The sequence below is a fragment of the Arthrobacter sp. SAFR-179 genome, assembly GCF_059414945.1.
This window is the reverse complement of sequence record NZ_JBPFDM010000002.1, coordinates 298,128-463,610: the sequence shown is the minus strand read 5'-3', so window position 1 is coordinate 463,610 and position 165,483 is coordinate 298,128. Positions and strand designations below refer to the sequence as shown.

Here is a 165,483-nt window from a genome sequence, read left to right as displayed (position 1 = left end):
CGGGGCTGTGGCGCAGCTGGTAGCGCACCTGCATGGCATGCAGGGGGTCAGGGGTTCGAGTCCCCTCAGCTCCACCGTTATATGGAAAAGGGAACCATCACACGTGTGATGGTTCCCTTTTCCATTGGTCTCTGTGACCCTTCTTTTTCTCACGCCGGGATAAGGCCTGTCGCGGTGAAAAACCCTTCCCGCGCAGGTCAAAGCGGGGTACAACTGGAGGGTGAGGGCACATCGTCCCGCCGCCCGGCCGTTTCCACCCAAGAAACGGGGACGCGGGACAGGCTGACGAGGAGGTCACAGATGTCCCATGCAGATGGTTCCGGCTACAGCCCGAACGGCGATGCATTTCCGGAGGAATCGCGCCTGACCCGTGATACCGCCATCCGGGGCCCGGCCAGACCCGCCCCCTATATCGGCGCCGGCATCCTGCTGGCCGCCGCCATCCTCCTCCCGCTCACGCCGCAGCTCTACTCCTTTGATGCGCCCAGGCTGGCCGGGATGCCCTTCTTCTACTGGTACCAACTGCTCTGGGTGCCGATTTCGGCGATCCTGACCGGCACGGCCTACTGGCTGGTGACCAGGGAAGACCGACGACGGCGGGCCGAGGTACGTGCCGGCGGCCCACCCCGGGCAGGCACCGTCTCCGCCGATACAGGGTTGGGAGGGGACCGGCCATGAACGGACGCGAGATCAACTGGACCGCCCTGGTCATTGTCGTGCTGCTCTTCGTCGTCGTGGCCGTCATGGGCTTCCTGGCCGCCAAATGGCGCCGAAGCTCAGAAGTGGAAGGCCTGCACAGCCTGGACGAATGGGGCCTGGGCGGCCGCGGCTTCGGTACGTGGATCACCTGGTTCCTGCTCGGCGGGGACCTTTACACCGCCTACACGTTCGTGGCAGTGCCGGCGGCCATGTGGGCTACGGGTGCGGTCAGCGGCTTCTTTGCCGTCCCGTACACCATCGTCCTGTATCCGATCATCTTCATCATCATGAGCCGTTTGTGGTCGGTGTCCCACCGGCACGGCTACGTCACCTCGGCGGACTTCGTGGGCGGACGCTACGGCAGCCGCTGGCTCTCACTGGCGGTCGCCGTCACGGGCATCGTGGCCACCATGCCCTACATCGCGCTGCAGCTGGTGGGCATCAAGGCCGTTCTGACGGTCCTGGGGCTGGGCAGTTCCGGCAATGTGTTCCTCACCGACCTGCCGCTGATCCTGGCCTTCGTGGTCCTCGCCGCCTACACCTACACGTCGGGGCTGCGGGCGCCGGCGATGATCGCCGTCGTCAAGGACCTCCTGATCTACCTTGCCGTGATCGTGGCGGTCATCTACCTGCCCATCAAGTTCGGCGGCTGGGACACCATTTTCAGCTCGGCGCAGACCAAACTGGGCACGGTGAACCAGGCCACGGGTAAGCCCGCCGGGGTGTTCATCCCGGGGGCTGCCAACTACTCCGCCTACTGGTCGCTGGCGTTGGGCTCGGCCATGGCCTTGTTCATGTATCCGCACTCAGTGACGGCAGTGCTGGCATCAAAGGCCCGCAATACCATCCGCCGCAACGCCGCCATCCTGCCGCTGTATTCGCTGATGCTTGGATTCCTGGCGCTGCTGGGCTTCGTGGCCATCAAGGCGGGCACCAAGCCCATCGACCTGGACGGATCGGTCAACCCGCAGCTGGTGGTTCCGCAGCTGTTCCTCGACCACTTCCCCGCCTGGTTCGCGGGAATAGCGTTGGCTGCCATCGCCATCGGCGCGCTGGTACCCGCGGCCATCATGTCCATTGCGGCGGCGAACATGTTCACCCGCAACATCTACCGCGACTTCATCCGGCCCGACGTCGACCCCAGGACAGAGGCCAAGGTGTCTAAGATCGTCTCACTGGTGGTGAAGGTGGGCGCACTGGTCTTCGTGATCGCCATGGACCAGTCGGCGGCCATCAACATGCAGCTGCTGGGCGGCATTTGGATCCTGCAGACTTTCCCGGCCGTGGTGGCAGGCCTCTACACCCGGTGGTTCGACCGCTGGGCGCTGCTCATCGGCTGGGCCGTGGGCATCGTCTTCGGAACCATCTCCGCCTACAACGTGGTCAACCCCGTGACAAAAGCCCACTTTGGCGGCTCCGTGGCCCCCATCCCCGGGACGGATTTCAGCGTCTACATTGCGGTCTCGGCGTTCGCGCTGAACCTGGTTGTCGCTGCCGTCCTGACCCTGGTGCTGAGGGCCCTGAAGGTCCGCACGGGCAAGGACCTCACGCGGCCCACGGACTACGAAGCCGACGAAACGGACCCGAAAGTGGTGCAGATCGAAAAGACCCAGCACTTCACCCAGCCGGGCGGTCCTTCTCCGGTGGCCTGAGGCTTGGCCTGCTCACATCCAGGCGGTGCGCCGCAGCGGCGGTTCCTCCCCACCGGGGCGGCGCACCAGCACCTGGTTGACTCCCGTGAGTCCATTGTCGAAGCCTATGGCGCTGCTGGCCATGTAGAGCCGCCACACACGGGCACGTCCCGCACCGGCCAGCTTGACCGCCTGGTCCCAGTTCTGCTCAAGCCGGTTTACCCACGCCCGGAGCGTCAGGGCGTAATGGCGCCGCAGGGCCTCCACGTCCAGGACTTCGAACCGTGCCGATTCCAGGGCGGCCACCATCTCGCCCAGGCTGATCATTTCGCCGTCAGGGAAGACGTACCGGGGGATGAAGGAGTCCGGGTCCGGGCTGGTGGGGCCCGCGTTCCAGGAAATGGCATGGTTCAGCAGCCGCCCGCCAGGCCGGAGCAGCCCGAAAAGGGCCTCCGCGTAGGCAGGCGTCTGTGCCCGCCCCACGTGTTCGGACATTCCGATGGAACTGATGGCGTCAAACGGGCCGTCCGGCACGTCCCGGTAATCCTGCACGCGGATTTCCACCCTGTCCGTCAGGCCGGCCTCTGCTGCACGCTTCCTGGCCAGGCCGGCCTGCTCCCTGGAGAGTGTGACCCCCACCACCGATGCTCCGTACTTGGCGGCGGCATGCAGGGCGAAACTGCCCCAGCCGCAGCCCACGTCCAGGACCCGCATCCCGGGCTTCAGGCCCAGTTTGCGGCAGATCAGGTCCAGCTTGGCTTCCTGCGCACCATCCAGGCCGTCCGCCGGCGGTTCCGCAGCCCCGGGGCCGTCGTCCGGCCACACTGCACAGGAATAGACCATTGATGGACCCAGCACCAGGGCGTAGAAGTCGTTGCCGACGTCGTAATGGTGCGAGATGGCGGCCGAATCGCGGCGCCGGGAGTGCATCCGTCCTTTTTTGGCGATGCGTGCCTCTTCCGGCGGCGGGGCAGGGTTGGGCCCGATGGCGCCAAGCCGGACGGCGGTGCGCAGCAGCAGCCAGAGCTCGCCGGCGGAAAGCGGGCGGAAAGGTCCGGGCTCGGCGAACTTGCCCGCCGAGCTCAGTGCAGTGAACGCCGCGAAGATGTCGCCGGGGGTGTCGATTTCACCTGCCACGTAAGCACGGCTCAGACCCAGCTGGCCCGGTGACCAAAGGATGCGCCGCAGGGCCCGCCGGGACTTGAACTCCAGGACCGGCGCGTCAGGAGGTCCGGCTTCCGAACCATCCCACGCACGCAGGCGCAGGGGTATCTGCGCCGTCCCAAGCACCACCCCCAGGGCCTTTTCCAGCCGGGCTGCATGCCCGGTGCTTCCGGTTCCGGTCCGTGCGGCTGCTCCAGTGTCCATGCGCCCACCCTAAGGCCCCGCCACCCTCCGCGACTATCATGGGCAGGTGATTCCTCACCCAACCGACGTGGTGGTCATCGGGGCAGGCCAGGCGGGCCTGTCCGCCGCGTACCACCTCCAGCGCCGGGGCCTTGAGTATGCCGTGCTCGACGCCGAGGAAGGTCCGGGCGGGGCGTGGCGGCACCGCTGGCGGAGCCTGCGCATGTCCACTGTCAACGGGATCAGTGATTTGCCGGGCATCGCCAAGCCTGAGGTGGACCCGGCGGAACCCAGTTCGGAGTTCCTCACCCGCTACTTCGGAGGCTATGAATCCGAGCTGGGGTTGTCCGTCCACCGGCCGGTAAAGGTGCAGGCTGTCAGGCGTGAAGATGACAACCCGGCCGGGCGCTTGCGGGTGCAAACCACAGACGGGGACTGGAGCACCAGGGCAGTCATCAACGCCACAGGGACGTGGACCCGCCCGTTCTGGCCCATCTACCCGGGCCAGTCCTCCTTCCGGGGCAGGCAGCTGCACGTTGCCGACTACGTCTCCGCGGAGGAGTTCCGCGGCAAACACGTGATCGTGGTGGGCGGCGGCATTTCCGCCGTCGGCCTGCTGGAGGAGATTTCCCGCGTCACCACCACCAGCTGGTTCACCCGCAGGGAACCGGTGTGGCGCGATGCTCCATTCGATACCAAAGCCGGCCACGATGCCGTCGCGCTCGTGGAGGACCGCGTCCGCCAGGGACTTCCACCGCAAAGCGTCGTCTCGGTGACAGGCCTTATCTGGACACCTGTCCTGCGCGCGGCCAGGGAACGGGGCGCCTTGGACCGGCAGCCCGTGTTCACGGCCATCGAACCGGACGGGGTCCGCCGCGCGGACGGCAGCTTCCTCAAGGCGGACGTGATCCTCTGGGCCACGGGCTTCAGGGCGGAACTGGAACACCTCGCCCCGCTGCACCTGCGGGGGCCCGGCGGCGGAATCGCCATGGACGGAACCCAGGTGGCAGCCGAGCCGCGCGTCCACCTGGTGGGTTACGGGCCGTCGTCGTCCACTATTGGTGCCAACCGTGCAGGCCGGGCAGCCGTGGCCGCCATCCTGAAACTGCCTGGAATGGCGACGGCGGCGGAAACGGTAACGTGGGGGTGACGCTCCGGGACGCGGGGCGGGCAAGGGCAACAGAAGGCGGCAGGACACCGGTGGCAGCAGATACGTTGGCGGACATTTTCCAGGTCCTGCGCCGCCGGCCCGATGTCGAAGCCCCGAACCTGCAGGCCTGGGACGCAACGGACCGGCTGCTGCTGGAGACCGCCGTGCAGCTTGGGCGGGCGGGCAGTACCGTGGCGGTCATCGGTGACCGTTACGGGGCCCTGACACTCGGCGCTTCGGGGGTGCTGGCCCCGGCGTCGCTGCGCGTACACCAGGACCTGATCACCGGGGAAAGGGCGCTGCGGCTCAACGCGGAAGAACTGGGCGCCGGCACACCATTCGTGCAGCTGCCCCTGGGAGAGGAGCTGCTGGCGGGAGCAGACACCGTCCTGCTGCAGCTTCCCAAAACCCTCGCGGAACTGGAGGAAATTGCCGCCGCCGTGGCCCTGCACGCCGCACCGGATGTCCGGCTGCTGGCAGGAGGCCGGGTGAAACACATGTCACTGGGCATGAACGCGGTCCTGGAACGGTACTTCCTGTCCGTGCAGCCGCAGCTCGCACGGCAAAAATCCCGGATCCTCCTTGCCATCGGCCCCAAACCCCCAACCACCGCCGCACGTTTCCCTGTAGTGGAGCACCTCGCGGAACTGGACCTGGACGTGGCCGCGCACGGCGCTGTTTTTGCCGGCCCCCGGCTGGACATCGGCACCCGTTTCCTGCTGGCGTTCCTGCCGGCCATGAAACCGGCGCGGCACGCCGTCGACCTCGGCTGCGGCACCGGAATCCTCGCCGCGATGTACGCACGGCAGTTCCCGGCAGCGGCCGTGACGGCGACGGACCAGTCCGCGGCCGCGGTGCAGTCCGCCCTGGCCACCGCCCGCGCGAACGGCCTGGCTGACCGGATCAGTGTCCTGCAGGACGATGCCCTGGGCACCTTCTCCGATGGCTCCGTGGATGCGGTGCTGCTCAACCCGCCCTTCCATGTCGGTGCAGGCGTCCATGCCGGCGCCGGACTCAAGATGATCGAAGCGGCGGGGCGGGTACTGGCGTCCGGAGGTGAGTTGTGGACGGTGTACAACCGGCACCTGGCCTATCTGCCTGCCCTGGAACGGCACGTGGGACCCACGGTGGTGGAGGGCAGGAACGCCAAATTCACCGTCACCCGCAGCACCCGCAGCCCCCGCTGACTGGAACAGCCCGTCCGGCCATCGGGGACTGCGCCGTGGACGAAAGGCAACCCTCCGCCGCGCCGCTGCCCAACATATGGGCGGCGACGCGCCGGTAACGTACGATTCAAAGCATCACCATCACGAGGTAGCCGAAGACGTTTAGGGGACACAGTGTCTGAGATGCGCCAATCTTCTCCGAGACGCGGAACCAACTTGCCCAGGATGGGGGATTTCAACCTCACCGTCATCCTTGATGCGATCCGCCGGACGGCCGGCGGCCTGAGCCGGGTGGAGCTGGCCCAGATCGTGGGCCTGTCCCCACAGACCATTTCCAATATTTCGCGGCGGCTGCTGGACCAGAACCTGATTGTCGAGGCAGGCAAGGAAGGCAGCGGCCCGGGCAAGCCGCGCACCATCCTCCGCCTCAATCCCGGGGGCATGTACGCGCTGGGTGTGCACCTGGACCCGGCAGTGACCACGTTCGTGGTGCTGGACCTGGTGGGCTCGGTGGTCCGCCACTCGCGGATCAAGACTCCCGGCGGAAATGACCCGTCCGCCGTGATCACCACCATCGCCGCGGAAATCGACCAGCTCGTCGCGGATTCGGGCGTGGACCGCAGCCGTATCGCCGGCCTGGGCGTGGCGGCCCCCGGGCCCATCGACCTGGACAACGGCACCGTGGTGGATCCGCCGCTGCTGCCCGGCTGGGACAGGGTGGAACTGCGCGAAGCGCTGGCCGCGGCCACCGGCTACTCGGTACTCGTTGACAAGGACGTCACCAGCGCCGCAGTGGCGGAAACGTGGGCGGGCGGCCCCAGCGGCGCCGGCAGCTTCATCTTCATGTACATGGGCACAGGCATCGGCTGCGGCATCGTCCTGAACGACGAAGTGGTCCGCGGCACGTCCGGCAATGCGGGCGAGATAGGCCACATCATCGTGGATCCGGACGGGCCACCCTGCGACTGCGGCCTGCGCGGCTGCGTGAAGTCCTCCTGCATCCCACAGGTCCTGGTGGCGGAGGCGGAAGCAGCAGGAATCCTGGATGGTTCCCGCGCAGGAAACAGCGCTGCAGAAGTCCAGCAAAGCTTCTCCCGGCTGTGCGCACTGGCCGACGGCGGGGACGAACGTGCCGCGGCCATCCTGGACAAGTCTGCCGTCCTGGTGGCCCGGGCCGTCTCGGTTGTCACCAACACCCTCGACGTGGAACGCGTTGTTTTCGGCGGCCCCTTCTGGAGCGGGCTGGCTGAGCGTTACCTGGAGCGGATTCCGCCGCTGCTGGATGCCAACAGCGACGTCCGGCTGATCCACCCCATCGAGGTTGTAGGTACGGGCGTTGGGGAGGACGTTGGAGCCATCGGCGCCGCATCCCTGGTCCTTGAACATACCCTCGCGCCCCGGGCCCAGCGGCTCCTGCTGGAAAGCTGACCGGACATGCTTCGCCGGGCATCGAAAACAGTCTCCCTGCTGGCCGCCGCAGTGCTGGCGCTCGCGGCCTGCACTCCCGGAAATCCGGCCGAGGGAAACAAGACCATCAAAGTGGCCTACCAGAAGACGGACTCCTTCACGGCACTGGACACCATGTTCCAGGACGCGAAGAAGGAGTTCGAAGCCGCGAACCAGGGCGTCACCGTGGAGCTGCAGCCCATCCAGGGCAACGACGACGACTACGGGACGAAGCTGGCCCTCGCCTTGCGGTCACCCTCCACGGCGCCGGACGTCTTCTACGAAGACACCTTCAAGGTCCGCTCGGACGTCGATGCCGGCTACCTCCTGAACCTTGACAGCCGACTGGCTGGATGGGGGGAGTGGGACAAGTTCGACGACGCCGCCAAGGAAGCGGGGAAAGCGGACGACGGCGGCACGTACGCCGTCCCGCTGGGCACCGACACGAGGGCCATCTGGTACAACAGGAAAGTTTTCGAGGCCGCAGGCGTGGCGCTTCCATGGCGGCCGTCCAGCTGGCAGGACATCCTGGACACGGCCAGGAAGATCAAGGCCGCCAGCCCTGACGTGATCCCCTTCAACATGTATGCCGGCAAGGGCACCGGTGAAGGGACTGTCATGCAGGGGTTTTACGAACTCCTGTATGGAACCGGAGCCGGCCTCTATGACCCTGACTCGAAAAAGTGGGTTGTTGGTTCCACCGGCTTCAAGGACTCCCTGACTTTCCTCAAGACGCTCTACAGCGAGAACCTTGCGGTGGCACCTGCCGAGGCGCTGGACCCGAACGTCTGGAAGAAGGTGTTCGGGGAATGGTTCCCGAAAGCAAAACTCGGGGCAGCCGTGGAAGGCTCCTACGCGCCGTCGTTCTGGCAGGACGGCGGCAGCTATGCCTGGCCGGGGTACGAACAGGAGATGGGTGTGGCGCCGTTCCCGACGCAGAACGGCGGCGCCCCCGGCGCGGTCAGCATGTCCGGTGGCTGGACCCTGGCCGTCGGGGCGGAAACCAAGCAGCCCGATCTTGCCTTCAATTTCCTCACCACGGCGCTCAACGCGAAGAACTCGCTGGCGTTCACGGTGGCCAGTTCACAGATCGCCGTCCGGTCCGACGTGGCCGCTGACCCTGCCTACCAGTCCGCCAACCCGTTTGTGAAGGACGTATCCGGCCTGGTTGCCGTCACCAGGTTCCGGCCCGCCACCTCCGACTATCCACGCATTTCCGCTGCAGTCCAGGAAGCCACCGAGGCTGTGATCACCGGCAGCCGGACCCCGGAGCAGGCCGCGGCCGACTATGACACAGCCGTGGCCGGCATTGTGGGTGGCGACAAAACCATCCGGAAGTAGCGGTGGCGGCCAACCACCGGACACGGCAATTGCTCCGGTACCTGCCCGTCCTGCCTGCCGTCCTGCTGCTGCTCGTGTTCCTTGCCGGCCCTGTGCTGTGGGCGTTCCACTCCTCGCTGACCAACGCAGGGCTGACCGGCCGCTACGCCAGGAACCCCGAGTGGGTGGGGTTGCAGAACTACCAACGGCTGCTGCAGGACCCTGTCTTCCCGCTCTCACTGGCGCTGACGGTCCTGTTCGTCGCGGGCTCGGCCATCGTCGGCCAGAACGTGCTGGGACTGGCCCTTGCCGTCCTCATGCGCCGCGCACGTCCCGTTGTCTCGGCAACTGTTGGCACCGCCGTCGTGGCCGCCTGGGTCCTGCCCGAAATCGTGGCCGCGTTCGCCGCCTATGCGTTCTTCAGCCGTGACGGCACGCTCAACCAACTGCTGGGCCAATTCGGGGCGGCGGAAACCGACTGGCTTTATACCGTGCCCATGGCCGCCGTGATCCTGGCCAACATTTGGCGCGGAACCGCTTTTTCCATGCTGGTGTACCGGGCCGCGCTCAACGGCGTCCCGGCAGAGCTGACCGAGGCCGCGCACATGGACGGTGCCGGGCCCTGGCAGCGGCTGGCCTTCATCACGCTGCCGGTAATCCGGGGCAGCATCGCCACCAACCTGATGCTGGTCACGCTGCAGACCCTGGCGGTCTTCACCCTGATTTGGGTCATGACCGCGGGCGGGCCGGCCAATGGCAGCACCACACTGCCTGTCCTGGCCTACCAGGAAGCCTTCAAGTTCGGCGACATCGGCTACGGCACCGCCGTGGCGTCGGTCCTCATCCTGATTGGCGCCGTGTTCGGGGCGGCCTATCTCCGCCTTCTTAGGGAGCGGAAGCCGTGACAATTCCGAAACAGGCGGCACGGCGACGCCCCGGCCGGCAGCTCCGCCGCCGGCCCGCACCCGGCCACACGCGGGGCAGCGCCTGGGCAGATGGCGCCCTGCTGCTGATTGGTGCCTGTTTCCTGCTGCCGTTGTTGTGGCTGGTGCTGGGTTCGCTGGATCCGGCCGCCGGTCACGGTACCAAGGTTCCGCAGCAGCCCGGCCTGGAGAATTTCGCAGCCGTGCTCACCCCGGAGCTGCTGTTCCGTCCGCTGTGGAACAGCCTGTTGCTGTCTGCGGGGACGGGGATGGTCACCCTTGCGGCGGCCGTGCTCGCCGCATACCCCCTGTCCCGGTACCGGTCCCGCTTCAACACCCCGTTCATGTACGGCATCCTCTTTGGCACCTGCCTTCCCGTCACCGCCATCATGGTGCCGGTCTACGGGCTGTTCGTGCAGCTGCGGCTGCTGGATTCGCTGCCCGCAACGGTGCTTTTCCTGGCCGCCACCAGCCTTCCGATGGCCATCTGGATGACCAGGAACTTCATGGACGCCGTGCCGCTGGCCCTCGAGGAAGCTGCGTGGGTGGACGGCGCCTCCAGGCTGGCCGCCCTGCGGTCGATCGTGCTGCCGCTGATGCGGCCGGGCCTGGGCGTGGTCTTCATCTTTGTGTTCATCCAGGCCTGGGGGAACTTCTTCGTTCCGTTCGTGCTCCTGCTGTCGGAGGCAAGGCAGCCCGCAGCGGTATCGATCTTCAGCTTCTTCGGCCAGCACGGGGCAGTGGCGTACGGCCAGCTGGCCGCATTCTCGATCCTCTATTCGATCCCGGTCCTGGCTCTTTACGTCATCGTGGCACGGGGATCCGGCAACGCGCTTGCCCTGGCGGGGGCCGTCAGGGGCTAATCGATGTCCTCAAGCACCACGCCGAACGGAAGGCTGTCGTCAAGATGGGCCTGGTGGCCGGTGGAACCAGGGTTGTAGACCACCCGGACGCCGTGCAGCTTCTCTGCTGCAGACTGCATCAGGATCGGCCTGACCGTATCGATGAACATCTGGCTCTTATCGGCGAGATATTCCTTGTAACTGGCTGGAAGCTCGATCATGGCAAAAGGATAGACCTGCAGGGCCCGCATGGGGAGGGGTACCCATTGCCGGGATGCGGCCCGCGGGCTTGGATAGGATGGCGAACGGGACACGGCCTTCCGGACCGCGGGCCCATCACCGTCTTCAGGGGGAGAACCAGTGCTTTCGACCAGCGTGCCCGCAAGAATCCAGCCCGCGGAGCTGGCCAGGGCGCAGCAGGTGGCAGCCAACATTTCACGCAGTTTCGAGGCCAAGGTGGTGGGGCAGTCCCGGTTGCGGGAATCGTTGCTGGTGGGCCTGCTGACCGGCGGCCACATCCTGCTCGAGAGCGTCCCGGGACTGGCCAAGACCACTGCGGCCCAAACGCTGGCAGAGGCCGTCAGCGCCGAATTCCGCCGCATCCAGTGCACGCCCGACCTGCTGCCCAGCGACATCGTGGGAACCCAGATCTACGACGCCGCCAAGGGAACGTTCCACACCCAGCTGGGCCCGGTCCACGCCAACATCGTGCTGCTCGACGAAATCAACCGCTCCAGCGCCAAAACCCAGAGTGCCATGCTGGAGGCGATGCAGGAACGCCAGACGTCCATCGGCGGCCAGGACTACCGCCTCCCGTCGCCGTTCCTGGTCCTGGCCACCCAGAACCCCATCGAGCAGGAGGGAACGTACCAGCTGCCGGAGGCGCAAATGGACCGCTTCATGCTCAAGGACGTCCTTGACTACCCCAGTCCTGCGGAAGAGGCCCGGATCATCGCCCGGATCGACGCCGGCGTCTTCACCCCGGAGCAGAAGCCGCCGGCGGCCGCTTCCCTCGAAGCCATCCGGGAGATCCAGGACCTGACCCGGCGCATCTACATCGATCCGGCGGTGATCAACTACATCGTGGGTTTGGTGTACGTGACGCGGAATGCGTCCCGGTATATCGATGCCAGGCTTGCCGGGTTCATCGAGTTTGGCGCCAGCCCCCGTGCCAGCATCGCCTTCAGCCAGGCAGCCCGCGCCGTGGCACTGCTGGAGGGCCGTGACCATGTCATCCCGGAGGACGTCAAGGTGCTGGCCCACCGGGTGCTGCGGCACCGGCTGATCCTGAACTTTGAGGCGGTGGCCGAGCAGGTCCCGGTGGAATCGGTGATCGACGCCGTCGTCACCGCTATCCAGACCCCCTGACGCCCCGTGGCCGGTCTCCTCCAGCGTGTGAAGTCGAAGTTGGCCATCTTCGCGCACCGCAAAGCCCGCGGCATGCTCGACGGCGAATACGGTTCCGTGTTCAGGGGCCGCAGCCTGGACTTCGATGACCTGCGCGCCTACGTGCCCGGTGACGAGGTCCGCGATATCGACTGGAAGGCTTCAGCGCGCCACGGCTCACCCCTGATCAGGCGGTACGTCGCAGTCCGCCGGCAGACTGTCCTGCTGGTCACCGATACAGGGCGCAACATGGCGGCCGAGGCGCTGTCAGGGGAAGTGAAGAAGGATATCGCCGTGCTGGCACTGGGAGTCCTGGGCTACCTGGCGCACCGGCACGGCGACCTGGTGGGCCTTGTATGTGGTGATACAGCGGGCACCCGTTCCCTGCCGGCCAAGGGAGGCGAAGCCCACCTGGAACGGCTCCTGAGGGCTGTGGACTCACACACGGACCTCGCGGCGGCATCCAGCAGGATCCAGGACCAACTCGAGTACACGGCGCGCAGCATCAAGGGAAGCCACCTGCTGTTCGTTGTGGCGGACGAAATTGCCGCGGACGCTGCCACCGGCCAACTCCTGCGCAGGCTCAACGCCCAGCACGAGATCCTCTGGCTGACCATTCGGGACGCCGGGCTGGCACCATCGCCCGGGACCGAACGGATTCCCGGCGCCGGCACGAATTCCCACGCCGGCACCGACTCCTACAGCGTGGCTGATTCCGCGCTGCTGGCCTGGCAGCCGGCAATGTCGGCGGGGGTGAGGGCCGCGTACCTGCAGGCCACGGAAGAGCGCCACGCGGCGCGGAGGGCAATGTTGCGTGGTGCGGGGATCACTGAGGGGGAAGTGGCGGGCAGCGCGGATGTCATCACGGGTCTCTTCGCCCTCCTGGAGAGGCACCGGCGTGCAGGCTGATCCCGGATTCTATGGCCCGCTGCAGTACGGTTCCGCCTGGCTGTGGTGCGGCGCGGCACTGCTGGCCCTGGTGGCCGGCTGGTACGTGTTCGTGCTTGCCTCCACCCGCGTCCCCAAGCGGTCCACACAGGGCAGCTCAGCACCGGTCCGGTCCGCCCTGACCGACCTGCCGGCCCTGAAAGCCGCATGCCTGCAGCGCATCAAGATTGTGGAGGAGGCCGTGGCTGCCGGACATCTTGAGGAACGCACGGCGCACCAGCACATCAGCCTGCTGCTGCGCGGGTTCGTCCGCGATGCCACCGGAGTGGACGCCACCAGGATGACGCACCAGGACCTGGCACGTCACCCGCTCCCGGCGGCGGCCGCGGCCGTCCAGGCCCTGTACCCCGCGGAATTCGGCCCGGGCCCGTTGCCGTCCGTGACTGCGTCAGCAGCACGAGCCTCCGCGGCGGTGCGCGCGTGGAACTGATGTTCTGGTGGCTGCTGCCGGTTGCGGCCGCTGCCGCAGGAGTGGCGGCATGGGTTGCGCTGCGCAGCAACCGGTTGTCCAACGTACGACGCCGGCCCGTGGCGCACGCCGACAGGCTCACCGCGCTGCCCGAGTACCAGGCAGCCCTCCGCCTGCACCGGCGGCGGCTGCTCCTGGCCGGCGCCGCCTGCGCCCTGCTGCTGGCCTCCACGGCGGTTGCGGCGGCACGGCCCGTTGACGTGTCCACCATCAGGCCGGAGCAGCACAACCGGGACATCATGCTCTGCCTGGACACCTCAGGTTCCATGAGCAGCGCTGACGCGGCAGTGGCGGATGTCTTTGCCGGCCTGGCCAGGACATTCGACGGCGAGCGGATCGGCCTGACCATCTTCGACAGCACCGCCATCCAGGTCTTTCCGTTAACTGACGACTACGCCTACGCCCAGGAGCAGCTCCAGCTCGCGAAGGATGCGTTCGACGGCAAGCCGGGCAGCTCCGGATTCCTCGACGGCACCTGGAGCGGCAGGGGGTCGTCGCTGATTGGCGACGGCCTGGCATCCTGCCTCAACAGCTTTCCGGGCGAAGCCGGAAAAACCCCCAGCGAAGCCGGCGGAGAAACCGGGCAGGAAGGCGTACAGCAGCGCTCGCGGTCAGTGGTGCTGGCAACGGACAACTTCCTCTCGGGCGAGCCCATCATGTCTCTTGAGCAGGCTGCGCAGCTGGCCCGGGCCCGGTCCGTCCACGTTCACGCATTGAATCCGGGTGACCTGGACTACGGCAGTGGTCCTGACCAGCCCGGGGCCCAACTGCGTGCTGCCGCGGAATCAACCGGGGGCCTGTACTACGCCCTGGACAACGCTGATGCGGTGGCGGGAATCGTCGCCGCCGTGGAGCAGACCGAAACGGCGGCGGTCCAGGGAGCGCCGCGCGCAGTGTTCTCGGACGTGCCCGGCCTGCCACTGGCTGTCGCGCTGTTGTCCGCCCTGGCCCTGTGTGCGGTTTTGTGGCGGCTGCAAGGATCCCGGCCCCGGGGGAGGGCGTGGCTGCGGCGGGGAGCCGTGGTCCTGCTGGTTCTGGTGGCGGCCCTGAGGCCAGGCCTGCCGGGCGGATCGGCGCGGGCTGCCACCTCGGACCTCAACGTGTTCTTTGTGGTGGATACCACCACCAGCATGGTGGCCGAGGACTACGGCAACGGCAGCCCGCGGCTGGAGGGCGTCCGGAAAGACATCATGGCCATCGCCGAACAACTGCCCGGCGCGCGCTTTTCGATCATCACTTTCGACACTACGGCGCACGTCCGCATGCCGCTCAGCACGGACACGCTGGCCCTGGAAACCATCACGGATGTCCTGGAACCCCAGGTCACCGCCTACGCCAAAGGCAGCAGCATCACGGCAGCCAGGCAGGTGCTGTCCGAGCGGTTGAGCGCTGCCCGCGACAGCAACCCCGGCAGGCCCCGCCTGGTGTACTATCTGGGAGACGGCGAACAGACCAGCGCCAGGGATCCCCGAGCCATGACTCTCGACGGCGGGCTGGTGGCCGGGGGAGCGGTGCTGGGCTACGGCACGGCCGGGGGCGGCCCGATGAGAGAGAATACCGGCCTGCAGGGCGCCGCACCCAAGGAAGACGCCGCGCAGGAGAGCGACGGCGGCACGTACGTGCAGGACAACAGGGCCGGCAGCAGTGGTGATGCGGTGTCGGTCATCGACGAGGAGCGGCTGCGGAACCTTGCCGCCCAGCTCGGCCTGCCCTACGTGCACCGCGCCGCCGGCGCACCAGTGGCGGAGATGATGCAGCAGGCACGTCCGGGCAATGTGGAACGGGCGGATGGAGAGGACCCGCTGGCGGCTGGAGCCGAACTGTACTGGATTTTCGCCGCCGGCGCCTTCCTGCTGGCCTTGCCGGAAGCGGTGGCCATCATCCGGCAGCTCCTGGGGTTGCCTGGCCGGCCGGGAAAGGAAGGGGTCCGGTGAACGCCAAGGCCCACAGGCGCCGCCTGCTGCTCTGGTCAGCGCTGCCGGTTCTCCTGGCGCTGCTTCTCGCCGCCAAACTCCTCAGCCTTGGCGTGCTCGCTGACCGTGCCGCCTCCGGCTTTGCAGCAGGAAACGCATCCGCCGTGGAAGCCGCGGCCCGTGGCCTGGGCGTGGCCAACGTGGTGGAACCCCATAAAGCGCCGTTTGCCGCCGGAGACGCCGCGGTACTGGCAGGAGATTACGGCACGGCACGGCACCTGTTCGACCAGGCGCTGGGCATGGTCCCCGCCGGCTCAGGGGACGAATGCCTGGTCAGGGTGAACCTTGTCCTGGTGATCGAACGCCTGGGCGACCTGCGGCTCCAGGCCGGGGACGCGTCGTCGGCCCTTCCGTTCTTTAAGGAAGCCCTGGCAACCGCAGGCCAGGCGCCGGAAGGTTGCCTGTCTCCGATTGCGGAAGCGGGAGCGGCCGGGCGGTTGGCGGAAGCCCGGGAACGGCTGGAGGGAAAGATCGCCGCCGGCCAGCCCGCCGGCCCAGAGGGCGGAGCAGGGGAGGAATCCCCCGAGGACGGGCCGGCCGAGACCCGGCAGAGCCAACTGGACCAGCTCCAGGACAGTTCGCGGCAGGCCCAGCGGGAGCGGAACAGCGGGCGCGAACGGGAAGAATACCTGGACAGCAACGGTGGGTCGCCCCCGGACCGCCCCTGGTAGCAAGCCCTTCCGGCGAAGGAAATTCTGCTGCCGCATGAAACGGCCCGTAAAAGTGCGTCTTAATTCGGCACGGACTTGTACCGCCCCCGCCGGGCCCCCTAGAGTCGTAGACAAGTTACCGCGGTAACGTGTCAGCGATCCTCCGTTCCGGAGGGTGTGGGTGCCCCCATGTGGGCCTGACATTTGCTCACGGACTACTTCATTCAAGGCGTAACAGTCGCGGCTGCGTCCTCGTGGAGTCCCTCCGTGTTCCCAAACTCAAATTCATTGCCGGTTCTCTGTCCTGTTTCGCCGGGCGGAGACCCCAATGGCCCAAAGCCAAGGACGCAAATGTCACCTCCAAGCCTGATTGACGCACATCCAAACCTTTCCGACACCGCTCCAGTGGCGCTTTCCTACGAGCTGTTCCCGCCGCGTTCGCCTGCGGCAGCGGAGACGCTGTGGACCACCATCCGCGAGTTGGAAGCAACTGAACCGGACTACGTCTCCGTCACGTACGGCGCCAGCGGATCAAACCGGGACACCGCCGTCGAACTCATCAACCGTCTCCTGCTCGAAACCACGCTGCGGCCGCTGGCACACCTCACCTGCGTAGGCAACACGCCCCAGGAACTCGCCGGCATCGTCGGGGAATTGCTGGATATCGGCGTTCGGGGCATATTGGCCCTGCGCGGCGACCTTCCCAAGGACGGCGGCCAGCCGGAATCCGGGTCACTGCGCTACGCCCAGGACCTGATCGACCTCATCCGCCGTGTGGAGCAGCGCCGGTCGGCCCTGCTCTGCGCCGGCAAGATCGCGGTGGGTGTGGCGGCGTACCCCACCCGTCACCCTGAATCGCCCAGCGAGGAACACGACGTCGAAGTGCTGCTCGCGAAGCAGCGTTCCGGTGCCGACTTCGCCATCACCCAGGTGTTCTTCGAGGCTGGGCAGTACGCCGATCTTCTCACCCGCGCACGCCGCGCCGGCGTCACCATTCCCATCATTCCCGGTGTCATGCCGTTCACCAGTCTCCGCCGCCTCAACCGGCTGGGGGAACTCGCGGGAGTGGCGCCGGCACCCAAGCTCATGGAACGCCTGGCTGCCGCCGACAATGACATCCAACGGCTTCACATCGGCGTCGACGCCACCGTGGACCTTGCCAACGCTGCCCTGGACGCCGGTGCTCCCGGCATCCACCTTTACACCTTCAACGAGCACCAGAGTGCCCTGGAGGTGCTGGACAAGCTGGCCCTTCCGCGGCGCAGCCGTCCCGGCAACCGCCGCGAATCCAGCGTCCGCAGCCAGCTCGCCAGCTGACCAGCCCCCGCCGCCAAACAGCTTCCATTCATCGGCGCAGCGTTCGTACACGCCGCGTTCATCCTTCGTGCGCTGATACGCGCACGCCCTCGACACTTACTCGACCTTTAGGAGTACCCCATGACTGAACAGAAAACCGCCCGCACTCCCTTCCCGGCAGCCTCGCTCCTCGGCTACCCCCGCATCGGCCGCCGCCGCGAGCTCAAGAAGGCTGTGGAGGCCTACTGGGCCGGGAAGATCGACGCCGCCGCCCTGGACGCAGCGGCCAAGGACATCCAGCTGGCCACCGCCAGGGGCCTGCAGGAACTGGGCCTGACCGAAGCTGCCGCTGTCCCGGGAACCTTCTCCTACTACGACCAGGTCCTGGACACCACTGCCCACCTCGGTGCCGTACCCGCCCGCTTTGGCAAGCTCCTCAACGCTGAAGGCCAGCTGGATATTGACGGCTACTTCACCCTTGCCCGCGGCAACAAGGAACAGCAGCCGCTGGAAATGACCAAGTGGTTCGACACCAACTACCACTACCTGGTCCCGGAAATCGGCCCGGAGACCGGGTTCACCCTGGCCTCCACCGCCAAGGTTGACGAGTTCGCCTTCGCCCTGGCCAACGGCATCGAGACCCGCCCGTACATCGTGGGCCCGGTCACCTACCTGCTGCTGTCCAAGGCTTCCGAGGACGCCCCCGCCGGCTTCGCCCCGCTGTCCCGCCTGGAGGACATCCTGCCCGTCTACGTGCAGCTGCTGGAAAAGCTCGCCGCTGCCGGCGCCACCTGGGTCCAGCTCGACGAGCCCGCCCTGGTGGTGGACCAGGACACCCCGGCCGCCGAAGTCGAGGCAGCCGTGGCCCGCGCCTACGAGGTACTGACCGCTGCAGCCAACCGCCCGCAGATCCTCGTTTCCACCCCCTACGGCTCACTGGGCGGGCAGCTGGGCACCCTCGCAGCCACCAACATCGATGCCCTCCACATCGACGTCTTCAAGGGCGCCGTTCCGTCCGCCGCCGCCTTGGCGGGCCTGGGCAACAAGACCCTGGTTGCCGGCGTCGTGGACGGCCACAACATCTGGCGGAACGACCTCGCTGCCTCCGCCGCGAAGCTGGACGAACTCAAGGCAGCGGCCGCAAAGGTGGCTGTCTCCACGTCCACCTCCACCCAGCACGTCCCGCACGACGTTGCCGAGGAAACCCAGCTCTCCGCTCAGCTCCGCAGTTGGCTGGCGTTCTCGGACCAGAAGGCCGTGGAAGTCAAGGCCCTGGCCGCTTACCTGGCCGATCCCGCTTCCGCCATGGCTGCGATCGACGAGGCAACCGCCGTCATCGCTTCCCGCGCCACCGCCGAGGGCGTCCGCCGCGCAGACGTCCGTGCCCGCACCGAGGCCCTCACAGCGGCTGACTTCTCGCGCTCCGAGTATTCGGTCCGCGAAGCCGCCCAGGAAGAGGCGCTGCACCTGCCGCCGCTGCCCACCACCACCATCGGCTCCTTCCCGCAGACCGCTGAAATCCGGTCCGCCCGCGCCCGCAACAACAAGGGCGATCTCACCGACGAGCAGTACGCGCAGCTCATGAAGGACGAGATCAAGCGCGTGGTGGAGCTGCAGGAAGAGCTTGGCTATGACGTCCTGGTGCACGGTGAGCCGGAGCGCAACGACATGGTTCAGTACTTTGCCGAGAACCTCGAAGGGTTCGACGTCACGGTCCACGGCTGGGTCCAGTCCTACGGCTCACGCTGCACCCGGCCGTCCATTCTCTGGGGCGACGTCACCCGCAGCGCTCCGATCACGGTGGAATGGGCCAAGTACGCACAGTCGCTGACAGCCAAGCCGATGAAGGGCATGCTCACCGGTCCGGTCACCATCCTGGCATGGTCCTTCGTCCGCGACGACCAGCCGCTGGGCGAGACCGCCAACCAGGTTGGCCTGGCCCTCCGCGACGAGATTGCCGACCTCGAAGCTGCCGGCATCAAGGTCATCCAGGTGGACGAGCCCGCCCTGCGCGAGCTGCTTCCGCTGCGCAAGGCTGACCAGGCGGACTACCTGAAATGGTCCGTTGATTCCTTCCGCCTGGCCACCGCCGGCGCCGCCGATTCCACGCAGATCCACACCCACCTCTGCTACTCGGAGTTCGGCGTGATCATCGACGCGATCGACGGGCTGGACGCGGACGTCACCTCCATTGAGGCTGCCCGCTCCCGGATGGAGGTTGTCCACGACCTCGAGTCCCACGGCTTCGGCCGCGGCGTGGGCCCGGGCGTCTACGACATCCACTCACCGCGTGTTCCCGGTGAGCAGGAAGTCACCGAGCTGCTGGCAACCGCCGTCAAGCACGTCCCGTCCCGCCAGCTCTGGGTCAACCCGGACTGCGGCCTGAAGACCCGCGGCTACGCCGAGACCGAAGAGTCCCTGCGCAACCTGGTCAAGGCCACGCAGACGGTCCGCGCGGAGCTGCTGGAAACGGCGAAGTAGCACCAAAAACGAAGGCGGGTGGTCACGCAAGGTGACCACCCGTCGTCGTACTTTAACCATCGATTGCTCCGTAACTGCCGTTTTGAGCGTCCAAAAGGGCATTTACGGAGCAATCGATTCAGGACTCCCAGACGATCTCGTCGTCCACCACGCCGTCCTGGTCGGCGGAGGCCACCAGGACCTCATCCGTGAAGTGCTCGCCCAGGGTGAAATCCATGACGAAGTAGCGTTCGGGCTGGCCGGGATAGATGGCTACGTGGCCGAGTTTGAGTGCCTTGAGGAAGACCTCGTTGGTGAGCTGTTTGCGGTCCTGGACACCGAACACCTTGTGCAGGTGCTCGTCCTTGAGCGCATTGCAGTGGAAGTGCAGGTACTCCTGGGGACTGGTGCCTTCCTGCTCAAGTTCCTCGGCGATCATCTCGCGGACCTCGTCCACCAGTTCCGGAAGGAAACGCAACCGATAGTCCACCTTGCGAAGCGCGGCTTCGTCGAAGTTGTCGTGGGCGGTGATGTTCAGGTCGAGTTCCAGCGGGTGGCCTCGCAGCTCATGTTTGGCGGCAAAGAGATGATCCATGCCGTGGTTGAGCTCGATCTCCCCAAAGTGCTGGCTCGCTACCTTGTTCATATTCTCAACATAGACCCGAAGGGCAGACCATTCCAGCGTTCTGCCCTAATTGACCGCGGTGCGCATTCCGGCGAGGGTTTCGGCCAGCAGGTCAACGAAGAGCTGCACCCGTGCCGTCTTCCGGTCATTTATCAGCAGCGCAAACACGTTCCGGGCCAGCCGGATCTCCGGGACGTCCAGCACCACCACGCCCGCCGGCTTGTTCCGCAGGGCAAGCTCCGGAACCAGGGCCGCCCCCAGGCCTGCGGCGGCCATCTCCAGGCTGGCGTGGAAGTCATCACTGTGCGCCACCACCCGCGGGTGCAGGTTGCAGCCCGCGAACAGCCGCTCGATCACCATCGCATCGCTGGTGCCGGGGTGATGCATGATCCAGGGCATCTCCGAGAGATGGTCCGCGGCCACCTTCGCGTCCGCCCGGAAACCCCAGCCGGCAGGCAGCACCACCCGGAAGTCGTCGTCGCCAATCCATTGCCGGTTGATGGTGTTGGGCCACGCGAAACCGGTCTGGCCCACCTGGAACACCACGGCCAGGTCCAGGTCGCCGCCGGTGCGCAGCCCCTGGATGGTTTGGCCTGGCTCAGCCACTGACACCCGCAGGTCGATCCCGAGTTTCTTCCACGCCGGGTTCTTCAGGATCCGCGGCAGGACGTACGTGGCCAGGCTGGGAAAGATCCCCAGCCGCAGTTCCTGGCTTTCCGAGTCCTGCGTCCTTGAGGCGGCGGCCATCAGTGCCTCGATGTCCGTGAGCACCTTGGCAGCGTGCCGGGTCATGACGACGGCGGCTTCCGTGGGAATCACGGCGCGCGCCGAACGCTGAAAGAGGGTTACGCCCGTTTCCCGCTCCAAAGCCGACATCTGCTGGGACACGGCGGAGGCCGTGTAGCCGAGTGTTGCGGCTGCTGCAGCGAATGAGCCCAGCCGCGTGACTTCAAGGAGGGTCTTCAGGTGCACCGGATTTACCACGAGCCCACAGTACTGCACCCATCCGCCGGCCGTACCGCACCGAACAACCGTCTGTATACCCAGCCCAGCGGCAAATGTTCAGCAGAGGAGCATGAATTGTCACTTGACCCAGCAGGAAGTGCAGGCGGCCGGCGCCGCGTTGCCGTGATCGGCAGCGGCGTGGCCGGATTGACGGCGGCCTACGTTTTGAACCGGCAGGACGACGTCACCCTGTTTGAGGCGGATTCGAGGCTGGGCGGCCATGCCCACACCCACGACATGCCACAGCCCGAAGGCACCATCATCGGGGTGGACACCGGGTTCATCGTGCACAACGAACGGACCTATCCCACCCTGCTGCGGTTGTTCGCCGAGCTTGGCGTCGAAACCCAGGATTCCGAGATGAGCATGTCCATCCGCTGCGACGGGTGCGGGCTGGAATACGCGGGGGCCCGGGACGGCGCCCGCGGCATCATCGCCAAGCCCTCCAGCCTGCTGCGGGGACGCTACCTGCTGATGCTGCTGGAGGTCACCCGTTTTTACCGGAAGGCGCGGGAACTGCTCAGGACCGCGCCGCCGTCGGCTGTCAGCGACGAGGTGGAGATGCCGGAACTGACCCTTGGCGCGTTTTTGGAACGGGAGAAGTTCAGCCCCTACTTCATCTCCCACTTCATGACCCCCGTGGTCAGCGCAGTCTGGTCCTGCGATCCCACCACCGCCCTGGCTTATCCCGCGCGGTACCTCTTCACGTTCCTGGGCCACCACGGCATGCTGGGCATCAAGGGCTCGCCGCAGTGGCGCACCGTCACCGGCGGCTCAGCCCGGTACGTCGAAAAGCTCGCCGCGACGCTGGCCGACGTCCGGCTCAACGCACCCGTCACCGCCATCCGGCGCCTCCCCGACGGCGTGGAGCTCGCCACGGACAGCGGGCTGGAAGACTTTGACGCCGTCGTCATAGCCACCCATCCTGCGCAGGCGCTCGGGTTCCTGGCAGACGCCACCCCTGAGGAGAAGGAGGCGCTGGGCAGGATGCCGTACTCGATAAACCACACGGTATTCCACCGGGACCCTGCAGTCCTCCCGGCGGCGGACAACGCCAAGGCGTCCTGGAACTACCGGCTCCCCGCCTGCGACGCCCGCCCGGACAAGGTCCTGGTGAGCTACGACCTGACCCGGCTGCAGCGGCTGACCCCTGCGGACGGCAAGCCCTACCTGGTGAGCCTGGGGGAGTCGGACCTGATCGGCGACACTGCAGTGCTGGAGCGCATGGTCTACGAACACCCGCAGTACACGCCCGAATCCCTCCAGGCCCAGCAGGCCATCACCGCGCTGAGCAACAGCCGGATCGCCTACGCCGGGGCATACCTTGGCTGGGGATTCCACGAGGACGGCGCCCTCTCCGGTGTGCGCGCCGCGGAGAAACTTGGCCGCAGCTGGCCGGTGGCCCGCGCGGAGGACTCCACGGAGTCCTTCGGCGAGGGGGAGCGGGAACTGCTCGCCCCGGAACCTGCATGACCATGGACGCCTCGATCTACCGCACATCCATCTCCCATGTGCGGCGCAGTCCCTTAAAGAATGCGTTCACCTACCGGAGCTACAGCTGGTTTGTGGACGTGGACCAGCTTCCGCGCCTGCCGTTCCTGCTCCGGCCGCTGGCAGTGTTCCGCGCCGCGGACCACCTTGGCGATCCCGACGCCGGCATCCGGGCCAACGTGGAGCGGTACCTGAGGACGCAAGGAATGGAGCCCGACGGCGGCCCCATCCACATGCTCACCAGTGCCAGGGTCTTTGGCTACGTCTTCAACCCGCTCACCCTGTTCTGGTGCTACCGGTCCACCGGCGAACTGCAGTGCGTGGTGGCCGAGGTCCACAACACCTACGGGGAGCGGCACTGCTACCTGCTGCGGACCGATCCCTCCGGACGTGCCTCGGTGCCGAAGGCGTTCTACGTTTCACCCTTCAACGATGTGGACGGCGAGTACCGGATGAAGCTTCCGGCGCCGGGGGACCGGCTGGCCGTTTCCATCATCCTGGACCGGGAGGGGCACCGGCCCTTCGTCGCCACCATGGATGGCCGGCGCAGGCCTGCCACCAGCCGCAACATCCTGGCAGCGGCTTTCGCGGCTCCTGCCGCGCCGCTGCTGGTATCCGCCCTGATCCGGGTACAGGGCATTAAACTCTGGGCAAGACGCCTGCCCGTCGTCGCCAGACCACACCACACCTCACAGGAGGCAGTTCAATGACCATGACGGACGATAACGGCACCACCGCAGGCCGTCTGGAAGACAAGGCCGGCAGCCATTCCACCGGAAGCGTGCCCGAAGCCTGGACCGCAACCGGGGTACCGGCGGCGCCGGCCACCATCGACCCTGACCTGTGGCCCGGTGTTGCCCAGCCGCCGTCGGGCCTCAAGGCCGATGTGGCCGGAAAGGCCGCCGGGCTGCTGTTCAAGGGTGCGGTTAAGCGGCTGCCGCTGCGCGTTGAATACCCGGACGGCTCGGTTCTGGGGACCGGCGGACCGGAAGCCCCCGTGATGACCATGCTGCGCCCCCAAGCTTTCGAGGCGCGGATCGGCGACAATGGCCTGATCGGCCTGGGCGAATCCTTCATGGCCGGCGACTGGGAAGCTTCGGACCTCGCCGCGCTGCTGGAAGTTTTCGCCGCCTCCGTGGACACGCTGATCCCCATGCCGCTGCAGAAACTGCGCTCGCTGTACCTGCCCCGGACCCCCCGCCAGGAACGCAACGCCGAACAAAACACCCGCAGCAACATCTCCCGGCACTACGACCTGTCCAACGACCTGTTCTTCAACTTCCTGGACTCCACCATGAGCTACTCCTCCGCGCTGTTCCCCGAGAATGCGGGGCCGCTCTTCGACGTCCCATGGGACTTCCTGGCCGAAGCCCAGCGGGCCAAGATCGACCGGTTGCTGGACAAGGCCGGCGTGGGCGAGGGGACGCGGCTGCTGGAAATCGGCACCGGCTGGGGCGAGCTTGCCCTGCGTGCCGCCGCCCGCGGTGCCACCGTCTACAGCGTCACGCTGTCCAGCGAACAGCAGGCGCTGGCGCAGGAACGCATCGAGGATGCCGGATACGCGGACCGGGTAACGGTGGCCCTGCAGGACTACCGTGCCGTCGAAGGCGAGTACGACGCTATCGTCTCGGTGGAAATGATTGAGGCCGTGGGGTACGAGTACTGGCCCATCTATTTCCAGACCATCGACCGCGTCCTGGCACCCGGCGGCAAGGTGGCCATCCAGGCCATCACCATGCCGCACGGGCGCATGTTGGCCACCCGCAACGCCTACACCTGGGTGCACAAATACATCTTCCCCGGCGGCTTCCTGCCGTCCGTCCGCGCCATCGAGGGCGTGACCCAGCTGCACACCACCCTGCGGGTGCGGGAGCGCATGGGCATGGGTGACCACTACGCGGCAACCTTGCGTCTGTGGGAGGAACGGTTCCTGTCCCGGTCCCGGGAAGTCGGCGAGCTCGGCTTTGACGCGGTCTTCCAGCGGATGTGGCTGTTCTACCTTTGCTACTCACGCGCCGGCTTCCAGTCCGGCTACCTGGACGTGCAGCAGATCGTGCTGGACCGCCGGGAGGCGCAGCTCTAGCATTCGGGAGGGGCAAGAGGGAGGATTCGGGCATGAAACTGAAGACACTGGCATGGACGACGGCGGCGACGGCCGCCACAGCGGCGGCCGGCGGAGTTGCCACGGATCCACAGAGCAGCTGGTACCTGGGACTGCGCAAACCGGACTGGCAGCCGCCCGCCCTCGCCTTCCCGGTGGTGTGGACAGCGCTGTATGCGGACCTTGCGGTGACGTCTGCCGTGGCACTGGACAGGGCAACTGAACTGGATAGGGCTCACGACAGTCCCGGCCCCGTCAGGAAGGACCATCGCCGGGAGCTGCGCGCGTATCGCGGTGCCTTGGCGGTAAACCTGGTCCTGAATGCATCGTGGAGCTGGTTCTTCTGGCGCTCCCGCCGGCCGTGGCTGGCAGCAGCCGAGGCTGCGGTGCTGGCAGCCAGCAGTGCCGACCTGGTGCGCCGAACGTACCAGCTGAACCGTGCCGCAGGGGTATCGCTGGCCCCCTATGCAGCCTGGTGCGGCTTCGCCACTGCCTTGTCCACGGCAATCGCCAGGCTCAACCACTCCAAACCGTAAGCCGGCTCCGGGCAGCCGGCAATTCCCCCGCCGCAGCCGCGGAATCAGAGGGTCCCCGACCACTACATGTAGTGGTCGGGGACCCTTTTCCTGTGCCGGGAAACGGATGCCGACACGCCGCAGCCCCGCGACACGCTGATCTTTAAATGTGGCTAAGTACTCCACAGGGTGTGGACCCAGAGGGCAAAAAACCCGCGATCACGGGCATTTTTACGGCTCATGCCTGTGGATTAAAGGTGCATTAAATGACATACTTGTAATACATCATCTTGGGGTTCCAAAGAGGCGTCTGCACTACATGTAGTATCTACATACAGCTGGACGGGGACACCGAACCAGCAAAGATTTCAACTAAGGGGACAGGGACAATGACCGTAACGGTTTACACGAAGCCTGCTTGTGTTCAGTGCAACGCCACCTACCGCGCGCTCGACAAGAAGGGCATCACCTACCAGAGCGTTGACATCTCCCAGGACGCCGAGGCACTCGAGCGCCTGAAGGCACTGGGCTACATGCAGGCTCCCGTTGTTGTCACGGACCAGGACCACTGGTCAGGCTTCCGTCCGGACAAGATCGAGGAACTGGCACTGTCCGCCGTTTCCTCCGTGGCCTAGGAGTTCTGCTTTTCCTGCCGGCAACCATCAACCAGCTGAGGTGACTCACGTGGCAGCACCAGCAGCACAGCATGACCACGAGGCCTTGCCAATTCACCAGGTTGTTCCGATCCACGCGGCTCAGCGCGTGGAGGTGTCCCCGCCGGCCGGGCCACAGAAAGAGGCTGCACCGGTTTCCACCGGCAGCCAGCTCATCTACTTTTCCTCCTCATCCGAGAACACCAGCCGCTTCGTCGCGAAGCTTGGCCGTGAGGTGGCCCGGATCCCGCTCTATCCAAAGGACGCACCCCTCCTCGCCACCCGGCCGTTCGTGCTGGTGGTGCCCACATATGGTGGCACCGGGGGAGAGGGTTCGGTTCCCAAGCAGGTCATCCGGTTCCTCAACAACCCGCAGAACAGGGAACTGCTCCGCGGCGTGATTGGTGCCGGCAACACAAACTTCGGGGACAACTACTGCATGGCCGCGGACATCATCGCCGCCAAATGCGAGGTACCCCACCTCTATCGATTCGAACTTATGGGAACGCCGGAAGACGTTACCCGGGTCAACCAAGGATTGGACACATTTTGGACACGACTGTCGCAGACACAGAAGTAACCAGGTCCCAGAAGCCTGAGATGCCCGCCGCCTACAAGGGGCTGGGCTATCACGAGCTGAACGCCATGCTGAACCTTTATGGTCCCAACGGCGAAATCCAGTTCGGTGCCGACCGCGAGGCCGCCCACCAGTACTTCCTGCAGCACGTGAACAACAACACTGTGTTCTTCCATGACCTGGAGGAGAAGCTCGACTACTTGGTGAAGAACCAGTACTACGAGCGCGAGACGCTGGACCAGTACACGATGAACTTCATCCGTGAGCTGTTCAACCGCGCGTACAAGAAGAAGTTCCGCTTCGAGACCTTCCTGGGCGCCTTTAAGTTCTACACCTCGTACACGCTCAAGACGTTCGACGGCAAGCGTTTCCTGGAGCGCTACGAGGACCGTGTCTGCATGGTGGCCCTGCACCTGGCGCGCGGCAACGAGCCGCTTGCCCTGCAGATGGTGGATGAGATCATCGAAGGCCGCTTCCAGCCGGCCACCCCCACGTTCCTTAATGCGGGCAAGAAGCAGCGCGGCGAGCTGGTCTCCTGCTTCCTGCTCCGTATCGAGGACAACATGGAGTCGATCGGCCGCTCCATCAACTCCGCACTGCAGCTGTCCAAGCGCGGCGGCGGCGTGGCGTTCGCGCTGACCAACATCCGCGAGGTGGGCGCGCCCATCAAGCAGATCGAGAACCAGTCCTCCGGCGTCATCCCCGTGATGAAGCTCCTCGAAGACAGCTTCTCCTACGCCAACCAGCTCGGTGCCCGCCAGGGTGCCGGCGCCGTGTACCTGCATGCGCACCACCCGGACATCTACCGGTTCCTGGACACCAAGCGGGAGAACGCGGACGAGAAGATCCGCATCAAGACCCTCTCCCTGGGCGTCGTCATCCCGGACATCACCTTCGAGCTGGCCAAGAAGGACGAGGACATGTACCTGTTCTCGCCGTACGACGTCGAACGCGTCTACGGCATGCCGTTCTCGGACGTCTCGGTCACTGAGAAGTACTACGAGATGGTGGACGATTCCCGGATCAAGAAGACCAAGATCAAGGCGCGGGAGTTTTTCCAGACCCTCGCCGAGATCCAGTTCGAGTCCGGCTACCCGTACATCATGTTCGAGGACACCGTAAACCGGGCCAACCCGATCGACGGCAAGATCATCATGTCCAACCTGTGCTCGGAGATCCTCCAGGTCTCCCAGCCCACCACGTACAACGATGACCTCTCCTACGCCGACACCGGCAAGGACATCTCCTGCAACCTTGGTTCGCTGAACATCGCCAAGACCATGGACAGCCCGGACTTCGGCCTGACCATCGAGACGGCCATCCGCTCGCTCTCGGCTGTCTCGGACATGTCCAACATCACCTCGGTGCCTTCCATCGCCAAGGGCAACGACCAGAGCCACGCCATTGGCCTGGGCCAGATGAACCTGCACGGCTACCTGGCGCGTGAGCGGGTCCATTACGGCTCCGAAGAGGGCCTGGACTTCACCAACATCTACTTCTACTCGGTGGTGTACCACGCCGTCCGTGCCTCCAACCTGCTGGCCATCGAGACCGGACAGACGTTCGGCGGCTTCGAGAAGTCCAAGTACGCGTCGGGTGAGTTCTTCGACAAGTACACGGAGCAGGAGTGGGTGCCTCAGACCGAGAAGGTCCGCGAGCTGTTCAAGAACGTCCACATCCCCACGCAGGCTGACTGGCTGGCTCTGAAGGCTTCGGTCATGGAGCACGGCATCTACAACCAAAACCTGCAGGCGGTACCGCCCACCGGATCGATCTCCTACATCAACAACTCCACCTCCTCGATCCACCCGGTGGCGTCCAAGATTGAGATCCGCAAGGAAGGCAAGCTGGGCCGCGTGTACTACCCGGCGCCGTACCTGACCAACGACAACCTGGAGTACTACCAGGACGCGTACGAGATCGGCTACGAGAAGGTCATCGACACCTACGCTGCCGCAACCCAGCACGTGGACCAGGGCCTGTCGCTGACGCTGTTCTTCAAGGACACCGCCACCACCCGCGACATCAACAAGGCCCAGATCTACGCCTGGAAGAAGGGCATCAAGACCATCTACTACATCCGTCTCCGCCAGCTCGCGCTGGAAGGGACTGAGGTTGAGGGTTGCGTTTCCTGCATGCTTTAGTTGATTCTTCAACTAACTAGTGAAGTACGACGGCGGGTGCCCGCCCGCCGTCGTACGCTTTAACTTAGAGAAAAACCACCCAACGCATAGGGGATGACATGACCGAGAAGGTCAAGCTGCTGAGCCACGTCGAGGCCATCAACTGGAACCGTATCCAGGACGACAAGGACGTGGACGTCTGGAACCGCCTGGTCAACAACTTCTGGCTGCCGGAGAAGGTGCCGCTGTCCAACGATGTCCAGTCGTGGAACACGCTGACGCCCGCTGAGCAGCAGCTCACCATGCGCGTGTTTACCGGCCTCACCCTGCTGGACACCATCCAGGGCACGGTGGGCGCTGTCTCCCTGATCCCGGATGCGCTGACCCCGCATGAGGAAGCCGTCTACACGAACATCGCGTTCATGGAGTCCGTGCACGCCAAGAGCTACTCCTCCATCTTCTCCACGCTGGCCTCCACCAAGGAGATCGACGAGGCATTCCGCTGGTCCACCGAGAACGAGAACCTTCAAAAGAAGGCCCAGATCGTCATGGACTACTACCAGGGCGACGACCCCCTGAAGCGGAAGGTCGCTTCCACCCTGCTGGAGAGCTTCCTGTTCTACTCGGGCTTCTACCTGCCCATGTACTGGTCCTCCCGGGCCAAGCTGACGAACACGGCTGACCTGATCCGCCTGATCATCCGCGATGAGGCCGTGCACGGCTACTACATCGGCTACAAGTTCCAGCGCGGCCTGGAGGCTGTTTCGCCGGAGCGCCGCCAGGAAATCAAGGACTACACGTTCGAGCTGCTCTTCGAACTGTACGAAAACGAGGTCCAGTACACGCACGACCTCTACGACGGCGTCGGCCTGGCCGAGGACGTCAAGAAGTTCCTGCACTACAACGCCAACAAGGCGCTGATGAACCTGGGCTACGAGGCCATGTTCCCGGCGTCCGTCACCGACGTGAACCCGGCCATCCTTTCGGCGCTGTCGCCGAACGCCGACGAGAACCACGACTTCTTCTCCGGGTCTGGCTCCTCCTACGTGATCGGCAAGGCAGTCAACACCGAAGACGAGGACTGGGACTTCTAAGTCCGGCTTTCATCATCACCAAAGGCTGCTGTTCGAAACGGCCCCGCACGTCCAGTGCGGGGCCGTTTCAGCGTGGAGCATGTTTCAGAGCCAGGGGCTGTGATTCCCCTAGAACAGCGGCGAGGACACCGCGGGCATGTCGCCGCGTGGAGCCGGGAACCGCCCTGCCAGCCGCAGCCGGGCGCTGCGCGCGGCGAGTGCGGCGATCTCTTCGGTGCTGAGCAGGTCCGCCAGGTTCCGCCGTAGCTTGCCGGTCATCGGACCCAGCCATCAAGTCGTCCAGTCCGCCCATCCGTCACCCCTTGCCTACTCACGCTAATGCTTGGCCGGCGGGAGCAAGAGAGTTGAGCGAACCTTCACGGCTGTATCCGGCCAGCTGGCTTTGCAGGAGCCGGCGGGTAGTTGAAGTCTCGATCAAGGCTGGTTGAATCCCTTGCTCCGGGAGGACCACCCCGCTTGGATCGGTTCATGAGGACACCCCCGGGCAACCATCTGACTGTTGGCGCCGTGACCATCGAGGCCGCGAAGATCCGCAGAGTGAATATGAACTCCATCATCGACCTAGGATTCTTCTGCGCCCCTGCCCCGGGCTCTGCGCTGCCCGCTGTTGCGGACGTCAACGACCTCATTGCGGGGATTTCTCTTCCTTCGGTGCCCCACCAGCGGTTCCATGCCGTACAGGTCAGCCAAGGAATTGCGATTTATGTGTCTCCGATTTCTCCCAGCTACGCTGTTCGGATCGCGCAGACCATCGCCGAATTGCTACAGCCTTTGGGCTTCACTGGGAGTATCACGGCATGCGCGGACAGGCCCGGTCCCCGGCCCCGCAAGCGGCCGCGGTTTGCCTACAACGCCTCCATCTGCGCACCTGACGCCGCGTTCGACAACGACTGGATGCCGCTGGCATCCCGGGCCGTGAAAGACAACCAGTCGTGTTGGGCCGTTGGATCGCCGGCGTTCCCGGCCTTGGTGGATCGCCTGACCAGGTGGGCTGCGGACAACACCACAGGCCCGATCCTCGCGGGCCTCCACTTCACGATGACTCGGTGCGAGCCCGATCAGGCCGCCGCAGTACTCAAACAGTGCTGTGGAGATGTCGGATGGGCCAATCTGCTCTTTCCCACCAAACACGGTGACTGGTACGCGAACTTTTCACGCGAGGGGTGGATTCATGTCGGAGTCGAGTACAAGGACGGGGCACCGGACGGCCTCAACGTTCTCACTGCGTTGCTCCAGGACCTGGCGCCGTTGTACGACTACGCCGCAGTCACGCTCAACCATTTCGGGGCCGTCACACCGAACAGCGTGATGATAAGCCCGCATGTTCCAGGCCCCTCAGACTCCGAGTTCGCAGCTGATCATTCCTTCGTGAAGACGCTGGTACCCGGAATTTTTGCCTTTCAGGTTCTCGGACCCGGGCATCACGACCTGATGCCGGAGGACGCCTGGCACAGCTTCCCCCTCGACGAGGACAAAAGGATGGTGATCTCCCGGACCCCGAAGGCCTGGTGGGGGCGCCGCGAGCGCTTCCCCGACACTGGCTTCGATGCCCTACGAGAGGCAAACAAGGACCTGCTTGGTAAATGGGCCGGGCCGGTCGCACGGCCCGACCCTGCATGACGGCCATGAAGCCGCGACTAGCGAATAAAGCGAGCATGACAAGGGTTGCCAGGGTCGAACTATTGGCCGTGGAAGGGCGCGTTTCCAGCCGCATGCCGGGCGCGAATCTGCAGCTTTGGGGATACGTCTACGTGCCCCTTGACAAGCACCCCTCTTTGTCCTTATTAGACACGCTGCGTATCAAGTTCGGACGTATTGATAGTTCCCACGCGCCGAACACGGCGAATGACCGAGCGGGATCAGCTCGCGCTATTTGCGGCATGCGCGTACGGGTTATCCTTGCGAAAACTGGCGCCCGGCTTGCTCCGCTGATGGCCTGACGTCCAGCCTTGAGTCTGCTGCGCGATGGAGGTAGTGGTTGTGACGGAATATGACGTGCTTGCCGAGGTGTACGAATGGCTCATCTGGGATGCAAAGTTGCCTCCCGCCGAGTTTGCTGCGTCGTTCGATGACGTCCTCAGTCTCCTGCCGTCGAACGCTCACGTCCTCGACTGTTCGTGCGGAACTGGACAGTTGGCGGTTGGCCTCGCCGGTCGTGGCATGCAGGTTGTCGCAACTGACGCCAGCGAAGCGATGGTTCGCCGGACTGCAGAGTTGGCTGAGGAGTTCGAGGCCACCGTCCGGGCCGTGCGGGCGAACTGGGAAGAGTTGCCCGACCATTTCGAGGACGAGACGTTCGACATGGTGTTCTGCGTTGGCAACTCGCTTCACCATGCCGCGGGCGCGACAGGCAGGGGTGCTGCTTTGAAGTCGATGTCACGGCTTCTGCGCCCTGGCGGGCGCTTGGTGCTGACATCCCGCACTTGGGAACTCGTGAGGGCCAGAGGGTCCCGGCTGGACATCTGGGACCGACTCGTCCGCCGGAACGGTCGCGATGCCCTCGTGGTCTACCGCTGGGAGATTGCGCCGCATTGGGAGGATAAGCACCACATCGAGATTGCTATCGCCCAAGTTGATGCGACTGGGCTGGTTCTTGTCCGCTCGGAACTGCTGTCCTGCTGGCCCTATCGGTACGAGGAGCTCGAAGTCGAGCTGCACCGGGTTGGACTCCGGACGGAACTGAGCACGTTCGATCTTGAGGCCGAGAACTACATGGTGGTCGCGGGCAAGGTATAGAAGCCGGGGTCTTGGTCCCTGGCCGGTCCGCGCGGTTGCTCACAGGACGCTTGCGCCCTCTCATCGGCGTGGGCTCAGGTGATCAACGCTACGCCTCGGACGAGGAGTCCTGCTGAGTGCATTACGGCGAGCGGACACGGCATTCTTTCATGGCGTAGGAAATCAATCTCGACAGCGAGATCGTGGCAACGAAAGTTCTTCAGCAGCGAAGCGCAGGCTCAAGGCCTCGGGAAGAGGATCATGATCACAACGTCCCGCCTTACTCACAGATGCCTCGAATGTGTCAGTCATGGAGGCCGGCTGGGCCAAAACGCACGTCCCTCACACCCAGCAGCTACCCAAGATAAGAGGGGCATGTGGCGCATTGGCCGGCAGGATCTTGAGGACTACATCGCGGAGGCGTACCGGCGCACCGCTGAACGCATCGCTGCCGGCGAACTGCAGATGACGGGTCTGAGGCTGAGGCAGACTAACGGTGACTGGTTCAATTGCCGACCGGCCCGAACCCCTCTCGGTGGGAGTCATCGTCGGCGGGTTTACTGTCGAGAGCAGGATATGGCGGGACGCTCTCGTGCGGCTATCGCGGGCCGTGTCAGGTATACGAAATCACCTTGATTCAAGCTTGAACATCAACGTCGAGTTCCAAATACCTGGACATCTCATCGCTCCTGATTTCCAGGGAATTCGCACCGGAATGTTCCGGAAAGCCGATCGCCTCCTAAAGATTCAGGTAGCCGTACCGGTTAATCCACCGAATGACCCGTATGCGTATGGCGTGCAGGCCATGAGAGATGCCGTTGACATCGCTGAAGCCTGGTCCGTGTGACGGCATGTCGAACTCGACCCTTCACCGTTACGGTCACTGCTCGCCATGCTGCGAATCAATGGCGAGCAGAATTACTCAGACTGCAAACGCATGACCGCCGGTAACCCCGGAGGGTGATCTGCCGTAGCGGAAGCTTAGGTCGGCCCCTAGACTCTCGCCATGAATGGCGGCAACTGCCTTCGGGCCTACGAATTGGAGTGCTTGGCGTCGTCGCCTTTGCCTTCTACGTTGGAGTGCTCCTGCTCATCTTTCGGGAGGGCATCGACGATGCGCTGTTTAGCGGGTTGTTCTACGCGCTGATCTTTGTTGTAGGCGCCTACTTCACCCAGAAACGTTTCCGTAGGACCGCGGCGAGGCTAGATGAGCACGGCCAGTCTCTGATGTTCCTGCGGTATCCAAACAGTTTGCCGGGTTCCCTGAGCGGCGGCTGGCAGATGGGTATCCCAACGCCGGCTCCAGGCCGGGTCGACTTCCAGCCGGCCGTGGACGACGAGCTAATCCCCTGCGGCCGCAGCCGGGCCCTCACCGGGCCGCGTATCGCCGAACTGCCGCCACGAATAGCCAGCCGAAATGACAACAAGCAGGCTGTCCCATTTGGCTTCCAGATCATCACGCTGGACTCCGATGGCGGAGTTATCGAGATAGCCGCCAGTCCAGCGACGCTTCAGAAGATCCAGGACACCGTCGAACCGGTATCCTCGTAGCCAGCCCGCCACAAGATCCGGTCAAGCACCTTGCCTGGGCCGGGAGTCGGTGGTTCATTTCAGGCATGCAAGCCGCGCAGAAAGATCCTCAGGCAAGGAAGTCTGCGGCCTCCACAGAGGAAGCCCGACGAAGGCTGATACGCATCGCGTACTGGTCCCTGCCGTTCATGATCATCTTCGCGGTGTGGAACTTTATCCCAAACATCTCCTTGCCTTGCCTGATCGCAAAAGTGGCCGTCCAGACCATATTCGTCATCGTTCTCGGAACGGCTGCGATCCGGTTCTCGCTCTGGCAGCGCGACGAATACGGGCGGGAACGCGGCAGGGATCCGAAGCACCCGGAGCGGTTTCCGAAGGACCGACGGAACGATGGTCGCCAGTAGCGGCGCTACGCTGAGCCTGTGGAACGCGTGCTGCTGGACCAGATGATCCAGACCGAAGACCGATTACGGACAGCTGGACCTGGTGTGGGACGAGGACGGCTGCTTCGATGGCGACCGAGACAGTCGTACGGTGGGCGGGTCAAAGGTCTCGTGCCGTGGTCCACTCGAGGGATGTCGTTGTCCTGTTCGTGGACACCCAGCCGGCGGGCGCCATTGCCTTCCACCACGACTTCCTGGTCGCCGACGACCCGAAAACCTTCTTCAGGCTGACCGGGACTAGGGGCAAGCTGGATTAGGCCTTACTGATTGGCTCTTCTTCTGGTGCTTCGCGGAGGCCATGATTAGCTTTACGGCCCTATGCGCTGGCCAGCAGAAGACGGCTGGGCAATTCCAGAAGAGAACATCATATGATCCGGAAACTGCTTTGCAGATGGGGGGTGGCCATCGTTGGCTAGCCCAAATGAATGACGGTGAGTACCGCCGTCAATGTAGCTATTGCGGGAAGAAGGATCCCAGTAATGCCCGCTGGTCGGGGAGGCTCTCCAGCCGCGACCACCCCCAAGATCCCCATAGCCGCGACTACTTCTACTAAGCAGTGGATCGCGGTTTTTCCCGGGATCATCGGCTCGTCCAATCGGAGTTCGTCATGTTCTCAGACTTAATGTGCAAGCTCAACATCCATCACCAGTGGCACACAGAACACTCCGACGATGGAGACCTGTACAGACGCTGCCTTCATTGCGGCAAGGATGGAGCCGACTGGGACGGTGCCTCAGACAACTGGGCGCTAAGGCGCTGGTGGTAGGACTGTGCAGAGGAATGCAGAGCAGGCAGGGTTACTTAGGACGTCGATCGCATATCTAACGATTGACCATCCCCCTCGGGTCAAATGAAGGCCCTCATGGAGATTTGAATTGGAATCGACCTGATCCAGGCCCTGCTGTGCAGGCTCTGGACATACGGCATGAGCGATGCGACGAACACACCGAGGACGGCAGCCTGTACAGGGGCTTTCTCCGCTGCGGCAAAGACGATGCTTAACGGACAAGGGCAGCTTTGGTGCTTGGTCAGACGGATGAAACTGGGTACGGCAGTTCAGGTCACGCCCGCCGTCGGCGGTAGCGAATATCCACTGCTCCAAAACAAGCAAAGAGACGCCCCCAGTTCCTACAGGCCTATGCTGGCCCTCCACTTTTACGGCCCACCAGCACCCCCCTTCGCTCCCCGAATGCCTTACCCGCAGCGGCCCAATCTGCCATCTTGGTGCCGGGACGGGACCACAAACCGAGAGGGACAAATGATCGGTGCATGGGGCTACTTGCCATTTGAGAACGACGACGCGCTGGACTGGCTCGACGAACTCGAAGCCGGCGAAGCGGAAGTCGTGCGGAAGCACCACAAGCCAGTCGTGGAGCGGACGTCCGTGATCGTCTGAAGGCGCAGCGCCGGGTTCCAAGCAGCACACGCGCAGTAGATTGCTGCGGCGCTGCAGGGCTTCTATCATGGTTCCACCGGTTCCTCTCTGCGCCAAACAGGGACGGTATTGAAGGTCGCGAGTGCCATGGTGAAGAAACCTCTCAGGCACCGGACGGATGAAGCGACAAAGTCAGAGAACGGCAGCGAGCATCACAGGCTGCATCTGACGGAGTGGCTGCGGCGCGAGGACGAGGGCCTAGAGCGCGGATACAGCAGCATCTTTCTCAGTTACCACGACCGGCCGCTCGCGCCTGAGGCGACTTGCATCCAGGGGCACGAGATCCAGCCGGGGCAGGACCACTGCAAGCAGGGGCACCCTGTCGGGTAAGGACGCCCCTCAGCGCAGCACCCAACCGGGACCGGTGCTTTGTCAGCTGGCTGGCTTGCAGATGCGGTCCAGGGCCTCGTTCAGGGTTGACTCGATCTGGCCGTGCAGGAGGTCACGCTTGTCCTGGGTAGAAGGATCTTCGAGCCCCGTGGGCATCGGTGGTGTTGTGACGGTCATCGCCGCCTGGTACTGCCCGTCTCCGCTGCTGACTGCTACCGTCTGGTAGTCATCGAATGCGCCTAGGCCCTCGTGCCGGGACTCTTTCGAACATCCATCCGCGTGCTCCCACAGGCCCAGCCCGTACGGGCTAAAGCCGGGGCTGGTCTTCATCTCGTGCAGTGACGCCGCAGAGACCGCTCGTCCCTGGAAGAGTCCGGCCATGAGGAGGTTCAGGTCTTCCATGGTCGAAACCGCGCCGCCTGCCGGGCTGCCGTCCGCGAAGGGGATGTCTGTGGTGTCGATTCGTTCACCGCGGAGGGTTACGTAGCCGTGCAGCAGTCCGGCCTCGTGCGGGTCGACGTGATCCAGGCTGGTGTGCCTCAAGCCAAGGGGGTCAAAGACCTCCTCCTGCATGACCTGGACATAGGGCTTGTGCCGCAGCGTCTGGACCAGGAGGCCGAGTGCAAGGTAATTAGTGTTCGAGTACTTGAAAGACCCCACACTGGCCGAGGTCCAGGGAAGGGTCCCTGCTAACTTTAGGCCCCGCTCCATCGTGAGTGTTTGGGAGAAGACAGAGCGAATGTCAGCATCCTTCGGCAGTGCATCGTTGACTTCGGGCATTCCGGACGTGTGGCTCAGCAGTTGCCTCACGGTTATTGGTCCCGGAGGCTTAAGTGTGGATGTAAAGCCTGGAATGACGTCGTTGACGGGATCGTCGAGGCCGATCAGGTGATCGTCGACGAGCTTCAGCACCGCTATGGCTGTCATCGTTTTGGTGACGCTTGCGACCGCCACCCGGTCCGTGGGCTGAGCCTGCGTCCTGGACTCAAGATCGCGCACACCGTAGGCCCTGGACCACTCACCCCCGGGCCAGCGGATCTGGACCACTGCGGCTACCGCGCCCTCATCCAGGAACAGTTGGACCTGACTTTCCAAGGGAGCGAAGGGACTGGGCGAAGGTGATGGCGGTGCGGGCTCATCGGTGGAATAGGTACAGCCAGACACAAGGAGGATGACTGCGAGCGACGCCCGCCTCCACACCTCATTCTTCGTGTTCATTGCCGCATCCGCTCGGGACGAGATGACAGGTTAGCGGCCGCCCACGGCACCCCGTCCGGCCAAACCTGTGGCGGCACCGTCGCCCCAGCCCCTCAATCTTAGGACTGACCGGCGCGGTGGGGAACCCTTCGCGCACTAGCCCAGCCTCGTGGCGACCCGTAGATTGCGGCCAAGAGGCGGGTCGCGTCACCACCCACTGATGACTTCCTGCCATCGCTACCCGGTCAGTTATCTTTCCTTACTTCCAGCAGGTGCGATCCGACGACGTCTCCCTTCAACTTTTGCCGGTACACCCGGGGCCATGCAGAGGCCATCATTGAAGGGCCAGAGCGCTGCGATTTGAATCGGAGACTGTCATGGCCAGGCCATGCTCGGGGCCGGTGTTCTCTGAGCAGGGACGAGACCAATTCACTCGGAAAGTGTAGCTTTGAGCACTTCACCAACAGCCCCCTAGTGCGTCTTTTCGGGCACGTGGGGCCGAGGCTTTGGCGCACCAGCGGGGATGACCGCATTCGCCCGACGGGGGGATTCACCATCCGTTCCCCGTTGTCCAAAAAGGGGGAGCATTTGCTCCTGGCATCTCTTGTGGTCATTGTTGGCTGGGCGTAACGTCCGCAGCATAAGGGTTGCCTTTGGAGGCCTCCATGCGTGTGTTGCTACGCCGTTTCATCTCCATGACATCAGTCTTGTCCGTTTGCCTGGGCCTTTCGGCGTGCACTGCCAGCGTGGCGCCAGCCCCCGCACCGACAACGGAGGCTCGCACAGTCCCACCGATGCCCACGCTCCCAGCGCAGCCGGACAGCGGCGACATCGACCCCGGTACATACCTCGTCACCAGCTTCAAAGAGAATTTCGAGATCACCGTCCCAGACGGCTGGGTGAGTGAAGACGGCGATGGCCTGGGAAAGGACGACCCGGATCAGCCGGATGACTTGGGGGTCTTCGTCGGTTGGTGGCCCTCCAACCATGTGCCGACCGACGCATGCAAGTGGCAGGGCGCACTCGTCGAGGTCAATCCGTCGGCCAAGGCCTTCGTCGACGCGATGACGGCGCAGACGTCAACGGCCAGCACCCCTCCCGTCGAGGTCATGGTGGGCGATTACTCCGGCGTCGAGTTCGACCACTCCGTGGAGGGCGACGTGAACATCAAAGCCTGCGACAACGGTCAGTTTTGCGTTCACTCAGAATATTCGAACCTATGCACCCGCTGGTACTCGAGCACCGCTGAGCGCGAAACCTACCGGGTTGTCAACCTGCACGGCCAGCGCGCTATGTTCTGGGTGGTCCAATTCCACGAATCGATCAATTCGGAGTTGGCAAGGGAGGCACGCGCCGTCTTCGACTCGATCGTGTTCAAGCTGCGAGAAGTGTCCAGCTGATGCGATAGGCGGCGATCACAAGCCGAACATTCGGCACGATTGGCATGTCGAACACGCCGAAGACGGCAGCCTCTACAGCCGCTGCCGTCGATGTGGCAAGGACGACGATGACCGCTACGGCGGGCGTCGCGGCGCCGAGTTCAGTAAATGGCTGGGGCCGACCGGAGGAGGCGGATTCGGTTAGCGGACAGCCCGCCATCTCCTTCAAGCTTTGAGTAGGCGGCTGAAGGCCAGGTGGAGGGGCCGAATCCGCCGCAGCCAGAGCGACCTCGACTTGCGCATAAATGGGTCCCGGCGTTGGGCCGATGCCGGATGCTCCTCGGCCCAGGCCACGACGATCGTTGACATGTCCATAAATTCGCGGGCGTCGGCGATCACGGCCGACCATTCCGGGGACTGCGTCGCTGCCGCAGCAGCCTCACGGCTTTCGAACCAAACTTCGCCCAGGCCTGCATATGGAGGGTCGGCTCCATCGAGTGCCGGGATACAGCGGTTCTGAACATACGCCTGCACCCCCGGAACGGCCAGCACTAGGGGGACATGGCGCGTTAGCCACCGCTGCACGGCCTCTTCATGGTCCAGTTCCCTTTGGACCTGCCAACTCGTCAGCCTCTTGATCATGAACGCCTCGCATACACCGGATAAGAGCGGAGCCTCAAAGTATCAACTGACCATGAACAGGTCCATAAGTCGTTAGCCGGCACGTCCAGAGTTAGGCGCTGAGATGTCATCCTGAAAGATACTGTCCGGGCGGGTCAGGGCCTGTCATAGTGGTGCCAGTACGCCGGAAGCCGAGCGGGGCAATTGATGGAATCAGTTGGCCGGGCTGCAGATGTGGTCAAGGGCCTCGTTAAGGCTGGACTCGATCCTGCCGTTCAGGTAGTCGCGCTTGTCCTGGGTGGAGGTGTCCTCGAACTCCGTGGGCATTGGTGGGGTTGTGACCGTCATCGCGGCCTGGTACCGCCCGTCTTCACTGCTGACGGTAACCGTCTGGTAGCCCCAGAACGAACCCCGGCCCTCAAGCCGCGCCTTGGCCGAACATCCATCCCCATGCTCCCACACGCCCAGCCCGTATGGGCCAAAACTGGGCCTCGTCACCATCTCCTGCAGGGTCGCCGAAGAAACGGCACGCCCCTGGAAGATTCCCGCCATGAGGAGGTTCAGGTCTTCCATGGTGGATACAGCGCCGCCAGCCGGGTTGCCGACCGCGAAGGTGTTGTCCGTGGTGTCCACGCGCTCACCGCGCAGGGTTGCGTAGCCGTGCAACAGTCCGGCCTCGTGCGGGTCAACGCGGTCCAGGCTGGTGTGCTTCAAGCCAAGGGGGGCAAAGACCTCCTCCTGCATGATTTGCACGAAGGGCTCGTGCCGCAGCGTCTGGAGGAGGAGGCCGAGTGCAAGGTAATTAGTGTTCGAGTACTTGAAAGACCCGACGTCGTCAGAGGCCCAGGGGAGAGTCCCCGCCAGTTGCAGACCCCGTTCCATGGTGAGTGTTTGAGTGAGAGCCGGACGGAAGTCGACCTCGCGTGGCAGGGCATTGTTGACTTCGGGCATTCCGGACGTGTGGCTCAGCAGTTGCCTCACGGTTATTGGTCCTGGAGGCTTAAGTGTGGATGTAAAGCCCGGAATCACGTCGTTGACGGGATCGTCGAGGCCTATCAGGTGATCGTCGACGAGTTTCAGCACCGCTATGGCCGTCATCGTTTTGGTGACGCTTGCGACCGCCACCCGGTCCGTGGGCTGAGCCTGCGTCCTGGACTCAAGATCGCGCACACCGTAGGCCCTGGACCACTCGTCCCCGGGCCAGCGGATCTGGACCACTGCGGCTACCGCGCCTTCGTCCAGGAACAGTTGGACCTGATTTTCCAAGGGAGCGAAGGGACTGGGCGAGCTCGACGGCGGTGCGGGCTCATCGGTGTAATAGGTACAACCTGAGACAAGGAGAATGACTGCGAGCCACGCCCGCCTCCACACGTGATTCTTCGTGTTCATTGCCGCATCCGCTCGGGACGAGATGGCAGGTTAGCGGCCGCCCACGGCACCACGTCCGGCCAAACCTGTGGCGGCACCGTCGCCCCAGCCCCTCAATCTTAGGACGGAGCGGCGCGGTGGGGAACCCTTCGCGCACTAGCCCAGCCTCGCGGTGGCGAACCCGTAGATTGCGGCCAATAGGCGGGTGACGTCACAGTCCTCAGATTGTTGACTGCCTCCATGCTGTGCCCGGGTCAGCGATCCTCTGTTGTCACATTCAAGTGCGCTTCGAGGACATCCCGGACCGAGGTCCACTCATGCGTGCCGTAGCGGTCGTTGTTGACGTGATGGAGTTCGGCTTCGCCGCTGAACATGCTGACGAAGTACTGCATACCCTGCCACGCGGGGAAAGCCTGGTCTTTGTCCTTCGACACGCGCCGGCCGATTCTGCTCACGGCCCCTAAGAGACTGGTGGTACCGGCCCATTGCAGGGAAAAGGGTGTCCTCGTGAGTTCGGTCATGGTCCGGGCGATACTTCGTGCCGTGACTCGGTCGCCGGCTACCTCGACGACCCGTGGTGCGTCCTCGTCGAGGGCGACAAGCGCGACGACGCGTGCGACGTCGTCCTTGGCCGTGAAGTCGAGAATCTGGTCCGGTGAGGACCAGAACAGGACCCGGTGACGCTTGAACAAGATCATGGGCGCCTGCCCGGTGAGCATGTCGGCGAACGCCCCGTTCAGTACTGAAGTCACGCGGATGGGGGCGGCGTCGAGTTCGGCGGCGAGCTCGCGACGGAGCTCGAAGTTGCGGTTGCTGCCCGGGGTGATCCGGCGGTAATCCGCAGAGTAGTCCGACGGGATAAACCGTGCCACCCCTGCTTCGACGGCGGCCGCGAGGAGCGCCCGCTGCGCGTCAACAACGACCGGCCGTGCACCGCTGACGGCCGAAATGACCGTGTCGACACCGGACAGTGCTGAGGCGAGGCCAGCCCGATCCGTGTAAGCGACCTCGTGGATCTCCACGCGGCCGTTCCCGGCGTAGATGCCGTGGGCCAGCCCGGTCCCGGGGCGCGTCAGGACCCGGACCAGGGAGTCGCCGCGTAGGAGTTCGCTGACAATGCGCTGGCCGAGGTCACCGGTGGCTCCGGCGACGAGAACGGTGATGGCAGTGATGATGTGCTCTTCTCGGTGGGGATGGGCGCTGCAGCCCGATAGGAGCAGCCGCCCCCAGGTTGTCCAGGTAGACGCCGTTCGAGCCGGGCCCTCATGCAGAAATGGTACTCGGCGAAGAAGCAGTGGACTGCCCCGTTGAATTGGCCGGCAAGAGCTAGTCCGTTGCCCTGATGTCCTTAGAACAGCGGCCAGGGCACCGCGGGCATGTCACCCCTTGGAGCCGGGAACCGCGCTGCCAGCCGCAGCCGGGTGCAGCGCGCCGCGAGTGCTGCGATCTCTTCGGCGCTGAGCAAGTCCGCCAGGTTTCGGCCCAGCTCACCGTCCAGGCCTTCGATGACGCGGTCGACGCCGTCGACTTCCTCGTCGGTCAGTCCGTCTCCCAGCCACCCCCACAGCACCGTGCGCAGCTTGTGCTCACGGTGAAAGGTAAGCCCATGGTCCACGCCGTGCCGGTGTCCGCCCGGCATGGCAAGGATGTGGCCGCCTTTGCGGTCGGCGTTGTTGACGACGACGTCGAACACTGCCACGCGCCTGAGCTCCGGCGTGTCCTCGTGTATGAGGGCCACCATCCGCCCCGTCTCATCCTGTCCCTCAAGGACGTGTTTCCACCCGGTCTCCGGTTCGTCGTCGGCGGCAACGAGATCCACGGCGTTCTGGTCGGGATCAGTCTCCTGCCACAGTTGCACCATTCCCTTGCCTAAGGGACCATCGCGGAGCCAGGTGCGCGGCACCACGTTCCAGCCCAGGACCTCAGAAACCAGGTAGGCGGCGACCTCCCTGTGGGCAAGGAAGCCCTCGGGGAAATCCCACAGCGGTTTCTCCCCGGCTATCGGCTTATAAACCACCGTGGTGTCGCCGATGGAAGCAAGGAAGGTGGCATTCGACGCCGTTGTGATGCGCCCGGTGAGCGTCAGCTCGGCCGTCAGGAGGTCGGGTGCCGGCATCAAACCTCAGGCAGGGTACAGACGTGTCCGTCGGGGTCCACTGGATAACCGCAGAGCGGGCACGCGGGACGTCCGGCTCCCACCACCTCACGGGTCCGCTTGGCGAACGCGCGGGCCGTGCCAACCGGCATCCGCACCAGCAACATCTCAGCCACCTCAGTGCTGTTCCCATCGGATGGTTCGTCGTCATCGTCAGCATCGACGTCGCTGATCGGGTATGCCTCGATGACCACCTGCGCCGTCGTCGGGTCCCAACCCAAGGTCATGGCCCCGGTACGAAACTGTTCCTCGACCGCCTCGAGCGGGTCATTGTCCACGAGTTCGATGGGAGTACCCGTGGGAATGCTGAAGGGATTGCCCTCAAGGGCGATGAGCTGATCGAGGATTTCGTCAATCTTCCCGGCAAGCTCGGCCGACTGTTGCTTCTCAAGGGCGATGCTCACAATTTGCTTGCCTGTGCGCACCTGCAGGTAGAACGTTCGTGCGCCTGGAAGGCCGACGGTGCCGATGACGACCCGGTCAGGCCAGGCAAACTCGTGAACTTGTGTGGGCATGTGAGTATTTTAGGCACACGAGGTTCACTTCGCCGTTTGCCCCGCACCGCCGCCCACCGGCGCATCGCCGGAGTTGATGCCGTTTGACAGCCACGACAGGTCCCCTGCGTCCGTGTTTGTCGCATAGATGGTGGGCCGACCAGCACCATAGTGCACGATCGATACGGAGGCGGGGCCCACGTTAATGCGCTGGAACAGATCGAGGTGCATACCGAACGCGTCGGCGAGGATGGACTTGATGACGTCACCGTGGCTCACAGCCGCCCACACGGCTCCCGGCCCGTACTCGGCTTCGAAGGCTGCATCATGCCGCCGGATTGCCGCTACCGAGCGGGCCTGCATCGCAGCCATGGATTCACCGCCGGGAAAAACGACGGCGGACGGCTGCGACTGCACAGCAGCCCACAGTTCTTCGGCGGCGAGATCGCTGAGCATGCGGCCCTGCCACTGGCCGTAGTCGCACTCGGTGAGATCGGGATCGGTCGGCGCAGAAGGATTACCAGGCTGGCGGTCGAGGATGAGCCTGGCGGTTTGCTGGCAACGCTCGAGGGGGCTCGATACCACCCCGGCCAAGGGCACGGCAGCGAGCCGGTCTCCGGTCAAAGCTGCCTGCTCACGCCCGATCTGGTCCAGACTGACGCCTGCCGCCCGGCCCGCCAGCAGCCCGGCGGCGTTGGCTGTGGTGCGGCCGTGCCGCACGAGGATAACTGTTGCCATCCCTACAGCCTAACCAGCCTTCTCCGCCGAGTCCCGGCGTCGAACGGGTTGTTCGAAATCCGCGGCTACCGGTGCAGGTGCTCCTGCCAGTCCGTCGGTACCTTGTCTGCCGGTGCAGGTGACGGCTGCTCCAGGGGCCTGGACTGGGGATCCGCAAGCCGCGGGCCGCGGAAGAACTTCTTCGTGGTGTGCTCGTAGAACCAGTTCTCGCCGGGTTCAAAGGATCTCATGACGGGGTGTCCGGCGCTGCGGGCATGGGCACTGGCATGCTGCGAGGGTGAAGAATCGCAGCAGCCGATGTGGCCGCATTCGGCGCAGCGGCGAAGATGCAGCCACCAGCCCGGACCATCACCGCTCAGGCACTCCAAACAGCCCGTTCCACTGGGGGTGGCGGTGAGGCTGATTCCCTGAACAGGGCGACTCTCCATGGAGTCCTCCATGTCCATCCCTCCGGTTCTGCTGACGTTCATGTCATCCCGATTGCCACTGATTGGAGCAATTCTGGCACTATCTCCGCGCCCGTGGAATGACTCTGGCTCCCGGGCGAAGGACCGTCCCGGAGGGTAGACAGCACCCCCTGTTGCCGATCACAAAGCGCGAGTATCGTGAGCGCCACCGAACCATTGAACCGGAAAGACGGCGGCCATGGATGACCCGGTTCCGATCATGCTGATTGCCACCACGGACGCGACCTCGCGGCGCATTCTTGGGGATGAGTTACGCCGACGGTACGGTGCCGACTACGAGGTGGTGGTCTGTGACGGCCACGCGCACGGGCGTGCGGTGCTGGAGGGGCTCCGCCGCTGGAATCGCCAGGTGGCCCTCATCCTCGGGTGCTACGGACCGGCCGACCGCGGGGGCCTTGATTTCCTGCGGCGTGCCTATGGCTTTCACCCGGCCGCCAAGCGTGGTGTCGTGGTGACATGGGGTGACTTCGCAAGCGCCCCGACTGTCTTCCGCGCCGTGGCACAGGGGTACGCCGAACTGGTGATCATACGTCCCGAACGATTGCGGGACGAGGAATTCCATGGGGCTATTACCGACGCCCTCGACGACTGGCACCTGGCCCAGGGGGTCGGGTTCGAGGCGGTCCGGCTGATCGGGGAAGTAGGCGACGAAAGGACGCACACGTTGCGGGACTCCTTGAGCCGGAACCACATCCCAGCAGTCTTCCACCCCGTCGGGTCCGAGACGGCGGAACGGACGTTGGAGGGCCTGGACCTGCGTGATCCCGTGCTGCCGGTCATGGTGCTTGAGTTCACTGCTCCGCCCATTGTCCTTGAGAACCCCACCGACCTGGAGATCGCCGAAGCGATGGGGGTGACCCGGCCGCCTCCGGCGGACAAGATCTTCGACGTGGTGGTGGTGGGAGCCGGTCCCTCCGGTCTCGCGACCGCCGTTTATGCTTCCTCCGAGGGCCTCTCCACCATGGTGGTGGAGGGTGAGGCTGTGGGCGGCCAGGCGGGCACCAGTTCGCTGATCCGGAACTACCCGGGCTTCTCCCGCGGTGTGAGCGGCGCCCACCTGGCCTACCGCTCCTTCCACCAGGCCTGGACCCTGGGCACCGATTTCCTGTTCCTGCGGAAGATCGAGGGGCTCCGCGTGGACGGAGCACTGTACGCCGTCTCGATCTCCGATGGCAGCAAGGTGCATTGCCGCACAGTGGTGGTGGCCACCGGAGTGGATTACCGCCGGCTCGGCATACCCCAATTGGAAGACTTGGTTGGCAGAGGCGTCTTCTACGGGGCAACAGTCTCCGAGGCGCCGTCCATGGCCGGGAAGCATGTTTGCGTCGTGGGCGGCGGCAACTCGGCCGGACAGGCGGTTCTGCACCTTGCCAGGTATGCGAAGAAGGTGACGCTGCTGGTACGCGGGTCCGCGCTGTCGGCCAGTATGTCCGAGTACCTCATCTCCCAGCTCGAGGCCACCCGGAATGTGGCGATCCGCTTTGGCACCGCCATCGTCGGGGCCCGTGATCAGGACGGTTTCCTTGCCGCCGTCAAGGTAGCGGCATCCGGAGCGGGCGATGCAGTCCCCGGCGAGGAGATCGAGGCGGGCGGCTTGTTTGTGTTGATCGGTTCCATGCCGCGGACCTCCTGGCTGCCCGAAACGGTCGAGCGGGATCCAGCCGGGTTTCTGCGCACGGGCGGCAGGGATGTCAGTTTCGGCGGGTCCGCCAAGCCGGACAGGGCCCCGTTGGCGCTGGAAACCAGCATGCCCGGTATTTTCGCGATTGGCGACGTGCGGGCGGGTTCGATCAAGAGAGTGGCTACCGCGGTGGGGGACGGTGCCACCGTGGTTTCGATGCTTCATGCCTACCTGGCCGACAACCCCCTGCCGGCCGCGTCCGTTGCCCCTGGTGGGGCTGCCGCGCCCGGGGAACTGCACCGGTGATGTCTGCTTCAACTGACGCTGCACCGTTGATCCCGCCGATGCGGTGGCTGCTCTATGCCGCTGCGTTCCTCGTGTTTCTGGCCGGGCTCGTGCTGTTCGTCTTTCCGCTCCAAACTGATGAATTCTTCGCGTGGACGGTCAATCCGCCCATGACCGCGGTCTTCCTCGGCGCCGCATACTGGTCGAGTGCCGGCCTGGAGGTGACGGGCGCCCGGTCGGCGGGCTGGGCTTCGGCGCGGCTGGCAGTCTGGCCCGTGTTCATCTTCACTGCACTGACTTTGGGCGTCACCCTGCTCCATATCGATCGCTTCCACGTGTCTTCAAATGCTGCCCCCACCGCCCGTATAGCCACCTGGGCGTGGCTGGCGATATATGCCCTGGTGCCCGTGGCCATGCTCATCATCGGCAGGATGCAGATCCGATCGCGGCGTTCCGATCCAAAGTCCCTGACAGCGGGACCGCCTGTGCTGCCTCCTGCGCTCCGGCTGCTCCTGGCAGGAATCGCTGGGGTACTGCTCTTGTATGGCGTGGCGCTCCTGGCAGTACCCATTCAAGCCGCGCGGTGGTGGCCGTGGACACTGTCCGAGCTGACAGCGCGGGCCATCGGAGCCTGGCTGGTCGGTCTGGGGTGGGCGGCCGGGCAGGGCCAGTTCAGCCGCGACCTCCGAACCGTCCGCCCCGTGGCCCTGACCTCCGTTGCGTTCGTTCTTCTTCAGGCGCTTGCACTGCTGCGGTATGGCGGCGCCCTGGCGTGGCCGAGCGGACCGGCGATCGCCTTCGTAGCCGTACTGGTCGCCATTGGAGCGGCCGGCGGGTGGGCACTCGTGCTCTCGGGTTCGACGACTTCCAGAGGTCCGGCTGCCGCTGCTTGACCGGCAAGCTTCCTGGGCTGCTCATATGGCGGCGGGGAGGTTAACCGCAGCCTTGGTAGGCTCCGGGCATGGAGAGATGGGACCGGGGCTGCCTGTCTGCGGCGCAGGCCGCACTGGTGGCAGGGTGGCTGGGCGCGCCGGAATTCGCTGAGGACTTGTCGTGGGGGCTGACGGACACGAAGGTTCTCAAGGTCCGTGTCGGCGGCCTAACGAGAATTGTGAAGGCTGCCGGCCCGGATAATCATCACATCGGCCGCGAGATAACCGCTCATGCCACTTATACCCGCCCGCTGCTGGCTGCCGGCCTCGCCCCGCTTATGCTGCACTCGAGCCGATCCGCCAACGTTCTGGTCCTTGAATATCTCGACGGGGACCTGGTGGAAGACACTGCCAAGGAACTGGACGGGGGACTGCACCGCCAGGCCGGGAAGCTGTTGAGCATGCTCCACGCAGAGGATCACCGGGTGGACGATCAATATGAAGCCCGAGCCACGCAGAAGGCCCTGAGCTGGCTTGACCGCCCCCACAGGATTGATCCGAGGCTGGAACGGGACGCCCGGCGGCACCTGATGGACTACAGTCCTTCGCCGGTCAGGGTGGTTCCGACCCACGGTGACTGGCACCCGCGAAACTGGATCAGTCATGAAGGCCGGCTCAAGGCAATAGATTTCGGCCGCTTTGACTTCCGGCCTGCCGCGAGCGACTTCTGCCGGCTCTCAGCGCAGCAGTGGCAGAAGGACCCGGCCCTCGAATCAGCATTCCTGGACGGGTACGGCGAGGATCCACGGGCACAGCATCCCTGGCGGATCGAAGTGCTGAGGGAAGCAGTCGGCACGGCCGTGTGGGCTTTTCATGTGGGCGACACGGCCTTCGAAGCCCAGGGCCACCGGATGCTGGGCCAAGCCCTGCAGAATTTTCCAGCCGGCAAACCCCGGGGCTGAATGAACGCACAGAGCCAACCCCCAGGGCTGGGTAAAGCGGGCCTACTCCACCAAGGAGTAGGAAGAGCCCGACGGCGTCCGCTCCAGTAGCCCAAAGTCGACCAGGTAGCGGCGCAGCAGCACAACGTCGTCGGTGTAGCTGAGGAGCCGTTCGTTGACTTGCCTCTCTGAAAGCTTTTCTCCGGGCGCAATGACCTCACCCGCAATCCTGGCAAGGAGCTCCCGCCGTTCCGCCACGTTTGCCGGGTATCGTTCAATCCGGCCGAGCCGCATGAACCTGTCGAGTCCCATCCGGGGCTGCCGGTGTGGCTGCTGGGCGAGCAGGTCGCGGAATATCGAGTCCGACGCCACCAACTCACCTGAGGCGCTCTGGTCCACCAGTCCGGCTTCCAGAAGGCCGGCGATGGCCCGGTTCCGCCGCTGCTCCTTTACTTCAGGCAGGATGTTGGCAGGCGCAGCCCCGAGCACAATCTGGGCGTAGGCAATCCGGGCGTCGCCGTTGCCGAGCGTTGCCAGGACCCGCCGCCAATGGGGTCCGCTCATTCTCCTGCTTCCAGCCACGTCAGTTTCCCCTGGCCTAAAAGCTGGTCACCAGTTCGCCGAGCACCTCTTCGAGCCTGCTCGGATCCGTGGCGTCATAGTAGTGAGCCCCGCTGGACCTGGCGATTTCCCGGAGAGTGGCGACATCGGCGCCGGGCCCGTAAGCGAGGGTGAAGACGAGCACCGGCGTCGAGTGGTTCTGGTGACTCAACTGCTCCGACAGCCCGCCCAGGTCCCCAGGGTGCCTGGTATCGTTCTTGCCGTCACTCAACAGCACAATCGAGTTGATGAAGGTGTCTTTGTATTGCTTCGCCTGGTCACTGGCGAACCGGCTCACTGCTTCGAACAGGGGCGTTGCCTCCACAGCCTGCAGCCCGTTGAGTTTGCTGATGAGGTCTTCCTTATTGGACTTCAGCGGAGCTACCGGGGTCACGACGCCGGGTTGCAGGGGACCATCGCCTTCATGGGAGAAGGCGGCCAGCCCGATCTCATCGTCGCCGGCAAAATGCTCCAGCGCCTTGGCAACGGCATCCTTGGCCCGTTGCAGTTTGGTCACCCCGGGCTCCTGCACCATTGAGTCCGAGACGTCCAGCAGGAACAAGGCCCTGGCCCGCTTTCGGACCTCGGGGAAGCTGTCCTTGATGGCTGCAAGGGCCTCCGCTGTGGGCAGCGGCAGCGGCTGCAGCGTTTGGGCGTATTGTCCGGTTGACGCCACCCCGGCATCCACGGCCCCCTGCGCCGACCGATAGCCTGAGGCCTTCACAACGTCCTGCCCCTGTTGGGTCACTGCGAAAGCAAGGAAATCCTGGGCCGCCGATCGCAGCTGGCTCCCTACCCAATCTCCCTCGAGAATGGCCGCAGGGTTGTCCGCGATGTACACCCCGTCCTGGGGGTAAATCGCTTTGAGCGGCTCCTTGGGCGGGGGCCCTGAGTGCTTCGTCTTGCCGTCCTCGCTGACGACTCCCCGGTTGTAGTCCCACACCGATTTTTCATCAACGATCACGGCGGAGAGGAATTCCGAGACCCTGCCGGCGTCGTCAGCCTGCCTGGCGTGCCACAGGAAGTGCTCCGGGGTGGCCATGTAGTGGCTGGTGCCCAGTTCAACCGCGCGGACTTTATCGACCAGCGGCGCCGCGTGGAGGTCCATGCCGTCCACGCCGCCTGCGCTGCCGCCGGCAGCACCATAGGAAGCAGTAAGGGCCATCAGGCCCGCCGTTGAGACGAGTGGACTGGCCTTCCCAAACTTGAATTTCCCCCAGTCGCCATGGCCCAGGCGTGCCCAGATGTCCTGCTCCCCGGCCATTTTGAAGACTTCGGACCACGACGGCGCCTGCTTGTCCCAGCCGAGCGCGGCAGTCATGGTCTCCGGCATGGCGACAACGATGGCGCTGCGGGCCACGCTGGTTCCTTCCTGCCGGACAGGGCTTCCGCCGTCAGCTGCAGCCGCGATCCGCAACCATGCTGAGGAGTCCGGCAGCCAGAGGGACGGCTTGTCACCGGCGGCCATGCCGGAAAACTTCCCCGCAACCTTGCCGGCGGCCACTCCTGATTCGTCCTGGGTCACCGCCGGAGTCACGCATTTGCCGTCAACGCTCCGCGGTTTCGCTGTATACCCGGCCGCCAAAGCCCGCACCATGTCGGCGTTCTCGAGTGAAGTGAGGATCTTCAAGGAAATGCACGGCGGGTTTCCGGGGACTGATGCCGGGCTGTCCTGCGCCAGGGGTGGGCCCGCCGGGGGCGCACCCCCGGCGTCCCGATTTCCCTCTGAGCCGGCGGGGAAGATCAGCATCCGAAGCACGAACGCGCCGCCCAGGATGAGAAGTGCCACGGTGCCCGCCGCAACGAACCAGATCCAGCGTGGATAGCTAACGTCAGCTGCTGCGTGTCGGCGGCCCATGCTCGTTTCCTTTGAAATCCGCCGGGTTCCCCCGGTGTGAATGCAAATGATGAAACTGACCCGCGGCGGTCAGACCGCAGTTGCGCCTTGCCCTGCCCCAACAACTGGATACGCCCTTTGAGGATAACCCCGGAGTATGTGATCTGTGGGTGCCCTCCCAGAATTTCGATCAGCCTTGTGGTGTTCCGCAGCATTCAAAGGATTACGCGGGAGACCGTGGGCCTTCCACGGAGTCAGCCGACGACGTCGAGCCCCACAAGGTGCGCGCCCTCACCCTGGGCGAAGACCGCCAGCCCGTTGCCCGCCGGGGAGGGGAACACCAGGTCCGTTACCGTGGCCAGGCCGTCCTGGGCAAACACCTCCACGGAGCAGCGATCCAGGTAGACACGCAGCCGGAGGCTGCCGTCCTGCAGGGGAACTTCGACGGTTTCAATAGAAGGGAAAGCATCATGGAACCGCACGTTCCCCGACGCCCGGCGGTCCAGCCTGAGTATTCCGTCAGCCACGTCATAGCGAATGACGATTTGTTCGGTATCCACCGACCGCACCAGCAGCCCCACGCTGTCTGCAGTGCCCGGCCGGAACTCAACATCGATCCGTGCCGTCTCCGCCGTCGGAGGCAGCGCCAAAACGCCGGGTGCCAAGGCCTGCGGTCCGAGCTGGTACTGGACAGTCCCAAGCCCGCAAAATGGGTCGACGGCGCGCTGCCGCAGTACCAAGGTCCCGTCCACGCGGATGAGCGAGACTTCCCGCGGCAGCGACATGGCGCTACGCCAGGCCCCGGTGGGCGTCTCCCGGGCATAGTCCCAGTTATTCATCCAGCCGATCATGACGCGGCGCCCGTCGGGCATGTTGCTGAACGAGACGGCGGCGTAGTAGTCCCGTCCCCAGTCCAGCCAGCCGTAGTCGCGCATGCGCGAGCCGTCGGTCTGGAGGCCCTCGGTGACGGTCGATTCGGACCGGAAGGCCACGCCGTCGAACGTTCCCAGGAAGTACTGTCCTGCTGAGCCGCCGGCGATGCCACCCGGGTTGAGGTTCACGATGAGGACCCACCGGGTGTCCTGCGGGTCCCCGTTCACGGCCAGCTCGAAAAGGTCCGGGCATTCCCAGACGCCGCCGGTGGCGTTGGCGGGTCCGAAAGTGCTCAGGTGTTCCCACGCTTTCAAATCATTGGACTTGTACAACACCACCTGCCGCTGCACCGCCTCCACCGCGACCATCACCCAGTAACTGCCCGCGCCGCCGTCGTACCAAAAGACCTTGGGGTCACGGAACTCTGCTGATTCGCGGTCCAGGACGGGGTTGCCGTGGTACTTGGCCCAGGTGAGCCCCTCGTCCAGGCTGTACGCCAGCGACTGTGCCTGCCGGCCGGCCAACGGGGAAGCATCCGTATAGGCGCTGGTGTAAACGGCCACGAGCGGGGGATTGGCGGCTGTGCCCAGTCCACTGGTGTTGAACTCATCGAACACAGCCGAACCGGAGAAGATGGCCTCGTGCTCATCGCACGCAATCGCCACCGGCTGCTCGTCCCAGGTCAGCAGGTCCCGGGAGGTGGCGTGCCCCCAGGACATGTTGCCCCAGTCCGGGCCGAAAGGATTGTGCTGGTAGAAGAGGTGGTACGTGCCGTTGAGGTACACCAGCCCGTTGGGGTCGTTGAGCCAGTTCCGCCCGGCGGTGTAGTGGAAGGCGGGCCGGAACGGATCGCCGGTCGCGGCACCGGTGGCGCCCGCCGCCGTCGTCAATGAATTCATGCTCAGCCCTTCACCCCGCTGGAGGCGATGCTGTTGACGAACGAACGCTGGAAGGCGATGAAGAGCACCACCACCGGGACCGTGATCAGGGAGGCGTAGGCCATCACCTCGCCCCACGAGACGTTCAGCTGGAAGAAATACTGGATGCCGATCATCACAGGCCGCAGCTCCTCCGACTGGACCACCATGAGCGGCCAGAGGTAGGAGTTCCAGGCCGGCAGGAAGGTCAGGATCGCCACCGTCGCCGTGGCCGGGCCGGCCAGGGGCATGACCACCTGCCGGTAAATCTTGAACCAGCCGGCGCCGTCGATCCGCGCCGCTTCATCGAGTTCCTTGGGAATGGACTCAAAATACTGGTGGTACAGGTAGATGGAGAACGCGTTGGCGATGAACGGAATGATCTGGACCTGGTAGGTGTCCAGCCAGCCCTTGGAGAATTCAAGGCTGAAACCGTTCAGCTCAAAGTAGGGGAGCTGGTTGACCCACCACACCAGGGGCAGGGCCAGGGTCTGGAACGGCACGATCAGGGTGGCCAGGATCGCGGTGAAGACGATCTTCTTGCCCTTGACCTGCATCCGGGACAGGGCGAACGCGCAGAGGCTGTTCACGAAGATCCCCAGGACCACGGTGACGGCGGAGACGCCCACGGAGTTGAGCAGGAAGCGTGCGGCCGGGACGCGGTCGAAGACAGCTGCGTAGTTGTCGAAGGAGATGTTGCCCACCGGCAGGAACGCCGCCAGCGAGGACATGTCGCCGAAGATCTGCTGGTCCGGCTTCAAGGAGGACACCAGCATGAAGACGATGGGGAAGGCAGCGACGACGGCGAAGAGGACCCGCACCAGCATGGTGCCGGCGCTCCTGAGAAGCAGTTGGTTTTTCATGTCAGTCTTTCTCCCGCGTGAGGTAGCGCTGCACCGCGGAGACGATCAGTACAAGGACAAAGAACACCAGCGAGATGGCGGATGCGTAGGACGTTTCCTGCTGCCGGTAGCCGGACCGGACGGCCTCGTAAACGATGGTGGTGGTTGAATCCATCGGCCCGCCCTGGGTCATCACGCTGATCTGGTCGAACAGGCCCAGGGCCTGGATGGTGATGGTGACCAGGACCAGACTGCGGGTGTGGAACAGCCCCGGCCAGGTGACGTACCGGAATTGCTGCCACCGGCTGGTGCCGTCCAGCTGGGCCGCCTCGTACAGCTCGCCGGAAATGCCCTGCAGCCCTGCCAGCCAGATGATCATGTGGAAGCCGGCGGCCTGCCAGATGGAGAGGATGATGATGGCCGGCATGGCGGTATTGGGATCGCCCAGCCAGTCGGGTCCGCTGATCAGTCCGAAGCTGACCGTGGAGAGGATCTCGTTGATCAGGCCGTCCTTGCGGTACATGAACAGCCACAGCAGCGAAACCACCACCATGGAGGTGACCACCGGCAGGAAGTACACGGTGCGGAAGAAGTTCACGCCCCGGAACTTCTTGTTGATCAGGAGCGCCATCACCAAGGCCAGGCCTGACTGTACCGGGACAATGACCACCGTGAAGTAGGCCACGTTGAGCAGTGCCCGGTAGAACGTGGGGTCCGTAAAGAGCCGTGCGAAGTTGTCCATTCCCACGAATTCGACGGGACGGGGTGAAATGAGCCTGGCGTTGGTGAAGGCCAGGCCGAAGCCGAGGATGGCCGGGATGAAGACGAAGGCCAGCAGCAGCACTGCTGCCGGGGCGATCATGCCCCAGCCGCTGAGCTGGTCGCGGCGGAAGCCTGGGCGTCGGCGTGGGTTGGTTTTGGCGTCCGACGGCGGCAGCACGGGTTTTGGTGCGTCCGGAACGCGGGGACGGGTGGGGAGGGGAACAGTTGCCATGGGATTCTCCGATCGGCCGGGCCTGGGAGGCCTGCACCGTTGGGTACGGGCCTCCCGCGGGTCCGGCTATTTCTTGTAGCCGCCGTTGGACTTGATGTTGGCGTCGATCGCCTTCACGGCCTTGTCCAGGGTTGACTGGGCGTCTGCCCCGTTGAGGATGTCCTGCGTGGCTTTCCCGAATTCGGTGGCGATGAAGGGGTAGGCGGGGGTCTCCGGCCGCATCACGGCGTAGTTGCGGGAGAAGTCCATGAAGATCCGGTTGGCCCCGCCTTCGGCGAAGGCCGGGATCTGGGCGGCAGCCTCGTTGCTGGCGGGAATGGCGCCCGTTGCCTTGGCCACCGCCGCGATGTTCTCCGGTTTCAGTGAATAGGAGAGGTAGTCCATGGCTGCTTCAGAGTTGCTGCAGCCGCTGGTGACGCCCCACTGCCAGGAGGCGCCGCCGATCTTCGGGCCCTTGCCCAGGTCCACCGGCGGCATGACCACCAGGTCATCGCCCAGTGCCGCCTTCGCTTTGTCCGCAGCCCAGGAGCCGGTGTACACGATGGCGCTCTTGTTGTTCAGGAAGTCCTGGGTGGAGTCCTTTCCGCTCTTCTTGGCCATAAAGCCCTGGTCCGCCAAGCCGCGGAACCAGCCGGCCCACTCCACCGCCTTGTCGCCGTTCAGCACGCCATCGGCACTCTGGAAGCCGTCCCTGTTCACCAGGTCGCCGCCGAAGGACTGCAGGAAAGGGGAGTAGGCATAAGGCAGCCACTCGCCGGTCCCGGCAGTGCCGATGTCCAGGGGATAGTCCCATTTGCCCAGCGCCTTGAGCTTGGTAAGGGCATTCTGGAACTCTTCCTTGGTCCACGGCTGTTCGATCGTGGCAGCACGGACGCCGGCAGCCTTGAGGTCCGAGGCGCGGGCCATCATGGCCAGCGCGACGTCGTAGTAGCCAACCGCGTAGGGTTTTCCGTCCCATTCGGCCACCGTGCTGGGCAGTTGCTTGGAAAGGTCCGTGCCCAGTTCCAGCGGCTTGAGGTAGCCGGCCCAGGCCCAGTTGGGGACATTGGGGCCGTCGATGTCCACAATGCATGGCAGCTTCCCGGCCGCAGCTGCGGAGACCACGGAGTCGTTGTATGAGTCCTGGGGGAAAGCCTGGACCTTGATCTTCACCTTGTCCTGGCTGCCGTTGTAGGAGTCGACGATCTTCTGGACGGCGGCCAGTTCGTCGGGGTTGCCTGCATTGTGGGTCCACAGGGCAATTTCTCCGGATCCTTCCGTGGAGGAGGAGGCGCTGCCCTTGCCGCAGCCGGCGAGGGTAGCAGTGAGTGCGGCGGCGGCTATGCTGGTCGCGAGGACCTTGGTGAGCGTCTTGTTCATGGGTCGGTCTTTCTGCTTGGACACAGTGGAGGGATTGATGGGGTCCTGCCGGGAACGCGGTCGCTGCAACGGCTGCGTTCCCTTTTTGCGGGTGTTACTGAGCACCGGGTCCGCTGTTTCGGATCCGGCTCAGTCTTTGGGTGGTTCAGTCTTGGGGCGGAGCCACAGACTCCCGCTCAACGAGCGGGCAGGTGATCTTTTCCTGGATGCGGGCGGCGTCCGGGTCATCAAGTTCGGCGAGGAGCTTGAGGACGGCCCACCGGCCCATCTCGTAGTGCGGGAGGGCCACGGTGGACAGCCCGGGCCACAGGGCATCCGCGATCAGTTCGAGGTTGTCCACCCCCACGATTGAGAGCTCCTGCGGCACCTTGATGCCCAGGTGGCCGGCCGCCTGGTAGGCGCCCATGGCCATTTGGTCGTTGAAGCAGAACAGCGCCGTGGGCCGCTCCGTTCCGGACAGCAGCTGCAGTGCAGCTTCCCGCCCTCCGGCCGTGCTGGGATGTGCGGCCACCAGGCTTTCTTCCGCGAGTTCGAGTCCGGAACGGACCAGTAGTTCGCGGAAGCCTGCAAGCCGCCCGTGGGCCGCCGGAATGTCGTCCTCATTGTTGATCATGGCGATTCTGCGGTGGCCTGCTGCCACGAGGAGTTCGGCAGCTGATTGGCCGGCGCCAAATTCATCCGGTACCACAGAGGACATCCTGGGATCGGCCGTGGCCGCATCCAGCACGACCGTCGGCAGACCGTTCAGCTCGCCTGGAGCGGACACCAGCTGGTGGAACATCCGGGCGTAGATGACCCCGTCCACCTGGTGCTGTTGCAGGGCCCGGATTTCCTGTCGTTCGAGTTCATTGTCCAGGCCGGAGTTGACCACCATCAGCAAGTGTCCGTGCTCGGAGGCTGCGTCCTGTGCACCCTGGATCATGGCACCGGCAAAGGGAGTGGTGGTGATCTCATCGCTGACCAGGCCGAGGATCCGGGAGCGCTGGTTGCGCAGTCCACTGGCCAGCCGGTTGGGGGCGTAGCCGAGTTCTCCGGCCACCGCCTTGATGTGCTCCACGGTGCGGGCGTTGACCCGGGAGCTGTGCGCCTCGCTCAGGGCATGGGACACGGTGGTGACGGAGACGCCGGCAGCTTTCGCCACGTCCCGGATGTTTACCTTGGTCGCCATTGACTTCATTCCTTTGCAAAACGTTTTGTATGTTGCCTGCATCACTATATGCAAAACGTTTTGCTCCGGTCAAGGCCTCCGCAGCCGCGGCGCCTAAAATGGCTGAATTAGTCCTCGTCCGCTTTGGCGTACAGCGCCAAAAGATCGCGGCTGAACTGGTGCGGCGATGTCTCGCACGGACTGTGCCCGCCCCTGTACACCCCGATGCGGGCGCGGATGGCCTGTGCGAACAGCCGGTGCAATTGAAGCGGCCACAGGTCGTGTTCGCCCACCGCTACGAACTTGGGAATCGGCGCCTCCGCCAGCTGCTGTCGAAAATCCGGAACCTTCTGCATGAGGGTGTAAATGTCGCGCACGGCCGCGCGGCGCGTGAAGCGGAAACGGTAATTGACGAACCGCTGCCGTCCCGGGGGCACATGGACCATCCGGCCGCTGCGGATCCCCCAAATAAGGAGGGCAGCGCCTGCCCGTCCATTCACCCAGGTGCTCAAGCGGCCCAGATGGCTCACGCCCCTGAAACCCTGGCCGGGCTCCGGTGGACAGCCCAGCAGGGTGAGGGACCTGAAAAGCTCCGGCCGCTCCACATAGGCCATTTGCGCGATGATGCCGGCGAAGGAATAAGCCACCACGTGGACAGGGGTGGCAGTGGACATCATGACCGCCAGGAAGTCATCCACGAAAAGCCGGTAGTCGTAGTGCTTCCGGGGCGGCTCCAGGTTCTCCGGGCCTGCGCCTGCTGACTGGTACTGGCCGGCCAGGTCGTAGGACAGCGCGAAGTAACCGGCGTCAGCCAGGTCAGGCATCATGAGCGAGAAATCCTCTTTCGAACCGGTGGCCCCGGGTACGAGGAGCACACAGGGACTGTCCGGATCACCCAGCGCCAGGGCCGCCAGCCTGCCGCTGGGAACATCGATGGCGAAACGCACGGAGCCCGGCGGCGGAACAGACCAATCGACGTCCCCCAACTCCGCATCCAGGAGCGCGGCCGCATCCACCAGGGCAGAACCGAACTCCTCAGGGTCAACCCCGTACTCTTTCCGGTCCGGCTCCGCCATGGTCCCAAGATAACCCGGGAAACCCTACGGCTGGCCGCTCCCGAGGATGCGCCGCGCATCCTCCTGCGCCTGAAGGGCCGGATCGCTGACCACTTCACCACTCAGATGCCCTGCGGCCAAGGTGATGCGCCGGAGTTCGGACACCGTGAGCGGCGGGTTGGCGCCGTGCGCCACCGCATGGCAGTTATGGCAGACCGGAATGAGGTCGGCGATGGGGTCAAACTGGTATCCGCTGCCAAGCATCGCCGGTGGCACCACGTGATGCACGGCAATGGCTCCTGCGCCGGCCTCGCCGTAGGCGGACTCAAAAGTGAAGCCGCAGGCCGCGCACGACGTGCCATGGAAGGCCAGGCAGGCGCGCCGTGCGTCCGGGTCCCGTTCAAAGCGGTTCACCTGGACATGGCTGACGGCGCCCGGCGGCCAGGTTCCGGCCATCACCTCGGTGGGAGCCGTCGTCGTGGGGCCGTAGTGCTGCCACAAGCGTTGCAGAACGGGCCCGGACGACGGCGGCAAGCTCACCAGAGAGGGTGGATTCGCCATATCCCAGGGGCCGCCGGGGAAGGCTTCCCGAAGGGTCCCGGGACGTATCTGTTCACCCAGCGGCAGCAGTGAATCGAAGGCCACAGCAATGTACCAGTCCGTGGCACCGGCAACCTCGCCTGTTGCAACCTGGTACGGCTCGGACGCCACCCACCCGTGGCCGATCAGTCCGCTGCCCGCATCATTGCTGCCTTGCAGCAGGAGCCAAGCTTCGCTTCCCGGGAGGATGTCAGGGCGGGAGCCGATACGCCAACGGTCCAGGTACCTGCCGGACTGAGCCACCTGCCCGACGACGGCCTCATAGTCCCAGCGGCGCAGCCGCTCCAAGCCGCAGCCAAGGATTACTGCCACTGCCCACCGAACCCGGCCATGCGTCGTCGACCCCCAAGCCCTTGCGGCGGAACCTAGATCGGTTCCTTGGCCAGGGCCTTGGTCTTGGCGGGCGTTTCCCGGCCCAGGCGTTCATCAAGCGTGACGCGCAGCCTGGCCGCAGCAACCTGGACCCGGTGTTCGGCGGGGGTGGCTTTTTTCCCGGCAGGCTTGGCGGCGCTGTTCCGGGGAGGGTGGACAAGGCGGTGTTCAGGCGATGCTGCACTCATGGTTCAACCTCCCTGGCATTGTCTTTATCCGTTGTTCCATTCTCGCCTAAGTTCCCACCGTCGTCCACGAACGCCGTCTCCTGCCCCGGCGCTGCGCCAGCTTCCTCATCGTCCCCGTTCTCGTCACCGGACACACTCTTCCAGGCGATGTCGAACAACTCGAGTTCCTCGGTGCGTGCCAGTTCACTCCTGGCCAGGACTTCCAGCGTGGCCAGGCCCAGCGCCTTTGTCCCTTCATCGGGATCCAAAGCCCGGTCCAGCGCCCACTGGGTACGGCGCCACCACTCAGCGCGGCTGTCTGCTTCGGTCTTTTGCCGGAGGGCGTTCGCGTCCGCTTCGCGTTTTTGGTCCAGCGCCGTCTGGTCCGCAGCCGTACGCTGCTTGAGCGTGCGCCAGTTGATGTAGAAGGCCAGCAGGGCTGCGACAAGGACGGCCAGCGGTCCCAGCCCCGCGAGGATGACCCACCAGTCCGCCGGCCCGGAATGGACGATGACGTCCAAGGGGCCGGGGGAAGGGGCAGGTGTCACCACACCAGCTTAGGCGCAGGTCCCGCGGCAGCCGGGCCGACACTCCTGCCGCAGCCTTGCTCAGGCACCGCGCCGGGAAACGAGGACCGGCCCGTGGGCATGGTGCAGTACTGCGTGCGCGGTTGACCCAATGGTCTCCCGGAGGACCCCGCGGCCCTGGGAACCCACCACCACTATCCGCGCTTCCCGGGCGGCCTGAAGGATGGCGTGCGGGACCGAACTGTCCGTGGGCAACCTGCCGTCGACGGCAGCATTGGGCACCATGGTCCGCGCGTGGGCCAGGGCGGATTCAAGGACTTCCCGGGCATCAGCCCCGGAGTCCTGCCCGTCCTGCCGCGGGTAGCCGGCGGGCTCGTGGCGGACGTGGACCACCGTGAGGGGTGCGTGCCATGCGGACGCCAGGCCGCAGGCGTCTTCCAGGGCTGCTGGCGAGCCCGATGCATCGACGGCAGCGACGACGGGTCCGGCGGGATGGGTGTCCTCCCGGACCACAGCAACAGGGCAGGCCGCAGTGGCCGCCAGCTCCAGGCTCACGGACCCCACCAGGAGGCCCAGGAAACCGCCCAGACCGCGGCTGCCGACTACCAGCATCCTGTCACCGGCGGAAAATTCTGACAGCTGTTGTGCGGGCAGTCCATGGAGCAGGGTGCTGCGGATTTCAAGGCCAGGTACTTCCGCTGCCGCATGCGAGACGCCCTCCTCCAGGACGGACTGGGCGGACTGTTCCAGGCCACTGCCGGACACACCAGGGACAGGACCCAGGTGCCTTGTCAGCAACGGCCACATTGAACAATGCACCACATGGAGCGGCAAATGGATGGCCCGGGCATGGCGCGCCGCCCACCGGACGGCACCCGCCGCCTCGTCCGAGCCGTCATAACCGGCCACAATGTGCACCGAACCGTGTGTCATGTGGCAGCGCTCCTCTCAGGCCGATCTTCGCTGGCGGGACCTTCGCCCCTTTGGCGCGCCGGGCCACTGGTTCCATCCTGAATTCAGGAATCCTTCTGATTCTAGGAAGCGGGGAGGGATATGGGCACCATGGTGGGCCGGATAGCCGTGATCATGCTTGCCCTGGCTGCCACCCTGCTGGGGGCTGCGGCCCCAAGCGTTGCCACGGCCCCGGCAGCCGTCGTCGTGGAAGACACAGCCGGTGTACTGGACCGGAACACGCTGGTTCCCGCGATCGAGAAGATCCAGTTCTACGAGCCCACGCGCGTTGCCGTCTTTACGTACAACGGAAAGCCTGAGGACAACCTCAATGAAGAGGTCCTGAAGTTCGCCCGTGACAGGCACCCTGAGTGGATCAGCGCGGATGGACAGAAATGGGCAGATGGGCTGTTCATTTTCGCGCTCGACCCGGTGGGACGCCACGTGGGCACCTACATGGGCGAGGACCGGAAAGTGTCGCTTGAACAGCGCAGCGACATCCAGGACGCCTCGAAGGACCTGTTCCGCGACGCGCAATGGACCGACGGCACGGTGGCCGGAATCCGCCGTGCCGCCGAGCTCATCAACCAGCCTTGGTACAGGTCTGCCGCCTTCCTGATCACGGCATGGATCACCGGGGGCCTTGCGGCCCTGGGCGCGGCGGCATGGCTGATTGTCCGGGCCGTGACCAGGACGTCCTGCCGTAAGCAGATCGAACGCGGTGACCGGAGCTACTCCAACGTCAGCATGGACCTGGACGTCACGGAACTGAATGCCGGCACCATCCCCGAATCATCCCGATACGGCAGCCGCGTCCTGGAGAAACACCGCACCTTCCTGAGCCGCTATGCAGCCGCAACGGAGCTCTCCAACCAGGTGCACGCGCTGGGCAAACGGGCGCTCAGCCGGCGGAAGAACCTCAAGCTCGCCCGCCAGTTCGCGGATGCCGCAGCAGAGCTGGATGCCCTGGATGACGTCATCGCCGACAGCAACGCCCTGCTCAACCGCGCCGACACCTGGCCTACCGCCTGGGACCGGCAGCTCGCCCCGTTCCGCAAGGACCTGGCGGGGCTTGAGCAACTCCTGGCAAAACGCCACGGGGAGGGGGATTCGGCCACCGCCACGGCGCTTCGTTCCTTCCGAGACGGGAGCCTCCGGGACATCGAAAGGTGGACGGCGGAACTGGCCGACGGGAGTATCAGCCCGGAAAAGGCCCTGGACCGGCTCTATGAGACACGCATCCGGCTCTCGGAGCTGTTGGAGAACCATGCCGAAACCGTCATCCAGGGCTTCGCAAAAAATGAGCGCGAGGCCCGCCTGATGCGCGAGCACATGGAGACGGCACACGGGGGCCTGGACCACCACAGGCAACGGACCTACGAACCCAGCATCCTGGGCACGGTGTATCCGTCATACAACTTTTTCTCCGTGGCCACGTTCAGCTCCGGCTTCAATACCGGGGTCAGCAGCGTCAACTCCGCAAGGGGCGGCGGCAGCACCACGGGGTACGGAAGCAGTGGCGGCAGTTTCTCGGGCTCCGGCAGTTCGTCCAGCTTCTAGCCGCAATTCCACCACCGGTGCAGGCACAGCGCTGGCCGCCTGCAGCCCTTCGGGTTTCGTTAGCGCCGGTTCAGAGCGCGCGTCCAAGACTGCGGCGCAACAGGAATGACCCCAGAACCAGCAAAGCCGCGGCCATCGCTGCCAGAACGCCCAACTGCGGCAGGATGTCCGTCAGCGTGCCGCCGTGCCGCTGCACTTCGGCGAAAGCGTCATAGGCCCAGCGGTGCGGCGTCAGGAGGGATACCTGTTGAAGCGCTCCGGAAAAGAACTCCGGAGGCACCATGGACCCGCCCAGGCCGGCCAGCACCAAACCGAGTCCTACCCCCACCCCGGAGGCTGCCGCGTCATTGTCCAGGACGGAGCCGATGACCATTGCCGCCGCAGCGGAAACCGCGCAGAACACAGCGAGGATGACGCCGGCGAGCACGGGGTTTCCCCACTCCACGCCGAACAACAGCGCTGTCCCGGCCATGATGTAGACCCCCTGCACGGCCGCGATTCCGAACCGTCCCAGTGCCTGGCCGCCAACTGCCTGCCAGCTGGCTACGGGCGCGGCCATGACCCGGGCAATGACGCCCAGGCGCCTGGCTTTGATGAGGGTGGTAGCCCCTGTAAGCGAGCTCAGGAAGACGAACAGCAGGAGCTGCTGGACGGCGCCGAGATCGAACTTGCCCAGGCCCCGGAATTCCTGCGTGACATCATTCGTATCCACCAGTTCCATGGTGGGCCGTTTCACCGATTCGCTTGCCTGCTCCAGTACGGCGACCGCTTCCGCGGCACCGATGCCCGCTCCTTCCAGAAGCTTGCGCTGCCGCTGCTCCGTGCTGACCGCCTGGACAGAACCGCGCACTTCCTGCAGGACTGCCTGCGCCGAGGACTGTGATGCCGCCACAGCCTCGATCCGGGCCGGACGCCCAGCGGAGAAATCGGCAGCGTCAGCATCCGCCAGGAAGATCCCGACGTCGATCCTTCCGCGGCTCAACTGGTCCCGTACCGTTGCCTCGCCTGCCGTTGCCACCTCCAGGCCGTCTGCCTGCAGCTGCTGGACCAGGGCCTTCGCCAGCCCGCTGCCGCCGTCACCGGCCAGTCCCACCCGTGCCTGGCCGCTGTTGGCCCCGAACTGCGAGCCGAGCAACAGGATCAGCAGCAGCGGGAAGATGAACACGAAAAAGATGTTCGACCGGTCCCGCAGGAAGCGGCGGACTTCCACCAGCGCAATTCCCGCCAGGCTTTTCATCCGCGGGAACCCCGGTCCGGTACCAGGCGTGAGGCGAGTGCTGCCACGGCGGCGAAACCCAGCATTATTACCAGGGGGACGGCGACGTCAGCCACGCCGCCGCCACCGCCGGATATCCCCAGGCCCCGGATGAACGCGGCCACGGGATTCAGATCCATGAGGCTGGCCAGGAAACCCGAGGTTTGGATGGGAAAAAAGGCCCCGCCGGCGATGCCGAGGACCATGCCCAGGATGGACTGTGCAATGTTGGCCTGCTCCGCGGTCCGGACAAGCCGCGCCACAATGAAGGTAAGACTGGTGGCTGCCGCGGCGACGGCAAGGACGAGGAGTGCCACAACGGCAGGCGAACCGAAGGAGACCCCGAACAGCAGGCTGCCGACACCCAGCAGCACCGCTGTTGCCGCCACGCCCAGGATGAATCCCACCAGCGCTTTCGCCGTGACGATGCTCCCGCGCGTCACCGGGGCAGATTGCAGCCTGGCAAGTGTTCCCCCTTCCCGCTCGGCCAGCAGTCCCAAAACTCCGAAACCGACAGTGAACAGCAGGAAAAGCCCGGCCTGGCCGGCTACCAGACTGCCCTTCAGCGAGAGCTGCCCTGATGCTGCCTGCCCTTCAGAAAGGCTGAGGGCAGGGGTGCCGGAAGCGGTTTGACGGGCAAGGTCGCCGAGCACCTGGTGGGCGAGCCCGGCACGCTCGCCTGCCGTCGCCGTGACGGTTCCGGCCGAAAACTGCTCTAGGAGGCCGTCAACGACCGAAACCAGCACGTTCGTCTCCATGCGGGCAGCATCGCCTTGCACCACCTGCACGGCAACTGGACGGCCGGCCGTCACCGCCGTCGTAAAATCCGCCGGCAGCACGATGCCCAGATCCGCGCCGGAATCCTTCGTCTCCCGGCTGACGTCACCGGCAGGAACTGTCCTGATGGTCACCTCCATGACGGGAAGCGTGTCGAGGGTTTCCAGCAAGGCGGAGCCCAGCTGTCCGCCGTCGCCGGAATTTGCGACGACGACAGCCGGCTTCAGCTCCACGCTGTCAGTTCCGAAGCTGCCGAAGGAAAGATTCAGCACCCCCATCAGGGCCAACGGGACGATGAGGGAAAAGATGAACACCGACTTGTCCCGGATCCGCAGCCGCAGGTCGTTGGCAACCATGGTCCAGAGGCCGCGCATGTCAGTCCCGGAGCGCTTTGCCGGTCAGGTGCAGGAACACCGATTCGAGGTCGGGGCGCACAATTTCGACGGCGGTCAGGGCCATTCCCGCTGAACCGGCCCTTTCCACGATGGGGGCAAGCAGGCCGGGTCCGTTGTGGACGGTCAGGATGATGCCGGATGACCCGGCATCCACTTTCTGCACACCGGGGAGCAAGCGGAGCGCTGCGGACGCAGAAGCAACATCACCGCTGCCCCGCAGGTCTATGCGGTCCACCCCTCCGGTCAGCTCCACCAACTCGTTCCTGGTGCCCTCTGCCTGGATCCGGCCCACATCGATGATCGCGATCCGGTCACAAAGGCGTTCGGCTTCTTCCATGTAGTGGGTGGTGTAGAGAACGGCCATTCCTTCGGTGGCGAGGACCTCCACCGATTCGAGGATGGAATTGCGTGACTGGGGGTCCACGCCGACAGTGGGTTCATCCAGGATCAGAAGGGTGGGACGGTGAAGGAGGCCGATGCCGATGTTCAGCCGGCGTTTCATCCCGCCGGAGAATTTCCTGGTTTGCTCACCCGCCCGGTCCGCCAGACCGATGAGCTCCAGGACCTCCGAGGTGCGCAACTTCAGCTCCTGCCCGCCCATGCCCTGCAGCTTGCCGAAGAACCGAAGGTTCTCTTTCGCCGTGAGATCGGGGTAGATCGCCAGCTCCTGAGGGACCAGGCCGAAGTGCCGCCTGGCGCGGATACTCGAGGGTGCCATCACTTCACCCGCGATGCGGATAGATCCGGCATCGGCTGGAATCAGGCCTGCAACCATGGAGATGATCGTGGTTTTGCCGGCACCATTCGGACCCAGCAGCCCGTAAGTCTCCCCGGAACGGATCTGGAAGGAGACGTCCTCCACGACGGTGCGGTTGCCGTATTTCTTTACGAGCCCTTCGGCGCCAAGGACCTCCGCCCTCTGGATCTGCAGGCCCGTTGTCACGGCGCCCGGGCCTAAGCGGCGCCGAGGGAGTTCAGCCTGCGAACCCCGCGCCGGACGGTGTGGCGGGGGTGCGGAACAGCGACTATTGCCCGGCTGGGCGACGGCGAAACCACATCCCGGATCAGCCCGGTTCCCGCGCATTCCCGCACCTCTTCGATGGCCGCGGCCGCCGCCCGTTTGTCAGTGAATTGTCCGGAGACCGCCAGTACGTGCCCATCCGGCATCACCAGCCGGAACCGGATCTGTGAATCTTCATCGACAAACAGTTCGAACGTACCTGCCATAAGCCTTGCTCTCCTCTAGCTCCCGCGCCCCCGTTGATGAGGCTGCATGCCGGCCGACATTGGCCCCGGCAACCCGGATGCACAACCCCAGCGTGGTGCTTCCGGCCTGGACCACCATCTCAAATGACCAGCGGGCTTTTTAGGGACCAAAGACCTTGAACGCCGGCACCGGGCTTCAGGTTGGCACGCGGGACAGCCGGATAAGTGCGATTCCTGTGGCGATGAACCACACCCACAGCAGGATGCCGTAGCCCCAATAAAACTCGGGTGCAGCGTGCCGGAGGACCTCGCTGACCACACCCAAAGCTCCCGTGCCCGCACCGAGCCAGCCCAGGTACCGCGGGAAGATTGCCGCGCTTCCGTTGAGCATCGCCAATCCCATCAGGAGGATTCCGAGGGCAGAGAGGGCGCCGACGATGGCAGGAGTGTTGTTCTCCGCAATGATGGCCTCAGCGGCGGTGGCGTAGGCCCTGCGTTCTTCATCCGACCCGGCCGCCGTGAATCGGTCGCTGAGGTACACCAGGTTCAGTGAACCCCGGCTGCTGACCGGTACGGCAAGCAGGAGTGCCCAGGGCAGGGCACCGAAAACAAGCGCAATCAGGGGAAGGCTCTTCTGACCGGCCGACAGAGCGACGAAAAGTGCTGCGAAAACAAGGACCGGAAGGATGTTGGGAAGGATCCACAGGACCTGCTCGGCCACGTAGACCTGCTTGTTGGCGGCGATGAACTCCAAGGTGGCGGCTCCGCCGTGCACGGGCGGGGGAGCCATGAAGTCGAGTACCAGGGCAGCTATCAGCAGGAGCACAAACAGGATCGACGACGCGCCGGCGGCCAGATACAGGAGCTGCCAGCCGTGCCGGTCCCCGGTGTCCGCCGCAGTACCGTCGGCCGGCGGACGATGCCGGGCGCCCGGATGCCGGCCGGTCACGGGGAATGCCTTGTCATGGCTGGACTCTGCCATCCACCTGCCGGGTGGGGTAGTGCCTTTGGACCCGGTCAGAAGCACAGCCACCCCCCAGCGCACCCAGTGACCAAGGGCCCTGTTCCATCGAGCCGATCCTTGGAAGACTGCGGGACCTAACCCATGATCACGTTTCCCTGGAGGACGACATGTCCGCAGATGCCCCGCAGCCAGCCCACCCCGGGTGTGAAGAGCGGCTCCGCGTAGAGCTGGAGGACGCCGCGTCCCGGAAGTGGTGGGCGCGCATCCTCTACACGCTCGGCTCACAGTACGGACGCACGCAGCTGCGCTTCGTGGGCAGGACGGAGGAGGGCCACCGCCTTTACACCAGCGATACGTTTCCCGGACCACCGCTGAACAAGACACCACCGCAAGAGGCCTGGGCTCCCGGCCTGGAAGCAAGCCTGGGCCAGCTCCGCCAGGAAATTGCACGCGATGGATGGTCTGAAACCAGCCACGGCACCCAGCCGTGGGACCTCACCTTCAGCCGTCGCAACGGCTCATAGCCCTCCGGCTCCTCAGGCTTGGGCCATCCTCAGGCGACCGGCCAGACCACCCTGGTCTGCCATGTCGCCGGATCGGGTTGTGCTTCCGGATCCGTCACGTAGTACTCCCACATGGTCTCCGAGGGTGCGGCGCCGTCAGCCTTTATGTGCTCAAGAATGGCATCGTAGGTGGTGCCCAGGGTGTCATAAGGGCCGGTATGGATGGCTTCGACTGCGTCGGTATCGGGAAGCATTCCGCTGGCCACTTCCGCGGTTCCCTGGAAATTTCCGGCCACGGGAAATCCTGCTTCAACATCCACTGTCTGGTCCGGCATTCCGTGGTACAGCGCGAACGGCGGGCCTGCCGGACTGGCGCCCTGCGTCTGGACCGCGGCCATGACTGTGCCAAAGGCGCGGCCAAAGAAGCTTGTCAGTTCGTTCATGGGGACGCGTTCGCGGACCACGGCGACTGGTTGCGCGGTGAGGTGGATCCTCCGCGGCTGCCGGCCCTGTTCATTCATGGGATCAGCTTTGCCCTCAACGCAGCGGTATGACAGGGCCATAGGACTCTAGGGCAAGGAGTGGTCAGCCCGCGGCGTCATACGCTTCCTGCATCCAGCGGCGGACCTCGGCATCAAGCTGGGAGCTGTCTGTGAGCTCCAGGTGATGCATCCAGGTTCCGGCCGCGGGATGGACGGTTTGCTTGAACCGCGGCGACTCCACGTTCCGGGGCAGCGCGAGGGACAGGACCAGCGGAACCGCTGATTTCACGTACACCCCCGGCCGCCAAAGGTAAGCGTAGCCGCGGCGCGGGCGAAAGGAGATTTGGCTCTTGCTGACCCGCACGTCGTGCGGACCCAGTTCCGCGGCCACCTGCTCCACCGCCCGGTAAAGGCTTAGGGCCGACGGTGCGCCGTCGAAGAACCGCTCCACCGTCCACTGCTGCAAGGTTGACGGCCCTGCCTATTCATTGCCGCTGCCAAGCGAGGCCGCAAGACCGGCGGCCCACGCTGCTGCCCGCTCTGCCTCGCCGTCGATGAGGGGGCCTTCACTGCCTTTGACGTAAAAGGCCATGGGCTCGCCAATGATGCCGGCACCTGCGGCCGCGAGGGCCTTGGCTATTTTCCTGGCGGCATCGCCATGGATGAACATTTTCACCCTGGTATCAAAGGCGGCGGCCTTCACCCCGGTCAGCCCGCGGCGACCGAGCTCTGCCAGCGCCTCAGTGATCCGGGCGGTGGGCTTCCAGCCGTTGATGGGACTGCCGACGACGAGCAGGTCACCGGGGTGCAGGGCGCCTGGGTCGAAACCGCCCACCGGAACCGCGGCCGCGCCGCGCCCCAGACCGGATGCCACCGACTCCGCAATTGTCTTGGTGTTCCCATACGCGGTGTCGTAGAGGACAACTGCTTTCATGTGAAACTCCCGGTCTGTGTTCGGCGGCATGCTGCCCTCAACCATGCTCCTGGTCCGGCTGCCGCGGCAGGGTCAAAAGTCACGGCAGGTCCAAAGGTCCGTGGATCGACTTTGCCAGGAGGGGTTGGGGCCAAATGCCCTAGCCCGGCTGCCGGAGCCCGGGTAGGTTCGGCTTTATGTGCGATCACCGCCAAATACTTCCCGGGGGGCCTTGATGAGGAACCCGGCCGCCCTGCCCGCGGCAACCAGGGGGAGTCCCGGCAGCCTCGACGACGGGGCATCCCCCACGTCGCCGGCACGAAAGGCATGGGGTTTTCTCAGGCGCTATCCCGTCGTCGCACTGACCTGCCTCGTCCTCCTCGCCACGCTGGTGCTGCTCCAGGCCGGCCTGGACCTGCAGGTCCGCGTCCTCGCTTCCGCGTACGCCGCGGTCATCGTGGTGGCGCGTGCGCCTGGCATGGTCCGGTCCCTGCGGGAGGGACGCTGGGGGATCGACCTCCTGGCTCTAACGGCGATTGCCAGCACGGTGGCGGTGGGTGAATATCTCGCCGCGCTGGTGGTGATCCTGATGCTGACCGGCGGCGAGGCATTGGAAGATTTTGCCCAGGGACGCGCCGCACGCGAACTGCGTTCCCTGCTGGACAGGGCACCCCGGTTCGCTCACCGGGAAGGGGCGGGCGCAATACTCGAAGACATCCCCATCGGGGAGGTAGCACCGGGGGACATCCTGGTGGTCCGCCCGTCCGAGCTGGTACCCGTTGACGGCCAACTGCTGTCCGATTCAGCCACCCTGGATGAGTCATCGCTGACGGGTGAGAGCCTGCCGGTTGAGCGCAGCAAGGGGGAACAATTGCTCAGCGGTGCGGTCAACGGTGAGGCCGCCGTCCGCATGCGCGCCGGGGCCGCCGCGGCCGATTCCCAGTACAGCCGTATCATCGCCCTGGTGGAGGAGGCCTCCAACAGCCGGGCGCCGGTAGTCCGGCTCGCTGACCGTTACGCAGTTCCCTTCACCCTCCTTGCCCTGGCCATGGCCGGGACCGCCTGGTTCCTCTCAGGTGAGCCGCTCCGCTTTGCCCAGGTCCTGGTGGTAGCCACGCCCTGCCCGCTCCTGATCGCTGCCCCCGTGGCGTTCCTCGCCGGCACCAGCCAGGCAGCCCATAAGGGGATCATCATCAAGAACACAGGCACCCTCGAGCAGCTTGCGAAGGCCAGGACGGCGGTCTTTGACAAGACTGGAACCCTCACATCGGGGCGGCCCGTCCTGGACGGCATCCAAGTGGCACCAGGCCGGGGCGGCACCCTGGGCAGCCAACGGATCCTGCAGTTGGCCGCCTCCGCGGAGCAGTACTCCTCGCATGTGCTGGCGGCCTCCGTGATCGAAGCGGCAGACTCGGCCGGCCTGGGACTCCTCCCGGTACAGCAGGCGACGGAAAGCGCCACGCACGGGGTGGAAGCTGTCTGCGACGGCCAGCAGGTGGTGGTGGGAAAAGCCGGCCTGGTCCGCAGTTCGTCCACCGGGTTCCGGGAAGCAGCAGTCCGGAGCGGCCAACTGGCGGTTTATGTGGCGGTGAACGGCGAGTACGCCGGGGCGCTGATCATGAAGGATCCACTGCGCCGCAATGCCGTGGATACCCTTGACCTGCTGCGCGGCCTCGGCGTGCGGAACACCATGCTGCTCACCGGGGATGCCCGCGCTACGGCGGTACATATCGCCGAGGAAGCGGGGATCGGGCACGTCCAGGCTGACTGCCTTCCCGAGGACAAGGTCAATACAGTTGCCGGGATCCGGGAACGGCCGGTACTGATGGTGGGGGACGGCGTGAATGACGCCCCCGTCCTGGCCGCGGCGGATGTGGGAATCGCCATGGGCGCCAAGGGGGCCACCGCGGCCAGCGAATCCGCGGACGTGGTGGTCATGCTTGACGACCTTTCCAAAGTGGCCCAGGCCGTGGCCATTGGAAAGCGGACCGTGGCGGTTGCGCTGGTGAGTATCTGGACCGGGATAGGACTCAGCGTGGTGTTGATGGCCATCGCCATGACCGGATACATTCCCGCCGTCGCTGGAGCCCTCCTGCAGGAACTGGTGGACCTGGCCACCATATTGAACGGCCTGAGGGCGCTGCGCGGTGCTGAGCCCAAGAGCGGTGCTGACCTGAAAAGCCGTACTGACCTGAACAGCGGTGCCGCCCTGCAGAGCCGTCCCGATCCGAAACGTACGGGCTAAGCCGGCGGCCGGCATGACTTTTGGCCCTTCCGGCCTCAGCCGCCAGCCGGGATCGTGGTGTCCATGAACGCAGAAACAGGGGCCAAACCAGTCATCGTGGGCGTGGATGGTTCAGAATATTCCTCCGCAGCCCTCCGCTACGCCGGCACCCTGGCAGCCCGCCTGGGCACCCGGCTTGAAGTCATCTCCTGCATCGGGATGCCGGACTACCTGGTCATGTCCCGCCTGGAAGGGGCGGACCGGCAGTTCACTGCGAGGCTTGAAGACGCCGCCGGCCGCCTGGTGGAGGACGCGCTGGGCCGGGCATTCTCCGGAGAACGGCCGGAAAACATCGACGTTACCGTCAAGTTCGGACCACCGGCGAAAGTGCTGGTGGAGGAGAGCGGGCGGGGGCAGATGCTGGTGGTCGGACGGCACGGAGAAGGTGGCTTGCTGAAGTCCTCCATGGGCTCGGTCAGCAAGGCATGCGCGGCCCACTCGAAATGCCCTGTGCTCCTGGTGGGGCAGGAGGCGGACGCTGTGTGAGGACTGCGGAGGGCCTGAGCTCTGAACGGGCCGCGCAGCTCCTGAAGCAGGCAGGGCCCAACCAGCTTCCCCCGGAAAAAACCGTCCCGCAATGGCGGAAGCTCTGGGGGGAGATGACGCACTTCTTCGCCCTCATGCTGTGGTGCGCCGCCGCTCTGGCCTTCATCGCGGACATGCCTCAACTGGCGGTGGCGATCATCGTCGTCGTCATTGTCAACGGGGTGTTCGCACACATCCAGCAGGAACGCGCCCAGCATGCCGCCGCGAGGCTGCGCAGCCTGCTGCCCGCGGACGTGGTGGTGCGGCGGGACGGGAAGGTGCGCAAGGTCCATGCCAGCGAGCTGGTGGTCGGAGACGTGGTGCTGCTCGCATCCGGCGACCGTGTGCCTGCAGACATGGATCTGCTGTCGGCGTCCGCCTGCGACGTGGACGAATCCATGCTCACGGGCGAAAGCGAGCCCGTGCCCAAAGCCGCAGGCGACCCTGTATGGGGCGGAACCTTCCTGGTCAACGGCTACGGAGAGGCCGCCGTGTCCGCCACCGGTGCCGGGACAAGGCTGGCCGGGATCGCCGCCCTGACCAGCGGAGCTGTTCCACCTCCCACACCGCTGTCCTTGGAACTGCGGCGGATTGTCCGCGTCACCGCAGGCATGGCGCTGGGCATAGCAGCGGTCTTCTTTCTGGCATCGCTGCTGGTGGGCTTTCAGTGGCGTGATTCCTTCCTGTTCTCCATTGGCGTTGCCGTGGCGCTGGTTCCGGAAGGGCTCCTGCCCACGGTCACGCTGTCCCTGGCGATGGGCGCCCAACGCATGGCATCCCGCAATGGGCTGGTCCGCAACCTCGAGGCAGTGGAAACGCTGGGCTCAACCACCTTCATCTGCACCGACAAAACAGGGACCCTGACTCAGAACCGGATGAACGCCGTCGAGGTCTTCACCACCGAAGGGACAGTCCAGGTATCAGGCCAGGGGTATGACCCGGACGCGCTCATCGAGGGCCCGGGCGTGGACAGGGCGGCCCAGGCGGCGCTCGCAGCCCGTACCGCTTCACAGGGCAGGACCGAACTGCACAACGGTCAGTGGCATGCCCAGGGGGACCCGATGGAAGCAGCCATGGACGCCTTGGCCCGCCGGCTGACGGGCACCGGACCAGGGCCTTCCCCGTCGCGCCGCTTGCCGTTCGACCCCGTCCGGCGCCGGGAGTCCGCCCTCGTAGGTCCTGAACTATTCTGCAAAGGCGCCCCCGAAACGGTCCTCCCGCTGTGTGAGTCCGTCCCGGGAGCGGTCAAGGAGCAGGTGGAGATCATGGCGACACGGGGCCTGCGTGTTATTGCCGTGGCACGGCGGAGCCTTGAAGGAGCACCCGGTGGATGGGACACCAGCCCGGCAGCCGAACTTGAAACCGGGATGGAGCTCCTGGGCCTGATCGGATTGCAGGACCCGCCCCGGCCGGACGTGGCCGAGGTGATCCGCACCGCCCGGCAGGCCGGCCTGAAAGTCGCCATGATCACGGGGGACCACCCGGCTACGGCGGCGGCGATCGCCCGCCAGATCGGTCTGGCAGTCACGCCCGAATATGTACTTGAAGGCGCTGAGCTTCCGGAGGACGAGCAAATACTCGGCGCACTCCTGGACCGTGACGGAATGGTGGTCAGCCGGGTCTCACCTGAGCAAAAGCTTCGCGTCGCCCGCGCCCTGCAGGCCCGCGGCCATGTGGTGGCCATGACCGGGGACGGCGTCAACGACGGCCCTGCCCTTCGCGAGGCTGACATCGGCGTGGCCATGGGGTTGAGCGGGACCGACGTGGCCCGGGAAGCCGCGGACCTGGTCCTCCTCGATGACCACTTCGGCACCATCGTGGCGGCCATTGAACAAGGCAGGGCCACCTACGCCAACATCCACCGGTTCCTCACCTACCACCTCACCGACAACGTGGCGGAACTGACGCCCTTCGTGATTTGGGCGCTTTCCGGCGGCCAGTTTCCGCTCGCCCTGGGCGTCCTGCAAATCCTCGCCCTGGACATCGGCACCGACCTGCTGCCGGCGCTGGCCCTCGGCGCCGAGCCGCCCGGCAGGCACGTCCTGGCCCGTCCGCCCGAACGCCGGCACCTGATGGACCGGCGGCTGGTCATTCGGGTCTTCTGCATCCTGGGGCCTGTAGAGGCAGCCGTGGAGATGACCGTGTTCTCGGCGGTCCTGGCCGATGGGGGCTGGACGCGGGGAGAGGTTCCCGAAACAGGGCTCCTGATGGCTGCCTCCGGTGCCGCATTCACCGCCGTGGTCCTGGGACAGCTCGCCAACGCGTTCGCGTGCCGGAGCGCCACCCTGCCGCCCTGGTCGCTGGGCTGGGGCACGAACACGTTGCTGGTGTGGGCTGTTCCGGCTGAACTGGCCGTCCTGGCGGTGTGCCTGTTCGTGCCTTATCTCGCCTCATTGCTGGGCCAGGCACCGCCGACCCCACTGGGCCTGTTTCTCGCGCTGCTCGCTGCTCCCGCCGTCCTGCTTGCGGACTGGATCCACAAATCGGTCCGCGGCCGGCTGCGGCTCGGCTAGGACCAAAGACTCTGCCTGCCCCGGTGGGCGGAGGCCAGAATCGAGCCATGAGTGCCGCCGCTGAAATCTCCCCTACAGACATCAACGTCAAGTGGATCCAGGACACGGGGATCGCGGACATCCCCTCGGTGGGAGGAAAGAACGCTTCCCTGGGGGAGCTGAGCCGTGCACTGCAATCGGCAGGGGTCAGAGTTCCTGAAGGATTCGCCACGACGGCCGCTGCCTACCGCGCATTTGTTGCCGCCAATGACCTTGAAGCGCGGATCAGGAAGCACATCGCGGAACAGCGCGCCGGGACCCTGACGCTGCGCCAGGCGGGGGCAGCGATCCGTGAACTGTTCCTGCAGGCCGCGTTCCCGGAAAGCATCGCCGCTGACATCCAGGAACACTACCGGGCACTGTGCCACCGTGCCGGACAGGCCGAGGTTGCCGTCGCGGTGCGCAGCAGCGCCACGGCCGAGGACCTGCCCGATGCCAGTTTCGCGGGGCAGCAGGAAACCTTCCTGAATGTGGCCGGCGCGCGCGCGGTCCTTGAGGCGTGCCGGCGCTGTTACGCCTCCCTGTATACGGACCGCGCCATCAGCTACCGCGAAATGAAGGGCTACGACCACCTGGACGTTGCCCTGTCCGTCGGGGTGCAGCGGATGGTCCGCTCGGATATGGGCGCGTCAGGGGTGATGTTCTCGATTGACACCGAGTCCGGCTTTCCCGGCGTGGTGGTCATCAGCGCCGCGTGGGGGCTGGGTGAAACCGTGGTCCAGGGAACCATAAACCCGGACAAATACCAGGTGTTCAAGCCGCTCCTGGCAGACCAGCGCTTCAGCCCCGTCATTGAACGCCAGCTTGGGGCCAAGGAACGCAAAATGGTGTACAGCCACGGCGGAGATGCCAGGACCCGGACCGTTGAGACCACGGACCGTGAGCAGCGCTCGCTGGTGCTGGAGGACCGCGAGGTGGTCCTGCTGGCCCGCTGGGCCGTGGCCGTGGAGGACCATTACGGGCGGCCAATGGATATGGAGTGGGCCAAGGACGGGGTAACTAACGAACTCTTTATGGTGCAGGCAAGGCCGGAGACAGTGCAGGCCCGGCGGAGCGCCACCACCTTCCGCACCTACCACTTGGCGCAGCCTGGGCGGGTTCTGGTCGCTGGTGCCGCCATCGGTGACTCCATAGCCCGGGGCCGGGCGTGCGTGGTCCGGGATGCCAAGGACATTGAATCCTTCGTTGACGGCTCCGTGCTGGTCACCCGGATGACGGACCCGGACTGGGTGCCCATCATGAAGCGGGCTGCAGGCATCATCACCGACCACGGCGGCCCTACCAGCCACGCGGCCATTGTCAGCCGGGAACTGGGCGTGCCCGCGGTCGTGGGCACGCGCAACGCCACCGAGGTCCTGCCCGACGGCGGCCAGGTCACCTTGTCCTGCGCGGAAGGCGAGGAGGGGCGCGTCTATGAAGGGCTGCTGGAGTTCACCGTGGAAGACGTGGACATGCACGCCCTGCCGGCCACCCGCACCGACGTGATGATCAACATCGCCAGCCCGGCCGCGGCGTTCAAGTGGTGGCGGCTCCCCGCGGCCGGGGTTGGCCTGGCCCGGATGGAGTTCATCATCAACAACCTGATCCGCATCCACCCCATGGCCCTGGTTCATCCCGAAAGGGTGGCGGACCCGGAGGAGGCGGCACTCATCCGGCAGCTCACCAGCGGCTACCAGGACCCGCAGGAGTACTTCGTCGACGTGCTGGCCACAGGGATCGCCAAGATCGCCGCCCCGTTCCACCCCAAGCCGGTGATTGTCCGGCTCAGCGACTTCAAGAGCAACGAGTACAGCCACCTGGTGGGCGGCAGCGCCTTCGAGCGTCCTGAGGAAAACCCAATGCTGGGCTTCCGCGGCGCTTCACGGTACTACAGCAGCCACTACCGGGAAGGATTCGCGCTGGAGTGCAAAGCCCTCAAACGCGTACGTGAGCAGGCGGGATTCGGAAACGTGATTGTCATGGTCCCCTTCTGCCGCACCGTACGGGAAGCGGACCAGGTCATCCAGGCGATGGAAGAGCACGGACTGGTCCGCGGCCAGGAAGGACTGCAGCTCTACATGATGTGCGAGATCCCTTCCAACGTGGTCCTGGCCGGGGAGTTCGCCAAACGCTTTGACGGGTTCTCCATCGGTTCCAATGACCTCACCCAGCTGGTGCTGGGGGTGGACCGCGACTCGGAGGAACTTGCAGGTTTGTTCGACGAACGGGACCCCGCGGTGAAGTCCATGATTGCCGAGGCCATCACCAAGGCCCATGCTGCCGGCATCAAAATCGGCATCTGCGGACAGGGGCCCAGCAACCACCCGGACCTCGCGGAGTTCCTGGTGGGCCAGGGGATCGATTCGGTGTCGCTGAATCCGGACACCTACGTGCGGACGCTTCCGGTTATCGCGGCAGCGGAAGCAGCCTTGGCCGCAGCCCTGGCCAAGGGGCAATAGAGCGCCTGGCCCTCACAGGGCCAGGCGCCGGCGTCGTACTTTAAATGTTCTCAGCTCCTGGTGACCGGGATCTTGGAGGGCCCGGTGCCCTGTCCCTGCTCCGGAATCGGGGCACGCACTTCAAGGACGCCGTCCTTGTATGAAGCCGTGACGTCGTCCTGCTGCACTCCGCTGGGGAGGGGAATCCGCCGGACGAAGGAACCGTAGCGGAACTCGGACCGGTAGCCGTCCTTGTCTTTGTGCTCCTTCTTTTCCTGCCGCTCGCCCTTGATGGTCAGGACGCCGTCCGTGACCGTCACGTCCACGTCCTTTTCCGGGTCGACGCCGGGCAGCTCAGCCCGCACCACGAGGGTGTTGCCGTCCACCATCTCTTCAACCCGGATGGCGGAGGACCCCATGTCACCTTCGAAAAGCCGTTCGATGACATCCATGGGGGAGCGGCGGTTATCAAACCATTTCATCAGGTCAGTCATTGTTGCCTCCTGCTCAGGTGGAAGCCGGACCTTCGCGTCGCCCGGCAATTCCACCATCCCCTTCCCATGGATCCGGTTCCAGAGGCAAAGGTCCCAGCCCGGTTTCGCCGGCGGGCGCCGGTGGCCTGCGGGTCAGGCGGCCCACCAGTTCGATGGCCCCGCACCCGGCCATGGCAATTGCAACCGACACAGCAAGCAGGCCGGTGGGCGGCCACTCCACCCGGAAAAACTCCTGTGTCAAGGGAACGGTGAACAACAGGACCAGTCCCGCGTACATCCCGGCAAGGATCAACACCTTGACCCGGTTGAGGGGACGTGACGCCATCACCAGGATCCACGCTGCCACCAGGCCCAGGGTCATGGTGGCCGCAGACTGCGCGGACTGAAGGCTGTGCCCGCCCCACAGCTGCCCATAGGCGCTGACCGCCAGGACGCACACCGCCGTGCAGATGCCGGCCGGGACCGCGAAGGCCAGGGAACGCCGCAGGAACCCGGGGGCATAACGCTGGCCGCCGGGCTGCAGGGCCAGGAAAAACGCCGGCAGGCCGATGGTCAGTCCGTCCAGGGCGGAGAGCTGGCGCGGCAGGAACGGAAAGGCCAGCAACAGGATGCCGGTGACCACCGAGATGACCGTGGCATAGACAGTCTTGCTCAGGAAGACCAGGGAGACGCGTTCAATGTTGCTGATGGCCCGGCGTCCCTCGTCCACCACCGCCGGGAGCCGTTCGAAGCGCCCGTCAAGGAGGACCAGGCGCGCCACGGCCTTGGTGGCAGGTGATGCCGAGTCCATGGCGATGCCCAGGTCCGCCTCCTTGAGCGCCAGGACATCGTTCACTCCGTCCCCGGTCATGGCCACGGTGTGCCCCCGCCGCTTCAGCGCCTGGATCAGGTCCCGCTTTTGGGAGGGCGTCACACTTCCAAAGAGGCTGTGGGCCTCCACCGTTTCTTCCAGCAGGACGGGATCATGGGGAAGCGTCCTGCTGTCATAGGCAATTCCGCCGCCAAAGCCCACCTCCCGGGCAAGGGCTGTTACGGTCCGGGGATCGTCGCCGGAAATGATCTTGACGGTGACCCCTTGCTGGCGGAAGTAGTCGAGCGTGGCGGCGGCGTCGCTGCGAATGCTCTCGCGGAAGGTCAGCAGCAGGACCGGCACCAGCCCGGGAGGCAGCCCTGCCTCCGCGGCGTCCGGCGGCATTGGTGCCGGCAGGTGCGCCAGGACCAGCGTCCGGAGGCCGCTGGAGGCGAGGGCTGCTGCCCTTTCGTGTGCCTCAGCACAGCCGGGGGAGCCGGCTACGGAATCGGGGGCTCCGAGGATCCACGAACCGGAAGCGGCGGACTGCGGCGCGAAGGTCACCGAACTCCACTTCCGCGCGGAGGAAAACGGGACTGACCCATCCTCCCCGGGAGGCTCCTGCACGGGGAAGGCCGCCCCGATCGCCGCGGCGGTACTGCTGGCATCCGCGTGGGCGCCAAACCATTCCAGCGCCTGCCGCCACCCGGCCGTGCGGGCGGTCCCGGCGTCGTGGATGGCATCGAACACGATGGCGCCGGAGGACAGGGTGCCGGTCTTGTCCAGGCAGAGGACGTCGACCCGTGCCAGTACTTCCACGGCGGCGAGCTCCTGGATCAGGACCTTCCGGCGGGCAAGGCGGAGGCCGCCCACGGCAAAAGCCACGCTGGTCATCAGCAGCAGGCCGAGCGGAATCATCGCCATGATGCCCGCCACGGATCCCACGACGGCTGGTATCCACCGTCCCGATCCCATGGCTCCGGCCCACCCGCCCTGGTCCTGCATCTGCGCGTTCGTGAGCAGCAGGGCTGTGGGCAGCAGCAGCCAGGTGATCACGGTGAACACCCTTTCGAGCCCCCTGCGGATTTCCGATGTGACCAGGGAGAAGCGCCGCGCCTCGGCTGCCAGCCGGTATGCGAAGGTCTCCGGCCCTACCCGGAGCACTTTGGCCCGGCCGTTGCCTGCGAGGATCAGCGACCCAGACAGCAGCACCGCGCCGCCCTGTTTGGGGACAGGCTCGGATTCGCCCGTCAGCAGGGACTCATCAACCTCAAGCCCGCCTCCGCCGAGCAGCACCAGGTCCGCCATGACCTGGTCTCCGGCATTGAGCACAACCAGGTCCTCGGGAACCAGGTCCTCCGAGGAGATGACCTCCCTGGCCCCGTTCCTGATCACGGTGTTCCTGGCTGCCTGCAAGATGGACAGCCGGTCAAGGGAACGCTTGGCCCGGTACTCCTGGACGATCCCGATCAGTGAATTGCTGACAGCGGACAGGCCGAAAAGCGCGTCACGCCACTGGCCAAGGACCAGCAGCAGGATGAAGCAGCCTCCCACCACGCCGTTGAAGAGCGTGAACACGTTCGCCTGGACAATTTCGCCGACGCTCCTGCTGGTGGCCGTCGGGACGCTGTTGATGCGTCCCGCGGCCGTCCGCTCGCGCACTTCGGCGGTGGAGAGCCCGTTCCGGGCATGGCTGATGTCCGTGCCCGGAACCGATGCTCCATTCTCCCCGGTTATTGACATCCCGCCAGGCAGCCTGCCCCGGTCAGTCCTGGTGCTGCTGCTTGTGCAGGCGGGTGACGACGGTGGGGCACGGCGGCTGGGTCAGGACCGCATGTGCCGTGGACCCCAGGACGAACCTTTCAAAGCCACCCTTTCCGCGGCTGCCCAGGACCAGCAGCCGCGAACCCGCGGCGGCGCGGATCAGGGCGTCCGCCGGCTCCAGGACGGTTTCCATCACGGTGTTGACCGCAAGATCCGGGTAGTCCTGGCGGAGGCCCGCCTCGGTTTCGGACAGCACAATCTGCTCTTCCTCCATTACATGGGTGGCAAAGCTGCTCTGCGGGAGGCCGGCCGCGATCCACCGGCTGGGGCCGGTGAAGGCGTACAGGACGGCGAGTTCCTCACCGAGCGCGTCAGCTTCGGCGGCCGCAAAGGCCACCGCCTGTGTCGATTCCCGTGATCCATCCACGCCCACCACGACGCCCCGGCCCGGCTCCTGGCCGTCCCCAATGACCGCCACCGGGCACTCTGCGGTGGCTGCTGCCTGGAGTGCCCGGTCCGTCAGCGCACCCCGCGCGTGGCCGCTGGTGCCAAGGACAAGCATGGAGGCGTTCCTGGAATAGTCACCCAGCGCCGCACCAACGCCTCCTTCGAGCAGTTGGAGGGTAACCTGCAGGCCCGGTTCAGCCGCGGTGGCCTTTTCGCCGGCCTCCTTCAACAGGGCCAGTCCTGATTCACGAAGGATCTCGAGGTAGGGCAGGACTTCGGCTGCCATCCAGCGGTCGTCAACGACGTTCACGACGGCGAGGGGACACTTGAGCCTGTTGGCCCGGGCGGCTGCCCACAACAGGGCGGCGTCGGACGCAGACGTATCAGTGATGCCGACGGCGATTGGCTTGGCAGGTGCCATGGGAATCCATCCTTTGGAGTGCTTGGAAAGGGTCGGGGTTGGTGCCGGTTTTGGGGCGTTGGCCTAACCGGCGGCGGGCTCCCTGGGCGGCCACCAATGGGTGGGGGCCGCAATCACGAACTTCCGGCCGCTGATTTCCTCCGGCGTAATCCGCAGCAGGACGTTCTTCTGGCCCGGCTGCCAGGGGGACAGGCCCGCCTCCATTGCGTCCCGTGTTTCCTCTTCATCGGACACCACCAGCGCATGCCCCTTGAGGATGACGCTCCAGGCGATAGTGCCGTACTGGTTCATCCCGTCGGCCTCAACCGTTACGGCTTTCCGGTCCGTCAGGGAGGCAAGCTTTGTGCCCTCGCCGGTACGGATGAGCAGGGTGCCGTTGCTGGGAACGAAATTCACGGGGTAGTTTTCCACGGCGTCCCCATCGGTGAAGGCGATCCTGCAGATGGACGTGGACCGGAGGTACTTCCAGCAATCGTGGACGCCGAGTTCCTTGATTTCCGGTTCTGCCGCTGCTGTGTTCATGGCCGTAGCCTAGGGCCGGGAATTGCTCCCCGGTAGGGAAGAAGGTCCCGCGGGCTGTTGACGGGGGCTTCTACAATGAACCCAGGACATGTCTTCATGCTCATGTGAAGGCGGACTTGCGGGCGGGGGCAGGCACTTCCGTTCCGGACACTTGGATCGCGACAAGGACCCGCAGCGCCGCAGGCTCTTGCCGCAGGAGGTGGAACGTGAGCATTGAGGAACCCCGGCGGCCGCCGATGAGGGACAACCTGGAAGATCCGGTGCGGGGCCTTACCGGCCGGGACGAGCTGCTGGATACCGAGGAGCGCATTAATGCCCTCCTGGCCGCAGTGATGGCCCTCGCCGGGGATCTGAGCCTGGAGGCCGTGCTGGACCGCCTCGTCCGGTCTGCCTGCGCGCTGGTTGGCGCAGGCTACGGCGCTTTGGGCGTGATCGGTGAGGACCGGACCCTGAGCCACTTCATCACGGTGGGAATCGACGAAGAAGGGATCCGTTCCATTGGCGACCTGCCCACCGGGCACGGCGTCCTTGGCCTGCTCATCCGCGAGCCACGGCCCCTGAGGCTCCATGACCTTGGCCGGCATCCCATTGCGTCCGGGTTCCCCGCGAACCACCCGCCCATGAAGACCTTCCTGGGGGTCCCGGTCCGTGTCCGCGATGAAGTGTTCGGCAACCTCTACCTGACGGAAAAGCAGGGTGCCGAGGATTTCACCACCGACGATGAGGAACTTGCCGTTGCCCTTGCAGCCGCGGCTGGTGTCGCCATCCAGAACGCCCGCCTTTTTGAAGACAGCAACCGCCGGCAGAAATGGCTGGAGGCAGGGATGGAGCTGAGCAGCCGGCTGATCATGGCGCCCCATCCCGGCAACGCGGACATCCTCGACCTTGTTGCCGACACAGCATTGAAGGTATCGGACTCGGCTCTTGCAGTGGTGGCCGTGCCGGCCAGTGACGGTACGCTTCGCTGCCGTTCATGCCTTGGCGTGCAGGGTCTCCAGGCGGGTCAGGAGTTGATGTCCTCAGGTGCGGTGTCGGGCGTTATTGACGACGGCGGGTCTTTCGTTGCCAGGGACCCGCGGCAGGTGTTCGACGAGGAGGTGGCGGGAAAGCTTGGCTCTGTCCTCGTCTGTTCCTTGGGGCACGCCGGCAGCGGTAACGGCGTCCTCCTGCTGGCCCGCGCCCAGGGAGCGGCGGTCTTCACCCAGGCTGAGGCAGAGTCCAGTGCCATCTTTGGAAGCCGGATCGGCCTGGCCCTGGACCTCGCGCGCGTGAATGCCCTGCGGGAACAGAATCTCCTTATCAGCGACCGGGAAAGGATTGCCCGCGACCTGCACGACCTGGTCATCCAACGCCTGTTCGCTGCCGGCCTGAGCATCCAGAGCCTGCGCCGCTACACAATGGACCCCGTGGCGCATGAACGCATCGCCGCTGTGACCACCGAACTTGACGACACCATCCGCAAGCTGCGGGATACGATCTACTCCCTTCGCACCGCCGACGAGGAACGGGAACCGCTGACGGGCCAGATCCTGCGCGCAGTCCGGGAAAATTCGCGCAGCTATGCCATCACCCCCAAGGTTTCCCTCAACGGAGCGGTGGACTCGATCAGGGACGACGTATCGGTCCATCTGCTGTCCGTGCTCTCGGAGGGCCTCAGCAATGCGCTGCGGCATTCCGGCGCCGAGGACATTGAGGTCCTTGTCGACGTGGGGCAGGACCAGGTCCAGCTCCTCATCAGCGACAACGGCCGGGGCTTCGCTGAGCCGTCCCGCCTCAGCGGCCTGGCGAACATGCGCCATCGCGCCGAATTGTTGAAGGGCAGCTGCATTATCGAGAGTGCGCCAGGCGCCGGAACGTCGGTGACGTGGTCCGCCCGGCTCCCTTGATGCCCCTGCCAGGCGGAACCGGTTGTCAGGCAGTGTCCGATGCGCTTTTGGTGACGTAGACGGCGGCCTGCGTCCGGCGCTCAAAACCCAGTTTGGCCAGGATGGACGACACATAGTTCTTGACCGTCTTTTCGGCCAGGAACAGTTCGTCACCAATCTGTCGGTTGGTCAGCCCCTGGCCGATCAGGGCCAGCACTTTCTTCTCCTGCGCGCTCAGGCCATCCAACCGCGGATCGGTGGGTACCGTGGAAAGGCCTGTGATGACCTGCTGCTCGACTCCCGGTTCAAACAGGGATTCGCCCGCAGCCGCTTTGCGGATCCCCGCCAGGAGGTCATCGCTCCTGATCTGTTTCAGGATGTATCCCGAGGCGCCGGCCAGGACTGCGCCGCGGAGGGCCTGTTCGTCGTCGTAACTGGTAAGGATCAGGCAGCGCAGGCGGGGATCGAGGGAACGCACGTCCCGGCACACCTCGATGCCCGTGCCGTCGGGAAGCCTCCCGTCCAGGATGGCGATGTCCGGGTGGAGGGCCGGAATCCGGCGGGTGGCCTCGGCCGCGGATCCACTCTCGCCCACCACCAGGAACCCTTCGCCCTCCAGCAGGTCCTTCAGTCCCTGCCGGACAAGTTCGTGGTCATCAAGGATGAACACGCGGACCTGCCCGGATGCTCCTGCCGCTTCATCAGACCCAGCTTCATGCATGTGCACAGAACGCTCCCAAAATCTCCAGGACCAAAACCCGCATCCGTGCGGGGCGGCCCCCGGGGAGGGCCTGACCCCATTGTTCCCCAGCGGGCGTCATGCCGGGAAGGGACCTAAGTCCGCCGGTGGGTGGCACTATGGCGGACGCAGCCCCGGTGCTGTTCCCGCCATGACTTTCGGCCCTACCCCGGCACCCGGTTCTGCGCCATTGTGGGACGACGCCCCAGGAGGGAACCTTGGAGGGGAATGTGCCAACAACAGTGAATGGAGCCGGCATGACTGCCCCCGAACCGCACCCCCGGATCATCGTTGCGGTGGACGGATCCGACGCCTCCATCGCCGCCCTCCGGGTAGCCCGCGCCATGGCGGAGCCCCTGTCCGCGACGGTGGAGGCATGGGCCTGCTGGGACGTGCCGGCCGGCTACGGGGTGTATCTCGCGGTAGGGATCGAGGGGTTCAAATATGCGGCCCACCAGGTACTGCAGCAGGCGCTGGCGGACGCGTTCGAGGAGCTGCCACCCTTTGTGCACGCCAAGCTGGTGCGGGGCAAACCAAGCCCGCTGCTGATTGACGCGAGCCGTAACGCCTCCCTGCTGATCGTGGGCAGGCGGGGGCATGGGAGCTTCGTTCTTGGCTCGGTCAGCTCCGCGTGCGTGAGCCATGCCCACTGCCCGGTGCTGGTGGTGCACGCCCCGGAGGAGACGGAGGCGGGCCACCTCGACGGGATGCAGTCGCAGGCATCTGCGGCGCCCTGATCCACACGGCGTGCCATGGCTGACAGACCCGGCACGCCGCCGTCGTACCCGCGCTTTTCTTGGTCCGGTATTAGTGGCTGTGGTGACCCTGCCCGTGATGGTGGGCGGCGCCCTGTCCCACCAGTTCGTGGAGTCCTTCAACGGCGCGGGCGAGTGACAGCTCCGGGGATTCGATAACGAAGGGCATCAAAAGCCGGTTTTCCTTGTCCAGGTGCAGGGCAAAAATCCGCTGGATGGCACCCGCGGCCACTGCGGCAGCTACGCCGTCGGCCGTCCTGAGTTCGTCGACCAGGCCCACGATCACCTGATGCTCGGCCAGCATCCCGTCCACCAGCAGCCTGGCCTCCGGCATGGCGTGTGGCCCGCTGTAGAGGGGTCCCTCCTCTGCCAGGGCGTGCGGCACCAGTTCCCGGTCACACCAGTCCAGCAACGCAGCCTGCGTTTCCTGGCCGGCGGCAGGGTCCCGCGCCTCAACAGCCTCGGTCAGCAGTCCAACCAGCGCGTTCAACTGCCGCAGCATGTCCGCATGGTGGGCTTCGACGGCCTGCAGCGCCCGCGCCTCGGCCATGGCGTCCTTACCTGGTCCAGTGTTCATTCGTTGTTGCCTTCCATTTGGGTGACCTGACGGTTTGTGGTCCGCGACGACCAGCGCAGGTCCTTGACGGCCCAGTACCCGGCACCGTTCATGATGGCGAATCCTGCAATGCCCAGCCAGGGAACCCGGACCACCAGGCCAAGCAGCAGGACGCAGATTCCTGCCGCGACAAGAAGCAGGCCGCGCCTGAACCGGGCCCGAAGGGACAGCGCAAAGGCATCCCGGCCAAGCAGGGCGGCGAAGCCGGGGTCGTCCTCGGCCAGTCCATGGCTGATCTGGTCAAGTTCGCGTTTTTCAAATTCAGAGAGCGGCACAGCTGCACCCACTGTCCATTGCCTGCGGGAGCCGGAACTCAGGTACCCGGCTGGCCGCGCAGGACAGCCAGCCTGTTCTGGTATTCCGCGACGTCGATTTCGCCGCGCGCAAAACGCTCGGCCAGCACGTCCTCTGCCTTTCGGGGCGACGGGGGCTGGGGTGCATTCGGGGAGGGCGCCCGCAGGGAACGGGCCAGCAGGACAATGCCGGTGATGATCGCTCCCCAGACCACCACCATGCTGATGCTCATCAGGACATAGCCCCAAAGGCCCATGCCGTCATTCCAGCCGTACACTTCACGACCTCCGGTCATGTGGAGGCGGACGCCAACCGTCCGCCTTCCACTTTCAGTATCGAATGCTGTGGGTGCCCGGGGCAGAGCCATTAGTCCCGTCCCGCGGCGGGTGGCGGGCATTAGAAACCGCGGCGCCGCAAACGTTTGTCCACCGCGACGACCAGGGATGCAAGCAGCGCCAGGCCAAGGATCCGCAGCCAGGCGTCCCCGCTGATGGGGGCGGTATGGAAGAGTCCGTTCATCAGCGGCGCGTAGGTCAGGGCCGCTTGTCCTGCCGCCTGTACCGCAACGCCCACCAGGAGCCATCGGTTGCTGAACGGGCTGATCCGCCAGGCCGGCCGGGTCAAGGACCGGCAGCTGAAGAGGTAGGCAACCTCCACGGCGACGAACAGGTTGACGGCGGACGTGCGGGCCTGGGCAACGGATGCACCTGCGGCCAATTCGTGTTCGAACAGCCACCAGGCTCCCGCGACCAGCAGCGCCGAAACGAGGAGGATCCGTACGGTAAGGGCCAATGTCAGGAGGGGCCGGTCGGGTGGCCGTGGCGGACGGGACATCAACCCTGGTTCCTTCGGCTCAAAGGCGAGCATCAGTCCAAGCGCCACGGCGGTGGTCATGTTGATCCACAGGATCTGGGTGGGCAGAATGGGCAGCTTTGCCCCCAGCAGGATGGCCACGAGGATTACCAGCCCCTCGGCCATGTTGGTGGGCAGGGTCCACACGATGAATTTGGTGAGGTTGTCGAAGACGTTGCGGCCCTCTTCAACGGCGGCCTCAATGGTGGCAAAGTCGTCGTCGGTCAGGACGATGTCCGATGCCTCCTTGGCCACTTCCGTTCCGGTCCGCCCCATGGCAATGCCCACGTTCGCCTGCCGAAGGGCGGGGGCATCGTTGACGCCGTCGCCGGTCATGGCGGCGACGTGTCCGCGGGACTGGAGGGCCCCGATAAGGCGGAGTTTCTGTTCCGGCGAAACCCGGGCGAAAACTGTTGCCCGTTCCACCGCGCCCGCAAACTGGTCCGCTGGAATGGCGTCCAGCTCGGTGCCCGTCAGGGCCGTCCCGGTGGTATGGTCGGCGGCCAGGCCCACGGCGGCGGCCACGGTGATTGCAGTCCGTACATGGTCTCCGGTGATCATCTTGACCCCCACACCCGCGCGCTGGCAGGCCTTCACGGAAGCTGCGGCCGCTTCCCGCGGCGGGTCGTGCATGGCCTGGAGCCCCGTCAGGGTCATCCGGCCCCGTAATTCGATGGCGTACAGAGGCCCGCTGCCGGCGGGAAGGCGCATCATGGCGGTGGCCAGGACCCGGAGTCCGCTGTCCGCGAGCGCATGCGCGGCACTAAGCGCTGCATGCCTGCGGACGGGTCTGCCGGCGCCGTGCGCGTCCATTTCGGAGGAGCATAGGTCAAGGATGCGTTCCACGGCACCTTTGACGAACACCACGCCGCCGCCTTCCGGGAGCGTGGAAACATGCAGGGTGGCCATGAACTGCCGCTCCGATGTGAACGGCAGTTCCTGCTGCCGTGGATTGGCAGCCAGGAAACCGGCGGCGTCCTTGCCGCCTTTCCCTGCCACCACCAGCATCGCGGCCTCGGTGGGGTCGCCCCGCACCTGCCACGTGGATCCCTCCTTGTGCACCTTGGCGTCGTTGCATGCTGCGCCACCCAGGAGGGACCAGTGCAGCGCTGCATCCCCGCCCGCCGGATGCTCCGGCGTGTCCGTCACCTGCTGCTGAATGCCGCCTGGATTCCGCGTTGCCGACGGGGTGATGTGTCCGGCAGGCCCGTAGCCTGAACCACTGACGTCATAGGTGCCGGAGGGCGTCCAGAGCGCCCGGACCGTCATCTGGTTCTCAGTGAAGGTGCCGGTCTTGTCAGAGCAGATCACCGTGGTGCTGCCCAGCGTTTCCACCACCGGCAGCCGGCGGACCACGGCACGGCGGCGCGCCATCCGGCGGACACCAATGGCAAGCGTCACCGTGACGGCGGCGGGAAGGCCTTCCGGAATGGCTCCCACGGCCAGTGCGACGGCGGCAGTGAACATCTGCCCCGGCGGTTCACCATGCGCCAGGCCGGCGACGAAGGCCACGGCAGCGAGGGCAAGGATGGCGATGGTGAGGGTTGAGCTGAACCGTGCCAGTTTCAGGGTCAGCGGCGTGGCCACCGGCCGGACCGCCCCCATAAGGCGGTGGATCTCGCCAAGCTCGGTTTCGCCGCCGATGGCGACGACGATTCCTGCTCCGGTGCCTGCGGTCACCAGGGTGCCGCTGTAGAGCATGTTCCTCCGGTCTGCCACCGGCGTGACCTGCGGGAGTACTACCTCGTCCTTGGACACCGGGTCCGATTCTCCCGTCAGCGCGGATTCGTCCACCCGCAAGGCGGACAGCCGCACCAGGCGCAGGTCAGCCGGTACCTTGTCCCCGGCCTCCAGCAGCACAAGGTCGCCGGGGACCAGGTCCTCGGAGGGAACCTGCCGCCGTTCGCCGGCGCGCACGACCGCGGCCTGTGTGCGGACCAGCGAGTGCAGTGCGTCCAGGGCGGCTTCTGCCCGGACTTCCTGGATGAAGCCGATCGCCGTGTTGACCAGGACCACCGCGAGGATGACGCCCGCGTCCAGGAATTCGCCTAGGAACACGGTCACGGCTGCGGCGGCCAGCAGGACATAGACCAGGGGGTTATTGAATTGCCGTCCCAGCTTGCGGGCAATGCCCCCGCCTTTGGACCGGGGAAGCTGGTTCGCGCCAAACTGGGCGCGCCGGCGCACTACCTCTTCCTGGCCCAGGCCCCTCGCAGCATCCGTTTCCAGCAACAGGACCACTTCGTGGACGGGGAGCCCATGGTGTGCCGGATCAGGGGCATTGTCCGGCCGGCGCCACGTGGGGGATTCCGGCCGCCGGGAATGCACTTCCCCGCTCCGGGATGGCCTGGTCTTCGCCATGATGCCGGGCTTTCACTGCCCCAGCAGGGCGTCGAGGGTGGCGAAGCCGTACCCTGCGGCTGCTATGCGGTCAATGACTTGGGGGAGGGCGTCGGCGTCGAGGGTGGAGCCGTCATCCGGGTTGGACCCGATGTGCATGAGGACGATCTCACCGGGCTGCAGCCCCGCCTGGACGCGGTCGGCCACCGCCTGGAGGCTGGCACCTCCACTGGTGCCTTTCCAGCCGAGGGTGTCAACGGTCCACCTCACCGCCACGTACCCCAGCGAGTTCACCGCTGCGATGGTTCGGGCGTCCCGTTCGCCGTAGGGAAAGCGGAACAAGGGCCTCGGATCGGCCCCGGCTGCCAGGATTGCCTCCTCGGCGCCCCGCACCTGTTGGATGATCTGCTCGTTGCCCAGTTCGGTAAAGCCGGGATGGGTCATGGAATGGTTTGCCACCCTGTGCCCGGCAGCCACGATCCGTGCCACCGACTGCGGGTTGTTGGCGGCCCAGTTGCCGGTCAGGAAAAAGGTCCCGGCAACGCCTTTGGCGGAGAGCGTGGACAGGATACTGGGCAGTCCCGCAGCGTTGGCGCCGGCATCGAACGTGAGGGCAACCACGCGCCCCGCCCCCGGGATGACGGTCAGGTCCTGCCCCCGGAGGGAGTCCGGGAACGGCGCAGGCCGCGGGGGAGCGGCGGGCTCCTCCGGAGCCTGAGTAGGCTGCGGTCCGGGAACGGGAGGGACCGTGATGGGCGGCTCCACCGGTATCTGGCCGGCTTCCGGCGTCTCCGTTTCCTGTGGCCCCTGCTGGCCGGAAGGGGAAACGGCCGGGACCGGCGGGCTGGACTGGCTCGGAAGGGCGGATGGGCTGGGAGATGCGGAAGACGGTGACGGTGATGCGGACGGCGCAGCCGACGGCGGACCGGCCGTGAGCGCCGGCAGCAACAGGGCCAGGGCGATGGCAAGGACCACCAGGGCGGCGGCGAGCGCTATGGCGAGCGTCCGCCGTCGTGCTTCACTGAGCGGCAATGCCATCACCCGCCCTGGACGTCAGTAGCTTCCGCCGATGCCGGGCTGGTCAGGAACCCTCTGCTGCGTGGGCCCCGCCCTCGGGCGTGTGGACAACCAGCACGGGGCAGTGGGCATGGGCCACGACGGCGGAGCTGACGGAGCCCAGGAGCAGTCCGCCGAACCCGCCGTGCCCGCGGCGTCCCACCACAATCATGTCGGCATCGCGGCTGGCGTCGATCAGTGCCTCGCGGGGATGGCCCCTGACGAGGCTTGCGGTGACATTGGCCGGCAGTTCGGTACCGAAGGCCTGCTCCATTGCCTCGTCCAGGATTTTCTTCGCGCCTTCCTCGAAGCCTTCAATGCCCATCATGACGTAGCCGGAGTACACCTGCGGGTACTCCCAGCAGGCGATGGCCTGGACCTTGGCGCCGAGGGGGGTGGCAAACCGTTGGGCCTGGCGGAGCGCCTCCAGGGATGGCTCCGATCCGTCGACGCCTACCACGATCCTGGCAATTGGTGCCCCGGCAATGCTCATGTCTGCTCCCTCTTCCGACCCTCGCTGTCCCGCCCATCATGCCTGCAGCCCCGCGGCGGGGCTAGGGCCGAAGGTCACGGCGCGCCGGCGGGCGGGCCGCCCGCGGACGGCGGTGCGGCCTGCGGTGCTGCCGCCGGGGGAGTTAACCCTTGGGGCCACTCAGGTTCCGTGGGCCCCTGGTCAAGCCGGAAGGGTGGATATTCATCCCGCATCAGCGCGGTGTACACCAGGACCCGGTAAATCCAGCGGTTCACGCCAAGGATGAAATCAAACAGTGGGCGCTGGTAACGGCCGGTGAACAGCAGGATCACTGCCGCGATCAGGACCAGCAGCCCCAGCAGGGACGGGCCGGCAGTCTGTTCATAGGTTGTGCCGAAGTAATTGTTGTCTGCGCGCCACCGCCACGCGGTGTTGGTGAACGCGGCCACTACGAGCAGGTGCGGGATCGCCAGGAGCCACCATTTCACCAGGACCAGGCCCCGGGACAGCCGCTCCGGGTAGTCCACCTCGAAGTCGGCCGGGTAGTTGGTGCGCTTGAGCGTGAATGGCGGGTAGAGGTCGGTGCCAACGGCGGCGTAGGCGTAGAACGCCACCCGCCAGTTCCAGCGCATGACGCCCACATTAAAGTCGAACAGCGCCCTCGGGTACCGGCCGGTGAACAGGATGGCGAAGCCCGCCACGATGGTGGTGATGACAAACGCGAACCAGAGGAAGAAGAGAAGGATGAAATGGGGGATGGCCAGGAACCACTTGACCAGCCACATCCAGCGGGACAGCGCGGGATCGATGGTGCCGAACAGCCGTGCGGGGTATCCGCGGCGGTCTTCAGCCGCAGTGAACGGTTGCGGCGGGGGTGCCACGCCCGGTGCTGCCTGCGCGGCGTGCACCCCTGGCTGGCCCCAGGCAGCCGGTGCTGCCCCCTGCCCTTCCGGCACCTGTCCTCCTGGTACCTGTCCAGGCGGGTGGCCGCCCGGTACTTGCCCCGGCCCGGCCATCCCGGACGGCGGCATTCCGGACCCCGCCATCCATGTCCCTCCGGCTGGCGGCCCGCCCGTCGGCCGCGCGGCGTGCCGGCCCAGTCCCATGGCGCCGAAGATGATGAGGGGAATTCCAATCACCAGGGCGATGAGCCCGCCCACCAGCAGGCCGGTGGCTGCCGGCCGGATCAGGTCCGAGCGGAATCCGGCCTGCGCCTGGACATCGATGCCGGAGGAGGCATCGGCATTCATCACCACCACTTCCCACGTGCCCGGGGTGATGTTCCAGGTCAGCTCCTGCTCTCCTGGGCCTGCGACGGATGCGGTCCAAATGCGCTGGTCGGCCGGTGGTGATGCGGGGTTTCCACCCGGAACGTCGCGGTATTCTGCCCGGAAGGGCCGCTGGCGGATGTTGAGCAGCTCCGAGTGGTGCACGCCTGACAGGTACTGTTCGACGTCGGCCTGCGGGCCGATCCCGATGAACACCGGTTTGTCTGGGCTCACTGAATTAACCCGCAGGCGCAGGGTGCCGATGTCGAAGGGAAGCCTGCCGGGAACATCCTCGCCAATGGCATCTGCCCGTGGAGATGTAAGGGCAAAGGAATTGACGGAAAAACGGGATGTGCCGGAGGTCAGGAAGCCGTCTCCCTGAACGGATCCCACCGCCGAGGCCACGGCTCCTCCCGCCAGCGCAGCCAGCCCCGGAAGGGTGATCAGGATCCCGAGGACCAGCATGATGATGGCGGCGGGCTTTTTCATGGCATGGATCTTTCCGCTGGGGGATGCATGAAACGGGGAGAAGGACCGGCAGGCGGTCCCGGCCTAGATGGTGCCGCGTACGGCGTCAGTCCGCGTGATGATCGTGGGGCACGGGAGGTGCTTCAGCACCCCGTGTGCGGTCGAACCAAGCAGCAGGCGTTTGAAGGCGCCCCTGCCGCGGCTGCCCACCACCAGCAGCCGTGCTCCGGCCGCGGCCTCCACAAGGGCGTCCACCGCACCCTTGTCGCTGTCGAGCCGCTGGTGCACGGTCAGGTCCGGGTAGTCTTCCTTGAGCCCGGCAACAGTTTCAGAAAGCACAACCCGTTCCTCGTCCACGATGAGGTCCGCGAGCGCACCCGGCGTCAGGCCGGCGTCGATGACGGGATCGGGCGCATTGACGGCGTAGACGACGGTAAGTTCGTCTCCGCCGCGGTCCGCTTCGGCGGCGGCGAAGGCGACGGCCTGTGTTGCCTCGGCGGATCCGTCAACACCGACCACCACACCGGACCGGCCTTCCAGGTCCTGGGTCCCAACGACGGCGACCGGGACCTTGGCGGCGGTGGCCACCTGGAGTGCACGGTCTGCGAGGGCGCCGCCGAGGTGGCCGCTGCCGGAGCCGATGACCATCATCGAGGTCTTCTTCGAATACTTGGCCAGCTGCCCGCCCACGCTTCCGGTGAGCAGTACCGTGTCCGGGGTAACGGACACGCTTCCTTCGAGCCGGCCGGCGGCGGTCTTGAGCAGTTCCTCACCGGCCTGCTGGAGTGTGCCGAACCAGGGGTAGGGTTCGGCAACCCACCGGTCGTCGACGACGTGGACGACCACCAGCGGCAGGCCTGCCTGGTGGGCACGCCGCGCTGCCCAGAGGACCGCAGCCTGGCTTTGCGCTGAATCGTTGGTGCCCACGGCGATGGGTTTCTGGGATGTCATGGCTGCACTTCCTGCTCATCGTGACTGGTCTTCCTGCTGTTCCAGAGTGGCCCGGCCGCCACGGGCACTCTAGGGCCAAAAGTCACGGAAGCGCTGTTCAGCGCACCCTGCTGCCCCGCCAACCCCATCGATTGCTCCGTACGTGATGCTCCTATAGCCGTCAAATCCACATCTTTGGGGGTCAGAGGAAGTTCCAAAGCTATCTGCTAGAACGCATACAGCTGCTCGGCGAGGATTCCCGCAGGGGTCGTGGTGCGACCTCTACTGCGTGAGGGCTAGTACTAGCGCGAACCCGCCGATGAGGAGAACTGCGCACCCGAGGAACGTCACGAACTTTGCTCCTGGAACGGTGGCAGTCTCCCCTGAAGGCGAATTGCCCTGGCTGCGGGATCGGTGAGCGGCAGCGGCAAACCGGGTTTTGACGATGTCATGTGCCTTGGATCGAAAAGACAGGATCAGAATTCCAAGCACGAGGAAAAGAATCCCGAGAACCATTGCTGCAATGTTAAAGGCGGCCAATGTTGCTCCTTTGCTATGGAGTAGTCACCAGTTCAGATCGAGAAGTGACAGGACGACACCGATCAGTCCGACGACGACAATTCCGGCGCCAGTCATCCCCATTCGCCCGGACGTCGACGCTTTGGATGTTCTGTCCCCGATCTTGCCAAAGACTGCCCGTTGGGCATCTGCGTTCGTATCCGCCAATCGAGCCCGGTATACCAAGACGATGATGCCGATTACGACGCAGACGATACCGCCGATGAACGCTGGCCAGAATATAGTCATCGGCCGCTCCTTCCCCCAAAGTGGTCCATAAGTTGGAGCACAGTTGAACGGATCATATCCTTCCCGGGGAGACAGAACGGGAGCAGGCAACCAGATCTTCATCCGATCTTGATCCTTGACGGCTGTGGGGCGCTGCGGCAAATCTATCGTTTTGCTGCAGCCGCAGACCCAGCGTCTGACCGGTTGGTGAGGTGTTCCTGCCATCCTCACGGTTCTCGTTCAGCCATTTCCTGTACTGATCGGCAAGAATGTCGTTGCGGAGAAGACCCCGTTCCAGACGCGAAATGATGGAAACCCATTGGCCAAGTTCGCCGGCTACGGTCGTGATGGTGAGCCCGAGTTCGGTCCGCATGCGGCGGAGGTCCGAGATGTCAGGCGCCGGCCGGGGGTTGGTGATCTGGCGGTAGATTTCCCGGGCTGCGTAGCGTTTGAGGCAGCGCATGATTTCGCGTTTGCTCTTGCCCTCGGTCGTGCGTTTGGCCACGTACTCCTTGGTCCGTTGACACGAGCCCATGCGCACCAGGACTACCTGATGCAAGGCGTTATTGGCGCTGCGGTCGCCGCCTCTACTGAGCCGGTGGCGGGTTGTCTTGCCGGATGAGGCTGGTACCGGAGCGACCCCAGCAAGCGAAGCGAACTGGGCTTCGTTCCCCAGACGGTCCGGGTTATCCCCGAAGGTGATCAACAGCTGGCTGGCTACTTCGGTCCCGACTCCTGGGAGATCGCAGAGCATCGGAGCGTAGCTGTCGAGGACTTCCTTGAGCGCTGCGTCAGCAGCCTCAATTTCTACTCCCAGTGCTTGGCAGCGTGCTGCCAACGCCTTGAGCGTTACAAGAGTCACGTATTCGGGATCGGCCAAGTGGCCTGTAGGTCTCGTGCGCTGCAGGGCAGGAATCAGCGCGGAGGTGGCCAGCGCCCGGTATTTCGCCCGGATCTTGTCCGGGGCAGAAACGAGGAGCGCCTTGATCTGGTTGATCGCCGCTGTCCGGGCCTTGATTGCTGATCCGCGCCCGGAACGTAGGATCCGCAGGCATTCAACGGGGCCGTCTTTGGCCTTCGGGATCGCCTTCGTCCGTCCCTCGAGTACCGATTTGGCCGCCTGGTAGGCGTCCAGCGGGTCGGATTTCCCCTTGAGCCGGCGGGCGGCCCGGTTCGGGCGGTTTACCTCTAGCACCGTTAGCCCTTCACCTCGGAGGGTTCTGGCGAGCTCGGCGCCGTAGGAGCCTGTTCCTTCGACCCCGACGGCGGTGACTGTGCCGTAGGAGGTGATGAAGTCGATGATTTTCCGGTATCCGGATCCTACGGCCAAAAATTCCTTGTCCGCGAGGGGTTTGCCGTGTTCGTTGATGACGGCTACGTGGTGTGTGTCGGCGTGGGTGTCGATACCCGCGATGACTTTTGTTGGTTCGCTTGCCAAGATGGAAATGCCCCTCAGTCGCGTCGAATGCTGATTGATCGGGCGCGGGCCAGGTGGGCAGACAAAACGGTAATGGGACTGGTCGTATCAGGCTCCTATGAGGTCATGTCCGCCTGGCTCGACACCCCTTTTAAACGACCTTGAGCCGGCGGACAGATCGTCGGGAAGACAGTGCCGCCTGGTACGTCAATTTTTGGCTGGGTCACGCCGGCTCAAGGACTGTTCCAGTATTACCGTCGTTTTGAGGCCTGAAAACGACGGTAATGATGGTATTAGTCCTGAACCGGCGTGACCCATCGTGCACCTGACGCGCTTTTGCGCTGTCCTTCACATGTCTTGTCCGCCGGTTCACGACCTTTCGCGTGGGCTGGGCGGTCATGACTTGATAGGAGCTTGACCATGATCCCCTTACCGTGTTGTCTGCCCACCCAGACCACGTGATACTCACTTCGTCAGGAAAGGCGCCATGCCGGAAAAGGAAGAAGTGCGTGTCATTGTTGGTGTGGATACTCATGCGGACACCCACCACGTTGCAATAATCACCGAGCACGGGCGCCCCCTCGTCGACGGTCAGTTTCAGGCAACGGGCCATGGCTATCGCAGTATCATCGACTTCGCCCGCTCTCACGGCGAGATTATTGCGGTGGGCGTTAAGTGCACGGGCAGCTACGGGGCAGCGCTGACGAAAGTATTGCGTACAGATGGAATTGCCGTCGTAGAAGTCAATCGCCCAACCGCCAGCAACGTCGGCGCCGCGGCAAGTCCGATCCCTTGGATGCCTATGCGGCGGCCGAAGCCGTCCTGGCAGAACGCTGCACAGCTGTCCCAAAGGACAAGGACGGCCCTGTGGAGTGTCTGCGCGTGCTGCGGGCCTCACGCACCTCGGCCATGAAGGCGAGAACTGCCGCCATTAATCAGATCAAGGACCTGCTGATCTCAGCACCGGAAACGATCAGGGCAAAATTTCGGGGCATCGTGACTTCGGCCATGATCGCCACGTTGGCACGCGCGAAGCCAGCTGGCCACCTCGCTGACCCTTCGCACGTGACTGCTTGGACTCTAAAGAAACTGGCCAGGAGGTACCAGTCTCTTACCGATGAGATAGCTGAAGCCGATGCAGCATTGAAAGAGATTCTGGATGCCTACGCGCCACTACTCTGCGACCTCCCAGGAGTCGGTGTCGAGGTTGCCAGCCAGCTGTTGGTAACGGTGGGCGACAACTCGGAACGAGTGGGCAGTGAAGCCCAGTTCGCCGCCCTGGTGGGAGTCGCACCAGTTCCTGCTTCATCGGGCAAAACAAACCGCCACAGACTCAGCCGCGGTGGCGACCGGGATGCCAATAAGGCTCTCCATCATGTGGTGCTCGTGCGGATGGGATCAGATGCCAGAACAAAGGAGTACGTGGCCAGACGAACTTTGGAAGGTAAGGGTAAACGCGAAATCATGCGCTGCCTCAAGCGCTACGTCGCCCGTGAAATATACCGGCAGATCATGAATCCAACCGCAGCTCCGTCAATAGACGACCTGCGGCCGCTACGGATCCGCCTCGGACTGACGCTTCAGGGCGCAGCTCAGGGCCTTAACCAATGGCCGTCATACCTTTCACGGCTGGAACGGGGCCTCACGAGAAACGACCAACTCGTCACCGCGTACCGGCATTGGCTCGACCAACAAGTCTCAACGGTAAGCAGCACCCCGGGTTTGTCAGCCTGACCAGATTCCTCGTTCATCGTCTACGCTCAGGGCATGGGCGGACGCAACGAACGACCGTTGAGTGCCGGCTCGAAGGGCAGTAAGCCGCCCTTCGAGGTCTATTTCGCTGTTTGGGCGCTGATGCTGGCCGTCGCCGGGGTTGACGTTCTGGGCGTCTTGGCCATTTTGGCCATGGTGCGAGAACAAGGACCCGCGTGGGTTCCGTGGTTTGCCGGCTTCATTCTGCTGCTGCTGTCGGTCATTGCGGTCAGCTACATTCAGACACTCAAAGACGGCGATCGAGGCATGCGCGATTACGTGAGTTACAGCGTGCTGATATGTGGGTTTGGCTTCTCTTGGCCGCCTTCTTGGAGATGGTTGCTCTTCCTTGTCCCGGTTATTCTCATAGTCCCGTTATGGTTGCCACGATCTCGACGCTTTTTTGACGAAGCCGAGGGCAACTCATCCTCGACGGACACAGCGCCTGGTCCGACCCTGTGAAGCCGTCGACGGAAGGTGGGAAGACGACGGCCGCGATATATGGAGGTAGTGACGTGTACTTGCCGGGAGCGGTTCTCGCGCTATTTGGGGCGCTATTCATGATCATGGGGATCGGGGTAGCGGCCTTCCGGCTTCCTATCTCGAGGGGGCACCAGAGGTGGATGGAGATGTTTGCTGGCCGCCGGGGCCGTGACGCTGCCGACGCAATGACGCCCGGCACATGGCTAAGCATTGGAGTGATCAACGCACTCATAGGTGCCGGCCTTATGTTTGCCGGATTCAATCTAATGCTTCGGCACTGACGCTCTACGCGGCGGAGTCACAACCAGACGTCACAGGGATAGGTTGGCATCGCTTGTCCTTCCCCAGGTCGCAGTTCATCGCAACCCTAAAGCTGTCCACAATTGGGGGCAATTTGGGTTATCCACGGCTGGTCCTTTTGGGAGCCGTTGGGTAGCTCCCTCGGCCGCAGTAGCGGTGGATAACCCAATGGAAATTGTCCCCGGTTGTGGACAGCGGCAACACAGCAGCCACGGCTACGGGATAGCGCCCCGCACCTAACGTTTGACAGCTATAGGAGCGTCACCTATGGAGCAATCGATGGATGATCCAGGGGGCTGGGCGAGGTGCCCGGGAGCGTCGACGGTTCACAGGCGGCACAGTTCCTCAGTATGCTTACTATTGTCCGCCGGACTTAAAGAGAAAGGCATCATCATGACTGAACAGAACCTCCCCGACGATGAGCTGGAAGTCGTGCAGGAAGACGACATACTTCTCGACGAAACTCCGGGCGCGGCGTCGTCACTGGAGCTCGACCCTGTCATGGGGGAACCGGACAGCTACCCGGGGGCAGCCGAAAACAACCCGGACCGCTGGCAGGAAGACCCATTGCTGCAGGACGAGGCAGTCTCGGGCGAAGAACAGGACTTCCTGAGCGACCAGACGCTGCGCGACGAAAGCGCCCAGGCGCGGTACCGGGCCGGTGACGAGCAGGTGCCGCCGGACACCCCCACGCTGGGCGAAGCAGCAGCCGACGTCGATTTCGGCGAAAACCCCACAGGGCTGGAAGCTGACGCCAGTGACGACGAGGAGAACTTCGGCGGCTCACCCCTGAGCGAGTTTGAGCCCGACGACCTGGAACGCTGACAGGCCGGGAGGCGGAACCGCCAGGCGCGGCCGCCGGGGAGGGGAACCATGGAATCCAAGGAACTGCTGCTGGAGGCCTTTGACCGTCTCCCGGGCCTGGTAAGGCAGGTGCTGGACGGGTTGGATGAAGGGCAGCTGCAGCGCCGTCCCGCAGGTAACGGCAATTCCATCGCCTGGCTGGTCTGGCACATGGGCCGGGTGGAAGATGCCCAGGTTGCTGCCGCGTCGGGGCTGGAACAAATCTGGACGGCGGAGCGATTCGTTGCCCGCTTTGGGCTCCCGCTGGCGGACAGTGACACCGGCTACGGCCATTCCAGCAAGCAGGTAGACGCCGTCCGCGCATCCCGGGTACTCCTGCAGGAGTACTACGACGCCGTCCACCGGCAGACGGCAAAGGTCCTGGAAGGAATCAATGATTCCGCCCTGGACCGTGTGGTTGACCGGCATTGGGACCCGCCCGTCACCCTCGGCGTGCGGCTGGTCAGCATCCTGGGGGACTGCCTCCAGCACGCCGGCCAGGCCGCCTACGCCAAGGGGTTGCACAGAACATCGGCGGACACCAACAGTGCGTGAACTCGTTGTGCTGGGCACCGCATCCCAGGTTCCCACCCGAACCAGGAACCACAACGGCTACCTGCTGCGCTGGGACGGCGAAGGGCTGCTTTTCGACCCCGGCGAGGGCACCCAGCGCCAAATGATCCTTGCCGGAGCAGCGGCAAGCAGCATCACCAGGATTTGCCTCACGCACGTGCACGGGGACCATTGCTATGGCCTGCCCGGAGTCCTTTCCAGGATGGTTCTGGACGGAGTGGGGCACCCCGTCCACCTGCATTATCCGGCGTCCGGCGACGATGTGGTCCGGGCCCTGGTGGCCGTCAGCTCTCCCGGCATCGACCTGCGGCTGCACCCGCATTCCGGCGCCGGGCCCGTGGCCGAAGGCCTCGAGGTCCGGCCCCTGAACCACCGCATCGAGACGTACGGTTACCTGCTCACAGAGCCCGACGGCCGCACCCTCCTGCCGGAACGGCTCCGGGCGGCGGGCGTCGAAGGGCCCGACGTCCGCCGGCTGCAGCGGGAAGGGGTCGTCGGGACAGCCCGCCTGGAGGACATGAGCATTCCCAGGCCGGGCCAGCGGTTTGCCTTCATCATGGACACCGCACCATGCGCCGGTGCCGAAGAGTTGGCAGCAGGCACCGACCTGCTGGTCACGGAGTCCACGTTCAGCGACGACGACGCCGGCCTAGCCGGGCAATACCTGCACCTGACCGCCGGGCAGGCCGGTGAACTGGCGGCGTCGGGGAAGGCCCGGACGCTGGTGCTCACACATTTTTCCGCACGGTACGGAAACGACGTCTCCCATCTCGCGGAGCAGGCAAGGGCCCGGGCTCCGGAATCCACGGTCATTGCCGCTGAAGACCTGCAGCGCATTGCCGTTCCCCGTCGGCGGCAACCGATGCGGGAAGCGGCAGGCGAAACTACGGCGATAGGGTTAAACCATGACGGCAGCAGCTGAATCCACGGTCACTTTTGACGGCCGCTTCGCCCGGGAACTGGCAGAACTCGCCGTTCCCTGGCAGGCCGAGGAAGCACCGGGTCCTGAGCTCCTGGTCCTGAACGACAAGCTCGCCCGGGACCTGGGCCTCGATCCGCAGTACCTCCGCAGTCGCGAAGGGGTCCGGCTGCTGGTGGGCAATCACGTTCCCGCCGGCGCCACCCCGGTGGCGCAGGCATATGCGGGGCACCAGTTCGGCGGTTACTCATCCTTGCTGGGTGACGGACGTGCGCTGCTGCTGGGGGAGGTCACGGACCAAAGCGGCCGCCTCCTGGACATCCATCTCAAAGGCTCGGGGCGCACGCCTTTCGCCCGCGCCGGGGACGGCCGTGCCGTCGTCGGCCCCATGCTCCGTGAGTATGTGGTCAGTGAGGCCATGCACGCCCTGCACATACCCACCACCCGCTCGCTCGCCGTCGTGGCAACCGGGCGGCAGGTCCGCCGGGACGGCATGCTGCCCGGTGCCGTCCTGGCACGCGTGGCAAGCAGCCACCTGCGCGTTGGCAGCTTCCAGTACGCGCGGGCCACCGAAAACCTGGACCTCCTGAGGCGGCTGGCGGACCATGCCATCAGCAGGCACTATCCGCACGCCGCTGAAGCCAAAAACCCCTACCTGGCATTGTTCGGTTCCGTCGTCTCCGCCCAGGCGGAGCTGGTGGCCAGGTGGATGCTGGTGGGATTCGTGCATGGTGTCATGAATACGGACAACATGACCATCTCAGGGGAAACCATCGACTACGGCCCGTGCGCGTTCATGGATGCATTCAATCCCGCCGCCGTCTACAGTTCCATCGACGTCAGTGGACGCTATGCCTATGCCAACCAGCCGGTGCTTGCCGAATGGAACCTTGCCCGGCTTGCCGAGGCGATGCTGCCGCTCATCGACCAGGACCAGGAAAAGGCGGTTGCCCCGGCCGTGGAGGTGCTTGGCGGGTTCCGCGGACAGTACAGCAAGTCGTGGTCCGGCGGCATGAAACGCAAGCTGGGCCTGGGAGGCGGCGGGGAGAGCGCTGATGACGCCTCAGCCCTGGTGGACGATGCAATCGCCATCCTGAAGGACGGCCCGGTGGACTACACCCTCTTCTTCCGCAACCTGGGCAAGGCCGCCCGGGGCGACCTCCGTCCCGTTCGCGGGATGGTCCTTGACCTGGCCGCGTTCGACGCCTGGGCGGAGCGGTGGCAGGCCATGAAACCGGACGCGGACCTGATGGACAGCGTGAACCCTGTGTACATTCCCCGGAACCACCTGGTGGAGGAAGCTCTGTCAGCTGCCACCGAAGGAAACCTCGCACCCCTGCAGCAACTGCTCGAGGCCATCGGTGCACCCTTTACCGAACGTCCGGGACTGGAACGCTACGCCGAGGGTGCCCCTGAAGACTTCGGCAACTACATGACCTTCTGCGGGACCTGACGGCTCGCGCCAGGGGAAAACGACAGGAGGGCGGCGGCCGGGAATACCCGGCTGCCGCCCTCCTGTTTTGCGTCGGCTCCGCTGGTTGCGAAGCGCCGCGGAGACTAGGCTACGCGGACTGCGGAGTAGCCGCCGAGCCAGCTGATGGAGTGAACCTCGGTGCTGTAGCCGTTGACGCCGCCGCTGACAACCTGGCCGTCGCCGGCGTAAACGCCCACGTGGCCGGAGGTGATGATCAGGTCACCGGGGGCGGGGGCGCTGACAACAGTGCCGTACTGGAAGAACTGGGTGGGGGCCAGGTCGCCGACGGACTTGCCGACGGAGCGCAGGGCCTTCTCAACCATTGCGGTGCAGTCCTGGCCCACGCCAACCTGGCTGTAAGCGGATGCCAGGATCGCAGCGCCGGTTCCCGTGCCGGTGGAGGCCAGCGGGGTGGCGGAGGCGTAGGACATGTTCATGCCGGTGTTCGCCGGTGCAGTTGCGGCTGCAGCCTGGACCGGAGCTGCGGCAGGAGCCGGAGCCGGTGCTGCGGTGTAGCCTGCACCGGGGATCTGGATCTGGTCACCGGGGTAGATGATTGAGGACAGTCCCAGTCCGTTGGCGGACAGGACGTCATTAAGGCTGACGCCGTAGGCAGCCGCGATGGCCCCGATGGTGTCGCCAGAGACGACGGTGTGGACGTTTCCGGCTGCCGCAACGGGTGCTGCTGCCGGTGCCGAGTACGCCTGGACGCTGGTGTTCTCAGTGGTGTCCGGACCGGTCACACCTGCATGGGCCGGGGCTCCGACGCCGAATGCAATGCCGGACGCTGCAGCAACTGCGAGCGCCGGGCGGCCCAGCGAACGGGCCTGGGTCTTGGCGGTTACGGCGAGGCCCTCGAGCACAATGGAGCGGGCCGGAGTCGCGCGGTGACGGGCAGTAATGGAATTTTTTGACACGGTTGATCGCCTCTCCCATGCCTGCGGGGTGAGCTGTCGGGTTCGGGCTGGAGATGCCCGGCCGGTAGCGGGCTCCGCGGGCGGAGCGCTATCGACTTAACCCCAAGGCCACAAGTGGCCGTGGAAACTTGGTTCCCCCGTCCCTGCCATCGGAAAACGGTTGAATCCCATGATCAGCGGCAGGGCTCGGCATGCTGATGGGAATGTCCCGGCTGAGAGGGACACCCAAAGACCATAACCCGCGCTCACTGTCATTGTCACATTTGAATAACATACGAGGTTTCCCTCTCAATTCAGCAAACGTCTTGATGTACATAGGATCTCGCGGCTGACCTGGGGAGAGATTCGAACCGGGAAACGGCGCCGAAACGGTAACAATACGGCCTCGGACCCCTGCTTTGCCGCGATACCCGGCGGTAAGCTTCGGGACTATGCCCCTGTTCGTTACCAACCGGTCCTTCCCGATATTCGCGGGCCTGATGGCGATCGCCCTGGCCGGCGCCACCGCGTTGCCGGCCGCGGCGGAGGAGCCGCCCGGCGGATATCCCTCCTGGGCCGACGTGCAGCAGGCGCAGTCCTCTGAAGCGGCGAAGGCCGCAGAGATCACCAGCATCAACGGGCTCCTGGATGGACTGCAAGCGCAGTCGGAGGCGGCCGGGGATGCGGCGGTCCGCTCTGCCGCCGATCACGCCGCAGCCGATGCGGAGCTTCAGGCGGCAACAGCCCGGGTGCAGACTCTGTCTGCGCAGGCGGCCCGTGCAGACGACCAACTGGCCCGGTACCGGAAGGATATCGGCGCCCTGGCCGTCCAGTCCTACAAGACCGGCGGGACCAATACCGGATTCTTCGTGGCGCTCGATGCGCTGGGGACCAACAGCGCCCAGGGGCTCAACCTGGTCAAGCTTGTAGGGGACAAGACTGCTGCCTTGGTGAATAAGGCTGCAGCGGCAGGAAAGGTTGCCGCTGCGCTCAGGGAACAGGAACAGGTTGCCAGGGGCGAGCGGGAACGACTGGCCGGGGAGGCGAAGGTTAAATCCGAGGCCGCCCGTTCCGCCCGGGACGCACTGGCACGGCAGGTCACCGAGGAACAGCAGCACAGCGGCGAGTTGACTGCCCAGCTTGCCGCCCTGAAGGGTACGACGGCGGCAGTTGAGGGGGAGTATCGCCAGGGCAAAGCGGCGCTGGCCGCCTACGAGGCGGCCCAGGCGGCCAAGCGCGCCGCCGCGGAGGAGCAGGCCCGCCGCCAGGCCGAAGCTGCCGCCAAGGCCGCAGCGGCTGCCGCCCAGCAGCCCAAGCAGCCGCCGCCCCCCGCCCCAGCCCCGGTCGGGGCCAATCCGGCCCCGGCCGCGCCTGCCAACAATCCAGCTCCTGCCGTTCCGGTTGCGCCGCCACCGCCACCGGCGCCGGCCCTGCCAAGCCCGCCCGCCGTCGTCGTTCCTTCCGTTCCCGGTGGAGCTGTTAACGATCCCGGCGCGGCGAAAAGCTACGCGTCCGGACGCCTTGCTGCCTTTGGGTGGGGCCAGGACCAGTTCCTTTGCCTGGCCCAGCTGTGGAGCAAGGAATCAAACTGGCTGACCACCGCCACCAACGCCTGGTCCGGGGCCTACGGGATTGCCCAGGCGCTGCCGCCGGGCAAGTATGCCAGCGCCGGCAGCGACTGGCTGACCAGCTATCGGACGCAGGTCGATTGGGGCCTGGGCTATATCCGTGACCGCTGTGGTTCGCCCTGCGGGGCTTGGAACCATTCCGTGTCCCTGAATTGGTACTGACTGACGCGCTAGGCTTTCCCCATGCCAGATTTCGAACGGTTTCGTGTGCTGCTCGAAGAGGAGCGGGCGCGGCGGGTGGCGCTGCTGCCCGCCCTGCAGGCGGATATCGCCGCGGCAAATTCGGCCCGCCAGGATTCCAACGTCGACGACGAACATGATCCGGAGGGCGCCACGATCGCCTTCGAACTTTCGCAGGCATCGGCGCTCCTGAAGCAAAGCTCGGCCGGCCTGGTCCAGATTGAAGCGGCCCTGGCAAGGCTGGCCCGGGGAACCTATGGAACCTGCGCCGTCTGCGGGGAACCCATCACCGAAGGAAGGCTGGAGGCGCGGCCATGGACCCCGTTCTGCATCCGGCACGCCTCCTCGGGGCGCGGACGGTGACGGGCGCCGCTGACGTTGTGTCCGCTGCGGCGGACTTTGTTGACCGGACCCTGCAGAACGAGGGCGCCTGGTACCGGGCAGACGACGTCGGAAACCGGCTGGGCGGCGTGCTGGCTTCCTACGGTTCCTCCATTGGGGCCGTCCGCGGCACGGTGCGCGACACCCTGCGCAAGTTCAGGGACCTGGACCACGACGGAACCGTGATGCTCGCCTCCGCCCTGTGGGGGCAGCCCAAGCCAGGATCCCGCCCGGTTTTCGAGCGCCGCCTTGCCGCCGTGGTGCTGCTGCAGACAAAGGTGCGCCTGCTCCGGCATTCGGATCTCACGCGCCTGGAAGGCTTCCTTCGCTCAGCCCAGGCAGCGGAACTCACGGAGCCTCTGCTTTCCGACGTCCTGGTGCCGTTGCTGTCAGGGCTGGGGGAGCGTGAACGGCAGCGGGCCGGCGTTGTGCTGGCACGGTGGCGGGAGGACCCGGACCCCGAACTGCGGGCTGCGGCCGGTGCACTCTCGAAGGAATTGACCCCGTAAAGTGGCCTCTTATCAGGCCAAACAAGGAGATCCACATGAATGAGCCGTTTGACCTTGAGCGCTTTGTTGCCGCCCAAAACGCGGGCGGAGCCTATGAGCAGGCGTTGGGGGAGTTGCAGGTCGGCAGGAAGTCCGGGCACTGGATGTGGTTCATCTTCCCGCAGATTGCCGGGCTGGGGCAGAGTGCCATGTCGCGCAAATACGCCATCTCGTCACTCGCTGAAGCCCGGGCCTACCTGGACCACGAGGTGCTGGGCCCGCGGCTGCTGGAGTGCGCTGTGGTGCTGGCCAACCACGCCGACCAGTCGGCCGAGGACATTTTTGGCGGCATCGACGCGAAGAAACTCCGCTCCTCGATGACACTGTTTCTCCGGGCAGCACCCGGAGAAACAGTGTTCAAGACGGTCCTGGCCCAGTTCTTCAACGGCGAGCCCGACCCCGCCACGGACGATCTCCTGGCGGACCGGGACGCGGCCGGCTGACCGCGCCCGGCTGACCGCGGCCGGCTGACCGCGCCCGGGGATGCCGGGTGGGCTGCTACGGTGTGGGGCTGCCACCGTTGACGTTCAGGGTTTCGCCCACCACGTAGCTGGACTCCGGCGAGGCCAGGAAGACGTAGGCGGGGGCCAGTTCGGCAGGCTGGCCGGCACGGCCCAGCGGCGTGGACTGGCCGAACTCCGGCAGCTGCTCCTTCGGTTGGCCGCTGCTGACCTGCAGGGGCGTCCAGATAGGACCGGGAGCCACGGCGTTCACCCTGATTCCCTTGGGGGCCAGCTGCTGGGCCAGTCCCTTGGTGAAGTTGTTGATGCTCGCCTTGGTGGTGGCATAGTCCACCAGGGTGGGGGACGGGTTGTAGGCCTGGATGGACGTGGTGTTGATGATCGTCGAGCCTGCGGGCATATGCGGCACGGCGGCCTTGGTCACCCAGAACATGGCATAGACATTGGTCTTCAGGGTGTGGTCGAACTGCTCGTCGCTAATGTCCTCCAGGTCCTCCTGGGCCACCTGCTTCCCGGCGTTGTTGACCAGGATGTCCACTCCGCCCAGGACGGCCAGCGCCGTGTCCACCAAATCACGGCACGCAGCGGAGTCCTTGAGGTCGCCCGGCACCTTGACGGCCTTGCGGCCGGCGGCTTCGATGATTCCGGCGATGCGCGAGGCATCCTCCTCTTCCTGCGGCAGGTAGGAAAGGACGACGTCGGCGCCTTCCCGCGCAAAGGCGATCGCCGTCGCAGCCCCGATGCCGGAGTCCGCGCCGGTCACGATGGCGCGGCGGCCTTCCAACCGGCCGGTGCCGCGGTACGTTTCCTCGCCGAGATCAGCCTTGGGCTCCAGCTCGGCATCAAGGCCCGGCTCGGGCTGGTGCTGCTTGGGAGGGGAGATTTTTTCGTAGGCAGTCACGGGATTGCGGAAGGTGTACTGGTCAGTCATGGTGGTCCTCCAGTTCGTGCGGACGCGGGCTGGTTTGTCGCCCCTGATGCTGAAGCAGGCTGCGGTTTCGCCTTTATGGGAACAAAAAGCTAAGCATGCTTACGGTTCCTAGCCTAGGCAAGACTCCGTTTCCTGCCAAGCGGCGGGCGGGTCAGCCGCGCTGGACCTCCACAAGCCGGACCTCCACCAACTGCCCCGCGTCAACCGTGGCCTCCATGTAGGTGCACGCGGGCTGGCGCCTGCGGTCCGTCGGCGAACCCGGGTTCAGCAGACGCAGCCCATTCGGCGCCAACGTGTCCCAGGGAATATGGCTGTGGCCGAACACCAGGACGTCGGCATCCGGGTAGAGCGCCTCGCACCGCAGTTCGCGGCCCTTGGCCGGCCCCGTCTCGTGGACCATCGCGAATCGGACACCGCCGAGGGTGGCGGTGGCGGTTTCGGGCAGGCGGCGGCGCAGTTCGGGGCCGTCATTGTTGCCATAAACGCCCAGGAACCGCCTGCTGCGGCGTTCGAATTCGTCCAGCAGCGATGACTCCACCCAGTCGCCTGCGTGGAACACGGCGTCGGCATTGTCGACGGCGTCCCACACCTGCCCGGGCAGGTTCCGGGCGCGTTTTGGGACATGGGTATCGGCAATCAGGACCAGGTTCAACGCCATAACGGAATCCTGCCACGGGGCCCTGTTCGCGTGCGTTCATGAGTCGTAATCTGGGGGCTTGGAGGTGATTGCCATGGAGGCAGCCCAAGGCGACCGCATCGTGGTGCATGGAAGGACTGTTGGGTCCTCGGACCGGCACGGGGTGATCCTGGAAGTCCGTGGAGAGGGCGGCAGCCCGCCCTACGTTGTCCGCTTTGACGACGGGCACGAAACGGTCATGTACCCCGGCGGCGACTTCGCCGTCGGCCACGGACCCAAGACCTGACGGTCCGGGGTGCAGATGCCGGTGCTTCACGCTTAACCTGCCGGTGCTTCTCTTCACCAGTCCTTGCTTCACCTGTCAGACTGGAGCAATGGATTTCTTCCCGTCCGCCAGTACGTCCTCCACGCCGCCGCCCCGCACCGGTCCCCGCGACCCCGGCGACGCCTGGGTGGAAGGGGAGCGCGGCCGGTACTGGGGCAGGTTCGGCGCAGCCGGCGTCCTGGCCTACGACCCCGCAAAAGGCGTGCTGCTGCAGCACCGTGCCGTCTGGAGCCATAACGGTGGAACCTGGGGCCTGCCGGGCGGGGCGCTGCACGAGGGCGAGGAACCGGTGGACGGCGCCCTCCGCGAAGCCTACGAGGAGGCTGCCGTCCCGTCCGAAAGCGTGGAGGTGCTGTTCACCTCGGTGCTGGATCACGGCTACTGGTCCTACACCACGGTGGTAGTGCGGGTGGAAAAATCCTTCGAACCTGTCATCAGCGATCCTGAAAGCATCGCCCTGCTGTGGATCCCGGTGGCCGAGGTGGATGCCCTGGAGCTGCACCCCGGGTTCGCGGCCTCCTGGCCGGACCTGCTGGCGCGGCTGGATACCGACGCATCCTGGTAGGCAGGCCCTGGCCTTGACCCCTGCGTGAACGTCGGATTGCGGGCAGAGGCCGTTTCCCCCCTACCAGCGGCCCTCAATTCTAGGTAGAGCTGGCGCCAAATTAGGTACCTACTACTGGTGCCCGCCACCTGACCAGCCCGTATGCTCCAAGCTACGGCGAAGTCAAGGCCACTCAATGCTGGGGAGGTGACCGTCCCGCGCCGCAGCAGCCCTGACGTTTCGCATTTTTGGCGCCATGACCCTTTGGCTGAACATAAATCCATGCAACGAAGCAAGGTGGGTGAGCCAGTTGTCCGTTCCTCCCCTGTCACCCAGTGCACCATCAAGACCAGGAGTCCCGGTATACGGGCAGCGTGAGGACCAAGATGACGCGCTCCGCCGGTAGTGCTTTCGCCCGCCTCCGCGGGACCCGGGCCCAGGATGGCGGCCGTGTTCCGGCGCCCCAGTCAGGAGACGCGATAGCCGGCGCGGTCGACGCCCCCGGCCGCGACGAGGGAGGCGTGAGGCCCCGCGACCTGGGATTCGCACTGGCAGGCGCCGTGTCGTTGGTGCTTACCGTGGGGGCGGCTTCCACCGTGTCCGTGCCCGTCACCAGCGATCTCGGCCTCGTTGCCGTGCTGCCCTACCCGTACTGGGTGGGGCTCGCGCTTCTTAACATCACCTTCGTCATGGCATTGCGGGGAGGTGCCGGGGGCCCGGCGAGCCGCCCGGTCATGCTGTGGCTCCTCGCGGTGCTTGTGGTGGAGCTGTTTGGCACCGCAGCATTTGTCACCGACATACCCCGGGGCGAAGTGGCCTTCCGGCACCTTGGGATTGCCGACGCGCTATCGGGCACCAGGGTGATCGACCCGGACATCGACGCGTACTTCAACTGGCCCGGCTTCTTTGCCCTCCTCGCCACGGTCATCAAGGCAACAGGACTCGAACCGGTCAGCATAGCCCTGTGGGCTCCGGTGCTTGACGTAGGTTTGTGGCTCGCGGCCCTGGGGGTCCTTACACGGTCCCTGACCGCTGACCGGCAGCGGCTCTGGCTTGTGCTCTGGCTCTTCTGCCTCGGCAACTGGCAGGACCAGGACTACCTGTCGCCCCAGGCCTTCGCCTTCTTCCTGTACCTGGTCGTGATCGCCCTGCTCGTCGGCCCGTTGGCCGCACATGCCGGCACGTTCCGCGGCTTCCGCCCCTATGAACTCGCGGTTTGGTGGCGGGGGAGGTCACCTCGGGAACACCGGCCACAGCACCGGGTAGCCGCATTCGTCGTCGCCCTCCTGCTTGTCACGGTCATCTCTGCAAGCCACCAACTGACTCCCTTCATGATGCTTATTGCCATGACCGCGGTCAGCCTCAGCGGGCGTCTCTGGACCAGCCGGTTGCCCCTGATCACGGCTGTGGTGCTTGCACTCTGGCTGGTTTACCCCGCCAGTGCCTATCTCATCGGACACCCGCCCCTCGAGGATGCAGGATTCCAGGGCGCGATCGCGGCGAACGTCGTTAACCGCGTGACCGGGACCCCTGGCCACTCGCTGGTGGTGAAGGTCCGGATGATCCTGACCCTCGTACTGTGGGCACTTGCTGCGGCAGGGGCGGTACACGACTGGCGCAGGAAGCGCCTCGACATCCGGGTGGTCCTTCTTGCCGTCACGCCGCTGTTGCTCTTCCCGATGCAGTCATACGGCGGAGAAATGCTTATCCGCGTCTCGTTGTTCGCGCTGCCCTTCATCGCCCTGCAGGCCTCAGTTGTCCTGCTGCCAAAGGACGGCGGCACCCGTCTTCGGTTCCCGGCAGTGATGGGCCTGATTACCACTTTCCTGCTGCTGTCCGTGCTGATCGAGACCAGCAGGTTCGGGAACACAAAGTTCGACATCTTTACCGATAGTGAGACGGCCGCGGTCGCCGAAGTTGAGCGGCTCGCACCGCACGGGGCGGCGATCATTTCCGCTGCCCACCCCACCCCGTGGCGAAGCGACGCCTACCTGGAACACCGGTACCGCACCATGGACGAGTTGTGCCGGCGGGACTTCGCGGCAGCGACGTGCGGTCCAATCTTCTACAACTACGCCCGGCACAACCCTGCAGGTGGCTTCGTGCTGCTCATGCGGTCAACAGAGGCAAGCCTTGAGCTCCAAGGCCAAAGCACACCGGGCAACTATGCGGAACTGGAAGACTGGCTGAAGGCCCAGGACGGCGTGGAGCTCGTCTTCAGCAACGCCGACGCACGCATCTACCGGTTGCCCACGCCGTAACTCCTAACTGCTGAGCATGGGGGTATTCCCGGGGCCGCGTTTCGGGCTAGTAGCCCTCGCCGTACTCGGCGGTCACGAGGATGGGCAGGTGGTCAGAGTTGCCGCGCGGCAGCGTTTCCACGCTGGCGATGTCCAGGCCAAGTGATGTGGCGAAGTCGAAATGGCCTTTGAATACCTTGTACCGCGTGTAGGTCCGCCTGTTGCTGAGCGAGAGGGCATACCCTGAGTTCTTCATGTGCATGTCCAGGTTCTTGGTGAAGAACGGGTAGTTGAAGTCGCCCACCATCAGCGTCATCAGGCCCTTGCCCATGCTCAGCAGTTCGGCGTGCGCTGCATGGATCTGCTTCCTGCGCAGCGAGTTTGATGCCGTCAGCGGCGCTGCGTGGAATGAGCCGATCACCAACTCATGCTGGGTTTCGTTGTCCATGACCCGCGTTCCGATGAGCCGCTCATGGGCCGGGGCCAGGACCCGGTCATGCATGGATTTCTTCAGGGCGAAGGATTGGGTGTCCAGCGCGGTGAAGCGGCTGGTCCGGTAGTAGATGGCAAGCCCCAGCCGGTTGCCCTTGGTGACATCTGCCAAATGCAGGGGGCCAAGGGTCTCCGGAAGGTCACTGGAATCCACTTCCTGGAGGCACAGGGCATCGATGTCATGGTTCCTGGCCAGGGCGAGGAGCTCGCCGCTGGCCTTGTGCTTGCGGAGGTTGTAGCTGATGACGCGCATGGAACCTCTTTTGAGGGTTGCTGACAGGACCAGTTCCTTACTCTAGTCCGATTGCCCGGCTCACCCTCCAACATTTCGTTGCCTGCTGCAGCGCGTCCTCCACAGCCCGCTCGGGATAGAGTTAGTGCCAATTCACTGACTTTCCGTAAGGGGCCAGCCTTGACTGCAGACCTGCCCGAGCTCGCCGAAGGCAATTTCTACTACCAGGAACTCGGCGGTGGCCGGTTCCGGTCCACTATCCATGCCCAGGGTGCCTGGAACGTCCACGAACAGCACATGGCTCCCGCTTCAGGACTTATGGCAGATGTCCTGGAACGGCACCAGCCGCGTGAGGACATGCGGATGGGCCGGATCAGCTACGAAATCCTCGGGCTGATCCCGGGCGGCGAGTTCCGCATCGACACCACCACGCTGCGGCCCGGCAGGACCATCGAGCTGGTGCAGGCGGAGCTGGTGGCTGGGGGCCGGACCGCGATCCGGGCTACAGGGTGGCGGCTGCAGACCAGTGACACTGCGGAGGTGGCCGCCATCGAGGATTCTGCAATACCCGGCCCTGACGAATGCAAGCCCTACGATGGGGCCGCCGTATGGCCCGGAGGCTACATCCGGTCCCTTGAGATGCGGGTGGCCGAAGGGCACAGGCCGGGGGCCGGAAAAGTGTGGCTCCGTACCGACCACCCCCTCACCGACCGTGCGGACAGCGGGGACTTCGCGCGGCTCATGGGCCTCGTGGACACCGCGAACGGTATCGCCGCCCGCGTGCCGCCGGGCAAGGACAGCTACTCGTTCCCCAACCTGGACCTGCAGATCCACATGTACCGCCGGCCGGAGGGCGAATGGCTGGGACTGGATAACGCGGTGTCGTTTGGCCGCGACGGAATCGGTCTCACGTCCACCGTCCTGCACGACCGGCAGGGCCCGTTCGGGCGGGCTGAACAGATCCTGACGCTGCGCAGGTCCTGACGCTGCATCACTCCCGACGCTGCGCAGATCCTGCCACTGCCGCCGCCTGTGCCGTTGTCCCAGGCTATGGCGCGCGGCATATATCGCTGAGTATCGTTGTATATCGTTCGCGATCGGCAAAGGAGTTCAATCATGCGTGCTTCACACCCTGTGGGGGGATTCGGCGGGAACAACCTCGATGGCATGTGGCAGGCCGTTGAGGAGCTGCGCTCCCGGTTTGAGAAGCGGGTTGGAACCCGTGCCGGGAAAGGCGAGGTGCGGGCAGCGGTGCTGGCCCTCCTTGCGGAACGGCCGATGCATGGCTACCAGATCATCCGGGAGATCGAGGAGCGCAGCGGCGGCAGCTGGAAGCCGAGCGCAGGTTCGGTCTATCCCACGCTGCAGCTGCTGGCCGATGAAGGATCCATCAGCGCCGAGGAATCCAACGGGCGGAAGATCTATTCGTTGACCGAAGCCGGCCGCGAGGAGGTGGCGGCCCAGCATGGATCTGCGCCTTGGGACCCCGTGGCTGGCATGGGCAGCGGCGGAATCGGTTCCCTCCCCAAGGCCGGGATTGAACTGGCGCAGGCGGCTGCGCAGGTAGGTCGGACAGGCTCACCCGAACAGGTGCAGCAGGCAGCGGCGGTATTGGACGAGGCCCGCCGCCGGCTCTACTCCATCCTCGCCCAGGACTGACCGGGTGTCCCCGGTCGTCCATGCCAGGGCAGACCCGCCATCCGCTGTGCGGGAGCACCGCGGGCGCTACCGGCGGATCCTGCGCTTCGCCGCCGCGAACCTTGCTGCCACGTGGTGGTTCGAGCTGTTCCTGCCGCGGATCGGTCTTGGCGGGGTCGCCGCCCGGACGCGTTCGCGGCGGATGCAGCGCTTTGCGCGGCGGTTCCATGACCTGGCCGTGGAGCTCGGCGGCCTGATGATCAAGGTGGGCCAGTTCCTGTCCTCCAGGCTTGACGTCCTGCCTCCGGAGATCACGAAGGAGCTCGAAGGGCTGCAGGATGAAGTGCCGCCGGTAGCCTTCCCGGGAATCGCTGCCCTGGCCGCAGGGGAACTGGGCGCGTCCCCGGACCGGGTGTTCGCCTCGGTGGACGAGTCGCCGATTGCAGCCGCTTCGCTGGGCCAGGCCCACCGGGCGCGCTTGAACGCCCTGGACGCCGGGGACACGGGACTGGACGCCGTGGTCCTGAAGGTGCAGCGTCCGGGCATCGGTGCCATTGTCGACGTCGACCTGGCCGCGCTGCGGAAGGTGGCCGGGTGGCTAAGCCACATCCGGCTGGTCTCCCGCCGCGCCGACATGCGCGCGCTGGTGGAGGAATTCGCGCAGATCAGCCTGCAGGAGGTTGATTACCTGCACGAGGCAGTCAACGCCGAGCGCTTCGCGGCCGATTTTGCCGGCGATGAGCGGGTGGCTGTACCTGAAGTTGTCTGGGAACGGACAACCCGCCGCGTGCTGACACTCGAGGACGTTACGGCCATCAAAATCACCGATGTCCGCGCACTCCGCGCTGCCGGCATCGATCCCGCCGCGGTTGCCCCGGTGTTTGCCGCCATTATGTTTGACCAGCTGTTCACCAACGGCTTCTTCCATGCCGACCCGCACCCGGGGAACATTTTCGTCACCCCGGCCCCTGCGGGCGCAGGCGGACTTCCCTGGAAACTGACGTTCATCGACTTCGGCATGATGGGGGAGGTTACTGCCTCCACACGCAGCGGCCTGCGGAAGCTCCTGATCGCCGCAGCCGCCCGCGACGGCAAGGGACTGGTGGCGGCGATCAACGACGTGGGCGTCCTGATGCCCTCAGCGGACAGCGTGGGCCTGGAACGCGCCATGACCCAGCTTTTTGCCCGCTTCGGCGGGATGGGCTTTGCCGAGCTCCGCGAAGTTGACCCCCGGGAGTTCCGCGATTTCGCGGTGGAGTTCGGTGATGTGGTCCGCTCGCTGCCGTTCCAGCTGCCGGAGAATTTCCTGCTGATCATCCGCGCCATGTCCCTGACATCCGGGGTGTGCAGCGCCCTGGACGAACGCTTCAACCTTTGGGACTCGGTGGAACCCTATGCGGCGCAGCTGCTGCGCACCGAGCGCGGCAACCTTGTCCAGGACGTGGCCAGGCAGGCGGTGGACGCCGCCGGCGTGGCTCTCCGCCTGCCAGGCCGGCTGGATGCCCTGGCCGGCCGGCTTGAGGAGGGTTCGCTGCAGGTGGCAGTTCCGCGGCTGGAGCGGCAGGCAGCGCGGCTGGAACGGGCGGGAAGGCGGATCGGCTCCGCCGTGGTTTTCGGTGGCCTGCTGGTGGCCGGCGCCATTGTGCGCGCCGACGACCTGGCGTTCGGCAACGTGCTGATGGCCACGTCATCCCTTCCGCTGCTGCACGCCCTGTGGGCGGGGCGCCGGGGGCGTTAAGGCCGCTGCCGCCGTCGGGCGTAACCTAAGGAAGGCCCGTCCACCCTCAACCCAGGAGCTTTCCAAGATGCACCCCACCGGTACTGGACTCCGCACGCTCACCGTGGTGCGCCAGGACGTGTCCCTTGGCGCGGGACGGGACCTCGAATTCGGCCTGGAACTGTTGGCCCGGGCCAGGAACGGCGGCATTGGCCCCACCCTGCGGCTGTACCGCCCCGCTCCCACCGTTGCGTTCGGGCAACGGGACACCCGCCTGCCAGGCTTCGACGCGGCAGCGCGGGCCTGCCGGGACAACGGCTTCGAACCCCTGGTCCGGCGGGCAGGCGGCCGTGCGGCCGCATACCACCAGGGCACCCTGGTGGTGGACCACATCGAACCGGACGCGGACGCCGTCGCCGGTTCCAAAACCCGGTTCGGCTACTTCGGTGAGCTGTTCGCGCAGGCGCTGCGGAGTGTCGGGGTGCAGGCAGCGGTGGGCGAGATCCCGGGGGAGTACTGTCCCGGTGAATACAGCGTGCATGGAACGGATCCGGCGGACAACTCCCGGCGGGTGAAACTGGTGGGCACGGCGCAGCGAGTGGTTTCCGGCGGCTGGCTCTTCAGCTCAGTTGTTGTGGTGGAGGATTCAGCCCCGATCCGCAAGGTGCTTACCGACACCTATGCTGCACTCGGCCTGGACTGGGATCCTGCCACCGCCGGCGCCGCCAACGACCTGGTCCCCGGCCTGGACGTGGCAGCCGTGGAGCAGGCCCTGCTGGAAACATATGCGGGCCATGCCACCCTGGAAGCTGCTTCGTTCAGCAGCCTGGGGGCATGACCCGCACTGGGTTGCGGCGATGCCGCGGGTTAATGGGCGGTCAGGCAGCCAGGCGGCTCTTGACCTCGGCGGCCGACGGGTTGGTGGCCGCGGAACCGTCAGGGAACAGCACCGTGGGAACCGTGCGGTTGCCGCCGTTCAGCTGCTCCACGAGGTCGGCGGTGCCGTCCACCTCTTCGATGTTGATTTCCGTGTAGCCGATGCCCTGCGCGTCCAGCTGCTTCTTCAGCCGGTTGCAGTAGCCGCACCAGGTGGTGGAGAACATGGTGATGGTGCCGGATTCGGGAGTGAAGTCCACAGGGATCTCCTAAACGTCGTTTGAAAGGTTTCCTTCCCGTCAACCGTAGCGCGGCCGGCAGTATTCCCCGGTGTTGAAGGCCCGCAGTGGCGTTGGATGACAGTACGTGGTGGGCGGTGGCAAGCTGGTGCCATGTGTGGACGCTACGTAATGGCACGTGCCGTGGGGGACCTCCTGGCCGAATTCGATGCCGAGCTGGAGAACGAGGTCACCATTCCGCCGTCGTGGAATGTGGCCCCGACCGACGCCGTGCCGATCGTGCTGGAACGCCTGGTGGAAGACACTGCCGCGCCCCGGCAGGTACGACAGCTGCACGTGGCACGCTGGGGCCTTGTCCCGTCCTGGGCCAAGGATCCCGGCATCGGCTCCCGCATGATCAACGCCCGGAGTGAATCTGTGCTTGAAAAGCCGGCGTTCCGGAAGGCGGTCCAGTCCCGGCGCTGCGCGGTCCCGGCTGATGGCTATTACGAATGGAAGCAGGGTCCGGGAAAGTCCAAGCAGCCCTACTACGTGCACCCGGGCAAGGACCACGGGGTGGTCTTCGCGGGTCTTTACGAGTGGTGGAAGGATCCGTCCGTTCCCGAAGGGGAGCCGGGCCGCTGGCTGCTCTCAACGTCCATCCTCACGGCAGACACACCGCCGCCGGGCTCGGAGTCCACCATCTTTGGGAAGCTGACGGAGCTGCATGACCGTGTCCCCCTGCCCATGGACAGGGACACGATGAAAGCCTGGCTGGACCCGCAGGCGGATGACGCCGCCGGGCTCGTGGACCTGGTGCGGTCCGGGGTCAAGAATGCGGCCGCCGACTGGACGGTGGATTCCGTCGGCAAGGAAGTGGGCAATGTTCGGAACAACGGCCCGGAACTGATCCGCCCGGTGGAAGCCCTGTTCTAGCAGCCGCCGCCATGGTGCGGCAGGCCTCACACGGTGACCCGGCCGGCGTCGTCCACTCCCCAAGTGGGGTTGTACGCCACCTCCCAGCGGAATCCGTCGGGGTCGGCGAAGTAGCCTGTGTAGCCGCCCCATGGCTTGGTGACCGGTTCAGCAATGATGGCCGCGCCTGCCGCCGCAGCCTCCGCCATGACTCTGTCCACCTTTTCGGGGCTTTGCACGTTGTGGCTGAGCGTGATGGAGGGGACGCCTGCGGGCGGGCCGGTGACTGCTTCGGCCTGCATCTGGCGTACGTCCCAGAGGGAGAGCACCAGGCCGTTATTCACCTGGATGAACAGCACCTCCCCGGCAACCTCCCGGTGGACCGGCCAGCCGAGGCCGTCAACGTAGAAGGCGCGCGATTCCGGAACATTGCGGACTCCGAGGGAGATAAAGTCGACTCTGGGCTCCATGCTTCGATACTGTCAGATGATGGCGACAATTCAAGGAAACGATAGGGATGCCCGGGCCGACAAGGAACAGCTCGCTGCCGTTCGGGTTGCCGTTGACGAGGTGGATGAACAGATTGTCACCCTGATCGCCCGCCGCGAACGGCTGATCAGGATCGCCGGGACGCTCAAGGGCGACGACGCCGAGGTGCGTGCCCCGGGCCGGGTGGAGCGGATCATTGAACATGTCCGGTCCGCCGCGGAGAAAAAGGACATCGATCCGGACATCGTCGAATCAACCTACCGGGCGATGATCTCCGCGTTCATTGAACTTGAACTGCGGATCCACAACAAAAACAGCTGATGTACAGGATGCGGTGGAGGGAGCCCCTAAAGGGTTTCCTCCACCGGCACCCCGTGCTGGAACTCCCGTCCGTCCGCCTCGCTGAAGGCTGACAGGACATGCCCCTGCCCGAGCCCGTTCAGGGCGGTGAGGGGAAAGCTTCCGGTGATGCTGTTTTCCGAGTGGGACACTCCGGACAGGTCGTAGTCTTCCTCGATTCCCTGGTCCCGGTTGAACGAGTAGCAGGCAATTGCCTCCCCGTTCATGAATTCAATGCACAGCCGGCGTTGCATTGAATAGTCGGGCGAGGCTCCCATCAGGCCCACCACGTAGGCGCCGGAATCCGGAATGGCGCCGTCGATATCGAACCGTGCAACGAGGGTGGAGTCCTGCGTCTTGATGCTTGCCTGCTTCAGGAGTGCGTCATCGGTACTCATGCCATCATCCTGCTACCTGCCGCACGCTCCGTCCACCCCCGCCTATGTTTTGCCGGCCTCCCGGCGTAGACTGGATTTATTCGAATACATATTCGAATACATGTCAGGTAGTTCGGTCAGGGAGGCGCGCATGGGCATGTTCAGCGAGTCCGTTGACGTGGTGTGTTCTGCTGCCGGACAGCCTGAATCCTTGACCTGGTCAGGAAAGGCGTACCTCGTCTGCGCCGAACCCGTCCGGTGGTATGAACGCCGGCAATGGTGGGCGGAGGACAGCCGGGCTCCGCTGGGAAGCGGACCAGGCGTAGTGGACCACGAAATCTGGCGGGTCCAGGTGCAGCCTGCCCCGGTGGCATCCCGTTCAGCAGGGCCGGGGGAACCTGGCGGCTCGGATCCGCTCACCCTTGACCTGACCCGCCATATCCGCAGTGGCCGTTGGCGGCTGCTGCGGATCCATGACGCTCTTCGCCCTAAAACAGCATGACCATAGAACAGTCTGAACCTCGAACAGCATGAGCTTTACCCACCTCCACGTTTCCACGGCATTCAGCGCCCACTACGGCGTCTCCTGGCCTGAAGAGCTGGCAATGGCGGCCGCGGCAGACGGCGCTACTGCCCTTGCCTGCACCGACCGGGACGGACTGTACGGCACCATCAAGCACCTCAAGGCATGCATGGCGGCGGGCATCGACCCCATTGTGGGGGTGGACCTTGCGGTTTTTGACGACGACGGCGATCACCGCACGCAGGTAGCCGGCAGGGTGGTGGTGCTTGCGCGCGGCAACAATCATGGTGTCGGGTACCGTGCGCTGTGCCGGCTGGTGTCCGATGCCCATGCCAGGACCTCGGGCAAAGCCGGAGGCGCCGTGCCGGCCGCCGTCACCCGGGGCGAACTCGCTTCCCGCACCCTTGACCCCCAAACCCTCAAGCCGGTGCTGACCGTCCTGATTGGGCCGGATTCCGACGTCGGACGGGCCATGGGAGGCCGGCGCTACATTCGTCCCCGGACCCTGTTCAAGCAATGGCTCGATGCCATGCCCGAAGGAACTGTGGTGGCGGAGATCGTCTCCCAGCTCAGCGCTCCGGGGACTCCGTTCAGCACCGCTCATGCGGTCCGCATGCTCAGGCTCGCCGAGGAACACCATGTACCCGCAATCCTCACCAACGCGGTCAGGTACTGCGCCGCGGACGGCGCACCAACCGCCGATGTCCTGGACTCTGCCCGGACGCTGAAGTCCCTTCCCGAACTGGCAGGGGAACCGCTTCTGCAGCCTACCGGGCAGGGCTGGCTGAAAACCCCGGAACAGATGCTGGGGCTGGGAAAGGAAATCATTTCCGCTGCCGGGTATGGTGCCGCCGACCTCAAACAGCTGATGGCGCAGACAGAAGCGCTCGCCGACCTCTGCCGGATAGACCCCACCACTGATATGGGCTGGAAGCAACCCGTGGTTCCTGAAGCCTCTGTGATTGGCATCAGCCAGGATCCACACTCTGAACTGATCCAGCGCTGCCATGCAGGGATCGGCAGGCGTTTCCCGGGAATCACCGGCAAGCGGGAACAGGAGATGCTGTCCCGGCTGGAGCATGAGCTTGGCATCATCAACAACCTCGGTTTTTCCTCCTATTTCCTGACGGTGGCGGAGGTGTCCCGGATGATCCAGGACATGGGGGTCAGGGCGGCTGCCAGGGGATCCGGTGCCTCCAGTCTGGTCAACTACCTGATCGAGGTCAGCCATGTGAATCCCCTCCAGCACGACCTGATTTTTGAACGGTTCCTGTCCAACGACCGTGCCACGCTGCCGGACATCGACATTGATGTTGAGAGCGCCGAACGCCACAACGTGTACCGCAGGATTTTTGACCGGTTCGGTTCAGAGCGGGTCACCCTGATGAGCATGCAAAACGGATACCGGGCGCGGGGGGCGGTCCGCGACGCCGGGCTGGCGCTGGGCATGGACGACGGCGAGGTGGGGGAGATCGCCAAGCAGTTGTGGCGCTTTTCCGCCCGGAAGTTCCGTGAAGCCCTGCAGGAAAAACCCGAACTCCGTGAGTTCGCCGGCAGGGTGGAGCAGCGCGACACTGACGGGAACCAGCAGCTTGACCTGCTGGTGGACCTCACCGAACGCCTGGACCGGCTGCCCCGCCACATCTCCATGCACCCGTGCGGGGTGATCCTGGGCGATGCCACGCTCCTGGACCGCACCCCGGTCCAGCCAAGCGGCCTCGGGCTGCCCATGAGCCAGTTCGACAAACACGACATGGACCCCATGGGCATGCTCAAACTCGATGTCCTGGGCGTGCGCATGCAAAGCGCCATGGCCTTCGCGGTCCGTGAGATCATCCGCATCCATCCCAGCAAGGAAGAGGTGGTGGCAGCGGGAAAGCATCCGGCAGGGCCTGACGGCACAGGCCCTGACTACATCGCCGGGGACGGCCGGATCGACCTCAACGCCGTCCCCCTCGACGACGAACCCACTTATGAACTGATCAGAAGCACACATACCCTTGGCTGCTTCCAGATTGAATCCCCGGGGCAGCGGGAACTGATTGGGAAGATGGCGCCCCGGGAGTTCAACGACCTCATCATCGATATTTCGCTGTTCCGTCCCGGACCCATGAAATCCGACATGGTGCGGCCCTTCCTGGAACACCGGCACGGGTTCGCCCCCGAGGTCTATCCCCACCCGGACCTTAAACCGGTGCTGCAGGAAACCCATGGCGTCACGGTGTTCCACGAACAGATCCTGAAGACCCTCGACATCATGACCGGATGCGGGCTGGCCAAGGCCGACGAGTTCCGCAGGGCGTTGAGCAACGAGACCGGTGAAGCGCAGGTGGAGGAGTACTTCCGGCGGAACGCCAAGGCCAGGGGGTACACCCCTGAGGTGGTGGACAAGGTCTGGGGGACTTTGAAGTCCTTTGCCAGTTTCGGTTTCTGCAAAGCCCACGGGGCAGCATTCGCCGTCCCCACCTACCAGTCCGCATGGCTGAAGACACACCACCCTGAAGCGTTCCTTGCCGGCTTGTGGGAGCACGATCCCGGGATGTATCCCAAGAGGCTGCTGGTGGCCGAAGCCCGCCGGCTGGGCATTCCCATCCTTCCCCTGGACATCAACCGGAGCAAAGCCGAATACCGGGTGGAGCGGATCGGGTCCGGCCGGGACGCCGGCAGGCTCGGGATCCGGCTCAGCCTGAACGGGATCTACGGGCTGTCGGCTGCCGAATTGAAGCGGACAGTCGCCGGCCAGCCGTATGACTCACTGGCGGACCTCCGCGCGCGCTCGCGGCTCAGCAAGCCAAGCATCCGGCGGCTCGCGCAGCTTGGAGCCTTTGATGCCCTGCACAAGGAAGCAGGGGGAGTGGCAAACCGGGCTGACCTGGTTCACCACCTGCAGCAGCTCCAGTCGGCCAACGGCGCCCGTAAAGGGGTGGACGTGCTGGAAGGGCAATTGTCCCTTCCCTTGGGCGATATAGAACTGCGCAACATCAAGCCCGGGCTCCCAGCCCCAACGCTGGTGGAAAACGTCCGGGCAGAACTTGACCTCATGGCCGTGGATGTCAGCACGCACTTGATGGACAGCCACCGGCCCCTGCTGGACAGGATGGGCGTCACCACTTCCGATAAACTCCTCAGCCTTCGCAATGGGACAGAAGTGCTGGTGGCAGGAGTGCGGGTGGCCACCCAGACTCCGCCCATGCGTGGCGGCAGGAGGGTGGTGTTCATCAGCATCGACGACGGCACGGGCTGCGTCGATTCCGTCTTCTTCCATGAAGCCCAGGAAAGTGCCGGGCCGCTCCTGTTTGGAACCCGCCTGTTGTTGATCCGGGGCACCACCCGAAGGACCGGCCCCCGGGGGATCAGCCTGAGTGCAAGCATGGCCTGGGACCTGAGCCGGACGGAGACATTGCCCTTCCCGGAAGCCACACCGGCCGCTGCCCAGGACGTCCCTCATCCCCTGGACGGCATCAGCAGGACACTGGCCATCACCGGTTTTAACGGCTAACGGTGCTGTGTGCCGCGTTGGTCGGCCCTTACCTGAACCGATAGCATTGACGGTGGCTGGCTGTGGTCCCCGTATGCCACAAGCTATGAAGCCTTAACTTTGAATAGGAGACACCCGTGTCAGATGCCCAGCAGATCACCCTTCTCGTCGATGGCGAAGAGACCAAGGTGACTACCGGGACAACCGGTGCGGAACTCTTCTTTGAGCGCCGTGACGTCGTTGTGGCCCGCGTTAACGGTGAGCTGAAGGACCTTGACCAGGAACTTCCCGAAGGCGCCGAGGTGGAAGGCGTCACCATTGATTCCCCCGATGGCCTGAACGTCCTCCGCCACTCCACCGCCCACGTCATGGCCCAGGCCGTGCAGCAGCTGCGTCCCGACGCCAAGCTTGGCATCGGCCCCTACATCACCGATGGTTTCTACTTCGACTTCGACGTTGCCGAGCCCTTCACCCCCGAGGACCTCAAGACCCTCGAAAAAATGATGCTCAAGATCGTCAACCAGAACCAGAAGTTCGTCCGCCGCGTCGTCTCCGAGGACGAGGCCCGCGAAGCCATGAAGAACGAGCCCTACAAGCTCGAACTGCTGGGAAAGAAGAACGACGCCGCCGAGGCCGGCGAGGGCGTCAACGTGGAGGTCGGCGCCGGCGACATCACCATCTACGACAACGTGGAGCGCAAGGAAGGCACCACCGTCTGGTGCGACCTTTGCCGCGGCCCGCACCTGCCCAACACCAAGATGATCTCCAACGCCTTCGCGCTGACCCGGTCGTCGTCGGCCTACTGGCTGGGCAACCAGAAGAACCAGCAGCTGCAGCGCATCTACGGCACCGCCTGGCCCACCAAGGACGCCCTGAAGGCATACCAGGAGCGCATCGCCGAGGCCGAGCGGCGCGACCACCGCAAGCTCGGTTCGGAGCTGGACCTCTTCTCCTTCCCGGACGAGCTGGGCTCCGGCCTGCCCGTCTTCCACCCCAAAGGCGGCATCATCCGCAAGGAGATGGAGGACTACTCGCGCCAGCGGCACGTTGAGGCCGGCTACGAGTTCGTCTACACCCCGCACATCACCAAGGGCCACCTGTACGAGGTCTCCGGGCACCTGGACTGGTACAAGGACGGCATGTTCCCCGCCATGCACGTCGACGCCGAACTCAATGAGGACGGCACCGTGCGCAAACCCGGCCAGGATTACTACCTGAAGCCGATGAACTGCCCCATGCACAACCTCATCTTCCGCTCCCGCGGCCGGTCCTACCGCGAACTGCCGCTGCGGCTGTTCGAATTCGGATCGGTCTACCGCTACGAGAAGTCCGGCGTGGTGCACGGCCTCACCCGCGTCCGTGGCATGACACAGGACGACGCCCACATCTACTGCACCCGCGAGCAGATGAAGGACGAGCTCACCAAGACCCTGACCTTCGTCCTGGACCTGCTCAAGGACTACGGGCTGAACGACTTCTACCTGGAGCTGTCCACCAAGGACCCGGAGAAGTACGTTGGCGACGACGCCACCTGGGAGGAAGCCACCAGGACCCTTTCCGAGGTGGCCCAGGAGTCCGGGCTGGAACTGGTGCCGGATCCAGGCGGAGCCGCTTTCTACGGTCCCAAGATTTCCGTGCAGGCCAAGGACGCGCTGGGCCGTACCTGGCAGATGTCCACCATCCAGCTGGACTTCAACCTGCCCGAGCGCTTCGAACTCGAATTTCAGGCCGCCGACGGCAGCCGGCAGCGTCCGGTGATGATCCACCGTGCGCTCTTCGGCTCGGTGGAGCGGTTCATGGGCGTCCTCACCGAGCACTACGCCGGAGCGTTCCCCGCATGGCTGGCTCCGGTCCAGGTGGTGGGCATCCCCGTGGCGGAGGCGTTCAACGAGTACATGTTCGACGTCGTCGACCAGCTTAAGGCGGAGGGTATCCGCGCCGAGGTGGACACCACGTCGGACCGGTTCCCCAAGAAGATCCGCACCGCCAGCAAGGACAAGATCCCGTTCGTGCTGATCGCCGGCGGCGACGACGCGGAGGCGGGCGCAGTTTCATTCCGATTCCGCGACGGCAGCCAGGACAACGGCGTGCCGGTTGCGGAAGCAGTCAAGCGGATCACCGACGCCGTCCGCAACCGGACCAGCTAGCCGAACGGAAGCAGCACAGTGCAGGAGAACACAGGCGCAGGATATCCAGGCGATGCCGGCGTTACCGACGACTTTGCCCTCGCCGGTGTCCCCGACGCCTTCCAGCGCCTGTGGACTCCGCACCGCATGGCCTACATCAAGGGCGGGCAGCACCAGTTCAAGAACGAAAACGACTGCCCGTTCTGTGTAGGCCCGAACAGGACTGACGAAGAGGCCCTCATCGTCTACCGCGGCCGGACCTGCTACGTGGTGCTGAACCTGTTTCCCTACAACCCTGGGCATCTTCTGGTCTGCCCGTACCGGCACATCCCGGACTACACGGACCTGACGGTTGAAGAGACAGCAGAATTCGCCGACCTCACCCAGACCGCCATGCGGGTCCTGCGCAAGGTGTCCAATCCCGGCGGGTTCAACCTGGGGATGAACCAGGGGGTGGTGGGGGGAGCCGGCATCTCCGCACACCTGCACCAGCACATCGTTCCCCGTTGGGGCGGTGACGGTAACTTCTTCCCCATCATCGCCCAGACCAAGGCCATCACCCAGACCCTTGATGAGGTCCGGCGGCAGGTGGCTGAAGCCTGGCCCGGGGAGTCGGATGCTGAATAGGCACGCCCGCGGATTCTTCACCGCGCTGTTTACCCCGCTGGCCCGCTGGCTCCTGAAGATCGGTGTCTCCCCGGACGCGGTGACCATCCTCGGCACCGCAGGGGTCGCTGCCGGCGCCCTGGTTTTCTACCCGCTGGGCCAGCTCTTCTGGGGCACCCTCTTCATCACGGCTTTCATCTTTTCCGACGTCCTGGACGGCATCATGGCGCGGATGCAGGGCGTGAAGAGCCGATGGGGGAACTTCCTCGACTCAACCCTGGACCGGATTGCCGACGGTGCCCTGTTCGCGGGGGTGTCCATCTGGTTCTTTACCGGCGGCAACAACATGGCCATCGCCGTATCAGCCCTGCTCTGCCTTGTCCTGGGCATGGTGGTCTCCTACGCCCGGGCCAAAGCGGAGTCCCTGGGCTTCACGGCGAACGTGGGGGTCGCAGAGCGGGCCGAACGCCTGGTCTCCGTCCTGGTCATCACCGGGCTGACCGGCCTTGGGCTCCCGCCCGTGGTGCTCCTGGTCACCCTGGTCCTCCTGGCCGCAGCCAGCCTCATTACCGTGGTCCAGCGCGTCCTCTCTGTGCGCCGGCAGGCGCTGGCGGAACCGACGCCGGCTGATTAGACATGATTAAGCCGGCCGGGCGGCAGGGGACTAGGATATAAGTGCCCGGTCAATGGACCCGGCAATCCGTGCGTGCACGTCCGGCAGCTGCCGCCGCATGCCCGGCGAAGATCATCTAGCTACCCATAGGGGTTTTTGTGTCTACACCTGATGTAAGCAACGAGGCCGGTTCGTCCGCGAACAGCGTCACGGGCAGCAGCCGCGTGAAGCGCGGCATGGCCGAGATGCTCAAGGGCGGCGTCATCATGGACGTCGTCAACGTCGAGCAGGCCCGCATCGCCGAAGATGCCGGTGCCGTGGCTGTCATGGCGCTGGAGCGTGTTCCGGCCGATATCCGTGCCCAGGGCGGCGTGTCCCGCATGTCCGATCCCGACATGATCGACCAGATCATTGATGCCGTCTCCATCCCGGTCATGGCCAAGGCCCGCATCGGCCACTTCGTCGAAGCGCAGGTCCTGCAGTCCCTCGGCGTCGACTACATCGACGAGTCCGAGGTCCTGACCCCGGCCGACTACGTCAACCACATCGACAAGTGGAACTTCAAGGTTCCCTTCGTCTGTGGCGCCACCAACCTGGGTGAGGCCCTGCGCCGCATCAACGAAGGTGCGGCCATGATCCGGTCCAAGGGTGAGGCCGGCACCGGCGACGTCTCCAACGCCACCGGGCACATGCGCAAGATCCGCTCCGAAATCGCCAAGCTCGCCGCCCTGCCCGAGGACGAGCTCTACGTCGCGGCCAAGGAACTGCAGGCCCCGTATGAACTGGTCAAGGAAGTCGCCGCCGCCGGCAAGCTTCCCGTGGTGCTCTTCACCGCCGGCGGCATCGCCACCCCGGCTGACGCGGCCATGATGATGCAGCTCGGCGCCGACGGCGTCTTCGTCGGCTCCGGCATCTTCAAGTCCGGCAACCCCGCCCAGCGCGCCGCCGCCGTCGTAAAGGCCACCACCTTCTTCGACGACCCCGACGTCATCGCCAAGGCCTCCCGCGGGCTGGGCGAGGCCATGGTGGGCATCAACGTCGACGAGATCCCCCAACCGCACCGCCTGGCTGAGCGCGGCTGGTAGGTCTCTTCCCGGGGCCGACGGGCGGCCCGATCCTCTGCGTGCTATTCCCCACGCCCCGCTAAGGCCGCTTCGCGGCGAGCGGGGACGCAGGGCCCCTTTTACGCACCCTGCCGGACCGCGCCGCCCGTTGCCTTCCCCTGTTGTAACTGACGACGCCGGTTCCTCACCTTTTCCTGGTGGGGGACCGGCGTCGTCCGCTTTTAAGCTTTTGGAACCATCGATTGCTCCGTAACTGCCGTTTTGGGGCCTGAAAACGGCAGTTACTCAGCAGTCGATAGGGTTATTCGAGGCCGCGGCGCTTTAGCAGCGGCTCCAGGCGCGCTTCGCGGCCCCTCAGGATTCGGAACGAGTCCAGGGGGTTGCGGCTGTTGCCGCGGGAGAGCAGCTCCTGGCGGAACCGTTCGCCGTTGGCACGGGTCAGGCCGCCGTTCTCGCGGAACCAGTCCACGGTTTCGGCGTCCAGCACCTCGCTCCAGATATAGGAGTAGTAGCCTGCCGCGTATCCGGCCCCCGCGAAGATGTGCTGGAAGTATCCGGTCCGGTACCGCGGCGGAATCAGGGGGTGGGCAATTCCGGCGGAAGCCAGGGCCTTGGCCTCGAACTCCAACGCGTCCCCGGGAACGCCGCCCGGCTCCAGCACATGCCATGCCAGGTCAAGAAGGGCAGCTCCCAGGTACTCCGTGGTGGCAAAACCCTCACCCCAGAGCCGGGACTCCTCCAGCCGGTCGACGATGTCCTGCGGAAGTGGCTCGCCGGTGAGATGGTGGCGTGCGTAGTTGGACAACACCTCCGGCCACATGATCCACATTTCGTTCACCTGCGAGGGATACTCCACGAAGTCCCGCGGCACGGCAGTCCCCGAGAAGCGAGGATAGGTAACGTTGGAGAACAGGCCGTGCAGCGCGTGGCCGAACTCGTGGAACAGGGTCCGCAGCTCGTCCAGGGTGAGAAGAGTCGGCTCTCCGGCGGGCGGCTTGGAAATGTTGAGGGTATTGACCACCACGGGCTGGGTGCCCAGCAGGTCAGACTGGTCAACGAGCGAGTTCATCCACGCGCCGCCCCGCTTCGATTCACGCGCGTAGTAGTCGCCCAGGAACAGCCCCAGTGCAGTGCCGTCCTCGTTGCGTACTTCCCAGATGCGCACGTCCGGGTGGTAGCCCTGGAGATCGGCCCGCTCGTGGAAAGTGATCCCGTACAGCGATGTGGCTGCAAAGAAGACGCCGTCGGTGATGGTGCGGTTGAGTTCAAAGTAGGGCCTGAGGGCCTGTTCGTCGACGTCGTATTTTTCCCGCCGCACCTTCGCAGAGTAGTAGGCCCAGTCCCACGCTTCCAGCGGGTGGCCGGCAACCTCGGCCAGCGCTGCCGCCTCGGCGTCGGCGTTGCGGATCGCGGCCGGCGCCATCCGGTTCAGCATGGTCCGGACGGCTTCGAAATCCGGGGCCGTCTGGCGGTCCGCCACCAGCTCTGCATAGTTGTCGAATCCCAGCAGCCTTGCCTTCTCCGCCCGCAGCTCCGCCATTGACCTGGCGAGGTCAAGGACATCCAGGCTGCCGCCGTCGCTGCCCCTCGCTACGGATGCTTCATACAGTCGACGGCGGATGTCCCGGTTCTCGAGGGCGGCCAGTGCAGGCTGGTTGCCGGGCTGGATCAGGGTGAGCAGGTATTTTCCGTCGTGACCGGCGGCGCGGGCTGCTTCTGCAGCACTGGCGACGTCGTCGGCCGGCAGTCCGGCCAGGTCGCTTACATCGTCCAGCAGCAGTGCGGCGGACTTCATCCCTTCCTTGACCCGCTGGCCGAACTCGGTGCCCAGCCGGGCCAGTTCGGCGTTGATGGCGCGCAGCCGTTCCTGGCCCGGTGCTTCAAGCTGGATGCCTGATTGGCGGAACTCCTTGAGGTACTCCTCCACCAGGCGGGCGGACTCGGGATCGCAGTTTTCCGTACCAATGGCGGTAAAGCGCTCATAGAGACCCCTGTTGAGGTACACCTCGTCCTGGTGGGCGGAGAAGCGCGGGGACAGCTCCGTTTCGAGCTCCCGGATCTGCTCTGTTGCGTCGGCAGACACCAGGGTGAAGAACGCCGCGGCCGCGCGGTTCAGCAGCTGCCCGGAGCGTTCCATGGCCAGGGCCGTGTTCTCGAACGTGGCTGGCTGGGCATTGCCGGTGATGGTCCTGATCTCGTCCAGGTGGGCAGACAATCCTGCCTCGATTGCTTCCCGGTACTCCTCCGCAGTGAGGGCCTCGAAGGGCGGCAGGCCGTAGGGCAGGGGACTGGGGGCAAGAAGCGGGTTGGTCATGGGCTAAACCTTTCACAGCGGGACAGGCTTCTCAATTGCGGGCTGGGCGCGTCCTCCCAGCTGGTAACCCTACAATTGCCGCTATACGGTCCGGCCCGGACCGCATTCACCGCGTGCTCCAAGGGACGCGCAACGGTTTGTCAATGATGAAAGGACCGTGGCCCATGACCAAGGGTGGCACCGGGCAGGGGACCTTCTTCCGGGGAATGCCGTTCCGGTGGGTCGGCCCGGGCGCAATCGTGGTGCTGGCGATGGCCTACGGCATCTTCTGGTTCCTTGCACGGCCGGCGGGCGAACCCGTCCTGGGGCATGTAGGGCAACTCTTCGGCGGCGAATCCGTCCTGCTGTATTCGATCGCGCTGGTCCTGGTCAGCACCCTGCCCCACGTTGAACCTGTTTTCGGCGGCATCGACCACGCAGCCATCTGGCACCGCAGGGCGGCGATGACGGCAACCATCCTCTTGCTGCCGCATATCGAACTTGCCGCCAATCCAGAGGCAACCAGCGTGGGCAAGACGTTGGCCGTGATTGCCATCAGCGGGCTCGCCGCGTTGGTTGTATGGGCAGTCCTGCCACGCTGGCGGACCATACTTCCCGCGCCTGTCCGCAGGCTGGTCCGCACCTCGTTGGAGACCAGGCCGGTCCAGCTGGCCGCCCGCCTGCTGGGTGGCTACGAGCGGTGGCGCGGCTTCCACCGGCTGACGGGCCTGTTCCTGGCCGCCGGATTCCTGCACGGCCTGCTCGACGCCAGTGCGTTCGAGGCTGTGCCCGCACTTCGCTGGAGCTACGTGGCCATCGGTGGAACCGGGTTGGGCTTCTATGCCTACCGCGAACTGCTGGCACGGCATTTCCTGCCCCACCACGACTACCAGGTGGCAGCGGTTCGGCCGGTTGCGCCGGACCTGGTGGAAGTAGCACTGCGGCCCCTGGGCCGGCCGCTGGCCTTCAAGCCCGGGCAGTTCGCCATGGTCTACCTGGAAACAGCGGATGGCTGGCAGCGGCACCCCTTTTCCATTTCGGGGCCGGCGCTGGAAGGCGGAATCAGCATTACGGTCAAGGCGCTGGGCGACCATACGGCCAGGCTTCCGGACATGGTCCAGCCGGGTATGCCGGCCGTGGTTGGCGGACCCTACGGACGCTTTGACCGGCACCGCGGAACAGCGCATCAGGTCTGGATTGCCGGCGGTGTGGGAATCACGCCCTTCCTCAGCTGGCTGCGGTCCCTGGACGGCGGGCTCCAGGACGATGTCCATTTCTTCGTCACCTCAGCGGGCCCGTCCCCCTTTGCCGATGAGATCTTAGCCATCGCCCGGGACCAGCCACGGCTCACGGTCCACTTGGTGGACACCGTGAAGGATGGACGGCTGACCCCGGAGGCGGTACTGGCCGCCATAGGTACCGGACCCCGCGCGCTCTCGGTATTCATGGGCGGACCGGACGCCATGCTGCGGCAGTTCCGCAAAGCCTTCCGGGCCGCGGGGGTCCGCAGGGCCAACATCCACCGGGAGTATTTCCAGTGGCGGTGACCTGCGATACGGCAGTCCGGCAGGATTGCCGTTCAGCGGTGGTTAAGGTCAGGAATGTCCCACGTCAGCGGGGCCGCCGGGCAGCGTGCTCACGGGCCAGGACGGCGTAGGTGTCGTCCGGGTTGCCCGGGAAGAAGCTGCCGAACTTCCGCTCCGCCGCGGTGCGGATCAGGAAGTCGGCAATGGCGGGGTTCTTGGGCAGCAGCGAGCCGTGAAGGTAGCTGGCAACGATGTTGCGGTACCGGGCCCCTTCATGGCCGTCGTTGCTGTTGTTTCCCGTTCCCTTGGCCACGGTACCGAGAGGCCGCACACCGCTGCCCAGCGTGGTCTGGCCGCTGTGGTTTTCGTAGCCCAGGACTTCGCCGAACTCCGTGGTGGAGACCTTGACGTTGCCGATCAGGCGCTCATCGCTGCCGTGGGTTTCCACGTCCAGGATGCCGATGCCGGGAATGACGGCGCCGGTGCGGGTTTTGAAGTACCGGCCAAAGAGCTGGTAGAGACCGCAAATGACCAGCATCGGCGCACCGTCCTCGGCCAGTTCCTTGAGCTGGCCGGCCCGTGCCTGCAGATCGTCCTGGATCACCAGTTGCCCGCTGTCCTGGCCTCCGCCGCCGACAATGATGTCCACATCCTCGGGGAAGGGGTCGCCCACGTTGTACTCCAGCAGTTCCGGGGTGTACCCGTGCCAGTCGATCCGGCGCTTCAGGACCAGGGCGTTGCCCCAGTCGCCGTAAATGTTCATGTCCCGCGGGTAGAGCTGGACCACGCGCAGGATTCCCTTGGATTGGCCGCCGGCGGCCGCTGCTTCTGCCGGATTCACGAGACAACCTCCACGGTGGTGATTTTGGCCAGCTCGCGGCGGATGGCCAGCATAGCGGTGTAGGTACAAAAGATGCGTTTTGGCTTGTCCCGGCCTTCCCGGATAAAGGCCGCCAGTGCGGCGGAGATATCGGTCTGCACTGCCCCGACCCGGACGTCGTCGTACTGGAGCCGCAGCGCCATGTCGTAGGCGCGTGATCCGGTGAGCACGTCCACGCCGCCTTCGCGCAGGGAGTCGAATTCCACGTCCCAGAGCCAGGACATGTCCCGTCCATCTGCGTAGTTGTCGTTGATGGCGATCATGGTGGCGTAGCCCTCGGGGGGGAAGGATTTCAGTCCAAGCCGGAAACCGCTGGGGTTCTTCACCAGCACAAGGTCCAGCGGACGGCCATCGACGGTAAGGCTTTCACCGCGGCCAAAGGCCGGCGCCACCTTGGACAGGGCTTCGAGCAAGGTGGCATGGTCTGCGGCGGCGGCACCTCCGCCGCAGATGCTGCGTGCCAGCGTCAGAGCCGCGGCAGCGTTGAAAATGTTGTACACACCGCGCAGCTTCATCGCCGTGGTGACCGTGCCGCCGTCGTACTCAAACTCGGCGCTGTCCGCGCCCACTTTGCGGAGTACGACGTCGGCTGCGGGCTTTTCCGGCAGGCCCGCCGGGGCGGGGGAGCCTGGGGCGGCGCGCATGTCATCGTCGTTGGGAAAGGTGCCGAGCAAGGAGTCGTCGAGGCCGAAGTACTTGACCTCCTGTCCCGTGAGCGTGTCCGCGATCCGGGCAACCCTTGGGTCCTCGCGGTTCAGGACAACCGTTCCGGTGGTTTTGGCAGCGATGTGCTGCAGGAGCTGCGCCGTTTTGTCGATCTCGCCGAAGCGGTCCAGCTGGTCACGCAGCACGTTGAGCAAAAGGCAGTAACGGGGTGGGACGCTGTTCACGAAATGGACAGCATGGGCTTCGTCCAATTCCAGCACTGCGATGTCCGCGTCCAGCCGGCCGCGGAGGTCCACTTCGCCCAGCAGGGCCGCCGCCACACCCCGGGTGAAGTTGCTGCCGGTGCGGTTGGTGAAGACATTCAGGCCCTGGCTTTCCAGCAGTTCAACCACCATTTTGGTGGTGGTGGTCTTGCCGTTGGTGCCGCTGACCACCGCCACGCCGTGGGGCAGCGTGGTGAGTGTCCGCCGCATGAAGCCGGGGTCGATTTTCTCAACCACGAGTCCTGGAAGGGCGGACCCGCCGCCCCGCAGCCGGGACACCCTGCGGACCAGCTTGCCGAGCGGAACACTGAAGAAGACCATGTTTTGAATATATCCCAGCAGCGGCATGCAACCTTTGCCGGCCGCGTCCGCACGGCAGCAGCGAAGGGGTTGTGGCACGTATGCTGGAGGGATGACAAACCCCCCTTCTGCTGCTCCTGCGCGCGTGGGATCGGGCCTGCGGATTGGCGTCCTGGCCCTCCAGGGAGACTTCCGCGAGCACCTGCGCGCCGCCGAAGCCACCGGTGCCCGGGGTGTGGCTGTCCGCCGCCCCGGGGAGCTGGACGGCCTGGACGGCCTCATCATTCCCGGTGGCGAGTCCACCACGATCGACAAGCTGGCGCGGGCTTTTGACCTTGCCGACCCACTCCGCAAGTACATCGCCGAGGGCCTGCCTGTCTACGGCTCCTGCGCAGGGATGATCCTGCTGGCCTCTGATATCGCCGATCCCGCCACCGATCTTTCGGGTGCCCCCCAGCAGACGTTCGGCGGCCTGGACATCACTGTCCGCCGCAATGCCTTCGGCCGGCAGCGCGAGTCCTTTGAAACCGACCTGGATTTCAAGGGACTGGACTTCAGCGCCACCGAATCGGGCGTTGAACCGGTGCACGCCGTATTCATCCGCGGCCCCTGGGTGGAGCGGGTGGGCGCGGACGTGGAGGTCCTGGCCCAGGTGGAACCGGCGGACCCCGACCAGGCGTCCCACGCCGCATCGCTCCCGGGGACGGCTAGAATTGTCGCAGTGCGTTCCGGCCAGCTGCTGGCCACCTCCTTCCATCCGGAAGTGACCGGCGAGAAACGCGTACACGAACTTTTTATCCGCATGATCAGAGGAGAAGCGTAAAGCATGTCAGGCCACTCCAAATGGGCAACGACCAAGCATAAAAAGGCGATCATTGACAGCCGCCGTGCAAAGTCGTTCGCCAAGCTGATCAAGAACATCGAAGTTGCCGCCAGGATGGGCGGCCCCGACCTCGCCGGCAACCCCGGCCTGGAACTTGCCGTCACCAAGGCGAAGAAAACCTCCGTCCCCAATGACAACATCGACCGTGCCATCAAGCGCGGCGCCGGCCTCACCGGCGAAGTGGTGGACTACACCGAGATCATGTACGAAGCCCGCGGTCCCCAGGGCTCCGCGCTGCTGATCGAGTGCCTTACCGACAACAAGAACCGTGCAGCTTCCGAGGTACGCCTGGCCATTTCCCGCAATGGGGGGACCATCGCCGACCCCGGCTCCGTCAGCTATCTTTTCACCCGCAAGGGCGTCGTGAACCTGCCCAAGAACGGCCTCAGCGAGGACGATGTCCTGATGGCCGTCCTCGAGGCAGGTGCGGAGGAAGTCAAGGACAACGGCGAGACGTTCGAGATCCATTCGGAACCGGGCGATCTTCAGGCCATCCGTGAAGCCCTCAAGGAAGCCGGCATCGAGTACGACACCGACGAAGTTGAGTTCGTGCCTTCCATGCAGGTGGAGCTGGATGTGGACGGCGCCCGCAAGTTCCTGAAGCTTGCCGATGCCCTCGAAGACCTCGACGACGTCCAGAACGTTTACAGCAACGCCGACCTCAGCGACGAAGTCCAGGCTGCCCTGGAATCCGAGTGACGCCCGGCGGTGCCAGCTGAAACTGCACGCCTGTGACGCTGCGCGTACTCGGGGTTGACCCGGGACTGACCCGTTGCGGCATTGGCGTGGTGGACGTCGAGCGGAACAGGCGGGCCACCATGGTGGCTGTTGGCGTGGTGGGCACCTCGCCCGAGGAGACGCTGGACCAGCGGCTCCTGGTGATCGCCCTGGCCATCGACGAGTGGCTGGACCGCTACGAACCCCAGGTACTCGCCGTCGAACGCGTCTTTTCCCAGCTCAACGTCAGCACGGTCATGGGCGTGGCCCAGGCCTCCGGCGTGGTCATTGCCGCCGCCGCACGCCGCGGAATCCCCGTAGCGTTGCACACGCCGTCGGAAGTCAAAGCCGCGGTGACCGGAAGCGGATCCTCCAACAAGGACGCCGTGACCAAACTGGTCACCAAGATCCTGCGCCTTGACGCACCGCCGCGCCCGGCCGACGCAGCGGACGCCCTGGCGCTGGCCATCACGCACGCGTGGCGCGCGGGAAGCGGTGCGGCCGTAGCCACCACGGGTCCCGGCAGTTCATCACTGACGCCTGCCCAGCGGGCCTGGGCCGATGCTGAGGCCAAGGCGCGCCGTGCACGGTGATGTCCCTGCCACTTGCTAGGGTATTCGTAGATATGTTCGGATAGCCGGCTCCTCACTGTGAGGCCGGCGGTATAACGGGAGCCCGGCCTTGATCAGTTTCCTCCGCGGAACCGTAGCGCATGTTGGCCTGTCCACGGCCGTGATCGACCTCAACGGTGCGGGGATGAGCGTCAATGCCACGCCCCAGACACTCAGCCGGCTGCATGTTGGCGAACAGGGCCAGCTGTTCACGTCCCTGATTGTCCGGGAAGATTCGCTGACGCTCTTTGGCTTCGCCTCCGACGACGAACGTGAGGTTTTTGACATCCTGCTCAGTGTCAGCGGGGTGGGTCCAAGACTTGCCCTTGCAGTCCTGGCCGTCCACGATCCCGAAGCCATCAGGGTTGCAGCGCACACAGGGGACAGCAAGACCTTCACGAAGGTGCCGGGGATCGGTCCCAAGGTGGCCGGCAGGATCGTGCTGGAGTTGGCCGGAAAGCTCGTCCCGCACGGAACTGCCACTGCCCCTGGGGCCGCTACCCCTGCAGAAGCCGCCTGGAAGCCCCAAGTGGTGGCGGCCATGACCAGCCTGGGCTGGTCCGAGAAGGATGCCTCCACCAGCATCGACAAAGCGCTGGCCGAGGACCCCGAAGTGTCCTTCCGCGGCAATGTGCCTGAAATCCTGCGCACCACGCTCCGCTGGCTGGGCCAGGATGGCGCACGGGCAGGCAACCGCGTAGGCAGCCGTGGCTGAACCGTCCCTGGTTGCAGCGGGGGAGGAGCCGGAGGAGCGTGCCATTGAGGCAGCCCTTAGGCCAAAGAACCTGGACGACTTCGTTGGCCAGCACCGGGTGCGCAAGCAGCTGTCGCTGGTGCTCCAGGCTTCCCGGATGCGCGGACGGACCGCTGACCATGTGCTCTTCTCCGGCCCTCCCGGCCTCGGCAAGACCACCCTGGCCATGATCGTTGCCGCTGAAATGAATGCCCCGCTCCGGCTCAGCAGCGGGCCTGCCATCCAGCACGCCGGGGACCTCGCAGCAATCCTGTCCTCGCTCTCCGAGGGTGAGGTCCTGTTCCTCGACGAGATCCACCGGATGTCCCGGCCTGCTGAAGAAATGCTGTACATGGCCATGGAAGACTTCCGCGTTGACATCGTGGTGGGCAAAGGCGCCGGTGCCACGGCCATCCCGCTGGAGCTTCCGCCATTCACGCTGGTGGGCGCCACCACCCGCGCCGGCCTGCTCCCGGGACCCCTGCGCGACAGGTTCGGCTTCACCGGCCACCTCGAGTTCTACTCGGTCCCGGAGCTGGAACTGGTGCTGCGCCGTTCTGCCGGCCTGCTGGACCTGAAGGTCAATTCGGCCGGATTCGCTGAAATCGCCGGCCGTTCGCGCGGCACACCCCGTATCGCCAACCGGCTGCTGCGGCGTGTCCGGGACTGGGCGCTGGTGCACGGCGTCGAACAAATCGACGCCAGGACCGCCTCCGCTGCCCTGGATATGTATGAGGTGGACAAAAAGGGCCTGGACCGGCTGGACCGGGCAGTCCTCGATGCGCTTATCACCAAGTTCGGCGGCGGGCCGGTGGGTCTGTCCACTCTCGCCATCGCCGTCGGGGAAGAAACCGAAACGGTTGAGACTGTTGCCGAGCCCTTCCTGGTCCGGGAGGGCCTGCTGGGCCGCACCCCCCGAGGCAGGATTGCCATGGCGCCCGCGTGGACGCACCTGGGCTACGCCATCCCGTCCGGAGTCTTCGCGCAGGAGCAGCTTGACCTTTTCGAGCTCGAAGACGGGGGTTCGGCGGTGGGGGACTGGGCCCCGGAGAGCCAATAGCAGGCTCCCTCCAGCTTTTCCCTTTAGACTGGTATGACGCCCGGCACGTTCGGGTCTTTGTTTCGCGGGTGGCCCTGACGCCCCCGTCGCTTGGGGAAGGAAAATGTCAGGCGTTCTGCCTGCACCGCACATCCACCCCGGCCGAAGCGAAGCCGACGTCGCTGGAGAACCCAGCTACACCACGCTAAAGAACGGAATTCCCCTTGGATCCAATGTCAATTCTCCTGTTCGTCATGCTCGGCGTCTTCATCTTCATGATGTTCCGCCGCAACAAGAAGACGCAGCAGCAGCAGGCAGAGCTCCAGTCGAAGTTTGCCCCGGGCGTGGAGGTCATGACCAGCTTTGGCCTTTTCGGCCGGATCGTGGACATCGACGAGGCCGAGAACAAGGTCACCCTTGAACTTTCCCCCGGCAACCTGGCCACTGTGCACCGCCAGGCCGTCACCAAGGTTGTGGAGCCTGCCGCAGAACCCGCCGCGGAGCCGGCCGAGGCCTCGCCTGTGGTTCCGGACGATGCGTCATCCCTCACCACCACGGAGACCGGCAGCACCGCGGTTGGCCCCGAGACTCCCGAGGAAACCCTGAAGCGCCTCAACGATGAGGGCAAAAAGGACAGCTAGGCCCGCTGGCCCCTTCCTCCCTCTACCGCTGCGGATCGCCGCCGGCGCAGGCACCTGCCTGCCCCGGCGGTTTCTCCGCGAATAAGAGAAAGATCGACAATGGCACGAACTGGCCGCAAGACACCAGGGCTCCGCGTCCTGGTCTGGCTCGGTGTAATCCTGGCAGCGCTGACCGCCGTCCTGGCCGGCGGCACCATCGCCGGACAGGGCAGCTGGGCACCCAAACTGGCGCTTGACCTTGAGGGCGGCACCCAGATGATCCTGGCGCCGAAGGTGGAGGGCGGTTCGGACATCAACGAACAGCAGCTCAACCAGGCCGTGGCGATCATCCGCCAGCGCGTTGACGGCTCCGGCGTGTCCGAAGCGGAAATCAGCACCCAGTCAGGGCGCAACGTGGTGGTCAGCCTTCCCGGCACACCCTCTGCCGAAACCCGCAACCTGATCCAGGCTTCAGCGGACATGAACTTCCGCCCTGTCCTCCTCAACGGCGACGGCGCAGCAGTTCCCCCGGAGTCGCAGACCCCCGAGGACCAGCTGCCCAAGCCGACCGCCGAGCCGGCCAACAGCAGTGACACCAACTGGATCACCCCGGAGATCTACAAGGAGTTCGAGGCATTGGACTGCAACAGCGCCGCGGCTGAGAAATCCGAGCGGTCGGATCCCGCCAAGCCGCTGGTGACCTGCGAACCGGCCACGGACAAGTCGCCTGCCATTAAGTACATCCTGGGTCCCGTGGAGGTGAAGGGCAGCAACATCGTCACCTCGTCCTTCCAGCTCCAGCAGGGCGCCCAGGGCGCTGTCACCAATGACTGGGCGGTCAACATCCAGTTCGACGCCGACGGCACGGCAAAGTTCAAAGAGGTCACCGAACGGCTGAACCAGTTCTATGTGGCTGCCGGCGGGGAGTCCGGCACCGACCCCAAGTCCCAGTTCGCCATTGTGCTGGACGACCAGGTCATCTCCGCGCCGCGTTCGCTGGCCGTCATCACCGATGGCCGTCCGCAGATTACCGGTGGTTTCACCGAGCAGACCGCCAAGGCGTTGTCGGACCAGTTGAAGTTCGGCGCCCTTCCGATCAGTTTCGACATCCAGAGCGAACAGCAGATCTCCGCGACGCTCGGTGGCGAACAGCTGCGCATGGGCCTGCTGGCCGGCCTGATCGGGCTGCTGCTCGTTGTGGTCTACTCGCTGTTCCAGTACCGTGCCCTGGGCTTCGTTACCATCGCATCGCTGGTGGTGGCCGGTGCCCTGACGTACCTGGCCATCGCGATCCTCGGCTGGACGGAGAACTACCGGCTGTCCTTGGCAGGTGTGGCCGGCATCATCGTGGCCATCGGCCAGACTGCCGACTCCTTCATCGTCTACTTCGAGCGGATCAGGGACGAACTGCGTGAAGGACGCGGCCTGGTATCCGCCGTCGAAAACGGCTGGAAGCGTGCCAAGCGCACCGTCCTGGCCTCCAAGGCAGTCAACCTCCTGGCCGCACTGGTCCTGTACTTCGTGGCAGTGGGCAACGTCCGCGGGTTCGCCTTCACCTTGGGCCTGACCGCCATCGCCGACCTGATCGTGGTGTTCATGTTCACCCACCCCACGCTGCAGCTCCTGGCCCGCACACGGTTCTTCGGTGAAGGCCACAAGTTCTCCGGACTCGACCCCGAACGGCTTGGCGCCGTGCCGCTGTACCGCGGTGCCGGCCGCATCCGCACCCCGGAGGACCGGCCCGTGGCCGTCCGCAGCAAGAACGCCGGTGCCGCAGCCGAGGCCGAACGCCGCATGACCATCGCTGAACGGCGCCTGGCAGAGAAGCAGGAACAGCTGGCCGGCTCGTCCAAGACCTCCGCGAAGGAGAACAAGTAATGTCAGGCTTCGCCACTTTCGGCAACGAGCTCTACACCGGAAAGCGCTCCTACGACTTCGTGGGCGCCAAGAAAATCTGGTTCATCATCGCGGCGGTGGGCGTGGCCCTGTCCATCATCATCCCGGCGGCCAAGGGGGGCTTCAACCTCGGCATCGAGTTCCGCGGCGGCTCCGAATTTACGGTGTCCAACGTCAAGACCACCGATGCCGCCATCGGCGAGAAGGCAGTCACGGACGTGGTTTCCGGCAGTGTGCCGCGCGTGGCCAACGTGGCCGGCAACACCATGCGGATCCAGACCGACAAGCTGACGGATGACGAGACCCTCCGGATCAAGCAGGGCCTCACCAGCGCCTACGGCGTTACCGACAATGAGGTGACCTCCACGTTCGTTGGACCCACCTGGGGTGCAGACGTGACCAAGCAGGCACTGATCGGCCTGGTGGTGTTCGTGCTGCTCGCGGCCCTGCTGATGGCCCTGTACTTCCGCACCTGGAAGATGTCCCTCTCGGCGCTTGCCGGCATGGCCGTGACCATGTTCATCACGGCCGGGGTGTACGCCCTCAGCGATTTCGAAGTCACCCCGTCGGCGATCATCGGATTCCTCACCGTCCTCAGCTACTCGCTGTATGACACCGTGGTGGTCTTCGACAAGATCCGGGAAAACACGAACGGAATCGACGCCTCCACCCGCCGGACCTTCGGCGAGGAGGTCAACCTCGCCGTCAACCAGACCCTGGTCCGCTCCATCAACACCATGATGGTGGCCATCCTCCCCGTGGGGGCCATCCTGTTCATCGGCGCAGGCCTCCTGGGCGCAGGAACCCTCCGTGACCTGTCCCTGGCCCTGTTCGTTGGAATCCTCATCGGTACAGCAGCCACCATTTTCGTGGCTGCGCCCATGTATGCGTGGCTCCGCCAGGGTGAACCGGACCTCGTGAAGCAGGCAAGGCGTGTTGAGCAGCGCCGCGCCGGAGCAGCGGAACGGGCAGTTCCGGCATCGCCGGCCAAGGCCTGACAGGCACCCAAATCCAGTCCTGATGCACCAAAAGGCCGGGCGGCGCACACTGTGCGCCGCCCGGCCTTTGGCCTGTGCAGGCCCGGTTATAAAAGTCGCTGCCCGGAGGAATAGACTGGGGTAATTAAGTCGGTGGTGAGGGGTACTTCATTGGAAGAACGTTCGGCGTCAGCGCCAACGGCACAGGAGGAAAAGAATTCTGCCGGTATGCAGACCGGTGCGGCGCCTTCCGCGCGCCCGGGCTCATTGGTTCCCGTCGATAACTCAGGATCACGCCCCACGTTTCCCGGCCGCCGGGAGCGCACCCGCTCCCGGCTTGCCCGCCTGACCGGCCGGGGACCTGCCACCTATTCGCCCATCCTCGAGCCCTTGCTGCGGACCGTACGCGCCAACAATCCAAAAGAGGATTTCGACCTCATCCAGCGTGCGTTCGATGTCGCCGAGCGCTGCCACCGCGGGCAAAAGCGCAAGAGCGGGGATCCGTACATCACCCACCCGGTGGCAGTGGCCACCATCCTCGCCGAACTGGGCCTCAGCGGCACCACCCTGGCCGCGGCCCTGCTGCACGACACGGTTGAGGACACCTCCTACACCCTCGCTGACCTGAAGCGGGACTTCGGGCCTGAAGTGGCCATGCTGGTGGACGGCGTCACCAAACTGGACAAGGTCAGCTTTGGCGAGGCCGCGCAGTCCGAGACCGTCCGCAAGATGGTCGTGGCCATGGCCAAGGACATCCGGGTTCTGATGATCAAACTGGCGGACCGGCTTCACAATGCCCGGACCTGGCGCTTCGTATCGGCAGAGTCCTCCGCGCGAAAAGCCCGGGAAACCCTGGAGATCTTCGCGCCGCTGGCCCACCGCCTGGGCATGAACACCATCAAGTGGGAACTTGAGGACCTGTCCTTCGCTGCGCTGTACCCGAAGGTGTACGAAGAGATCGTCCGGATGGTGGGGGACAGGACACCGGAGCGGGAAAAGAGCCTTGGCGTCATCCGTGACCAGATCACCGAGGACCTGCGTGCCGCCCGGATTAAGGCCACCATCACGGGCCGGCCCAAGCACTACTACTCCATCTACCAAAAGATGATCGTCCGTGACAAGGACTTCGACGACATCAACGACCTCATGGGCGTCCGCGTCCTGGTGGACTCCGTCCGGGACTGCTACGCCGCCCTGGGCACCATGCACTCGCGCTGGAACCCGCTGCCCGGCAGGTTCAAGGACTACATCGCGATGCCCAAGTTCAACATGTACCAGTCCCTGCACACCACGGTGATTGGCCCTGGCGGCAAGCCGGTGGAAATCCAGATCCGGACCCACGAAATGCACCGCCGCGCCGAGTATGGTGTCGCGGCGCACTGGAAGTACAAGGACCAGCCCAACCGTACAGCGGTGGGTCCCGGAAGCCCGCGTGATGGCGATATGGGGTGGCTCCGTTCCCTGGTGGACTGGCAGCAGGAAACGTCCGATCCCGGTGAGTTCCTGGATTCGCTCCGCTTTGAAATCAACGCCCGTGAAGTGTTCGTGTTTACGCCCAAGGGCGAAGTCATGGCGCTTCCCGCGGGCTCGACGCCGGTGGACTTTGCGTACGCCGTGCACACCGAGGTGGGCCACCGCACCATCGGCGCAAGGGTCAACGGAAAACTGGTTCCGCTCAACAGCGAGCTGAACCACGGTGACTGGGTGGAAATCTTCACGTCCAAGGCCGAAGGGGCCGGGCCCAGCCAGGACTGGCAGCATTTCGTCAAGAGCGCCAGGGCGCGCAACAAGATCCGCCAGTGGTTCAGCAAGGAACGGCGCGAAGAAGCGATTGACCGGGGCAAGGAGCTGCTGACCCGCGCCATGCGAAAGCAGAACCTTCCGCTGCAGCGGTTGATGACGCACGAGGCACTGGCTGCCGTGGCCGAGGAATTCAAGTACGCTGACATCTCCGGCCTCTATGCCGGCGTGGGCGACGGGCACACTTCCGCCCAGTCGGTCATGGAGAAGCTCATTGAGAGCCTCGGCGGCAACGAGAGCGCCGATGATGACGTCGAGGAAGTCAGCATCCCCACGCAGGTCAGCAAAGCCCGCTTCTCCGACTCCGGTGTTGTGGTCCGCGGCGTTGGTGATGTCTGGGTGAAGCTGGCGCGCTGCTGCACGCCGGTTCCGCCGGATCCGATCCTCGGGTTTGTGACCCGGGGATCCGGTGTGTCCGTGCACCGCACCGACTGCACCAACATCTCGGACCTGAAGGACCAGCCGGACCGGATCGTGGACGTTGACTGGGCGCCCACGCAGTCCAGTGTGTTCCTGGTGGAAATCCAGGTTGAGGCCCTTGACCGGAAATCCCTGCTCTCGGACGTGACAAGGGTCCTGTCGGACAACCACGTCAACATCCTCGCTGCCAGCGTCCACACGTCCACGGACCGTGTGGCCATCTCAAAGTTCGCTTTCGAGATGGGGGACCCCAAGTACCTCAGCCACGTCCTCAGTGCCGTCCGGCGGATCGACGGGGTGTTCGACGTCTACCGCACTACCGGGAACAAGCGCCGGAGCTAGCAGGGCAAGCTTTTCCAAGGCAGCCCGCTTGTGCGGGACCCGCGGGGTAGCCTCGATGGCGCGCACCAGAAAGCGGAGCCTGACATCCTGCTGCGGCCGGGCGAGCAACCCGGCCAGCGCGGGGACTGCGCGTTCGGCCTCCACGTGCAGGGCAATATCGAGGGCGGTGCGTAAAGGGCTGGAGACCATCAGTCCGCCCAGGCTGATCACGTCGAACGGTCCCAGCTTCACCTCGTGCAGCGTGCAGCCGCGTGTATTCCGGAGGCTGGACACCCTCCGCTTCGCATCCACCAGCAGCGCCAGCCTGTCCGGTTCCCCGGCGCAGCCGTAGATCCACGCCGCCGTCAGCCGCCCGGCCACAACACGCTGTCGGATGGCCGGTGGCACAGCTCCAGCGGCAGCCCTGGCCCGCAGCTGCGGCGACGCCTGAATTCCGGGGAGGGTGTAGCCATGCTGGTGGAAGCGGGCCAGCAGCCCGTCGGCTGCCAGTGACTGCAGTTCAGGGCCGGCGAAAGGCGCGCCGGGTGCGTACAGGTCAGGAAAGCGCGGCGGCGCAGCCGGCTCCCCGCCGTTTGCCTGGCAGCCCGCCCGGAAAGCGGCAGTTGAGGCTTCCCTGCCCGGTCCGGCGGAGGAAGCTGGAGGTGTGGCCATACCCCCATCCTGCCCGGACGCCATTAACAGGCACAGGCCCGGTCCGGGTTATGTGGATAACCGGGACCGGGCCTGTGCCCATCAGTTCAGGACAGGAACGTCAGGCAAGCTCGCTGGCTGAACGCTGGATCTGGTCGAGCCAGGCCTGGCGGGCCTCGAGTGCTTCCTGGGCAGCCTTGATCTTGCGCTGGTCGCCGCTCTTCTCAGCCTTGGCAAGGTCGTCCTGGAGCCCGGCGATGGCGGATTCCAGCTGCGAGAGTGCGCTGTTGGTACGAGCCTTGCGCTCGGGGTTTGACCGCTGCCACTGCTCTTCCTCCGCATGGCGCACGGCGTCTTCAACCTTCCGCAACCCGGCTTCGATCCGGCCCATGTCTGCGCGGGGAACCTTGCCGGCTTCCTCCCACCGGTCACGGACGGACTGGAGCGCCTTCTTGGCTGCTGCCAGGTCCTTCACCGGCAGGATGGCGCTGGCCTCGGCCAGCAGGGCCTCCTTCACCGTGAGGTTGGCGGCGTATTCCTGGTCGATCTCCTCGTTGGCGGCCTGGCGGGACGTGAAGAAGACATCCTGGGCGGCGCGGAACCGCGCCCAGAGGGCGTCGTCGTCCTTACGGCTTGCCCGCGGCGAAGCCTTCCACTGGTCCATCAGCCGGCGGTATTCACCGGCAGCATAGCCCCAGTCGGTAGACGTGGAGAGTGCCTCGGCCTCGGCAATCAGTTTCTCCTTGGCGGCCTTTGCGGCGGAGTTGTTGCTGTCCAGCTGGGAGAAGTAGGCCCGGCGGTGCCGGTCGAAGACGGTGCGGGCGGCGCGGAAGCGCTTCCACAGGGCGTCTTCGTTGCTGCGGCCCAGGCGGACGCCGCTCTTCTGGGCTGCCTTCCAGTTCTCGAAGAGCTCATTCATCCGGGCACTGGAGGTCTTCCACTGTGTCTGGGCGGGATCCTGGCCGGAGATTTCCTCTGCTTCCGCCACGATGGCTTCACGGGCTGCTAGCTCAGAGGCGCGCACGGCGTCGTGCTCGGCCTTTTCAGCCTTCTCCAGTTCGGTAATCTGGCCTGCCAGCTTGTCCAGGCGCGCCTCGGCTGAGCGGAGATCACCCACCATGTTCCGTTCGGCAAGCTGCTCGCGCAGGTGCGTTACGGTCTTCTGCATGTCGGTGCTGGGGGCCTTGGAGCTGACGCGCTGCTCCAGGAGCACGATCTGGGCCACAACGTCATCGTATTTCCGCGCGAAGTAGAGCAGCGCTTCGTCGTCGCTGACACCCGGGTACTGGCCCACGGAGTGTTCCTCGCCATCGATGGTCAGGTAGACGTGGCGTCCCCCTCCACCCTGCCCCATTTGGAGGCCTCGGCGACAGACGTGCCGGGCGCAGCAGGAACCGTGGCTGCGGCGGGAGCGGCGGCAGCAGGCTTGGGGCGCGATGCGAATGCTGCAGGCGACGGAGCGGAAGGCCGCGGTCCGGGAGCCGGGGCGTTGGCAGCGGCCGCGGCAGGCGCGGACTCTTCAACGGTGGTCCCGTTGTCCCGGTCCCCAGCGCTCTGGTCCACGCCCTGGTTCTCAGCGCCCTGGTTCTCCTCGCCCTGGTTCTCAACGCTCTGGTTTTCGGCTTCCTGCCCTGCACCCTCGTCGGAAGCCGCGGCTTCAGGGGTTACGGGGGACTGCCCGGCATCGGCACCAGTACCGCCAACCTCGGCCGGAGCCGCTGTTTCGGTCACGTCTGTTGCTGTTTCGTCGGATTTCTGACTGTCTGTCACCGCTAAAAGTCTTTCGCTTGGAGGGAAATACTCACGTGCTGCACCGTGGCCTGTCCGGCCCGGCTTCCTACTTCAGAGAGAACGAGTCTATCGTGACTGGTTGTTTTGGCGCGCCGTCCGTGTCGCCGGCCGCGGGGGTGATGCCTGCGGCGGCGATCTTGGACACGACATCAAGCCCCGACGTCACCTTCCCCACCACGGTATAGCCGCCCGCCGTGTCTGCGGGAATGACGGTGTCCTTATAAACAATGAAGAACTGCGTTCCATTGCCGTAAGCATTGTTCCCCGTGCGGGCCACGGCGATGGTGCCTGCGGGGTAGGTGTTGTCGGCGGGCGTGTTTTCCAGCGGACCCCACGTGTAGTTCGGGTCGCCCTGCCCGTCGCCGTTGGGGGAGCCGCACTGCAGCACGCCGAACTGGTCCGCGGTGGTGAGCCGGTGGCATGACTTGCCATTGAAGTAGCCCTCGTCGCTGAGCGACTTGAAGACGGCGGCCGCCTGCGGAGCCCTGGTCCCGTCCACTTCCACGCCCAGCGGGCTGCCGTTCAGCAGCAACTCGCCAGTGAACGTTTTGCCCGCTGCGGTGTCCGCGGACGGAATGTTTGGTCCGTTGGTTGCCGGGGCCGAGGGCGTGGCCGGGGCGCTTGCAGATGCCGACGGATCCGTCAGCCCTGCCTGCGCGGCGGCATATTCGTCCTCGGTGGGGTTTCCGGCGAACGCGGTGAGTTGGAGGACGACGGCGAGCAGCACGGCGGCGGTTCCGGCGCCGCCGGCTACGAGGTTGTCGCGCTTCCGGCGCTTCTCCTGGGTGCGCCGGAGCTCACGCTTGGCCTCCATCTGCTGGATGCGCCGCTTTGTCTCGCGTGCACTGCGTGAACTGGCCGCCAAGGGTCCTCCTCGTCGTCGGGCTGCTGGTGCCCTGCGGGTGGCCGCAGGGCGCAGGTATCAGGGCCAGGCTTTGCGCGTCCGCCGCATTAGAGATGCACACAGATGACGCATAAACTGGCTGCCGCACATAGTTTATGCATGGCCCGCTGTTCTGCCGCCGTATGCCCGCCGTTGCGCGGGCCGGGCCGGCAGCTCCGGCGCACCTTCCATTCCTAAGGAGAACCTTCCCCATGGCACGCACCGCCTCCCTGTCCGGATTCCCCGAGTGGCTTCCCGAGGAGCGGCTGGTGGAGCTGCATGTGCTCGATACCCTGCGCCGGGTCTTTGAACTGCACGGGTTCTCCTCGATCGAAACCCGCGCGGTGGAGACGGTGGGGCAGCTGCTGCGCAAGGGCGAGATCGACAAGGAAGTGTACGGACTGAGCCGGCTCCAGGAGGACGAGAGCGATAACCCCGTCAAGGGCGGCAAAGCCGACCCCCACGCGCTTGCCCTGCATTTCGACCTGACGGTGCCCTTCGCCCGCTACGTGGTGGAAAACGCCGGCTACCTGGCCTTTCCCTTCCGCCGCTACCAGATCCAAAAAGTGTGGCGCGGCGAGCGGCCCCAGGAAGGCCGCGCACGCGAGTTCACCCAGGCGGACATCGACGTGGTGGGCGACGGCGAGCTTCCGTTCCGTTACGACGTCGAGATCGCGCTGGTGATCGCCGAGGCACTCAGCGCCCTGCCCATCCCCGATTTCCGCCTCAGGATCAACAACCGCAAACTCGCTGAAGGTTTCTACCGGGGCATCGGCCTCGACGACACCGCAGGCGTCCTGCGCAGCATCGACAAGCTCGAAAAGATCGGCCCCGCAAAGGTGGCCGGGCTGCTGAAGGAAGAACTCGGCGCCACCGACGAACAGGCGCAGAAAGCCCTGCAGCTTGCCGCCATCCGCACCGAAGACACGTCCTTTGTGGCCCAGATCCGCGCGCTGGGCGTCACCAACGAACTCCTTGATGAAGGCCTGGACGAGCTGGAGCAGGTCATCGACGCCGCCGTGCAGCGCGCTCCCGGAAAGGTGCTGGCAGACCTCAGCATCGCCCGCGGCCTGGACTACTACACCGGCACGGTCGTGGAAACCGTCCTTGTGGGCCACGAACAGCTGGGATCCATTTGCTCAGGCGGCCGGTACGATGCCCTGGCGTCGAAGGGCAACCGGAAGTTCCCGGGGGTGGGACTCTCCATCGGCGTCACCCGCCTGGTGTCCCGGATCCTGAGCCAGGACCTCGCCAAAGCCTCCCGCTCCGTTCCCACCGCAGTGCTGGTGGCCCTGAACCATGACAACAGCTGGGGTACGGCCCAGGACGTTGCCGCACTGCTGCGCAGCCGGGGCATTCCCACCGAAGTTGCGGCCAAGGCGGAGAAGTTCGGCAAGCAGATCAAGTTCGCGGACCGCAGGGGAATCCCGTATGTGTGGTTCACGGACGACGACGGCACCCACCAGGTGAAGGACATCCGCACCGGCGAGCAGGTGCTGGCGGCCCCTGAAACCTGGATGCCGCCCCTGGAGGACCTGGCGGTTCAGGTGGAGACAACCGCGGCCGCAGCCTCCGTCTAGGAGGCGGGCGTTTACGGCGCCGGCTGGTGCTGCCGGAACCGCAGCACCAGCCAGCGTCCAAGCACCCCGGCGGCGAGGACCGCCGTCATGGTCAGGACTGACGCGGGCGGCAAAGTGAAGGCAAGCACCACGCACCCCAGGAAGCCCAGCACGTTCAACCAGCGCGGAGCGTAACCGGGGTGGGCGGCAAGGGTAAAGGCCGATGCGTTGGCGACTGCGTAGTAGACCAGCACGCCGAAGCTTGAAAAGCCCACGACGGTCATCACGTCGGTGGTCAGCAGCAGCAGGATGACGACGGCGGCCACGGCCAGTTCGGCGATGAACGGAACGGTGTGGGCGCCGCCCACCCTGGCCAGCGGTCCCGGGAGATCGCGCTCCCTCGCCATGGCAAGCGTTGTCCTCCCTACGCCCGTGATCAGTGCCAGGAGGGCGCCCAGGCACGCCGCGGCAGCTCCTGCCTGCACCAGCGGTGCCGCCGCCGCCAGCCGGCTGTCCAGCACGGCGTCCAGCAGGGGAGTGCTGGTGGACCCAAGCCGCGCTCCGAGGTGTGCCTGCAGGAGCAGCGCCAGCAGCAGGTAGATGGCGAAGGCGGCCGCCAGGGCCGCGAGGATGGCACGGGGGATGGCACGCGCGGGATTCCTGACCTCTTCGCCCAGTGTGGCGATCCGGGCATACCCCGCAAACGCGAAGAACATCAGGCCGGCGGCAGGGAGGACACCCGCCGCACCCCCGGAGGGCACACCTGCCGGCTCCGCCGCCGGGTGCGGACCCAGCACGGCCGCGGTGCCCACGAACACCAGTGTCGCCAGGACCATGCACAGCAGGATCCGGGTCAGCAGGGCTGTCCGGGTGATGCCCAACAGGTTAACGCCGGTCAGAGCCACGACGGCGGCCACGGCGACCGGGACCGCGTAGTCATGCGCCACATAGCTGCCGAACGTCAACGCCATGGCTGCACAGGACGCGGTCTTGCCGGTCACGAAACCCCAGCCGGCCAGGAAACCCGGCCATTCGCCGAGCTGTTTCCGGCCGTACACGTAGGTTCCACCGCTGGTGGGGTACCTCGCCGCCAGGGCTGCGGAGGCCACGGCGTTGCAGTACGCCACAATTCCGGCAACGGCCACGGACAGGACCAGAAGATTCCCGGCAAGTGCCGCGGCCGGGGAGAACACCACAAACACTCCGGCGCCCAGCATGGAACCAAGGCCGATGGCGGTGGCGTCAAAGGTTCCCAGCCTGCGTTGCAGCTGCTGCGGTTCGCTCATGCGGCGGCAGTCCCTTTCCAACGGGTAAACTCGGACGGGATCGTTCCCGCAACGATCATATTGACTTCCCACTGTTTTCCCGCAGAAAGGCGTGCTGTGCTGCGCACACATGACCTCGGATCCCTTCGTTCCGAGCACATTGGACAAACCGTAACCCTGGCCGGCTGGGTGGGCCGCCGCCGTGATCACGGTGGTGTGGCTTTCGTGGACCTGCGCGACGCTTCCGGCGTGGCCCAGGTGGTGGTCCGCGAGGAAGAAGTGTTCCACGGACTGCGCAACGAGTACGTCCTGCAGGTCAAAGGCACCGTATCCAGGCGCCCGGAAGGCAACGAGAACCCGGCGCTGGCCACGGGCGACATCGAGGTCATCGCCGAGGACGTCACCATCCTCAACACCTCGGACCCGCTGCCGTTCCAGATCGACGAGCACGTGGAAGTCGGCGAGGAAGCCCGGCTTAAGCACCGCTACCTGGACCTCCGCCGTCCCGGCCCCAGCCGCAACCTGCGCCTCCGTTCCGAGGCGAACCGGGTGGCGCGCGAGCTGCTCCACCATGAGGGCTACGTGGAGATCGAGACGCCCACGCTGACGCGTTCGACGCCGGAAGGCGCCCGTGACTTCCTGGTTCCGGCACGCCTGGCTCCGGGTTCCTGGTATGCGCTGCCGCAGTCCCCGCAGCTGTTCAAGCAGCTCCTGCAGGTGGGCGGCTTCGAAAAGTACTACCAGATTGCCCGCTGCTACCGGGACGAGGACTTCCGTGCGGACCGGCAGCCAGAGTTCACGCAGCTGGACATCGAGGCGAGCTTCGTGGACCAGGACGACATCATCCGGCTCGGCGAAAACATCGTCAAAGCGGTGTGGCAGCTCATCGGCGTCGACATCCCCACGCCTATCCAGCGGATCACGTATGCCGATGCCATGGCGCGCTACGGCTCGGACAAGCCGGACCTGCGCTTCGGCCAGGAACTGACCGAGCTCACCGACTTCTTCAAGGACACCAACTTCGGCGTCTTCAAGGCGCCCTACGTCGGCGCCGTCGTTATGCCTGGCGGCGCCTCGCAGGCACGCCGCGCCCTTGATGCCTGGCAGGAATGGGCCAAGCAGCGCGGCGCGAAGGGCCTGGCCTATGTCCTCTACAAGGAAGACGGCGAGCTCGCCGGACCGGTGGCCAAGAACCTCACCGAAATCGAGCGCGCCGGCCTGGCCGACGCCGTTGGCGCCAAGCCCGGCGACTGCATCTTCTTCGCCGCCGGTGAGAAAACGCCGTCGCGTGCCCTTCTGGGTGCTGCACGCGTCGAGATCGGCCACCGCACTGGCCTGATCGATCCCACCGCCTGGGCCTTCTGCTGGGTTGTGGACGCGCCGATGTTCGAGCCTGCCGCAGCCGCTGTTGCCTCTGGCGACGTCGCCGTCGGCGGAGGACAGTGGACCGCTGTCCACCACGCCTTCACCTCACCCAAGCCGGAGTTCCTTGACACTTTTGACAAGGATCCCGAGTCGGCGCTTTCCTACGCCTACGACATCGTCTGCAACGGCAACGAAATCGGCGGCGGCTCCATCCGTATCCACCAGCGCGACGTGCAGGAGCGCGTGTTCGAGCTGATGGGCCTGGACAAGGACGACGCCCAGACCAAGTTCGGCTTCCTGCTGGAGGGCTTCAAGTACGGCGCCCCGCCGCATGGCGGCATTGCCTTCGGTTGGGACCGTGTTGTATCGCTGCTGGCGGGCGTTGAGTCCATCCGCGATGTCATCGCCTTCCCGAAGTCCGGCGGCGGCCACGACCCCCTGACCGATGCTCCGGCCCCCATCACGCCGCAGCAGCGCAAGGAGGCAGGCGTGGACTTCAAGCCTGAGGCCAGAAAGCCGGAAGAGAAGAAGCCCGAAGAGAAGCAGTAGCAGCACGGACGCTGCCGTAAGGCGGCGGCCAGCGGAGGCTCCCCGGATCACCGGGGAGCCTCCGCTGTTAACAAAGGAGCTGTCCGTTGTCCGCTTTGGGCACCATCGAACCCGCACCCCTGGACCTCGAAGCCGCCATGGATGCCGCCTGGCCTGCCCTGGAACGGCATGACGCCGGCGGCTGGGTCCTTCGCGCAGCCGGCGGCGTGACCCAGCGTGCCAACTCCATCTGGCCGCGCGCCCTCACGGCCGGGCAGTCCGGTGACGACCTTCCCGGCCTGCTCCGCGAAGCCCGGGCCTGGTACCGCAGGAAGCGGCTGCCTGTCATCTTCCAGTTGTTCGACAACCCTGCAGCGTCGGCACTCCACGATCTTCTCGACGCGGAAGGCTTTACCCGCCAGTCCGAGACCCTGGTGATGACCCTCAGCGCCTCGGCGGATCCAGTTCCGGAAGCCATCACGGGTACCCCCGAAACGGAACTTTCGCCAATCGAACTGTCCACGGAGCCGTCCCCGGACTGGCTGCGGGTCTGGTGGGAGGTGGACGGCCGTGGCGGGGAGGATGCCCTGGCAACTGCACAGGCAATTCTCGAAGGATGCCCGTCAGTGTACGCGCTGCTTCGCGATGGCGATGGCCGGGCCGCCGCCGTCGGCCGGCTGGCCCTTGCCGACGGTGCCAGGCATGGCGGCCTGTACTGCATGGCCACCCTGCCGGACGCCTGCCGCCGTGGCTTCGGGACAGCCATCATGCGGGCCCTGCTGCAGGCCGGTGTGGAGCAGGGCGTGGCAGAGTTCTGGCTGCTGGTCACCGCCGCCAACCACGGGGCACAGGCGTTGTATGCACAAGCCGGATTCCGGGACGCGGGCCGCTACCTGTACCGGCAGGAACGGCCCCGCCGGGCCCTGACTGGTTGTTAAGCCTCCGCTGGCTGCGCTAGCCATGCGGGTCGGTCACCGTGATCCGGACCGAGCAGGCGTCCGCCGCTGCTTTCTTCAGGACGGCGGCCCGGGGTTCAGCCACGTCCAGGTAGGCGAGGCGCGGCAGACGGGCGTAATCACGGAGGGCTGGTTCCGCCAGGACCTGGTCCGCCAGGGTCCGGTCGCCGCCCGGCACCAGGTACTCGAAGGCCGCTGCAGCCAAGACTTCAGCCGCCTGCTGTGCCACTGCCGACACCAACGCATCCGCCTGGTTGGAACGGCGGCGCGCGAACCGCTGCTGGGACTGGCCGCCTGCAGCGGTGCGTGACTGGACGTACCTGGTGCCTGCCTTGGACGCCAGCAGCATTCCCTCGCTGGCCACCCCGATGCCGTAGCCGCCCCGCCGCACCAGCAGCAGTCCCAGCCGGCGGGGCTGGGACGCCAGGGCGGCCAGCCGCTCCAGGGGCCCGCTGCCGCGTCCCGGCCGCCCGTCGGCCGGCCACGGCCCCTGCAGCAGCGCCTCGGCGCCGTCAGCCGCCACAAGGCGGAGGCCGTCGTCGTCATCCTGCAGCGTGTACCCGCCGTGCGAGGCGCCAAACCTTTCCGCCCAGCCGGGCAGCCGGGTGCCGGGCACGAACGCGGTCCGGACGGAGGGCGGACCGCCGGCGGCAGCGGGGGCAGGCATGGGGGTTCCTTCGGTGCCAGGGGGAGGAAAAACACGGGTCAACTGGAAGTAGCCTATCTATGTGGATGATCTCTTCGGGCACGGGCCGGAAAACGACGACGACGACGGTCCGGCCGCCGGGGTAAGCACCGGTACCCGGGGCCAGGGTTCGCGGGGCAATGCCTCCCCGCGCGGTCCGCTGGCCGTCCGGATGCGTCCGCGCACCCTGGATGAAGTGGTGGGCCAGCAGCACCTGCTGGGCCAGGGGTCCCCGCTGCGGCAGCTGGCGGCGGGCGCCGGGGCGGACACCTCCGGCCCGGCGGGTCCTACCTCCCTCATCCTGTGGGGACCGCCCGGCACGGGCAAGACCACGCTGGCACACGTCATTGCGCGCGGACCCGGGCGGAAGTTCGTGGAGCTGTCCGCCATCACCGCAGGCGTCAAGGATGTCCGCCGCGTCATGGACGACGCCCTGACCGCCAGGGACCTGTACAAGACCACCACGGTGCTGTTCCTTGACGAGATCCACCGGTTCAACAAAGCCCAGCAGGACGCGCTGCTGCCAGGCGTCGAAAACAGGTGGGTGGTCCTGGTCGCTGCCACCACGGAAAATCCCTCCTTTTCGGTGGTCTCGCCCCTGCTGTCCCGCTCCCTGCTCCTCACGCTCAAACCCCTCACCGACGCCGATATCGCGGGCCTCCTGGTGCGCGCCGTGGAGGACCCGCGCGGGCTGGGCGGCAAGGTCCGGCTCAGCGACGACGCTTTGGATCACCTGGTCCGGCTGTCCGGCGGGGACGCGCGGAGGGCGCTTACCGCGCTGGAGGCCGCGGCCGGCGTGGCTTTCGGTGACGCGGACGACGTCGAACGTTCCGTGGGGGAGGACAGCGCAGCTGAGGTGCCGGTCACCGCGGAGCCGGTCATCGTTGAACTTCGCCACACCGAGCGCGCCCTGGACGCCGCCGCCGTCCGCTATGACCGTGCCGGCGACCAGCACTACGACGTCATCAGCGCCTTCATCAAGTCCATCAGGGGCTCGGACGTTGACGCCGCCCTGCATTACCTCGCCCGGATGCTGGAAGCGGGGGAGGATCCGCGGTTCGTGGCCCGGCGGATCGTCATTTCCGCGGCAGAGGACGTGGGCATGGCGGACCCCACCGCGCTGCAGACCGCCGTGGCCGCGGCGCAGGCAGTGCAGCTGATCGGGATGCCGGAGGGGCGGATCATCCTGGCGGAGGCCGTGGTCCACCTGGCCACCGCACCAAAATCGAACGCGGCCTACATGGGCATCAACAAGGCCATCGCGGACGTGCGGGCGGGCCTTGGCGTCGGGATTCCGGCGCACCTGCGGGATGCGCACTACCCCGGGTCCAAGCAGCTGGGACACGGTGTGGGCTACAAGTACGCCCACGACGCCCCGCATGCAGTGTCCACCCAGCAGTACCCGCCGGACGACCTGGTGGGCCGGGACTACTACCAGCCCACCGGCAACGGCGCGGAAAGGGACATCGCCCAGCGGTTGGAGCGACTGCGGAAGATTGTGCGGGGCAAGTAGCTGCCGTGGTAGGCTGGATGTTTGTCTGGCAAGGCACGGACGCAAAATCTCCCCAATTCACGTTGGGAAGGCTATGCCCTGGGCCCAGTAGCAAAAGGCGGCGGTTGGCCGATGCTCTCCATCCTGGAGGCCAGTAACACTGACAACCGTAGATATTGGAAGGACACCAGTGGCTAACAACACTCGTGCTCGCCGTCAGGCCCGCCTCTCGCGGTCCCTCGGCATCGCTCTGACCCCCAAGGCCGCCAAGTACATGGAGCGCCGCCCGTACGGCCCCGGTGAGCATGGCCGTGCCCGCAAGAAGCAGGACTCCGACTACGCCGTACGTCTGCGCGAAAAGCAGCGTCTGCGCGCCCAGTACGGCATCCGCGAAGCACAGATGACCCGTGCTTTCGAGGAAGCCCGCCGCACCAAGGGCCTGACCGGTGAAAACCTCATCGAACTGCTCGAAATGCGCCTCGACGCCCTGGTCCTGCGTGCCGGTTTCGCCCGCACCATCGCCCAGGCCCGCCAGCTGGTTGTGCACCGTCACATCATGGTTGACGGCATCCGCGTTGACCGCCCGTCGTTCCGCGTCGGCGAAGGCCAGCTGGTCCACGTCCACAGCCGCAGCGAGACCATGGTTCCGCTCCAGGTTGCCGCAGCCGGTGCACACCGCGATGTCCTGCCTGCCGTTCCGGCCTACCTGGACGTCAAGCTGGAAGCCCTGCAGGCACGCCTCGTGCGCCGCCCCAAGCGCTCTGAAATCCCGGTGACCTGCGAAGAGCAGCTCGTCGTCGAATTCTACGCACGCTAAATCCCAGCAGCGTATCCAAAGAAGCCCGTGGCAAGCGCCGCGGGCTTCTTTGTATGTAAGGTACTTGGGGGACATCTGCGCAACGGGCCTTCCGTGCATGCGGCGGATGTGGCTCAACCACAGAATTTCAAGGAGATGAACGTCTATGTCTGGTGGCGATATTGCCGGCCTGATCGCTGCCGGGGTGTTTGCACTCCTGGTGCTGCTGCTCGCGGTCCCTATCCTGAAACTGGGTAAAGTCTTCGACGAGGTGCGGACCGCCATCAGGTCCATCAGCGACGGCGCCACGCCCCTGATGGACGAGGTCACAGCTACCGTCTCCACCACCAACCAGCAGCTGAAGAAGGTGGACGGTATCTCGTCCAACGTCTCAGATGCGTCTGCCAACATTTCGGCCCTGTCCTCGCTGGTAGCCGCCACCGTCGGTTCACCGCTGATCAAGGTCGCGGCGTTCAGCTACGGCGTGCGCAGTGCCTTCGCCAACCGCCGGAAGCCCGCTGCCGGCCGCCGCAGCCGCTAGATTCGAAGAGAACGAACATGAAAAGAATTGTCTGGATGGGAATCGGCGTGGCCATTGGAGTCATTGCCTTCCGCAAAGTGAGCCAGGCCCAGTCCGCGCTGGGGCCGGAAGGCCTCAACCGCGCTGTGGGGCAGCTCGCCGACGGGGTGTACGACTTCGCCGACGCCGTCCGCGCAGGAATGCGCGAACGGGAAACCGACCTGCGGACCGCCCTGGGTGTGGAGTCCGCGGAACTGGTCCGCCGCTGACCCCGCGGGGACTGCACCGGCATCAGCCAACAACCGGCAGGAACCCGTTCCGGGAACCGTGCCACCTGAACGAAATTTCCGCGCCGCCCGGCGGCGCGGACCAAGAAGGGTAAGAAAACAGCTCATGAAGTCGCAGGAGATCACAAAGCGCTGGGTGGACTTTTTTGTCAGCAAGGGCCACACCGCGGTTCCCTCCGCATCGCTGGTCTCCAGCGACCCCTCCCTGCTGTTCACGGTGGCCGGTATGGTCCCGTTCATTCCCTACCTCACTGCCCGCGAGGAAGCGCCGTACTCCCGGGCCACCAGCGTGCAGAAGTGCATCCGCACCGGCGACATCGAAGAAGTGGGCAAGACAGCCCGCCACGGCACCTTCTTCCAGATGTGCGGCAACTTCTCGTTCGGCGACTACTTCAAGGAAGACGCCATCAAGTTCGCCTGGGAACTGCTCACCACGGGCGTTGACGACGGCGGCTACGGCCTTGCGCCGGAACGCCTCTGGGTGACGGTCTACGAAGAGGACGACGAGGCCGAGGAGCTGTGGCTGAAGAACACCGGCGTCCCGGCTGAACGAATCCAGCGGATGGGCAAGTCGGACAACTACTGGCATACCGGCCAGCCCGGCCCCGCGGGTCCCTGTTCCGAAATCTACTACGACCGCGGTCCTGCGTACGGGGTTGAGGGCGGTCCCCTCGCCGACGAGACCCGCTACATCGAGATCTGGAACCTGGTATTCATGCAGTACCAGATCGAAAATGTGCGCTCCAAGGTGGACTTCGATGTGGTGGGCGAGCTGCCCAAGAAGAACATCGACACGGGCCTCGGCATGGAACGCCTCGCCATGATCCTGCAGGGCGTCGAGAACATGTACGAGACCGACCAGGTGCGGCCCGTCATTGACAAGGCCGCGGAACTGTCCGGCAGGGAGTACACCTCCGCGGAAACCCCGGATGACCCCCACCACACGGATGACGTCCGCATGCGCGTGGTGGCCGATCACATCCGTTCGGCCCTGATGCTGATTTCCGACGGCGTGACCCCCTCGAACGAAGGCCGCGGCTACGTCCTGCGCCGGCTGATCCGCCGGGCCGTGCGTTCCATGCGCCTCCTCGGCGTGGAACAGGCCTGCCTGCCGGAACTGCTGCCCGCTTCCCGGGATGCCATGAAGGGCGTCTACCCGGTGGTGGATACCGACTTCGCCCGCATCAGCCGGATCGCGTACGCTGAAGAGAAGGCCTTCCTGCGCACCATCGCGTCGGGCACGGCACGCCTTGAGGATGCCGTCAGGGAATCCAAGGCAGCCAACCAGCCGCTGTCCGGTGAAGACGCCTTCACCCTGCACGACACCTACGGTTTCCCCATCGACCTCACGCTGGAAATGGCAGAGGAAGCCGGGCTCAAAGTGGACGAGGCGGCGTTCCGCAGCCTCATGCAGGAGCAGCGCCAGCGCGCGCAGGCCGACGCCAAGGGCAAGAAGGGCGGCCACGCGGACGTCAGCGTCTTCCAGGACATCCTGGCCCAGGGCGAGACTGTCTTCACCGGCTACAGCGAGCTTGAAGGGGAATCGCGCGTGCGCGGCCTGCTCAGCGCCGGCCGCCAGGTCCAGCAGGCAGCCACCGGCGACGAGATCGAACTCGTGCTGGCCGAAACCCCGTTCTACGCCGAAGCCGGCGGCCAGGCCGCCGACACCGGCCTGATCACCGGTGACGGATTCGTCGTCGAGGTCCTGGACGTCCAGCGCCCCGTGAAGGGCCTGAGCGTCCATAAGGCGATCGTCCGTGAAGGCGAAATCGGCGCTGACTCGCTGGTGCGCGCCGCCGTCGACCGTGAACGGCGCCACGCCGCCGAGCAGGCGCACACCGGTACGCACATCGTGCACGCCGCCCTGCACCAGATCCTTGGCCCGGAGGCCACGCAGCGCGGATCCTTCAACAAGGCAGGCTACCTGCGCTTCGACTTCGCCTGGGGTGAGGGCCTGAGCACCGCCACCCGGTCCGAGATCGAGGAAGTCTCCAACCTTGCCATCCGCAACAACTACGCGGTGGAAACGAAGATCATGGGGCTGGCCGAAGCCAAGGCCATGGGTGCCATGGCCCTCTTCGGCGAAAACTATGGCAGCGAGGTGCGAGTGGTGGAGATTGACGGCGCCTGGTCGCGCGAACTGTGCGGCGGCACCCACGTTGCCAACACCTCGCTCATCGGAAGCCTCTCCCTCCTGGGTGAGCAGTCCGTGGGCTCAGGGAACCGCCGCGTGGAAGCATTCGTCGGCATGGAGGCCTTCCGCCACCTTGCTGCCGAGCGCGCCCTGGTGACGGAGCTGACGGACCTGTTGAAGGTTCCGTCCGGCCAGCTCGCCGACAGGATTTCCGCCACGCTGGCGAAGCTGAAGGCCACCGAGAAGGAACTGGACCGGCTCCGCAAGGAACAGCTGGCCGCCTCCGCCGCGCAGCTGGTCAACAGCGCCCAGGATGCCGGCGGCGTCAAGGTGCTGGCCCACGACGCGGGCACCGTCAGCGGTGCAGACGACCTCCGCGGCCTGGCCCTCGACCTTCGCAACCGGCTCGGCTCGGCGGCCTCCGCCGTGGCCGTGGCCGGCGTCGCCAACGACCGCCCGCTGATCCTGGTGGCCACCAATGAGGCAGCCAGGGAAGCCGGCGTCAAGGCCGGGGCCCTGGTCCGCGTCGCTGCCGGAGTGCTCGGCGGTGGTGGTGGCGGAAAGGACGACGTCGCCCAGGGTGGCGGAACCGATGCCGGAAAGGTCGGCGCTGCCCTGGCAGCCGTCGTCGACGCCATTTCCAGGCGCTAATCCAGTCATGACCAATCCTGTTGCTGCCGGCGGCTACCCACTGGGCGTCAAACTGGGGGTGGACGTCGGCACCGTCCGGGTGGGGGTGGCGGTCTGCGACCGCGACTCCATCCTGGCCACGCCGTACAAGACCCTTGACCGGAACGCGAAGAAGAACTCGGACGTGCGCGTCATCGCCGGCCTGGCGGAGGAACTTGGCGCGGTGCAGGTCATTGTCGGCCTGCCCAGGACCATGAAGGGCGAGGAACATGCCTCCGCAAGGATGGCCACGGACTATGCGCTGCTCCTCGCGGCCGAGTTTTCACGGCGCGGGCTTGCCGTCCCGGTGAACCTCGTGGACGAACGCCTCAGCAGTGTCACGGCCCACCGGAACCTGCATGAAGCTGGCATGAGCAGCAGGGACCACCGTAAAGTAGTTGATCAGGTCGCGGCGGCGGGTATTCTTCAGCACGCCATCGACATGCAAAAAGCCAGGGGAGCGGATGTCGGCTCACGCGTGACAGCGCCATCCCCGTCCGTGGCCAAGGGGACCGGCGGGGTGGACGAATCCGTCCACGCCACCCCCGTAGACACGGCACAATCTTCAGATAATGGAAGGCAACAGTGAGCCCTGCCAACATTGACGACGCCTCCGGCCCGCTGGATACGGGGGCCGGGAGGCCGTTGACCCGCAAGGAACTGCGGGCACGGGAGAAGACCCATACCGGTGGCCAGGACACCGTGCCCGAGCACGCCTACGAAACCGGCGACGTCCCGCCGCCCCCCGCCGCGCCGCCGGCTGCCGCGTCTCCCGGAGCGGAGCCGCCGTTTGCCCCGCTGGCCCGCACCGGCGACGTTCCGGCGGCTCCGGCTACGCCGCCGTCCATCCAGGATGAACAGCCTGCCGGGCCTTCCCACGGACACGATGCAGCCGCCGATAGACCTGCCGCGCTTGACCACCACGACGACGTCCAGCACCACAACGGCGTCCCGCACGACGACGACGTGGCGTACCAGGAGGCGGAGGTCCAGTACGCCGGCGTACACCACGAAGCGGACCTCCACCACGGAGCCGGCGCGCACGACTACCGGGAAGTGCACGACGACCATGGCCACCACGCCGCCGCATACCACGACGAATACCACCACGATGCGGACCACGGACTGCTTCCCGGCTCATCGGCAGCCCAGGTAGTGCCGCGCCCATCGAAGAAGGTCCGGCGCCGCCGCAGGCTGCTGGCCCTGTTCCTGACGCTCATCGTCTTCGTGGCCGCCGTGGCCGTGGGAGCCCAGTTCCTCAAGCCCCTTCTCGGTAACGGCAAGCCGTCAGACTTCCCCGGTCCCGGAACGGGTGAGGTCCAAGTAACGGTGGAAAGCGGCGAGGGAACCCGTTCAGTAGCCACCGACCTGGAAAACAAGCGTGTCGTTGCCAACGCCGACACCTTCATGCAGGCGTTCCATGCGTCCGGCGCCACCCTTGCGCCGGGCGACTACATCTTCAAGACCGAGATGAAGAACGCGGATGCGGTGAATGTGCTGGCGGGCAAGGACAAGACGAAAGTCATCTACTTCGCCCTCAGCGCGGGCCTGAGGATTAGTGAATCCCTGCAGTCGATCTCGGAGGGATCCGGGCTCTCCGTGCAGCAGCTGCAGGCCCTCAGCAACCAGCCGGCGCAGTTTGGGCTGCCCGCCAACGCCAAGAACCTCGAAGGCTACCTGGCGCCCGGGGAGTACCGTTTCCCGCTGGGAACTCCGGCAAAGGACATCCTGCAGGCGCTCGTGAAGGCCACCACCGATGAACTCGTTTCGCAGGGCATCACAGATCCGGCCAAGCAGTATGAGGCCGTCATCGTGGCCAGCATCGTCCAGGCCGAGGGCGGCCAGGCCGACTACGGCGACGTGGCGGGCGCCATTTACAACCGGCTCAAGCCCAATGACCAGACCGGCGGCTTCCTCCAGGTTGACTCCGCCGTCACGTACGGCCTTGGTACCCGCAGCTTCAATTTCACTGATGAACAGCGCCAGGACAAGTCCAACCCCTACAACACCTACGCCAATCCCGGCCTGCCGCCGGGGCCCATCGGTTCCCCCGGCAAGACGGCCATCGATGCAGCCGCCCGGCCCAAGTCCAATGATTACCTGTACTGGGTGACCATCAACCTGGACACCAAGGAAACCAAGTTCGCCAAGACCCTGGCTGAGCACAACGCCTACGTGGAGCAGTACAACGCCTGGTGCCAGGCCAACGCTGGCCGCTGCACATGAGCCTGCGGGCTGCCGTCCTGGGCCACCCGATCAGCCACTCGAAATCCCCGGCGCTGCATCTGTCGGCGTACGGGCAGCTGGGTGCAGGGATCAGCTATACGGCCATCGACGTCACCGAGGAGTTGCTGCCGTCCTTCATGCGCCAGATCCGGCACCAGCCTGGCTGGCGCGGGCTCTCGGTGACGATGCCGCTGAAGACGGCGATGCTCGACCAGGTGGACGAGGTGCGGGGTGTTGCCCGGACCCTGGGTGTGGTGAACACCGTTACCTTTGAGGAGTCAGCCGGCGGTACCAGGGTGGTGGGCTCCAATACGGACGTCACCGGCATCGTCAACGCCCTTTGCCACGCCGGGACGCCGGCGGCACCTTCGGCAGTCATCCTGGGTGGTGGCGGGACGGCTGCTTCGGCGGTTGCTGCCCTGAAGGAACTCGGAACCGGAACCGTACAGCTGTTCGTCCGCGATGCCTCGCGGACAGCGGACGTCCGCGCGGCCGCGGACAGCCTGGGGGTTGCCCTGGAGGTCCATTCCCTGGCGGAAGCCGCCCGCCCCACCTCGGAAGCCGACGTCGTGATTTCCACCCTGCCGCCCCATGCGGCAGACGGACTCGCAGCGGAACTTGCCGCCCTGAAGACAACCACGCCGGGCGTGCTGCTGGATGTTGCCTACGATCCCTGGCCCAGCCTGATTGCCTCGGTATGGCAGGCCGGCGGCGGCCGTGTGGTGCCTGGCCTGGAGATGCTGCTGTACCAGGCCGTGGAGCAGGTGCGGCTCTTCACCCGGCGCGGGGAAGACGTTAACGCAGCTGTCATAGATGTGATGTGTGACGCAGTCGGCCTTGCCCGGCGGGCGTTCTGACCGCCCTACGTGGCAGGATGGAAATTATGCGTTGGTTGACTGCCGGTGAATCCCATGGCCCGGCTCTGATGGGAATTATTGAGGGCGTCCCCGCCGGTGTGGAAATCACCAGCGGGCACATCGCAGACTCCCTGGCCCGCCGCCGTCTTGGCTACGGCCGCGGTGCGCGGATGAAATTCGAGCAGGACGTCGTGACGATCCTCGGCGGAGTCCGGCACGGCATCACCCAGGGCGGCCCCGTTGCCATCCAGGTGGGCAACACCGAATGGCCCAAGTGGGAGCAGATCATGTCCGCCGACCCCGTGGCCGCCGAGCTCCTCGCCGACCAGGCCCGCAACGCGCCCCTGACGCGGCCCCGCCCGGGACACGCGGACTTCACGGGCATGCAGAAGTACGGCTTCGACGAAGCGCGCCCGGTGCTTGAACGCGCCAGCGCACGCGAGACAGCCACCCGCGTGGCGCTGGGCACCGTGGCGGCACAGTTCCTCAGGCACCTCGGCATTGAACTGGTCAGCCACACCGTGTCCATCGCCAGCGTGACGGTCCCGGAAGGCCGCCCGCTGCCCGTACCCGGCGATGTCATTGCCCTGGATGCCGACCCCCTGCGCTGCTTCGACCGCGAAACCTCGGACGCCATGGTGGCCGAGGTGGACGCCGCGCACAAGGAAGGCGAGACGCTGGGCGGCGTGGTGGAGGTCCTGGCCTACGGCCTCCCACCCGGACTTGGCAGCTACGTGCACTGGGACCGCCGGCTGGACGCCAGGCTCGCGGCCGCCCTCATGGGCATCCAGGCCATCAAGGGAGTGGAGGTCGGCGACGGCTTCCTCACTGCCGCCCGCCGCGGTTCTGCCGCCCACGATGAAATCGTCCGCGACGGCGAGGGCACGATTGTCCGCGCCAGCAACCGCGCCGGTGGCATCGAAGGCGGCATGAGCATCGGGGACGTCCTGCGCGTCCGCGCGGCCATGAAGCCCATCGCCACCGTACCGCGCGCCCTGCGGACCATTGACGTCAGCACCGGCGAACCGGCCAAAGCCCACCACCAGCGTTCGGACGTTTGCGCAGTCCCGGCCGCCGGCGTGGTGGCCGAGGCCATGGTGGCCCTGGTCCTCGCCGAAGCCGTCATCGAAAAGTTCGGCGGTGACTCAGTGGCGGAAACCGCCCGCAACATCAAGGGTTACCTGGACAACATCCCGGCATCCCTGGACTCGATCGGCCAGTAGTGCTCCACCGCAGCAACACCGGACCTGTCGGCGACCGGCCGATCGTGCTCATCGGCCCCATGGCCGTTGGCAAATCAGCCATAGGCCAGCAACTGGCTCAGCAGCTGGGCGCCCGGTTCGTTGACACCGACGCCGTGATCGTTGCCGGCCATGGATCCATCGCCGAAATCTTCGCCGGCCGCGGTGAACACGCCTTCAGGGAAATTGAGGCACGGACCGTTGCCCACGCCGTCGAAGAAGCCGAAGGAAACCCTACGGTTATCTCACTGGGCGGTGGAGCTGTACTGGACTCCGGCACGCAGCAACTGATGGGCCGCTGCACGGTGGTGTACCTGGAATGCGATGCCGAAACGGTGGCGGACAGGATTGCCCGGAACTCCGGCAGGCCCCTCCTCGCCGGCGACGCCATGGGCCGCTGGACAGTAATGTTCGCCACCCGCAGGCCGGTCTACGAGCGGCTGGCCGACATCACCCTCGACGTCCGCCACGGCTCGATACCCGAGCTCGGCGGCCGGCTGGAAGCAGCACTGCGGAACCACGCAGCTGCCAAACAGGAAGTTGAAAAGTGAACACCCAATCAACAGTCATCAACGTCACCGGCGAAGGTGCTGGCAACAACTACGGCGTTGTCGTCGGGCGCGGCCTGCTTGGTGACCTTCCCGCGCTTCTCGGGGAGCGTGTCCGCCGGGTCCTGGTGATCCACCCCCGCGCCCTGCGCCTTACCGGTGACACCGTCCGCGATGAACTCGCCGCCGCCGGCTTCACCTCCCTCACCGCCGAAATCCCCGACGCCGAAGAAGGCAAGCACATCCAGGTGGCAGCATTCTGCTGGCAGGTCCTGGGCCAGAACGACTTCACCCGCTCGGACGCCATCGTGGCCGTCGGTGGCGGGGCAGTGACCGATCTTGCAGGCTTCGTCGCCGCCACCTGGCTGCGCGGGGTCAAGGTCATCCACATGCCCACCAGCCTGCTGGGCATGGTGGACGCCTCCGTTGGCGGCAAAACCGGCATCAACACCGCCGAGGGCAAGAACCTCGTGGGGGCCTTCCACCCGCCCGCCGCCGTCCTGGCGGACCTGGATACCCTGGACACGCTGCCGAAGAATGAGATCATCTCCGGCCTGGCGGAGGTCATCAAGTGCGGCTTCATTGCCGATCCCGCCATCCTGGACCTGGTGGAAAAGGACCCCGCCGCTGTGGTGGACCCGCGCTCCGCCGAGCTCAGGGAACTCATCGAGCGGACCATTGCCGTGAAGGCAAAAGTGGTTTCCGAGGACCTCAAAGAGTCAGGGCTGCGGGAAACCCTGAACTACGGGCACACCCTGGGGCACGCCATCGAACTGGTGGAGCGGTACTCCTGGCGGCACGGCGCCGCAGTGTCCGTGGGCATGATGTTTGCAGCGGAACTTGCCCGCAGCGTGGGGCGGCTCAGCGACGTCGACGCCGACCGGCACCGGAGCATCCTGGAAGGGCTGGGGCTCCCGGTCACCTACCGCCGGGACCGCTGGCAGGGCCTGCTGGACGGCATGCGCCGGGACAAGAAGTCCCGCGGTGACCTGCTGCGGTTCGTGGTGCTCGACGGCATCGCCAAACCTGGGATCCTCGATGTCCCCGACACGTCGCTGCTGTTTGCGGCCTACCAGGAAATCGCGTCCTGATGCAGGGCGACCTGAGCGGCACCTCCGACTGGCCCGAGGCAGGGTTCCCGGGAATCCGGATCAACCCCGATACCCTGCTGCCCCAGATCATCAATGAGGATGTTGTGCGGGAGGCATTGGCCGCCGCAACGGATCCCGCCGACCATATCTTCGTGCTCCTCGTCCAGGGCCACGCCTCCGAGGCCGCCGAACTGCTGGCCGAGGCACGCTTCAAGGACCCCGAATCGTTCCTGCTTCGCGTGTTCGAAGCCGAGGTGCTCAGCGTCACGCACCGCATGGACCGGGCCATTGGGCTGTTCCGCCAGCTCCTGGCTGAAGCGCACGGCACGCCGCGTGAAGCACTCGCCCTGCAATACCTGGGCCGGACACAGTACGCCGCCGGCCAAACCTCGGCTGCGGTTGAATCCTTCACCCGGGCGCTTGACCTGCGCGTTGCGCAATCGGCCGATGCTGCGCAGATTTACTCGTCCACGGTGGCGCTCCAGCGGGCCAGGGACGTCCTGGACCTGGCCTGCTAGGGCGCAGGCATAGGCCACGGAAAGGCCCGGCCGGATTTACCGGTAGAATGGTTGTGGAATTTTTGCATCCACGCGATTTTTGACAAACACGTGCAGGCGGGCCGTTGCGGCGTGCCCGCCCGGCATACAGCATCTGACCACGCGGCCAGACAAAGAAACCAGAGGAAACCAGTGGCAACCACTAACGACATTAAGAACGGAACGGTCCTGAAGCTTGAGGGCCAGCTCTGGAACGTCATCGAATTCCAGCACGTCAAGCCCGGCAAGGGCGGCGCCTTTGTGCGGACCAAGATGCGCAACGTGATGTCCGGCAAGGTTGTTGACAAGACCTTCAACGCCGGCCTCAAGATCGAGACCGCCACCGTTGACCGCCGCGACTACCAGTACCTGTACCAGGACGGCGCCGACTTCGTCTTCATGGACACCTCCGACTACGACCAGATCACCGTCTCCGGTGCCACGGTTGGCGACGCCACCAACTTCATGCTCGAAAACCAGATGGTCAACATCGCCATCCACGACGGCAACCCGCTCTACATCGAACTGCCGCCGAGCGTCGTCCTCGAAATCACCTACACCGAGCCGGGCCTGCAGGGCGACCGCTCCTCCGCAGGCACCAAGCCTGCCACGCTGGAAACCGGCTACGAGATCCAGGTTCCGCTGTTCATCGAGAACAACACCAAGGTCAAGGTGGACACCCGCGACGGCAGCTACCTGGGCCGGGTCACCGAGTAGTGAGCGCCCGCGGTAAAGCCCGCAACAGGGCACTGGATGTTCTGTTCGAGGCGGAGCAGCGCTCTGTTTCGGCGTTCGACGTGCTTCGCGCACGCCGGGAAAAGACTGACCAGGTGGTCAACCCCTACACCTTGGAGATCGTCGAAGGCGTCGTGTCCCAGCAGGCAGCCATCGACGAGTTCCTGGAGACGTACTCGCAGGGCTGGAGCCTGGAGCGGATGCCGTCGGTGGACCGCATCATCCTGCGTATCGGCACCTGGGAGCTTCTTTACAACGACGACGTCCCGGACGGTGTGGCGGTCAGCGAGGCGGTAGCGCTGGCCAAGACACTGTCGACGGACGAGTCCCCGCAGTTCATCAACGGTCTGCTGGGCCGGCTGCAGCAGCTAAAGCCTTCGCTGCTCGCGTAGCCTTTCCACCACGCAAACAGGGCCCCGCCATTTCGGCGGGGCCCTGTTTGCGTCCCAGCCGGTGCGGCTCAGCCCGCTACGGCCGCCCGCAGGGATACGATGCGCTGGAGTTGCTGCCTTTCCTCGGCCTGGTGCAGCGCAACGTCCCGTCCGTTCAGGATCCGCTGGCGGGTATTGGCGAGCTGGGTGGCCGCCTTCACGAACTGTTTCATCTGGTGCTTCCTGCCCGAACCTGCAGCCCATGCCAGGACCGTTCGCCTGCCGCCGCGGGTGGCCAGCAACTGGACTTCGGCCGGTGTAAACCAGCCGGCTGCGGAGTACTCCATCAGCCGCTGGCGGGTCAGGCGGTTCTCGGCCACCCGCAGGAAGATGATGCCGCCCACTGCCAGGACGAAGATGGGCACCTGGACCAGGATGTAGTCCAGGAGGAAGCCCTGGCCCATGCTGTTCCACCTGTTGTGCAGGAACATGGCCGGCAGCAGCCCCACGAAAAAGGCGCCCATCGAAGCGCCAGTGTGCCAGCGCCTGGCAGCGAAGCCCATGATCAGGCCGGTGGTCCCGGTGAAAATCGCATGGGCGAACGGGGACATGACCCCGCGGAGGAAGAAGACCTGCGCAAAGTCGCTTGCCGGTGATGCCGATTCCGCGATGGCCCTGCCGAA

General features: G+C 65.4%; 155 protein-coding genes, 1 tRNA gene, 3 pseudogenes and 1 riboswitch (1 of these 160 cut by a window edge). Of the genes and pseudogenes, 95 read left to right on the top strand and 64 right to left on the bottom strand.

Annotated features, from left to right (window positions below; translation table 11 throughout):
* Position 1 precedes the first annotated feature (1 nt).
* The 3 genes from ACR65K_RS06520 (at position 2) to mctP (ending at position 2,351) form a co-directional block, all read left to right on the top strand.
* Positions 2–74 (top strand) — tRNA-Ala (locus ACR65K_RS06520).
* 226 nt (positions 75–300) lie between these two features.
* Complete coding sequence (locus tag ACR65K_RS06515; protein WP_440151857.1) at positions 301–678, top strand: DUF3311 domain-containing protein; 378 nt, start codon at positions 301–303, stop codon at positions 676–678.
* Complete coding sequence (gene mctP / locus ACR65K_RS06510; RefSeq protein WP_440151856.1) at positions 675–2,351, top strand: monocarboxylate uptake permease MctP; 1,677 nt, start codon at positions 675–677, stop codon at positions 2,349–2,351. The genes ACR65K_RS06515 and mctP overlap by 4 nt, the downstream gene beginning before the upstream one ends.
* A 12-nt stretch (positions 2,352–2,363) precedes the next feature.
* Here mctP and ACR65K_RS06505 read toward each other — a convergent pair whose 3' ends face one another.
* Complete coding sequence (locus ACR65K_RS06505) at positions 2,364–3,698, bottom strand: class I SAM-dependent methyltransferase (protein WP_440151854.1); 1,335 nt, start codon at positions 3,696–3,698, stop codon at positions 2,364–2,366.
* 46 nt (positions 3,699–3,744) lie between these two features.
* On the opposite strand from ACR65K_RS06505, the gene ACR65K_RS06500 reads away from it, so the two are divergent.
* The 6 genes from ACR65K_RS06500 (at position 3,745) to ACR65K_RS06475 (ending at position 10,545) form a co-directional block, all read left to right on the top strand.
* On the top strand, positions 3,745–4,827 hold the full coding sequence (locus tag ACR65K_RS06500) for an FAD-dependent oxidoreductase (protein ID WP_440151853.1): 1,083 nt from the start codon (positions 3,745–3,747) through the stop codon (positions 4,825–4,827).
* A 50-nt stretch (positions 4,828–4,877) separates the two neighbouring features.
* Positions 4,878–6,014: a class I SAM-dependent methyltransferase gene (locus ACR65K_RS06495; protein ID WP_440151852.1), complete on the top strand. Its 1,137-nt coding sequence runs from the start codon at positions 4,878–4,880 to the stop codon at positions 6,012–6,014.
* A gap of 204 nt (positions 6,015–6,218) precedes the next feature.
* Entirely contained in the window at positions 6,219–7,421 is a 1,203-nt protein-coding gene (locus ACR65K_RS06490; RefSeq protein ID WP_440151851.1) for an ROK family transcriptional regulator, read from the top strand.
* A gap of 6 nt (positions 7,422–7,427) precedes the next feature.
* The gene (locus ACR65K_RS06485) at positions 7,428–8,780 is read left to right on the top strand and encodes an extracellular solute-binding protein (RefSeq protein WP_440151850.1); all 1,353 of its coding nucleotides are present in this window, start codon (positions 7,428–7,430) and stop codon (positions 8,778–8,780) included.
* 2 nt (positions 8,781–8,782) lie between these two features.
* Complete coding sequence (locus tag ACR65K_RS06480) at positions 8,783–9,664, top strand: carbohydrate ABC transporter permease (RefSeq protein WP_440151849.1); 882 nt, start codon at positions 8,783–8,785, stop codon at positions 9,662–9,664.
* A complete protein-coding gene (locus ACR65K_RS06475) occupies positions 9,661–10,545 on the top strand; it encodes a carbohydrate ABC transporter permease (protein WP_156386200.1) in 885 nt (294 codons plus the stop codon). The genes ACR65K_RS06480 and ACR65K_RS06475 overlap by 4 nt, the downstream gene beginning before the upstream one ends.
* On the opposite strand, the gene ACR65K_RS06470 is transcribed toward ACR65K_RS06475, so the two are convergent.
* Positions 10,542–10,745 carry a hypothetical protein gene (locus tag ACR65K_RS06470; protein WP_440151848.1) on the bottom strand — a complete coding sequence of 68 codons (204 nt, stop codon included), beginning with the start codon at positions 10,743–10,745 and terminating at the stop codon, positions 10,542–10,544. The genes ACR65K_RS06475 and ACR65K_RS06470 overlap by 4 nt on opposite strands.
* Before the next feature lie 139 nt (positions 10,746–10,884).
* Between ACR65K_RS06470 and ACR65K_RS06465 the strand changes: the two genes are divergently transcribed.
* From ACR65K_RS06465 to metE, 7 genes are all read left to right on the top strand, one after another.
* The gene (locus ACR65K_RS06465; protein WP_440151846.1) at positions 10,885–11,892 is read left to right on the top strand and encodes an AAA family ATPase; all 1,008 of its coding nucleotides are present in this window, start codon (positions 10,885–10,887) and stop codon (positions 11,890–11,892) included.
* A 6-nt stretch (positions 11,893–11,898) separates the two neighbouring features.
* Positions 11,899–12,819, top strand: coding sequence for a DUF58 domain-containing protein (locus ACR65K_RS06460; protein ID WP_440151844.1), 921 nt, complete (start codon positions 11,899–11,901; stop codon positions 12,817–12,819).
* Complete coding sequence (locus ACR65K_RS06455) at positions 12,809–13,288, top strand: hypothetical protein (protein WP_440151843.1); 480 nt, start codon at positions 12,809–12,811, stop codon at positions 13,286–13,288. The genes ACR65K_RS06460 and ACR65K_RS06455 overlap by 11 nt, the downstream gene beginning before the upstream one ends.
* A complete protein-coding gene (locus tag ACR65K_RS06450; RefSeq protein ID WP_440151928.1) occupies positions 13,288–15,261 on the top strand; it encodes a vWA domain-containing protein in 1,974 nt (657 codons plus the stop codon). Before ACR65K_RS06455 ends, ACR65K_RS06450 begins: the two co-directional genes overlap by 1 nt.
* Complete coding sequence (locus ACR65K_RS06445) at positions 15,258–15,971, top strand: hypothetical protein (protein WP_440151841.1); 714 nt, start codon at positions 15,258–15,260, stop codon at positions 15,969–15,971. The genes ACR65K_RS06450 and ACR65K_RS06445 overlap by 4 nt, the downstream gene beginning before the upstream one ends.
* Positions 15,972–16,301: 330 nt before the next feature.
* A complete protein-coding gene (locus ACR65K_RS06440) occupies positions 16,302–17,267 on the top strand; it encodes a methylenetetrahydrofolate reductase (RefSeq protein WP_440151840.1) in 966 nt (321 codons plus the stop codon).
* A gap of 120 nt (positions 17,268–17,387) precedes the next feature.
* The gene (gene metE, locus ACR65K_RS06435; protein ID WP_440151838.1) at positions 17,388–19,727 is read left to right on the top strand and encodes a 5-methyltetrahydropteroyltriglutamate--homocysteine S-methyltransferase; all 2,340 of its coding nucleotides are present in this window, start codon (positions 17,388–17,390) and stop codon (positions 19,725–19,727) included.
* A 118-nt stretch (positions 19,728–19,845) separates the two neighbouring features.
* Here the strand turns inward: metE and ACR65K_RS06430 are convergent, their stop codons facing one another.
* Both ACR65K_RS06430 and ACR65K_RS06425 read right to left on the bottom strand, forming a co-directional pair.
* Entirely contained in the window at positions 19,846–20,352 is a 507-nt protein-coding gene (locus ACR65K_RS06430; protein ID WP_056336310.1) for a DUF2004 domain-containing protein, read from the bottom strand.
* A gap of 45 nt (positions 20,353–20,397) precedes the next feature.
* Complete coding sequence (locus tag ACR65K_RS06425) at positions 20,398–21,315, bottom strand: LysR family transcriptional regulator (RefSeq protein WP_056336315.1); 918 nt, start codon at positions 21,313–21,315, stop codon at positions 20,398–20,400.
* A 96-nt stretch (positions 21,316–21,411) separates the two neighbouring features.
* On the opposite strand from ACR65K_RS06425, the gene ACR65K_RS06420 reads away from it, so the two are divergent.
* From ACR65K_RS06420 to nrdF, 8 genes are all read left to right on the top strand, one after another.
* Positions 21,412–22,809: an NAD(P)/FAD-dependent oxidoreductase gene (locus ACR65K_RS06420; RefSeq protein ID WP_440151836.1), complete on the top strand. Its 1,398-nt coding sequence runs from the start codon at positions 21,412–21,414 to the stop codon at positions 22,807–22,809.
* On the top strand, positions 22,806–23,537 hold the full coding sequence (locus tag ACR65K_RS06415; protein WP_440151834.1) for a DUF1365 domain-containing protein: 732 nt from the start codon (positions 22,806–22,808) through the stop codon (positions 23,535–23,537). The genes ACR65K_RS06420 and ACR65K_RS06415 overlap by 4 nt, the downstream gene beginning before the upstream one ends.
* Positions 23,534–24,910 carry a class I SAM-dependent methyltransferase gene (locus tag ACR65K_RS06410; RefSeq protein ID WP_440151833.1) on the top strand — a complete coding sequence of 459 codons (1,377 nt, stop codon included), beginning with the start codon at positions 23,534–23,536 and terminating at the stop codon, positions 24,908–24,910. The genes ACR65K_RS06415 and ACR65K_RS06410 overlap by 4 nt, the downstream gene beginning before the upstream one ends.
* 32 nt (positions 24,911–24,942) lie before the next feature.
* A complete protein-coding gene (locus ACR65K_RS06405; protein WP_440151832.1) occupies positions 24,943–25,464 on the top strand; it encodes a TspO/MBR family protein in 522 nt (173 codons plus the stop codon).
* 368 nt (positions 25,465–25,832) lie between these two features.
* Complete coding sequence (gene nrdH / locus ACR65K_RS06400; protein ID WP_013601222.1) at positions 25,833–26,078, top strand: glutaredoxin-like protein NrdH; 246 nt, start codon at positions 25,833–25,835, stop codon at positions 26,076–26,078.
* A gap of 127 nt (positions 26,079–26,205) precedes the next feature.
* Positions 26,206–26,676: a class Ib ribonucleoside-diphosphate reductase assembly flavoprotein NrdI gene (gene nrdI / locus ACR65K_RS06395; protein WP_440151927.1), complete on the top strand. Its 471-nt coding sequence runs from the start codon at positions 26,206–26,208 to the stop codon at positions 26,674–26,676.
* A gap of 20 nt (positions 26,677–26,696) precedes the next feature.
* Positions 26,697–28,817, top strand: a complete 2,121-nt coding sequence (nrdE, locus tag ACR65K_RS06390) for a class 1b ribonucleoside-diphosphate reductase subunit alpha (protein ID WP_440151926.1) — start codon at positions 26,697–26,699, stop codon at positions 28,815–28,817.
* A 98-nt stretch (positions 28,818–28,915) separates the two neighbouring features.
* Entirely contained in the window at positions 28,916–29,890 is a 975-nt protein-coding gene (nrdF, locus tag ACR65K_RS06385; RefSeq protein ID WP_013601219.1) for a class 1b ribonucleoside-diphosphate reductase subunit beta, read from the top strand.
* A gap of 108 nt (positions 29,891–29,998) precedes the next feature.
* On the opposite strand, the pseudogene ACR65K_RS06380 reads toward nrdF, so the two are convergent.
* Positions 29,999–30,142 (bottom strand): annotated as a pseudogene (locus ACR65K_RS06380) (SCO1664 family protein); the annotation flags it as partial.
* A 255-nt stretch (positions 30,143–30,397) separates the two neighbouring features.
* Between ACR65K_RS06380 and ACR65K_RS06375 the strand changes: the two are divergent.
* The 6 genes from ACR65K_RS06375 (at position 30,398) to ACR65K_RS06350 (ending at position 35,974) form a co-directional block, all read left to right on the top strand.
* Positions 30,398–31,510 (top strand): hypothetical protein, encoded by a 1,113-nt coding sequence (locus ACR65K_RS06375; protein ID WP_440151831.1) that lies wholly within the window; start codon positions 30,398–30,400, stop codon positions 31,508–31,510.
* A gap of 360 nt (positions 31,511–31,870) precedes the next feature.
* Entirely contained in the window at positions 31,871–32,626 is a 756-nt protein-coding gene (locus tag ACR65K_RS06370) for a class I SAM-dependent methyltransferase (protein ID WP_056336847.1), read from the top strand.
* A gap of 1,023 nt (positions 32,627–33,649) precedes the next feature.
* Positions 33,650–34,156 carry a hypothetical protein gene (locus tag ACR65K_RS06365; protein WP_056336340.1) on the top strand — a complete coding sequence of 169 codons (507 nt, stop codon included), beginning with the start codon at positions 33,650–33,652 and terminating at the stop codon, positions 34,154–34,156.
* A 65-nt stretch (positions 34,157–34,221) separates the two neighbouring features.
* Positions 34,222–34,539 carry a hypothetical protein gene (locus ACR65K_RS06360; protein ID WP_156386203.1) on the top strand — a complete coding sequence of 106 codons (318 nt, stop codon included), beginning with the start codon at positions 34,222–34,224 and terminating at the stop codon, positions 34,537–34,539.
* Between the two features lie 155 nt (positions 34,540–34,694).
* On the top strand, positions 34,695–34,835 hold the full coding sequence (locus ACR65K_RS06355) for a hypothetical protein (protein ID WP_156386204.1): 141 nt from the start codon (positions 34,695–34,697) through the stop codon (positions 34,833–34,835).
* 668 nt (positions 34,836–35,503) lie between these two features.
* Entirely contained in the window at positions 35,504–35,974 is a 471-nt protein-coding gene (locus tag ACR65K_RS06350; protein WP_440151830.1) for a DUF4259 domain-containing protein, read from the top strand.
* Between the two features lie 411 nt (positions 35,975–36,385).
* On the opposite strand, the gene ACR65K_RS06345 is transcribed toward ACR65K_RS06350, so the two are convergent.
* A complete protein-coding gene (locus ACR65K_RS06345; RefSeq protein WP_440151829.1) occupies positions 36,386–37,438 on the bottom strand; it encodes a serine hydrolase domain-containing protein in 1,053 nt (350 codons plus the stop codon).
* An 896-nt stretch (positions 37,439–38,334) separates the two neighbouring features.
* Here ACR65K_RS06345 and ACR65K_RS06340 point away from each other — a divergent pair.
* On the top strand, positions 38,335–38,940 hold the full coding sequence (locus ACR65K_RS06340) for a hypothetical protein (protein ID WP_235565203.1): 606 nt from the start codon (positions 38,335–38,337) through the stop codon (positions 38,938–38,940).
* A gap of 204 nt (positions 38,941–39,144) precedes the next feature.
* Here ACR65K_RS06340 and ACR65K_RS06335 read toward each other — a convergent pair whose 3' ends face one another.
* The 7 genes from ACR65K_RS06335 to ACR65K_RS06305 form a co-directional block, all read right to left on the bottom strand.
* Positions 39,145–39,561, bottom strand: a complete 417-nt coding sequence (locus ACR65K_RS06335; RefSeq protein WP_056336357.1) for an EthD family reductase — start codon at positions 39,559–39,561, stop codon at positions 39,145–39,147.
* Positions 39,562–39,753: 192 nt separating this feature from the next.
* Positions 39,754–40,806, bottom strand: coding sequence for a serine hydrolase domain-containing protein (locus ACR65K_RS06330; protein WP_235565204.1), 1,053 nt, complete (start codon positions 40,804–40,806; stop codon positions 39,754–39,756).
* Positions 40,807–41,162: 356 nt separating this feature from the next.
* Positions 41,163–42,083, bottom strand: a complete 921-nt coding sequence (locus ACR65K_RS06325) for an NmrA family NAD(P)-binding protein (RefSeq protein ID WP_235565215.1) — start codon at positions 42,081–42,083, stop codon at positions 41,163–41,165.
* Between the two features lie 173 nt (positions 42,084–42,256).
* Positions 42,257–43,024, bottom strand: coding sequence for an SCO1664 family protein (locus tag ACR65K_RS06320; protein ID WP_440151826.1), 768 nt, complete (start codon positions 43,022–43,024; stop codon positions 42,257–42,259).
* Complete coding sequence (locus ACR65K_RS06315; protein ID WP_440151825.1) at positions 43,024–43,578, bottom strand: DUF3090 domain-containing protein; 555 nt, start codon at positions 43,576–43,578, stop codon at positions 43,024–43,026. Before ACR65K_RS06315 ends, ACR65K_RS06320 begins: the two co-directional genes overlap by 1 nt.
* Before the next feature lie 24 nt (positions 43,579–43,602).
* The gene (locus tag ACR65K_RS06310) at positions 43,603–44,295 is read right to left on the bottom strand and encodes an MSMEG_4193 family putative phosphomutase (RefSeq protein ID WP_440151824.1); all 693 of its coding nucleotides are present in this window, start codon (positions 44,293–44,295) and stop codon (positions 43,603–43,605) included.
* A 65-nt stretch (positions 44,296–44,360) separates the two neighbouring features.
* Positions 44,361–44,723 (bottom strand): UBP-type zinc finger domain-containing protein, encoded by a 363-nt coding sequence (locus ACR65K_RS06305; protein WP_440151822.1) that lies wholly within the window; start codon positions 44,721–44,723, stop codon positions 44,361–44,363.
* A 217-nt stretch (positions 44,724–44,940) separates the two neighbouring features.
* Here ACR65K_RS06305 and ACR65K_RS06300 point away from each other — a divergent pair, with 217 nt between their 5' ends.
* The 3 genes from ACR65K_RS06300 (at position 44,941) to ACR65K_RS06290 (ending at position 48,502) form a co-directional block, all read left to right on the top strand.
* Positions 44,941–46,689, top strand: coding sequence for an NAD(P)/FAD-dependent oxidoreductase (locus ACR65K_RS06300; protein WP_440151820.1), 1,749 nt, complete (start codon positions 44,941–44,943; stop codon positions 46,687–46,689).
* Positions 46,689–47,561, top strand: a complete 873-nt coding sequence (locus ACR65K_RS06295) for a hypothetical protein (RefSeq protein WP_440151818.1) — start codon at positions 46,689–46,691, stop codon at positions 47,559–47,561. The genes ACR65K_RS06300 and ACR65K_RS06295 overlap by 1 nt, the downstream gene beginning before the upstream one ends.
* 68 nt (positions 47,562–47,629) lie before the next feature.
* Complete coding sequence (locus tag ACR65K_RS06290) at positions 47,630–48,502, top strand: phosphotransferase (protein WP_440151817.1); 873 nt, start codon at positions 47,630–47,632, stop codon at positions 48,500–48,502.
* Positions 48,503–48,544: 42 nt separating this feature from the next.
* On the opposite strand, the gene ACR65K_RS06285 is transcribed toward ACR65K_RS06290, so the two are convergent.
* From ACR65K_RS06285 to ACR65K_RS06230, 12 genes are all read right to left on the bottom strand, one after another.
* The gene (locus ACR65K_RS06285; RefSeq protein WP_440151815.1) at positions 48,545–49,045 is read right to left on the bottom strand and encodes a DUF2087 domain-containing protein; all 501 of its coding nucleotides are present in this window, start codon (positions 49,043–49,045) and stop codon (positions 48,545–48,547) included.
* Positions 49,046–49,079: 34 nt separating this feature from the next.
* The gene (locus tag ACR65K_RS06280) at positions 49,080–50,939 is read right to left on the bottom strand and encodes a vWA domain-containing protein (RefSeq protein ID WP_440151813.1); all 1,860 of its coding nucleotides are present in this window, start codon (positions 50,937–50,939) and stop codon (positions 49,080–49,082) included.
* A 233-nt stretch (positions 50,940–51,172) separates the two neighbouring features.
* Positions 51,173–52,690, bottom strand: coding sequence for a glycoside hydrolase family 32 protein (locus ACR65K_RS06275; protein ID WP_440151812.1), 1,518 nt, complete (start codon positions 52,688–52,690; stop codon positions 51,173–51,175).
* A 2-nt stretch (positions 52,691–52,692) separates the two neighbouring features.
* The gene (locus ACR65K_RS06270; protein WP_056336391.1) at positions 52,693–53,571 is read right to left on the bottom strand and encodes a carbohydrate ABC transporter permease; all 879 of its coding nucleotides are present in this window, start codon (positions 53,569–53,571) and stop codon (positions 52,693–52,695) included.
* Between the two features lies 1 nt (position 53,572).
* A complete protein-coding gene (locus ACR65K_RS06265; RefSeq protein WP_440151810.1) occupies positions 53,573–54,544 on the bottom strand; it encodes a carbohydrate ABC transporter permease in 972 nt (323 codons plus the stop codon).
* Between the two features lie 66 nt (positions 54,545–54,610).
* Positions 54,611–55,903, bottom strand: a complete 1,293-nt coding sequence (locus ACR65K_RS06260; RefSeq protein WP_440151809.1) for a sugar ABC transporter substrate-binding protein — start codon at positions 55,901–55,903, stop codon at positions 54,611–54,613.
* A 145-nt stretch (positions 55,904–56,048) separates the two neighbouring features.
* Positions 56,049–57,071, bottom strand: a complete 1,023-nt coding sequence (locus ACR65K_RS06255; protein WP_440151808.1) for a LacI family DNA-binding transcriptional regulator — start codon at positions 57,069–57,071, stop codon at positions 56,049–56,051.
* A gap of 107 nt (positions 57,072–57,178) precedes the next feature.
* Entirely contained in the window at positions 57,179–58,126 is a 948-nt protein-coding gene (locus ACR65K_RS06250) for an alpha/beta fold hydrolase (protein ID WP_440151807.1), read from the bottom strand.
* A gap of 24 nt (positions 58,127–58,150) precedes the next feature.
* Complete coding sequence (locus ACR65K_RS06245; RefSeq protein ID WP_440151805.1) at positions 58,151–59,017, bottom strand: HNH endonuclease; 867 nt, start codon at positions 59,015–59,017, stop codon at positions 58,151–58,153.
* A 53-nt stretch (positions 59,018–59,070) separates the two neighbouring features.
* Positions 59,071–59,265: a hypothetical protein gene (locus tag ACR65K_RS06240; protein ID WP_142031419.1), complete on the bottom strand. Its 195-nt coding sequence runs from the start codon at positions 59,263–59,265 to the stop codon at positions 59,071–59,073.
* Positions 59,262–59,792, bottom strand: coding sequence for a hypothetical protein (locus ACR65K_RS06235; RefSeq protein WP_440151804.1), 531 nt, complete (start codon positions 59,790–59,792; stop codon positions 59,262–59,264). The genes ACR65K_RS06240 and ACR65K_RS06235 overlap by 4 nt, the downstream gene beginning before the upstream one ends.
* Before the next feature lie 60 nt (positions 59,793–59,852).
* Positions 59,853–60,704: a universal stress protein gene (locus ACR65K_RS06230; protein ID WP_440151803.1), complete on the bottom strand. Its 852-nt coding sequence runs from the start codon at positions 60,702–60,704 to the stop codon at positions 59,853–59,855.
* A gap of 120 nt (positions 60,705–60,824) precedes the next feature.
* On the opposite strand from ACR65K_RS06230, the gene ACR65K_RS06225 reads away from it, so the two are divergent.
* Positions 60,825–62,282 carry a DUF5129 domain-containing protein gene (locus tag ACR65K_RS06225; RefSeq protein WP_440151802.1) on the top strand — a complete coding sequence of 486 codons (1,458 nt, stop codon included), beginning with the start codon at positions 60,825–60,827 and terminating at the stop codon, positions 62,280–62,282.
* Positions 62,283–62,352: 70 nt separating this feature from the next.
* On the opposite strand, the gene ACR65K_RS06220 is transcribed toward ACR65K_RS06225, so the two are convergent.
* From ACR65K_RS06220 to ACR65K_RS06200, 5 genes are all read right to left on the bottom strand, one after another.
* Positions 62,353–63,519 carry an ABC transporter permease gene (locus tag ACR65K_RS06220; protein WP_440151800.1) on the bottom strand — a complete coding sequence of 389 codons (1,167 nt, stop codon included), beginning with the start codon at positions 63,517–63,519 and terminating at the stop codon, positions 62,353–62,355.
* A complete protein-coding gene (locus ACR65K_RS06215; protein ID WP_440151799.1) occupies positions 63,516–64,688 on the bottom strand; it encodes an ABC transporter permease in 1,173 nt (390 codons plus the stop codon). Before ACR65K_RS06215 ends, ACR65K_RS06220 begins: the two co-directional genes overlap by 4 nt.
* 1 nt (position 64,689) lies before the next feature.
* A complete protein-coding gene (locus ACR65K_RS06210) occupies positions 64,690–65,652 on the bottom strand; it encodes an ABC transporter ATP-binding protein (RefSeq protein ID WP_440151798.1) in 963 nt (320 codons plus the stop codon).
* An 11-nt stretch (positions 65,653–65,663) separates the two neighbouring features.
* Complete coding sequence (locus ACR65K_RS06205; protein WP_440151797.1) at positions 65,664–65,936, bottom strand: YegP family protein; 273 nt, start codon at positions 65,934–65,936, stop codon at positions 65,664–65,666.
* A 175-nt stretch (positions 65,937–66,111) separates the two neighbouring features.
* Positions 66,112–66,897, bottom strand: coding sequence for a DUF4386 family protein (locus ACR65K_RS06200; protein ID WP_440151795.1), 786 nt, complete (start codon positions 66,895–66,897; stop codon positions 66,112–66,114).
* A 149-nt stretch (positions 66,898–67,046) separates the two neighbouring features.
* On the opposite strand from ACR65K_RS06200, the gene ACR65K_RS06195 reads away from it, so the two are divergent.
* Positions 67,047–67,403: a hypothetical protein gene (locus tag ACR65K_RS06195; RefSeq protein WP_440151793.1), complete on the top strand. Its 357-nt coding sequence runs from the start codon at positions 67,047–67,049 to the stop codon at positions 67,401–67,403.
* 29 nt (positions 67,404–67,432) lie between these two features.
* Here the strand turns inward: ACR65K_RS06195 and ACR65K_RS06190 are convergent, their stop codons facing one another.
* The 3 genes from ACR65K_RS06190 to ACR65K_RS06180 form a co-directional block, all read right to left on the bottom strand.
* Positions 67,433–67,903 carry a GyrI-like domain-containing protein gene (locus ACR65K_RS06190; RefSeq protein WP_440151792.1) on the bottom strand — a complete coding sequence of 157 codons (471 nt, stop codon included), beginning with the start codon at positions 67,901–67,903 and terminating at the stop codon, positions 67,433–67,435.
* A gap of 64 nt (positions 67,904–67,967) precedes the next feature.
* A complete protein-coding gene (locus ACR65K_RS06185; RefSeq protein WP_440151791.1) occupies positions 67,968–68,330 on the bottom strand; it encodes a DUF5655 domain-containing protein in 363 nt (120 codons plus the stop codon).
* 15 nt (positions 68,331–68,345) lie between these two features.
* On the bottom strand, positions 68,346–68,798 hold the full coding sequence (locus ACR65K_RS06180) for a flavodoxin family protein (protein ID WP_440151789.1): 453 nt from the start codon (positions 68,796–68,798) through the stop codon (positions 68,346–68,348).
* A 214-nt stretch (positions 68,799–69,012) separates the two neighbouring features.
* Here ACR65K_RS06180 and ACR65K_RS06175 point away from each other — a divergent pair, with 214 nt between their 5' ends.
* From ACR65K_RS06175 to ppsA, 4 genes are all read left to right on the top strand, one after another.
* Positions 69,013–71,022: a heavy metal translocating P-type ATPase gene (locus tag ACR65K_RS06175; RefSeq protein WP_440151787.1), complete on the top strand. Its 2,010-nt coding sequence runs from the start codon at positions 69,013–69,015 to the stop codon at positions 71,020–71,022.
* Positions 71,023–71,085: 63 nt separating this feature from the next.
* Positions 71,086–71,547 carry a universal stress protein gene (locus tag ACR65K_RS06170; protein ID WP_056336874.1) on the top strand — a complete coding sequence of 154 codons (462 nt, stop codon included), beginning with the start codon at positions 71,086–71,088 and terminating at the stop codon, positions 71,545–71,547.
* Complete coding sequence (locus tag ACR65K_RS06165; RefSeq protein WP_440151785.1) at positions 71,544–74,099, top strand: cation-translocating P-type ATPase; 2,556 nt, start codon at positions 71,544–71,546, stop codon at positions 74,097–74,099. The genes ACR65K_RS06170 and ACR65K_RS06165 overlap by 4 nt, the downstream gene beginning before the upstream one ends.
* 47 nt (positions 74,100–74,146) lie before the next feature.
* Positions 74,147–76,576: a phosphoenolpyruvate synthase gene (ppsA, locus tag ACR65K_RS06160; protein WP_440151784.1), complete on the top strand. Its 2,430-nt coding sequence runs from the start codon at positions 74,147–74,149 to the stop codon at positions 76,574–76,576.
* A 50-nt stretch (positions 76,577–76,626) separates the two neighbouring features.
* Here the strand turns inward: ppsA and ACR65K_RS06155 are convergent, their stop codons facing one another.
* From ACR65K_RS06155 to ACR65K_RS06140, 4 genes are all read right to left on the bottom strand, one after another.
* Positions 76,627–77,049 (bottom strand): Hsp20/alpha crystallin family protein, encoded by a 423-nt coding sequence (locus tag ACR65K_RS06155; protein ID WP_440151783.1) that lies wholly within the window; start codon positions 77,047–77,049, stop codon positions 76,627–76,629.
* Between the two features lie 13 nt (positions 77,050–77,062).
* A complete protein-coding gene (locus ACR65K_RS06150; RefSeq protein ID WP_082566819.1) occupies positions 77,063–79,582 on the bottom strand; it encodes an HAD-IC family P-type ATPase in 2,520 nt (839 codons plus the stop codon).
* A gap of 22 nt (positions 79,583–79,604) precedes the next feature.
* On the bottom strand, positions 79,605–80,471 hold the full coding sequence (locus ACR65K_RS06145) for a universal stress protein (protein ID WP_056336438.1): 867 nt from the start codon (positions 80,469–80,471) through the stop codon (positions 79,605–79,607).
* A gap of 63 nt (positions 80,472–80,534) precedes the next feature.
* Positions 80,535–80,993, bottom strand: coding sequence for a pyridoxamine 5'-phosphate oxidase family protein (locus tag ACR65K_RS06140; protein ID WP_056336441.1), 459 nt, complete (start codon positions 80,991–80,993; stop codon positions 80,535–80,537).
* A 236-nt stretch (positions 80,994–81,229) separates the two neighbouring features.
* Here ACR65K_RS06140 and ACR65K_RS06135 point away from each other — a divergent pair, with 236 nt between their 5' ends.
* Positions 81,230–82,879, top strand: coding sequence for a GAF domain-containing sensor histidine kinase (locus ACR65K_RS06135; RefSeq protein WP_440151925.1), 1,650 nt, complete (start codon positions 81,230–81,232; stop codon positions 82,877–82,879).
* A gap of 25 nt (positions 82,880–82,904) precedes the next feature.
* Here the strand turns inward: ACR65K_RS06135 and ACR65K_RS06130 are convergent, their stop codons facing one another.
* Complete coding sequence (locus ACR65K_RS06130; protein WP_056336447.1) at positions 82,905–83,579, bottom strand: response regulator; 675 nt, start codon at positions 83,577–83,579, stop codon at positions 82,905–82,907.
* Positions 83,580–83,854: 275 nt separating this feature from the next.
* On the opposite strand from ACR65K_RS06130, the gene ACR65K_RS06125 reads away from it, so the two are divergent.
* Entirely contained in the window at positions 83,855–84,334 is a 480-nt protein-coding gene (locus tag ACR65K_RS06125) for a universal stress protein (protein WP_440151782.1), read from the top strand.
* Positions 84,335–84,404: 70 nt separating this feature from the next.
* Here the strand turns inward: ACR65K_RS06125 and ACR65K_RS06120 are convergent, their stop codons facing one another.
* The 10 genes from ACR65K_RS06120 to ACR65K_RS06075 all read right to left on the bottom strand — a co-directional run bounded on the left by ACR65K_RS06120 (position 84,405) and on the right by ACR65K_RS06075 (position 94,872).
* On the bottom strand, positions 84,405–84,929 hold the full coding sequence (locus ACR65K_RS06120) for a hemerythrin domain-containing protein (RefSeq protein ID WP_056336454.1): 525 nt from the start codon (positions 84,927–84,929) through the stop codon (positions 84,405–84,407).
* Complete coding sequence (locus tag ACR65K_RS06115) at positions 84,926–85,243, bottom strand: DUF3040 domain-containing protein (RefSeq protein WP_440151781.1); 318 nt, start codon at positions 85,241–85,243, stop codon at positions 84,926–84,928. The genes ACR65K_RS06120 and ACR65K_RS06115 overlap by 4 nt, the downstream gene beginning before the upstream one ends.
* A gap of 38 nt (positions 85,244–85,281) precedes the next feature.
* The gene (locus ACR65K_RS06110; RefSeq protein WP_056336459.1) at positions 85,282–85,557 is read right to left on the bottom strand and encodes an SHOCT domain-containing protein; all 276 of its coding nucleotides are present in this window, start codon (positions 85,555–85,557) and stop codon (positions 85,282–85,284) included.
* A 101-nt stretch (positions 85,558–85,658) separates the two neighbouring features.
* The gene (locus ACR65K_RS06105; protein WP_440151780.1) at positions 85,659–88,475 is read right to left on the bottom strand and encodes an HAD-IC family P-type ATPase; all 2,817 of its coding nucleotides are present in this window, start codon (positions 88,473–88,475) and stop codon (positions 85,659–85,661) included.
* A 12-nt stretch (positions 88,476–88,487) separates the two neighbouring features.
* Positions 88,488–89,492 carry a polysaccharide deacetylase family protein gene (locus tag ACR65K_RS06100; protein WP_440151778.1) on the bottom strand — a complete coding sequence of 335 codons (1,005 nt, stop codon included), beginning with the start codon at positions 89,490–89,492 and terminating at the stop codon, positions 88,488–88,490.
* A 43-nt stretch (positions 89,493–89,535) separates the two neighbouring features.
* Entirely contained in the window at positions 89,536–90,003 is a 468-nt protein-coding gene (locus ACR65K_RS06095) for a universal stress protein (protein WP_440151776.1), read from the bottom strand.
* 74 nt (positions 90,004–90,077) lie between these two features.
* Positions 90,078–91,739 carry a DUF4389 domain-containing protein gene (locus ACR65K_RS06090; RefSeq protein ID WP_440151775.1) on the bottom strand — a complete coding sequence of 554 codons (1,662 nt, stop codon included), beginning with the start codon at positions 91,737–91,739 and terminating at the stop codon, positions 90,078–90,080.
* Between the two features lie 63 nt (positions 91,740–91,802).
* Positions 91,803–92,669, bottom strand: a complete 867-nt coding sequence (locus ACR65K_RS06085) for a universal stress protein (protein WP_440151773.1) — start codon at positions 92,667–92,669, stop codon at positions 91,803–91,805.
* Between the two features lie 543 nt (positions 92,670–93,212).
* Positions 93,213–93,455, bottom strand: coding sequence for a hypothetical protein (locus tag ACR65K_RS06080; protein WP_440151771.1), 243 nt, complete (start codon positions 93,453–93,455; stop codon positions 93,213–93,215).
* Between the two features lie 52 nt (positions 93,456–93,507).
* On the bottom strand, positions 93,508–94,872 hold the full coding sequence (locus tag ACR65K_RS06075; RefSeq protein WP_440151768.1) for an IS110 family RNA-guided transposase: 1,365 nt from the start codon (positions 94,870–94,872) through the stop codon (positions 93,508–93,510).
* Between the two features lie 466 nt (positions 94,873–95,338).
* Between ACR65K_RS06075 and ACR65K_RS06070 the strand changes: the two are divergent.
* The 7 genes and pseudogenes from ACR65K_RS06070 to ACR65K_RS06040 form a co-directional block, all read left to right on the top strand.
* Positions 95,339–95,745: pseudogene (locus ACR65K_RS06070) on the top strand (IS110 family transposase); the annotation flags it as partial.
* 15 nt (positions 95,746–95,760) lie between these two features.
* Positions 95,761–96,585, top strand: coding sequence for a transposase (locus ACR65K_RS06065; RefSeq protein WP_440151924.1), 825 nt, complete (start codon positions 95,761–95,763; stop codon positions 96,583–96,585).
* A 33-nt stretch (positions 96,586–96,618) separates the two neighbouring features.
* The gene (locus ACR65K_RS06060) at positions 96,619–97,065 is read left to right on the top strand and encodes a hypothetical protein (RefSeq protein WP_156386206.1); all 447 of its coding nucleotides are present in this window, start codon (positions 96,619–96,621) and stop codon (positions 97,063–97,065) included.
* 714 nt (positions 97,066–97,779) lie between these two features.
* Positions 97,780–98,211, top strand: a complete 432-nt coding sequence (locus tag ACR65K_RS06055; RefSeq protein WP_056336482.1) for a hypothetical protein — start codon at positions 97,780–97,782, stop codon at positions 98,209–98,211.
* 48 nt (positions 98,212–98,259) lie between these two features.
* On the top strand, positions 98,260–98,784 hold the full coding sequence (locus ACR65K_RS06050; RefSeq protein WP_440151765.1) for a mycothiol transferase: 525 nt from the start codon (positions 98,260–98,262) through the stop codon (positions 98,782–98,784).
* The gene (locus ACR65K_RS06045; protein WP_440151763.1) at positions 98,777–99,724 is read left to right on the top strand and encodes a ribonuclease Z; all 948 of its coding nucleotides are present in this window, start codon (positions 98,777–98,779) and stop codon (positions 99,722–99,724) included. Before ACR65K_RS06050 ends, ACR65K_RS06045 begins: the two co-directional genes overlap by 8 nt.
* Positions 99,708–101,174 carry a protein adenylyltransferase SelO gene (locus tag ACR65K_RS06040; RefSeq protein WP_440151761.1) on the top strand — a complete coding sequence of 489 codons (1,467 nt, stop codon included), beginning with the start codon at positions 99,708–99,710 and terminating at the stop codon, positions 101,172–101,174. Before ACR65K_RS06045 ends, ACR65K_RS06040 begins: the two co-directional genes overlap by 17 nt.
* A gap of 104 nt (positions 101,175–101,278) precedes the next feature.
* On the opposite strand, the gene ACR65K_RS06035 is transcribed toward ACR65K_RS06040, so the two are convergent.
* A complete protein-coding gene (locus ACR65K_RS06035) occupies positions 101,279–102,112 on the bottom strand; it encodes a LysM peptidoglycan-binding domain-containing protein (protein WP_056336495.1) in 834 nt (277 codons plus the stop codon).
* A gap of 3 nt (positions 102,113–102,115) precedes the next feature.
* Positions 102,116–102,284, bottom strand: a riboswitch (cyclic di-AMP (ydaO/yuaA leader).
* Positions 102,285–102,543: 259 nt separating this feature from the next.
* Here ACR65K_RS06035 and ACR65K_RS06030 point away from each other — a divergent pair.
* From ACR65K_RS06030 to ACR65K_RS06015, 4 genes are read left to right on the top strand one after another with little or no spacing between them, the layout of a single operon-like run.
* Entirely contained in the window at positions 102,544–103,881 is a 1,338-nt protein-coding gene (locus ACR65K_RS06030) for an aggregation-promoting factor C-terminal-like domain-containing protein (protein WP_440151759.1), read from the top strand.
* Positions 103,882–103,902: 21 nt separating this feature from the next.
* Positions 103,903–104,262: a TraR/DksA family transcriptional regulator gene (locus ACR65K_RS06025; protein WP_056336501.1), complete on the top strand. Its 360-nt coding sequence runs from the start codon at positions 103,903–103,905 to the stop codon at positions 104,260–104,262.
* A complete protein-coding gene (locus tag ACR65K_RS06020) occupies positions 104,214–104,789 on the top strand; it encodes a DNA alkylation repair protein (protein WP_440151756.1) in 576 nt (191 codons plus the stop codon). Before ACR65K_RS06025 ends, ACR65K_RS06020 begins: the two co-directional genes overlap by 49 nt.
* Before the next feature lie 35 nt (positions 104,790–104,824).
* On the top strand, positions 104,825–105,271 hold the full coding sequence (locus ACR65K_RS06015; protein ID WP_056336503.1) for a DUF1810 domain-containing protein: 447 nt from the start codon (positions 104,825–104,827) through the stop codon (positions 105,269–105,271).
* 55 nt (positions 105,272–105,326) lie between these two features.
* Here ACR65K_RS06015 and ACR65K_RS06010 read toward each other — a convergent pair whose 3' ends face one another.
* Positions 105,327–106,220 (bottom strand): glucose 1-dehydrogenase, encoded by an 894-nt coding sequence (locus ACR65K_RS06010; protein WP_056336507.1) that lies wholly within the window; start codon positions 106,218–106,220, stop codon positions 105,327–105,329.
* 151 nt (positions 106,221–106,371) lie between these two features.
* Positions 106,372–106,878, bottom strand: coding sequence for a metallophosphoesterase family protein (locus tag ACR65K_RS06005; protein WP_440151753.1), 507 nt, complete (start codon positions 106,876–106,878; stop codon positions 106,372–106,374).
* Between the two features lie 73 nt (positions 106,879–106,951).
* Between ACR65K_RS06005 and ACR65K_RS06000 the strand changes: the two genes are divergently transcribed.
* The 3 genes from ACR65K_RS06000 (at position 106,952) to ACR65K_RS05990 (ending at position 109,987) form a co-directional block, all read left to right on the top strand.
* The gene (locus ACR65K_RS06000; protein ID WP_440151751.1) at positions 106,952–107,143 is read left to right on the top strand and encodes a DUF1918 domain-containing protein; all 192 of its coding nucleotides are present in this window, start codon (positions 106,952–106,954) and stop codon (positions 107,141–107,143) included.
* Positions 107,144–107,231: 88 nt separating this feature from the next.
* A complete protein-coding gene (locus ACR65K_RS05995; RefSeq protein ID WP_440151750.1) occupies positions 107,232–107,747 on the top strand; it encodes an NUDIX domain-containing protein in 516 nt (171 codons plus the stop codon).
* Between the two features lie 353 nt (positions 107,748–108,100).
* Positions 108,101–109,987, top strand: a complete 1,887-nt coding sequence (locus ACR65K_RS05990; protein WP_440151749.1) for a glycosyltransferase — start codon at positions 108,101–108,103, stop codon at positions 109,985–109,987.
* 46 nt (positions 109,988–110,033) lie between these two features.
* On the opposite strand, the gene ACR65K_RS05985 is transcribed toward ACR65K_RS05990, so the two are convergent.
* On the bottom strand, positions 110,034–110,711 hold the full coding sequence (locus tag ACR65K_RS05985; RefSeq protein WP_056336513.1) for an endonuclease/exonuclease/phosphatase family protein: 678 nt from the start codon (positions 110,709–110,711) through the stop codon (positions 110,034–110,036).
* Between the two features lie 159 nt (positions 110,712–110,870).
* Here ACR65K_RS05985 and ACR65K_RS05980 point away from each other — a divergent pair, with 159 nt between their 5' ends.
* From ACR65K_RS05980 to ACR65K_RS05965, 4 genes are all read left to right on the top strand, one after another.
* On the top strand, positions 110,871–111,674 hold the full coding sequence (locus ACR65K_RS05980; RefSeq protein ID WP_440151748.1) for a thioesterase family protein: 804 nt from the start codon (positions 110,871–110,873) through the stop codon (positions 111,672–111,674).
* A 132-nt stretch (positions 111,675–111,806) separates the two neighbouring features.
* The gene (locus tag ACR65K_RS05975; protein ID WP_440151747.1) at positions 111,807–112,349 is read left to right on the top strand and encodes a PadR family transcriptional regulator; all 543 of its coding nucleotides are present in this window, start codon (positions 111,807–111,809) and stop codon (positions 112,347–112,349) included.
* 4 nt (positions 112,350–112,353) lie between these two features.
* Positions 112,354–114,066, top strand: a complete 1,713-nt coding sequence (locus ACR65K_RS05970) for an ABC1 kinase family protein (RefSeq protein ID WP_440151745.1) — start codon at positions 112,354–112,356, stop codon at positions 114,064–114,066.
* A 67-nt stretch (positions 114,067–114,133) separates the two neighbouring features.
* A complete protein-coding gene (locus ACR65K_RS05965; RefSeq protein WP_440151743.1) occupies positions 114,134–114,883 on the top strand; it encodes a lipoate--protein ligase family protein in 750 nt (249 codons plus the stop codon).
* A 40-nt stretch (positions 114,884–114,923) separates the two neighbouring features.
* Here the strand turns inward: ACR65K_RS05965 and ACR65K_RS05960 are convergent, their stop codons facing one another.
* On the bottom strand, positions 114,924–115,181 hold the full coding sequence (locus ACR65K_RS05960; RefSeq protein WP_440151741.1) for a mycoredoxin: 258 nt from the start codon (positions 115,179–115,181) through the stop codon (positions 114,924–114,926).
* A 132-nt stretch (positions 115,182–115,313) separates the two neighbouring features.
* Between ACR65K_RS05960 and ACR65K_RS05955 the strand changes: the two genes are divergently transcribed.
* Entirely contained in the window at positions 115,314–116,075 is a 762-nt protein-coding gene (locus ACR65K_RS05955; RefSeq protein ID WP_440151739.1) for an SOS response-associated peptidase, read from the top strand.
* Between the two features lie 26 nt (positions 116,076–116,101).
* Here ACR65K_RS05955 and ACR65K_RS05950 read toward each other — a convergent pair whose 3' ends face one another.
* Positions 116,102–116,524 (bottom strand): VOC family protein, encoded by a 423-nt coding sequence (locus ACR65K_RS05950; RefSeq protein ID WP_440151737.1) that lies wholly within the window; start codon positions 116,522–116,524, stop codon positions 116,102–116,104.
* A 16-nt stretch (positions 116,525–116,540) separates the two neighbouring features.
* On the opposite strand from ACR65K_RS05950, the gene ACR65K_RS05945 reads away from it, so the two are divergent.
* Positions 116,541–116,864, top strand: a complete 324-nt coding sequence (locus ACR65K_RS05945; protein ID WP_082566821.1) for a chorismate mutase — start codon at positions 116,541–116,543, stop codon at positions 116,862–116,864.
* Between the two features lie 26 nt (positions 116,865–116,890).
* Here ACR65K_RS05945 and ACR65K_RS05940 read toward each other — a convergent pair whose 3' ends face one another.
* Positions 116,891–117,280 (bottom strand): hypothetical protein, encoded by a 390-nt coding sequence (locus tag ACR65K_RS05940; RefSeq protein WP_056336538.1) that lies wholly within the window; start codon positions 117,278–117,280, stop codon positions 116,891–116,893.
* Between the two features lie 130 nt (positions 117,281–117,410).
* On the opposite strand from ACR65K_RS05940, the gene ACR65K_RS05935 reads away from it, so the two are divergent.
* The 6 genes from ACR65K_RS05935 to pdxS all read left to right on the top strand — a co-directional run bounded on the left by ACR65K_RS05935 (position 117,411) and on the right by pdxS (position 125,690).
* Positions 117,411–117,761 (top strand): DUF6504 family protein, encoded by a 351-nt coding sequence (locus ACR65K_RS05935; protein ID WP_440151736.1) that lies wholly within the window; start codon positions 117,411–117,413, stop codon positions 117,759–117,761.
* A gap of 28 nt (positions 117,762–117,789) precedes the next feature.
* Entirely contained in the window at positions 117,790–121,281 is a 3,492-nt protein-coding gene (locus ACR65K_RS05930) for a DNA polymerase III subunit alpha (RefSeq protein WP_440151735.1), read from the top strand.
* Between the two features lie 116 nt (positions 121,282–121,397).
* Entirely contained in the window at positions 121,398–123,407 is a 2,010-nt protein-coding gene (gene thrS, locus ACR65K_RS05925; protein WP_440151733.1) for a threonine--tRNA ligase, read from the top strand.
* An 18-nt stretch (positions 123,408–123,425) separates the two neighbouring features.
* Positions 123,426–124,013, top strand: a complete 588-nt coding sequence (locus ACR65K_RS05920) for an HIT family protein (RefSeq protein ID WP_056336549.1) — start codon at positions 123,426–123,428, stop codon at positions 124,011–124,013.
* Complete coding sequence (gene pgsA, locus ACR65K_RS05915) at positions 124,003–124,626, top strand: phosphatidylinositol phosphate synthase (protein WP_056336552.1); 624 nt, start codon at positions 124,003–124,005, stop codon at positions 124,624–124,626. The genes ACR65K_RS05920 and pgsA overlap by 11 nt, the downstream gene beginning before the upstream one ends.
* Before the next feature lie 137 nt (positions 124,627–124,763).
* Positions 124,764–125,690, top strand: a complete 927-nt coding sequence (pdxS, locus tag ACR65K_RS05910; RefSeq protein ID WP_026264497.1) for a pyridoxal 5'-phosphate synthase lyase subunit PdxS — start codon at positions 124,764–124,766, stop codon at positions 125,688–125,690.
* 280 nt (positions 125,691–125,970) lie between these two features.
* Here pdxS and ACR65K_RS05905 read toward each other — a convergent pair whose 3' ends face one another.
* The gene (locus tag ACR65K_RS05905) at positions 125,971–127,983 is read right to left on the bottom strand and encodes a M3 family metallopeptidase (RefSeq protein ID WP_440151730.1); all 2,013 of its coding nucleotides are present in this window, start codon (positions 127,981–127,983) and stop codon (positions 125,971–125,973) included.
* Between the two features lie 164 nt (positions 127,984–128,147).
* Here ACR65K_RS05905 and ACR65K_RS05900 point away from each other — a divergent pair, with 164 nt between their 5' ends.
* Entirely contained in the window at positions 128,148–129,509 is a 1,362-nt protein-coding gene (locus ACR65K_RS05900) for a ferredoxin reductase family protein (RefSeq protein WP_440151729.1), read from the top strand.
* A gap of 64 nt (positions 129,510–129,573) precedes the next feature.
* Here the strand turns inward: ACR65K_RS05900 and ACR65K_RS05895 are convergent, their stop codons facing one another.
* Both ACR65K_RS05895 and ACR65K_RS05890 read right to left on the bottom strand, forming a co-directional pair.
* A complete protein-coding gene (locus ACR65K_RS05895; protein WP_440151727.1) occupies positions 129,574–130,329 on the bottom strand; it encodes a type 1 glutamine amidotransferase in 756 nt (251 codons plus the stop codon).
* Positions 130,326–131,618 carry a Mur ligase family protein gene (locus ACR65K_RS05890; RefSeq protein WP_440151725.1) on the bottom strand — a complete coding sequence of 431 codons (1,293 nt, stop codon included), beginning with the start codon at positions 131,616–131,618 and terminating at the stop codon, positions 130,326–130,328. The genes ACR65K_RS05895 and ACR65K_RS05890 overlap by 4 nt, the downstream gene beginning before the upstream one ends.
* A gap of 91 nt (positions 131,619–131,709) precedes the next feature.
* Here ACR65K_RS05890 and pdxT point away from each other — a divergent pair, with 91 nt between their 5' ends.
* From pdxT to ACR65K_RS05845, 9 genes are all read left to right on the top strand, one after another.
* Positions 131,710–132,420 (top strand): pyridoxal 5'-phosphate synthase glutaminase subunit PdxT, encoded by a 711-nt coding sequence (gene pdxT / locus ACR65K_RS05885; RefSeq protein ID WP_056336570.1) that lies wholly within the window; start codon positions 131,710–131,712, stop codon positions 132,418–132,420.
* 3 nt (positions 132,421–132,423) lie between these two features.
* The gene (locus ACR65K_RS05880) at positions 132,424–133,179 is read left to right on the top strand and encodes a YebC/PmpR family DNA-binding transcriptional regulator (RefSeq protein WP_440151723.1); all 756 of its coding nucleotides are present in this window, start codon (positions 132,424–132,426) and stop codon (positions 133,177–133,179) included.
* A gap of 32 nt (positions 133,180–133,211) precedes the next feature.
* Complete coding sequence (gene ruvC, locus ACR65K_RS05875; protein ID WP_440151721.1) at positions 133,212–133,790, top strand: crossover junction endodeoxyribonuclease RuvC; 579 nt, start codon at positions 133,212–133,214, stop codon at positions 133,788–133,790.
* A gap of 88 nt (positions 133,791–133,878) precedes the next feature.
* Entirely contained in the window at positions 133,879–134,523 is a 645-nt protein-coding gene (gene ruvA, locus ACR65K_RS05870) for a Holliday junction branch migration protein RuvA (RefSeq protein WP_307089957.1), read from the top strand.
* A complete protein-coding gene (gene ruvB / locus ACR65K_RS05865) occupies positions 134,516–135,601 on the top strand; it encodes a Holliday junction branch migration DNA helicase RuvB (protein WP_440151720.1) in 1,086 nt (361 codons plus the stop codon). The genes ruvA and ruvB overlap by 8 nt, the downstream gene beginning before the upstream one ends.
* A gap of 212 nt (positions 135,602–135,813) precedes the next feature.
* Positions 135,814–136,221 carry a preprotein translocase subunit YajC gene (gene yajC, locus ACR65K_RS05860; protein ID WP_142031359.1) on the top strand — a complete coding sequence of 136 codons (408 nt, stop codon included), beginning with the start codon at positions 135,814–135,816 and terminating at the stop codon, positions 136,219–136,221.
* A gap of 99 nt (positions 136,222–136,320) precedes the next feature.
* Positions 136,321–138,078, top strand: a complete 1,758-nt coding sequence (secD, locus tag ACR65K_RS05855) for a protein translocase subunit SecD (RefSeq protein ID WP_440151719.1) — start codon at positions 136,321–136,323, stop codon at positions 138,076–138,078.
* The gene (gene secF / locus ACR65K_RS05850; RefSeq protein ID WP_056336591.1) at positions 138,078–139,094 is read left to right on the top strand and encodes a protein translocase subunit SecF; all 1,017 of its coding nucleotides are present in this window, start codon (positions 138,078–138,080) and stop codon (positions 139,092–139,094) included. The genes secD and secF overlap by 1 nt, the downstream gene beginning before the upstream one ends.
* A 150-nt stretch (positions 139,095–139,244) precedes the next feature.
* Positions 139,245–141,635: a RelA/SpoT family protein gene (locus ACR65K_RS05845; protein WP_440151718.1), complete on the top strand. Its 2,391-nt coding sequence runs from the start codon at positions 139,245–139,247 to the stop codon at positions 141,633–141,635.
* On the opposite strand, the gene ACR65K_RS05840 is transcribed toward ACR65K_RS05845, so the two are convergent.
* From ACR65K_RS05840 to ACR65K_RS05830, 3 genes and pseudogenes are all read right to left on the bottom strand, one after another.
* Positions 141,516–142,286 (bottom strand): hypothetical protein, encoded by a 771-nt coding sequence (locus ACR65K_RS05840; protein WP_440151717.1) that lies wholly within the window; start codon positions 142,284–142,286, stop codon positions 141,516–141,518. The genes ACR65K_RS05845 and ACR65K_RS05840 overlap by 120 nt on opposite strands.
* Positions 142,287–142,386: 100 nt before the next feature.
* A pseudogene (locus tag ACR65K_RS05835) lies at positions 142,387–143,828 on the bottom strand (DUF349 domain-containing protein).
* 274 nt (positions 143,829–144,102) lie between these two features.
* Positions 144,103–144,921, bottom strand: a complete 819-nt coding sequence (locus tag ACR65K_RS05830; protein ID WP_440151716.1) for a peptidylprolyl isomerase — start codon at positions 144,919–144,921, stop codon at positions 144,103–144,105.
* 230 nt (positions 144,922–145,151) lie between these two features.
* Between ACR65K_RS05830 and hisS the strand changes: the two genes are divergently transcribed.
* Positions 145,152–146,519, top strand: a complete 1,368-nt coding sequence (gene hisS / locus ACR65K_RS05825; RefSeq protein ID WP_440151715.1) for a histidine--tRNA ligase — start codon at positions 145,152–145,154, stop codon at positions 146,517–146,519.
* 11 nt (positions 146,520–146,530) lie between these two features.
* Here the strand turns inward: hisS and ACR65K_RS05820 are convergent, their stop codons facing one another.
* Complete coding sequence (locus ACR65K_RS05820) at positions 146,531–147,784, bottom strand: APC family permease (protein ID WP_440151713.1); 1,254 nt, start codon at positions 147,782–147,784, stop codon at positions 146,531–146,533.
* 96 nt (positions 147,785–147,880) lie between these two features.
* On the opposite strand from ACR65K_RS05820, the gene aspS reads away from it, so the two are divergent.
* Together aspS and ACR65K_RS05810 are read left to right on the top strand one after the other, a co-directional pair.
* Positions 147,881–149,677 carry an aspartate--tRNA ligase gene (gene aspS / locus ACR65K_RS05815; RefSeq protein ID WP_142031350.1) on the top strand — a complete coding sequence of 599 codons (1,797 nt, stop codon included), beginning with the start codon at positions 147,881–147,883 and terminating at the stop codon, positions 149,675–149,677.
* A gap of 86 nt (positions 149,678–149,763) precedes the next feature.
* Entirely contained in the window at positions 149,764–150,594 is an 831-nt protein-coding gene (locus tag ACR65K_RS05810) for a GNAT family N-acetyltransferase (RefSeq protein WP_440151710.1), read from the top strand.
* A gap of 16 nt (positions 150,595–150,610) precedes the next feature.
* On the opposite strand, the gene ACR65K_RS05805 is transcribed toward ACR65K_RS05810, so the two are convergent.
* Positions 150,611–151,279 (bottom strand): acVLRF1 family peptidyl-tRNA hydrolase, encoded by a 669-nt coding sequence (locus tag ACR65K_RS05805; RefSeq protein WP_440151708.1) that lies wholly within the window; start codon positions 151,277–151,279, stop codon positions 150,611–150,613.
* A 61-nt stretch (positions 151,280–151,340) separates the two neighbouring features.
* Here ACR65K_RS05805 and ACR65K_RS05800 point away from each other — a divergent pair, with 61 nt between their 5' ends.
* The 14 genes from ACR65K_RS05800 (at position 151,341) to nusB (ending at position 164,821) form a co-directional block, all read left to right on the top strand.
* Complete coding sequence (locus ACR65K_RS05800; RefSeq protein WP_440151707.1) at positions 151,341–152,810, top strand: replication-associated recombination protein A; 1,470 nt, start codon at positions 151,341–151,343, stop codon at positions 152,808–152,810.
* Between the two features lie 169 nt (positions 152,811–152,979).
* The gene (gene rpsD / locus ACR65K_RS05795; protein ID WP_043454433.1) at positions 152,980–153,606 is read left to right on the top strand and encodes a 30S ribosomal protein S4; all 627 of its coding nucleotides are present in this window, start codon (positions 152,980–152,982) and stop codon (positions 153,604–153,606) included.
* 145 nt (positions 153,607–153,751) lie between these two features.
* Positions 153,752–154,126, top strand: coding sequence for a DUF948 domain-containing protein (locus ACR65K_RS05790; RefSeq protein ID WP_056336614.1), 375 nt, complete (start codon positions 153,752–153,754; stop codon positions 154,124–154,126).
* A gap of 17 nt (positions 154,127–154,143) precedes the next feature.
* Positions 154,144–154,374, top strand: coding sequence for a DUF6167 family protein (locus ACR65K_RS05785; RefSeq protein WP_235565211.1), 231 nt, complete (start codon positions 154,144–154,146; stop codon positions 154,372–154,374).
* A gap of 124 nt (positions 154,375–154,498) precedes the next feature.
* Entirely contained in the window at positions 154,499–157,177 is a 2,679-nt protein-coding gene (gene alaS / locus ACR65K_RS05780; RefSeq protein ID WP_440151705.1) for an alanine--tRNA ligase, read from the top strand.
* A 7-nt stretch (positions 157,178–157,184) separates the two neighbouring features.
* Positions 157,185–157,784, top strand: coding sequence for a Holliday junction resolvase RuvX (gene ruvX / locus ACR65K_RS05775; RefSeq protein WP_440151704.1), 600 nt, complete (start codon positions 157,185–157,187; stop codon positions 157,782–157,784).
* On the top strand, positions 157,781–159,421 hold the full coding sequence (mltG, locus tag ACR65K_RS05770; protein WP_440151703.1) for an endolytic transglycosylase MltG: 1,641 nt from the start codon (positions 157,781–157,783) through the stop codon (positions 159,419–159,421). Before ruvX ends, mltG begins: the two co-directional genes overlap by 4 nt.
* Positions 159,418–160,278 carry a shikimate dehydrogenase gene (locus tag ACR65K_RS05765; RefSeq protein ID WP_440151923.1) on the top strand — a complete coding sequence of 287 codons (861 nt, stop codon included), beginning with the start codon at positions 159,418–159,420 and terminating at the stop codon, positions 160,276–160,278. Before mltG ends, ACR65K_RS05765 begins: the two co-directional genes overlap by 4 nt.
* Positions 160,279–160,301: 23 nt before the next feature.
* On the top strand, positions 160,302–161,501 hold the full coding sequence (gene aroC / locus ACR65K_RS05760; RefSeq protein WP_056336909.1) for a chorismate synthase: 1,200 nt from the start codon (positions 160,302–160,304) through the stop codon (positions 161,499–161,501).
* Positions 161,501–162,070, top strand: a complete 570-nt coding sequence (locus ACR65K_RS05755; protein WP_440151702.1) for a shikimate kinase — start codon at positions 161,501–161,503, stop codon at positions 162,068–162,070. The genes aroC and ACR65K_RS05755 overlap by 1 nt, the downstream gene beginning before the upstream one ends.
* Positions 162,067–163,158: a 3-dehydroquinate synthase gene (gene aroB / locus ACR65K_RS05750; RefSeq protein ID WP_440151701.1), complete on the top strand. Its 1,092-nt coding sequence runs from the start codon at positions 162,067–162,069 to the stop codon at positions 163,156–163,158. Before ACR65K_RS05755 ends, aroB begins: the two co-directional genes overlap by 4 nt.
* Positions 163,158–163,676: a tetratricopeptide repeat protein gene (locus ACR65K_RS05745; protein ID WP_440151700.1), complete on the top strand. Its 519-nt coding sequence runs from the start codon at positions 163,158–163,160 to the stop codon at positions 163,674–163,676. The genes aroB and ACR65K_RS05745 overlap by 1 nt, the downstream gene beginning before the upstream one ends.
* Positions 163,677–163,847: 171 nt before the next feature.
* A complete protein-coding gene (gene efp, locus ACR65K_RS05740) occupies positions 163,848–164,411 on the top strand; it encodes an elongation factor P (protein ID WP_018769313.1) in 564 nt (187 codons plus the stop codon).
* Positions 164,411–164,821, top strand: a complete 411-nt coding sequence (nusB, locus tag ACR65K_RS05735) for a transcription antitermination factor NusB (RefSeq protein ID WP_018761427.1) — start codon at positions 164,411–164,413, stop codon at positions 164,819–164,821. The genes efp and nusB overlap by 1 nt, the downstream gene beginning before the upstream one ends.
* A gap of 68 nt (positions 164,822–164,889) precedes the next feature.
* On the opposite strand, the gene ACR65K_RS05730 is transcribed toward nusB, so the two are convergent.
* A protein-coding gene (locus ACR65K_RS05730; RefSeq protein ID WP_440151698.1) for a PrsW family intramembrane metalloprotease crosses the window boundary here: on the bottom strand, positions 164,890–165,483 show its 3' end. 684 nt of this gene lie beyond the right edge of the window; the window shows 594 of its 1,278 coding nt (coding positions 685–1,278); its start codon lies beyond the right edge, outside the window — the gene reads right to left on this strand; its stop codon occupies positions 164,890–164,892.

Coding starts and splice junctions, on each gene's coding strand:
- ACR65K_RS05935 (WP_440151736.1), top strand. CDS start 117,411: ATGGGCATGTTCAGCGAGTCCGTTGACGTGGTGTGTTCTGCTGCCGGA.
- ACR65K_RS06285 (WP_440151815.1), bottom strand. CDS start 49,045: ATGAGCGGACCCCATTGGCGGCGGGTCCTGGCAACGCTCGGCAACGGC.
- metE (WP_440151838.1), top strand. CDS start 17,388: ATGACTGAACAGAAAACCGCCCGCACTCCCTTCCCGGCAGCCTCGCTC.
- ACR65K_RS06145 (WP_056336438.1), bottom strand. CDS start 80,471: ATGGCACCTGCCAAGCCAATCGCCGTCGGCATCACTGATACGTCTGCG.
- ACR65K_RS06450 (WP_440151928.1), top strand. CDS start 13,288: ATGTTCTGGTGGCTGCTGCCGGTTGCGGCCGCTGCCGCAGGAGTGGCG.
- ACR65K_RS05900 (WP_440151729.1), top strand. CDS start 128,148: ATGACCAAGGGTGGCACCGGGCAGGGGACCTTCTTCCGGGGAATGCCG.
- ACR65K_RS06010 (WP_056336507.1), bottom strand. CDS start 106,220: ATGACTGACCAGTACACCTTCCGCAATCCCGTGACTGCCTACGAAAAA.
- ACR65K_RS06085 (WP_440151773.1), bottom strand. CDS start 92,669: ATGACATCCCAGAAACCCATCGCCGTGGGCACCAACGATTCAGCGCAA.
- ACR65K_RS06030 (WP_440151759.1), top strand. CDS start 102,544: ATGCCCCTGTTCGTTACCAACCGGTCCTTCCCGATATTCGCGGGCCTG.
- ACR65K_RS06490 (WP_440151851.1), top strand. CDS start 6,219: ATGGGGGATTTCAACCTCACCGTCATCCTTGATGCGATCCGCCGGACG.
- ACR65K_RS06005 (WP_440151753.1), bottom strand. CDS start 106,878: ATGGCGTTGAACCTGGTCCTGATTGCCGATACCCATGTCCCAAAACGC.
- ACR65K_RS06485 (WP_440151850.1), top strand. CDS start 7,428: ATGCTTCGCCGGGCATCGAAAACAGTCTCCCTGCTGGCCGCCGCAGTG.
- ACR65K_RS06130 (WP_056336447.1), bottom strand. CDS start 83,579: ATGCATGAAGCTGGGTCTGATGAAGCGGCAGGAGCATCCGGGCAGGTC.
- ACR65K_RS05785 (WP_235565211.1), top strand. CDS start 154,144: ATGAAAAGAATTGTCTGGATGGGAATCGGCGTGGCCATTGGAGTCATT.
- ACR65K_RS06255 (WP_440151808.1), bottom strand. CDS start 57,071: ATGGCGACCAAGGTAAACATCCGGGACGTGGCGAAAGCTGCCGGCGTC.
- ACR65K_RS05985 (WP_056336513.1), bottom strand. CDS start 110,711: ATGCGCGTCATCAGCTACAACCTCCGCAAGCACAAGGCCAGCGGCGAG.
- ACR65K_RS06305 (WP_440151822.1), bottom strand. CDS start 44,723: ATGGAGAGTCGCCCTGTTCAGGGAATCAGCCTCACCGCCACCCCCAGT.
- ACR65K_RS06090 (WP_440151775.1), bottom strand. CDS start 91,739: ATGAAAAAGCCCGCCGCCATCATCATGCTGGTCCTCGGGATCCTGATC.
- mctP (WP_440151856.1), top strand. CDS start 675: ATGAACGGACGCGAGATCAACTGGACCGCCCTGGTCATTGTCGTGCTG.
- ACR65K_RS06360 (WP_156386203.1), top strand. CDS start 34,222: ATGCAAGCCGCGCAGAAAGATCCTCAGGCAAGGAAGTCTGCGGCCTCC.
- pdxT (WP_056336570.1), top strand. CDS start 131,710: ATGACAAACCCCCCTTCTGCTGCTCCTGCGCGCGTGGGATCGGGCCTG.
- ACR65K_RS05965 (WP_440151743.1), top strand. CDS start 114,134: ATGCACCCCACCGGTACTGGACTCCGCACGCTCACCGTGGTGCGCCAG.
- ACR65K_RS06190 (WP_440151792.1), bottom strand. CDS start 67,903: ATGAATGAACAGGGCCGGCAGCCGCGGAGGATCCACCTCACCGCGCAA.
- ACR65K_RS05880 (WP_440151723.1), top strand. CDS start 132,424: ATGTCAGGCCACTCCAAATGGGCAACGACCAAGCATAAAAAGGCGATC.
- ACR65K_RS06025 (WP_056336501.1), top strand. CDS start 103,903: ATGCCAGATTTCGAACGGTTTCGTGTGCTGCTCGAAGAGGAGCGGGCG.
- ACR65K_RS05940 (WP_056336538.1), bottom strand. CDS start 117,280: ATGAGTACCGATGACGCACTCCTGAAGCAGGCAAGCATCAAGACGCAG.
- ACR65K_RS06320 (WP_440151826.1), bottom strand. CDS start 43,024: ATGCCGGCACCCGACCTCCTGACGGCCGAGCTGACGCTCACCGGGCGC.
- ACR65K_RS06175 (WP_440151787.1), top strand. CDS start 69,013: ATGAGGAACCCGGCCGCCCTGCCCGCGGCAACCAGGGGGAGTCCCGGC.
- ACR65K_RS05840 (WP_440151717.1), bottom strand. CDS start 142,286: ATGGCCACACCTCCAGCTTCCTCCGCCGGACCGGGCAGGGAAGCCTCA.
- ACR65K_RS06295 (WP_440151818.1), top strand. CDS start 46,689: ATGTCTGCTTCAACTGACGCTGCACCGTTGATCCCGCCGATGCGGTGG.
- ACR65K_RS06410 (WP_440151833.1), top strand. CDS start 23,534: ATGACCATGACGGACGATAACGGCACCACCGCAGGCCGTCTGGAAGAC.
- nrdE (WP_440151926.1), top strand. CDS start 26,697: ATGCCCGCCGCCTACAAGGGGCTGGGCTATCACGAGCTGAACGCCATG.
- ACR65K_RS06280 (WP_440151813.1), bottom strand. CDS start 50,939: ATGGGCCGCCGACACGCAGCAGCTGACGTTAGCTATCCACGCTGGATC.
- ACR65K_RS06200 (WP_440151795.1), bottom strand. CDS start 66,897: ATGGCAGAGTCCAGCCATGACAAGGCATTCCCCGTGACCGGCCGGCAT.
- hisS (WP_440151715.1), top strand. CDS start 145,152: ATGGCACGCACCGCCTCCCTGTCCGGATTCCCCGAGTGGCTTCCCGAG.
- ACR65K_RS06470 (WP_440151848.1), bottom strand. CDS start 10,745: ATGATCGAGCTTCCAGCCAGTTACAAGGAATATCTCGCCGATAAGAGC.
- pgsA (WP_056336552.1), top strand. CDS start 124,003: ATGCTGAATAGGCACGCCCGCGGATTCTTCACCGCGCTGTTTACCCCG.
- ACR65K_RS06000 (WP_440151751.1), top strand. CDS start 106,952: ATGGAGGCAGCCCAAGGCGACCGCATCGTGGTGCATGGAAGGACTGTT.
- ACR65K_RS06275 (WP_440151812.1), bottom strand. CDS start 52,690: ATGAATTCATTGACGACGGCGGCGGGCGCCACCGGTGCCGCGACCGGC.
- ACR65K_RS06060 (WP_156386206.1), top strand. CDS start 96,619: ATGGGCGGACGCAACGAACGACCGTTGAGTGCCGGCTCGAAGGGCAGT.
- ACR65K_RS05805 (WP_440151708.1), bottom strand. CDS start 151,279: ATGCCTGCCCCCGCTGCCGCCGGCGGTCCGCCCTCCGTCCGGACCGCG.
- ACR65K_RS05905 (WP_440151730.1), bottom strand. CDS start 127,983: ATGACCAACCCGCTTCTTGCCCCCAGTCCCCTGCCCTACGGCCTGCCG.
- ACR65K_RS06310 (WP_440151824.1), bottom strand. CDS start 44,295: ATGGCAACAGTTATCCTCGTGCGGCACGGCCGCACCACAGCCAACGCC.
- ACR65K_RS06250 (WP_440151807.1), bottom strand. CDS start 58,126: ATGGCGGAGCCGGACCGGAAAGAGTACGGGGTTGACCCTGAGGAGTTC.
- ACR65K_RS06100 (WP_440151778.1), bottom strand. CDS start 89,492: ATGGCATTGCCGCTCAGTGAAGCACGACGGCGGACGCTCGCCATAGCG.
- ACR65K_RS06125 (WP_440151782.1), top strand. CDS start 83,855: ATGACTGCCCCCGAACCGCACCCCCGGATCATCGTTGCGGTGGACGGA.
- ACR65K_RS06205 (WP_440151797.1), bottom strand. CDS start 65,936: ATGGCAGGTACGTTCGAACTGTTTGTCGATGAAGATTCACAGATCCGG.
- ACR65K_RS06040 (WP_440151761.1), top strand. CDS start 99,708: ATGACGGCAGCAGCTGAATCCACGGTCACTTTTGACGGCCGCTTCGCC.
- ACR65K_RS06170 (WP_056336874.1), top strand. CDS start 71,086: ATGAACGCAGAAACAGGGGCCAAACCAGTCATCGTGGGCGTGGATGGT.
- secF (WP_056336591.1), top strand. CDS start 138,078: ATGTCAGGCTTCGCCACTTTCGGCAACGAGCTCTACACCGGAAAGCGC.
- ACR65K_RS06260 (WP_440151809.1), bottom strand. CDS start 55,903: ATGAACAAGACGCTCACCAAGGTCCTCGCGACCAGCATAGCCGCCGCC.
- ACR65K_RS06270 (WP_056336391.1), bottom strand. CDS start 53,571: ATGAAAAACCAACTGCTTCTCAGGAGCGCCGGCACCATGCTGGTGCGG.
- ACR65K_RS05950 (WP_440151737.1), bottom strand. CDS start 116,524: ATGGAGCCCAGAGTCGACTTTATCTCCCTCGGAGTCCGCAATGTTCCG.
- ruvX (WP_440151704.1), top strand. CDS start 157,185: ATGACCAATCCTGTTGCTGCCGGCGGCTACCCACTGGGCGTCAAACTG.
- ACR65K_RS06225 (WP_440151802.1), top strand. CDS start 60,825: ATGGGCACCATGGTGGGCCGGATAGCCGTGATCATGCTTGCCCTGGCT.
- ACR65K_RS05820 (WP_440151713.1), bottom strand. CDS start 147,784: ATGAGCGAACCGCAGCAGCTGCAACGCAGGCTGGGAACCTTTGACGCC.
- ACR65K_RS06335 (WP_056336357.1), bottom strand. CDS start 39,561: ATGATCAAGAGGCTGACGAGTTGGCAGGTCCAAAGGGAACTGGACCAT.
- ACR65K_RS06505 (WP_440151854.1), bottom strand. CDS start 3,698: ATGGACACTGGAGCAGCCGCACGGACCGGAACCGGAAGCACCGGGCAT.
- ACR65K_RS06155 (WP_440151783.1), bottom strand. CDS start 77,049: ATGACTGACCTGATGAAATGGTTTGATAACCGCCGCTCCCCCATGGAT.
- ACR65K_RS06220 (WP_440151800.1), bottom strand. CDS start 63,519: ATGAAAAGCCTGGCGGGAATTGCGCTGGTGGAAGTCCGCCGCTTCCTG.
- ACR65K_RS05955 (WP_440151739.1), top strand. CDS start 115,314: ATGTGTGGACGCTACGTAATGGCACGTGCCGTGGGGGACCTCCTGGCC.
- ACR65K_RS06105 (WP_440151780.1), bottom strand. CDS start 88,475: ATGGCGAAGACCAGGCCATCCCGGAGCGGGGAAGTGCATTCCCGGCGG.
- ACR65K_RS06080 (WP_440151771.1), bottom strand. CDS start 93,455: ATGACTATATTCTGGCCAGCGTTCATCGGCGGTATCGTCTGCGTCGTA.
- ACR65K_RS06340 (WP_235565203.1), top strand. CDS start 38,335: ATGCCCACGCTCCCAGCGCAGCCGGACAGCGGCGACATCGACCCCGGT.
- ACR65K_RS06415 (WP_440151834.1), top strand. CDS start 22,806: ATGACCATGGACGCCTCGATCTACCGCACATCCATCTCCCATGTGCGG.
- ACR65K_RS05930 (WP_440151735.1), top strand. CDS start 117,790: ATGAGCTTTACCCACCTCCACGTTTCCACGGCATTCAGCGCCCACTAC.
- ACR65K_RS06300 (WP_440151820.1), top strand. CDS start 44,941: ATGGATGACCCGGTTCCGATCATGCTGATTGCCACCACGGACGCGACC.
- ACR65K_RS06315 (WP_440151825.1), bottom strand. CDS start 43,578: ATGCCCACACAAGTTCACGAGTTTGCCTGGCCTGACCGGGTCGTCATC.
- ACR65K_RS06405 (WP_440151832.1), top strand. CDS start 24,943: ATGAAACTGAAGACACTGGCATGGACGACGGCGGCGACGGCCGCCACA.
- secD (WP_440151719.1), top strand. CDS start 136,321: ATGGCACGAACTGGCCGCAAGACACCAGGGCTCCGCGTCCTGGTCTGG.
- ACR65K_RS06180 (WP_440151789.1), bottom strand. CDS start 68,798: ATGAAAGCAGTTGTCCTCTACGACACCGCGTATGGGAACACCAAGACA.
- ACR65K_RS06240 (WP_142031419.1), bottom strand. CDS start 59,265: ATGAGTGCAGCATCGCCTGAACACCGCCTTGTCCACCCTCCCCGGAAC.
- ACR65K_RS06095 (WP_440151776.1), bottom strand. CDS start 90,003: ATGAGCATTGCCGGGGCACCAATTGCCAGGATCGTGGTAGGCGTCGAC.
- ACR65K_RS05995 (WP_440151750.1), top strand. CDS start 107,232: ATGGATTTCTTCCCGTCCGCCAGTACGTCCTCCACGCCGCCGCCCCGC.
- ACR65K_RS06140 (WP_056336441.1), bottom strand. CDS start 80,993: ATGAACACAGCAGCGGCAGAACCGGAAATCAAGGAACTCGGCGTCCAC.
- ACR65K_RS06440 (WP_440151840.1), top strand. CDS start 16,302: ATGTCACCTCCAAGCCTGATTGACGCACATCCAAACCTTTCCGACACC.
- ACR65K_RS05790 (WP_056336614.1), top strand. CDS start 153,752: ATGTCTGGTGGCGATATTGCCGGCCTGATCGCTGCCGGGGTGTTTGCA.
- ACR65K_RS05975 (WP_440151747.1), top strand. CDS start 111,807: ATGCGTGCTTCACACCCTGTGGGGGGATTCGGCGGGAACAACCTCGAT.
- ACR65K_RS06050 (WP_440151765.1), top strand. CDS start 98,260: ATGGAATCCAAGGAACTGCTGCTGGAGGCCTTTGACCGTCTCCCGGGC.
- ACR65K_RS06195 (WP_440151793.1), top strand. CDS start 67,047: ATGTCCGCAGATGCCCCGCAGCCAGCCCACCCCGGGTGTGAAGAGCGG.
- yajC (WP_142031359.1), top strand. CDS start 135,814: ATGTCAATTCTCCTGTTCGTCATGCTCGGCGTCTTCATCTTCATGATG.
- ACR65K_RS06230 (WP_440151803.1), bottom strand. CDS start 60,704: ATGACACACGGTTCGGTGCACATTGTGGCCGGTTATGACGGCTCGGAC.
- nrdF (WP_013601219.1), top strand. CDS start 28,916: ATGACCGAGAAGGTCAAGCTGCTGAGCCACGTCGAGGCCATCAACTGG.
- ACR65K_RS06020 (WP_440151756.1), top strand. CDS start 104,214: ATGGACCCCGTTCTGCATCCGGCACGCCTCCTCGGGGCGCGGACGGTG.
- ACR65K_RS06515 (WP_440151857.1), top strand. CDS start 301: ATGTCCCATGCAGATGGTTCCGGCTACAGCCCGAACGGCGATGCATTT.
- ACR65K_RS06350 (WP_440151830.1), top strand. CDS start 35,504: ATGAGCGATGCGACGAACACACCGAGGACGGCAGCCTGTACAGGGGCT.
- ACR65K_RS06110 (WP_056336459.1), bottom strand. CDS start 85,557: ATGACCGGAGGTCGTGAAGTGTACGGCTGGAATGACGGCATGGGCCTT.
- ACR65K_RS06150 (WP_082566819.1), bottom strand. CDS start 79,582: ATGTCAATAACCGGGGAGAATGGAGCATCGGTTCCGGGCACGGACATC.
- ACR65K_RS06135 (WP_440151925.1), top strand. CDS start 81,230: ATGAGGGACAACCTGGAAGATCCGGTGCGGGGCCTTACCGGCCGGGAC.
- nrdH (WP_013601222.1), top strand. CDS start 25,833: ATGACCGTAACGGTTTACACGAAGCCTGCTTGTGTTCAGTGCAACGCC.
- alaS (WP_440151705.1), top strand. CDS start 154,499: ATGAAGTCGCAGGAGATCACAAAGCGCTGGGTGGACTTTTTTGTCAGC.
- ACR65K_RS05890 (WP_440151725.1), bottom strand. CDS start 131,618: ATGGTCTTCTTCAGTGTTCCGCTCGGCAAGCTGGTCCGCAGGGTGTCC.
- ACR65K_RS06055 (WP_056336482.1), top strand. CDS start 97,780: ATGACTGAACAGAACCTCCCCGACGATGAGCTGGAAGTCGTGCAGGAA.
- ACR65K_RS05765 (WP_440151923.1), top strand. CDS start 159,418: ATGAGCCTGCGGGCTGCCGTCCTGGGCCACCCGATCAGCCACTCGAAA.
- ACR65K_RS06065 (WP_440151924.1), top strand. CDS start 95,761: ATGAAGGCGAGAACTGCCGCCATTAATCAGATCAAGGACCTGCTGATC.
- ACR65K_RS06290 (WP_440151817.1), top strand. CDS start 47,630: ATGGAGAGATGGGACCGGGGCTGCCTGTCTGCGGCGCAGGCCGCACTG.
- ppsA (WP_440151784.1), top strand. CDS start 74,147: ATGAGTGCCGCCGCTGAAATCTCCCCTACAGACATCAACGTCAAGTGG.
- ACR65K_RS06015 (WP_056336503.1), top strand. CDS start 104,825: ATGAATGAGCCGTTTGACCTTGAGCGCTTTGTTGCCGCCCAAAACGCG.
- ACR65K_RS06120 (WP_056336454.1), bottom strand. CDS start 84,929: ATGAACACTGGACCAGGTAAGGACGCCATGGCCGAGGCGCGGGCGCTG.
- ACR65K_RS06215 (WP_440151799.1), bottom strand. CDS start 64,688: ATGCGCGGCCTCTGGACCATGGTTGCCAACGACCTGCGGCTGCGGATC.
- ACR65K_RS06265 (WP_440151810.1), bottom strand. CDS start 54,544: ATGGCAACTGTTCCCCTCCCCACCCGTCCCCGCGTTCCGGACGCACCA.
- ACR65K_RS06430 (WP_056336310.1), bottom strand. CDS start 20,352: ATGAACAAGGTAGCGAGCCAGCACTTTGGGGAGATCGAGCTCAACCAC.
- ACR65K_RS05745 (WP_440151700.1), top strand. CDS start 163,158: ATGCAGGGCGACCTGAGCGGCACCTCCGACTGGCCCGAGGCAGGGTTC.
- ACR65K_RS05945 (WP_082566821.1), top strand. CDS start 116,541: ATGATGGCGACAATTCAAGGAAACGATAGGGATGCCCGGGCCGACAAG.